This is a genomic window from Kluyvera sp. 1366, assembly GCF_054823405.1.
Genome location: NZ_JBTRDW010000002.1, coordinates 171,364 through 402,049, shown reverse-complemented (window position 1 = coordinate 402,049; position 230,686 = coordinate 171,364). Strand labels below are relative to the sequence as shown.

General features: G+C 54.5%; 207 protein-coding genes, 2 tRNA genes, 1 pseudogene and 1 other annotated feature (2 of these 211 running past the window's edge). Of the genes and pseudogenes, 104 read left to right on the top strand and 106 right to left on the bottom strand.

What is annotated here, in order from left to right; genetic code table 11:
• The 5 genes from yoaA to rnd form a co-directional block, all read left to right on the top strand.
• Positions 1–1,677 carry the 3' portion of a DNA repair helicase YoaA gene (yoaA, locus tag ACVLVH_RS05370; protein ID WP_176970030.1) on the top strand. Its footprint begins 234 nt before the window's first position, so the window shows 1,677 of its 1,911 coding nt (coding positions 235–1,911); its start codon lies beyond the left edge, outside the window; its stop codon occupies positions 1,675–1,677.
• 51 nt (positions 1,678–1,728) lie between these two features.
• Positions 1,729–2,427 carry a tRNA (adenosine(37)-N6)-threonylcarbamoyltransferase complex dimerization subunit type 1 TsaB gene (gene tsaB, locus ACVLVH_RS05365; protein WP_101764196.1) on the top strand — a complete coding sequence of 233 codons (699 nt, stop codon included), beginning with the start codon at positions 1,729–1,731 and terminating at the stop codon, positions 2,425–2,427.
• Positions 2,428–2,487: 60 nt separating this feature from the next.
• Positions 2,488–3,081, top strand: a complete 594-nt coding sequence (locus ACVLVH_RS05360) for a Slp family lipoprotein (protein ID WP_101764197.1) — start codon at positions 2,488–2,490, stop codon at positions 3,079–3,081.
• Positions 3,082–3,290: 209 nt separating this feature from the next.
• Entirely contained in the window at positions 3,291–4,967 is a 1,677-nt protein-coding gene (gene fadD / locus ACVLVH_RS05355) for a long-chain-fatty-acid--CoA ligase FadD (protein ID WP_146001316.1), read from the top strand.
• A 98-nt stretch (positions 4,968–5,065) separates the two neighbouring features.
• Complete coding sequence (gene rnd / locus ACVLVH_RS05350; RefSeq protein WP_192411700.1) at positions 5,066–6,187, top strand: ribonuclease D; 1,122 nt, start codon at positions 5,066–5,068, stop codon at positions 6,185–6,187.
• 55 nt (positions 6,188–6,242) lie between these two features.
• On the opposite strand, the gene minE is transcribed toward rnd, so the two are convergent.
• The 3 genes from minE to minC are packed head-to-tail and all read right to left on the bottom strand — an operon-like array spanning position 6,243 to position 8,072.
• Positions 6,243–6,512: a cell division topological specificity factor MinE gene (gene minE, locus ACVLVH_RS05345; RefSeq protein ID WP_007889661.1), complete on the bottom strand. Its 270-nt coding sequence runs from the start codon at positions 6,510–6,512 to the stop codon at positions 6,243–6,245.
• 3 nt (positions 6,513–6,515) lie between these two features.
• A complete protein-coding gene (gene minD / locus ACVLVH_RS05340) occupies positions 6,516–7,328 on the bottom strand; it encodes a septum site-determining protein MinD (RefSeq protein WP_007889662.1) in 813 nt (270 codons plus the stop codon).
• A 33-nt stretch (positions 7,329–7,361) separates the two neighbouring features.
• Positions 7,362–8,072: a septum site-determining protein MinC gene (gene minC / locus ACVLVH_RS05335; RefSeq protein WP_137385909.1), complete on the bottom strand. Its 711-nt coding sequence runs from the start codon at positions 8,070–8,072 to the stop codon at positions 7,362–7,364.
• A gap of 153 nt (positions 8,073–8,225) precedes the next feature.
• Between minC and ACVLVH_RS05330 the strand changes: the two genes are divergently transcribed.
• The 3 genes from ACVLVH_RS05330 (at position 8,226) to ycgN (ending at position 9,939) form a co-directional block, all read left to right on the top strand.
• Positions 8,226–8,501: a YcgL domain-containing protein gene (locus ACVLVH_RS05330; protein ID WP_110866280.1), complete on the top strand. Its 276-nt coding sequence runs from the start codon at positions 8,226–8,228 to the stop codon at positions 8,499–8,501.
• Between the two features lie 267 nt (positions 8,502–8,768).
• A complete protein-coding gene (locus ACVLVH_RS05325; RefSeq protein ID WP_101764202.1) occupies positions 8,769–9,428 on the top strand; it encodes a fumarylacetoacetate hydrolase family protein in 660 nt (219 codons plus the stop codon).
• Positions 9,429–9,492: 64 nt separating this feature from the next.
• Positions 9,493–9,939 (top strand): cysteine cluster protein YcgN, encoded by a 447-nt coding sequence (gene ycgN / locus ACVLVH_RS05320; RefSeq protein WP_008110381.1) that lies wholly within the window; start codon positions 9,493–9,495, stop codon positions 9,937–9,939.
• A gap of 39 nt (positions 9,940–9,978) precedes the next feature.
• Here the strand turns inward: ycgN and dsbB are convergent, their stop codons facing one another.
• A complete protein-coding gene (gene dsbB / locus ACVLVH_RS05315; RefSeq protein ID WP_101764203.1) occupies positions 9,979–10,509 on the bottom strand; it encodes a disulfide bond formation protein DsbB in 531 nt (176 codons plus the stop codon).
• 320 nt (positions 10,510–10,829) lie between these two features.
• Here dsbB and fadR point away from each other — a divergent pair, with 320 nt between their 5' ends.
• Positions 10,830–11,549, top strand: a complete 720-nt coding sequence (fadR, locus tag ACVLVH_RS05310; protein WP_101764204.1) for a fatty acid metabolism transcriptional regulator FadR — start codon at positions 10,830–10,832, stop codon at positions 11,547–11,549.
• 37 nt (positions 11,550–11,586) lie between these two features.
• On the opposite strand, the gene ACVLVH_RS05305 is transcribed toward fadR, so the two are convergent.
• A complete protein-coding gene (locus ACVLVH_RS05305) occupies positions 11,587–13,122 on the bottom strand; it encodes a SpoVR family protein (protein WP_101764205.1) in 1,536 nt (511 codons plus the stop codon).
• 493 nt (positions 13,123–13,615) lie between these two features.
• Between ACVLVH_RS05305 and ACVLVH_RS05300 the strand changes: the two genes are divergently transcribed.
• Both ACVLVH_RS05300 and dadX read left to right on the top strand, forming a co-directional pair.
• Positions 13,616–14,917, top strand: coding sequence for a D-amino acid dehydrogenase (locus tag ACVLVH_RS05300; RefSeq protein WP_101764206.1), 1,302 nt, complete (start codon positions 13,616–13,618; stop codon positions 14,915–14,917).
• Positions 14,918–14,938: 21 nt separating this feature from the next.
• Positions 14,939–16,009 (top strand): catabolic alanine racemase DadX, encoded by a 1,071-nt coding sequence (gene dadX / locus ACVLVH_RS05295; protein ID WP_192411701.1) that lies wholly within the window; start codon positions 14,939–14,941, stop codon positions 16,007–16,009.
• Here dadX and ACVLVH_RS05290 read toward each other — a convergent pair.
• The 6 genes from ACVLVH_RS05290 to yeaG form a co-directional block, all read right to left on the bottom strand.
• Entirely contained in the window at positions 16,002–17,195 is a 1,194-nt protein-coding gene (locus ACVLVH_RS05290) for a multidrug effflux MFS transporter (RefSeq protein WP_192411702.1), read from the bottom strand. The two genes, dadX and ACVLVH_RS05290, sit on opposite strands and share 8 nt — an antisense overlap.
• Before the next feature lie 113 nt (positions 17,196–17,308).
• Positions 17,309–18,775 carry an undecaprenyl-phosphate galactose phosphotransferase WbaP gene (gene wbaP, locus ACVLVH_RS05285; RefSeq protein WP_498948907.1) on the bottom strand — a complete coding sequence of 489 codons (1,467 nt, stop codon included), beginning with the start codon at positions 18,773–18,775 and terminating at the stop codon, positions 17,309–17,311.
• A 377-nt stretch (positions 18,776–19,152) separates the two neighbouring features.
• Positions 19,153–19,386, bottom strand: coding sequence for a DUF1480 family protein (locus ACVLVH_RS05280; protein ID WP_110866277.1), 234 nt, complete (start codon positions 19,384–19,386; stop codon positions 19,153–19,155).
• 77 nt (positions 19,387–19,463) lie between these two features.
• Positions 19,464–21,191 carry a potassium/proton antiporter gene (locus ACVLVH_RS05275; RefSeq protein ID WP_192411703.1) on the bottom strand — a complete coding sequence of 576 codons (1,728 nt, stop codon included), beginning with the start codon at positions 21,189–21,191 and terminating at the stop codon, positions 19,464–19,466.
• A gap of 230 nt (positions 21,192–21,421) precedes the next feature.
• Positions 21,422–22,699, bottom strand: coding sequence for a YeaH/YhbH family protein (locus ACVLVH_RS05270; protein WP_101764212.1), 1,278 nt, complete (start codon positions 22,697–22,699; stop codon positions 21,422–21,424).
• 91 nt (positions 22,700–22,790) lie between these two features.
• Positions 22,791–24,725, bottom strand: coding sequence for a protein kinase YeaG (gene yeaG / locus ACVLVH_RS05265; protein WP_008110364.1), 1,935 nt, complete (start codon positions 24,723–24,725; stop codon positions 22,791–22,793).
• Between the two features lie 408 nt (positions 24,726–25,133).
• Here yeaG and ACVLVH_RS05260 point away from each other — a divergent pair, with 408 nt between their 5' ends.
• A complete protein-coding gene (locus ACVLVH_RS05260) occupies positions 25,134–25,883 on the top strand; it encodes a MipA/OmpV family protein (RefSeq protein ID WP_110866275.1) in 750 nt (249 codons plus the stop codon).
• Positions 25,884–25,963: 80 nt separating this feature from the next.
• Complete coding sequence (locus ACVLVH_RS05255) at positions 25,964–26,815, top strand: aldo/keto reductase (protein WP_312463730.1); 852 nt, start codon at positions 25,964–25,966, stop codon at positions 26,813–26,815.
• Positions 26,816–26,838: 23 nt separating this feature from the next.
• Here the strand turns inward: ACVLVH_RS05255 and ACVLVH_RS05250 are convergent, their stop codons facing one another.
• A complete protein-coding gene (locus tag ACVLVH_RS05250; protein WP_192411705.1) occupies positions 26,839–27,711 on the bottom strand; it encodes a D-hexose-6-phosphate mutarotase in 873 nt (290 codons plus the stop codon).
• Between the two features lie 75 nt (positions 27,712–27,786).
• Positions 27,787–28,785, bottom strand: coding sequence for a glyceraldehyde-3-phosphate dehydrogenase (gapA, locus tag ACVLVH_RS05245; RefSeq protein ID WP_007889697.1), 999 nt, complete (start codon positions 28,783–28,785; stop codon positions 27,787–27,789).
• A gap of 338 nt (positions 28,786–29,123) precedes the next feature.
• On the opposite strand from gapA, the gene msrB reads away from it, so the two are divergent.
• Both msrB and ACVLVH_RS05235 read left to right on the top strand, forming a co-directional pair.
• Complete coding sequence (msrB, locus tag ACVLVH_RS05240) at positions 29,124–29,534, top strand: peptide-methionine (R)-S-oxide reductase MsrB (RefSeq protein WP_110866272.1); 411 nt, start codon at positions 29,124–29,126, stop codon at positions 29,532–29,534.
• Between the two features lie 2 nt (positions 29,535–29,536).
• Positions 29,537–29,818 (top strand): YeaC family protein, encoded by a 282-nt coding sequence (locus tag ACVLVH_RS05235; protein ID WP_101764217.1) that lies wholly within the window; start codon positions 29,537–29,539, stop codon positions 29,816–29,818.
• Positions 29,819–29,854: 36 nt separating this feature from the next.
• Here ACVLVH_RS05235 and pncA read toward each other — a convergent pair whose 3' ends face one another.
• The 3 genes from pncA to sppA form a co-directional block, all read right to left on the bottom strand.
• Entirely contained in the window at positions 29,855–30,463 is a 609-nt protein-coding gene (gene pncA / locus ACVLVH_RS05230) for a bifunctional nicotinamidase/pyrazinamidase (RefSeq protein ID WP_192411706.1), read from the bottom strand.
• Positions 30,464–30,478: 15 nt separating this feature from the next.
• Positions 30,479–31,492 carry an asparaginase gene (gene ansA / locus ACVLVH_RS05225; RefSeq protein WP_101764219.1) on the bottom strand — a complete coding sequence of 338 codons (1,014 nt, stop codon included), beginning with the start codon at positions 31,490–31,492 and terminating at the stop codon, positions 30,479–30,481.
• Positions 31,493–31,577: 85 nt separating this feature from the next.
• Entirely contained in the window at positions 31,578–33,437 is a 1,860-nt protein-coding gene (gene sppA / locus ACVLVH_RS05220) for a signal peptide peptidase SppA (RefSeq protein WP_192411707.1), read from the bottom strand.
• A 169-nt stretch (positions 33,438–33,606) separates the two neighbouring features.
• On the opposite strand from sppA, the gene ACVLVH_RS05215 reads away from it, so the two are divergent.
• The 4 genes from ACVLVH_RS05215 to ACVLVH_RS05200 all read left to right on the top strand — a co-directional run bounded on the left by ACVLVH_RS05215 (position 33,607) and on the right by ACVLVH_RS05200 (position 37,595).
• Positions 33,607–34,158 carry an NAD(P)H nitroreductase gene (locus tag ACVLVH_RS05215; protein ID WP_110866269.1) on the top strand — a complete coding sequence of 184 codons (552 nt, stop codon included), beginning with the start codon at positions 33,607–33,609 and terminating at the stop codon, positions 34,156–34,158.
• A gap of 153 nt (positions 34,159–34,311) precedes the next feature.
• The gene (gene selD / locus ACVLVH_RS05210; RefSeq protein ID WP_192411708.1) at positions 34,312–35,355 is read left to right on the top strand and encodes a selenide, water dikinase SelD; all 1,044 of its coding nucleotides are present in this window, start codon (positions 34,312–34,314) and stop codon (positions 35,353–35,355) included.
• Positions 35,356–35,376: 21 nt separating this feature from the next.
• Positions 35,377–37,299 (top strand): DNA topoisomerase III, encoded by a 1,923-nt coding sequence (locus ACVLVH_RS05205; RefSeq protein WP_137385899.1) that lies wholly within the window; start codon positions 35,377–35,379, stop codon positions 37,297–37,299.
• Positions 37,299–37,595: a YnjH family protein gene (locus tag ACVLVH_RS05200; protein WP_192234039.1), complete on the top strand. Its 297-nt coding sequence runs from the start codon at positions 37,299–37,301 to the stop codon at positions 37,593–37,595. The genes ACVLVH_RS05205 and ACVLVH_RS05200 overlap by 1 nt, the downstream gene beginning before the upstream one ends.
• A gap of 32 nt (positions 37,596–37,627) precedes the next feature.
• Here ACVLVH_RS05200 and xthA read toward each other — a convergent pair whose 3' ends face one another.
• The 5 genes from xthA to ACVLVH_RS05175 all read right to left on the bottom strand — a co-directional run bounded on the left by xthA (position 37,628) and on the right by ACVLVH_RS05175 (position 40,277).
• The gene (gene xthA / locus ACVLVH_RS05195) at positions 37,628–38,434 is read right to left on the bottom strand and encodes an exodeoxyribonuclease III (protein ID WP_192411710.1); all 807 of its coding nucleotides are present in this window, start codon (positions 38,432–38,434) and stop codon (positions 37,628–37,630) included.
• Positions 38,435–38,559: 125 nt separating this feature from the next.
• Positions 38,560–38,644, bottom strand: a tRNA-Tyr gene (locus tag ACVLVH_RS05190).
• Between the two features lie 42 nt (positions 38,645–38,686).
• Positions 38,687–38,771: transfer RNA gene (locus ACVLVH_RS05185), tRNA-Tyr, on the bottom strand.
• A 144-nt stretch (positions 38,772–38,915) separates the two neighbouring features.
• Positions 38,916–39,764 carry a formyltetrahydrofolate deformylase gene (gene purU, locus ACVLVH_RS05180; RefSeq protein WP_101764236.1) on the bottom strand — a complete coding sequence of 283 codons (849 nt, stop codon included), beginning with the start codon at positions 39,762–39,764 and terminating at the stop codon, positions 38,916–38,918.
• Between the two features lie 57 nt (positions 39,765–39,821).
• On the bottom strand, positions 39,822–40,277 hold the full coding sequence (locus ACVLVH_RS05175) for a YchJ family metal-binding protein (RefSeq protein WP_101764237.1): 456 nt from the start codon (positions 40,275–40,277) through the stop codon (positions 39,822–39,824).
• A 96-nt stretch (positions 40,278–40,373) separates the two neighbouring features.
• Here ACVLVH_RS05175 and rssA point away from each other — a divergent pair, with 96 nt between their 5' ends.
• From rssA to ACVLVH_RS05150, 5 genes are all read left to right on the top strand, one after another.
• Positions 40,374–41,279, top strand: a complete 906-nt coding sequence (gene rssA / locus ACVLVH_RS05170) for a patatin-like phospholipase RssA (RefSeq protein WP_101764238.1) — start codon at positions 40,374–40,376, stop codon at positions 41,277–41,279.
• A gap of 102 nt (positions 41,280–41,381) precedes the next feature.
• Positions 41,382–42,398 carry a two-component system response regulator RssB gene (rssB, locus tag ACVLVH_RS05165; protein ID WP_101764239.1) on the top strand — a complete coding sequence of 339 codons (1,017 nt, stop codon included), beginning with the start codon at positions 41,382–41,384 and terminating at the stop codon, positions 42,396–42,398.
• Between the two features lie 194 nt (positions 42,399–42,592).
• Positions 42,593–43,501, top strand: a complete 909-nt coding sequence (gene galU, locus ACVLVH_RS05160) for a UTP--glucose-1-phosphate uridylyltransferase GalU (RefSeq protein ID WP_101764240.1) — start codon at positions 42,593–42,595, stop codon at positions 43,499–43,501.
• Between the two features lie 23 nt (positions 43,502–43,524).
• Positions 43,525–44,868: a UDP-glucose dehydrogenase family protein gene (locus tag ACVLVH_RS05155; RefSeq protein WP_192234033.1), complete on the top strand. Its 1,344-nt coding sequence runs from the start codon at positions 43,525–43,527 to the stop codon at positions 44,866–44,868.
• A 10-nt stretch (positions 44,869–44,878) separates the two neighbouring features.
• Positions 44,879–45,886 (top strand): NAD-dependent epimerase, encoded by a 1,008-nt coding sequence (locus ACVLVH_RS05150; RefSeq protein WP_101764242.1) that lies wholly within the window; start codon positions 44,879–44,881, stop codon positions 45,884–45,886.
• A gap of 95 nt (positions 45,887–45,981) precedes the next feature.
• Here the strand turns inward: ACVLVH_RS05150 and hns are convergent, their stop codons facing one another.
• The gene (hns, locus tag ACVLVH_RS05145) at positions 45,982–46,389 is read right to left on the bottom strand and encodes a histone-like nucleoid-structuring protein H-NS (RefSeq protein WP_101764243.1); all 408 of its coding nucleotides are present in this window, start codon (positions 46,387–46,389) and stop codon (positions 45,982–45,984) included.
• Between the two features lie 402 nt (positions 46,390–46,791).
• Between hns and tdk the strand changes: the two genes are divergently transcribed.
• Positions 46,792–47,412 (top strand): thymidine kinase, encoded by a 621-nt coding sequence (gene tdk / locus ACVLVH_RS05140; RefSeq protein WP_192411711.1) that lies wholly within the window; start codon positions 46,792–46,794, stop codon positions 47,410–47,412.
• A gap of 55 nt (positions 47,413–47,467) precedes the next feature.
• Here the strand turns inward: tdk and adhE are convergent, their stop codons facing one another.
• Positions 47,468–50,143 carry a bifunctional acetaldehyde-CoA/alcohol dehydrogenase gene (adhE, locus tag ACVLVH_RS05135; RefSeq protein WP_101764245.1) on the bottom strand — a complete coding sequence of 892 codons (2,676 nt, stop codon included), beginning with the start codon at positions 50,141–50,143 and terminating at the stop codon, positions 47,468–47,470.
• A gap of 446 nt (positions 50,144–50,589) precedes the next feature.
• Between adhE and ACVLVH_RS05130 the strand changes: the two genes are divergently transcribed.
• The 7 genes from ACVLVH_RS05130 to oppF all read left to right on the top strand — a co-directional run bounded on the left by ACVLVH_RS05130 (position 50,590) and on the right by oppF (position 59,202).
• Positions 50,590–51,237: a YchE family NAAT transporter gene (locus tag ACVLVH_RS05130; protein ID WP_008106584.1), complete on the top strand. Its 648-nt coding sequence runs from the start codon at positions 50,590–50,592 to the stop codon at positions 51,235–51,237.
• 573 nt (positions 51,238–51,810) lie between these two features.
• On the top strand, positions 51,811–53,445 hold the full coding sequence (locus ACVLVH_RS05125; RefSeq protein WP_192411712.1) for an ABC transporter substrate-binding protein: 1,635 nt from the start codon (positions 51,811–51,813) through the stop codon (positions 53,443–53,445).
• 159 nt (positions 53,446–53,604) lie between these two features.
• Entirely contained in the window at positions 53,605–55,245 is a 1,641-nt protein-coding gene (oppA, locus tag ACVLVH_RS05120) for an oligopeptide ABC transporter substrate-binding protein OppA (protein WP_110866261.1), read from the top strand.
• A gap of 80 nt (positions 55,246–55,325) precedes the next feature.
• Positions 55,326–56,246 (top strand): oligopeptide ABC transporter permease OppB, encoded by a 921-nt coding sequence (oppB, locus tag ACVLVH_RS05115; RefSeq protein ID WP_007892378.1) that lies wholly within the window; start codon positions 55,326–55,328, stop codon positions 56,244–56,246.
• A 15-nt stretch (positions 56,247–56,261) separates the two neighbouring features.
• Positions 56,262–57,170 (top strand): oligopeptide ABC transporter permease OppC, encoded by a 909-nt coding sequence (gene oppC / locus ACVLVH_RS05110; RefSeq protein ID WP_101764248.1) that lies wholly within the window; start codon positions 56,262–56,264, stop codon positions 57,168–57,170.
• 11 nt (positions 57,171–57,181) lie between these two features.
• On the top strand, positions 57,182–58,201 hold the full coding sequence (locus tag ACVLVH_RS05105) for an ABC transporter ATP-binding protein (protein ID WP_101764249.1): 1,020 nt from the start codon (positions 57,182–57,184) through the stop codon (positions 58,199–58,201).
• Positions 58,198–59,202, top strand: a complete 1,005-nt coding sequence (oppF, locus tag ACVLVH_RS05100) for a murein tripeptide/oligopeptide ABC transporter ATP binding protein OppF (RefSeq protein WP_101764250.1) — start codon at positions 58,198–58,200, stop codon at positions 59,200–59,202. Before ACVLVH_RS05105 ends, oppF begins: the two co-directional genes overlap by 4 nt.
• A 42-nt stretch (positions 59,203–59,244) precedes the next feature.
• On the opposite strand, the gene ACVLVH_RS05095 is transcribed toward oppF, so the two are convergent.
• Positions 59,245–59,574, bottom strand: coding sequence for an HI1450 family dsDNA-mimic protein (locus ACVLVH_RS05095; RefSeq protein ID WP_206098230.1), 330 nt, complete (start codon positions 59,572–59,574; stop codon positions 59,245–59,247).
• A 37-nt stretch (positions 59,575–59,611) separates the two neighbouring features.
• Entirely contained in the window at positions 59,612–61,072 is a 1,461-nt protein-coding gene (cls, locus tag ACVLVH_RS05090; protein ID WP_101764252.1) for a cardiolipin synthase, read from the bottom strand.
• Positions 61,073–61,234: 162 nt separating this feature from the next.
• Between cls and ACVLVH_RS05085 the strand changes: the two genes are divergently transcribed.
• Positions 61,235–61,408, top strand: a complete 174-nt coding sequence (locus tag ACVLVH_RS05085; RefSeq protein ID WP_007892390.1) for a YciY family protein — start codon at positions 61,235–61,237, stop codon at positions 61,406–61,408.
• Between the two features lie 190 nt (positions 61,409–61,598).
• On the opposite strand, the gene ACVLVH_RS05080 is transcribed toward ACVLVH_RS05085, so the two are convergent.
• Complete coding sequence (locus ACVLVH_RS05080) at positions 61,599–61,895, bottom strand: YciI family protein (RefSeq protein WP_101764253.1); 297 nt, start codon at positions 61,893–61,895, stop codon at positions 61,599–61,601.
• 205 nt (positions 61,896–62,100) lie between these two features.
• Between ACVLVH_RS05080 and tonB the strand changes: the two genes are divergently transcribed.
• Positions 62,101–62,829: a TonB system transport protein TonB gene (tonB, locus tag ACVLVH_RS05075; protein WP_206098231.1), complete on the top strand. Its 729-nt coding sequence runs from the start codon at positions 62,101–62,103 to the stop codon at positions 62,827–62,829.
• 54 nt (positions 62,830–62,883) lie between these two features.
• On the opposite strand, the gene yciA is transcribed toward tonB, so the two are convergent.
• Genes yciA through ACVLVH_RS05055 form a run of 4 tightly spaced genes read right to left on the bottom strand, consistent with a single transcriptional unit; the run spans position 62,884 to position 65,134 of the window.
• Entirely contained in the window at positions 62,884–63,303 is a 420-nt protein-coding gene (yciA, locus tag ACVLVH_RS05070; protein WP_007892397.1) for an acyl-CoA thioester hydrolase YciA, read from the bottom strand.
• Positions 63,304–63,357: 54 nt separating this feature from the next.
• On the bottom strand, positions 63,358–63,897 hold the full coding sequence (locus ACVLVH_RS05065) for a septation protein A (RefSeq protein WP_008106564.1): 540 nt from the start codon (positions 63,895–63,897) through the stop codon (positions 63,358–63,360).
• 58 nt (positions 63,898–63,955) lie between these two features.
• Positions 63,956–64,690, bottom strand: coding sequence for a YciC family protein (locus ACVLVH_RS05060; protein ID WP_101764255.1), 735 nt, complete (start codon positions 64,688–64,690; stop codon positions 63,956–63,958).
• A 27-nt stretch (positions 64,691–64,717) separates the two neighbouring features.
• On the bottom strand, positions 64,718–65,134 hold the full coding sequence (locus tag ACVLVH_RS05055) for a YkgJ family cysteine cluster protein (protein ID WP_101764256.1): 417 nt from the start codon (positions 65,132–65,134) through the stop codon (positions 64,718–64,720).
• Between the two features lie 246 nt (positions 65,135–65,380).
• On the opposite strand from ACVLVH_RS05055, the gene ompW reads away from it, so the two are divergent.
• Entirely contained in the window at positions 65,381–66,013 is a 633-nt protein-coding gene (gene ompW / locus ACVLVH_RS05050) for an outer membrane protein OmpW (RefSeq protein ID WP_064738828.1), read from the top strand.
• Positions 66,014–66,059: 46 nt separating this feature from the next.
• Here the strand turns inward: ompW and ACVLVH_RS05045 are convergent, their stop codons facing one another.
• From ACVLVH_RS05045 to ACVLVH_RS05020, 6 genes and pseudogenes are all read right to left on the bottom strand, one after another.
• Entirely contained in the window at positions 66,060–66,374 is a 315-nt protein-coding gene (locus tag ACVLVH_RS05045; protein WP_192411715.1) for a BON domain-containing protein, read from the bottom strand.
• A 250-nt stretch (positions 66,375–66,624) separates the two neighbouring features.
• A complete protein-coding gene (gene trpA, locus ACVLVH_RS05040) occupies positions 66,625–67,428 on the bottom strand; it encodes a tryptophan synthase subunit alpha (RefSeq protein WP_192411716.1) in 804 nt (267 codons plus the stop codon).
• Complete coding sequence (trpB, locus tag ACVLVH_RS05035) at positions 67,428–68,621, bottom strand: tryptophan synthase subunit beta (protein ID WP_101764259.1); 1,194 nt, start codon at positions 68,619–68,621, stop codon at positions 67,428–67,430. The genes trpA and trpB overlap by 1 nt, the downstream gene beginning before the upstream one ends.
• Before the next feature lie 46 nt (positions 68,622–68,667).
• Positions 68,668–70,035 carry a bifunctional indole-3-glycerol-phosphate synthase TrpC/phosphoribosylanthranilate isomerase TrpF gene (gene trpCF, locus ACVLVH_RS05030; RefSeq protein ID WP_192411717.1) on the bottom strand — a complete coding sequence of 456 codons (1,368 nt, stop codon included), beginning with the start codon at positions 70,033–70,035 and terminating at the stop codon, positions 68,668–68,670.
• A gap of 1 nt (position 70,036) precedes the next feature.
• Positions 70,037–71,630 (bottom strand): annotated as a pseudogene (trpD, locus tag ACVLVH_RS05025) (bifunctional anthranilate synthase glutamate amidotransferase component TrpG/anthranilate phosphoribosyltransferase TrpD).
• Entirely contained in the window at positions 71,630–73,192 is a 1,563-nt protein-coding gene (locus ACVLVH_RS05020) for an anthranilate synthase component 1 (RefSeq protein ID WP_192411718.1), read from the bottom strand. Before ACVLVH_RS05020 ends, trpD begins: the two are co-directional and overlap by 1 nt.
• Positions 73,193–73,215: 23 nt before the next feature.
• Positions 73,216–73,324 (bottom strand) — a sequence feature (Trp leader region).
• 154 nt (positions 73,325–73,478) lie between these two features.
• Here ACVLVH_RS05020 and rnm point away from each other — a divergent pair.
• Together rnm and ACVLVH_RS05010 are read left to right on the top strand one after the other, a co-directional pair.
• Positions 73,479–74,363, top strand: a complete 885-nt coding sequence (rnm, locus tag ACVLVH_RS05015) for an RNase RNM (RefSeq protein WP_192411719.1) — start codon at positions 73,479–73,481, stop codon at positions 74,361–74,363.
• Between the two features lie 12 nt (positions 74,364–74,375).
• Positions 74,376–74,996, top strand: a complete 621-nt coding sequence (locus tag ACVLVH_RS05010) for an L-threonylcarbamoyladenylate synthase (protein WP_110866253.1) — start codon at positions 74,376–74,378, stop codon at positions 74,994–74,996.
• On the opposite strand, the gene ACVLVH_RS05005 is transcribed toward ACVLVH_RS05010, so the two are convergent.
• A complete protein-coding gene (locus ACVLVH_RS05005; RefSeq protein ID WP_137385887.1) occupies positions 74,997–75,653 on the bottom strand; it encodes a serine protease in 657 nt (218 codons plus the stop codon).
• Between the two features lie 818 nt (positions 75,654–76,471).
• Here ACVLVH_RS05005 and rluB point away from each other — a divergent pair.
• Complete coding sequence (rluB, locus tag ACVLVH_RS05000; RefSeq protein ID WP_217546487.1) at positions 76,472–77,347, top strand: 23S rRNA pseudouridine(2605) synthase RluB; 876 nt, start codon at positions 76,472–76,474, stop codon at positions 77,345–77,347.
• A gap of 37 nt (positions 77,348–77,384) precedes the next feature.
• On the opposite strand, the gene cobO is transcribed toward rluB, so the two are convergent.
• Entirely contained in the window at positions 77,385–77,972 is a 588-nt protein-coding gene (gene cobO, locus ACVLVH_RS04995) for a cob(I)yrinic acid a,c-diamide adenosyltransferase (RefSeq protein WP_498948885.1), read from the bottom strand.
• Positions 77,969–78,733, bottom strand: coding sequence for a YciK family oxidoreductase (locus tag ACVLVH_RS04990; protein ID WP_462061713.1), 765 nt, complete (start codon positions 78,731–78,733; stop codon positions 77,969–77,971). The genes cobO and ACVLVH_RS04990 overlap by 4 nt, the downstream gene beginning before the upstream one ends.
• 173 nt (positions 78,734–78,906) lie before the next feature.
• Here ACVLVH_RS04990 and sohB point away from each other — a divergent pair, with 173 nt between their 5' ends.
• Positions 78,907–79,953, top strand: a complete 1,047-nt coding sequence (gene sohB, locus ACVLVH_RS04985) for a protease SohB (protein ID WP_110866249.1) — start codon at positions 78,907–78,909, stop codon at positions 79,951–79,953.
• A 26-nt stretch (positions 79,954–79,979) separates the two neighbouring features.
• On the opposite strand, the gene ACVLVH_RS04980 is transcribed toward sohB, so the two are convergent.
• Positions 79,980–80,228: a DUF2498 family protein gene (locus ACVLVH_RS04980; protein ID WP_192411722.1), complete on the bottom strand. Its 249-nt coding sequence runs from the start codon at positions 80,226–80,228 to the stop codon at positions 79,980–79,982.
• A 370-nt stretch (positions 80,229–80,598) separates the two neighbouring features.
• Here ACVLVH_RS04980 and topA point away from each other — a divergent pair, with 370 nt between their 5' ends.
• The 5 genes from topA to acnA all read left to right on the top strand — a co-directional run bounded on the left by topA (position 80,599) and on the right by acnA (position 88,324).
• Positions 80,599–83,196, top strand: coding sequence for a type I DNA topoisomerase (gene topA, locus ACVLVH_RS04975; RefSeq protein WP_008106525.1), 2,598 nt, complete (start codon positions 80,599–80,601; stop codon positions 83,194–83,196).
• A gap of 193 nt (positions 83,197–83,389) precedes the next feature.
• Positions 83,390–84,364 carry an HTH-type transcriptional regulator CysB gene (gene cysB, locus ACVLVH_RS04970; RefSeq protein WP_064738814.1) on the top strand — a complete coding sequence of 325 codons (975 nt, stop codon included), beginning with the start codon at positions 83,390–83,392 and terminating at the stop codon, positions 84,362–84,364.
• Positions 84,365–84,857: 493 nt separating this feature from the next.
• The gene (locus ACVLVH_RS04965) at positions 84,858–85,016 is read left to right on the top strand and encodes a YmiA family putative membrane protein (RefSeq protein WP_071531660.1); all 159 of its coding nucleotides are present in this window, start codon (positions 84,858–84,860) and stop codon (positions 85,014–85,016) included.
• Between the two features lie 3 nt (positions 85,017–85,019).
• Positions 85,020–85,199, top strand: coding sequence for a YciX family protein (locus ACVLVH_RS04960; RefSeq protein WP_064738813.1), 180 nt, complete (start codon positions 85,020–85,022; stop codon positions 85,197–85,199).
• 443 nt (positions 85,200–85,642) lie between these two features.
• Entirely contained in the window at positions 85,643–88,324 is a 2,682-nt protein-coding gene (acnA, locus tag ACVLVH_RS04955) for an aconitate hydratase AcnA (RefSeq protein ID WP_101764271.1), read from the top strand.
• A 49-nt stretch (positions 88,325–88,373) separates the two neighbouring features.
• Here acnA and ribA read toward each other — a convergent pair whose 3' ends face one another.
• Entirely contained in the window at positions 88,374–88,967 is a 594-nt protein-coding gene (gene ribA, locus ACVLVH_RS04950; RefSeq protein WP_097097212.1) for a GTP cyclohydrolase II, read from the bottom strand.
• Positions 88,968–89,195: 228 nt separating this feature from the next.
• Here ribA and pgpB point away from each other — a divergent pair, with 228 nt between their 5' ends.
• From pgpB to yciH, 5 genes are all read left to right on the top strand, one after another.
• Entirely contained in the window at positions 89,196–89,960 is a 765-nt protein-coding gene (gene pgpB, locus ACVLVH_RS04945; protein WP_192411723.1) for a phosphatidylglycerophosphatase B, read from the top strand.
• Between the two features lie 128 nt (positions 89,961–90,088).
• Positions 90,089–90,394, top strand: coding sequence for a LapA family protein (locus ACVLVH_RS04940; protein WP_101764273.1), 306 nt, complete (start codon positions 90,089–90,091; stop codon positions 90,392–90,394).
• 6 nt (positions 90,395–90,400) lie between these two features.
• The gene (gene lapB / locus ACVLVH_RS04935; RefSeq protein ID WP_110866246.1) at positions 90,401–91,570 is read left to right on the top strand and encodes a lipopolysaccharide assembly protein LapB; all 1,170 of its coding nucleotides are present in this window, start codon (positions 90,401–90,403) and stop codon (positions 91,568–91,570) included.
• Between the two features lie 202 nt (positions 91,571–91,772).
• A complete protein-coding gene (gene pyrF / locus ACVLVH_RS04930) occupies positions 91,773–92,480 on the top strand; it encodes an orotidine-5'-phosphate decarboxylase (RefSeq protein ID WP_176969981.1) in 708 nt (235 codons plus the stop codon).
• A complete protein-coding gene (yciH, locus tag ACVLVH_RS04925; protein ID WP_110866244.1) occupies positions 92,480–92,803 on the top strand; it encodes a stress response translation initiation inhibitor YciH in 324 nt (107 codons plus the stop codon). Before pyrF ends, yciH begins: the two co-directional genes overlap by 1 nt.
• Positions 92,804–92,871: 68 nt before the next feature.
• Here the strand turns inward: yciH and osmB are convergent, their stop codons facing one another.
• Positions 92,872–93,090, bottom strand: coding sequence for an osmotically-inducible lipoprotein OsmB (gene osmB, locus ACVLVH_RS04920; protein WP_008106509.1), 219 nt, complete (start codon positions 93,088–93,090; stop codon positions 92,872–92,874).
• Between the two features lie 246 nt (positions 93,091–93,336).
• On the opposite strand from osmB, the gene araD reads away from it, so the two are divergent.
• The 3 genes from araD to ACVLVH_RS04905 all read left to right on the top strand — a co-directional run bounded on the left by araD (position 93,337) and on the right by ACVLVH_RS04905 (position 96,578).
• Positions 93,337–94,035: an L-ribulose-5-phosphate 4-epimerase gene (gene araD / locus ACVLVH_RS04915; RefSeq protein ID WP_192411724.1), complete on the top strand. Its 699-nt coding sequence runs from the start codon at positions 93,337–93,339 to the stop codon at positions 94,033–94,035.
• A gap of 547 nt (positions 94,036–94,582) precedes the next feature.
• Positions 94,583–95,566: a 2-keto-3-deoxygluconate transporter gene (gene kdgT, locus ACVLVH_RS04910; protein ID WP_007892437.1), complete on the top strand. Its 984-nt coding sequence runs from the start codon at positions 94,583–94,585 to the stop codon at positions 95,564–95,566.
• A 145-nt stretch (positions 95,567–95,711) separates the two neighbouring features.
• Positions 95,712–96,578 carry a crotonase/enoyl-CoA hydratase family protein gene (locus ACVLVH_RS04905; protein ID WP_007892438.1) on the top strand — a complete coding sequence of 289 codons (867 nt, stop codon included), beginning with the start codon at positions 95,712–95,714 and terminating at the stop codon, positions 96,576–96,578.
• Positions 96,579–96,593: 15 nt separating this feature from the next.
• On the opposite strand, the gene pdeR is transcribed toward ACVLVH_RS04905, so the two are convergent.
• The 5 genes from pdeR to ACVLVH_RS04880 form a co-directional block, all read right to left on the bottom strand.
• Entirely contained in the window at positions 96,594–98,579 is a 1,986-nt protein-coding gene (gene pdeR, locus ACVLVH_RS04900) for a cyclic di-GMP phosphodiesterase (RefSeq protein ID WP_101764279.1), read from the bottom strand.
• Between the two features lie 156 nt (positions 98,580–98,735).
• On the bottom strand, positions 98,736–99,032 hold the full coding sequence (locus ACVLVH_RS04895) for a YbdD/YjiX family protein (protein ID WP_192411725.1): 297 nt from the start codon (positions 99,030–99,032) through the stop codon (positions 98,736–98,738).
• Positions 99,025–101,091 carry a carbon starvation CstA family protein gene (locus ACVLVH_RS04890; RefSeq protein WP_110866240.1) on the bottom strand — a complete coding sequence of 689 codons (2,067 nt, stop codon included), beginning with the start codon at positions 101,089–101,091 and terminating at the stop codon, positions 99,025–99,027. The genes ACVLVH_RS04895 and ACVLVH_RS04890 overlap by 8 nt, the downstream gene beginning before the upstream one ends.
• Positions 101,092–101,275: 184 nt before the next feature.
• Positions 101,276–103,210: an exoribonuclease II gene (locus tag ACVLVH_RS04885; RefSeq protein ID WP_462061705.1), complete on the bottom strand. Its 1,935-nt coding sequence runs from the start codon at positions 103,208–103,210 to the stop codon at positions 101,276–101,278.
• Positions 103,211–103,334: 124 nt separating this feature from the next.
• On the bottom strand, positions 103,335–105,641 hold the full coding sequence (locus ACVLVH_RS04880; RefSeq protein WP_498948876.1) for an FdhF/YdeP family oxidoreductase: 2,307 nt from the start codon (positions 105,639–105,641) through the stop codon (positions 103,335–103,337).
• 244 nt (positions 105,642–105,885) lie between these two features.
• Here ACVLVH_RS04880 and ACVLVH_RS04875 point away from each other — a divergent pair, with 244 nt between their 5' ends.
• Both ACVLVH_RS04875 and ACVLVH_RS04870 read left to right on the top strand, forming a co-directional pair.
• The gene (locus ACVLVH_RS04875; RefSeq protein WP_498948874.1) at positions 105,886–107,475 is read left to right on the top strand and encodes a PTS transporter subunit EIIC; all 1,590 of its coding nucleotides are present in this window, start codon (positions 105,886–105,888) and stop codon (positions 107,473–107,475) included.
• Between the two features lie 80 nt (positions 107,476–107,555).
• Complete coding sequence (locus ACVLVH_RS04870; RefSeq protein WP_498948872.1) at positions 107,556–108,452, top strand: LysR family transcriptional regulator; 897 nt, start codon at positions 107,556–107,558, stop codon at positions 108,450–108,452.
• Here the strand turns inward: ACVLVH_RS04870 and ACVLVH_RS04865 are convergent.
• From ACVLVH_RS04865 to pspF, 8 genes are all read right to left on the bottom strand, one after another.
• The gene (locus ACVLVH_RS04865; protein WP_498948870.1) at positions 108,449–109,570 is read right to left on the bottom strand and encodes a CMD domain-containing protein; all 1,122 of its coding nucleotides are present in this window, start codon (positions 109,568–109,570) and stop codon (positions 108,449–108,451) included. The two genes, ACVLVH_RS04870 and ACVLVH_RS04865, sit on opposite strands and share 4 nt — an antisense overlap.
• Positions 109,571–109,768: 198 nt before the next feature.
• Positions 109,769–110,557 (bottom strand): enoyl-ACP reductase FabI, encoded by a 789-nt coding sequence (gene fabI / locus ACVLVH_RS04860; RefSeq protein ID WP_007892455.1) that lies wholly within the window; start codon positions 110,555–110,557, stop codon positions 109,769–109,771.
• Between the two features lie 128 nt (positions 110,558–110,685).
• Positions 110,686–111,489: a putrescine export ABC transporter ATP-binding protein SapF gene (gene sapF / locus ACVLVH_RS04855; RefSeq protein WP_110866235.1), complete on the bottom strand. Its 804-nt coding sequence runs from the start codon at positions 111,487–111,489 to the stop codon at positions 110,686–110,688.
• Between the two features lie 2 nt (positions 111,490–111,491).
• The gene (gene sapD / locus ACVLVH_RS04850; protein ID WP_101764288.1) at positions 111,492–112,487 is read right to left on the bottom strand and encodes a putrescine export ABC transporter ATP-binding protein SapD; all 996 of its coding nucleotides are present in this window, start codon (positions 112,485–112,487) and stop codon (positions 111,492–111,494) included.
• A complete protein-coding gene (gene sapC, locus ACVLVH_RS04845) occupies positions 112,487–113,377 on the bottom strand; it encodes a putrescine export ABC transporter permease SapC (protein WP_101764289.1) in 891 nt (296 codons plus the stop codon). Before sapC ends, sapD begins: the two co-directional genes overlap by 1 nt.
• Positions 113,364–114,329 carry a putrescine export ABC transporter permease SapB gene (gene sapB / locus ACVLVH_RS04840; protein ID WP_192411772.1) on the bottom strand — a complete coding sequence of 322 codons (966 nt, stop codon included), beginning with the start codon at positions 114,327–114,329 and terminating at the stop codon, positions 113,364–113,366. Before sapB ends, sapC begins: the two co-directional genes overlap by 14 nt.
• A gap of 2 nt (positions 114,330–114,331) precedes the next feature.
• Positions 114,332–115,954: an ABC transporter substrate-binding protein SapA gene (gene sapA, locus ACVLVH_RS04835; protein ID WP_110866234.1), complete on the bottom strand. Its 1,623-nt coding sequence runs from the start codon at positions 115,952–115,954 to the stop codon at positions 114,332–114,334.
• A 470-nt stretch (positions 115,955–116,424) separates the two neighbouring features.
• Positions 116,425–117,423, bottom strand: a complete 999-nt coding sequence (gene pspF, locus ACVLVH_RS04830) for a phage shock protein operon transcriptional activator (RefSeq protein ID WP_137385865.1) — start codon at positions 117,421–117,423, stop codon at positions 116,425–116,427.
• Positions 117,424–117,587: 164 nt separating this feature from the next.
• Here pspF and pspA point away from each other — a divergent pair, with 164 nt between their 5' ends.
• From pspA to tyrR, 7 genes are all read left to right on the top strand, one after another.
• Complete coding sequence (pspA, locus tag ACVLVH_RS04825; protein WP_192411773.1) at positions 117,588–118,253, top strand: phage shock protein PspA; 666 nt, start codon at positions 117,588–117,590, stop codon at positions 118,251–118,253.
• Between the two features lie 60 nt (positions 118,254–118,313).
• On the top strand, positions 118,314–118,541 hold the full coding sequence (gene pspB, locus ACVLVH_RS04820; RefSeq protein ID WP_007888081.1) for an envelope stress response membrane protein PspB: 228 nt from the start codon (positions 118,314–118,316) through the stop codon (positions 118,539–118,541).
• Positions 118,538–118,885, top strand: a complete 348-nt coding sequence (gene pspC / locus ACVLVH_RS04815; RefSeq protein WP_101764292.1) for an envelope stress response membrane protein PspC — start codon at positions 118,538–118,540, stop codon at positions 118,883–118,885. The genes pspB and pspC overlap by 4 nt, the downstream gene beginning before the upstream one ends.
• A gap of 47 nt (positions 118,886–118,932) precedes the next feature.
• On the top strand, positions 118,933–119,181 hold the full coding sequence (gene pspD / locus ACVLVH_RS04810) for a phage shock protein PspD (protein ID WP_007888070.1): 249 nt from the start codon (positions 118,933–118,935) through the stop codon (positions 119,179–119,181).
• Entirely contained in the window at positions 119,162–120,559 is a 1,398-nt protein-coding gene (locus tag ACVLVH_RS04805) for a YcjX family GTP-binding protein (RefSeq protein WP_192411774.1), read from the top strand. The genes pspD and ACVLVH_RS04805 overlap by 20 nt, the downstream gene beginning before the upstream one ends.
• Positions 120,556–121,629: a YcjF family protein gene (locus tag ACVLVH_RS04800; RefSeq protein WP_101764294.1), complete on the top strand. Its 1,074-nt coding sequence runs from the start codon at positions 120,556–120,558 to the stop codon at positions 121,627–121,629. Before ACVLVH_RS04805 ends, ACVLVH_RS04800 begins: the two co-directional genes overlap by 4 nt.
• Before the next feature lie 213 nt (positions 121,630–121,842).
• Complete coding sequence (tyrR, locus tag ACVLVH_RS04795; protein WP_101764295.1) at positions 121,843–123,408, top strand: transcriptional regulator TyrR; 1,566 nt, start codon at positions 121,843–121,845, stop codon at positions 123,406–123,408.
• A gap of 420 nt (positions 123,409–123,828) precedes the next feature.
• On the opposite strand, the gene ACVLVH_RS04790 is transcribed toward tyrR, so the two are convergent.
• From ACVLVH_RS04790 to tpx, 3 genes are all read right to left on the bottom strand, one after another.
• Positions 123,829–125,865: a glycoside hydrolase family 31 protein gene (locus tag ACVLVH_RS04790; RefSeq protein ID WP_498948866.1), complete on the bottom strand. Its 2,037-nt coding sequence runs from the start codon at positions 125,863–125,865 to the stop codon at positions 123,829–123,831.
• Positions 125,862–127,241 (bottom strand): glycoside-pentoside-hexuronide (GPH):cation symporter, encoded by a 1,380-nt coding sequence (locus ACVLVH_RS04785; protein ID WP_498948865.1) that lies wholly within the window; start codon positions 127,239–127,241, stop codon positions 125,862–125,864. Before ACVLVH_RS04785 ends, ACVLVH_RS04790 begins: the two co-directional genes overlap by 4 nt.
• 285 nt (positions 127,242–127,526) lie before the next feature.
• On the bottom strand, positions 127,527–128,030 hold the full coding sequence (tpx, locus tag ACVLVH_RS04780) for a thiol peroxidase (RefSeq protein WP_277973647.1): 504 nt from the start codon (positions 128,028–128,030) through the stop codon (positions 127,527–127,529).
• A 154-nt stretch (positions 128,031–128,184) separates the two neighbouring features.
• Here tpx and ycjG point away from each other — a divergent pair, with 154 nt between their 5' ends.
• Complete coding sequence (gene ycjG / locus ACVLVH_RS04775) at positions 128,185–129,171, top strand: L-Ala-D/L-Glu epimerase (protein ID WP_498948864.1); 987 nt, start codon at positions 128,185–128,187, stop codon at positions 129,169–129,171.
• On the opposite strand, the gene mpaA is transcribed toward ycjG, so the two are convergent.
• A complete protein-coding gene (gene mpaA / locus ACVLVH_RS04770; RefSeq protein WP_498948863.1) occupies positions 129,140–129,853 on the bottom strand; it encodes a murein tripeptide amidase MpaA in 714 nt (237 codons plus the stop codon). The genes ycjG and mpaA overlap by 32 nt on opposite strands.
• A 209-nt stretch (positions 129,854–130,062) precedes the next feature.
• On the opposite strand from mpaA, the gene ACVLVH_RS04765 reads away from it, so the two are divergent.
• The 3 genes from ACVLVH_RS04765 (at position 130,063) to ACVLVH_RS04755 (ending at position 133,189) form a co-directional block, all read left to right on the top strand.
• Positions 130,063–131,682 carry a peptide ABC transporter substrate-binding protein gene (locus tag ACVLVH_RS04765; protein ID WP_498948861.1) on the top strand — a complete coding sequence of 540 codons (1,620 nt, stop codon included), beginning with the start codon at positions 130,063–130,065 and terminating at the stop codon, positions 131,680–131,682.
• 121 nt (positions 131,683–131,803) lie between these two features.
• On the top strand, positions 131,804–132,787 hold the full coding sequence (gene zntB / locus ACVLVH_RS04760; RefSeq protein ID WP_137385861.1) for a zinc transporter ZntB: 984 nt from the start codon (positions 131,804–131,806) through the stop codon (positions 132,785–132,787).
• Between the two features lie 255 nt (positions 132,788–133,042).
• Positions 133,043–133,189, top strand: a complete 147-nt coding sequence (locus ACVLVH_RS04755) for a hypothetical protein (protein ID WP_167391210.1) — start codon at positions 133,043–133,045, stop codon at positions 133,187–133,189.
• A gap of 50 nt (positions 133,190–133,239) precedes the next feature.
• On the opposite strand, the gene ttcA is transcribed toward ACVLVH_RS04755, so the two are convergent.
• The gene (ttcA, locus tag ACVLVH_RS04750) at positions 133,240–134,175 is read right to left on the bottom strand and encodes a tRNA 2-thiocytidine(32) synthetase TtcA (RefSeq protein ID WP_101764303.1); all 936 of its coding nucleotides are present in this window, start codon (positions 134,173–134,175) and stop codon (positions 133,240–133,242) included.
• Positions 134,176–134,457: 282 nt separating this feature from the next.
• On the opposite strand from ttcA, the gene ACVLVH_RS04745 reads away from it, so the two are divergent.
• A complete protein-coding gene (locus ACVLVH_RS04745; protein WP_008106442.1) occupies positions 134,458–134,658 on the top strand; it encodes a DUF2767 family protein in 201 nt (66 codons plus the stop codon).
• Positions 134,659–134,714: 56 nt separating this feature from the next.
• Here ACVLVH_RS04745 and nifJ read toward each other — a convergent pair whose 3' ends face one another.
• Both nifJ and ACVLVH_RS04735 read right to left on the bottom strand, forming a co-directional pair.
• Complete coding sequence (gene nifJ, locus ACVLVH_RS04740; protein WP_498948860.1) at positions 134,715–138,242, bottom strand: pyruvate:ferredoxin (flavodoxin) oxidoreductase; 3,528 nt, start codon at positions 138,240–138,242, stop codon at positions 134,715–134,717.
• Between the two features lie 138 nt (positions 138,243–138,380).
• Positions 138,381–139,037, bottom strand: a complete 657-nt coding sequence (locus tag ACVLVH_RS04735) for an MgtC/SapB family protein (RefSeq protein WP_061718808.1) — start codon at positions 139,035–139,037, stop codon at positions 138,381–138,383.
• Positions 139,038–139,226: 189 nt separating this feature from the next.
• Here ACVLVH_RS04735 and ACVLVH_RS04730 point away from each other — a divergent pair, with 189 nt between their 5' ends.
• Positions 139,227–139,499, top strand: a complete 273-nt coding sequence (locus ACVLVH_RS04730; protein WP_061718809.1) for a putative hemolysin — start codon at positions 139,227–139,229, stop codon at positions 139,497–139,499.
• 16 nt (positions 139,500–139,515) lie between these two features.
• Here the strand turns inward: ACVLVH_RS04730 and ACVLVH_RS04725 are convergent, their stop codons facing one another.
• Positions 139,516–140,508, bottom strand: a complete 993-nt coding sequence (locus tag ACVLVH_RS04725; protein WP_192233964.1) for a 2-hydroxyacid dehydrogenase — start codon at positions 140,506–140,508, stop codon at positions 139,516–139,518.
• Between the two features lie 171 nt (positions 140,509–140,679).
• On the opposite strand from ACVLVH_RS04725, the gene ACVLVH_RS04720 reads away from it, so the two are divergent.
• Genes ACVLVH_RS04720 through ACVLVH_RS04705 form a run of 4 tightly spaced genes read left to right on the top strand, consistent with a single transcriptional unit; the run spans position 140,680 to position 145,164 of the window.
• Positions 140,680–143,298, top strand: coding sequence for a YdbH family protein (locus ACVLVH_RS04720; protein ID WP_498948858.1), 2,619 nt, complete (start codon positions 140,680–140,682; stop codon positions 143,296–143,298).
• Positions 143,295–143,483: a YnbE family lipoprotein gene (locus tag ACVLVH_RS04715; RefSeq protein ID WP_008106429.1), complete on the top strand. Its 189-nt coding sequence runs from the start codon at positions 143,295–143,297 to the stop codon at positions 143,481–143,483. Before ACVLVH_RS04720 ends, ACVLVH_RS04715 begins: the two co-directional genes overlap by 4 nt.
• Positions 143,484–143,494: 11 nt before the next feature.
• A complete protein-coding gene (locus ACVLVH_RS04710; RefSeq protein WP_101764307.1) occupies positions 143,495–143,815 on the top strand; it encodes a YdbL family probable chaperone protein in 321 nt (106 codons plus the stop codon).
• A gap of 35 nt (positions 143,816–143,850) precedes the next feature.
• Positions 143,851–145,164 carry an MFS transporter gene (locus ACVLVH_RS04705; protein WP_277973644.1) on the top strand — a complete coding sequence of 438 codons (1,314 nt, stop codon included), beginning with the start codon at positions 143,851–143,853 and terminating at the stop codon, positions 145,162–145,164.
• 5 nt (positions 145,165–145,169) lie between these two features.
• On the opposite strand, the gene ACVLVH_RS04700 is transcribed toward ACVLVH_RS04705, so the two are convergent.
• The 3 genes from ACVLVH_RS04700 to ACVLVH_RS04690 form a co-directional block, all read right to left on the bottom strand.
• The gene (locus tag ACVLVH_RS04700; protein ID WP_101764309.1) at positions 145,170–145,829 is read right to left on the bottom strand and encodes an NAD(P)H-binding protein; all 660 of its coding nucleotides are present in this window, start codon (positions 145,827–145,829) and stop codon (positions 145,170–145,172) included.
• A 48-nt stretch (positions 145,830–145,877) separates the two neighbouring features.
• Positions 145,878–146,582: a GNAT family N-acetyltransferase gene (locus ACVLVH_RS04695; RefSeq protein ID WP_277973643.1), complete on the bottom strand. Its 705-nt coding sequence runs from the start codon at positions 146,580–146,582 to the stop codon at positions 145,878–145,880.
• A gap of 89 nt (positions 146,583–146,671) precedes the next feature.
• A complete protein-coding gene (locus ACVLVH_RS04690) occupies positions 146,672–147,271 on the bottom strand; it encodes an FMN-dependent NADH-azoreductase (RefSeq protein WP_277973642.1) in 600 nt (199 codons plus the stop codon).
• Positions 147,272–147,501: 230 nt separating this feature from the next.
• Between ACVLVH_RS04690 and hrpA the strand changes: the two genes are divergently transcribed.
• Positions 147,502–151,398, top strand: a complete 3,897-nt coding sequence (gene hrpA, locus ACVLVH_RS04685) for an ATP-dependent RNA helicase HrpA (protein WP_498948855.1) — start codon at positions 147,502–147,504, stop codon at positions 151,396–151,398.
• Positions 151,399–151,552: 154 nt separating this feature from the next.
• On the opposite strand, the gene ACVLVH_RS04680 is transcribed toward hrpA, so the two are convergent.
• The 6 genes from ACVLVH_RS04680 to rstA all read right to left on the bottom strand — a co-directional run bounded on the left by ACVLVH_RS04680 (position 151,553) and on the right by rstA (position 156,810).
• A complete protein-coding gene (locus ACVLVH_RS04680) occupies positions 151,553–152,359 on the bottom strand; it encodes a trypsin-like serine peptidase (RefSeq protein WP_137385851.1) in 807 nt (268 codons plus the stop codon).
• Between the two features lie 116 nt (positions 152,360–152,475).
• Positions 152,476–152,556: a small membrane protein YdgU gene (ydgU, locus tag ACVLVH_RS04675; protein WP_455843913.1), complete on the bottom strand. Its 81-nt coding sequence runs from the start codon at positions 152,554–152,556 to the stop codon at positions 152,476–152,478.
• 80 nt (positions 152,557–152,636) lie between these two features.
• The gene (gene asr, locus ACVLVH_RS04670) at positions 152,637–153,107 is read right to left on the bottom strand and encodes an acid resistance repetitive basic protein Asr (protein ID WP_007888004.1); all 471 of its coding nucleotides are present in this window, start codon (positions 153,105–153,107) and stop codon (positions 152,637–152,639) included.
• A 170-nt stretch (positions 153,108–153,277) separates the two neighbouring features.
• A complete protein-coding gene (locus ACVLVH_RS04665; protein ID WP_498948853.1) occupies positions 153,278–154,765 on the bottom strand; it encodes a carboxypeptidase M32 in 1,488 nt (495 codons plus the stop codon).
• A 12-nt stretch (positions 154,766–154,777) separates the two neighbouring features.
• On the bottom strand, positions 154,778–156,088 hold the full coding sequence (gene rstB, locus ACVLVH_RS04660; RefSeq protein ID WP_137385849.1) for a two-component system sensor histidine kinase RstB: 1,311 nt from the start codon (positions 156,086–156,088) through the stop codon (positions 154,778–154,780).
• Entirely contained in the window at positions 156,085–156,810 is a 726-nt protein-coding gene (gene rstA, locus ACVLVH_RS04655; RefSeq protein WP_101764317.1) for a two-component system response regulator RstA, read from the bottom strand. The genes rstB and rstA overlap by 4 nt, the downstream gene beginning before the upstream one ends.
• 176 nt (positions 156,811–156,986) lie before the next feature.
• Between rstA and ACVLVH_RS04650 the strand changes: the two genes are divergently transcribed.
• On the top strand, positions 156,987–157,400 hold the full coding sequence (locus ACVLVH_RS04650) for a hypothetical protein (RefSeq protein ID WP_192411786.1): 414 nt from the start codon (positions 156,987–156,989) through the stop codon (positions 157,398–157,400).
• On the opposite strand, the gene ACVLVH_RS04645 is transcribed toward ACVLVH_RS04650, so the two are convergent.
• Together ACVLVH_RS04645 and ydgH are read right to left on the bottom strand one after the other, a co-directional pair.
• On the bottom strand, positions 157,397–158,788 hold the full coding sequence (locus tag ACVLVH_RS04645; RefSeq protein WP_192411787.1) for an amino acid permease: 1,392 nt from the start codon (positions 158,786–158,788) through the stop codon (positions 157,397–157,399). The two genes, ACVLVH_RS04650 and ACVLVH_RS04645, sit on opposite strands and share 4 nt — an antisense overlap.
• Before the next feature lie 224 nt (positions 158,789–159,012).
• The gene (gene ydgH / locus ACVLVH_RS04640) at positions 159,013–159,969 is read right to left on the bottom strand and encodes a DUF1471 family protein YdgH (protein ID WP_101764318.1); all 957 of its coding nucleotides are present in this window, start codon (positions 159,967–159,969) and stop codon (positions 159,013–159,015) included.
• Positions 159,970–160,508: 539 nt separating this feature from the next.
• Here ydgH and pntA point away from each other — a divergent pair.
• Both pntA and pntB read left to right on the top strand, forming a co-directional pair.
• Positions 160,509–162,038: a Re/Si-specific NAD(P)(+) transhydrogenase subunit alpha gene (gene pntA, locus ACVLVH_RS04635; RefSeq protein WP_498948849.1), complete on the top strand. Its 1,530-nt coding sequence runs from the start codon at positions 160,509–160,511 to the stop codon at positions 162,036–162,038.
• An 11-nt stretch (positions 162,039–162,049) separates the two neighbouring features.
• Positions 162,050–163,438, top strand: coding sequence for a Re/Si-specific NAD(P)(+) transhydrogenase subunit beta (gene pntB / locus ACVLVH_RS04630; protein ID WP_498948847.1), 1,389 nt, complete (start codon positions 162,050–162,052; stop codon positions 163,436–163,438).
• A gap of 78 nt (positions 163,439–163,516) precedes the next feature.
• On the opposite strand, the gene uspE is transcribed toward pntB, so the two are convergent.
• Together uspE and fnr are read right to left on the bottom strand one after the other, a co-directional pair.
• A complete protein-coding gene (uspE, locus tag ACVLVH_RS04625; RefSeq protein WP_101764321.1) occupies positions 163,517–164,473 on the bottom strand; it encodes a universal stress protein UspE in 957 nt (318 codons plus the stop codon).
• A gap of 118 nt (positions 164,474–164,591) precedes the next feature.
• Entirely contained in the window at positions 164,592–165,344 is a 753-nt protein-coding gene (gene fnr, locus ACVLVH_RS04620; protein WP_008106391.1) for a fumarate/nitrate reduction transcriptional regulator Fnr, read from the bottom strand.
• Positions 165,345–165,640: 296 nt separating this feature from the next.
• Between fnr and smrA the strand changes: the two genes are divergently transcribed.
• On the top strand, positions 165,641–166,207 hold the full coding sequence (gene smrA, locus ACVLVH_RS04615) for a DNA endonuclease SmrA (protein WP_192411789.1): 567 nt from the start codon (positions 165,641–165,643) through the stop codon (positions 166,205–166,207).
• Here smrA and ACVLVH_RS04610 read toward each other — a convergent pair.
• Entirely contained in the window at positions 166,204–167,124 is a 921-nt protein-coding gene (locus ACVLVH_RS04610; RefSeq protein ID WP_101764323.1) for a LysR substrate-binding domain-containing protein, read from the bottom strand. The two genes, smrA and ACVLVH_RS04610, sit on opposite strands and share 4 nt — an antisense overlap.
• 322 nt (positions 167,125–167,446) lie before the next feature.
• Here ACVLVH_RS04610 and ACVLVH_RS04605 point away from each other — a divergent pair, with 322 nt between their 5' ends.
• Both ACVLVH_RS04605 and hglS read left to right on the top strand, forming a co-directional pair.
• Entirely contained in the window at positions 167,447–168,781 is a 1,335-nt protein-coding gene (locus tag ACVLVH_RS04605; RefSeq protein WP_101764324.1) for an MFS transporter, read from the top strand.
• Between the two features lie 88 nt (positions 168,782–168,869).
• Complete coding sequence (hglS, locus tag ACVLVH_RS04600; protein WP_192411973.1) at positions 168,870–170,207, top strand: 2-oxoadipate dioxygenase/decarboxylase HglS; 1,338 nt, start codon at positions 168,870–168,872, stop codon at positions 170,205–170,207.
• Between the two features lie 54 nt (positions 170,208–170,261).
• Here the strand turns inward: hglS and ACVLVH_RS04595 are convergent, their stop codons facing one another.
• The gene (locus ACVLVH_RS04595) at positions 170,262–170,696 is read right to left on the bottom strand and encodes a DoxX family protein (RefSeq protein ID WP_110866212.1); all 435 of its coding nucleotides are present in this window, start codon (positions 170,694–170,696) and stop codon (positions 170,262–170,264) included.
• Positions 170,697–170,888: 192 nt separating this feature from the next.
• On the opposite strand from ACVLVH_RS04595, the gene ACVLVH_RS04590 reads away from it, so the two are divergent.
• Together ACVLVH_RS04590 and ACVLVH_RS04585 are read left to right on the top strand one after the other, a co-directional pair.
• The gene (locus tag ACVLVH_RS04590; protein ID WP_192411790.1) at positions 170,889–172,406 is read left to right on the top strand and encodes a carboxylesterase/lipase family protein; all 1,518 of its coding nucleotides are present in this window, start codon (positions 170,889–170,891) and stop codon (positions 172,404–172,406) included.
• Between the two features lie 213 nt (positions 172,407–172,619).
• Positions 172,620–174,287, top strand: coding sequence for a methyl-accepting chemotaxis protein (locus ACVLVH_RS04585; protein WP_192411791.1), 1,668 nt, complete (start codon positions 172,620–172,622; stop codon positions 174,285–174,287).
• Here the strand turns inward: ACVLVH_RS04585 and ACVLVH_RS04580 are convergent.
• Positions 174,284–175,126 (bottom strand): LysR substrate-binding domain-containing protein, encoded by an 843-nt coding sequence (locus ACVLVH_RS04580; protein ID WP_192233938.1) that lies wholly within the window; start codon positions 175,124–175,126, stop codon positions 174,284–174,286. The genes ACVLVH_RS04585 and ACVLVH_RS04580 overlap by 4 nt on opposite strands.
• Positions 175,127–175,252: 126 nt before the next feature.
• On the opposite strand from ACVLVH_RS04580, the gene ACVLVH_RS04575 reads away from it, so the two are divergent.
• Together ACVLVH_RS04575 and ACVLVH_RS04570 are read left to right on the top strand one after the other, a co-directional pair.
• Positions 175,253–176,419, top strand: coding sequence for a methionine aminotransferase (locus ACVLVH_RS04575; protein ID WP_192411792.1), 1,167 nt, complete (start codon positions 175,253–175,255; stop codon positions 176,417–176,419).
• 16 nt (positions 176,420–176,435) lie between these two features.
• A complete protein-coding gene (locus tag ACVLVH_RS04570) occupies positions 176,436–177,215 on the top strand; it encodes a transporter substrate-binding domain-containing protein (RefSeq protein ID WP_192411793.1) in 780 nt (259 codons plus the stop codon).
• A gap of 542 nt (positions 177,216–177,757) precedes the next feature.
• On the opposite strand, the gene pepT is transcribed toward ACVLVH_RS04570, so the two are convergent.
• Complete coding sequence (gene pepT, locus ACVLVH_RS04565; RefSeq protein WP_137385839.1) at positions 177,758–178,984, bottom strand: peptidase T; 1,227 nt, start codon at positions 178,982–178,984, stop codon at positions 177,758–177,760.
• A gap of 126 nt (positions 178,985–179,110) precedes the next feature.
• Here pepT and ACVLVH_RS04560 point away from each other — a divergent pair, with 126 nt between their 5' ends.
• Complete coding sequence (locus ACVLVH_RS04560; RefSeq protein ID WP_498949048.1) at positions 179,111–180,706, top strand: ABC transporter substrate-binding protein; 1,596 nt, start codon at positions 179,111–179,113, stop codon at positions 180,704–180,706.
• Position 180,707: 1 nt separating this feature from the next.
• Here ACVLVH_RS04560 and ACVLVH_RS04555 read toward each other — a convergent pair whose 3' ends face one another.
• Positions 180,708–181,634: a LysR family transcriptional regulator gene (locus tag ACVLVH_RS04555; protein ID WP_137385838.1), complete on the bottom strand. Its 927-nt coding sequence runs from the start codon at positions 181,632–181,634 to the stop codon at positions 180,708–180,710.
• Positions 181,635–181,782: 148 nt separating this feature from the next.
• On the opposite strand from ACVLVH_RS04555, the gene ACVLVH_RS04550 reads away from it, so the two are divergent.
• Both ACVLVH_RS04550 and ACVLVH_RS04545 read left to right on the top strand, forming a co-directional pair.
• Positions 181,783–183,204: a M20 family metallopeptidase gene (locus ACVLVH_RS04550; RefSeq protein WP_498948842.1), complete on the top strand. Its 1,422-nt coding sequence runs from the start codon at positions 181,783–181,785 to the stop codon at positions 183,202–183,204.
• On the top strand, positions 183,201–184,475 hold the full coding sequence (locus ACVLVH_RS04545) for an MFS transporter (RefSeq protein ID WP_498948841.1): 1,275 nt from the start codon (positions 183,201–183,203) through the stop codon (positions 184,473–184,475). Before ACVLVH_RS04550 ends, ACVLVH_RS04545 begins: the two co-directional genes overlap by 4 nt.
• 599 nt (positions 184,476–185,074) lie before the next feature.
• On the opposite strand, the gene aldA is transcribed toward ACVLVH_RS04545, so the two are convergent.
• The 3 genes from aldA to ACVLVH_RS04530 all read right to left on the bottom strand — a co-directional run bounded on the left by aldA (position 185,075) and on the right by ACVLVH_RS04530 (position 187,149).
• Positions 185,075–186,511, bottom strand: a complete 1,437-nt coding sequence (gene aldA / locus ACVLVH_RS04540; RefSeq protein WP_280171719.1) for an aldehyde dehydrogenase — start codon at positions 186,509–186,511, stop codon at positions 185,075–185,077.
• A 201-nt stretch (positions 186,512–186,712) separates the two neighbouring features.
• The gene (locus ACVLVH_RS04535) at positions 186,713–186,811 is read right to left on the bottom strand and encodes a YoaK family small membrane protein (RefSeq protein WP_008108862.1); all 99 of its coding nucleotides are present in this window, start codon (positions 186,809–186,811) and stop codon (positions 186,713–186,715) included.
• Between the two features lie 14 nt (positions 186,812–186,825).
• A complete protein-coding gene (locus ACVLVH_RS04530; RefSeq protein WP_101764337.1) occupies positions 186,826–187,149 on the bottom strand; it encodes a hypothetical protein in 324 nt (107 codons plus the stop codon).
• 366 nt (positions 187,150–187,515) lie between these two features.
• Here ACVLVH_RS04530 and rhaT point away from each other — a divergent pair, with 366 nt between their 5' ends.
• Positions 187,516–188,550: an L-rhamnose/proton symporter RhaT gene (rhaT, locus tag ACVLVH_RS04525; RefSeq protein WP_101764338.1), complete on the top strand. Its 1,035-nt coding sequence runs from the start codon at positions 187,516–187,518 to the stop codon at positions 188,548–188,550.
• A gap of 27 nt (positions 188,551–188,577) precedes the next feature.
• Here rhaT and rhaR read toward each other — a convergent pair whose 3' ends face one another.
• Positions 188,578–189,444, bottom strand: coding sequence for an HTH-type transcriptional activator RhaR (gene rhaR / locus ACVLVH_RS04520; protein ID WP_192411796.1), 867 nt, complete (start codon positions 189,442–189,444; stop codon positions 188,578–188,580).
• A 15-nt stretch (positions 189,445–189,459) separates the two neighbouring features.
• Positions 189,460–190,281, bottom strand: a complete 822-nt coding sequence (gene rhaS / locus ACVLVH_RS04515; protein ID WP_192411797.1) for an HTH-type transcriptional activator RhaS — start codon at positions 190,279–190,281, stop codon at positions 189,460–189,462.
• Between the two features lie 290 nt (positions 190,282–190,571).
• On the opposite strand from rhaS, the gene rhaB reads away from it, so the two are divergent.
• From rhaB to rhaM, 4 genes are read left to right on the top strand one after another with little or no spacing between them, the layout of a single operon-like run.
• Complete coding sequence (gene rhaB, locus ACVLVH_RS04510) at positions 190,572–192,044, top strand: rhamnulokinase (RefSeq protein WP_192411798.1); 1,473 nt, start codon at positions 190,572–190,574, stop codon at positions 192,042–192,044.
• Positions 192,037–193,293: an L-rhamnose isomerase gene (locus ACVLVH_RS04505; protein WP_217546568.1), complete on the top strand. Its 1,257-nt coding sequence runs from the start codon at positions 192,037–192,039 to the stop codon at positions 193,291–193,293. Before rhaB ends, ACVLVH_RS04505 begins: the two co-directional genes overlap by 8 nt.
• A gap of 10 nt (positions 193,294–193,303) precedes the next feature.
• The gene (rhaD, locus tag ACVLVH_RS04500) at positions 193,304–194,146 is read left to right on the top strand and encodes a rhamnulose-1-phosphate aldolase (protein WP_192411800.1); all 843 of its coding nucleotides are present in this window, start codon (positions 193,304–193,306) and stop codon (positions 194,144–194,146) included.
• Entirely contained in the window at positions 194,136–194,450 is a 315-nt protein-coding gene (rhaM, locus tag ACVLVH_RS04495; protein ID WP_192411801.1) for an L-rhamnose mutarotase, read from the top strand. The genes rhaD and rhaM overlap by 11 nt, the downstream gene beginning before the upstream one ends.
• 67 nt (positions 194,451–194,517) lie before the next feature.
• Here rhaM and ACVLVH_RS04490 read toward each other — a convergent pair whose 3' ends face one another.
• Entirely contained in the window at positions 194,518–195,171 is a 654-nt protein-coding gene (locus tag ACVLVH_RS04490) for a TetR/AcrR family transcriptional regulator (protein WP_192411802.1), read from the bottom strand.
• A gap of 295 nt (positions 195,172–195,466) precedes the next feature.
• Between ACVLVH_RS04490 and bhsA the strand changes: the two genes are divergently transcribed.
• Positions 195,467–195,724 (top strand): multiple stress resistance protein BhsA, encoded by a 258-nt coding sequence (gene bhsA / locus ACVLVH_RS04485; RefSeq protein ID WP_101764345.1) that lies wholly within the window; start codon positions 195,467–195,469, stop codon positions 195,722–195,724.
• Between the two features lie 82 nt (positions 195,725–195,806).
• Here bhsA and ACVLVH_RS04480 read toward each other — a convergent pair whose 3' ends face one another.
• The 3 genes from ACVLVH_RS04480 to ynfM form a co-directional block, all read right to left on the bottom strand.
• Positions 195,807–196,991, bottom strand: coding sequence for a sugar transporter (locus ACVLVH_RS04480; protein WP_101764346.1), 1,185 nt, complete (start codon positions 196,989–196,991; stop codon positions 195,807–195,809).
• A gap of 364 nt (positions 196,992–197,355) precedes the next feature.
• Entirely contained in the window at positions 197,356–197,613 is a 258-nt protein-coding gene (locus tag ACVLVH_RS04475) for a hypothetical protein (RefSeq protein WP_101764347.1), read from the bottom strand.
• A 168-nt stretch (positions 197,614–197,781) separates the two neighbouring features.
• Complete coding sequence (gene ynfM / locus ACVLVH_RS04470) at positions 197,782–199,038, bottom strand: multidrug efflux MFS transporter YnfM/SxtP(Kp) (protein ID WP_110866193.1); 1,257 nt, start codon at positions 199,036–199,038, stop codon at positions 197,782–197,784.
• Positions 199,039–199,132: 94 nt separating this feature from the next.
• Here ynfM and ACVLVH_RS04465 point away from each other — a divergent pair, with 94 nt between their 5' ends.
• The 4 genes from ACVLVH_RS04465 (at position 199,133) to ACVLVH_RS04450 (ending at position 203,740) form a co-directional block, all read left to right on the top strand.
• Positions 199,133–200,029 carry a LysR family transcriptional regulator gene (locus ACVLVH_RS04465; protein WP_192411803.1) on the top strand — a complete coding sequence of 299 codons (897 nt, stop codon included), beginning with the start codon at positions 199,133–199,135 and terminating at the stop codon, positions 200,027–200,029.
• A 134-nt stretch (positions 200,030–200,163) separates the two neighbouring features.
• The gene (gene mlc, locus ACVLVH_RS04460; RefSeq protein WP_192411804.1) at positions 200,164–201,381 is read left to right on the top strand and encodes a sugar metabolism global transcriptional regulator Mlc; all 1,218 of its coding nucleotides are present in this window, start codon (positions 200,164–200,166) and stop codon (positions 201,379–201,381) included.
• A 102-nt stretch (positions 201,382–201,483) separates the two neighbouring features.
• Positions 201,484–202,188, top strand: coding sequence for a dethiobiotin synthase (bioD, locus tag ACVLVH_RS04455; protein ID WP_192411805.1), 705 nt, complete (start codon positions 201,484–201,486; stop codon positions 202,186–202,188).
• Between the two features lie 178 nt (positions 202,189–202,366).
• Entirely contained in the window at positions 202,367–203,740 is a 1,374-nt protein-coding gene (locus ACVLVH_RS04450; protein WP_192411806.1) for a nucleobase:cation symporter-2 family protein, read from the top strand.
• A gap of 144 nt (positions 203,741–203,884) precedes the next feature.
• Here ACVLVH_RS04450 and osmV read toward each other — a convergent pair whose 3' ends face one another.
• The 4 genes from osmV to ACVLVH_RS04430 are packed head-to-tail and all read right to left on the bottom strand — an operon-like array spanning position 203,885 to position 207,337.
• Positions 203,885–205,021, bottom strand: a complete 1,137-nt coding sequence (osmV, locus tag ACVLVH_RS04445; RefSeq protein ID WP_101764353.1) for an osmoprotectant ABC transporter ATP-binding protein OsmV — start codon at positions 205,019–205,021, stop codon at positions 203,885–203,887.
• Entirely contained in the window at positions 205,021–205,668 is a 648-nt protein-coding gene (gene osmW, locus ACVLVH_RS04440) for an osmoprotectant ABC transporter permease OsmW (protein WP_064738719.1), read from the bottom strand. Before osmW ends, osmV begins: the two co-directional genes overlap by 1 nt.
• A gap of 9 nt (positions 205,669–205,677) precedes the next feature.
• Positions 205,678–206,604, bottom strand: a complete 927-nt coding sequence (locus ACVLVH_RS04435; protein ID WP_192411807.1) for a glycine betaine ABC transporter substrate-binding protein — start codon at positions 206,602–206,604, stop codon at positions 205,678–205,680.
• A 16-nt stretch (positions 206,605–206,620) separates the two neighbouring features.
• A complete protein-coding gene (locus ACVLVH_RS04430; RefSeq protein ID WP_101764354.1) occupies positions 206,621–207,337 on the bottom strand; it encodes an ABC transporter permease in 717 nt (238 codons plus the stop codon).
• Between the two features lie 384 nt (positions 207,338–207,721).
• Here ACVLVH_RS04430 and ACVLVH_RS04425 point away from each other — a divergent pair, with 384 nt between their 5' ends.
• Positions 207,722–209,182 (top strand): MDR family MFS transporter, encoded by a 1,461-nt coding sequence (locus ACVLVH_RS04425; RefSeq protein ID WP_312464103.1) that lies wholly within the window; start codon positions 207,722–207,724, stop codon positions 209,180–209,182.
• 31 nt (positions 209,183–209,213) lie between these two features.
• Here the strand turns inward: ACVLVH_RS04425 and ACVLVH_RS04420 are convergent, their stop codons facing one another.
• Both ACVLVH_RS04420 and ACVLVH_RS04415 read right to left on the bottom strand, forming a co-directional pair.
• Entirely contained in the window at positions 209,214–209,510 is a 297-nt protein-coding gene (locus ACVLVH_RS04420) for a DUF1161 domain-containing protein (RefSeq protein WP_110866185.1), read from the bottom strand.
• A 52-nt stretch (positions 209,511–209,562) separates the two neighbouring features.
• Positions 209,563–209,898: a DUF1283 family protein gene (locus ACVLVH_RS04415; RefSeq protein WP_101764357.1), complete on the bottom strand. Its 336-nt coding sequence runs from the start codon at positions 209,896–209,898 to the stop codon at positions 209,563–209,565.
• A gap of 130 nt (positions 209,899–210,028) precedes the next feature.
• Between ACVLVH_RS04415 and ACVLVH_RS04410 the strand changes: the two genes are divergently transcribed.
• On the top strand, positions 210,029–210,358 hold the full coding sequence (locus ACVLVH_RS04410) for a YnfA family protein (protein WP_192411809.1): 330 nt from the start codon (positions 210,029–210,031) through the stop codon (positions 210,356–210,358).
• Between the two features lie 127 nt (positions 210,359–210,485).
• Here the strand turns inward: ACVLVH_RS04410 and ydfG are convergent, their stop codons facing one another.
• The gene (ydfG, locus tag ACVLVH_RS04405) at positions 210,486–211,232 is read right to left on the bottom strand and encodes a bifunctional NADP-dependent 3-hydroxy acid dehydrogenase/3-hydroxypropionate dehydrogenase YdfG (protein WP_101764358.1); all 747 of its coding nucleotides are present in this window, start codon (positions 211,230–211,232) and stop codon (positions 210,486–210,488) included.
• Positions 211,233–211,616: 384 nt separating this feature from the next.
• Here ydfG and guaD point away from each other — a divergent pair, with 384 nt between their 5' ends.
• The 5 genes from guaD to dcp all read left to right on the top strand — a co-directional run bounded on the left by guaD (position 211,617) and on the right by dcp (position 219,630).
• Positions 211,617–212,945, top strand: a complete 1,329-nt coding sequence (gene guaD / locus ACVLVH_RS04400; RefSeq protein WP_192233899.1) for a guanine deaminase — start codon at positions 211,617–211,619, stop codon at positions 212,943–212,945.
• On the top strand, positions 212,942–214,384 hold the full coding sequence (xdhA, locus tag ACVLVH_RS04395) for a xanthine dehydrogenase small subunit (protein WP_192411810.1): 1,443 nt from the start codon (positions 212,942–212,944) through the stop codon (positions 214,382–214,384). Before guaD ends, xdhA begins: the two co-directional genes overlap by 4 nt.
• The gene (gene xdhB / locus ACVLVH_RS04390) at positions 214,374–216,740 is read left to right on the top strand and encodes a xanthine dehydrogenase molybdopterin binding subunit (protein WP_192411811.1); all 2,367 of its coding nucleotides are present in this window, start codon (positions 214,374–214,376) and stop codon (positions 216,738–216,740) included. Before xdhA ends, xdhB begins: the two co-directional genes overlap by 11 nt.
• Complete coding sequence (xdhC, locus tag ACVLVH_RS04385) at positions 216,727–217,509, top strand: xanthine dehydrogenase accessory protein XdhC (RefSeq protein WP_101764362.1); 783 nt, start codon at positions 216,727–216,729, stop codon at positions 217,507–217,509. The genes xdhB and xdhC overlap by 14 nt, the downstream gene beginning before the upstream one ends.
• 72 nt (positions 217,510–217,581) lie before the next feature.
• Positions 217,582–219,630, top strand: coding sequence for a peptidyl-dipeptidase Dcp (dcp, locus tag ACVLVH_RS04380; RefSeq protein WP_192411812.1), 2,049 nt, complete (start codon positions 217,582–217,584; stop codon positions 219,628–219,630).
• A gap of 24 nt (positions 219,631–219,654) precedes the next feature.
• Here the strand turns inward: dcp and hpxO are convergent, their stop codons facing one another.
• On the bottom strand, positions 219,655–220,812 hold the full coding sequence (hpxO, locus tag ACVLVH_RS04375) for an FAD-dependent urate hydroxylase HpxO (RefSeq protein ID WP_101764364.1): 1,158 nt from the start codon (positions 220,810–220,812) through the stop codon (positions 219,655–219,657).
• Positions 220,813–221,062: 250 nt separating this feature from the next.
• Here hpxO and ACVLVH_RS04370 point away from each other — a divergent pair, with 250 nt between their 5' ends.
• Together ACVLVH_RS04370 and ACVLVH_RS04365 are read left to right on the top strand one after the other, a co-directional pair.
• A complete protein-coding gene (locus tag ACVLVH_RS04370) occupies positions 221,063–221,302 on the top strand; it encodes a hypothetical protein (protein ID WP_101764365.1) in 240 nt (79 codons plus the stop codon).
• Positions 221,303–221,377: 75 nt separating this feature from the next.
• Entirely contained in the window at positions 221,378–222,640 is a 1,263-nt protein-coding gene (locus ACVLVH_RS04365; protein WP_192411813.1) for an acid phosphatase, read from the top strand.
• 40 nt (positions 222,641–222,680) lie between these two features.
• On the opposite strand, the gene ACVLVH_RS04360 is transcribed toward ACVLVH_RS04365, so the two are convergent.
• From ACVLVH_RS04360 to ACVLVH_RS04325, 8 genes are all read right to left on the bottom strand, one after another.
• A complete protein-coding gene (locus tag ACVLVH_RS04360) occupies positions 222,681–223,181 on the bottom strand; it encodes an RES family NAD+ phosphorylase (RefSeq protein ID WP_192411814.1) in 501 nt (166 codons plus the stop codon).
• The gene (locus ACVLVH_RS04355) at positions 223,181–223,663 is read right to left on the bottom strand and encodes an Xre family toxin-antitoxin system antitoxin (protein ID WP_154193487.1); all 483 of its coding nucleotides are present in this window, start codon (positions 223,661–223,663) and stop codon (positions 223,181–223,183) included. The genes ACVLVH_RS04360 and ACVLVH_RS04355 overlap by 1 nt, the downstream gene beginning before the upstream one ends.
• Before the next feature lie 117 nt (positions 223,664–223,780).
• Positions 223,781–225,265, bottom strand: coding sequence for an FGGY-family carbohydrate kinase (locus ACVLVH_RS04350; protein WP_498948834.1), 1,485 nt, complete (start codon positions 225,263–225,265; stop codon positions 223,781–223,783).
• A 60-nt stretch (positions 225,266–225,325) separates the two neighbouring features.
• Positions 225,326–226,165 (bottom strand): class I fructose-bisphosphate aldolase, encoded by an 840-nt coding sequence (locus ACVLVH_RS04345; RefSeq protein ID WP_192411816.1) that lies wholly within the window; start codon positions 226,163–226,165, stop codon positions 225,326–225,328.
• Positions 226,149–227,903, bottom strand: coding sequence for a glycerol-3-phosphate dehydrogenase/oxidase (locus ACVLVH_RS04340; protein WP_192411817.1), 1,755 nt, complete (start codon positions 227,901–227,903; stop codon positions 226,149–226,151). Before ACVLVH_RS04340 ends, ACVLVH_RS04345 begins: the two co-directional genes overlap by 17 nt.
• Positions 227,896–228,885 (bottom strand): sugar-binding transcriptional regulator, encoded by a 990-nt coding sequence (locus ACVLVH_RS04335; protein ID WP_101764372.1) that lies wholly within the window; start codon positions 228,883–228,885, stop codon positions 227,896–227,898. The genes ACVLVH_RS04340 and ACVLVH_RS04335 overlap by 8 nt, the downstream gene beginning before the upstream one ends.
• Before the next feature lie 13 nt (positions 228,886–228,898).
• On the bottom strand, positions 228,899–229,894 hold the full coding sequence (locus ACVLVH_RS04330) for an ABC transporter permease (protein ID WP_192411819.1): 996 nt from the start codon (positions 229,892–229,894) through the stop codon (positions 228,899–228,901).
• Positions 229,891–230,686 carry the 3' portion of a sugar ABC transporter ATP-binding protein gene (locus ACVLVH_RS04325; protein WP_192411820.1) on the bottom strand. The gene runs 713 nt beyond the window's last position, so only the last 796 of its 1,509 coding nucleotides appear in the window; the start codon falls outside the window, past its right edge — the gene reads right to left on this strand; it ends in the stop codon at positions 229,891–229,893. The genes ACVLVH_RS04330 and ACVLVH_RS04325 overlap by 4 nt, the downstream gene beginning before the upstream one ends.

Sequence of the window (230,686 nt, the reverse complement as noted above, 5' to 3'; positions counted from 1 at the left end):
CTCTATAATCGCGATCTGCCTACCATCGCGCGTGCCCTTAAGTTCAGCGGCAAAACTGCGCTGCTTAAAGGACGCTCCAACTATTTATGCCTCGAACGTCTTGAGCAGCAGAATCAAACCGGCGGCGATCTCAGCGTTCAGGCGCTGGGCGATTTGATCAGCGTGCGCGGCTGGTCGTCAGAAACCACCGATGGCGACGTCAGCAACTGCAACGGCGTGGCCGAAGACAGCCCGATCTGGCCGTTCGTCACCAGCACCAACGATAACTGCCTCGGCAGCGATTGCCCGCTGTATAAAGATTGCTTCGTGGTCAAAGCGCGCAAAAAAGCCATGGACGCCGATGTGGTGGTGGTGAACCATCATCTGTTTCTTGCCGATCTGGTGGTGAAAGAGGGCGGCTTTGGCGAACTGATCCCGGAGGCCGATGTGATGATCTTCGATGAAGCGCATCAGCTCCCCGATATCGCCAGCCAGTATTTCGGTCAGCAGCTGTCGAGCCGTCAACTGCAGGACCTCGCCAAAGACATCATCATCGCCTATCGCACCGAAGTGCGGGATGTGCAGCAGCTGCAGAAATCTGCCGATCGTCTGGCGCAGTGCGCGCAGGATTTTCGTTTGACGCTCGGCGAACCGGGTTTTCGCGGCAACCTGCGCGATCTGCTGAGCGATAACAACATCATGCGCATGTTTACCTTGCTGGATGATGCGCTCGAACTCTGTTACGACGTGATCAAACTGTCGCTGGGGCGCTCTGCGCTGCTGGACGCCGCCTTTGAGCGCGCGGCGTTGTATCGCACGCGCCTGAAACGGCTGCGCGCCATTGACGAGCCCGGCTTCAGCTATTGGTATGAGTGCAATAGCCGCCATTTCACGCTGGCGCTGACGCCGCTGTCGGTGGCGGAACGCTTCCGGGAAGTGATGGATAACCGCAAAGCTGCGTGGATTTTCACGTCAGCCACGCTGGCGGTGAATGAGCAGATGAGCCATTTCTCCAGCCGCCTCGGGGTGGATAACGCTACTACGATGATCCTCGACAGCCCGTTCGATTACACCCAGCAAGCGCTGCTGTGTGTGCCACGCAACATGCCGGAACCCAATCATCCCGGCGGCGCGCGCCAGCTGGCGCGCATGATGAAGCCGCTGATTGATGCCAACAAAGGCCGCTGCTTCTTCCTCTGCACCTCGCACAAGATGATGCGCGAGTTAGCCATTGAGTTTCGTGCTTCCATGACGTTGCCGGTATTGCTGCAAGGTGAAACCAGTAAAGGACAGCTGCTAAAGCAGTTCCTGGAAGCCGGTAACGCGCTGTTGGTCGCCACCAGCAGCTTCTGGGAAGGTGTCGATGTACGCGGCGATGCGCTGTCGCTGGTGATCATCGACAAGCTGCCATTTACCTCGCCGGAAGATCCGCTGCTCAAAGCCCGCATGGAAGATTGCCGCCTGCGCGGCGGCGATCCCTTCAATGATGTGCAACTGCCCGATGCGGTAATCACCCTGAAACAGGGCGTGGGGCGTTTGATTCGTGATACCGAAGATCGCGGGGTACTGGTGATTTGCGATCAGCGCCTGGTTTCTCGCCCCTACGGCGGCCTGTTCCTGAACAGTTTGCCACCCACGCCGCGCACCCGCGATATTGCGCGTGCCATCGAATTTGTCCGTCAGCCAGTGGATCACTAATTGTGCCAGGCTGTGATAAGATGCGCGCCATTTTGACTCTCTGAGGTTGTTATGTCCGCCCGAATTTTAGCCCTGGACACGGCGACAGAAGCCTGTTCTGCCGCGCTGCAAAATCTGCAGCAGATTGATGCCCGCTTTGAAATCGCCCCGCGCGATCACACCCAACGTATTCTGCCGCTGGTTCAGGAGCTGTTGCAGGCGCAGCAGCTGGAGCTGACCGCGCTTGACGTGCTGGCGTTTGGCCGTGGACCGGGCAGTTTTACCGGTGTGCGTATCGGCATTGGCATTGCTCAAGGGCTGGCGCTTGGCGCGAATCTGCCGATGATTGGCGTCTCCTCGTTAGCGACCATGGCGCAGGGCGCGTGGCGTTTGACCGGCGCGACGCGCGTGCTGGCCGCAATCGACGCGCGCATGGGCGAACTCTATTGGGCTGAATATCAGCGCGACGAAAACGGTGAATGGCAGGGCGCGGAAACCGAAGCGGTGATCAAACCCGACGTGGCGCAGCAACGTATTGCCGCATTAGGTGGCGAATGGACGGCTGTTGGCACCGGCTGGCAAGCCTATCCGCATCTGCTCACCTCGCCAGGCGCGCAGCTTATTGCCTCAGAGGTATTGTTACCGGCGGCGGAAGATATGCTGCCGCTGGCGCTCAGCGCCTGGCAGCGTGATGAAGCAGTTGCGGTGGAGAATGCCGAGCCGGTTTATCTGCGCAATGAAGTGGCATGGAAAAAGTTGCCGGGACGCTAGGCCGCGCGCAACTTATCTTCGCGTGCTCAGTCTAATCAGAGAAATAACAGGAGAAGTGCTATGCCAATAAGTCGTAAAGGGATGTCTGGCGCTCTGTTAGCCTGCGCAATGCTGCTCAGCGGCTGTGTTTCGGTGCCAGATTCAATTAAAGGAAGTTCTGAGCTTCCACAGCAAGATTTACTGCGCGTGATGAACGCGCCGCAACTGTTTGTCGGTCAGGAATCACGCTTCGGCGGGAAAGTGGTAAAGGTCACCAATCTCAACGGCTTAACGCGCGTGGAAATTGCGACCCAGCCGCTGGATGAGAGCGCGCGTCCGCGTTTAGGCGCAGCTTCGGTTGGCCGCATCTTTGCTGACATCCGCGGCTTTGTCGATCCGGTCGATTTGAATAACCAATACATCACGGTGCTGGGCAACATCAAAGGCACCGAGAAAGGCGATATTGGTAAGGCCAGCTACAACTTTGTGGTGATCGATGTGCGCGGCTATCAGCGCTGGCATCTGACGCAACAGGTGATGACGCCGCCGCAGCCGATTGATCCCTACATCTGGTATGGCCCAACGCGCCATCGTCCGGGATATTGGGGACCCAATCCGTATTGGGGTATGAACCTTGGCCAACCGGCGCAGGTACAAACTATCCTCACCGAATAAGCTATTAATGGTGTTATTTACGGCCCGGTCGCGGTGCGTGCGAACGGGCCTTTTTATTGGGCGCGCAACCGATGCGCGAAATTTAGTGATGCGCTTCGCAACCTGAAAATGCCGAAACAGGCAAACTGGTACAATCAGTTAAAATATTGTTAACAACATTGATTGTCGAGGCGGAGATGGCTACGCAACAGGATTATCGGGGTGATTCTTTGAATAAGGTTTGGCTCAAACGCTATCCGGCAGATGTCCCTGCGGAAATTAATGCGGATCGTTACGCTTCTCTGGTCGATCTTTTCGAGCACGCAACAGAGCAATACGCCGATCAGGTGGCTTTCATCAATATGGGCCAGCCGATGACCTATCGGCAGCTGGAAAAGCAAAGCCGCGCCTTTGCCGCCTGGCTGCAGCAAGGTTTAGGATTAAAGCAAGGCGATCGCGTGGCGCTAATGATGCCCAATCTGCTGCAATATCCCGTCGCGCTGTTTGGCGTACTGCGCGCTGGCATGGTGGTGGTCAACGTCAATCCGCTCTATACGCCGCGTGAACTCAAGCATCAGCTCGTTGATAGCGGCGCCAGCGCCATAGTGATCGTCTCGAACTTTGCCCACACGCTGGAAAAAGTGGTGGCCGAAACGCCGATCAAACATGTGATGTTAACGCGTATGGGCGATCAGCTGGCGCCGGTGAAAGCCACGCTGGTGAACTTCGTCGTTAAATACGTGAAAAAGCTGGTGCCAAAATACCATCTGCCGGGCGCGGTCCCGTTCCGCAGCGCCTTGTCGCAGGGCGAACAGATGACCTATCAACGCCCAACCGTGACCAATGACGATCTCGCTTTCCTGCAATATACCGGCGGTACCACCGGCGTGGCCAAAGGCGCGATGCTGACGCACCGCAATATGCAGGCCAATCTGGAACAGACTAAAGCTACTTACGGCAAGCTGCTGCGTCCGGGCAAAGAGCAAGTGGTGACCGCGCTGCCGCTCTATCACATCTTCGCGCTGACGGTGAACGGGCTGTTGTTCCTTGACCTTGGCGGCACCAACCTGCTGATCACTAATCCGCGCGATATTCCCGGCTTTGTTAAAGAGCTCAGCAAGTTCCCATTTACCGCCATTACTGGCGTGAACACCTTGTTCAATGCGCTGCTGAATGATGCCAATTTCAATAAGCTCGATTTCTCCACGCTGCGCCTGTCAGCCGGCGGCGGCATGGCGGTGCAAAAAGCGGTCGCCGAGCGTTGGGAAAAACTCACCGGACACTATCTGCTGGAAGGTTACGGTCTGACCGAGTGTTCGCCGCTGGTGTCAGTGAATCCGTATGACATTACCTGTCATACCGGCAGCATCGGTTTGCCGGTGCCGTCCACCGATGTGCGCATCGTCGATGATGAAGACAAGGATGTGGCGCCAGGTGAACCGGGCGAGTTGTGTATTCGCGGACCGCAGGTGATGACCGGCTACTGGCAGCGCGCCGACGCTACCGATGAAGTGCTGAAAAATGGCTGGCTGCATACCGGTGATATTGTTACCGTTGATAGCGAAGGCTTTATTCGCATCGTCGATCGTAAGAAAGACATGATTCTGGTGTCAGGCTTTAACGTGTATCCTAACGAGATCGAAGATGTGCTGATGCAGCATGAGAAAGTGCGTGAAGCCGCGGCGATTGGCGTTCCCAGCGATCTGTCGGGCGAAGCGGTAAAAGTGTGCATCGTGAAGAAAGATCCTTCACTGACGAAAGAAGAAGTGCTGGATCATTGCCGTCGCCAGCTCACCGGCTACAAAGTGCCGAAGATTATCGAGTTTCGTGACGAGTTGCCGAAGACCAACGTCGGCAAAATATTACGTCGCGAATTGCGTGATGAGGCGAAGCGAGAAGGGCAGTAACGCGCCATTCTCCTCAGGTTAACGCCGGCACAGTCCGGCGTTTTTATTGCTTTTAACATGGAGCGCTGCGCGTAGTTTGCCGCAGCGAGAAAGACAACGTGAATTACACCCTGATCGACCAAAATGACCAACTGGCCGCCGTGTGCGAGAAAGCACGCCAGCACGCCGCCGTGGCGCTGGATACTGAATTCGTGCGCACCCGCACCTACTATCCGCAGCTCGGCCTGATTCAGCTGTTTGATGGCGACCAGCTGATCCTGATCGATCCGCTTAATATCAGTGACTGGACGCCGTTTGTGGCGCTGTTGCAGGACAAGCAGGTCACCAAATTCCTGCACGCCGGTGGCGAAGATCTGGAAGTGTTCCTGCATCGCTTTAAATGCCTGCCCGATCCCATGATTGATACGCAAATTCTGGCGGCATTTACCGGCCAGGCGCTGTCGTGGGGCTTTGCCTCGATGGTGATGCATTTCAACCAAATCGAGCTGGATAAAAGCGAATCGCGTACCGATTGGCTGGCGCGTCCGTTGACCGAACGTCAATGTGAATATGCCGCTGCCGATGTCGCCTATCTGCTGCCGATTGCCCATCAGCTGGTGGCGCAAACTGAAGAAGCTGGCAACATGGCGGCGGCGCTAAGCGAATGCAATATGCTGTGCCAGCGCCGCCTGGATGTGCTGCAACCGGAAGAAGCCTGGCGCGACATCACCAATGCGTGGCAACTGCGTCCGCGTCAGCTTGCGGCGTTGCAACGTCTGGCCGCGTGGCGTTTAAACCTCGCGCGTCAGAAAGATATGGCGGTGAACTTCGTGGTGCGCGAAGAGAATCTGTGGAAAGTGGCGCGCTTTATGCCGGGCAGCCTTGGCGAGCTGGATCATTTAGGGCTGAACGGCCATGAAATCCGCTTCCACGGTAAAGCTATGGTGGCGCTGGTGGCTGAAGCGCAGGCGCAGGATGAAGCGACCTTGCCGCAGCCGCTGCCCAATCTGATCGACCACCCACACTACAAGCAGGCGTTTAAAGCCATTAAAGCGCTGGTGCAACAGGTGAGTGAAGAGAGTGGTTTCAGCCAGGAACTGCTGGCATCACGTCGGCAGATTAATCAGGTGCTGAGTGTGCATTGGGGATTGAAAAACGCGTCGCGCACACCTGAGTTACAGACAGGCTGGCGGGGCGACTTACTGAAAGCGGGTATCAGCGAGATTCTGCAGGCACTTTAATGCGAGCATTTTCCCCTGCGCAACACCGCAGGGGAAAATCAGGAAACCGCTTTAATCATTTAGGAACGTCTTCCGGCTCCGGCAGTGTCACGTTGAGCTCGAGGATCGAGATATCATCCCCTTTCTGATCCAGCTGAACGGTCACCATATCCGGGTCAATTTTTACGTATTTACAGATCACTTCCAAAATATCGCGCTTCAGCTGCGGCAGATAGTGGGGCTCACTGTCGCCCCTTCTGCGTTCGGCTACGATAATCTGCAGCCTTTCCTTGGCTATATTGGCTGTGTTCTTCTTACGGGATAAAAAGAAATCAAGTAATGCCATTGGTTATCCCCCGAACAGGCGTTTAAGGAAACCCTTCTTCTCTTCTTCGATAAAGCGGAAGGGGCGTTCTTCGCCAAGCAGGCGATCTACGGTATCAGCATAGGCTTTACCGGCGTCAGCGTTTGCGTCGAGGATCACCGGCTCACCCTGGTTAGAGGCGCGCAGGACAGATTGATCTTCCGGGATGACGCCAACCAGGGGAATGCGCAGAATTTCCAGCACATCTTCCATGCTCAGCATATCGCCACGGGTTACGCGGCCAGGATTATAACGGGTCAGCAGCAGATGCTCTTTCACCGGATCCTGGCTGTTCTCTGCACGACGGGATTTCGAAGAGATGATGCCGAGAATACGGTCGGAGTCACGTACTGAAGAGACTTCCGGGTTGGTGGTGATGATGGCTTCATCGGCGAAGTACAATGCCATCAGCGCGCCGGTTTCGATACCTGCTGGTGAGTCACAGACGATAAAGTCGAACTCCATCGCCGCCAGATCGTTCAGCACTTTTTCAACGCCTTCACGCGTCAGTGCATCTTTATCGCGCGTCTGTGAAGCTGGCAGAATGTAGAGTTGCTCTGTGCGCTTGTCGCGAATCAGCGCTTGATTCAGCGTTGCATCGCCCTGAATGACGTTTACAAAGTCATACACCACGCGGCGTTCACAGCCCATGATCAAATCCAGGTTACGCAGACCGATATCGAAATCGATGACGACGGTTTTTTTGCCTTTCTGCGCTAACCCGGTAGCGATGGCCGCGCTTGACGTGGTCTTGCCAACGCCCCCTTTACCCGATGTAACTACAATAATGCGTGCCATAAATGTTGATTTCCTTAACGAAAGAAAAGGGGCTTAATTAAGTGTCTGAATGGTAAGCGCGCCCTCTATCAGGCTGAGGCGCGCCGCTTTACCAAAGAATTCCGCCGGGATTTGATCGATCATCCAATATTCCCCGGCAATAGAGACCAACTCTGCGGCGAGGTTGGTGCAAAAAATCTGGCTGTCGCGTTGTCCGCCGACGCCGGCTAACGCGCGACCGCGCATCATGCCGTAAATATGGATGTTACCGTCGGCGACCAGTTCGGCACCGGCGCTGACGCTGCTGGTGACGATGAGATCGGCATTGCGCGCATAAATTTGCTGGCCCGAACGCACGGGCGTATTAATGATGCGGGTTTTACTGGCGGCATCCGCCACCACCGCCGCAACAACCGGTGCGGCTTCAGCGACCGGCGCCGCGGCTTGTTTGCGGCTCTCTTTACCTTCAGAAAGGACCGGCAAGCCCGCGCGGGCGATCATTTTTTTCAGGGCTTCATCTTTGCATCCGCTGACACCCACGATACGCAGACCGGTCGCCATCACCGCTTGTTGCATCTGTTTCCAGTTTATGTCGCCGGTTAACGCTGATACATTCAGCACCACCGGCGCATTCAGCAAAAAGGCCGGTGCCTGATCGATTTTGTCCTGTAGCGCCTGACGAATCACCTCGGGTTGCGAATGATGCAGATGAACGACTGACAGGGTAAAACTGCTTCCCTTGAATTCGATTGGCGTTTGCGACATCTGTGCTGACTCAGTCCTGTTTTACGACCCTTAAATGCTCGCCGATAAAATCGGCAATAACATCAAACGGTCAATATTCGAAGTTCTGCAAGCATGTTATAGTTACTGCTATATTCAGGCAAGTGACGCCATCGGTTAATTCGAGTAAAAAATATGTTTTGTGTGATCTACAGAAGCCCGCAACGTGAACAAACTTATCTGTATGTTGAAAAAAAAGACGATTTCTCACGGGTGCCGGAAGAACTGCTGCGTGGCTTCGGCAAACCCCAGCTGGCCATGGTGCTGTCACTGGATAAGCGTGACAAGCTGGCTAACGCGGATATCAATAAAGTTAAGCAAGGTTTAAGCGACCACGGCTTTTATTTGCAAATTCCACCGCCGGTTGAAAGTCTGCTCAACATTCATCTCGATCAGGGTAAAAAAGATTAATTCAGATTCCTCTGTAAATATATCCTGTAGAAATAATCAGTGCTATTTGCGTTAATTAATTGCCCGCTTTAACCCTTTATTGCGGGCAATTATCCCGGCGTTTAGCTGATTTTGTTGTATACGATTAATGACTTTTGACAATTTCCGCCACGCCTGCCGCCATAAACCCGCTAATATATTCCACCTCAGCGTGCCGCGTTCCGGCACTGAGCCAGATTTCATCGCCAGATGCACTGGCGGCAAACACAACCAAAGCAGGGGAATAGCATGTATCAGCATCGTAACTGGCAGGGCGCTCTGTTGGATTATCCGGTCAGCAAAGTGGTTTGCGTCGGCAGCAACTATGCAAAGCACATAAAGGAAATGGGAAGTGCCACGCCAACCGAACCGGTAGTGTTTATCAAACCGGAAACCGCGGTGTGCGATCTGCGCCAGCCGCTGTCAATCCCGGCAAATTTTGGTGAAGTGCATCATGAAGTGGAGCTGGCGGTGTTGATTGGCTCGACGCTGAAGCAGGCGAGCGAAGAGCATGTGGCGAAGGCGATTGCCGGTTATGGCGTCGCGCTGGATTTGACCTTACGTGACGTGCAGGCCGGGTTGAAGAAAGCGGGCCAACCGTGGGAAAAATCCAAAGGTTTCGATAACTCGTGTCCGCTGTCAGGTTTTATTCCGGTTGCCGAGTTCAGCGGCGATCCTCAGAACACCGAACTGAAGCTGATGGTTAACGGCGAAGTGCGTCAGCACGGGACGACCGCCGATATGATCCACAAAATTCTGCCGCTGATTGCCTATATGAGCCAGTATTTCACACTGCGCGCGGGCGATGTGGTGCTGACCGGTACGCCTGAAGGCGTTGGCCCGATGCGTTCTGGCGACAAGCTGGAAGTATCGCTGGCGGGTCACGGTATTTCGACGCGCGTTCTGTAAAACTTGCATCACCGCACCTGAACCTTTATAAGGTGCGGTCTCTTTGCTAACCCGGACCGCCATCATGACTGAACAACCTTTCTGGCAGACTAAACGCCTTGACCAAATGAACGACGCAGAGTGGGAATCCCTGTGCGACGGCTGCGGCCAATGTTGCTTGAATAAGTTGCAGGATGCGGATACCGACGAAATCTACTTCACCAACGTGGCCTGCAATCAGCTGAATATCAAAACCTGCCAATGCCGTAACTACGAGCATCGTTTTGAGTTAGAAGAGAATTGCATCAAGTTGACGCGTGAAAATCTCACCAGCTTTGAATGGCTGCCGCGTACCTGCGCCTATCGCGTGTTAGGGGAAGGCAAAACCTTGCCAGCCTGGCATCCGCTGATCGCCGGTTCTAAAAAGGCGATGCATGCGCAGCGCATTTCAGTGCGTTTTATTGCGGTGCGTGAGAGTGAAGTGCGGGATTGGGAAGAGCATATAATCGATCGACCGGATCGCAACGGTTAAACATAAAACAGGCAGCCAGGGCTGCCTGTTTTTTTGTGTTTAACGTCCGAACAGATCGCGGCGTTTCGGTTTGAACGGTTGTGCAATCAACACCAGCAGCGCCACCAGCAGATAAGCGCCGAATATCACGATCATCCACTGCGGCATGCTCCAGGTCAGGAAAGTCCAGCCGCGCTCGGCGCAGTCACCGCTGGCCACAAACACCGAAGGCAACCATTTATCCAGTGGCAACCAGGCTGGGAAACGTGCGGCAAAGTCGCAGGTGACAAACGGATTGGGATGCAGCTGAATCATGGTGTGATCGTAAGAGAGGCGAGTGCCTTCAATCGCGCTATAAATCCAGATGAGGATCGCCGCCCAGCGCAGCGGGGTTTTCGGTGCAATCGCACCCACGATGCCCGCGCCCATCACGCCAAACAGCGCGCAACGCTCATAAATACACATTACGCAGGGTTGCAGCCCCATGACGTGCTGAAAATACAACGCCGTCAATTCAAACGCTAGCGCCGTTAGGGCCAGCAGAAGCCAGGCACCGCGTCCACGCGAGCATTGATTCAAATATCGCAACATATTGCTTTTCCTGTAACCGTTATTGTTTCGCAGTGTAAACCAAAAGCGCAGCCGTGCCAGCCAGGTAAAGGGAAAAAATCATGTACAAAAATGACTTAAGTCGCGTTGAGGCCAAAAAAGATCCGGCCATGCGCTTCATCCGATAAGTGCAAGCCACGCACGCAGCGCAAACGTGTGCTTGCCAACGTTGTTTCATCTGAATTCACGGCTGAATTTTGCGACAGCGCGCGCTTTTAATCGGTTGGCAGGCTATTTCCGCTATAGCCGCTCTGGTATGATGAGTCGCATTACGATAAAGAAAGCAACGAGAAATAAATGCTATGGTGATTAAGGCGCAGAGCCCCGCGGGATTTGCGGAAGAGTATATCATTGAAAGTATCTGGAACAGTCGTTTTCCGCCGGGATCCATTCTACCTGCCGAACGTGAGCTTTCTGAACTGATTGGCGTGACCCGCACCACGTTGCGTGAAGTCTTGCAGCGTCTGGCGCGCGATGGCTGGTTGACCATTCAGCATGGTAAACCGACGCGCGTTAACGATTTTTGGGAAACCTCCGGTTTAAACATCCTCGAAACCCTGGCCCGACTCGATCACGATAGTGTCCCCCAGTTGATTGATAATCTGCTGTCGGTGCGGACTAACATCTCTTCGATTTTTATCAGCCGTGCGCTGCGTCATCATCCAGATAAAGCGCGCGAAGTGCTGGAAAATGCGCTGATCGAGGAAGACAAAGCCGAAGCCTATACTGAGCTGGATTATCGCGTGTTCCGCGGCCTGGCGTTTGCATCAGGTAACCCGATTTATGGTCTGATTTTGAATGGCCTGAAAGGGTTGTATACCCGCGTTGGTCGTCACTACTTCTCCAGTCTGGAAGCGCGTGAACTGGCGCGAAACTTCTATCGCCAGCTGGCTGACCTGTGCGTGGCTAATCCTTCGCAGGAGCAGATTGTCGATAGCGTGCGTGAATACGGACGCCGCAGCGGTGAGATTTGGCACAAGATGCAGAAAAGCATGCCGGACGATTTAGCCAGCAAGCGATAAAATAAAAACCGGACTTCGACAGTCCGGTTTTTTTGCCTTACAACGTTGGGCCGCGCGTGGGCGAACGATCCAGCAACTCGACGCTGCCGTCTTCATTCTGCTGCTCCAGAATCACATCAAAGCCCCACAAACGGTGCACATGCTTCAACACTTCTTTGCGGCTCTTATCGAGCGGCGCACGCTGTTGCGGCACATAACGCAGCGTCAGTGAGCGATCGCCACGCAAATCCACGTTATAGACCTGAATGTTAGGTTCCAGATTGCTCAGATTGTACTGCGCCGACAGCTGCTGACGAATGGCGCGGTAACCCGCTTCATCATGGATCGCTGCAATTTCGAGGAAATTGTTGCGGTCATCATCCATCACCGTAAACAAGCGGAAATCACGCATCACTTTTGGTGACAAGAATTGGCTGATAAAGCTTTCGTCCTTGAATTCACGCATGGCGAAATGCAGGGTTTTCAGCCAGTCGGAACCGGCAATGTCCGGGAACCAGTAGCGATCTTCTTCGGTCGGTGTCTGACAGATGCGTTTAATGTCCTGGAACATCGCGAAGCCCAGCGCATACGGGTTGATGCCGTTATACCACTGGCTGTTATACGGTGGCTGATACACCACGTTGGTGTGGCTGTGCAGGAACTCCATCATAAAGCGTTCCGACACTTTGCCTTCGTCATACAGATGATTAAGGATGGTGTAGTGCCAGAAAGTGGCCCAGCCTTCATTCATCACCTGCGTCTGTTTCTGCGGATAAAAATACTGGCTAACTTTGCGCACAATGCGCAGCACTTCACGTTGCCAGGATTCCAGCAGCGGCGCATTTTTTTCCATGAAATAGAGCAGGTTTTCCTGCGGTTCAGAAGGGTAGCGCGATGCCTCAACGTGCACCGACTCTTTCTCTTTACGCGGCAGGGTACGCCACAGCGTATTCACCTGACTCTGCAAATACTCTTCGCGGCTCTGCTGGCGCGCCTTCTCTTCCTGCAGCGAAATTTTCTGCGGACGCTTATAGCGATCCACACCGTAGTTCATCAACGCATGGCAGGAATCGAGCAGCCGCTCAACTTCCTCCACGCCATAGCGCTCTTCGCAGTCGGTAATGTAATTTCGCGCAAACAGCAGGTAATCCACAATCGAACTGGCATCGGTCCAGCTGCGGAACAGATAGTTATTTTTAAAGAAAGAGTTGTGACCGTAACAGGCGTGCGCCATTACCAGCGCCTGCATGGTCATGGTGTTCTCTTCCATCAAATAGGCGATACACGGATTGGAGTTGATGACGATCTCATACGCCAGGCCTTGCTGACCATGCTTGTAGCGCTGTTCCGTTTCGATGAATTTCTTGCCGAACGACCAGTGCGCATAGTTGATCGGCATACCCACGCTGGAGTAGGCATCCATCATCTGCTCGGAGGTGATCACTTCAATTTGGTGCGGATAGGTTTCCAGTCCGTAACTTTTGGCTACGCGGTCAATTTCCGCCAGATAATCATCCAGCAGTTCGAAGGTCCAGTCGGGACCATCACTGAGTCGTTTACTGTTGCGGGTTGGCTCGTCAAAGATTGTCGTCATAGCGCACCTCTGTTTTGCAAGCGGCAGGAGTTACCTGTCACGATCGTTTAAGGCCTCATCCTGAGTAAAGATGGCCCAAAAAACTGAGCGAACACTTCAATGATAGTCCACTGTCGCCTATCCGAAACTGAATCTCAATCGAATTCTTTTGGCAGAAAATCATTCAAAAAGCGTTAGTTAAGCTGATACTGATGACAAGTGTTGGTTAGTTTTCATTTTGCAGAATAATGCGCTGTTTATAAGTGGATTGTATGACTGCGGCGCTTTCTCCTGAAAAAAGTCAAAACCGCTCCCTTCCGCATAATAAATGGCTGATTAAGGGATTTAAGGCATAAAAAATCCTGATTTTGCCGCTGTTGCATGATTTCAGTGTGCAGTCAGGTAAAAAACATGTGAAATAAGTCGGTCGAATGTAAGATTTCAATAGCGGTCGGGTTATGCTGTGTTGGGCTGGGTTAATAGTTAATTATTCTTTTGCTGCGACGAGGGGCTTATGCGCGTAGTGATTCTTGGTAGTGGTGTCGTTGGGGTAGCGAGCGCATGGTATCTGGCGCAGGCCGGACATGAGGTCACGGTTATCGATCGTCAACCTGCCGCCGCGCTGGAGACCAGCGCCGGTAATGCGGGACAGATTTCACCGGGCTATGCTGCACCCTGGGCGGCGCCGGGCGTTCCGCTGAAAGCGGTCAAATGGATGTTCCAGCGTCACGCGCCGCTGGCGGTACGTCTCGATGGCAGCAAATTCCAGCTGGAATGGATGTGGAATATGCTGCGAAACTGCGACATGCAGCACTATCAAGAGAATAAAAGCCGCATGGTGCGCATCGCGGAGTACAGCCGCGACTGCCTGAAAACGCTGCGCGCCAGCACCGGCATTGCCTATGAAGGTCGGCAGGGTGGCACGCTGCAGCTATTCCGCACGCAGCAACAGTTCGAAAGTGCCAGCAAGGATATCGCCGTGCTGCGCGATGCGGGCGTGCCCTATGAGCTGCTGGAAGCGCATCAGCTCAAAAATGTCGAACCTGCGCTGGCGGCCACGGCGCATAAACTCACCGGCGGTTTGCGTCTCCCTAACGACGAAACCGGCGACTGCCAACTGTTCACCCAACGTCTGGCTGCGATGGCAGCGGCGGCGGGCGTAACCTTCCGCTACAACACCTCGGTTGATCAGTTGTTGCGTGAGGGCAATCGCATTTATGGCGTGAAGTGTGGCGATGAAGTGATCAAAGCCGATGCTTACGTGGTGGCTTTCGGTTCCTATTCAACCGCGCTGCTAAAAGACATTCTCGCCATCCCGGTTTACCCGTTGAAAGGCTATTCGCTGACGATTCCAATCAAGAATGCCGACGCCGCACCGGTTTCCACCATCCTCGATGAAACCTACAAAGTGGCGGTAACGCGCTTTGACGATCGCATTCGCGTGGGCGGCATGGCAGAAATTGTTGGTTTTAACACCAAACTGTTGCCGGCACGACGCGAAACGCTGGAGATGGTGGTCCGCGATCTTTATCCTGAAGGCGGTTTTGTCGAACAGGCCACGTTCTGGACCGGACTGCGTCCAATGACGCCAGACGGTACGCCGATTGTCGGGCGCACGCCGCTCTCCAATCTCTATCTCAATACCGGTCACGGTACGCTGGGATGGACGATGGCTTGTGGTTCCGGTCAGCTTCTGGCTGATTTAATTTCCGGTCAGAAACCGGCGATTGCCGCAGATGATTTGTCAGTGCTGCGCTACCTGCCAGGTTTTGAGCCACATTCTTCGCCACTGCGTAACGCCAGCGCGGCGCGCTGAGACCTCAGGGAGAGTAAAAGCATGTCACGTCCAACCGGTGCCACCATCAATCATCAGGCACTGCGTCATAATCTGGCCGTTGTTCGCCGGGCGGCCCCGCAATCACGCGTCTGGTCGGTGGTAAAAGCCAATGCGTATGGTCACGGTGTGGCTCGCGTGTGGCAAAGCCTGGCGGAAACCGATGGTTTCGCTCTGCTGAATATGGAAGAGGCGATCCTGCTGCGTGAGCAGGGCTGGAAAAAACCGATCCTGCTGCTGGAAGGTTTCTTTCATGCCGAGGATTTAGCGCTAATCGATCGTTACCGCCTCACCACCAGCGTGCACAGCAACTGGCAGATTCAGGCGCTGGCAAAAGCGCAGCTGTCGGCACCGGTCGATGTGTACCTCAAAATCAACAGCGGCATGAACCGGCTTGGTTTCCGTCCTGAGCAGGCTCATGCGGCGTGGCAAAAACTGCGCGCTCTGCCGAACGTCGGTGCAATGACGCTGATGGCGCACTTCGCTGATGCGGAGAATCCGCAAGGAGTTGTTGAGCCGATGAAGCGCGTCGAACTGGCGGCGGAAGGGCTCGATTGTCCGCGTTCCCTGTCTAACTCTGCGGCTACGCTGTGGCATCCAGAAACCCATTTTGACTGGGTGCGTCCGGGCATCATTCTCTATGGCGCGTCACCGAGCGGCGACTGGCAGGATATCGCCAGCACCGGATTGCAGCCGGTGATGACGCTCACCAGTGAAATCATTGGCGTGCAGCAGCTGAATGCCGGTGACGGCGTGGGTTACGGTTATCGCTATCACGCCAGCGGCGCCCAGCGTATCGGCATCGTCGCCTGTGGTTACGCCGATGGCTATCCACGTCATGCGCCCACCGGCACGCCAGTCAGCGTGGATGGCATACGCACGCAAACGCTGGGCGCCATCTCCATGGACATGATGATGATCGATTTAGAACCTTGCCCGCAGGCCGGCATCGGTTCAAAGGTGGAGCTGTGGGGCAATCAGGTGAAGATCGATGAGGTGGCAAAAGCCGCCGGAACGGTGGGCTACGAGCTGATGTGTGCGCTCGCGCCACGCGTTCCGGTTGAGGTTATTTAAGCGCGGTCACGCGACCGTGCATTTTCTTACTGCAGCGCCAGGCGGTCAGTGCCAGCGCTGCACCCAGCAGCATCATCAATGCCAGTGACGACTTCTCCGCAACGGGCAATGCCACGATTGCCATGCTGCCGCCCGCACCACACGCCATCTGAATAAATCCCTGCAGTGCTGAGGCCACGCCCGCTTGCTGCTGATACGGCTCCAGCGCGTAGCTGGTGGCGGGCCCGACCGTGAACGCCAGGCCGGCAACGGAAACCGCCACGGGAATCATGTACAGCGCCCAATGGTTTTGCCACGCCGCCGGTAACAGCGTGGTGCCCATCATCAACAGGATCGCGCCGATCAACATGGTGGCGAAACCCATCGCCAGGCAGAACGGGCGTCCTGCTTTGCGAATGGTTTTGTTCACGAACGCGCTAACCAGCATGATCCAAAACCCGTTGGCGCCAAAGGCGAAAGAGAATTGCAACGGCGTCAGGCCGCCTTCGGTCATCAGCACGTGTGGCGCCAGCGACACATAGGTCAGCACCATGCCCAGCGCGCCGGCATTGGCAAAGGCAAAGGCGAGAAAGCGCGGTTCACGGGCGATGGCAGCATACTGCGCCAGCGGTAAACCTTTAACGCGTAGGGTGTCCGCCGAGCGCGTTTCCGGCAGCCACAGCAGGACGATCAAGCCGATCACCACCGCATAGCCGCACAGGAACCAGAACGGCATCCGCCAGCCGTAGGCTTCGGCGAGGATCCCACCCAGCAGTGGCGCCAGCGCGGGAACGATATTCAGCGCACCATTGAGAAAGCCGTAAGCGCGTGCGGCATCCTCGCCACTGAGACGGTCACGCACGCCGCTGAAGGCCACCACCGCCGTGCAGCACACCGCGCAACCCTGAATGATGCGGGCGAGAAAGAACACCGGCCACAGCGTGCTCGTGGCGGCAATCGCGCTGCCAATGATATAAAGCGCAAGACCAATTAACGCGAGCGGCTTACGACCAAAATTATCCACCAGCGGACCGGTAATCAATTGGCCAATGCCCATCACCAATAAAAACAGAGGAATCGTGATTTGGATGAGGCTCACCGGGCTGTTAAGACCCTCGGCGATTTGCGGCAATGTCGGGAGGTAAAGATCAATGCCAAGCGGCGCCAGCAGCACCAGGCTAAGAAGTATTAAGGTGAATTTTTGCATTACGAACCGGACGACCTGTTAAACAATCCGGAAGGGTAATGACTCTTAGGGGAAAAAGAAAGGGATAATAAAAGCGATGCCTGCCGAAGTGCACAGACATCGCCTCGAGGGTATTAGTAAGCGCCGTCGCGACGAACCACTACGCCAGCGGTTTTGAACAGAATCGCAATGTCAGTCCATAACGCCCAGTTTTTCACGTACCAGGAATCGAAGTAGACGCGCGTATCGTAGTCAATGTCGTTACGTCCACTGACCTGCCACAAGCCGGTCATGCCCGGTTTCGCCATCAGGTAGTAATCCACATCACCGGCATAACGCTCCAGTTCTGCTTCAATCACCGGACGCGGACCGACCAGACTCATTTCGCCACGAATCACGTTCCACAGTTGTGGCAGCTCATCAAGGCTGGTTTTGCGCAGGAAGTTACCAATTTTGGTCACACGCGGATCGTTTTTCAGTTTGAAATCACGGTCCCATTCGGCACGCGCTTCCTCGCTGGTCGCCAGCAGGTTTTGCAGCACTTCCTGCGAGTTGGTCACCATTGAGCGGAACTTCAGGCACTTAAACTTCACGCCATCTTGCCCAACGCGTTCATGACCATAAATCGCATTGCCGCCGTCACGTTTCACCATCGCACACAGCAGACCAAATACCGGTCCGAGGAACAGCAGCAGCATGGATGCCACCACGATATCGAAGGTGCGTTTCAGGAAGCGCGATGAGCGTTTCGCCAGGTTGTTGCTGACGCGCAAAATCATCACTTCATGGCTGAAGATGAATGACATATCGGTGCCATACAGCGGCACGCCGCGCAGCGTTGGGATCACGGAGATTGAACGGCACTTCATTTTGGATAGGAACTTCAGCCATTTATCGCGCACCACTTGCTGCTCAAATTCGGTGGCGACGATAAATTGGGTGTTGTCACGGTCCATGGTTTGCCAGTTGATGTCTTTCCAGGTGATCACCGGAACGCCATTAACCTTCTCATGCTGTTGGTCATCATCCAGCGAGATAAACGCCTGCACGTTATAACCGAGGATCTCCTCGCTCTGCAGCGCCGCAAAAGCTTCCATGGCATTTTTACCGGAACCAATGATGATGGTTTCCTTCTGCCACTGACCTGCGCGGTTGATGGCGCGTTTTACCACGGCACGCATCAGCGGCAGCAGCAGCAGAGCGTAAGTCCAGCTAAATACCCAAACCATGCGCGAGAAGTCCCATTTTGAAAAGGCAATCAACGCCAGATCAAGCAGAGAGAAGACGAACAGGGTTTTAATCACTTCTTTCAGTTCAAACCAAAACGGCTTGCGATAAGTGTAGTGACGCATACGCACCCAGAACCAGGCGGTGCAAAGAATAGAAAGGCTAAATTGGGCAATAAACCGGTATTCAATCTGCTGGGGCGGAATAAAGGTATCCAGTTCGCCCCAAATACCTTGAACGGTGGCGGCAGATAAAAACAATGCCAGATTTAATGCAATTAAATCCGAGAAACTAAGTGCGACTTTTGCGATGAGGTTTTTGCGCAGTCCGCTCCACGAGCGGGTTGCATCATTCATTATCAAAGTACTTGCCATAAAACCTGCTCTCTTTTCTTAAGTAAAAGATGGCCTGACCAGAATCAAGTACGCGCTCAGGAGTGGTCCGCTGAAAAATGGAAAGAAGTATTCTTTCAGCGAGATATAAGTCAGTGCTGCCATAAGCGCTGCAAGGAAAGGACCGTTTGAGACGTGATGCACGTCACGAAAAGCTGCAGCAACGTTTAAGAGTATGCAGGAGTTATTTGACAGAGTTAATATGGAAATAGTCTGAAAAGGAAATAAATGACTAAAGAAATAATTGGCTATTTAATTGAAATGTATGGTTAAAAGTTAATTAATCGCGAATATTACGCTTCATTTTAAGACAGCTTTTCGGAATGACCGCCATTCACATCAATGGCGGCGCCAGCCAATCAGGCGGGTTTTTTTAATACCCACAGGTCCTGCTGCTTGTCATAGTGTCCGATTTGCAGATCGACAGCCTCTTCATCAATCCATGCCGGTACACTGGTATCCACATCCCAGCCGTCGAGTTGGTCACTCAGGCCGGGATTGGTATGGCAGGGAATACTGACAGTGTCGCCATTGTCACTATTGAACTCTGCATCAACGATTTCATATTGACCAATCTTCACCACGCGTCCCATTACATTCTCCCGTATTTGCTGGGTTGAATAGTGAGCATAGTCGTTCACACGCAGTTTACGAGCGATAAAGCCTCGGATTAATCCTTGTCTTCGCTGACGCGCACACCGACCTTCACAATCTGGTTATCTTCTTTCTCTGCCACCGTCCAGGTTAACTGCTTCCATTCCACCTGATCGCCAACCACTGGCGTGCTGCCGAGCAAACTCATTATCAGCTGTCCTAGCGACTGCTGATCGTTGGTCTGTTCATCTAACTCCAGGCCGTAAATTTGCGCCACGTCGCGCAGGCGCGCCTCGGCATCCAGAATAAAGTCGCCGAAGAAGCGTTGATCCAGCGATACCGGCGGCGATTGACTAAACATTTTGCCCAAGGCGGGGAGATCGCGCTCACGGCCAATCACACACAGCACATCGCCTTCTTTCAGGCGCGTATTGCCGTTGGGATGCATTAACGCGTTATCGCGGAACAGGGCGGCGATGCGGGTTTCGCGCGGCATCTGCAAATCACGCAGCGCTGCGCCGACGCACCATTTGTCGGCGCTTAGCTGGTAAATAAATTGTTCCCACGGATTCTCCGGATGGATATCCAGCCCAACCCGGCTAATCGGCGAGGCGGTTGGTGGCACCACCACTTTGGCGCGTTTGGCGGCATAGCCCAGCGAAGTGCCTTGCAGCATCAACGACACCAATACTACAAAGAAAGCGATGTTGAAGTAGAGCTTGGCGTTCTCCAGCCCGGCCATCATCGGAAATACGGCGAGGATGATTGGCACTGCGCCACGTAAGCCCACCCAACTGATGAATATACGTTCGCGTCCGGTGAAGCCTTTGAACGGTAACAGACCAACCAGAATCGACAGCGGGCGCGCCACCAGAATCAACCACAGCGACAGAATCATCGCCGGCACCGCGATGTGCCACAAATCGGACGGTGTCACCAGCAAGCCCAGCACAATGAACATGCCGATTTGGCTCAGCCATGCCATGCCGTCAAAGGTTTGCAAAATACCGTGGCGGTTGCGAATCGGGCTGTTGCCCAGCAGGAAGCCGCACAGATACACCGCCAGAATGCCGCTGCCTTCCATCACGGTGGTGAGCGCAAACACGATGATGCCGCCACTCACCGCCAGCAGCGGATATAAACCCTGCGCCAGATTGATACGGTTAATCAACTGCTGCAGCGCCCAGCCGCCGCCCAGGCCTAATACGATGCCAAGACCAAACTGCTGCACCAGATGCACCACAAACATCCAGCTCAGGCCGGACTGGCCTTGCTGAATCATGTCGATCAGCGTGATGGTGAGAAACACCGCCATCGGATCGTTGCTGCCGGATTCAATTTCCAGCGTAGAGCTGACACGTTCGTTGAGGCCTTTATCACCCAGCAGCGAAAATACGGCGGCGGCATCGGTAGAACCGATAATCGCGCCAATCAGAAAGCCCTGCATCAGATCGAGCTTAAACAGCCAGGCAGCGGCAACGCCGGTTAACCCTGCGGTGATCATCACGCCAACCGTCGCCAGCGATAATGCCGGGCCGAGCGCCACCTTTAGCGAAGACGCTTTGGTGCGCATCCCGCCATCAAGCAAGATGATGGCTAGAGCGAGGTTTGAGACCAGATAGGCGACGGGATAGTTATCAAACGCGATGCCACCGATACCATCAATCCCGGCCAACATGCCGAGAGCGAGGAAGATCACCAGAATCGGAATGCCAAGGCGTGAGGAAAAGGAACTGAGCAAAATACTTGCTGCTACCAGCACGGACCCAATAATGAACAAACTGTAAATCATGCTGGTATTCAACGGCGTTCTCCTGCGGCGGGGCAAAAAAGACAAACTGCGGGCGATTCACACAGACAAGGTGGAAAGATAATGCCTTATCAATAGCTTGTCAGCGCTTAATTGCACATTTTTTCATTCTGTGGGGCCGCATCCCATATACAGCTAAATTTGTATGAAAAAACAACAGGAAATGGCGCGAAGTGAGCGGGGCTGCTGCAAAGAAAAAGCCGGTCAGTGACCGGCTTATAAACTCAGGCTTCTGCAGCCTGTTTGTGGAAAAGTTCTCTAAATACCGGATAGATGTCTTCTGGCTCGCGAATATGTTGGATTGCGAAGTTATCAAACATTGCCTGCAGATGTTCATACTCGCGCCATAAGGTCTGGTGCGCGCGACGCGTGATCTCGATATAGCTGTAATAACGCACAACCGGCAGAATATGTTTGGCTAAGATCTCGTGGCAGAGTGGCGAATCATCGGCCCAGTTATCCCCATCCGACGCTTGCGCCGCATAGATGTTCCACTGTGACGGGTCATAACGCTCTTTAACCACCTCATCCATTAACTTCAGTGCACTGGAAACAATGGTGCCGCCCGTTTCCTGCGAGTAGAAGAACTCCTGTTCGTCGACCTCTTTCGCCTGAGTGTGATGCCGGATGTACACCACGTCGACGTTCTTGTAAGTACGGCTCAGGAACAGATACAGCAGAATGTAGAAACGCTTCGCCATATCTTTGGTAGCTTGATCCATCGAACCAGACACGTCCATCAGGCAGAACATCACGGCCTGGCTGGAAGGTTCTGGTCGCTTCTCGAAGTTTTTGTAGCGCAGGTCAAAGGTATCGATAAACGGCACGCGGTCGATGCGCGCGCGCAACTCAGCGATCTCTTTACGTAAACGCTCCTCTTCCAGTAACTGCGCCGGTTCGCTGGTTTCCACTTCGGCTAGCGTAGCTTCCAGTTCGTTTAACATGCGGCGTTTACCCGCCGTCATCGCCGTACGACGAGCCAGCGAGTTCTGCAGTGAGCGCACCACGCTGATATTAGCCGGCGTACCGTTTGAGGTGTAGCCCGCGCGATGGGTTTTGTACTCGTTTAACTGCCGATGCTGATTCTTGCGCAGGTTCGGCAACGCCAAATCTTCGAACAGAAGATCGAGATATTCATCTTTAGATATCTGGAAGCTGAATTCGTCCTGGCCTTCACCATCCTGACTGGCGTTGCCCTGGCCGCTACCGCCGCTGCCGCCGCCACCTTGCGGACGTTCAATGCGATCGTTTTGCACGAAATGGTCATTCCCAGGATGCACGCGATGACGGCTGCCGCCGCGGCCCTGATGGAAGCTCGGTTCATTAATATCGTCAATTGGAATCGAGACCGATTCGCCGCTCTCGACATCGGTCACCGAACGCTTGTTGATGGCCTCGGAGATCGATTGCTTGATTTGCGACTTATAACGGCGCAGAAAGCGCTGCCGATTGACGGCGCTTTTGTTCTTACCGTTGAGACGCCGATCGATAAAATAGGCCATAAAAATCCCCCAAACTGCATTGCAAGCTTAGGCCGGGAAAACCCGGCCTCCTGTTGCAGCACCGAAGCGCCGCGACGCTTACAGATAACGATTATGAAGATTTACGCACGCGCAGATACCATTCGCACAGCAGGCGTACTTGCTTGCGGGTATAGCCTTTTTCCATCATGCGATCGACAAAATCATCGTGTTTTTTCTGCTCGTCCGTTGAGGTTTTGGTATTGAACGAAATCACCGGCAGCAACTCTTCGGTGTTCGAGAACATTTTCTTCTCGATGACCGTGCGCAGTTTTTCGTAGCTGGTCCAGTTCGGATTGCGTCCGCTATTCTGCGCACGGGCACGCAGCACAAAGTTGACAATCTCGTTACGGAAATCTTTCGGGTTACTGATCCCGGCAGGTTTCTCGATCTTTTCCAGCTCGGCGTTCAGCGATTCGCGGTCAAACAGCTGTCCGGTGTCAGGATCGCGGTACTCTTGATCCTGAATCCAGAAATCAGCGTAGGTGACGTAGCGATCAAAGATGTTTTGACCGTATTCAGAGTAGGACTCCAGATACGCGGTCTGAATCTCTTTACCGATAAACTCGGCGTATTTCGGAATCAGGTAGCCTTTCAGGTGCTCCAGATACTTCTCGGCTTGATCCTGAGGGAACTGCTCGCGCTCAATTTGCTGCTCCAGCACGTAGAACAGATGCACCGGGTTGGCCGCCACTTCAGCATGGTCAAAGTTGAACACGCGCGACAGGATTTTAAACGCGAAGCGGGTTGAAAGACCGTTCATGCCCTCATCAACGCCCGCGTAATCGTGATACTCCTGCCAGGATTTGGCTTTTGGATCGGTATCTTTCAGGCTTTCGCCATCATAGACGCGCATTTTGGAGTAGATGCTGGAGTTTTCCGGCTCTTTCAAACGCGACAGAATCGAGAAGCGGGCCAGGGTTTCCAGCGTGCCCGGCGCGCATGGCGCCGTGGTCAACTCACTGTGATCCAACAGTTTGTTATAGATCTTAATCTCTTCGGAAACGCGTAGGCAATAAGGCACTTTGACGATGTAAACACGGTCGAGGAAGGCCTCATTGTTTTTGTTATTACGGAAGGTGACCCATTCTGATTCGTTAGAGTGCGCCAGAATGATGCCGTTGAACGGCAGGGCAGAGATCCCTTCGGTACCGTTGTAGTTACCTTCCTGCGTGGCGGTCAGCAGTGGATGTAGCACTTTGATCGGTGCTTTAAACATCTCAACGAATTCCATCACGCCCTGGTTCGCGCGGCAAAGGGCACCTGAATAGCCGTATGCGTCAGGATCGTTTTGCGCGTGATTTTCCAGTTTGCGGATATCCACTTTACCAACCAACGCAGAGATATCCTGGTTGTTCTCATCGCCCGGTTCTGTTTTGGCAATCGCTACCTGCTCCAGAATCGACGGCCACACTTTCACCACTTTGAAGCGGGTGATATCGCCGCCAAACTCATGCAGGCGTTTCGCCGCCCAGGGCGACATGATGGTGCCCAGATAACGCCGTGGCACGCCATACTCTTTTTCCAGAATATTGGCGTCTTCCTGCGGGTTAAACAGGCAGAGTGGATGATCGTTTACCGGGCTGCGCTCGCCGTCGGCGCTCAGCACATAGATCGGCACACGCTGCATCAGCGCTTTCAGGCGCTCGGCCAATGAGGATTTACCGCCACCCACCGGGCCCAGTAAGTAAAGGATCTGTTTCTTCTCTTCCAAACCCTGCGCGGCGTGTTTCAGGTAGGAGACGATTTGCTCAATCGCTTCCTCCATACCGTAAAACTCTTCGAAGGCCGGGTAGCGTCCCATGACACGGTTGGAAAAGATTCGGGAAAGGCGAGGCTCTTGCGCAGTGTCAACCATCACCGGCTCACCGATGGCCATTAATAGTCGCTCGGCAGCGTTGGCGTATGCACTGCGATCCTGTTTACAGATGGCGAGGAATTCCTGCAATGAGAACTCTTCGTCCTTGGCAGCTTCATAACGCTGACGATAGTGATCGAATATATTCATAGCGATGCCCGTCCTTTCGTTTTTAGCACAGGTAAAGGAGCGTAATAAAAGTTTGTAGCAGCTCCCGGAAGATATTCTTTATTGAGTACAGCAACCCTTATGCCAACCTGACGTTTTTTTATCGGGATACACAATTCTTATGGTTACTCTGCTCGTACAAAAAAGTCTCGTCTTACATTTAACTGTAGAAGGCATTCAGAAAACCTGCAGCCACTTTTCTCCTTATTCAGCGATATATCAATAACAAAGTCTCATAAGCACTGAGGCAATCAACCTAAGCCGTGAGAGCGATGAAGCCACTGAGAATATTTCGCTATGCTGGTTAGAGAGCATCATTAAACGTTAACCGATAGCAAAAATTTGGTTAGACTCTGCGTGTGATTGTTATATTAATGGACTGAATAAATTGTGAACCAATTCAAACTTAAAGCGCTTACTCTGGCTATTCCTTGTTATTTTGCGGCGTTCGGCACTCATGCAGAACCCTTATCTCTTGGCGCTTCGGTGATTTATGCGCAGTCACCTTATCGGGGCGGACAAGACCGCTATCTGCCGATTCCGGTGATTAATTATGAAGGTGAAAACTTCTGGTTCCGTAGCCTGCAAGGCGGCTATTACCTGTGGAAAGACCCGCAGAATCAGCTGTCGCTGACGGTGCTGGGATCGCCGCAGCAGTACGATCCGAAAGACAACGATTTGGGTGACATGAAAGCGCTGGATAAGCGCCGTATGACGCTGATGGCCGGCGCCAACTATCGCCACGTTGCCGATTGGGGTATCGTGCGCACCGCTCTGCTGGGTGATGTGCTCAATAACAGCAATGGTTTAATCTGGGATCTCACCTATCTATATCGCTTTGATTTCGGCGCATTCAGCCTGACGCCGGGCATTGGTGCAATGTGGAACAGCGCCAATCAGAACCGTTATTACTACGGTGTTTCATCCCATGAAAGTGCGCGAACCGGCATCGCTGAGTATCATCCAGACGACAGCTGGTCGCCGTATGTCGAGATGAATGCCAGCTACCAAATCAGCCAAAGCTGGAACGCCAGCTTGTCTGGTCGTTACACGCGCTTCGACAGCGAAATCAAAGACAGCCCGATGGTCGATAAGAGTGGCCAGTTCACACTCTGGACCGGCATCAGTTACAGCTTCTGACGATTAAATAAACGCCTCGTAATGAGGCGTTTTTCTTACATTGCACCAATTCAGAGCCCCATATCAGCACAACAGGAGGAGTGATGAAGACTATCCAATTTCACGGTGAATCAGCTTTACCCGCTATTGGCCAGGGAACCTGGTATATGGGTGAGAATGCAGCGCTGCGCAGCCAGGAAGTGGGCGCACTGCAGGCGGGTTTAGATCTTGGACTTAAGGTTATCGACACGGCGGAAATGTATGCGGAAGGCGCTGCCGAAGAGGTGGTCGGCGAAGCGTTACGCGGCCGTCGCGATCAAGCCTGGCTGGTATCGAAGGTGTATCCCTGGAATGCCGGTGAAGTCGATGCTATCGAGGCCTGCGAGCGCAGTCTGCGCCGTCTGCAAACCGATTACCTCGATCTCTACCTGCTGCACTGGCGTGGCAATGTGCCCTTAGAAGAAACCATTCGCGCGATGGAATCCTTGCAGCAGCAGGGCAAAATCCGCCATTGGGGCGTCTCGAACTTTGACCATGACGATATGCTGGAACTGTGGCAAGAGCCCGGCGGCAAATCCTGTTTAACCAATCAGGTGCTGTACCACTTAGCGTCACGCGGGATCGAGTACGATTTGTTGCCGCAGTGTCAGCAGCGCGAGATACCGATTATGGCCTATTGCCCGTTAGCGCAGGCTGGACGACTGCGACAGGCGCTGTTTGACGATGCGCATCTTCAACAGATTGCACAACAGAAGGGCATCAGCGTGGCGCAAGTGCTATTGGCTTGGGTGATCCGTCAGCAAGGTGTTTTGGCCATTCCTAAAGCCAGCAGCGTTTCACATGTGCAGCAAAACGCGGCCGCGCTAAGTATCAATCTGACTAATGAAGAGCTGAGCATCATTGATCGGGCGTTTCCTGCGCCTCAATCTAAAACTGCATTAGATGTGGTTTAGCGGCGCAACGGCGCCGCATTTTATTACTTATTAACGATACGCATCGTGGTGCCTAAACGCGCAGGGGATTCGCCCGCGCTTTTTAGCGGCTTACTAATGCGCGCCGTTTCCACGCACACCATGGTTTTATAGCCTTCATTTGGCATGTCCCCCATGCTGCATGATAACTCCGGACCTGGATTCCACGTGACAACGTCACTCTGATAGTGGTGATAGACTTCAATCTGGCGTTTGCCCGCTTTATCGTGAATCACGCTGCAGTCATCCGCTGCGGTGTGAATACGATCCACGCGGTTGGGATAGGTTTGCTTGCCGTCGGATGCGCCAATCGCATTATCGTTAACCTTATCAATAAAGCTGTTACCCAATCCGCTCACTTCGACCTGTGTGATATCCGCAATCTGGAAGTAGCTGTGCAGCGCTGCGGTGGCTTCATAGTCGCCGTAAGCTTCCAGCTCAATTTCACAATGCTCAGCAATCCGGAAGCGAGCGAGCAGGGTGAAATCGTGCGGCCAGAGCTTTTTGGTTTGTGCGTTGCTTTCCAGCGTAAAAGTCAGCATTACCGCATCTTCGTTTTCGTCATGGGCGGTCAGCGTCCACGGCATATTGCGTGCAAAACCGTGCGCCGGTTCACCTGCCGGACCAAACCACGGCCAGCAAATCGGCACGCCGCCGCGGATTGCTTTACCTGTGGTAAACGGGGTTTTTTCACTGAGCCAAATCACCGGTTTTTGGCCGCTAGGCTGCCACGAAAGCAGATGCGCACCTTGCAGGGCAATCGCCGCACGCACTTTAGGATGGCTGATTACCACAATCGGCAAATCATCCTGCTGGCGCTGTGACAGATAAGGGGTGATTTGATTCACTACCGGAAGGGTATAAAGCGTATCTTGCATGGTCAGACCTTCTCTTTTATCCAGTCGAAAAAAAGGGGCGACCGAAGTCACCCCTTGTCCGTTTAGCCGGTTAGCTTACTTAGAAGCAACCAGTGCAATCAGATCGAGAACTTTATGTGAGTAACCAGTTTCGTTATCGTACCAGGAAACCAGTTTCACGAAGTTGTCGTTCAGAGCGATACCTGCTTTAGCATCGAATACTGAAGTCAGGGTTTCGCCGTTGAAGTCGGTAGAAACCACGTCGTCTTCAATGTAGCCCAGAACGCCTTTCATTTTGCCTTCTGACTCAGCTTTGATCACTGCACAAATTTCTTTGTAGGTCGCTGGTTTTTCCAGGCGAACAGTCAGGTCAACAACAGACACGTTTGGAGTAGGAACGCGGAACGCCATACCGGTCAGTTTGCCGTTCAGCTCTGGCAGAACAACGCCAACTGCTTTAGCTGCACCGGTAGAAGATGGGATGATGTTCTGCGCTGCGCCACGGCCGCCGCGCCAGTCTTTGTGAGACGGGCCATCAACGGTTTTCTGCGTCGCGGTAGTTGCGTGAACGGTGGTCATCAGACCTTCAACGATTCCGAAGTTGTCGTTGATAACTTTAGCCAGTGGAGCCAGGCAGTTAGTGGTGCAAGACGCGTTAGAAACGATGTCCTGGCCAGCATATTTGTCAAAGTTAGCGCCACGTACGAACATCGGGGTGCTGTCTTTAGATGGACCAGTCAGAACCACTTTCTTCGCGCCAGCGGTGATGTGTTTACGTGCAGTTTCGTCGGTCAGGAAGATACCGGTCGCTTCAGCAACAACGTCAACACCCACTTCGTCCCACTTCAGATTAGCCGGGTCTTTCTCAGCGGTAACACGGATTTTCTTACCGTTAACAATCAGTGCACCGTCTTTCACTTCTACAGTGCCGTCAAAACGACCGTGAGTAGAGTCATACTTCAGCATGTATGCCATGTAATCGGCGTCGAGCAGATCGTTGATCGCGACGATTTCGATGTCAGAACGCTGCTGCGCAGCACGGAAAACGATGCGACCGATACGGCCAAAACCGTTAATACCTACTTTGATAGTCATATATTCCACCAGCTATTTGTTAGTGAATAAAAGGTTGGCTGTAAAATTACAAAAACCTTACCAGGCGTCAAGCGGAATCGTGTCAATTGTTGCGACAGGTCAATTCCAACACCAGGAATAATTCGTTGCGCAATCGCTTACGCAGCACCCTTATTGCGCGCCTATGTTACGCCGAATGCGGGCTGAAAAGGGATGACTTTTGCAAAGGGTGATCGCCATCACAAAATCGTGCTGTGGAACAGATGTCGGAGGCGTTAGCACGAAAAAAGACCCGATGGATGTTGTACGTTTGTTAGAATACTAGTCGATTTTTTCAGAATGACACTCCGGAACTCAAAATGGCTAAAGACACCGCACCCGACGCAAAAATTGCGCAGCTTTCCGAAATGCAGCGCTATGTCACTCAGCATCGTGGAACGGAGCCCCCTTTCTCGGGCGCCTTGCTGCACAACAAGCAGGAAGGGATTTACCACTGCTTAGTTTGTAATTCGCCGCTGTTTCTCTCCGAAACCAAATACGATTCAGGCTGTGGCTGGCCAAGTTTCTATCAGCCTTTCAGTGACGACGCTATCCGCTATCTGGAAGATGATTCACACGGCATGCACCGGGTTGAGATTCGCTGTGGCAACTGTGATGCGCATTTGGGACATGTGTTCCCGGATGGCCCACAGCCGAGCGGCGAGCGCTACTGCGTGAACTCCGCCTCGCTAAACTTCACTGATGAGCAGGGTAATCAGCAAGAGGGCTAAGCATGAAACAGGAACTGGAAGCGATGCTGGAGGCGATGACGCCGGAAGTGTACGAGCGGCTCTCCACGGCGGTTGAAATCGGCAAATGGCCAGATGGCGTCGCGCTGACGCCAGAGCAGAAAGAGAATTGTCTGCAGCTGGTGATGTTGTGGCAGGCTCGCCACAATGACGATCCGCAACATATGACCATCAGCAAAGGTGGGGATATGGTGATGAAATCGAAGAAACAGCTGAAAGAAGAGTTCGGCATTGAGCCCGACGTGACGCGCATCAACCTGCACTAAAAATCAAAAGGGCTGGTTCTCACCAGCCCCTTATTTTCAGATTAATACCGCACCTTGTGCTTCCATCTGAGCGAAAGCAATTTCACTGTCATCCGGATTCAGGTTCACACCGCGGCAGCCCTCTTTAACCACCTCCACGTTGTAACCTAACTCCAGCGCATCCAGCACGCTGTATTTGACGCAGTAATCGGTCGCAATACCCAACATCACTAAATTGCTAATGCCGCGCTCGCGCAGCCAGCTGTCGAGTTCTGTCTTGCGTCGATGGCCGTTATCAAAGAAGGCGCTGTAGCTATCCACCTCAACATCGCCCCCTTTATGGAATACGGCATCAATCAGAGAGCGATCGAGATCGGGATGAAAATCCGCCCCGACAGAATTCTCAATACCGTGATCGGGCCACCAGATCTGCGCTAAACCGTTTAATTCGCCGAGCGTGTAGACCGGCTCGCCGGAGATCGAGGCGAAGCTGCCGTGATTGGCTGGATGCCAGTCTTGCAATGCCACCACACATTCACCCCGATCGTGAAACTCACGCGCAAATCGATTGGCGACGGCAACCGTTTGGTCACCCTCACGCACCGCCATTGGGCCGCCGGGGCAAAAATCGTTCTGAATATCGATGATTATCAATGCCCGCTTCATTGGTTTCGCTCCGTATCAATCTTCGGTCAGTTCGCCGCGTAAATTCTGCTGCATTTTGGCACGAATTTCCGCGCTGGTAAGGTTCTGACTCAATAAAAAATGCAGTTTGGTTAATGTGGCCTCAACGGTGAGATCAAAACCGCTGATCACACCCGCATGCTCAAGCGCATTGCCGGTGGCATAGCCGCCCATATTCACTTTGCCGGACATACACTGCGTCAGATTCACCACCACAATGCCGCGATCGCTGGCCTGTTGCAGTTCCGAAAGAAACTCAGCATTTTGCGGCGCGTTGCCAACGCCGTAAGAGCGCAGGATCAAGGCTTTCACCGGTTGACGCAGGAAATTACCCACCACGTCGGCAGAGATACCCGGATAAATCGTTACCACGCCAATCGGCTGTGGTGTTATCGGATGCACAATCAGCTCGCCGTGACCTTGCGGTGCGGGCGGGGTGTTTAACCGGCGGATATGAATACCCGCTTCCAGCAAGGGCGCCAGGTTTGGCGATGCGAAGGCATTAAAGCCGTCAGCATGTGCCTTAGTGGTACGGTTGCCGCGAAATAGCGTGTTATTGAAAAACAGTGCAACTTCACTGATCGGATAATTGGCCGCCACATACAGCGAGTTCAGCAGGTTTTGCTGCCCATCAGAACGCAATTCTGCCAGGGGAATTTGCGAGCCGGTGACAATCACCGGCTTAGCGAGGTTCTCCAGCATAAAGGAGAGCGCCGAAGCGGTGAAGGCCATGGTGTCGGTACCATGCAAAATTACAAAGCCATCGTAACGATCGTAGTTTTGCTTAATATCGTTCGCAATCGATTGCCAATCCTGCGGCGTCATGTCCGAGGAGTCCATCAGCGGCTGATATTCATGGATGGTGAAATCCGGCATTTCAGGCCGATGGAATTCGGGCATGTTTGCCAGCTGCTGTTGCAGATGACCCGATACCGGAATGTAGCCCTGCGCAGAGCGCTGCATCCCGATGGTGCCGCCGGTGTAGGCTACGTAGATATTTTTCTTTTGCATGAAGGAACTCAGACTTGCCGTAAAACGCGCAGTATAAGGGGATTGCGAACGAAAAGCAGCCCGACCAGCGGCCGGGCTGTAAAGATTAGCGTACGTTGCCGCAGTTCAGGCAGAAAGCGTAGCGATTTTGCGGATCGTTGAGGTTATTCAGTAAGCCAGGTTGCTGTTTCATTGCGCTCATGACGTCCAGCATTGGCGCAGGCAGCCAGACTTTCAGCGCAGCCGGCAACACCGCCTGAACCGACGCGTTCATCTGATTCAGCAGCAGATCGATCATGCCCGGATCGTCCTGATACCAGCTCAACTCCGGCTTAGCGACTTTCGCCAGCTCAGCAGCTTTCGCCACGGCATCGTCAAAGTCTCCCAACGCATCGACCAAACCATTGGCTTTCGCATCGCTACCGGTCCAGACGTGACCCTGTGCAATCGCATTGATCTCCTCAGGCGTTTTGTGACGTGAGGTCGCCACCAGGCCCACGAAGTTACGATAGCCGTTCTCAATGGTCAGCTGCATCAACTGCTGCACTTCGGTTGGCAGCGCTTTGGTGGTAGCGACGTCCGCTAGCGGCGATGTGGCAACGCCGTCAGTATGCACACCCACCGAACTCAGGCTGTTTTCAACGGTGTTAATCACGCCAAAGATACCGATGGAACCGGTCAGCGTGCTGGGTGCCGCCACGATGTAATCGGCAGGCGTTGAAATCCAGTAACCGCCGGAAGCCGCCATGCCACCCATTGAGACCACCACCGGTTTACCCGCATCGTGGGCTGCCGCCAGCTCTTCACGAATCGCTTCCGATGCCGTGACGCTGCCGCCAGGGCTGTTGACACGCAACACAATGGCTTTGATTTTAGCATCCAGGCGCGCATCGCGGATTTGCGACGCCGTGGTATCACCGCCGACGTTTCCGGCACTCTCTTCACCGTCCATAATCGCACCGCTGGCGAGGATCACGGCGATATTGCCATCCTGGCTCTGCGGCGGCTGTTTAACGGTGTAATCGTAGATACTCACGCTACGGTAATCGTTATTCGCCTTATCCCAGCCGAAGGTTTTCACCAGTTCCTGATCGGCGGCTGCACGCGTATCCAGTACATCCACCAATTTATTATTCAGCGCATATTTTGCGGTATCACCGTGCACCGCTTGCAAGCCGCTAATGATGCCGGCTGCACCTGGGAACAGCTGTTCTGGTGTAATTTGACGATTGGCTGCCACAGTATTCAGGTAATTCTGCCACAGCTGGCCAATCCAGCGCCCATCAGCGTCGCGCGCTTCCGGTGACATATCGTCACGCAGGAACGGCTCAACCGCAGATTTATAAGTGCCTACACGGAATACATGCGAATTAACTTTCAGCTTTTCCAGCAAAGTCTTGTAGTACAGGCCGTTGGTGGCGAAACCGTGCAGATCGACCGTGCCCTGAGGTGAGAGATACACCTTGTTGGCGTAACTGGCGATGTAGTATTGCGCCTGGCTGTAACTGTCGCCGACTGCATAAATAGGTTTGCCGGCGTCACGGAATTCGCGCAGTGCTTTACCCACATATTGCAGCGAAGGTTGATCGCCACCGGCAAAGTCACGCAGCTCCAGCACGATGCCAGTGATGTTTTTATCGGTTTTTGCCTGGCGGATCGCATCGACGACATCGAACAGGGAATTCTCCTGCAGGCGATCGCTATTGGCGCCTAACAGTTGACGGCTGATACGACTTAGACGATTGCTGACGGAAGGTTTATCGACCAGCACTCCACTCAGATCGATTTTCAATGCGCCTTGCTGTACAGGCTCACTGTTGTTGGAACTGGAAACCTGCAGCCAAATCCCGACGCCCGCCAGGATCAAAACAATAAGAAATAAATTAAGAATAAATTCCCGAATAAAATTCAGTACCCGCCAGGTCCAGCGGAACAGACCGGAAATAATTCGCCACAAAGTGCGCATAAACTCTCCATATTCACGTAGCAGGGCAGCCAGCACGCGGTCTGCCCCGATGTCGGGTTCATCCTAAAGAGCGGCGTGCGAAAAGTCAGCAGGAAATCGCGCCAGACTGTTACAAAAGATCGTGCTGTGCCAGGATTAGCCCACGCGTTTTATTCACGGGAGAAGAATAATGGATGCATTGGATTTATTAGTTAATCGCCGCTCGGCGTCTCGTCTGGCAGAACCGGCGCCGGCAGGTGAAGCGTTGCAAAATATTCTGCACGCCGCGATGCGCGCCCCCGATCACGGTACGCTGCAGCCATGGCGTTTCATTATTGTCGAAAATGAGGGGCGCGAGCGCTTTGCTAACTTGCTGGAACAGGCCGCGCGTGACAGCAATCTTGAGCAGAAGGCGATTGACAAAGCAGCCTCCGCGCCTTATCGCGCGCCGATGATCATCACCGTGGTGGCGCATTGTGAAGAGAACGCCAAAGTGCCGCAGTGGGAGCAACTGGCGTCTGCCAGCTGTGCAGTGATGGCGATGCAGATGGCCGCCGTGGCGCAAGGTTTTAATGGCATCTGGCGCAGCGGTCCGTGGACCGATCATCCGTCCGTGCGCGAAGCCTTTGGCTGCCGCGAGCAAGATGCGATTGTCGGTTTCCTCTATCTCGGCACGCCGCAGTTGAAAGCCAACACCACCGTGGTTGCGCCGGACACCGCGCAGTTTGTCAGTTATTTCTGACAGACAATGCTGGACTTTTGCGGCAGGTTAGGCGCCGTTGCAAAGATTGCACAGAGCCTGTGCGAAAGATCGAGGTTAGGTCGTGCAACACTTACTCCCAACTAACAGCCAGGCTAACATAGCGCCTTCTGTTCATCGCATAAGGAAGTCGCCATGAGTGAACCTGTTCGTTTAACGCAATACAGCCACGGTGCGGGTTGTGGGTGCAAAATTTCGCCGCAGGTGTTGGAAACCATTCTGCGCAGTGAGCTCAGCCCGTTTCACGATCCGCAACTGCTGGTTGGCAATGAAACGCGTGATGATGCTGCAGTCTACGATCTCGGCAACGGTACTGCGGTAGTAAGCACCACCGATTTCTTTATGCCGATCGTCGACGATCCTTTTACCTTTGGTCGTATCGCCGCCACTAACGCCATCAGCGATATCTACGCCATGGGCGGGAAACCCATCATGGCGATCGCTATATTAGGCTGGCCGGTGAATGTACTGAGTCCGGAAGTGGCGCAGCAGGTGGTCGAGGGCGGGCGTGCCGCTTGTCAGGCGGCGGGAATCGCCCTGGCGGGCGGCCATTCGATTGATGCGCCAGAGCCGATTTTCGGCCTGGCCGTAACCGGTATCGTCGATGTGGCACGGGTGAAAAAGAACAGCGCGGCGCAGGCCGGTTGTCAGCTTTTCCTCACCAAACCATTAGGCATTGGCATTCTCACTACCGCGGAGAAAAAAGACCTGCTACGGCCTGAACACCAGTCGCTGGCCGCCGACGTAATGTGCCAGCTGAATAAAGCCGGAGCGGAGTTCGCCAAACTGGCGGGCATCAGCGCGATGACCGATGTCACCGGTTTTGGCTTGCTCGGCCATTTAAGTGAAATCTGCCAGGGTTCAGGATTGCGTGCCGAAGTGATTGCAGCGCAGGTACCGCGCCTGGCGGGCGTCGATGACTATATCGCTGCGGGAGCGGTGCCCGGTGGCACCAGCCGCAACTTCGCCAGCTATGGCGAGCAGGTTTCACCCTTAGATGATGCCACCCGCGCGTTGCTGTGCGATCCACAAACCTCCGGTGGTCTGCTGGTGGCGGTTCAACCCAGCGCCATTGAGGCATTCCAGCGCTGCGCCTCTGCAGCAGGCGTGCAAGCAACGTCGATTGGCGAACTGTTTGCCGCTAGAGCCGATCGTCCACTGATTACCGTAGTTACCTGACGTTAAGGAACGACGCCATCCATGCGTTTGTTTATTGCCGAAAAACCCAGCTTAGCGCGTGCGATTGCCGACGTGTTGCCAAAACCGCATCGACGCGGAGACGGCTATATTGCCTGCGGGAATGACCAGGTTGTGACCTGGTGTGTTGGGCACCTGCTGGAGCAGGCGCAGCCCGACAGTTATGACAGCCGCTATGCGCGCTGGAATCTGGCTGATTTACCGATTATTCCGGAAAAATGGCGCCTGCAGCCACGTCCATCCGTAGCGAAGCAGTTGAAAGTGATTGAAGGCCTGCTGCAACAAGCCAGCATGGTGGTGCATGCGGGTGACCCCGATCGTGAAGGTCAACTGCTGGTGGATGAAGTGCTGGATTACCTGCAGCTCGCACCAGAGAAACGTAAAGCGGTGCAGCGCTGCCTGATTAACGATCTTAATCCTTCGGCGGTTGAACGTGCGGTTGGGCGCCTGCGTGAGAATCGCGAATTCATTCCGCTGTGTGTGTCTGCGTTAGCGCGTGCGCGCGCCGACTGGCTGTACGGCATCAACATGACGCGCGCCTTTACCTTGCTGGGCCGTAACGCCGGTTACGACGGCGTGCTGTCGGTTGGCCGCGTGCAGACGCCGGTGCTGGGTTTAGTGGTGCGCCGCGATGAAGAGATCGAAAACTTTATCCCTAAGGACTATTTCGAAGTTAAAGCGCACATCGTCACGCCAAAAGACGAGCGTTTTGTCGCGACATGGGTGCCAAGCGATGCTTGCGAGCCGTGGCAGGATGAAGAGGGGCGTTTGCTGCATCGTCCGCTGGCGGATCACGTGCTTGAGCGCATTAATGGTAAGCCGGCGCTGGTCACCGGATATAACGACAAACGTGAATCCGATACCGCACCGCTACCATTTTCGCTTTCTGGCCTGCAGATCGAAGCCGGTAAGCGCTTTGGCCTCAGCGCGCAGAACGTACTGGATTGCTGTCAGCGGCTTTATGAAACCCATAAGCTGATCACCTACCCGCGTTCCGATAGCCGCTATCTGCCCGATGAGCACTTTGCCGGACGCCATGCGGTGCTGAACGCCATTCAGGCGCATCAGCCCAATCTGACACCGCCAGCGGATTTCAATCCCGATCAGAAGAACCGCTGCTGGGACGACAAAAAGGTCGATGCGCACCATGCCATCATTCCCACTGCGCGTGCCAGTAAGGTTAGTCTGACCGAAAATGAGGCCAATATTTACGGATTGATCGCCCGCCAGTATTTAATGCAGTTTTGCCCGGATGCGGTGTTCCGCAAATGCGTTATTGATCTTGATATCGGCGGCGGAAAATTTATCGCTAAAGCGCGTTTTCTGGCCGAAGCCGGCTGGCGTGCGCTGCTCGGCAGCAAAGAGCGTGACGAGGAGAACGATGGCACGCCGCTGCCGGTCGTCGCTAAAGGTGATGAGCTGCTGTGCGAGCGCGGCGAAGTGCTGGCGAAGCAGACGCAACCGCCGCGTCCGTTTACCGATGCGACGCTGTTGTCTGCGATGACCGGCATCGCCCGCTTTGTGCAGGATAAAGAATTAAAGAAAGTGCTGCGTGCAACCGATGGTTTAGGTACGGAAGCGACGCGTGCGGGCATTATCGAATTGCTGTTCCGCCGCACTTTCCTGGTGAAAAAAGGCCGCTATATTCATTCGACGGATGCGGGCAGGGCGTTGATCCATGCACTGCCAGAAATGGCCGCCCGGCCCGATATGACGGCGCAATGGGAATCGACGCTTACCCGGATTAGCGAGAAGTCTTGTCGCTATGATGAGTTTATGCAGCCGCTGGTCAGCACCTTGATTGGGCTGATTGGTGAAGCACGCCAGCGACCGTCGTTACAGGCCTTTCGCGGATTAACAGCGCCTGGGGCCAAAAAGAAAGCCAAACCGAAAACGGCTCGTCGCAAAACCAAGGAGACAGAGTGATGCGTTATGCAATGATGTTGCTGGGCGGATTGTTGTTATGCAGCACCTCGGCGCTGGCCAACCGCCAGCCGGAAAACAATCGTATGGGCAATACCGATGTGGTGGTGGATCTGCCGCCAGAAGTGTGGACACAAGGGCAAAACAATCGTCAGAGCAATTGCATGCAGTGCTGTACCTATGAGAACCGCAGTTATTCTGAAGGTGCGGTAGTCAAAGCGGAAGGCGTGTTATTGCAGTGCGGCAGGGATGAGAAGGTATTGGGAACCAATCCGCTTATCTGGAAGATCATCAAATAAAAGCGCGTGGCGCTAGACGCCACGCTGCTTCATCACAGCTTAAATGTCGACCAAACCGGGGCGTGATCCGACGGTTTCTCCATGCTGCGGATATCGTAATCGATGCCACTCTCAATACAGCGCGAGGCGAGCGGCTGGCTCGCCAGCAGCAGATCGATGCGCAGACCACGATTGTCGTCAAAGCCTTTCGAGCGGTAATCAAACCATGAGAAACGATCGTTGGTTCCCGGGAACTTATCGCGCCAGGTATCAACCAAACCCCACTTAAGCAAGCGATCCATCCACTCGCGCTCTTCAGGCAGGAACGAGCATTTTCCGGTACGCAGCCAGCGCTTACGATTATCTTCACCAATGCCGATGTCAAAATCGGTGCTGCTGATGTTCATGTCGCCCATGATCAATATCGGTTTATCCACGGCTAGCTGTTGCTCAAGATAGCTTTGCAGATCGCGATAAAACTTCTCTTTCGCCGGGAACTTGGTGGGATGGTCGCGGCTTTCACCCTGCGGAAAATAACCGTTGATCACCGTGATATCACCAATCGGACTCGGGATTTCCGCCATGATCAAACGACGCTGTGCATCTTCCTCATCGTCAGGGAAACCACGGTAGACGTTGACAGGCTCAGCTTTGGTCAGCAGCGCGACGCCGTAGTGACCTTTCTGCCCGTGATAAAACACGTGATAACCCAGTTTGCTGACGTCTTCGAGCGGGAACATATCGTCATGCACTTTGGTTTCCTGCAAGCCGATGACATCGGGTTGATGCTGTTCAACCAGCGCGGCTAATTGATGAGGACGCGCACGCAAGCCGTTGATGTTGAAAGAGACAAATTTCATTTCGCTGCCATTTTTATCCGCAAAAGTATGGCGCGATGGTAACGAGTTTTTGGGGAAAAGTCATGGTGTGAATCAGGAGGTTACAACGATTAAAACAAGTGGGAAAAACAGGAGAATGGTATTAATGGTGGTGGGAGAAGGATTCGAACCTTCGAAGTCTGTGACGGCAGATTTACAGTCTGCTCCCTTTGGCCGCTCGGGAATCCCACCGGGGATATGACATATTGTGGCTTCAGGCAGAGACGATTCAGATGGTGGTGGGAGAAGGATTCGAACCTTCGAAGTCTGTGACGGCAGATTTACAGTCTGCTCCCTTTGGCCGCTCGGGAATCCCACCACTGGCCTGAATCATTGCGTCTTAAAGCGGGGCGCATCATAACAAATGCGCTCAGTCTGTAAAGCGCCGTCACTGAAAATAAAAACTGTTTGCCCACTTTTTATGCGTGGCGCTGAAGAGTTGTGCAGTTCAGCGCCAAAGTGGTTAAAGAATGATCGTGCGGTTGCCGTAAACGAACACGCGCTGGCCTAACACTTTATACAGCGCGCGGCTCAACACATTCTTCTCAACGTCTCGTCCTGCACGCATCATCTCTTCTGCGGTGTAGCTATGATCGACGTTGATCACGTCCTGCATGATAATTGGACCTTCATCGAGGTTATCGTTCACGTAGTGCGCGGTGGCGCCGATGATTTTCACGCCACGCTCATAAGCCTGATGATACGGACGCGCGCCAATGAACGCCGGCAAGAATGAGTGGTGAATATTGATGATCTGGTTTGGATAACGTTGCACAAAGGCGGGCGTCAACACGCGCATATATTTTGCCAGCACCACATAATCAGGCTGATAACGGTCAATTTCATCCGCCATGCGGTTGTCGTGCTCTTCACGCGTGTGGCCTTCGTGGCTCACCATCACAAACGGAATATCGAAACGTTCAACCAGTGAGCGCAGCGTTTCGTGGTTACCGATGACTGCAGCAATCTCCATATCCAGACCGCCAAACGCGCTTTTCATTAGCAGATCGCCCAGGCAATGCGCCTCTTTGGTCACCAGAATCACGACACGGCGACGACCGGCACTTTGCAGTTCACGCACTGAACCGACGGGCAGCGCGCTATCGAGATCGGCCAGCAAGGTGTTGTCGTTGAAAATGCCTTCCAGCTCGGTGCGCATGAAAAAGCGTCCGGTGCGGTGATCGACAAACTCATTGTTCTGCACAATATTGAGTTCGTGCTTATAGCAAATGTTGGTGATCTTGGCGATCAAACCTTTCGCATCAGGGCAAATGGTTCGTAAAACTTTTCGTTGGATGGTTTGCGCTTGCATCTCGATCAGAGTCCTGTCAAAGCGATGAATGGTAAAGCCGTTGTGTATCTGTCCAGATTACCCACAACATTTTTTGTATTTTTTATCGGCGCCACAAGGACAGCGATCGTTACGTCCCAACTCAGGCGTTGTTCCGTCGACATAGTACCAGCGTTGATCCTCGCGAAGAAAGCGCGAACATTCATAGATGGCTGAAGTCCGGCCTTTTTCGAGGTAACGCGCAAAAAACGTCACGAAGGCTTCATTCTCATGGCTTCCATGATTACAACGAGTTACATTCAAGCCCAGCCATTCAGTACCGGCAAAACTTTCGGATAATAACGTCTCAAGGTCGGCCACGCGTTTACTGGAGTGCCAGGTTTTCGCCAACCACGCGGCATCTTTCACGACGTAGGCGGTGTAACGTGAGCGCATTAATTGTTCCGCGCTGGACGGGTTCGCTTGGCCATTCAGAAAGGGTTGGCAACATACGCTATACTCCTTTCCGCTGCAGCAAGGGCACTTTTCAGACACGTCATCTCCTGGAAGTGATTAAAGTAAATTTAAGCGTGCGCTATGGTAGCCGACTGTCAGGCGTGATGCTACGTACCATGCCAATCATGAGGTGAGATGAGAAAGGTCAGGATTGGGCTGGCACTGGGTTCAGGTGCTGCCAAAGGTTGGTCGCACATCGGCGTGATCAATGCGCTGGAACGCGCAGGGATTGAAATCGATGTGGTGGCTGGATGTTCTGTTGGCGCGTTGGTCGGTTCGGCTTACGTGAATGGACGGCTGGGCGTGATGGAGAAGTGGGTGAGTGCATTCCGTTATTGGGATGTCATTCGATTAATGGACCTGTCGTGGCAGCGCGGTGGTTTATTGCGCGGCGACCGGGTGTTTAGCCACATCCGCCAGCTGATTCCCAACGACCTCATCGATGAGTGCGATAAGCCATTTGGCGTCGTCGCGACCAATCTCAGTACCGGACGAGAAGTGTGGTTGACCGAAGGCGATTTGCATCAAGCTGTGCGTGCGTCCTGTAGTATGCCAGGCTTATTGCCACCCATTGCTTACAATGGATACTGGTTGGTGGATGGCGCGGTGGTGAATCCCGTGCCGATCTCATTAACCCGCGCATTGGGTGCTGACATCGTTATCGCCGTGGATTTACAGCATGACGCACATCTGATGCAACAGGATTTATTGTCAGTTACGCCGCAGAGCGGTGAAGAAGCGGCGGCAGTAGAAGCGCTGAGCTGGGGAAAGAAACTGCGTCAACGCCTGATTGGCCTGACGCATCGCCGTGCTAATCAAACGCCGGGTGCGATGGAGATTATGTCGACATCAATCCAGGTTCTGGAAAATCGCCTGAAACGTAACCGCATGGCGGGCGATCCGCCGGATGTGCTGATTCAGCCGTTTTGTCCACAAATTTCCACACTGGACTTCCATCGTGCAGAAGAAGCCATTGCGGCTGGCAAGGCCGCCGTTGAGAAAAAAATGGATGAACTATTACCGCTGGTCCGTGGCAGATAGTCAGGTTGTTCATTCACAGGTGTTGCGACTTCAGCCAATTCTGAAAGGCGCAACGGCATTTTATGAACCACTATTGAATTATCTGGTACGCAGGGGGAGAGAATGGAAAAACCGCTAATCGGCAAAAAGATACTCATTGTCGAAGATGAGGTCGTTTTCCGTTCATTGATAGACAATTTATTAACCAGCTTAGGTGCAACAACGCTTGAGGCAGGTGATGGTGTTGATGGCTTAACCTTGTTGTCGGCGCAGTCAGTGGATCTGGTTATTTGCGACCTTGAAATGCCGCGTATGGGCGGTATCCCGTTCGTTGAGCGTCTTCGCACGCGCGGCAACAATGTGCCCATTCTGATTATCTCCGCCACACAAAATATGGCGGACATCGCGCATGTGTTGCGTTTGGGCGTGCAGGACGTATTGCTAAAACCGCTCAAAAATATGGAACGTTTCCGTGAAGCGGTGTTTGAGTGTCTCTATCCATCAATGTTTACCTCCAAAGTCGAGGAGGATGAACAACTGTTTCAGGATTGGGATGCGCTGGTCAGCGATCCGCTGGCGGCATCTAAATTACTCAAACAGCTCCAGCCGCCGGTGCAGCAAACCATTGCCAATTGTCGTATCAATTACCGTCAGCTCACCATGGCGGAACAGCCGGGCTTAGTACTGGATATCGCGGCGCTATCAGATAACGATTTGGCATTCTATTGCCTTGATGTAACGCGCGCTGGCGATAATGGCGTGTTAGCCGCGCTGTTACTGCGCGCACTGTTTAATGGTTTGCTGCAGGAGCAGCTCTCCGGCCAGAAGCAGCGACTGCCTGAGTTGAATGGGCTGCTGCGTCAGGTCAACATGCTGTTAAGGCAGGCGAATCTAAGCGGGCAGTTCCCGTTGCTGGTGGGCTATTATCATCGCCAGTTAAAAAACCTGATCCTGGTTTCAGCAGGGCTTAACGCGACGTTGCATGTCAATACTCATCAAATCCAACTCAGTAATGGTGTGCCGCTTGGTACTATGGGCAGCACTCATCTTAATCAAATCAGCCAACGTGCCGACGCCTGGCAGTGTCATATTTGGGGCGCCGGAGGCAGGTTACGTTTGATGCTTTCAGCCGAAGAATAACCGGTTAGATTTAATTTTTCCGTGGGTTAAAGACAGGACCAGGAGCAAGCTTTACACTTGGGTAATAGTCCTAAATTCCGTGGATTAACTTCTTCCAGGATAATTCCACCTGATAGTAACTGATATACTCATTTCGTTTTTAAACCGACATATCAAGTATTAACTTGAACGGCCTATTAAGAGAGGTATTTTTGATGTCTGCCTATAAGACTAAAGTTAAAAAAGCGGTAATCCCAGTTGCAGGCCTCGGCACGCGTATGCTGCCTGCGACCAAAGCTATTCCAAAAGAGATGTTACCGTTGGTCGATAAGCCGTTGATCCAGTATGTCGTAAATGAGTGCATTGCAGCAGGCATTAACGAGATTGTGCTGGTTACGCACTCTTCTAAAAACGCCATCGAAAACCACTTTGATACCAGTTTTGAGCTGGAATCTATGCTGGAAAAACGTGTTAAGCGTCAGCTGCTGGACGAAATCCAGTCAATCTGCCCTCCACACGTCACCATCATGCAGGTTCGCCAGGGTATCGCGAAAGGTCTGGGCCACGCAGTAATGTGCGCACATCCGCTGATTGGTGATGAGCCATTCGCTGTAATCCTGCCAGACGTAATCATCGACGAATACGAATCTGATCCAACCAAAGACAACCTGGCAGAGATGCTGGCTCGTTACGAAGAGAGCGGCCGCAGCCAGATCATGGTCGAGCCGGTTGCTGATGTAACCGCTTACGGTGTAGTTGATTGCCAGGGTGCTGAACTCTCTGCAGGTCAGAGCGCGCCAATGGTTGGCGTGGTTGAGAAGCCTAAAGCTTCAGAAGCCCCATCAAACCTGGCCGTTGTGGGACGTTACGTGTTGTCTGCTGAAATCTGGCCGCTGCTGGCGAAAACGCCTCCAGGTGCAGGTGGCGAAGTTCAGCTGACTGACTCCATTGCGATGCTGATGGAAAAAGAGACCGTTGAAGCTTATCACCTGAACGGTGTCAGCCATGACTGCGGTAACAAACTGGGTTACATGCAAGCGTTTGTTGAGTACGGCGTTCGCCATCCAGTGCTGGGTAAAGATTTCACCCAGTGGCTTGAAGGCGCGGTAGGCAACAAAAAGTAACTCAATAAACACAGGATAATTCAATGAAAGTCACTGTATTTGGTATCGGCTATGTCGGTCTGGTTCAGGCTGCGGTGTTGGCCGAAGTCGGACATGACGTTCTCTGCATTGATGTCGACGAAAAGAAAGTCGAAAACTTAAAGAAAGGCAATATTCCGATCTTTGAACCAGGCCTGACGCCGCTTGTTATGTCTAATTACGAGTCGGGTCGCCTGAAGTTCAGTACGAATGCGGAAGAAGGCGTTAATCATGGCGTGATGCAGTTTATCGCCGTGGGTACGCCACCGGATGAAGACGGTTCTGCCGATCTGAAGTATGTGACTGCCGTTGCGCGCACGATTGCGCAGCACATGAACGATCACAAAGTTGTTATCGACAAATCTACTGTACCAGTGGGTACCGCAGATCGCGTGCGAGCGGTAATGACGGAAACCCTGCAAAAGCGTGATGCAAACATCGCCTTTGACGTGGTTTCAAACCCGGAATTCCTCAAAGAAGGTGCGGCAGTCAATGACTGCATGCGTCCTGAACGTATCGTTGTCGGTACCGATAATGATGAAGTGGTTGAGCTGTTACGCGAGCTGTACGAGCCGTTCAACCGTAATCATGATCGTATGATTTTGATGGATATCCGCAGTGCAGAGCTGACCAAATATGCGGCTAACTGCATGCTGGCAACCAAAATCAGCTTCATGAACGAGATCTCTAACCTGGCAGAACGTCTGGGAGCCGACGTCGAGAAAGTTCGCCAGGGTATTGGTTCAGATTCACGTATTGGTTATCACTTCATCTATCCAGGCTGCGGCTATGGCGGTTCTTGTTTCCCGAAAGACGTGCAGGCGCTGATTCGCACTGCTGAGTCAATTGGTTACACTCCGCGTCTACTGCAGGCGGTTGAAGACGTCAACGATTCACAGAAGAACAAGCTGCCAACCTTTATCAAACGCCATTTTGGCGACGATCTGCGCGGCAAAACCTTTGCTCTGTGGGGACTGGCGTTCAAACCGAACACTGACGATATGCGTGAAGCCTCCAGCCGCGTGCTGATGGAGACGCTGTGGGAAGCAGGGGCAACGGTTCAGGCGTTCGACCCAGAAGCGATGGACGAAGCGCAACGCATTTACGGCCATCGTAACGATCTGAAGTTGATGGGTACCAAGGAAGCAGCGCTGCAGGGTGCGGATGGCTTAGTGATCTGTACTGAGTGGCAAAACTTCCGTGCGCCAGACTTTGACGTCATCAAAAGTGCGTTAAAAGAACCCGTGATTTTTGATGGTCGTAACCTGTATGATCCTGAGCGTATCAGCAAGCGCGGTTTCACGTACTATGCAATCGGCCGCGGAGCGTCAATTAAAATCATAGAATAATGAGGGATGTATGAAGTTTCTGGTCACCGGCGCGGCAGGTTTTATTGGATTTCACGTCAGTCAGCGTTTGCTGGCCGCTGGTCACCAGGTTGTCGGTATCGATAACCTGAATGACTATTATGATGTCAGCCTTAAACAGGCTCGTTTAGACCAGAACACCCAACATCCTGATTTTATTTTCGTAAAAATGGACCTGGCGGATCGCCAGGCCATTTCCTCTTTATTCGCTGAGCATGCGTTTGAACGCGTTATTCATTTGGGCGCTCAAGCCGGCGTGCGTTATTCAATCGAAAATCCCCATGCTTATGCCGAAGCAAATCTAATCGGCCACCTCAATATTCTTGAAGGTTGCCGTCATCATAAAATCGGCCACCTTTTGTATGCCTCATCCAGTTCAGTTTATGGCCTGAATCGCAAAATGCCTTTTTCAACGGACGATTCCGTTGACCATCCGGTTTCACTTTATGCGGCCACAAAAAAAGCCAACGAATTGATGTCGCATACCTATTCACACCTTTATCAATTGCCCACTACGGGATTACGTTTCTTCACCGTGTATGGCCCATGGGGCCGTCCGGATATGGCATTGTTCAAATTTACACGCGCGATGTTAGCGGGTGAGCAAATTGACGTCTATAACAACGGACAAATGACGCGTGACTTTACGTATATCGATGATATTGCTGAAGCAATCGTGCGCTTGCAGGACGTGATTCCTCAACCGGATGAAAAGTGGACGGTGGAAGCAGGTTCTCCCGCCAGCAGCTCGGCTCCTTACCGCGTTTACAACATTGGTAATAGCCAGCCGACCAGCTTAATGACGTATATTGAGTCGCTGGAAAAAGCATTGGGCATTGAAGCGAAAAAAAATATGCTGCCCATGCAACCTGGCGACGTACTGGGCACCAGCGCTGACACGCAACCTTTGTACGACGCGATCAATTTCCGTCCTCAAACTAGCGTAGAGCAAGGTGTGCAGCATTTTGTTGATTGGTATCGCCGCTTCTATCAACAATAATTAAGCATGAAAAAAGGAAGCCATTGGCTTCCTTTTTCTTACCTGGTCAAAGTGAATTAGCGATGAACTAATTACAATGCTGAGCGCTGGAATGATTACAGTAGGAAATCGTCCAGTTGTTTACCTTGTTCTTCAATTGCTTTTTTAATCACAGCAGGAGTGCGGCCCTGGCCAGTCCAGGTACGGTTTTCACCGTTTTCATCAACGTAAGAATATTTAGCTGGACGCGCAGCGCGCTTAGCTTTGCCCGGAACTTTCGTTTCAGATAATGCCTGTAACAGATCATTTGGGTCAATACCATCGGCAATTAGCATCTCGCGGTATTGTTCGAGTTTGCGTGTGCGTTCTGCATTTTCCGCTTGTGCATGAGTATCATCTTCACGACGCTCATTGACCACAACTTCGAGTTTTTCTAGCATCTCTTCCAATGTTTCCAGAGAGCATTCCCGAGCTTGTGCGCGCAATGTACGGATATTATTAAGAATTTTAAGTGCTTCGCTCATTGTCCTAATCTCAAAATATAATAAATGGGAGTTGTTCTGCCGACTCATAATAATGGTGCAAAAAAATAACTGCAATAGCCAGATTTAAAAGCAAAACGTAAAAATAAAAAAGAAGGGCAGATTGATAACGCTCTTCAGAATATATTTACTTATTTGGTAATCTTTTCTAACTTGCTGACCAGACTGAACGCTGAACCTGACGCTTCGGCTTTAATTTAAATGAATAAAATATCGGCGTAATCGTTATTTTGTCAAAACGTGCTTTCTTTCTATAGTGACTGTGATATCCATCTTAATGGTGATGTTATTTTGAGCAGATGATGAAAATAATGCATCGCTACAGCTATACAGGTTTATGGTAAACTGCGCCGCAACAGATATAGGCTGCGATGAGATTTTCTAATGGCTCAACTTTATTTTTATTACTCTGCGATGAATGCGGGTAAATCAACGGCTTTGCTACAGTCTTCTTATAATTATCATGAACGTGGTATGCGATCGTTGGTTTATACCGCCGAGATCGACAACCGCTTTGGTGCAGGCAAAGTCAGTTCACGTATCGGGCTTTCGTCTCCTGCATTTTTATATAACGATGAGACAAAGCTCGATGAGGAAATAGCTGCAGAGCATGCGAAGCAACCCGTGCATTGCGTGTTGGTCGATGAAAGCCAGTTCCTTACGCGCGAACAGGTCAAAGCATTATCTGATGTTGTCGACAGTCTGGATATTCCGGTGCTTTGCTATGGCCTGCGCACAGATTTTCGTGGAGAGCTGTTTGTTGGCAGCCAATATTTACTGGCATGGGCGGATAAGCTGGTTGAGCTTAAAACCATCTGCCACTGTGGCAGAAAAGCCAGCATGGTGCTTCGTCTTGATGCTAAGGGTAAACCTTTCAGCGAAGGTGAGCAGGTGGTGATTGGTGGCAATGAGCGTTATATATCGGTCTGTCGTAAACACTATAAGCAGGCAATCGATGAGGGTTCACTTCAGGCGATATATGGCTCAAAATCGCCGCAGGTTTAACTCATCAGCAAGCCATAAAAAAACCCGCCGTAGCGGGTTTTTTGTTTAAAGCGGTTTAGGCTTTTTTCGTTTTCTTGTCAATTTTCACTTCGGCTTTAACTTCTTGAGCATTCTCACTCAATGACTCCGAGAATTCACGACCGTAGAAGGTATCCAGCATGATTTGTTTTAACTCAGCAATCAGCGGATAGCGTGGGTTCGCACCGGTACATTGGTCATCGAATGCATCCTCAGCCAGTTTGTCCACTTTCGCGAGGAAATCAGCTTCCTGCACGCCCGCTTCGCGGATTGAGGTTGGGATGCCCAACTGCGTTTTCATCTCTTCAAGCCAGGCGAGCAGTTTTTCAATTTTCTGCGCGGTGCGGTCGCCAGCGGCGGAGAGTCCCAGATGGTCAGCAATCTCAGCATAACGACGACGTGCTTGTGGGCGGTCGTACTGGCTGAAAGCCGTTTGCTTAGTCGGGTTGTCATTGGCGTTATAGCGAATGACGTTTGAAATCAGCAGGGCGTTTGCCAGACCGTGTGGAATGTGGAACTCCGAGCCCAGTTTATGCGCCATTGAGTGACACACACCCAGGAAGGCGTTTGCGAACGCAATCCCCGCGATAGTTGCCGCATTGTGAACGCGTTCACGTGCTACCGGATTTTTTGCGCCATCGCGATAACTGGCTGGCAGGTTCTCTTTCAGCAGTTTCAGTGCTTGCAAGGCCTGGCCATCAGAATACTCATTCGCTAATACGGAGACATAGGCTTCGAGTGAGTGCGTTACCGCATCGAGGCCACCGAAGGCGCAAAGTGAACGCGGCATATCCATCACCAGGTTGGCATCAACTATGGCCATATCTGGCGTCAGCGCATAATCCGCTAATGGATATTTCTGGCCGGTCGCATCGTCCGTTACCACGGCAAACGGCGTTACTTCAGAACCCGTACCGGAAGTGGTAGTGATGGCAACCATACGCGCTTTAACACCCATTTTCGGGAACTTATAGATGCGTTTACGGATGTCCATAAAGCGCAGTGCCAGCTCTTCGAAATGCGTCTCAGGATGTTCGTACATCACCCACATGATTTTTGCTGCATCCATCGGTGAACCACCACCGAGTGCGATAATTACATCAGGTTTAAAGCTGTTCATCTGCTCTGCACCTTTACGGACGATGCTCAGCGTTGGGTCAGCTTCTACTTCGAAGAAGACTTCGGTTTCAATACCGTGAGATTTCAGTACGCGAGTCACCTGATCGGCATAGCCATTATTGAACAGGAAGCGGTCGGTAACGATAAAGGCGCGTTTGGCACCATCAGTTGCCACTTCTTCCAGAGCAATCGGCAGTGAGCCGCGACGGAAGTAAATAGACTTCGGAAGTTTATGCCACAACATATTCTCAGCTCGCTTGGCCACGGTTTTCTTGTTGATGAGATGTTTTGGTCCTACGTTTTCAGAAATAGAGTTACCGCCCCACGAACCACAGCCCAACGTCAGTGATGGAGCCAACTTGAAGTTGTACAGGTCACCGATACCGCCTTGTGACGCCGGCGTGTTAATCAGAATACGCGCGGTCTTCATTTTGTCGCCGAAGTAGTGCACACGCTCAATCTGATTATCCTGATCGGTATACAGACATGAGGTGTGGCCGATACCGCCCATGGTTACCAGTTTTTCAGCTTTATCGACCGCGTCGTGGTAATCCTTCGCCCGGTACATCGCTAAGGTTGGAGAGAGTTTTTCATGCGCGAAAGGCTCTGATTCATCAACCAGTTTCACTTCACCAATCAGAATCTTGGTGGTTGCCGGCACGCTAATTCCCGCCAATTCGGCAATCTTAGTCGCCGGCTGGCCGACAATCGCCGCATTCAGCGCGCCATTCTTCAGAATGATATCCTGAATCGCTTTCAGCTCTTTACCTTGCAACAGATAGCCGCCGTGGCTGGCAAAACGCTCACGTACCGCGTCATAGGCCGAATCAACCACAATTACGGATTGCTCAGACGCACAAATCACACCGTTATCGAAGGTCTTCGACATCAGGATGGATGCGACAGCGCGTTTGATATCCGCTGTTTCATCAATTACGACTGGCGTGTTACCGGCACCAACACCAATTGCGGGCTTACCGGAACTGTAAGCGGCTTTGACCATGCCCGGACCGCCGGTTGCAAGGATCAGGTTGATATCAGGGTGATGCATTAACTGATTAGAAAGCTCGACAGATGGGGTGTCGATCCAGCCGATGATATCTTTTGGCGCACCCGCCGCAATCGCTGCCTGCAGCACAATGTCAGCGGCTTTGTTAGTAGCATCTTTCGCACGTGGATGCGGAGAGAAGATAATGCCGTTACGGGTTTTCAGGCTGATCAGTGCTTTGAAAATCGCCGTAGAAGTTGGGTTTGTGGTAGGAACGATGCCGCAGATCAGGCCAATCGGTTCAGCAATAGTAATCGTGCCGAAGGTGTCATCAGTGGCGAGAATACCGCAGGTTTTTTCATCTTTATAGGCGTTATAGATGTATTCAGAAGCAAAGTGGTTCTTGATGACTTTATCTTCAACAATACCCATACCTGATTCGGCAACGGCCAGCTTGGCCAGTGGAATGCGTGCGTCTGCAGCGGCGAGGGCGGCAGCGCGGAAGATTGCATCAACTTGTTCCTGACTAAAATTAGCGTACTCACGCTGTGCCTTTTTTACACGTTCAACCAGTGCATTAAGTTCGGCAACATTAGTAACGGCCATAGTGCTCTCCTGAAGGAAGTTAAACTCTTTTAGTAAACAAGCCTGAATCCAGAAGTATAGTCACGCTATGCTTATATATTGGGCAGGTTGGCGTCTGTTTTGCCGTTGCTTACTAAAAGGGTTTCCTGGTCAAGATACTTAAGCGTCAGGAAGTTGTTTCGACGGGGTAAGATTACCCCTGATGAGGTAGGTAAATTTTGATGCAGATCAATCCGGATCTAAGCTGACACCTTTCAGCACTAACTTTCGCAAGTAAAGTTAGCGCGATGTGCCATATATTCTGCACGCATCGGCTGCATCGCAATAACCAACGGTTAACAGCAGCTAAATAAACTGGCTCAAAGCCAGACGGATAGCATAAATTTCTGCCGCCACCTCTGGTTTTTCGCCCGGCTTATGCACTACATTAAGCGCGCTTTTCTACTCAGACTTTACCGGAGCCCACTTTGAATCCCGTGCTACTCGATCTTTCCGGCTACATTAAGTTTTTTGTCGGTTTGTTTGCCCTGGTAAATCCGGTAGGTATCATCCCGGTCTTTATCAGCATGACCAGCTATCAGGCGGTGGTTGAACGAAATAAAACCAATCTTACCGCCAACCTGGCTGTGGCCATCATCCTCTGGACGTCACTGTTTCTTGGCGATGGCATCCTGCATCTGTTTGGCATTTCGATAGATTCATTCCGTATTGCTGGCGGTATTCTGGTGGTCACTATCGCGATGTCGATGATCAGCGGAAAACTGGGTGAGGATAAGCAGAACAAGCAGGAGAAGTCAGAGAGCGCTATTCGCGAAAGCATTGGCGTGGTACCGCTAGCGTTACCGTTAATGGCTGGTCCCGGTGCAATTAGTTCAACCATTGTCTGGAGTACGCGTTATCACAGCTGGCAGAACTTAATTGGTTTTAGTATCGCGATTGCCATTTTCGCCTTTTGCTGTTGGCTGCTGTTCCGCGCAGCACCGTTGATGGTGCGGGTGCTTGGACAAACCGGGATTAACGTGATTACCCGTATTATGGGCTTGTTGTTAATGGCGTTGGGCATCGAGTTTATTGTTACAGGTATGAAATCTATTTTTCCTGGTTTGCTGAATTAAACGAAGTTATTTTTTTCTTTTAAGAGATTTCACGATCCAAAATGGTGCATATCTTCATTTTATTGCACCATTTTGGTTAATTTATTCATTAGCCTTAACTGCAAACGTCCAGCATCACTTTTACTACTATCCTCATCCCATCCGAGTAAAACCTCACACTAAACTGTGATAATCGTCACAGATAATTGTTCTGCACATATCTTTGAAATTAGCATTTGAGAAAAGTTGATAAGTTAATCGATGACTCTTTATGCGGATAATGGCTAATTTTATAGTCGAATTCGTAAAAATCATATTGAAAGAACAATAACGAGTAAATTACATGCAGTTATCCTAAAAATAACTTTAAAATCATTTGGTTAATCGATAATTCAATAAAAGAATTAACACTTTTCCTACTCACCCGAACGTGATAAAAGAGAATCTGCTAACATTTTTGCAGTTTAGCTTTGGCGTGCGGGCATCTGTTCTGATAATTTTCGGCACATCACAAATTTTTTATATGATAGTGACAAATGTGTACGCTTCTTGCTTACAGGCTATCAGGCTTATGATTAAGGTTGATATTTGTTGATGAAATGCATGGTAGCGAAAACGGCAGTACGTTCAGTGCTTGCCCTCTGCCTTACAGGCGCACTGGCAGCAAGCCAGGCAGCCCAAATTCCCGCGGGCACGCAATTATCTGAATTACAGCGTATCGTGATTAATAATGGCAGTGAGGTGGCAACGCTTGATCCGCAGAAAGCAGAAGGCGTGCCGGAATCCAATGTCATGCGTAATTTACTGGAAGGCCTGGTTGAAACCGATAATAACGGTCAACTCGTCCCCGGTGTCGCTAAGCAATGGCAAAGCGAAGAAGGGCGCATCTGGATTTTCACGCTGCGTGACGATGCGCGCTGGAGTAACGGCCAGGCTGTTACTGCTCAGGATTTCGTCTACAGCTGGCAGCGCCTGGCCGATCCTAAAACTGCTTCGCCTTACGCCAGCTACTTACAGGCTGCGCATGTGGCGAACGTTGACGCCATTCTGTCTGGCAAAGCCGCACCGTCTGAACTCGGCATTAAAGCCCTCGACGATCGTCATCTGCAAGTCACCCTTTCTGAACCCGTTCCCTACTTTGTTGCCATGCTGGCTCACAGCGCGATGAAACCGGTCTATCGTCCGGCGATAGAGCAGTGGGGCGAGCAGTGGACACAGCCGCAACACTATGTTGGCAATGGCGCTTTTACACTCGCGGAGTGGTTGGTAAATGAAAAAATCGTGGTGAAACGCAATCCACAGTATTGGGATAATACCCACACGGTGATAGAAGAGGGCGTATTTTTACCGCTCTCCTCAGAGAACAGCGATATCAACCGCTATCGCAGCGGTGGCACCGATATGACCAACAGCGTGGTGCCGCCGGAAATGTTCAAAAAGTTACAGCAGGATCTCGGCGATGAGGTCAAAATTAGCCCACTGCTGTGCACCTTCTATTACGAAATTAATAACAAAAAAGCGCCATTCGATGACGCGCGCGTACGCGCCGCGCTAAAGTTAACCCTCGATCGCGACATCATTGCGCAGAAGATCATGGGCCAGGGCCAGATTCCTGCCTACGGATTGACGCCGCCGTTTACCCACGGTATCACGCTTTCCCCACCGGCCTGGGCGCAACAAACGCAGTCCGAGCGTAATGCCAGCGCCAAACAGTTATTAGCCGATGCCGGCTTTAATCAGCAAAACCCGCTGCGTTTTACGCTGCTGTACAACACCTCCGAACAAAACAAGCGACAGGCGATTGCTGCGGCCTCGATGTGGCAAAAAAATTTGGGGGCGGTGGTGACATTGCAGAACCAGGAGTGGAAAACGCTGCTGGAGACGCGCCATCAGGCGCAGTATGACGTGGTGCGCGCCACATGGTGCGCGGATTACAATGAACCTTCTACCTTCCTGAATATGCTGTTGAGCGGTTCGTCCAATAACACCGCGTTTTACCACAGCCCGGCGTTTGACCAGTTGATGAAGCAAACATTAACCAGCGCAGACGAAGCAAAGCGCGCCTCGCTTTATCAGCAGGCGGAAGCGCAACTCGATAAAGACTCGCCAATCGTACCGGTCTATTACCGCGTTAGCGTGCGGTTGGTAAAACCCTGGGTGGGTGGTTTTACCGGCAAAGATCCGCAGGACATGCTGGCGTTGAAATACTATTACATAAAGAAACATTGAGTAATGGGCCGATCCGGCGCTACAGTCGGGCGGCACTTTACCGTGGTAAACCCTGAAGGGTGATTAGGGTCTTCGTTCAGACACGCAAAAATCACCTGGAAACGGGGTACGCCGGGCGTTAAATCGACCCGGTAAAGATAATAAAACTGGAGCGTAATAATGAACAACATCACAAAAAAAAGCCTGATTGCCGCAGGCGTATTAGCCGCAATCGGCGCGCTGGCAGGGAATGCCGCGCTGGCAGCAACAGTGCCAGCAGGCGTTGAATTGGCAGCAAAACAGGAACTGGTTCGCGGTAACGGCGATGAAGTACAGTCGCTGGATCCCCACAAGATTGAAGGTGTACCCGAAGACAACATCGCGCGTGACCTGTATGAAGGTTTAATCACCAGCGACAGTGATGGCAAACCGGTACCGGGCGTGGCGGAAAGCTGGGAAAACAAAGATTTCAAAGTCTGGACTTTCCACCTGCGCAAGAACGCTAAATGGTCCAACGGTGAGCCGGTCACCGCACAAGATTTCGTATATAGCTGGCAGCGCCTGGTCGATCCGAAAACCGCATCGCCTTACGCCAGCTATCCGCAATACGGCCACATCGTCAATGTTGACGACATCATCGCCGGTAAAAAGCCAACTTCCGAGCTGGGTGTAAAAGCCATCGACGATCACACACTGGAAGTGACCCTGAGCGAGCCCGTACCCTACTTCTATAAGCTGCTGATCAACTCCGTGATGTCTCCGGTGTATAAGCCGGCGATCGACAAATTTGGCGATCAGTGGACCCAGCCGCAAAACTGGGTCGGTAACGGCGCCTTTAAACTTGAATCGCACGTGATCAACGAACGCGTAACGCTGGTGCGTAACCCGCAGTATTGGGATAACGAGCACACCGTGCTGAACAAAGTCACCTTCCTGCCAATTAACTCCGAAGTCAGCGACGTTAACCGTTACTTCTCTGAGAACGGCAGCGATATCACTTACAACAACATGCCTATCGAGCTGTTCAAAAAACTGCAGCGGGACAACGGCAAAGAGTTGATGGTCAAGCCATACCTGTGCACCTATTACTACGAAATCAATAACCAGAAAGCGCCATTCACCGATCCACGCGTGCGTACCGCACTGAAACTCGGTCTGGATCGCGACATCATGGTGAACAAGGTTCTGGCACAAGGTCAGCAACCGGCTTACAGCTTCACCCCGCCAGCCACCGATGGCATGGAACTGCTGCCGCCGGATTGGTTCAAGTGGGATCAGAACAAGCGTAACGAAGAAGCGAAAAAACTGCTGGCTGAAGCGGGTTACACCGCGGATAAACCGCTGACCTTCAACCTGCTGTACAACACCTCCGATCTGCACAAAAAACTGGCGATCGCCGCCTCATCTATCTGGAAGAAAAACATCGGCGTCAACATCAAGCTGGAAAACCAGGAGTGGAAAACTTTCCTCGACACGCGTCATCAGGGCAACTTTGATGTTTCTCGTGCGGCATGGTGTGCGGATTACAACGAACCGACTTCATTCCTGAACATCATGCTGTCTGACAGCAGCAGTAACACCTCGCACTACAAAAGCGCTGACTTCGATAAAGTTATTCACGATGCGGTTAAAGCCACAGACGATAAAGCGCGCGTAGCGGATTATCAGAAAGCTGAGCAGATTCTGGATAAAGACAGCACCATTGTACCGGTTTACTACTACGTCAATGCGCGTTTGGTGAAACCTTACGTGGGCGGTTACACCGGCAACGATCCGCTGGATAAAACCGTCGATAAAAACCTGTATATCATTAAACATTAATAGCACTCAGGCTATCGACAGTGGCGGTGCTGCGGCACCGCCTTTTTACTTTGTGAAGCAACAGCCTGGTAGGTACGGCAATGTTAAAATTCATCCTGCGTCGGCTCCTTGAAGCCATCCCGACGCTGTTTATCCTCATCACCATCTCTTTCTTTATGATGCGACTGGCACCCGGCAGTCCATTTACCGGCGAACGTGTCCTCTCGCCGGAAGTGATGGCGAATATCGAAGCTAAGTACCATCTCAACGATCCAATTGGCAAACAGTACCTGAGCTACCTGGTGCAGTTGGCACATGGCGACTTTGGCCCTTCGTTTAAATACAAAGATTACTCGGTCAATTATCTGGTCGGCCACGCCTTCCCGGTGTCAGCCAAACTTGGTCTGGCTGCCTTCTTCCTCGCCGTGGTGCTGGGCGTAACGGCTGGCGTGATCGCCGCCCTGAAGCAAAACAGTTTGTGGGATTATGCCGTGATGGGGGTCGCGATGACCGGCGTGGTGATCCCCAGCTTTGTCGTGGCACCGTTACTGGTGCTGGTGTTTGCGATTACCTTACGCTGGCTACCAGGCGGCGGCTGGAACGGCGGCCAATGGAATTACATGTTGCTGCCGATGGTGGCGCTGTCACTGGCCTACATCGCCAGCATCGCGCGTATTACCCGTGGTTCGATGATTGAAGTGATGCATTCAAACTTCATCCGTACCGCGCGCGCTAAAGGACTGCCATTGCGTCGTATCGTGCTACGTCACGCGCTAAAGCCTGCCATGTTGCCGGTGCTTTCCTATATGGGACCGGCGTTTGTCGGCATCATCACCGGTTCCATGGTGATTGAATCCATCTATGGTTTGCCGGGCATTGGGCAGCTGTTCGTTAACGGGGCATTGAACCGTGACTACTCGCTGGTGATGAGTCTGACCATTCTGGTTGGCGTGCTGACCATTCTGTTTAACGCGATCGTTGATGTGCTGTACGCCGTGATCGATCCGAAAATCCGTTACTGATTGTGGAGCTCGCCCATGATGTTAAGTAAGAAAAACAGCGAAGCTCTGGATGCCTTCAGTGAAAAACTGGAAGTCGAAGGGCGCAGCCTCTGGCAGGACGCGCGTCGCCGCTTTATTCACAACCGCGCAGCCTTCATCAGCCTGCTGGTGCTGCTGGTGATCACTTTGTTCGTGGTGTTCGCCCCGATGTTGTCGCAGTTCAAATATGACGATACCGACTGGGCGATGATGTCTGCCGCGCCGGATACCGTCTCCGGCCACTGGTTTGGCACCGATTCATCGGGTCGCGATCTGCTGGTGCGCGTTGCGATTGGTGGCCGTATCTCGCTGATGGTGGGCATTGCCTCCGCGCTGATCGCGGTGCTGGTGGGCACGCTGTATGGCTCACTGGCGGGTTATCTGGGCGGTAAAACCGACTCGGTGATGATGCGTATTCTGGAGATCCTCAACTCCTTCCCGTTCATGTTCTTCGTTATCCTGCTGGTAACCTTCTTTGGTCGCAACATTCTGCTGATCTTTGTGGCGATCGGCATGGTGTCGTGGCTGGATATGGCGCGTATCGTACGTGGGCAGACGCTGGGCCTGAAGCGCAAAGAGTTCATCGAAGCGGCGCAGGTCGGCGGTGTGAGCACCTTCAAAATCGTGCTGCGTCACATTGTGCCAAACGTATTAGGCGTAGTAGTGGTGTATGCCTCGCTGCTGGTGCCGAGCATGATCCTGTTCGAATCTTTCCTCAGCTTCCTTGGCCTCGGCACTCAGGAACCGCTGAGCAGTTGGGGCGCATTGCTGAGCGATGGCGCCAACTCGATGGAAGTGTCGCCGTGGTTACTGATGTTCCCGGCAGGTTTCCTCGTGGTCACGCTGTTCTGTTTTAACTTTATCGGCGATGGCTTGCGTGATGCCCTCGACCCGAAAGATCGTTAAGGAGTTTCCCGATGACCATTCATGAATTTCAGCCAGCCCTGGCTGCACGTGCGGGAAACAATAACCTGCTGCTTGATGTAAAAGACCTGCGCGTCACCTTCAGCACCCACGATGGCGATGTCACCGCTGTGAACGACCTCAACTTTTCACTGCATGCGGGTGAAACGCTGGGCATTGTTGGCGAATCCGGCTCGGGGAAATCGCAAACCGCGTTTGCCTTGATGGGCCTGCTGGCAAAAAATGGGCGCATTGGCGGTTCAGCGAAATTTAACGGCGCAGAGATCCTCAATCTGCCGGAAAGCAAGCTCAACAAACTGCGCGCAGAGCAGATTGCGATGATCTTCCAGGATCCAATGACGTCGCTTAACCCTTACATGCGCGTCGGCGAGCAGTTGATGGAAGTGCTGAAGCTGCATAAAGGCATGAACAGCGCGCAGGCGTTCGAAGAATCGGTGCGCATGCTGGATGCGGTGAAAATGCCGGAAGCGCGTAAGCGTATGAAGATGTTTCCGCATGAGTTCTCGGGCGGTATGCGTCAGCGTGTGATGATTGCGATGGCGCTGCTGTGTCGGCCGAAGCTGCTGATTGCCGATGAGCCGACTACGGCGCTCGACGTGACCGTACAGGCGCAGATCATGACGCTGCTGAATGAGCTGAAGCGCGAATTCAATACCGCAATTGTGATGATTACCCACGATCTCGGCGTGGTAGCGGGTATCTGTGACAAAGTGCTGGTGATGTACGCCGGTCGTACCATGGAATATGGCCGTGCACGTGATGTGTTCTATCATCCTGCCCATCCATACTCGATTGGCTTGCTGAGTGCGGTGCCGCGTCTGGATGCTGAGGAGGGCGAGTCGCTGACCACCATTCCAGGCAACCCGCCAAACCTGCTGCGCCTGCCGCAAGGCTGTCCGTTCCAGCCTCGCTGCGCCTACGCCATGGACATTTGTGCCAAGGCACCGCCGCTGGAGCCTTTCGCTGAAGGTCGCTTACGTGCCTGCTTCAAGCCGGTGGAGGAGTTAGTATGAGCACCGTAGTCGAAGAGAAAAAAGTCCTGCTGGAGATCGCCGACCTTAAGGTGCACTTTGAGATTAAGGATGGCAAACAGTGGTTCTGGCAGCCACCGCATACCCTAAAAGCAGTCGACGGCGTCAGCCTGCGTTTGTACGAAGGTGAAACGTTGGGCGTAGTAGGCGAATCAGGCTGCGGTAAATCAACGCTGGCCCGCGCCATCATTGGCCTGGTAAAAGCCACAGAAGGGCGCGTTGCCTGGTTAGGACGCGATCTGCTCGGGCAAAGCCAGGAGCAATGGCGTCAGGCGCGCAGCGATATCCAGATGATTTTCCAGGATCCGCTGGCATCGCTCAATCCGCGTATGACCATTGGCGATATCATTGCGGAACCGCTGCGCACCTATTACCCGAAGATGCCGGGCCAGCAAGTGAAGGATAAGGTGAAAACCATGATGATGAAGGTTGGGTTGTTACCTAACCTCATCAACCGCTATCCGCACGAGTTCTCGGGCGGCCAGTGTCAGCGTATTGGCATCGCGCGGGCGCTGATTCTCGAGCCGAAGCTGATCATCTGCGATGAGCCGGTATCGGCGCTGGACGTGTCGATTCAGGCGCAGGTCGTTAACCTGTTGCAGCAATTGCAGCGAGAAATGGGGCTGTCACTGATCTTTATCGCGCACGATTTGGCGGTGGTAAAACACATCTCCGATCGCGTGCTGGTGATGTATCTCGGGCATGCGGTTGAGCTGGGTACTTACGATGCGGTGTATAACAATCCGCAGCATCCGTACACCCGCGCGCTGATGTCAGCGGTGCCGATTCCCGATCCGGACCTGGAGAAGAACAAGCAAATCCAGCTGCTGGAAGGAGAGCTGCCATCGCCGATCAATCCGCCATCGGGATGCGTGTTCCGCACCCGTTGCCCGATTGCCGGACCAGAGTGCGCGAAAACCCGGCCGCTGCTGGAAGGCAGCTTCCGTCATGCGGTCTCTTGTTTAAAAGTCGATCCGCTGTAAATGAAAACGCCGGGCGATTGCCCGGCGTTTTTTGTCTGTCGCTTACTCGCGCCACAGGATGTGGCAGAGTTTGTTATCTTTCTCGCGGCAAAGCAGGACGCGTGCGAACACATCAGTGATCGGCTCGCCGTCGGCTTCACCTAAGCCAATCACCACTTCTGCGAAGAAGTCTGGGTTGAGATCGAAATCAACATGTTCCTGCCAGTCTTCCGCAGGATCGAACAGTTCCGCGCCACCGCGCTCTTCAAACTGCAGATTGAACAGAATAATGTCAGCGGGATCGAGATTGTCGCCAGCCAGCTCAAGAAAAATATCGTAAGCCTGCTCCAGCGTTTCATCTTCAGTAAGGCGATTATTTAAATCCATGGTCATTCCTGCTTGCCCTGAGGCGGTAATATTTTCGCTCGTTTTACAGTAAAGGACTAAAGAAGTAAAACAGTCGTTCAACGATGCGTTGCCACCAGGCACGTTTAGCCCAGCGAGCACCATCCAGTAAGCGTGAGCGGGCGATGTAATCATCCTGCACGGTAGCGAGATCGCTGCCAAAGCCGTCATCATCAACCACCAAGGTGATCTCAAAGTTGAGCCACAGGCTGCGCATATCCAGATTAACCGTGCCGACCAAACTCAGCTGCCCGTCAACCAGCACACTTTTGGTATGCAACAGGCCATCTTCAAACTGGTAAATCTTCACGCCGGCTTCCAGCAGTTCGGTGAAGAAGGCACGACTCGCCCAGCCTACCAGCAGCGAATCATTATGGCGCGGCACAATGATGCTCACTTCCACACCGCGTAACGCTGCGGTACAGATGGCGTGCAGCAGGTCATCGCTCGGCACAAAGTAGGGCGTGGTCATAATCAGCTGCTGACGCGCGGAGTAGACCGCTGTGAGTAACGCCTGATGGATCATATCTTCCGGAAAGCCGGGACCAGAAGCGATTACCTGAATGGTATGTCCGCTCTCCTGTTCGAAGGGCATCACGTTGCCATCCGGCGCGGGCGGCAGAATGCGTTTGCCGGTTTCAATCTCCCAGTCGCAGGCATACACAATGCCCATGGTGGTTGCCACCGGGCCTTCCATGCGCGCCATCAGGTCAATCCATTGTCCCACGCCGGCTTCCTGCTTAAAGAAGCGTGGATCGACCAGGTTCATGCTGCCGGTATAAGCGATGTAGTTATCGATCAGCACCACTTTACGATGCTGTCGCAAGTCCATGCGGCGCAGAAACACGCGCAGTAAACTAACCTGCAACGCTTCAACCACGTCAATGCCGGCATTGCGCATCATGTTGACCCACGGACTGCGGAAGAAGGTGACGCTGCCCGCTGAATCCAGCATCAAACGGCAATGTACACCGCGACGCGATGCAGCCATCAGCGATTCCGCCACTTCATCGGCCAACCCGCCGGGATGCCAGATATAGAACACCATCTCGATATTATGCCGTGCCAGCTGGATATCACGGATCAGTGCGTGCATCACGTCATCGGAGTTGGTCAGCAACTGCAGCTGATTACCTTTCACGCCGGCGATGCCCTGACGATGGCGGCACAAATCAAACAGGGACCGCGCCACGTCGCTGTGTTCGGTGGCGAAGATATGCCGGCACTGTTTGAGATCGTTGAGCCATTTGGCGGTGGAGGGCCACATGGTGCGCGCGCGTTCGGCACGCCTTTTACCTAAATGCAGCTCACCAAAAGAGAGATAAGCGATTATACCCACCAGCGGTAGAATGTAGATGATCAGCAGCCAGGCCATTGCTGAGGTGACTGCGCGGCGTTTCATCAGAATACGTAGCGTGACACCCGCAATCAGCAGCCAGTAACCAAACAGCAGCAACCAACTGATTAGGGTATAAAATGTGGTCATTAAGTGGACGTCCTGTTCGCGCTTTATTGTGCAAAGTTTACGTGCTGATCACAGGGAGTGAAACCTTTAATCGTGAATGACGTTTCGATGAAGCTTTCGATTTGGCATTTCCTGGCAGATCTTTATAATGCCTGCCGAGTTTAGCCTGTCTGAGAGGATGTGATGAGACGCAGCAAAAATGAAGTGGCGCGCTGGAGAATGTTACGTCAGGTACACCGTCGTCGTTCTCGCTGGCTGGAAGGGCAGTCGCGTCGTTATAAGCGCATCCATACCATTCGTCATCAGGTGGCGCAGCAACATCGCCGCTCCATCCTGTTTATCTCGCAAATGGTCTGATGGGTTTACGCGGCCATCATGCGCCGCGTAGCACCCGAATGACATTGACCATTTCTACTGCCGCTGCCAGCACAATTAACATCACAATGTGCTGACGAGCGTTGCGCCAGCCTTGCTGACGCCATAGCCAAAGTGTTCTGCCGATGAGAGCGAATGCTATCACCAGCAGTAAAACTGACAACCACATAGATTAGAAAACGCGTTTGAACGGTTTGACCGCGACTTTCTCATACACGCCTGCGGCAATGTAGGGATCATCCTTGGCCCATGATTCCGCGACTTCCAGCGAAGAGAATTCGGCGATGATCACGGAACCGCTGAAACCGGCCGGGCCTGGATCGTTGCTGTCAACTGCTGGCAGCGGACCCGCAGCAATCAGTCGACCTTCATCTTGCAACAGCTTCAAACGAGCAAGATGCGCGGGACGTACCGAGTTGCGTTTTTCCAGTGAATCAGCGGTATCTTCCGCATAAATGACGTAAAGCACGATGGGATACTCCCGTTAGACTTGCCGAAATTGCGTGACACGTTAAGTGATCGTTAATCAGAGTGCAAACGAAAGATAAATACGCTGTCATTCAGCGCAATCAGGGTTAAAAAAGACCTTTCTGCGGGGCGCTTGCACATCGCTTATTGAAACTGATTGCTATTTGCATTTAAAATCTGCGCTTCACTCAATGAACATGAATGATATGACCACGTTGACTACGCCTTTACCTTCACGTACCCCCATTGCTGTAATTTTATCCGTGGTACTTCACGGTTCGTTGATCGCTGGCATTCTCTATGCATCTTTTCATCAGGTGATTGAAGTTCCAAAAGCGTCCCAGCCTATCAGCGTTTCGCTGGTGGCTCCGGAAGTGCAACCCGAACCTGCGCCTGCTCAGGTCACGCCGCCGCCACCTGAACCTGAGCCGGAGCCTGAAGTGGCGCCAGAGCCGCCGAAGGTTGAGCCGGTACCGATTCCTAAACCGGAACCTAAGCCGAAGCCAAAACCTAAACCGAAGCCAAAGGTTGAAAAGAAGGTTGAGCCGAAACCGCGTCAGCAAGTGAAGCCGCAGGAAAATCCGTTTAAGCAGGAAGCGCCAACCACGCAGACGCGTCCAACAACCGCGCCGAAAGCCAATCCGACCGCAACGCCGAGCATTTCAGATGGTCCGAAAGCGATGAGCGTCAGCAAGCCTGCCTATCCGGCACGTGCATTCGCGCTGCGTGTTGAGGGACGTGTGCGGGTGCAGTTTGACGTTGATAGCGACGGTCGTGTGGATAACGTCCAGATTTTGTCGGCAGAACCGCGCAACATGTTCGAGCGCGAAGTGAAGCAGGCGATGAAGAAGTGGCGTTATCAGCCAGGTCGTCCGGGCAAGAATCTCACCATGAACATCGTATTCCGCATCAATGGTGGCGCCAATATCGAATAAGCACTCGTGGCTGAGAGGCAATAAGAAAGCGGTCAGATGACCGCTTTTTTAATGTTACAGATCGCTTAAATTGCTTCTGCCGGGCGGCAACGGGCGAGATTGCCCGGTATTGTCGACGGCGACGTAAACAAACACCGCTTCGGTTGCGCAGTAGGTCTGTCCAATCGGTTCGGACGACACTTTCTTGATCCACACTTCGACGTTTATGGTCATGGAACTGTTGCCGGTGCGGATGCAGCGTGCGTAGCAGCTCACCACATCGCCAACCGCCACCGGTTTAAGGAACGTCATTCCGTCCACGCGCACGGTGACGACACGTCCTTCGGCAATCTCTTTCGCCTTAATTGCGCCGCCCATATCCATCTGCGACATCAACCAGCCACCAAAGATATCTCCGTTAGCATTGGTATCCGCTGGCATGGCCAGGGTACGCAACACCATCTCGCCTTGCGGCGACTTATGTTTTTCGTCCATTGCTCAGTTCTTCTGCAGGTGAAGAGAAGCCCGACGCTGTCGGGCGGAGTGGCATTATTTTTGTTCTTGTTGCGGCATCTGTCGCCAGATATACACGCCGCTTAACAGGGTAAAGAGTAGGGTCAGGCCGGTCAGACCGAACACCTTAAAGTTAACCCAAAATTCCTGCGATAACCAAAACGCAACATAAATATTCGCTAAGCCGCAGGCGAGAAAGAAGATTGCCCAGGCAATGTTGAGATTGCGCCACACGCCTGAAGGCAGTTGTAACTCTTTGCCCAGCATGGTTTGAATCAGCGGTTGCTTCATAAACCACTGGCTGTAGAGCAGCGCGACGGCAAACAGCGAATAGATCACCGTGACTTTCCATTTGATGAATTCATCGTTATGGAACACCAGCGTCAGCGTGCCGAATACCGCGACCAGCACAAAGGTAAAAATGGTCATTTTTTCCAGCTTGCGGTAGAGCACCCAACTGACGACCAGCGCCAGACCGGTGGCAACGATCAGTGCGCCGGAGGCGACAAAGATGTCGTACAGCTTGTAGAAGATGAAGAAAACCACCAGGGGAAGAAAATCGAGTAACTGCTTCATAGCGTTTCCAAATAGGCAGGAGCGTACAGTTATGGCGCCCGGGTGAGCGCCATAACGATTAACGTAACAGCATATACAGCCGGTACAGATAGATAATCAGCACTGCGGAGACCAGGTTACCCAGCGCGTTCAACACCACGGAGGCGATATTGGCGGGCAGCACGGTCAGCGATGAAAAGAAGAACATCAGCACAATTTTGGCCAGCAGCCACAGCACAATAGCTGGTGCGATAACCTTAATATTCTTCCAGGCGAGACGCATGCTGGCACGCATCGCGCCAATCACGCCGAGCTTCTCATTGGCGAGAATCACCGGTGCCAGTGAAAACAGGATCGCCAGAATCACGCCCGGTACCATCAGCACCATAAAGCCCAATTGAACCAGCAGGGTGATCAGGAAGGTCTGCAGCAGCAGCTTTGGCAGGATGGGCGCAGATGCGCCAATAGCGCGCAGCGCGCTGACGCGTTGTCCGCCCGATACCATTGGGATTAGAAGCAGCATGCCACCCAGCAGCAGCGTGTTGCCAATCAACGCAGCGAACGTGCCTGCAGCGGAAGCGCGCAGCAAAATACGCTGCTGATCCGGAGACATATTTTGTACCAGCTCAAACAGCGACGATGCGCTGTCATCGGACTGGCTCAACAACGAGAGCTGGTCTTCACCTGGCGTTAACGCGTGGCCGACGATCACAGTAATGAACGAGGTCAGCAGCGCCAGCAGTAAAATAGTAACCAGCTGATGGCGCAAAAAATTTCCTGTGTCACGGTATAACGAGCTTGCCGTGATAGACATGTAAACTCCTTGAAAGAACCGGATTAATTAACCCGGCGATTGTACATGTTCTACTGGCGTGCTGGCACCCGCATTGGGATAACTTTCTGTCATAACAGGTAAAGAAGGGTGAAAAAGCGCAGGAAGACCGTAGCGAGCACGGGCGCGATCGCAAGCTTCGTTCTGTTCACCGTTCTCGCCGGACATCGAAAACTCCCGACAGGGCGAAGGGCGCTGCTGATAAATACCGCAGGAGACGCAGCCGCCGACGTCGCCCTGCAGCGCAATACAGCGCGGCTGGCGTTGGTTGGTGCCGCGCATATTGCGCATAAATGGGGTTAACGGTTCTGTTAATTCAACGGGAACAGCACCGGCGCCATCATCGGCTTCGGCCCAGTAAAAAGAGACACGGAAGTGCGCGCAGCATGCGCCACAGGTCACGCAAGGATTTAGTGAATCGCTCATCTGATCGCCCGCCACCTTTAAGGTATCGAACCAAAATCACACAGGGGAAAGTTAAAATAGTCACGGCGAAAAATTTTCGCAAGCGGACTTTTATTACGCGCTGTAAAGCCAAAATTGATCTGAATCAATTCATTGTTTTTTAAGTGATTAATTTAGATTGATGCAGATGATCTTTTACCAAAAAAGGGGTAAATGTTGTGCCGCATTCAACATTGAGACCCATCTTTATTTGGCAAAGGAGTGATTATGAAACTGGCAAAATGCGCACTGCTGATGGCGCTGGCAATTCCGCAACTGGCTCTGGCTCATGAAGCCGGTGATTTCTTTATGCGTGCAGGTAGCGCCACCGTTCGTCCGACTGAAGGCTCTGACAATGTGCTGGGTATGGGCGGCTTTAACGTTAGCAACGATACGCAGCTGGGCTTGACCTTCACCTATATGGCAACGGATAACATCGGCGTTGAGCTGCTGGCTGCAACCCCGTTCCGTCATAAGGTTGGACTGGGCGCCACCGGTAATCTGGCCACCGTGCGTCAGCTGCCGCCGACCTTAATGGCGCAGTACTATTTCTTTGATAGCAAAAGTAAAGTCCGCCCGTACGTTGGCGTCGGTATCAACTACACCACCTTCTACGATGCCAAATTCAACCAAACGGGTGAGGATGCCGGATTAAGCGACCTGAGCGTGAAAGACTCGTGGGGCATGGCGGGCCAGGTCGGTCTGGATTATCAAATCAACCGCGACTGGATGCTGAATGCCTCGCTGTGGTACATGGATATTGATACCGAAGTGAAATTTAAAGCTGGCGGTGAGCAGCAAAACATCAACACGCGTATCGATCCGTGGGTGTTCTTCTTTGGTGCGGGATATCGATTCTAATCGGCAACCAGAAATGAAGCGGGCGACCAGAAGGTCGCCCGTTGTGTTATTTGATCTGCATATTGTTAACCACAGATTTCACGCCCGCCACGCTACGCGTTATGGCCACCGCGCGATTTGCCATCTGCGGTGAGCTGACAAAACCGCTCAGCTGAACTTTACCCTTGAAGGTTTCAACATTGATTTCGGTCGATTTCAGCGACTCGTCATTCAACAGCTGAGCCTTAACTTTGGTGGTTACCACGGTATCGTCGATGTAACCGCCAGTGCCTTCTTTGGTTGCTGTGGGTGCACACGCGCTAAGTGCCAGCGCCATTACCGCAGCCATCATAAATCCTGCAACGACTTTGAAAAATTTCATTGGTTATCTCCCTGTCTTAGATGATGTTTCGCCGCAATGGGGCGGCGCAATTAATTGTGGTCTGGAGATGCGAAATCAGCAAATCGGCGCGCGTGAAAAAGTCAGAAATAGGGCGTTTTTACCACTTATTGATCCAATCGCAGTTTTCGCTGGGCATGAAAATCTGAGAGTAGCCGGGAATTTGAGTTTGGGGATATTTTTGGCAATAAAAAGGCCTTATCCGCACCAGCGAATAAGGCCCTGAAGGATTTTAGCGGGTGGCTGCTTTCAGACTACTCACAAAGGCTTTCAGCTCGCTGAGCAGCGTGGCCGGATCGTTCTGGTTACGCTCAATGATTTTCACAATTGCCGACCCGGAAATGGCACCCGCCGCACCAGCGGCGATGGCTTCTTTCACTTGGCCGGGTTCAGAGATACCAAAGCCCTGCAGCGGCGGCGCAGCGTTAAACTCACGCAGCTTTTCGATCAGGTGATGCAGCGGCAGGCTGGCACGATTTTCCGAACCGGTGACGCCTGCGCGTGACAGCAAATAGGTATAACCGCGACCGTGCGCAGCGATCTCACGCAGCAGTTCATCGTCAGCATTTGGTGGACAGATAAAGATCGGCGCCACATTGTGGCGCAGCGCAGCCTGACGGAAAGGCGCAGACTCTTCCAGCGGCACATCCGCAACCAGCACGGAATCGACGCCCACCGCTTCACACTGTGCATAAAAGTTATCGATACCTTTGCTGAACACCAGATTGGCGTACATCAGCAAGCCAATCGGCAGCTCGGGATATTTCTGGCGCACGGTCGCCAGAATTTCAAAGCACTGCGCCACGGTGGTGCCGGAAGCAAAGGCACGCAGCGTCGCGCCCTGAATGGTTGGGCCGTCGGCCAGCGGATCCGAGAACGGAATACCGAGTTCTAACGCGTCCGCACCGCCTTCCACCAGGGTATCGATAATTTTCAGCGAAAGTTCAGGTGACGGATCGCCGAGGGTAACGAAGGGGACAAACGCGCCTTCTTGCTGCGCCGACAGACGTTGAAACAGATGATTGTAACGTTCCATCAGATCTCTCCCTTGGCTTTCAAAATATCGTGAACGGTGAAGATGTCTTTATCGCCGCGACCAGAAAGGTTAACCACCAGCAGCTGCTCTTTTTCCGGATTTTCGCGGATCATTTTCAGTGCATGTGCCAGCGCGTGTGAGGATTCGAGCGCAGGAATAATCCCTTCAGCACGGCACAGCTCTTTAAAGGCGCTGAGCGCTTCGTCATCGGTAATCGAAACATATTCCGCGCGGCCGATACTGTTCAGATGCGCATGCTGAGGACCCACTGACGGGAAGTCCAGACCTGCAGAGATTGAGTAGGATTCTTCAATCTGCCCCTCTTCGGTCTGCATCATCGGCGCTTTCATACCGAAATAGATCCCCACGCGACCGTGCTTGAGCGGCGCACCGTGTTCTCCGGTTTCGATACCGTGCCCCGCCGGCTCCACGCCGATCAGACCAACGCTTTCTTCTTCGATAAAATCAGCGAACATGCCGATAGCGTTCGAACCACCGCCCACGCAGGCTAACACCGCATCCGGCAGGCGACCTTCGCGCTCCAGAATCTGGGCTTTGGTCTCTTCACCAATCATGCGCTGGAATTCACGCACGATAGTCGGGAACGGGTGCGGGCCCGCGGCGGTGCCGAGCATGTAGTGCGCGGTTTCATAGCTGCCAGACCAGTCGCGCAGCGCCTCGTTACAGGCATCTTTCAGCGTGGCTGAGCCGCTATGCACCGGAATCACTTCCGCGCCCATCAGACGCATACGGAATACGTTTGGCGACTGACGCTCAACGTCCTTGGCGCCCATGTAGATGCGGCACTTCATACCCAGCAGGGCACAGGCTAACGCTGACGCGACACCGTGCTGACCGGCGCCGGTTTCCGCGATGATCTCGTTTTTGCCCATGCGCTTAGCCAACAGCGCCTGACCCAGCACCTGGTTGGTTTTATGCGCACCACCGTGCAGCAAATCTTCACGCTTTAGATAAAGGCGGGTTTTGCTGCCTTTAGTCAGGTTGCTGCACAGCGTTAAAGCCGTTGGGCGTCCAGCGTAGTTTTTCAGCAGGTCAGTAAACTCGGCCTGAAACTCGGGATCGCGCTGCGCTTCAACAAACGCATTTTCCAACTGGCGCAAGGCTGGCATCAGGATTTGTGGTACGTACTGGCCGCCAAACTCGCCAAAATAGGGATTCAATAACGTGGTCATTTTTTCATCTTCCTTATTCGGCCCGCGCCATGGCGGGCAAGCGAAATTAATAGGCGCGCAGCGTGCGGAATACCGCCGCGACTTTGCTGGCATCTTTAATGCCTGGCGCAGATTCTATGCCGGAGTTGAAATCGAGGCCGGCACAGCCCAGCTGCGCGGCCTCAACGCAGTTGTCAGCGCTTAGGCCACCGGCCAGCAGCACATTGCTGAGATCCTGGCCTTGCAGCAGTGACCAATCGAAACGCTGGCCGGTGCCGCCCTGGCCATTATCAAACACGTAACGATCGACGTGCGGCCAGTCGCGCGCAGGTAACTGCTCTTTAATGCTCAGCGCTTTCCAGATTTTGGTGTCTGCTGGCAGCGCCTGACGCAATTCTGCGACGAACGCCTGATCTTCATCGCCGTGCAACTGCACCGCATAAAGTTTTAAACTTTCCGCTAGCGTGACAATGTCACTTGCCGCATTGTTGCAGAACACGCCAACATACTTCAGCGGGGCAGCAGCCTGCACAACCTGCGCTTGGTCGCGGCTGATTTTACGCGGCGAGCCTTCAGCGAAGATCAAGCCACCATAGATTGCGCCAGCTTCCAGCGCTGCGCGTGCATCTTCGGCGCGGGTCAGGCCGCAGACTTTGTTATCACCGAGCAATACGCGACGCACGCCAGCGGTGAGATCGGCTTCTTCCATCAGCGCGGAGCCAATCAGGAAGCCGTTAGCGAAGTGGCTTAGCTCACGAACCTGGGCATAATTGTGAATGCCAGATTCGCTAATGACGGTGACGCCATGTCCGAGGCGCGGGGCTAACTGACGCGTGCGATTCAGGTCGATGGACAGGTCGCGCAGGTCGCGGTTATTAATGCCGACAACTTTGGCTTCCAGCGCAATCGCGCGTTCCATCTCTTCTTCATTACTGACTTCGGTCAGCACGCCCATTTTCAGGCTGTGCGCCACGGCGGCGAGCTGACGATATTGCTCATCATCCAGCACTGACAACATCAGCAGAATGGCGTCGGCCTGATAATGTCGTGCCAGATAGATCTGGTAGGGATCGATGATGAAGTCTTTGCACAACACCGGTTGCGTGATGGCGGCGCTAACAATCGGCAGGAACGCAAAATCGCCCTGGAAGTATTTCTCATCGGTTAACACCGACACCGCAGAAGCGTAATGACGATATACGCCAGCGATGGTGGCGGGATTGAAATCCTCGCGAATCAGCCCTTTGGAGGGCGAAGCTTTTTTGCATTCCAGGATGAATACCGTGCGCGATCCACGTAGTGCATCGTAAAAATGACGTTCCGCAGGCTGCAAATCGTTCTGGAAGGTGGCCAGCGGCTGCTGTGCTTTGCGCGCTTCAACCCAGACGGCTTTATCTTGTACGATTTTCTCTAAAACAGTGCCCTTAATACTCATCTCATCCTCTCGCTGCCAGAGCGACAACGCGCTCGTAGGCCTGTCCGCTGCGAATGGCAGCGATGGCGCGCTGTGCGTTGTCGCGCAAATCTTCATTTCCGAACACTTTCAGTAACATTGCGACGTTCACCGCCACCGCCTGCTCATGGGCGGGCTGGCCTTTACCCTGGAGTAAACGGGTCAGAATGTCACGGTTTTCTTCCGGCGTGCCGCCTGCCAACGCGTCTTTATCATGGAAGCCAAAACCGAAGTCTTCTGGTGTCAGCTGATAGCCAGTGATTTCGCCATCACGCAGCTCGGCGACCTGCGTTGGGCTGTGCAGCGCCACTTCATCCATGCCACCGCCGTGAACCACAGCCGCACGTTGATAGCCGAGCACTTTTAGCGTTTGGGCGATTGGCAGTACCAGCTCCGGGCTGTACACGCCAATCACCGCCAGCGGTGGACGCGCAGGGTTAATCAGCGGACCCAGCACGTTAAAGATGGTACGGGTTTTCAACTGCTGACGTACCGGCATCGCGTGACGAAAACCGCTGTGATACTGCGGAGCAAACAGGAAGCAGACGTTGAGATCGTCCAGCGCCTGGCGTGCTTGTTCCGCAGGCATATCCAGATTGATGCCAAATGCCGCCAGCAGATCGGAAGAACCCGACTTGCTGGAGACGCTGCGATTACCGTGCTTTGCCACTTTCAGGCCGCAGGTTGCCGCAACAAAGGCGCTGGCGGTCGAGATATTGATGCTGTTGCTGCCGTCACCACCGGTACCGACGATATCGGCAAAGGTGTAATCCGGGCGCGGGAACGGTTTTGCATCGGCCAGCAGCGCGGAAGCGGCACCGGCGATCTCTTCCGGACGCTCGCCACGGACTTTCATGGCGATCAGCGCGGCGGCTAACTGCGTCGGCTCCAGCTGACCGGTAATAATAGCGCTAAATAGCTGGTGGCTTTCGCCCTGGCTCAGCGTCTCAGACTGATAAAGTTTTTCCAGAATAGTTTGCATCATAATCTCCCTATTACTTCGCCAGCGCCCAGGCCAACGTTTGTTCTAATAAGCGCGCGCCCTGAGTGGTGAGAATGGATTCGGGGTGGAACTGGAAGCCACACACGCGGTCGGCATCGTGGCGCACAGCCATCACCATGCCGTTGTAGCTGGCGTTAACGGTCAATTCGGCTGGCGTATTGCTGCCGACCAGCGAGTGATAGCGCGCCACCGGCAGCGGATTGCTCAGGCCAGCGAACATGCCTTCGCCATCGTGGGTAATAGAAGAGGCTTTGCCGTGCAGGATCTCGCCGGCCTGGCCGACATGGCCGCCGTAAGCTTCAACAATCGCCTGATGACCGAGACAGATGCCGATAATTGGCAGACGACCGCGCAGCGCTTGCAGCAAATCTGGCATGCATCCGGCATCTTTCGGCGCGCCCGGACCCGGCGACAGCATCAGAATCGGATTTTCCATCTGCTGCAGGCGTTCAATCAGCACCTCAGCGGGCACGTTGTTGCGGTAAATCACCACGTTATGGCCAAAGGTACGCAGCTGATCAACGAGGTTGTAAGTAAAGGAGTCGATGTTATCGAGCAGCAGGATATCGGCCATCAGAAAATCTCCTTGCAGTGATGGGCTGTTGCGATGGCACGCAATACCGCGCGCGCTTTGTTGCGGCTCTCGTCCGCTTCTGCCTGTGGCTGGGAATCAAGAACCACACCGGCGCCAGCTTGTACGGTGGCAACGCCGTCTTCAACCCACGCGGAACGAATAACGATGCAGGTATCAAGGTCGCCGTTAGCGGTGAAATAGCCGACTGCGCCGCCGTAGCTGCCGCGACGTGTGCCTTCTTTCCCGGCAATCAGTTGCATCGCACGCACTTTCGGTGCGCCGCTCAGCGTGCCCATGTTCATGCAGGCGCGGTAGGCGTGCAGCACGTCGAGATCTTCGCGCAGCGTGCCGACCACGCGTGATACCAGATGCATCACGAACGAGTAGCGGTCAACTTTAGTCAGGTCTGCCACGTAACGGCTGCCCGGCACGCAGATACGCGCCAAATCGTTACGCGCTAAATCCACCAGCATCAGGTGCTCAGCCATCTCTTTATGGTCGGTGCGCATTTCCAGTTCGATGCGGCTGTCGAGATCGCGATCCAGTGAGCCATCGGCATGGCGGCCGCGTGGACGCGTACCCGCAATCGGGTAGATCTCAATCTGACGCGACGTCGCGTCATATTTCAGTGAGCTTTCTGGCGAGGCACCAAACAGCGCGAAATCCTGATCCTGCATAAAGAACATGTAAGGACTTGGATTGCTGTTTTTCAACGTGTCGTAAGCGGCCAGTGGAGAAGGGCACGGCAGCGAGAAGCGACGTGAAGGGACAACCTGGAAGATTTCGCCAATGCGAATCGCTTCCTGCATCTCACGCACCACGTTGCAGTACTCTTCATCGCTCTGACTGGTGCTCAGCGTCATGTGCTCGACGCGCTGTACCGGCAATGCGGGCGCTGCTTGCGTCATCTGGCCGCGCAGTTGTTCGATGCGGCCTTGCAGACGCTGGAACTCGCTGGTCGATGGGCTGAATAAGCTGGCCTGCAGGCGAGCAGTGCGCTGCTGATGGTCGATCACCAGTAAGGTTTCGGCCAGATAGAAGCAGTAATCCGGGCAACGCTGTTCGTTGCGCAGTTGCGGCAGATCTTCGAAACCGGCCACTAAGTCATAAGCGAACAAGCCGCCAAGTAGCATCGCTTCACGCTCCTCTTCCGGGCTGTTCACCAGCTGCGGGATCAGGCGCAGCGCATCAAATACGGAAAAGGCCTTCAGGCGGGAATCTTCGTCCTGCATGCCTTGCTGCTGGGTGAAATGCAGCTCGCGGCCATCAGGGCGCACCTCAATACGCACCTCAGAGGGCAGCGCCTCGTCCAGCAGCGGCAAGATGGCGCGACCATTTTCCGACAGCGCTTTGATGGTGACGATGTTACCCAGCGCACTGACGCGCAGCGCGCTATCCACGATTAACAGGCTTTTCAGGTTTTGTTTGCTGTCGATATCTGCGGATTCAAGCAGCAGAGTTGCTGGACGTGCGCCGCATAACTGATGAAACACTGCGGCCGGATCTTCGCGGTAGGGCGCGGTACCGGTTATCAACTTCAATGTAGGTTTCGCAATAGCCATAATGGATTCTCTGAATTTCGCTCAAAAAAAAGCCCGCTCGGTGGCGGGCTTAGGTATCAATCTGCACTGCGGTTACGCAAATTGTGCACGACGACGTCGCCCGATAAAGGGATCATCGTGCCACCAACCATTTAAATGCGTACCAAAAATAGTCATGATTAAATACCCGTTACGTGTGAACTTGTGTACTAGTTAACTGGTTCGGGCGAAAAATGTCAATACCCTTTTTCAGCCAGGGGCAAAATCGTTATCATGCCTGCCGGTTTATGTAGTTGCTGGAGTTATCTTGTCGGACATCGCTCGTTTTCCCCTTTACGATTTACACAGCCATACGCTGGCTTCTGACGGCTTATTGACGCCGACCGCGCTGGTGCAGCGCGCGGTTGAGATGAAAGTCGGTGTGCTGGCGATTACCGATCACGACACGGTGGCGGGCGTGCCAGAAGCGCAGGCGGCAGTGATGCAACAGGATCTACCGATCCGCGTGCTAGCCGGTTTAGAAGCATCAACCTTATGGGAAAATCACGAAATCCACATTGTGGGGCTGAATGTCGATTGCCAGCATCCCGCGCTGACTGAATTCCTTGCGCAGCAGTATCAGACACGCCTTGATCGTGCGCAGCAGATTGCCGAACGCCTCGAGCGCGCTCGCATTCCTGATGCGCTAGCCGGTGCGCAGCGACTGGCGCAAGGCGGCTTGATCACGCGTGGCCACTTTGCGCGTTATCTGGTGGAGATTGGCAAAGCCGACAATATGGCGCAGGTATTCAAGAATTATCTGGCGCGCGGGAAAACCGGCTACGTGCCGCCGCAATGGTGTACAATTAAACAAGCCATTGATGCTATTCATCATTCTGGCGGCTATGCCGTTTTGGCGCATCCCGGTCGTTATGGTTTGTCGGCTAAATGGTTAAAGCGGCTGATTGCGCATTTTGCCGACGTGGGTGGCGATGCCATGGAGGTCGCGCAGTGCCAGCAAGCGCCCAACGAGCGCACGCAGTTGGCAACCTATGCGCGTGACCATCAGTTAGCCGGGTCGCAGGGATCAGATTTCCACCAACCTTGTCCGTGGATAGAACTGGGACGCAAGTTATGGCTACCGGGTGGCGTGGAGCCGGTTTGGGAACGCTTCCCCGCATTGGCGCCCAGCATTGCTGTTGCAGACAGGTGATATGAGGTTTTTATGAGTCAATATTTTCACATTCATCCCGACAATCCGCAGCCGCGCCTGGTAAATCAGGCCGTTGATTATCTCAATAAAGGCAGCGTGATTGTTTATCCAACCGATTCCGGCTATGCGCTGGGGTGTCGTCTGGAAGAGAAAAATGCCATGGAGCGCATTTGTCGCATTCGCCAATTGGATGGCAATCACAACTTTACGCTGATGTGCCGCGATTTATCAGAGCTGTCGACTTACGCGCAGGTGGATAACTCCGCGTTTCGCCTCCTGAAAAACAACACGCCGGGCAATTACACCTTCATTTTGAAGGCGACGAAAGAAGTGCCGCGTCGTCTGATGAATGACAAACGTAAAACCATCGGGCTACGCGTGCCGTCCAATCCGGTGGCGCTGGCGCTGCTGGAGCGCCTCAACGAGCCGATGATGTCGACTTCGCTGATGCTGCCCGGCAATGATTTCACCGAGTCCGATCCGGAAGAGATTCAGTACAGCATTGGCAAGCTGGTGGATCTGATCATCGATGGCGGCACGCTAGGACAGCAGCCGACCACGGTGATCGATCTCACCAGCGATGCGCCGGTGGTGGTGCGCGAAGGTGTCGGTGACACGCGCCCGTTCCAGTAATCATGCATGGTCAGGCGTGGCTTTCTGCGTCTGACCAATATTGGATTCCAGCCAGGTTTTGAAATCCCCGTACGGAATATATAGCGAGACATCTTTTAAGATGACTTTCTTGCTGCGAACGTTAGATATTTCATGGCTGTAACCGACAATCACCCCGCCAATAGTTTGGTCCGCATTATATACCGCGCCGCCCGACATCCCTTGCACCACGCCAGCATTTGATGCCATTGCCATGCAGGGCTTTTTATTCCATTTATTGGTAATGGCGGTACGCGCTAAATTAACGCCGCTCGATTCCACCGGCATAGCGGAAATAAAGCTGTAACCGTACATTTTAATCGGTTCGCCAATAGCACCGTTGCGGAATTTCGCCAGCGTTTCTGGACTGTTTTTATGATAAATAATCGCGACGTCGCAATAAGGATGATAGGCCTTGACACGCTGCACGGCCGTTTTTGCCACGTGCGCCGCCGTCAGGCTGTATTCTGGCGTCAAAGGAATGGTTGTACCGAGAATGCCCAAACCCAGCACGGTCGGGATGCCTGTCACGCTCATATCAACGTGTTGCATCGCAGTACGACTGTACTCAGTGTGGCCCACGGAACAACCGCTCAGTGCCAGCGCAGCGAGCGCAGGCCAAAGCAGAGAGGTTTTCATGGCTGTGATCTTCTTTAAAGCATGTCCGTAAAATCCCTGGTGAAGACTTTCGACATGCAAATTAAATTCATTCCGTAGATGAATAAACGCGTCTAATCCCGCGCGCGCCGGTTTGTAATATCAGTGAAATTACACAGTGGTTCGTTAATGATTTGTAAGTTGAACGAATATAAATAGTAAATGAAAGCTATGTTATTATGACGACGCACTGGATTTCAGGCTTAAATTTTACACAGTTTTTTCTGCAGAACAATTCATCAAATTTAATATTAATCAAATAATACAAAAATACAGACTTAATCCAACCTGTAGTGCCAATAAACTATCAGTTTGCATTTATTACGGTAATGGGCCATATTTAATGCTGGTAAATAGTTTTTTATGCTGTTTTATTGTTTTTACTTAGATTTAAAGTTTGTGATTATCCTTTAGCGTGGCGAGCAATAGCGGTTAAGCAGTCTTGCAAAGCGCTAATGTATCAGTTGTCTTAAGTTGATAACAGGCTCAGGCGGGAAAGGTTAGGGGCAAGTGATAATAATTCAGTCACTTGGCGTGGTTGCTGCGGATGCAAATAAGATCGATCTATCAGCCAGCTGAATGTTTATCGTCATGGTCTTAATGGCTACGTTTTTACCAGACCCTCTGTTATCGGCAGCAAAGGAAAAGGTGTTAACAAAACTTGCGTTAGTGTAAAATCGCGGGCCGTCTGAGATTGCAGCAGCGATGCAGAGCGGTAACAGATTCTGATATGGGAATTGGTAATCCCTGTATCGCACCTCTTCTTACCACGACGCCTGGGAAGGCGACAACGAGGCTCCATGAGCGAAAAATTACAGAAAGTATTAGCGCGCGCCGGTCACGGTTCGCGTCGCGAAATCGAAACCATGATTTCAGCCGGACGCGTCAGCGTTGACGGCAAACTGGCGACGCTTGGCGATCGCATCGAAAGTGATAAATCCTTGAAAATTCGTATCGATGGCCATCTGGTTTCCATCGCTGAGTCGGCGACCGAAGTGTGTCGCGTATTGGCGTACTACAAACCAGAAGGTGAACTCTGCACGCGTAACGATCCGGAAGGGCGTCCAACCGTATTTGATCGTCTGCCGCGTCTGCGTGGTTCACGCTGGATTGCCGTCGGTCGTCTGGATGTGAATACCTGCGGTTTGATGCTGTTTACCACCGATGGTGAACTGGCTAACCGTTTGATGCACCCAAGCCGTGAAGTGGAGCGTGAATATGCGGTTCGCGTGTTTGGCGAAGTGGATGACGATAAAATCCGTCAGCTGAGCAAAGGCGTGCAGCTGGAAGATGGCCCGGCATCGTTCAAAACCATTAAGTTTGCCGGCGGCGAAGGCATTAACCAATGGTACAACGTGACGCTGACCGAAGGGCGTAACCGCGAAGTGCGCCGTCTGTGGGAAGCGGTTGGCGTGCAGGTTAGCCGACTGATGCGTGTGCGTTACGGTGATATCCAGTTGCCAAAAGGCTTGCCACGCGGCGGCTGGATCGAGATGGAATTACCGGCAGTCAACTATCTGCGTACGTTAGTTAGTATGCCGGAAGAGACGGTAACGAAAGTGGCCGTTGAAAAGGATCGTCGTCGCACCAAGGCTAACCAAATTCGTCGTGCGGTAAAACGTCACGGTGTGGTGAGCAACAATCCGCGTCGGAATAACACTAAACGCGGTGCCTGATCCTAAGCCTGACGCCGCGCTTTGCGGCGTCAGCGTGTTACCAATCTATTCCTTGCTGTGCCTGAATTCCCGCATCAAACGCATGTTTCACCGGACGCATTTCCGTTACGGTATCTGCCAAATCCAGTAACGTACGATGACAGCCGCGACCGGTAATGATTACGCTTTGCTGTGCAGGGCGCTGTTGCAACGCATCAACCAGCTCCGCTAAATCCAGATAATCCATACTCACCATGTACGTGATTTCATCAAGGATCACCAGATCGACGCGGCTGTCGGCCAACATACGACGCGCGTGCTGCCACACCAACTGACAGGCGGCAGTGTCGGTCTCGCGGTTCTGCGTATCCCAGGTAAAACCAGTGGACATCACCTGAAATTCGACGCCGTGCTGTTCCAGCAAGTTACGTTCACCGTTGGGCCATTCGCCTTTAATGAACTGTACCGCCGCCACTTTTTTACCGTGCCCGCAGGCGCGCAACGCGGTGCCAAAAGCCGCGGTGGTTTTCCCTTTGCCGTTACCGGTGAACACCATCAAAATGCCGCGCGTCTCGGTGGCGGCGGCGATTCGGGCATCAACCTGCTCTTTTAGTCGCTGCTGGCGTTGCTGATGGCGATCGTTCATGCGGTTGCCGGCCCCGCTTTGCGTCCCGGCTGCGCATCAAAGCTGGTACCGGTTTTACGTCGGCTGTCATCACCCATCAAATAGAGGTAGAGCGGCATCAAATCCGCGGGGGTTTTGAGTAAATTGGCATCCTCATCCGGGAAAGCGCTGGCGCGCATTTTGGTGCGCGTACCGCCAGGATTGATGCAGTTCACCCGCAAGTGACGGTTTTTATACTCGTCAGCCAGCACCTGCATCATACCTTCAGTGGCAAACTTCGAAACCGCATACGCGCCCCAGCCTGCACGGCCGGTGCGGCCCACGCTGGACGTGGTAAACACCAGCGATCCGGCATCTGATTTCAGCAGCAGCGGCAGTAATGCCTGGGTTAAATAGAAGGTGGCATCAAGGTTTATCTGCATCACGTCACGCCAGATCTGTGGATCGAGCTCCTCCAACGGTACGATTTCGCCCAGAATGCCAGCGTTGTGCAGCACGCCATCCAGACGCGGCACCAGCGCAGTAACCTGGTCAGCTAACTGCTGGCAGCTTTCTGGCGTGGCTTCAGCCAGATCCAGTAATAAAGAAGCGGCTGGCTGCTTATTTAACTGTTTGATGGCCTGCTCCGTTTTCTGCAGGGTGTCGGCGTTGCGGCCCAACAGGATGACGCGCGCGCCGTAGCGCGCATAGGTCAGCGCCGCTTCACGGCCAATGCCATCGGAAGCGCCGGTGACGAGGATGATGCGATTTTCCAGCAGATCGCTTTTCGGTTGATAATGCACAGCGATGTCCTTTGCTCGGGTCAGAAGGTTTTTGGCTTTATGCCTGAATTTGCCGCGCGGTGCAACGCTTGAGCCTCGCATTCTGTGCCGCCTGCGGGCATTTCAGGCGACGACAGCGCGTAAAGCGGGTAAACTTATAGCTGTTGTAATTTACTGTTTAATAAGGCGGCAGAATGGATTTTTTCTCCAGTTATGGATTATTTCTGGCTAAGGCCGTCACCGTGGTGGTGGCGATCGCAGCTATTGTTCTGATTGTGCTAAATGCCGCGCTGCGTAAACGTCACAGCAGCGGTCAGCTGCGTTTGACGCATCTTGATGATGATTATCGTGAGATGAAGGAAGATCTGCAGCTCGCCAAAATGAAGCCACAGGCGCAAAAAGTGTGGCTCAAGCAGCATAAGAAAGAAGAGAAGCAAAAGGCGAAAGCCGATAAACGCAATGCTAAAGCGGGCGTGAGCGAGACGCTGAAGCCCACGCTGTATGTGCTGGAGTTCAAAGGCAGCATGGACGCGAGTGAGGTCACCTCATTGCGTGAAGAGATCTCCGCGGTGCTGGCAGTTGCGGTGCCGGGCGATGAAGTGCTACTGCGCCTGGAAAGCCCCGGCGGCGTAGTACACGGCTACGGTTTGGCTGCTTCACAGCTGCAACGCCTGCGCGATGCCGGTCTGCAATTGACGGCGGTGGTGGATAAAGTCGCTGCCAGCGGTGGTTACATGATGGCATGCGTGGCGGATCGCATTGTGGCCGCACCGTTTTCTATTATTGGTTCAATTGGCGTGGTCGCGCAGATTCCCAACTTCAACCGCCTGTTAAAGCGTAACGATATTGACGTCGAGCTGCATACCGCCGGTCAGTACAAACGGACTTTGACGCTGTTTGGTGAAAACACCGAAGAAGGGCGCGAGAAATTCCAGGAAGATCTTAATGAAACGCATCAGCTGTTTAAAGATTTTGTACAGCAGATGCGTCCATCGCTTGATCTGAACAAAGTGGCGACCGGCGAGCATTGGTATGGCCGTCAGGCGCTGGATTTGGGTTTGATTGATGAAATCGGCACCAGCGATGCGTTGATTATTAAGCATATGGATCGCTTCACCGTGCTGGGCGTTCATTACGCACGTAAGCGTAAAATGATGGATCGCTTTACCAACAGCGCCAGTCTGGCGGCTGAACGGTTGATTCTGAAAATATGGCAGCGCGGCGAGAAGCCGCTGTTGTAACCGAGCCCGGCAATTGCCGGGCTTTTTTATGCCAGATGATATTGAGAGGAGAGTTCCACCGCGAGGTGTTTGAACACGTTAAATACCGTGGTGGTTTTGGCGGTGGGCAAGCCTTCATCATCGAGAAAATAGGGACCGCGAAACACCAAAACATCACCTTGCTGAATCACATCATTGGCTTCTAATCCGACAAAATAATTTTCGTGCTGCGTGATTATCTGATTGGCTATTTCCAGTAACGCGTGGCGTGAAATAGATTCCGTTGGCACTGACATTTTTCACCTCTTTTTTGACAGCCATTTTTCTCCTTCTATATTACTTGCGAGCTATCGCGTTCAGCAAATCAGCATGGCGTCGTAAAACTGGCGCAAAATTAGGCAGAATGCTAATTAAGTTGCGTAACGGATTTTATCAGGTAGAGTGTGGGCGATTCAGCTTTCAGGGAGATCACACCCGGATGTGTGGTTCTGTCAGATGGAAAACTCGCTCCTAATCATAAAGTTGCAGAAGTCGACGCAATCTGACCTGAGATTATCCCTGCTGCCTTGAAATGCGAAATGCCGGCAGCAATATTGAACCCATTGGGTTTTGGGACCTCCAATTCTCTCCCGTTTATCAGGACGTTTCATTTAGGTAAAGGTACATATGGGTAAATCACTCGTAATCGTTGAGTCCCCGGCAAAGGCCAAAACAATCAATAAATACCTCGGTAATGACTACGTGGTGAAATCCAGTGTCGGTCATATCCGTGATTTGCCGACCAGCGGTTCAACTGCCCGTAAAAGTGCCGACGGGGAAAAAGCGAAACCTGGAAAAAAGGTTAAAAAGGATGAGAAAGCCGCACTCGTAAACCGCATGGGTGTAGATCCCTGGCATGGTTGGGAAGCGGATTATCAAATTCTGCCGGGCAAAGAAAAAGTTGTCGCTGAGCTGAAAAACCTGGCTGCCGATGCAGACCACATCTATCTCGCAACCGACCTTGACCGCGAAGGGGAAGCCATTGCCTGGCACCTGCGGGAAGTGATCGGTGGGGACGATAAGCGCTTTAGCCGCGTAGTATTTAACGAAATTACCAAGAATGCGATTCGTCAGGCGTTTGACAAGCCTGGCGAGCTTAATATTGAACGTGTCAACGCACAGCAAGCGCGCCGCTTTATGGATCGCGTGGTGGGTTACATGGTGTCGCCACTGCTGTGGAAGAAAATTGCCCGCGGCCTGTCAGCCGGTCGCGTTCAGTCGGTTGCGGTGCGTCTGGTTGTTGAGCGCGAGCACGAAATCAAAGCCTTCGTGCCAGAAGAGTATTGGGAAATCGATGCTGATTTCGCCACGCCGAAAGGCGCCGATCTGGCCATGCAGGTGACGCATCAGAATGACAAAGCGTTCCGTCCGGTCAATCGTGAGCAAACTCACGCGGCGGTAGCGATTTTGCAGAAAGCGCGTTACGAAGTGCTGGATCGTGAAGACAAGCCGACCAGCAGCAAGCCTTCTGCACCTTTTATTACCTCAACGCTGCAACAGGCGGCGAGTACGCGTTTGGGCTTCGGCGTGAAGAAGACCATGATGATGGCGCAGCGTTTGTATGAAGCGGGCCACATCACCTATATGCGTACCGACTCCACCAACCTGAGCCAGGATGCCGTGGCGATGGCGCGCGGTTATGTTGAGAGCAGCTTTGGTAAAAAGTATCTGCCAGAAGCGCCGAATACCTATGCCAGCAAAGAGAACTCACAGGAAGCGCACGAAGCGATTCGTCCTTCTGACGTGAATATCGTGGCTGAGCAGCTGAAAGATATGGAAGCTGATGCGCAGAAACTCTATCAGCTGATTTGGCGCCAGTTTGTTGCCTGCCAGATGGTTCCGGCTCAGTACGACTCCACCACGCTGACCGTGGGCGCGGCTGAATTTAAATTGAAAGCCAAAGGCCGCACGCTGCGTTTCGATGGCTGGACGCGCGTGATGCCTGCGCTGCGTAAAAATGATGAAGATCTGACGCTGCCGCCGGTAGATGTTGGCGACATGCTGGATCTTAAAGAGCTGATGCCAAGCCAGCACTTCACCAAACCGCCGGCGCGCTTCAGTGAAGCATCGCTGGTGCGTGAGCTGGAAAAACGTGGCATTGGTCGTCCATCAACGTATGCCTCGATTATCTCCACCATTCAGGATCGTGGTTACGTGCGTGTTGAGAACCGCCGTTTCTACGCTGAAAAAATGGGTGAAATTGTTACCGACCGTCTGGAGTCTAATTTCCGCGAGCTAATGAACTATGACTTCACCGCGCGCATGGAAAATAGCCTCGATCAGGTGGCGAATAATGAAGCCGAATGGAAAGCGGTACTCGACTCCTTCTTCAGTGATTTCAGCCAACAGTTAGATGATGCTGAGAAAGATCCGGAAGAGGGCGGCATGCAGCCCAACCAGATGGTGTTGACGTCAATTGATTGTCCAACCTGTAGCCGCCCGATGGGGATTCGCACCGCCAGTACCGGCGTGTTCCTGGGTTGCTCGGGTTATGCTTTGCCGCCGAAAGAGCGCTGCAAGCAGACCATCAACTTGATCCCGGAAAATGAAGTGCTCAACGTGCTGGAAGGCGATGATGCTGAAACCAATGCGCTGCGCGCTCGTCGTCGTTGCCAGAAGTGTGGCACCGCGATGGACAGCTATCTGATCGATAACCAGCGCAAGTTACACGTCTGCGGTAATAACCCAGAGTGCGACGGCTACGAGATTGAGCAGGGCGAATTCCGCATCAAGGGCTACGACGGTCCGATTGTTGAGTGCGAGAAGTGTGGTTCTGAAATGCATCTGAAAATGGGTCGTTTCGGTAAGTACATGGCGTGTACCAACGACGAGTGCAAAAACACCCGTAAGATTCTGCGTAACGGTGATGTCGCGCCGCCAAAAGAAGATCCGGTGCCGCTGCCAGAATTGCAGTGTGAAAAGTCGGATGCTTACTTTGTGTTGCGTGATGGTGCAGCGGGCGTGTTCCTTGCTGCGAATACCTTCCCGAAATCACGTGAAACGCGCGCGCCGCTGGTGGAAGAGCTGCAACGCTTTGCCGACCGCCTGCCAGAAAAGCTGAAATATCTGTCAGAAGCGCCAGCCGCCGATCCAGAAGGGAATAAGACGATGGTGCGTTTCAGTCGTAAGACCAAACAGCAATACGTCTCTTCCGAAAAGGATGGCAAAGCCACCGGCTGGTCAATGTTCTATATTGATGGCAAATGGCAGGAAGCGAAAAAGTAATTCCCCGCAAGGCCAGCATTCGCTGGCCTTTCTCTTATCCTTATAGCTAATCGTTCTACATTCTTCCTTTAACTGATATAGTAGTTATAGAACTCTTTTCGTTTCGCTGATTCGCTTTCCCTCCCTCACCGCAATTAAAGCGGAAACACGCCTGCCGGGAATGCACCTCTGTCGCTACCAGGAAGATATAACTATGAAATTGCAGCAGTTGCGTTACATCGTCGAAGTGGTTAATCACAACCTTAATGTCTCATCGACCGCCGAAGGCTTATATACCTCGCAGCCGGGCATCAGTAAGCAAGTCCGTATGTTAGAAGATGAGCTGGGCGTGCAGATATTTGCACGCAGTGGTAAGCATCTGACGCAAGTAACGCCTGCAGGTGAAGAGATTATTCGGATTGCGCGCGAAGTGCTGTCCAAAGTTGACGCGATTAAATCTGTTGCTGGTGAACACACCTGGCCAGATAAAGGCTCGCTGTATGTAGCAACTACCCATACGCAGGCACGTTATGCGCTGCCAGGCGTGATTAAAGGCTTTATTGAGCGCTATCCTCGCGTTTCTTTGCACATGCATCAGGGATCGCCGACGCAAATAGCTGAGGCGGTTTCAAAGGGCAATGCAGACTTTGCCATTGCCACAGAAGCCCTGCATCTGTATGACGATTTGATTATGCTGCCGTGCTATCACTGGAACCGCGCCATTGTGGTAACGCCAGATCATCCGTTGGCGGGTAAATCAAATGTGACGATTGAAGAGCTGGCGGATTTCCCGTTAGTGACTTACACATTTGGCTTTACAGGCCGTTCAGAGTTGGACACCGCGTTTAATCGCGCCGGATTAACGCCACGCATCGTCTTCACTGCGACGGATGCTGACGTCATTAAGACGTACGTGCGTTTAGGCCTGGGCGTTGGCGTAATTGCCAGTATGGCGGTTGATCCGGTTGCAGACCCCGATTTGGTGCGTATTGAAGCTTCAGAAATCTTTACGAATAGTACGACCAAAATTGGCTTTAGACGTAGCACCTTCCTCCGCAGCTATATGTATGATTTTATTCAACGTTTCGCGCCACACCTGACGCGTGATGTGGTGGATGCGGCGGTCGCATTGCGCTCCAATGAAGACATCGAAGCTATGTTCCGCGACATCAAGTTACCCTTCAAGTAAATTCCTAACTCATTCTTTTGCCAAGGTGTCCAGTGGGCACCTTCGGAATCCCCTAGCGCTTAGCGCCACGAGTACTTCAAAAAAAATCATTATTTTTTTGTAAATGAAACATGGGTCACATGTTTTTTCATTGTTATCTATTAAATGCGAATCAGTACACAATTTTTACGATGCTGCTTTGCAGCTCGCCAGGAATATTCCCATACTCTAGTTAAGAGTTGATGAAGAAGGGCTTTTTAACTGGCATGGTAAATTAAACTCAAATTTAGATTGGATCTAATTTGCTGTTAACCCAAATTTACAATGTAACGATTTAATTAATAGTTGTGTTGGTAATTAAATTTATATCATCAATTTTTGGCGTTTTGATAAATAGCGTTAATCGTTGTGCTCAATAAAAATAACTGGATTTTCGGTCTTAACAAGTTTAGGATTCGTCCTAAATCTTAATCGTTGTCATCAATCGTTTTATTGAGAGTGATTATCAAAAACTATGAATACGAGAATAACTGTACAGCCGGGCTTCCGGACTAAAAGCACCAAAGTTGAGCGTACTGGTAATACCCGTCGCAAAGCTTGGATGACTGTCTTCGCTGCTTCAGCACTGTTCTGGGTAGTGGTGGCGTTAATGATTTGGCGTATGTGGGGTTAAGCCATGTGGGCAAATACACTCAGTCGTAAGCATCCGGTTTCTGCACGTCAGCCGCAAACGCCTGCGTGCAAAGTTAAAGACGTTGTATCCACTGAACCTCAGGTCACCATTCCGACTTCGTGGGAACTCAGCGAGAATCAGCGCAATTTTATTGAATCCTTCATGGATATGAAGTCGAAATAACGCAGCATGCGTTCCGTACTATATTTAGTCGTTTAGTCCCTCTTTTTGCCGGATTATCCGGTGGGCAAGTTAAAAGCCCGTCCTTTAACACTCAGCATTAAAAAAACGGTGTCATCAGTACAACGCTGAAGACGGTGGACTTTTTTTGCCCGTAATCCGGGAGGGAGTGAATTATGAGCATCAATACAACAACATTATCCTGGGTGAGCGTTTATACCTTTTCCCTGGCTTTTTGGGCCGCCGCCTTTTGGGCGATGATTTAAGCCCTAACTCAAATTACACTGAATTTTATAAATGCCCTGACAAACGTCGGGGCATTTTTCATTGTGTTTTAATGTGTCTATTCGTGTTGTTATCAAAACGTTAACGGCAATGTAGTCTATCTTTAAGTTAAACCTTGCAGTCACTGAGGTTTAAAAAAGATTCACTTACATGGAGGCGCTATGTCGTTAACGTTACGCGAGCAGAGTCAGGACACGCTGGATGTTCGGGCAAAAAAATATCATTACTACAGCTTGCCCAAAGCAGCTCAGCAACTGGGCAATATCGATCGCTTGCCCAAGTCGATGAAAGTCCTGCTGGAAAACCTTTTACGCTGGCAGGATGGTGATTCTGTCACGCTTGAAGATATTGAAGCGCTGGTCGCCTGGCAAAAAGATGCTCACGCCGATCGTGAGATTGCCTATCGTCCCGCGCGTGTATTAATGCAAGATTTTACCGGCGTACCGGCGGTGGTAGATTTGGCTGCCATGCGCGAAGCGGTGAAACGCCTTGGCGGCGACGTCGCCAAAGTCAATCCCTTATCCCCGGTAGATTTGGTTATCGACCACTCTGTCACCGTGGACCATTTCGGTGATGACAAAGCCTTTGATGAAAATGTGCACCTGGAAATGGAGCGCAACCACGAGCGCTACGTTTTCCTGCGTTGGGGGCAAAAAGCTTTCAATCGATTCCGCGTAGTTCCGCCAGGCACCGGGATTTGTCATCAGGTCAATCTGGAATACCTCGGTAAATCTGTCTGGCATGAGACGCTGAATGGGCAAGAGATCGCCTATCCCGATACGCTGGTGGGCACCGATTCGCACACCACCATGATCAATGCGCTCGGCGTATTGGGTTGGGGCGTTGGCGGGATTGAGGCTGAAGCGGCGATGCTTGGCCAGCCGGTCTCAATGCTGATTCCTGACGTAGTCGGTTTCAAACTCACTGGTAAATTGCGCCCGGGCATCACCGCAACGGATCTGGTGTTAACCGTTACGCAAATGCTGCGCAAACATGGTGTTGTGGGTAAATTCGTAGAATTTTACGGCGACGGCTTAGCCGATCTGCCGCTTGCCGATCGCGCCACCATCGCCAATATGGCGCCTGAGTATGGTGCGACCTGCGGCTTTTTCCCTGTCGATGATGTCACCCTGAGTTATATGACGCTCACTGGCCGCGATGCGGAGCAGGTTGAACTGGTTGAGGCTTATGCTAAGCAACAAGGTATGTGGCGTAACGCGGGTGATGAGCCGGTGTTCACCAGCTCTCTAGCGCTGGATATGGGCGACGTCGAGTCCAGCCTGGCCGGTCCAAAACGTCCGCAGGATCGTGTATCACTCGGTGATGTTCCTACTGCCTTTGATGCCAGCAACGAACTGGAAGTTAATCAGGCGCAAAAACCGCATAAAACCGTGAGCTACCGCGATAGCGAAACTGGAGAAAGCTATCAACTGGATGACGGTGCGGTCGTGATCTCGGCGATTACCTCTTGTACTAATACCTCAAACCCTAGCGTGCTGATGGCTGCCGGTTTACTGGCGAAGAAAGCCGTTGAACGTGGTCTGATGCGCAAGCCCTGGGTTAAGGCCTCACTGGCACCTGGCTCCAAAGTGGTTTCTGACTACCTTGCTGTGGCCCAGCTTACGCCATATCTGGACGAATTAGGATTCAATCTGGTCGGTTACGGTTGTACTACTTGTATCGGTAATTCCGGCCCGTTACCGGACGCGATAGAAAGCGCGATTAAAGAGGGTGATCTCACGGTTGCCGCGGTGCTTTCGGGTAACCGTAACTTCGAAGGCCGAATTCATCCGTTAATTAAAACCAACTGGCTGGCTTCGCCGCCGCTGGTGGTTGCTTATGCCTTAGCGGGTAATATGAAGCTCAATCTGCAATCCGATCCGCTCGGCCAGGATCGTCAGGGCAACGATGTTTTCCTCAAGGACATCTGGCCTTCGCCGGAAGAGATTGCGGAAGCGGTGCAGAAAGTCACCAGCGACATGTTCCACAAAGAGTATGCCGAGGTGTTTAACGGCACGCCAGAGTGGCAGCAGATCAAAGTCAGCGAAGCGGCAACTTACGATTGGGATGGTGATTCCACCTACATTCGTTTATCGCCATTCTTTGACGACATGGAGAAAACGCCGAAGCCGGTGCAGGATATCAAAGGCGCGCGCATTCTGGCGATGCTGGGTGACTCCGTCACCACCGACCACATTTCTCCAGCGGGGAGCATCAAAGCCGAAAGTCCAGCCGGACGCTATTTGCTGTCGCATGGCGTTGAGCGCACCGATTTCAACTCTTACGGTTCGCGTCGTGGTAACCACGAAGTGATGATGCGCGGCACCTTCGCCAATATCCGTATTCGTAACGAAATGGTGCCGGGAGTTGAGGGCGGTTATACCAAACACTTCCCAACTAACGAGCAGTTGGCGATTTACGATGCGGCGATGAAGTATCAGCAGGAAGGTGTGCCGTTAGCGGTGATTGCTGGTAAAGAGTACGGTTCCGGCTCAAGTCGGGACTGGGCAGCAAAAGGGCCGCGCTTACAGGGCGTGCGCGTGGTTATCTCCGAATCCTTCGAGCGTATTCACCGCTCTAACCTGATTGGTATGGGGATTCTGCCGCTCGAGTTTCCGGCTGGCGTGACGCGTAAAACGCTGCAGCTTACGGGTGAAGAGTTTATAGATGTGGCAAATCTGTCGCAGCTTAAGCCGGGTGGCACGGTAACCGTAATTCTGACGCGCGCGGATGGCAGCCAGGAGACGCTGGAAACGCGCTGCCGTATCGATACGGGTAACGAGCTAACCTATTACCAGAACGACGGCATTTTGCATTACGTGATCCGCAACATGCTGAACTAAAAGAAAAAGCCGGGATTTCCCGGCTTTTTTTATCTGCTTTAAAATCTGCTTAAGACTTCGGCAACAGATGACCCATTTTCTCGGCTTTCGTATCGAGATAATGTGCGTTTTTCGGGTTACGCCCGACAACCAACGGCACGCGTTCGACGATATTGATACCGGCTTCACTCAGGATCTCAACTTTGCGCGGATTGTTTGTCAGCAAGCGCACTTCATTGACGCCCAACAGTTTGAACATATCTGCACATAGCGTGAAGTCACGCTCATCAGCGGCGAAACCGAGCTGATGGTTGGCTTCGACCGTGTCGTAGCCTTTATCCTGCAATGCATAAGCACGAATTTTATTCAGCAAACCGATGTTACGACCTTCCTGACGGTGATACATCAGAATGCCACGACCTTCTTCCGCAATCGCCGTTAACGCCGCTTCCAGCTGGAAGCCGCAGTCACAGCGCAAGCTGAACAGGGCATCGCCGGTGAGACATTCGGAATGGACGCGCGCCAGCACCGGATTGTGATCGCTAATATCACCATAAACCAGCGCGACATGGTCGTGGCCGGTTGCCAGTTCTTCAAAACCAACCATCAGGAAATCTCCCCATGGCGTGGGCAGTTTGGCTTCTGCTACCCGTTTAAGCTGCATGTGACTCTCCAGAACCTTCAGAGGATGCGCTATCATCATGATAACGCACGGGCCATGTGGCCCGATGAAACTTACGCTATTGTGCCACAACCCGAACGGCTGCCGTTAATCGGTCAGAGTGATTGTAGTGATAAAGCACAATTATCCAAGCCGCAATAGGTATGTTATTCTTTTTTCAGCTAAAGTTATGCTTAACGCACCTGTTAATCCTGATCTAAAAGGAAGCGAATGTTAAAAATCATTCAGCGCACCACCTTAGGGGCGTTTTTATTGTTGTTGATGCCGTTGGGCGTGTGGATATCTAACTGGCAATGGCAACCCGGGGAAAGCGGCAATCTACTTCGCGCGCTGTTTTGGATGACGGAAACCGTTACCAGTCCTTGGGGCATCCTCACCAGTATCATCCTCAGCGCCTGGGTGTTGTGGTGTTTACGCTTTCGGCTTAAACCCGCGATTCTGCTCATTCTTATCATGAATGGTGCGATTCTTGCTGGTCAGTACACCAAATCCTCAATCAAAGAGCATGTGCAGGAACCGCGCCCCTACGTCATCTGGCTGGAAAAAAGTCATGGCATTAACGGTGATGAGTTTTATCAGCTTCATCGCCAGCAGCGTGGCGAAATGGTCTCAACTTTGCTGGCCAATGACACTCAGCTGCCGCAATGGCTGAAGAATCATTGGGCATTTGAAACCGGTTATGCGTTTCCTTCCGGGCATACCATGTTTGCCGCCAGCTGGGCGCTTTTAGCCATCGGCCTGTTATGGCCGCGCCGTCATTTTGCCACCGTTGCCGTATTATTCGTTTGGGCGACCGCGGTGATGGGCAGCCGTTTAGTGCTGGGTATGCACTGGCCGCGTGATTTAGTGATGGCAACGCTGATATCCTGGTTATTGGTGACCGTTGCTACGCTGCTGGCCCAGCGTTTCTGCGGCCCGCTCACCATCCCACCAGAGGAACATCGTGAGATCGCGCAACGTGATGATGGATTGTAATCAGCCTATTCATCCCCATATGATTGATTGTGCTTGCAGAAAAAAGCGCTAACTGATGTGGGGATAAGCAGCATCGACGGCGGTTTTTTGGCATACTTCTATTGGATAACCTCTCGACAGGACGCATTGTGAAATATTTGCTTATTTTTCTCGTGGTATTGGTCATTTTCATCATCTCCGTCACGCTCGGAGCGCATAACGACCAAATCATCACTTTTAACTATCTGCTAGCGCAGGGCGAATTCCGCATTTCAACACTGCTCGCCAGCTTGTTTGGCGCTGGATTCCTGCTGGGATGGGCGATTTGCGGTCTGTTCTGGTTACGCTTACGTGTTTCTCTGGCAAATGCACAGCGTAAGCTTAAACGTATGCAGGCACAGAATGAACAATCAACTGCAGTGATCCCATCACCAACTGCCAGTCGTCGGGATTAATTTTCGATGCTTGAATTGCTGTTTCTGCTTCTTCCTGTTGCTGCGGCGTATGGCTGGTATATGGGCCGCCGCAGTGCACATCAGGATAAGCAACAGGAAGCGAACCGCCTGTCGCGCGATTATGTGACCGGCGTAAACTTCCTGCTCTCCAATCAACAGGACAAAGCGGTTGATCTCTTTCTCGACATGTTGAAAGAGGACAGCGGCACGGTTGAGGCGCATCTGACGCTTGGCAATCTGTTCCGTTCGCGTGGTGAAGTTGATCGCGCCATTCGCATTCACCAATCCCTAATGGAAAGTGCGTCGCTCAGCTACGAGCAGCGCTTGCTGGCGATCCAGCAACTCGGCCGCGATTACATGGCAGCCGGATTGTACGATCGTGCCGAAGATATGTTTGGGCAACTGGTTGAAGAGACCGATTTCCGTATTGGCGCGTTGCAGCAGTTATTGTTGATTCATCAGGCAACCAGCGACTGGCAAAAAGCCATCGACGTGGCGGAAAAGCTGGTTAAGCTCGGCAAAGATAAGCAGAAAGGGGAAATTGCCCATTTTTACTGTGAGCTGGCGTTGCAGGCATTAAGCAGTGATGACCTTGATCGGGCGATGAGCTTGCTGAAGAAGGGCGAGTCAGCCGATCATCAAAGTGCGCGCGTCTCAATCATGATGGGCCGCATTTTGATGGAGCAGGGCGAGTACGCTAAAGCCGCCAGCCGACTGCAGCGCGTGCTGGAGCAGGACAAAGAGCTGGTGAGTGAAACGTTACCCATGCTGGAAACCTGCTACCAGCGCCTGAACCAACCCGAAAACTGGGCGCAATTTTTACAGCGTTGTGTCGACGAGAATACCGGCGCCGCAGCAGAGCTTTATCTCTCCGATATTCTTGAGCAACAGCAGGGACCGGAAGCGGCACAGCTGTATATCAATCGTCAGCTTCAGCGTCATCCGACGATGCGTGTGTTTCATCGTTTGATGGATTTCCACTTACACGAAGCGGAAGACGGACGTGCGAAAGAGAGCTTGATGGTGCTGCGCGATATGGTCGGCGAGCAGATCCGCACTAAGCCGCGATATCGCTGCCAGAAATGTGGCTTCACTGCCCATGCTCTGTATTGGCATTGCCCATCTTGTCGCGCCTGGTCTTCAGTTAAACCCATCCGTGGACTCGACGGCCAATAAATGGCCGCATAACTCTTCTGGTTACACCTTTTTAGTTACAACATACTTGTAAGTTTGATTAAGAAACTGCTTTGGCATCGTGCAGCTAGCAGTCAAACAGGCAAGTTCTGACGGCAGCGTGATTGTCGGCACCCGCCTGCGCAGGTAGAATGCTTGCCGTTTGTCCATCGCGCCTGCGGGTGCCAGTTACTGAGGAAACGTTATGCCTGTAACCACTTCACCTATTCTGGTGGCACTCGACTATCATGATCTCAACAGCGCGCTGCAGTTTGTAGATCGCATCGATCCAAGTCAGTGTCGCCTGAAAGTGGGCAAAGAGATGTTCACGCTGTTTGGTCCATCGCTGGTGAAAACGCTGCAGGAACGGGGTTTTGAAGTGTTCCTCGATCTCAAATTTCATGACATCCCAAACACCACCGCACATGCAGTCGCGGCAGCAGCCGATCTTGGCGTGTGGATGGTCAACGTGCACGCCAGCGGTGGCGCTCGCATGATGAACGCGGCTCGTGAAGCGCTGGTGCCATTCGGCAATGATGCGCCGCTGCTGATTGCCGTCACCGTGTTGACCAGCATGGATGAGGACGACCTTAAAGGTTTGGGCATTACCTTATCTCCAGCCGAGCAGGCTGAGCGGCTGGCGCGTTTGACCCGCGATTGCGGCCTGCACGGTGTGGTTTGTTCGGCGCAGGAAGCCGCGCACTTTAAGCAGGTGATTGGTCAGGATTTCGCGCTGGTTACGCCAGGCATTCGTCCGGCCGGCAGCGATGCGGGCGATCAGCGCCGTATCATGACGCCGCAGCAGGCAAAACTCGCGGGCGTGGATTATATGGTCATCGGGCGTCCGATCACCCAATCCGCCGATCCGGCCGCCACGCTGCAGCAAATCCTGCAAAGTTTACAGGAGGCTTAATGGCTCAGGACAATCGATTGGTGTATTCGACCGATAGTGGTCGTATCACCCATGAAGAAGAGAAAGCACCACGACCGAAAGGCGATGGCATCGTGCGTATTCAGCGCCAAACCAGCGGACGCAAAGGTAAGGGCGTGTGTCTGATTACCGGTGTCGATCTGGATGATAGCGCGCTCGAAAAACTGGCTGCTGAACTAAAGAAAAAGTGTGGTTGCGGTGGAGCAGTAAAAGAGGGCGTCATTGAGATTCAGGGCGATAAACGCGATTTGATAAAAACGCTGCTGGAAGCCAAAGGCATGAAAGTCAAACTGGCGGGCGGTTGAAGCAGTTCGGGCCACTTTTAGGTGGCCCGTTGTTAAGTAGATGCGCTGCGTAGCCTGATAATTATAATTTATTTGCTGATCTGGTGGCCGATGATGCCGCCGACAGCTGCGCCACCAACGGTACCAAGTCCGCTACCGTTGGTCAGCACTGAACCACCAATGGCACCCGCACCCGCACCGATTGCGGTATTACGGTCGCGTTTAGACCAATTCGAACAGCCGCTCAGCGCGACAACTAGTGTTGTTGCCAATACGGCAGCAGTAAGACGTTTCATTGTTGTAGTCATTAACTTCTCCTTGATTGTTAACACCGTGGTAACCATATAAGTATAGATGTTACACCGCACTCGGCAGGGTAAAACGGTCCTAAAATGCGAGTTTGCAAGCCACTTCTTGTTTAATCATCAAAACCAACCCGCGCCACACATTTAACGCCTTAGCCACTTTCCGCAGCTTTTACAGCCGTTCCATCCATAACGCTTTTTCTCCCTGCTCCGCACAATTCAGCTATCACAGTTCGCAGGAGAAAAAAGATGCTGGAAGCGTTAAAGCAGCAGGTGCTGGAAGCCAATCTCGATTTACCCCGTTACAACCTGGTCACCTTTACCTGGGGCAACGTCAGTGCGGTGGACCGCGATCGGGGTTTACTGGTGATCAAGCCGTCGGGCGTGAAGTACGAGCAGATGCAGCGCGACGATATGGTGGTCGTCGATCTCGCCAGCGGCGAGGTAATAGAAGGGAAAATGCGCCCATCCTCGGATACGGCCACCCACCGCGCGCTTTATCTCGCCTGGCCAGAGATCGGCGGCATCGTGCATACGCACTCTCGCCATGCCACCATTTGGGCTCAGGCTGGACGTGAAATCATCGCGTTAGGCACCACGCACGCCGATGATTTTTACGGCACCATTCCCTGCACGCGGCAGATGAAGCGCGAAGAGATTGAGCAGGAATACGAGTGGAATACCGGCCAGGTGATCACTGAAACTTTTGCACAGCGCGGAATTGAACCAACGGCAATCCCCGCCGTGCTGGTGAATTCCCACGGCCCGTTTGCCTGGGGTAAAGATGCGCATGCTGCGGTACACAGTGCGGTGGTATTAGAAGAGGTGGCCTATATGGCATTGCATACCGAGCAGCTGCGCACTGAGTTACCGCCGATTTCGCAAACTTTGCTTGATCTGCACTACCTGCGTAAGCACGGTAAAAATGCCTGGTATGGGCAGAATTAAAGTCAATTCTGAAACATATACACCTGCTGGCGTAATGCCAGTTAATTAAGCTAATGGTGAGCGCGCAGGCCGGTGACACTTTTGGTCCGGCGGTCCTCGCGCCGCTAGCGCGGTACCTTCACTTTGCTCGTCTGCCTGACGGACCGGCGGAGACGTCCTGTCACGGCTTCGCCTTTCGCCCGCGTCCTGCGGGCTCTCCTGGCCTCCTCGCTTCGTTCAGCGCTGCGGATTGCCGGCCCAAAAGTGTCACCGGCCTGCTCATCAGCTTCAATGCGTGTTGTTGACAAGGGCAGATGCGTCAAAGCCCGCACAGATAATCCATCCCTACAGAAAAAACGCCTCCGGGTGCCTCTCATTTAACTTCAAATCACCTGGTATGGCGATGCGTATCATAAATACAAAATGATCGATCAATAAAAATAAAACAGCGTTTCATAAATGCATTTGCGATCACTTTTTTCCTTTCTGCCAATCGTTATCTTGCTCGCCATGCCATCTGGCAATTCATAAAAACACCTCCCTCTGGCTCAGTTAAGGTGACACCTTTATGCATATCAAACGTGCAATCGATAAAATTCCTGGCGGCATGATGCTGATTCCGCTGTTTTTGGGCGCGCTGTGCCATACGTTCTCTCCGGGCGCAGGTAAATACTTTGGTTCGTTCACCAATGGGTTGATGACCGGCACCGTGCCGATTCTTGCGGTGTGGTTCTTCTGCATGGGCGCATCCATCAAACTCAGCGCCACCGGCACAGTACTGCGTAAATCGGGCACGCTCGTGCTCACCAAGATTGCGGTGGCGTGGGTGGTCGCGGCGATTGCTTCACGTGTGATGCCGGAAAATGGCGTGGAAGTGGGTATGTTTGCCGGTCTCTCGACGCTGGCGTTAGTGGCGGCGATGGATATGACCAATGGCGGTTTATACGCATCCATCATGCAGCAATACGGTTCGAAAGAAGAGGCCGGTGCGTTTGTCTTGATGTCGCTGGAGTCCGGGCCGCTGATGACGATGGTGATTCTCGGCACCGCAGGCATTGCGTCGTTTGAGCCACATGTCTTCGTTGGCGCGGTACTGCCGTTTATCGTCGGGTTCGCGTTGGGTAATCTCGATCCCGAACTGCGCGAGTTCTTTGGCAAAGCGGTTCACACACTGATTCCGTTCTTTGCTTTCGCGTTGGGTAATACCATTGATTTGACCGTCATCGCGCAAACTGGCCTGCTGGGCATTATGCTGGGTGTCGCAGTGATCATTGTCACCGGCATTCCGCTGATTATTGCCGATCGACTGATTGGCGGTGGCGATGGGACAGCGGGGATTGCGGCATCCAGCACCGCAGGCGCTGCCGTAGCCACGCCAGTGTTGATCGCCGAGATGCTGCCACAGTTTAAACCGGTCGCACCCGCCGCAACGGCATTAGTTGCTACTTCGGTCATTGTCACCTCCGTCATTGTCCCCATCATCACCGCGGTTTATTCACGACGCGTTAAGCGTTCTCATGTTGCTGTGGGGCAACGCGCTGCCATCAAGTAAGCCCGCTAATGCTTCCCCGGCCGCTGGTCGGGGATATCTCTGGATTTTGCTTTATAAATCAATCTCTCATTTGGTCTGGCCTCACTCTGGATTACGCTGATGTGGCGTTTAACGCACTACATAAACATAAACAGAGGATGAGACAATGACAGTAATTAACCAACCAACATGCAGACTGTTCACCGAAGTTGGACAAACCACACAGCTCGCGGCCTACTATGAAGAGGGTCGCCGCACCATGTGGATGATGCTGCGTGCGCAACCCCGTCCGAGTTTTAACCACGAATTAATTGAGGAGATCATGAACCTGAGCTATTCCGCTCAACGTTCCGGTCTGCCGATTGATTTCTGGGTGACGGGTTCGTTAGTGCCACAGATGTTTAACGCCGGAGGCGATTTGCGTTTCTTTGTGGAATGCATTCGCAACAACCGTCGTGAAGCACTGCGCGCTTATGCGCGTGCCTGTGTCGACTGCATCCACTCCGCAGCGCGGGGTTTCGATACCGGTGCGGTCACGCTGGCGATGATTGAGGGCAGTGCGCTCGGCGGCGGCTTTGAAGCGGCGCTGGCACATCACTTCATTCTGGCGCAGAACAGCGCGCGCATGGGTTTCCCGGAGATCGCATTCAACCTGTTCCCGGGTATGGGCGGCTACTCGTTAGTGGCGCGTCGGTCTGGCATGAAGCTGGCCGAAGAGCTGATTATGGAAGGTGAGTCACACAGCGCGGAATGGTATGAAACGCGTGGTCTGGTCGACAAGGTGTTCCAGCCGGGCGATGGTTATCGCACCACACGCACCTTCATCGATACGTTACGTCCAAAACTGAACGGCGTGCGGGCAATGCTGAAAGCACGTCAACGCGTATTGCAGTTATCACGCGCTGAGCTGATGGATATCACGGAGGACTGGGTCGATTATGCCTTCACACTGGAACCTAAAGACATTGCTTACATGGAACGACTGGTACAACTGCAGAACCGTCATAGCGCATCCTTGCGCAAAGCCGGCTAATCTCGCAGACCAGCGTTAAACGCGGGCAGGATGCTTAGCCAGCCAATGCCCGAGCTGTTCTGCGGGCATTGGTTTTGCATAATAATAACCTTGACGCCCATCGACACCGTTGGCCATAACAAACTTCTCTTCGGCTTTGGTTTCAATGCCCTCGGCGATCACCTGCAGCTTCAGGGCTTTGGCCACCGCGACAATCGCACGCACCAGCGACTGCGCCACGGGTTGTTTGTTGATATTACGTACAAAGCTCTGATCCAGCTTAATGGCATCAATCGGGACGCGCGCCAGTTGAGAAAGTGAGGAGTAACCGGTACCAAAGTCATCGAGATGCACTTGCGCACCCAGCTCCTGGAACTGTTTCATCAGCATCAGCGCACCGGCTTCATTCTCAATCAGACAGCTTTCCGTCAGTTCGATATCAATCGGACAATCGGTCAAACCGGCTTCATTCAATGCCTGTTTCAGATCGGTGTAAATGCTCTGGTCGATCAGCTGCTTAGCCGAGACGTTAACCGCGACGCGCAGAAAGATGCCTTCGCTGCGCCACTTAATGATCTGCTGCAGCACGTTGAGCATCACCCAGCGGCCCAGGGGCACAATCAAACCGGACTCTTCGGCGTAGGAGATAAAATCGCCCGGCGGCACCAGACCACGCTCTGGAGAATTCCAGCGCACCAGCGCTTCGGCGCTCAGCACTTCGCCTTCGGCATTGAGTTTTGGCTGGTAGTGCACCACCAGATGATCCAGCTCGAGCGCTTTGCGCAGGTTGGTATCGAGCCACAGATATTCAAACACGCGCTGATTCATCTCATTAGCGAACACGCAAAATTTGCCGCGGCCGTTTTCTTTGGCGTGATACATCGCGGTATCGGCGTTACGAATCAGGCTTTCACGATCTTCACCATGCAGCGGGGCGAGGGCGATACCCAGCGAGCAGCCGCTGTAAACCTCAATCAGGCCAATGCGGAATGGCTGGCGCAGCCGCTCAAGAATACGCGACGCCATCGCTTCCAGCGCTGCCTGGCTGGTGTGTTCCGCCAGCACCACGAACTCATCGCCGCCAAGGCGCGCCAGCGTCTGGTCTTTGCCAAGACAGCTGAGGATGGCCAGCGACACGGCTTGCAACAGCTGATCGCCAAACATATGGCCGTAAGCGTCATTTACCTTCTTAAAATTGTCTAAATCGAGGTACACCACACCGGTCTGACTGCCATTCGCCAGCTCCAGTGCCAGACTAATCTGCTGATGGATCGCGTTGCGATTGGGCAAGCCGGTGACGGTATCGGTATTGGCCAGCACGCGCAGACGTTCCTGAGCGCGGCGCTCTTCGGTTATGTCGGTTCCGGAACAGATGAGGAAAATTTCATTTTTCCCGCTGCCGCTGTGAACGAACTTATTACGAAACAGAAACAGTCGCTGACCTTTACGGGTTTTTATCCAGCGTTCAACTTCGTAAGAACTGCCTTCACGGAAGAAACCGGCGATATTACGGCGTGATGCCTGCGCTTCCTGCTTGGTCATAAACAGCTGGAATACGTTGCGGCCAATCACTTCCTGCTCTTTCAGCCCGGTGTACTCTTCACTCAAACGGTTGAAACGCTGGATATTGCCGCGTTGATCGAGGATCACGATGACGGAATTCGCCTCAGAAACCACTTGCTCGGCGAAGGATAAACCCAGCGTCAAATCGCGCGCGACAGACGACGTATCGCCCCAGGCTGACGAGGTGCCTGCCCAGGTAGATTGATTGACTTTACGGCCGACAAAATGCATCGGAACAGGTTCGCCATGCAGCGACAGCGTGAGGTTAATACTTGAGGTAATGACCGTCATCGCACGTAATAAACTGGCTTGTGCGGGAGTCAGCGGCACCGCCATATTGGTGTTTGCGTTCTCATCTTCGGCAAAATGCAGAGCATCACTATCTGAAGTTAAACGCCAATGAGGGCTGGTGGTGCCAAACAAGGTATATAGCAATGTTTGCCCTTGTTCATCGGTCATGGAAACTTCCTCCGGGGGAATGCTCAGCGGGCGGTATCTCATTATTTTAGCAACAGTATTCAACCTCCTGCGTCAGCACAAGATGCAATCCAAATATATTTTTGTTTTTATTAAAGAATGGCACGAAAAAGCCCCGACAAGCGGGGCTAATCTCTGTTAGCAAGGGCACTTACCGAGTTTTCCGGCCTGGCTGGGAAAGCGGGCATCGAGGCAGTGACGGTGAAAAGCGCGCTCATCCATGGGGGCGATCGTTGGATGATGTTCGCGCATATGCTTCAGATAAGTTTGATAGTCATGAACGCCGACCATTAAACGAAAACTTTGCTGCAATCCCTGCCAGATGCGCTGCCAGCGCGTAAGATTTTGCCCAGCCGTGGCGGCTGCGATTGGTAAGCACTGCTGAATGTGCCACGCCCCGATGGGTTTTCTCCAGTGATAAATGGACTCAGACATTTCGCACCTCTTTGCGCAGTGAGATCTCAGATTCATGGGTGGTTGGCACCGTGCTGTTGAGCGCCCGACGAATCACGAAGAAGGCCGCCACCAGCATGGTCACTGCCACCAGCATGAAGAAGGCGCACAGGGCCGCGTTAATTTGATTGCTGAAGACGATGGTTTGCATGTCAGCGACACTCTTCGCCGGGGCGATGACGATGCCGTCATCAATGCCTTTGCGGAACTTGTTGGCCTGCGCCAGGAAACCAATCGAAGGTTTTTCGTGGAAAATCTTCTGCCAGCCCGCGGTCATCGAGGTAATGAACAGCCAGGCGGTTGGAACAATCGTCACCCACGCATAACGCTGCTTCTTCATTTTGAACAGCACCACGGTGCCGAGAATCAGCGCCATTGACGCCAGCATCTGGTTGCCGATACCAAACAGCGGCCACAGCGTATTGATGCCGCCGAGCGGATCGACCACGCCCTGATACACGAAGAAACCCCAGCCCGCCACCGCGACGGTGGTTCCCGCCATGTTGCCCAACCATGAACGGTTATTCGCCATCGACGGTACCACGGTGCCCACCAGATCCTGCACCATAAAGCGACAGGCGCGGGTGCCGGCATCCACAGCGGTCAGGATAAACAGCGCTTCAAACAAGATGGCGAAGTGATACCAGAACGCCATCATGGCGCGGCTGTTAAACACTTCGGTGATGATATGCGCCATGCCGACCGCAAAGGTTGGTGCACCACCGGCACGCGAAAGAATGGTGCTTTCGCCGACGTCGCGCGCAATGCCGCTCAGCATCTCTGGCGTCACCACGAAGCCCCAGCCGTTAATCACCTGCGACGCATTTTCCACCGTGGTGCCAATCAGCGCGGCAGGGGAGTTCATGGCAAAGTAGACGCCCGGATCAAGCACCGAGGCACAAATCAGCGCCATGATCGCCACAAAGGACTCCATCAGCATCGCGCCGTAGCCGATGAAACGGATATGGCTTTCGCGCTCCACCAGTTTCGGCGTGGTACCGCTGGAAACCAGCGCATGGAAACCTGAAATGGCGCCACAGGCGATGGTGATAAACAGGAACGGGAACAGCGCACCGGAGAAGACCGGCCCGGTGCCATCAATAAATTTGGTCACCGCGGGCATCTTCATCTCGGGCATGGCAAACACGATGCCAATGGCCAAACCGATGATCACGCCAATTTTCAGGAAGGTGGAGAGATAATCGCGCGGTGCCAGCAGCAGCCACACCGGCAGCGAAGAGGCGACAAAACCGTAGATCACCAGCACCCACGTCAGCTCCGTGCCTTTCAGCGTAAACAGTGGGCCCCAATAGGGATCGGCCGCCACATTGCCGCCGTAAATAATCGCCGCCATCATCAGCACGAAGCCAATGATCGACACTTCCGCGATTTTTCCCGGACGCAGGAAGCGCATATACACGCCCATAAACAGCGCAATCGGAATGGTTGCGGCAATGGTGAACAAACCCCATGGACTGTTGGCCAGCGCCTTCACCACCACCAGCGCCAGCGCGGAGAGGATGATGATCATCACACCCAGCGCGCCGAGCATGGTGACCACGCCAGCGAATGAGCCGAGCTCCTGACGCGCCATCTCACCCAATGAGCGGCCATCACGACGCGTTGAGATAAACAGGATCAGGAAATCCTGCACCGCACCGGCAAACATTACGCCAACCAAAATCCAGATGGTGCCTGGCAGGAAGCCCATCTGCGCCGCGAGAATCGGGCCAACCAGCGGGCCCGCACCGGCAATCGCTGCAAAATGGTGGCCGAACAGCACCCATTTATTGGTCGGCACATAATCGAGGCCGTCACTTAAGCGCTCCGCCGGCGTGCGACGGCGATCGTCCAGTTCGAAAATACGCTTAGCGATAAACAGGCTGTAAAAGCGATAGGCAATGCTGTAGCAGGCGACGGAGGCAATCACCAGCCACACCGCGTTGACGTGTTCGCCACGGCTGAGGGCCAGCATGGCAAATGCGCCCGCGCCAATTAACGCCACCGCTAACCAGATGAGACTGGTTTTGACGTTGTTCATGAGTTAACTCCTTGTAGGGACCGGGAAAAGAGGCGATCGAATACAACAAGTTAAAAGTAATGTAATGAATTGTTAACGACAGACAAAGGCATTAGAAATGTGAAGCGGAATGCAAATTTAACATTTGCTAAAGCGGGCGGAGAGAAATGCGGGATAACGGCTGTTATCCCGCGAGTTTTCATGCTCAGGCGGCCGGACGCGCGACCACGCTGCGGGTTTCCATACGCACTTCGGCGATGGTCACGTCGATGATGTCAGTGACACGGTATGCGACTTCACCTTTTATCTGCACGGTGCCGCTTTCCTGCGAGCACACCAGCTCATCACGCACCGCGTGGATGAACGGCGCAGGAATGAAGGCTACCGCGCCATTCTCCAGCAGACGAACGCGCATGCCGCCGCGAGACACGTCGATGATCTCGGCGCTGAACTTGCGATCGGTAGCGGCAAACGGTGCAAGGAAGCGGGCATACAACCAGTCACCAACATCGCGCTCGGCCATGCGGTTCAGGCGACGACGTTCGCTCATGATGGTGGTCAGCTCATCCTGCGGACGGCCAGTGCTTTCACCGCGCACGATCGCCTTCAGCAAGCGATGGTTAATCATGTCGCCGAACTTACGAATCGGCGAAGTCCAGGTCGCGTAGGCTTCGAGGCCAAGACCAAAGTGCGGGCCCGGCTCGGTGCCGACTTCTGCAAATGACTGGAAGCGACGAATGCGGCTATCCAGATACTGGGTTGGCTGCGCATCGAGTTGACGACGCAGCTGGCGGAAGCCTTCCAGCGTGGTAATCGCCTGCGGATCCACGGTGATGCCATGCCCTGCCAGCACGCCAGCGGCCTGCTCAGCATTGGCCAGATCGAAACCGGTGTGCAGGTTATAGATACCGAAGCCCAGCTTCTCCTGCAGCACTTTCGCGGCACAGACGTTAGCCAGAATCATTGACTCTTCCACGATGCGATTGGCGATGCGACGTGGCTCGGAGATGATATCCAGTACTTCGCCTTTTTCGCCCAACACAAAGCGGTAGTCCGGACGATCTTTAAACACCAGCGCGTGGGTTTGACGCCATTCGCTGCGCGCCAGGCAAACCTGATGCAGCAGGCGAATCTGCTGAGCAATGGCGTCGTTTTCAGGCTGCCAGCTGCCGCTGTTTTCCAGCCAATCGGAAACTTCGTCATAAACCAGCTTGGCTTTCGACTCGATCCACGCAGCAAAGAAATGCACGTCATCAGCCAGGCTGCCATCTTTCAGCACGGTAACGCGGCATGCCAGCGCGGGACGACGCTCGTTCGGACGCAGGGAACAGACGTCGTCAGAGAGTTCGCGCGGCAGCATCGGTATGTTGAAGCCCGGCAGATAGTTGGTGAACGCGCGTTTCGACGCTAGCTTATCCAGCTCGCTGCCTTCTGCCACGTAAGCGGTTGGATCAGCGATAGCGATGGTCAGGATCCGATTGCCGTCGGCAGCCTCTTCCACGTACAGCGCATCATCCATATCCTGGGTGCTGGCGCTGTCGATGGTGACGAAGTTCAGTGCGGTCAAATCTTCACGCTGCAGATGTTCGTCGAGCATCTCACCAAAACCGACGTCCGGAGCCTGACGTTCGAGGTTATGGCGCGACAACGTTACCCACCACGGCGCGAGGTGATCGTCCGCAGTGACAATGAATTCGGTCAGTTCAGCATAGAAACCGCGATCGCCTTTCAGCGGGTGACGACGCATCTCTGCTACCGCCCAATCGCCGTTCTGGAAATCGTGGGTCACGCCACGTTCGGCGCGGCACTGAATCGCCTCTTTCAGCAGCGGATGATCCGGCACAATTGACAGGCGATCGTCTTTCTTCTGCACGCGGCCGACAAAGCGGGTCAGGAACGGCTCAACCAGGGTTTCCGGCTCGGCACTCTCGCGGTCTTTATCGGTGTGGATCACGGCCGAAATACGGTCGCCGTGCATCACTTTCTTCATCTGCGGTGGCGGAATGAAGTAGCTTTTCTGGGCATCAACTTCGAGGAAGCCAAAGCCTTTTTCCGTACCTTTAACAACACCTTCGACGCGCGGAGTCTGCGCGTGAAGCTTCTCTTTAAGCTGCGCGAGCAGCGGATTATCCTGGAACATAATTTATATAGTTTCGTGGCCTAAGAGCGGCTGACAGTTTTACGCGAATCGGGTCCGCGCGGCAAGGCCAAAACAGGCTAAAAAGCCGCTTTACGCGGCTTTTTACCTTCTGATAACGCTTTGGTCAGGCGATACGTTGTGACGGTGTGGCGGCGCTTAATGCCAGCTTCACCGGCACCGATTTTGAGGTCGGCGTACCGCTGCCGTCGCCAAAACTCGAGAGCGGCACCAGCGGGTTGGTTTCCGGATAATACGCCGCGAGGTTACCGCGCGGAATGTTATACGGCACCAGCTTGAAACCGCTGACGCGACGGGTTAAACCGTCATTCCACAGCGTCTCGATATCCACCAACTGGCCTTCAGTGAAGCCCAGCGACGTCATATCATCCGGATGGATAAACACCACTTCGCGCTGACCGTACACGCCACGATAACGGTCATCGAGGCCGTAAATCGTGGTGTTGTACTGATCGTGTGAACGCAGGGTTTGCAGCGTGAACGGCACCGCGACATCGCCCAACTGCGGGAACAGCGACGTTGGCAGGGCGGCGGCGCTGAACTCAGCACGTTTGCTTGGCGTATTGAAGCGCAGCTCGGCGGCAGCGCTACCCAGGTAGAAACCGCCCGGAATGTCGCACTTGTTATTGAAATCAGCAAAGCCGGGAATCGTGGCGGCGATGTGATCGCGAATCAGATCGTAATTGCCTGCCATCGCCAGCCAGTCGATTTTATCGCTGCCTAATGTCGCATGGGCGATGCCAGCCACAATCGCGGTTTCAGAACGCTGCGTCTCTGCCAGGGGAATGCCGACGCCTTCTGAGGCGTGCACCATGCTGAACGAGTCTTCCACGGTGATGTACTGATTACCGCTTGCCTGACGATCGCGTTCGGTACGGCCCAGCGTTGGCAGAATCAGCCCTTCGCGGCCTGGCACCAAATGGCTGCGATTGAGTTTGGTGCTGATGTGCACGGTCAAACCGCAATGCTGCAACGCTTCTTCGGTGACCGGTGAATCCGGTGCGGCCGCCGCAAGGTTGCCGCCCAGCGCAATCAGCACTTTCACTTCGTCACGCAGCATCGCGTTCAGCGCTTCAACGGTGTTGTGACCATGCTCGCGCGGGGGTTCGAAATCAAAGTGCGCGCCGAGCGCATCGAGGAACGGCTTGCCCGGTTTCTCATCGATGCCCATGGTGCGGTTGCCCTGCACATTACTGTGGCCGCGCACCGGACACAGGCCTGCGCCTTTCTTGCCCAACTGACCAAACAGCAGCTGCAGGTTGGTGATCTCGCGAACGGTATCCACCGAGTGTTTATGCTGAGTAATGCCCATCGCCCAGGTGACAATCACGCGTTCAGCACTTTGATAGATCGCCGCCGCTTCACGAATCTGCACTTCGCTGAGACCGGATTGGCGCACGATATCGTCCCAGCGGGTGTTATCAACGGCGGCAAGATACGCGTCAATGCCATGAGTGTTGGCATCGATAAACGCCTGATCGAAAATGCCTTCTTCACCGACAGCTAAACGTGCACGCTGTAGCTCAAGCAGGGCTTTCACCATGCCGCGCACCGCTGCCATATCGCCGCCCAGATTAGGTTGGTAATAGGCGGAACTGATGGTGCCCGCCATCGACGTGACAATCTCCAGCGGCTTTTGCGGGTCGGCAAAACGCTCGAGGCCGCGCTCGCGCAGCGTGTTAAAGGTGACAATTTTCGCGCCGTGATCGGCAGCGTGCCGCAGGCTGTGCAGCATGCGCGGATGGTTGGTGCCCGGATTCTGACCCAACACGAAAATCGCGTCGGCATGATCAAAATCATCCAGACGAATGGTGCCTTTACCCACGCCGATGCTGCGTTTCAGGCCGGTGCCGCTGGCTTCGTGGCACATGTTGGAGCAGTCGGGAAAGTTGTTGGTGCCCATCACACGGCCAAAAAGCTGATAGAGCCAGGATGCTTCATTGCTGGCGCGGCCGGAGGTGTAAAGCTCCATTTGATTTGGATGATCCATCGCCTTCAAATGGCGAGCAATCAAGGCTAACGCATCGTCCCAGCTGATCGGTTCGTAGTGGTCGGTCTCGCTGTTGTAGCGCATCGGATGGGTTAAGCGTCCCTGATACTCAAGGAAGTAATCGCTCTGTTGATAAAGAGTGCTGACGCTGTGCTGGGCAAAAAATTCCGGCGCAACCACACGACGCGTGGCTTCCCACGTCACCGCTTTTGCTCCGTTTTCACAGAAGCTGAAGGTACTTTTATTGTCATCGCCCCATGCGCAACCTGGGCAGTCGAAACCGCGCGCTTTGTTCATGCGCATCAGGTTTCGCATGTTCTTCAGGGCAGCTTTACTATCAAGGACGAAACGGGTGGTGGCTTCCAATGAACCCCAGCCGCCCGCAGCAGCGCGATAGGGTTGAATCTTACGTTTAAATTTCATAGTTGCAGGCTTATTTGTTTATGAGTTGTTATCAGAATATGTCTTCTGTTAGCGGGGAGTGTGCGACTCTCCTTAAAAGTTGTCTAATTGATTGGTTTAATGGTGCGATAGGCGGCGTTTATCGTGAAACGCACGTAAAGCGTGACATAAGTCAAACTTTCCCGGCTGTTAAGGGGCGGCAGTTACGTGCTGCTGAGATAACTGACTAATAATTGCTCTTTCCATTCTGAAAAGGGCACGCAGCATGAAGAATCTGGCAAGCCAAATTCACGCCTTCGGTAAAGCCTTAATGATGCCCATCTCGGTGATTGCTGCCGCAGGGATCTTTCTTGGCCTGGCCGCCGCAATGCAAAATCCGGCCATCACCGGCGATGCCTTCGCCAGTCTGCAGGTGCCACAGCTGATTATCGGGTTTATCCGCAAGGTGGCGGGCGCGCTGTTCGCCAATTTGCCGCTGTTCTTTGCGGTGGCCAGCGCCATCGGGCTGGCGAAAGCGGAGAAACCGACCGCCGCCTTTGCCGCCGTAATTGGCTATATTGCTATGAACGTCGGTATCAGCTCCACGCTGGCGTCGAAAGGTTTGACGGCCGCTACCACCACGCCAGAAGCGCTGCAGAAAGCGGGTATGGATCAAACTGCGGCGATGATGACGTCGGCCGAATACATCGACATGCTCGGCATCTTTACTTACAACATGAGCGTGCTGGGCGGCGTGATTGCTGGATTGATTACCGTGCTGCTGCATAACCGTTTTTACACTCAGCAACTGCCGACGGCGATCAGCTTCTTTGGTGGACGTCGCTTTGTGCCGATCGTGACCGTGGTGGTGCTGCCGCTGGTGGGCGTGCTGCTGGCGTTGATTTGGCCGACCATCGGTGAAGGCATCGCGTGGGTGGGTTTGATGATTGGTAAAAGCGGGCAATACGGTGCCTTCCTGCTTGGCACCAGCGAACGCTTACTGATTCCCACCGGTTTGCACCATATCCTCAACGAAACCGTGCGCTTCACACCGATTGGCGGCATGGCAACGGTTGATGGACAAAGCATCGTCGGCGCGCTGAACATCTTCAACACCTCGCTAACGCATCCCGGCGCCATCCCGGACGATACGGTGCGCGGCGCGACGCAGTTCCTCGCGCAGGGCAAAATTCCGGTAATGATGTTTGGCTTACCAGCCGCCGCGCTGGCGATCTACCACACTGCGCGCCCTGAGCATAAGCAGCGCGTTAAAGCGCTGGTGCTGGCCGGTGCACTGACTTCCTTTACCACCGGCATCACCGAGCCGCTGGAGTTCTGTTTCATCTTCGTGTCGCCGGTGCTGTATATCCTGCATGCGCTATTAACCGGCCTGTCATTTATGTTGATGTCGATGCTGCATTTGATGATTGGCAACGTGCAGGGCGGCGCCATCGATCTGGTGGTGTTCGGCATTCTCGGTGGCAGCAAAACGCATTGGTGGTGGACGATTGTGCTCGGCGTAATTTATGTGCCGATTTACTACTACGGCTTCCGTTTTGTCATCACGCGGATGCGGGTTGAAACGCCGGGACGGGAATCCGATGAGGAGCACAAACCCGAACAGGTGGCGGCGGATGAGCGCACCAAAGTGATCATCAGCGGGCTGGGCGGCGAAGGCAATATAGAGGACGTCGATTGCTGTTTCACCCGGCTGCGCGTGCGGGTCAAACAGATGAATGAGGTGGTCGATCAAACGTTACTGACCACCGGCGCGAATGGCATCAATCGCGTCAGCGAACACGATATTCAGGTGATTTACGGCCCGCAGGTCGAGAAGATCGCCAACGACGTAAAAAGTGCCTTGGGTGTGGCGTAACATAATGGCCGCTGCGCGTGGACGCAGCGCAGCGGCAACCGCCATGATACACTGCTGTTTTCCAGCCAATTCTGCTTTCCATGGACATCAAACAATTAATCTATCTGACAAATCTTGAACGCGAACGCCACTTTGGCCGCGCGGCAGAGGTTAGCTTTGTCAGCCAGCCGACGCTATCGATGCGCCTGAAAAACCTCGAACGCGAATTAGGGCTGTCGCTGATCAACCGCAGTAATAATTTCGATGGCTTTACGCCAGAAGGCGAGCGCGTACTGACCTGGGCGCGAGAAATTGTTTCGGTGTATCAGGGATTGAAGCTGGAAGTGGAGTCGCTCAAGCATGGCGTCAACGGCACCTTGCGGCTTGGCGTGATGCCGCAGTGCAGCGTGGCGCTGCCTGCGTTGTTGAAAGCGGTTGAAGCGCGTTATCCACAGCTGGATTATCGCGTGGCCGCGATGAGCGCCGATCAACTGCTGGAAGCGCTCAACAGCCACACCGTGGATGGCGGTATCGGCTTTTTTGAACTGACGTCACTGCGCGAGCTGCATTTTCAAACTGCGCTGTTGAAAGATCCGGGCGTCGAGGCGCTATTCAATCCGGCGCATTTTCCGGGGCTGCTCGAGCAAGAGAACATCTCGCTCGCCACGCTTGCCTGCCAGCCGCTGTGTCTGGCAGAGCCCACGCGCTATTTTCGACGCTATCTTGATGGGCAGCTGCGGGAAACCGGCTTGGTCCCACGCGTGATCGTTGAGAGCGCGTCGATTATGCAACTGCTGCAAAGCGCGCAGGTTGGTTTGGGCGTGATGGTGTCGCCATGCGGGCATCTGTTGCCGGAGCTGATGCAGAATCTGGCGCGGCGGCCGATTGAGATGGCGCCGATGGGACGGCAGGCGGCATTAGTGATTGCCGAGCCGGGCAGAGCATCGCCGCTGGCTCAGCATTTCTTTGATGAAGCGCGGCGGCATCTGCCCAATTAACGGGTTTCACCGAGCGCCATCAGCAGGCGATCCTGCCAGCTGGCGAAAGCCACCGCTTGCAACAGCGTGAAGATGCGTTCGCTGCCCCAGCCCGCGTTCAGCAGCGGCTGCAAATGCGCAGCGCTGAAGCGGTCGGGCAGGCGCGTGAGCTGGGCGCTGAGTGAAATCACCGGCGATGCTGCGCCAGCGCTTTCGACATCCTGCAGCAGTGCGTCACGCCATTCATCGGTAACAAAATCAAACTGACGTCGACAACCCAGCACGCGTGCGCTAACCGCCTGCGCCAGCGCTTCATCCCCGGCAAAATGTTCACTCAGCCGCTGTTTTAGCGTGGCGAAGCCATACAGCACTTGCGCATCGTGCACCAGCAGCCAAATGGCATCATCCAATCCCTCAATGCCCTGACAGAAGGTAACCGCCGCCAGTTGATCGGCGCTGGCATAGCGCAGTTCAACCGGTTTCAGCGCGTGCTGCCAGCCGTCGTTGCCGGTAAACAGCGCTGCGCTGGCGTCCGGCGGCGGTGTTACGCCCGGAATCCAGCGCACCGGCAAGCCCATCATCGCCTGCAGCGATGCCACCACGCGTGACTGATAGCTGACATATCCCACCAGTTGATTCAGCGTGACGATATCGGGCTCGGTTAAGCCCACCGCGTCCAGCGCGCTGATGCTGTTGGCGGTGATCAGTTCCGGCTGCATCGCCAGCTGACGCGCATATTGGGTGATTTGCGTCAGGCGATTATTACTTTCACGTGACGAGTCCGGACCCGGCAACGGATTGAGCCGGGCTGAGTAGTGATTGCACAGGCGCTGCACGCCGGCGACCTGCGCCACCGTTAGCGCGGTGCTGAGACGATCGTACAGCGTTAAGGTGTGGGTCAAACTGGTGGCAAGCGTATCGGGAAACAGAATCTGACTGAGATCGCGCGCGGCCAATAACGCAGGCTGAAAACGCGACAGCAGCGGCTTTAACGCGGTCGCTTCCTGTTGCAAACCGAGTAAGAAACGATCGTCGATATAGGCGGCTTCGGGCACCAGCGGCGCAGTGGCGGTGCTATTCGGGCGAGTCTGGCTTTCATAAAACCAGTGGTCATGGCCGGGAGAACGGCGTTGTTCCATGGTCATTCCTTGCGCTAAAAACGGACTTGCTGCACAGCGTGCGAATCTGAAAAGCAGGCATGCAACAAAGGGCTAGCTTATCGTCGCTGAACGGCTGTCCACGGCAAAAGAATGTTGGGGAATAATTAATAGCTTACGAGTATAAGGAGGGCGTTATTTGAAGAGGAGGTCGCCATGAAAGGCGACCTTAGGTAAATCTTATTTCAGTTCCAGCTCGTTCATTGCGGCAATGCTGAAGCCGCCATCAACGTGTACCACTTCACCGGTGATACCACCCGCCAGATCAGAGCACAGGAATGCAGCTGAGTTACCCACGTCTTCGATGGTAACGGTACGACGAATCGGGGTAACCGCTTCGCAGTGCGCCAGCATTTTACGGAAATCTTTGATGCCTGATGCAGCCAGCGTACGGATTGGACCGGCAGAAACGGCGTTAACACGCGTGCCTTCTGGACCCATCGCGTTCGCCATGTAGCGCACGTTAGCTTCCAGTGACGCTTTCGCCAGACCCATCACGTTGTAGTTCGGGATAGCGCGCTCTGCACCCAGGTAAGACAGGGTCAGCAGGGCAGAATTCGGGTTCAGCATTGCACGGCACTCTTTCGCCATCGCCACAAAGCTGTACGCGCTGATGTCGTGAGCGATTTTGAAGCCTTCACGGGTCACGGCATTCACGTAGTCGCCATCCAGCTGATCGCCAGGTGCGAAACCGATGGAGTGAACGAAACCGTCAAATTTCGGCCAGGTTTTTGCCAGTTCGGTGAACAGCGCAGTGATGCTCTCGTCTTCAGCCACATCGCATGGCAGAACAATGTCTGAACCCAGATCTTTAGCAAACTCTTCCACACGACTTTTCAGTTTGTCGTTCTGGTAGGTGAAAGCCAGTTCTGCGCCCTGTTTGTGCATCGCCTGCGCAATACCGTAGGCGATTGAGAGTTTACTGGCAACGCCAGTAATCAGAATGCGCTTACCGGAAAGAAAACCCATAGCTGTAATCCTTTTGGTCATTGTTGTTGGCGGTCGCGATGGTTGAAAAACAGGCGACCGACGTTAATCTCGTGCGAAGTCTAGCACGTCTCTATAAATGCGGTAAATCGCACTGCGTTTTCGGCGCCTTAACGCTCGCGGCGCCAGGCTTCGGCGGTTAAGGCTTCACCAAAGTGGCTGGTGATCAGGCGTTTGGTGAGATCGTGCAGCGGCGAGGCCAATACATCGGCGGTGCCGCCGCGCTCGACCACTTCGCCCTGATGCATCACCAGCACCTGATCGCTGATGTGCTTCATCATGCCGAGATGCTGCGTGACATAAATATAGGCAATGCCGTGCTTCTCCTGCAGTTCCAGCATCAGGTTTACCAGCTGTGAACGCATGGTCATATCCAGCGAGGCGAGGGCTTCATCGGCGACGATCACTTTTGGCTGCAGAATCAGCGCTCGCGCCAGCGCCAGGCGCTGCTTCTGGCCCGGCGCCAGCATGTGCGGATAGTATCCGGCGTGGTCGCGCAGCAAACCGACCTGACGCAGCGTGGCGATAATGCGTTTTTCACGCGCGTCATCATCCAGCTCGGTATTCAGGCGCAGCGGGAAATCGAGTATCTGGCTGATGCGCTGGCGCGGATTCAGCGAGGTTGAGGGATCCTGAAAAATCATGCGAATGCGCTGGCTGCGATAACCATAATCACCGTATTCCAGCGGATGATCGTCAATCAGCATCTCGCCCTCGCTTGGCTCGACCATGCCGCTGAGCATTTTTGCCAGCGTCGATTTTCCCGAACCGTTTTCACCAATCACCGCCAGCGTCTGTTTTTCACGCAGGGTAAAACTGACGCCTTTCACCGCCTCAACGTGCTGACGACGGAACAAACCGGTGCGATAGCGGTAGGTTTTACTCAGGTTGCGCACTTCCAGCAGCGTTTCCATGTTTACTGGCTCTCCATATTCAGCGGGAAGTGACAAGCAAACAGATGCGCTTTATTGCCGGTCAGGCGCGGTGTTTCGATGCACTTTCGCTGCGCATACGGGCAGCGCGGCCCCAGACGACAGCCAATCGGCAGATGTTCCAGTGAAGGAATCGCGCCAGAAAGCGTGTTGAGGCGGCTTTTGTGCGGCAGCGCGCTACCGAAATCGGGCATCGCCCGGATCAGCGCCTGCGTGTAAGGATGATGCGGTGACTCCATTAACTCTTCGCTTTGCGCGATCTCCACCGTCTGGCCGCAATACATCACATTAATGCGGTCGGCCCAATGGCTCATGGTGCGCAGATCGTGGCTGATCAGCAAAATGGTGGTGTTGTTATTCTGATTGAGGCGGCTTAGCAGGCGGAAAATTTGCGCCTGCGTGGTCGGCTCCATCGCATTGGTTGGTTCATCGGCGATCAGCAAACGCGGCTGATTGGCCAGCGCGATGGCGATCATCACCTTTTGGCATTCGCCGTCGGTGAGTTCATAAGGGAAACTGCGCATGATGTCTTTATGATCTTTGATGCCGACGCGATGCAGCAGCTCAATGGCGCGCACTTTGCGCCAGAACCACAGCCGCTTATACCAGCGGCCTTTGTGCGTCCAACGCGGAATCGCCTGCATCAGCTGGCGACCAATACTTTCTGACGGATCAAGACAGGATTGCGGCTCCTGAAAAATCATCGACACATTATGGCCGACGATCCGACGGCGTTCGCGCGGTGACAGGCGCAGCAGATCAATATCATCAAACACCATGCGATCGGCGGTGACGCGCCAGTTATCTTTGGTGACGCCGCAAATGGCTTTGGCGATCAGACTTTTGCCTGAACCCGATTCACCCACTAAACCGCGGATTTCGCCTTCGCTTAGCGTCAGGTTGATGCGATCAACCGCTTTGACCGGACCGTCAGCGGTCATAAATTCGATGGTCAGGTTACGGATATCCAGTAGCGGCATTATTCAACTCCCGCTTCTACAGCGCGACGAATGCCATCGCCCAGCAGGTTAACGATCAACACGCTGACCATCAACGCCACGCCCGGCAGCATGACCGTCCACGGCGCAACGTAGATCAGCTCCAGCGCGTCACCCAGCATCGCACCCCATTCGGGCGAGGGCAGCTGCGCGCCAAGATCGAGGAAACCGAGTGCGGCGATGTCCAGAATCGCCATCGACAGCGAGCGGGTAAATTCGCTCACCAGCAGCGGCAGCACGTTAGGCAGCACCGCATTCCACAAGATATTCAGGTTGCGCGCGCCATCGAGACGCAGCGCCACCACATACTCTTTTTCCATCTCATCATGCACAGCAGTATAGATCTCGCGCACCAGACGTGGGATCAGCGCGAGAAACACCGCCAGCATCGCGTGTTCCAGGCGCGGGCCGAGAAATGCCACCACGATAATCGCCAGCAGCAGCGAGGGAATCGACAGTAAGGTATCCAGCACGTGATTCATCACCGCCGAGCGCATGCCGTGCGTGATACCGGCAAACACGCCAAGCACCAGCGCACAAATTGCCGCCAGCACCGTCACCAGAATCGCCGAGCCGACGGTCGGCGCTACGCCGCTCAGCAGGCGGCTCAGCACATCACGGCCTAAATCGTCGGTACCGAGGAAGAAGGAGACATCGCCGTAGCGCGACCACGATGGCGGCAGCAACTGATAACCCAGGAATTGCTGATCGATGCCATACGGCGCCAGCAGGCCGCCAAACAGGCACAGGAACAGCAGCAGGCCAAAGCCGTACAAGCCGACCATACCGCTGGTATCGCGATACAAGCGCTGCCAGCTGCGACGCAGCGTGCTGGGCAGCCGCTTCTCATCGTAGACATTATCTAAGGGCATACCATTCCTTATGTTTCAGCGGGTTAAGCGCCGCACCCAGAATATCGGATAACACGCTGACCAGAATCACCAGACCGCCCACCACCATCACGCCAGCGGAAATCGCCGCGTAATCCTGCTGGCGAATGGCGTTAATCAGCCAGCGGCCGAGGCCCGGCCAGTTGAACACCACCTCGGTGATCATCGCCAGCGTCAGCATGGTGGAAAATTGCAGCCCAAGGCGCGGAATCACCGGCGGCAGCGCATTGTGCAGCACGTGGCGGCGGATCACCGTGAAGCGCGACAGGCCGCGCGTTGCGGCGGCTTTGACGTAGTTTTTGTCCATCACATCGCTGGTGCTGCTGCGCAGTAAGCGGATCATCTCGGTAGCAGGCGCAACGGCGAGCACGACCACCGGCAGAATCATGTGCGTTAAGGCGCTGACCAGCATTTCATGACGCCACGGCGACGGGCTCAGCCAGGCATCAATCAGCGCGAAGCCGGTAACGTTTTGCACCGGATAGAGCAGGTCGAAACGTCCGGACACCGGCAACCAGCCGAGCGTTAACGAGAAGAACAGCGTAAACAGCAGCGCCAGCCAGAATACCGGCATCGAGAAGCCAAGCAGCGCCAGCGCGCTAATGGCTTTATCCTGCCATTTTTTACGCATCACGCCGGCGCAAATTCCCAGCGGAATCCCCACCATTAGCGCCAGAATAAATGCCATTACGCATAGCTCGAGCGTGGCGGGAAATACTTCGCGCAGCTGAAGATCAATCGGCTGGCCGTTGGTGCTGGAGACGCCAAAATCGAACTGCAGCAAGCCCTTGAACCAGAACCACCACGCATCAAACAGCGATGCGCCTTCGAGCGGGGCGTTTGGTGTGAAGTAGCTCAGACTGAAGCTCACCAGCGACAGCAAAAACAGGGTGATGAGCAGCAGCACCACGCGACGCAGAATATAGATAATCATGCTTACTCCTCGCTGCTCTCATCGCGGTAAACGCCGGCGAACGAAGCGTTACCAAACGGGCTCAGCACCAGGCCTTTAATATCATGCCGATAGGCTTGCAAACGCAGCGATGACGCCAGCGGCAGCACCGGCAACTCCTGCGCCAAAATCTGCTGAGCCTTGTCATAGCTGTCAATGCGCGCCGATAGCTGCTGGGACAACAGTGCATGCTGCAAAGCCTCATCAAAGGCGGGCGAGCACCAGTGTGCGTAGTTGGTTTGCGAACGGATCGCCGCGCAGCTTAACAGCGGACGGAAGAAACTGTCGGGATCGTTACTGTCGGTTGCCCAGCCGGTGAGCGTGAGGTCATGGTTCATCTCCATCAACTGCGCTTCCTGGAAGCGGCCTTCCACCGGCGCGATAGTGACGCGCACGCCAACCTGAGCCAAATCCGCTTGCAACAATTCAGCGGTTTTTAGCGGGCTGGGATTCCACGACTGCGAGGAAGAGGGCACCACTAAACGTAAATGTAAATCTTCCAGCCCCAGCGCTTTCAACTCTTCACGCGCTTTAGCCGGATTGTATTCGGTGACGCGCGCATCGTTGTCATACGCCCAGGACGCACGCGGCAAAATGGAGGCGGCAGTTTCGGCGGTGCCGTAATAGATCGACTCCATCAGGCGTTCGTTATTGATCGCCAGCGCCAGCGCGTGACGCACTTCCGGGCGATCCAGTGGCGGTTTGCGCGTGTTGAACGCCAGATAGGCGATGTTCATGCCAGGACGCAGCGTCATGCGCAGGCGCGGATCGTCACGCAAAATGCTCAGCTGGCTGGCGGCGGGATAGGCCAGCACATCGCATTCGCCGGTCAGCAGTTTGGATAACCTTCCGGTGCCGCCGACGCCCAAATCGATCACCACCTGCTGCAGACGCGGCACGCCTTTCCAGTACTGCGGATTACGCGCCAGGCGGAGATATTGCCCGGTACGGTATTCGCTCAACTGGAACGGGCCGGTGCCGACCGGTTCGCGGTCCAGCTGTTCCTGCTGGCCTTTAGCGCTGAGTTTGTTGGCGTACTCCTGCGACAAAATCGGCGCGTAATGCGTCGCGATATGCCACAAGAAAGAGGCGTCCGGGCTGTTCAGGCGGATTTCAACCGTATCGCTATCGAGCTTTTTCACGCTCTGCACCGAATCGGCAAACTGCAGGCTATCAAAATAGGGATAGCTGCCGCCGTTGACGTTGTGCCACGGATGCTTGCGATCAAACATGCGTGCAAAACTGAACACCACATCATCGGCGTTCATTTTCCGCGTCGGTTTAAACCAGTTGGTGTGCTGGAAGGCGACATCTTTACGCAGGTGAAAACGGTAGGTTGCGCCGTTATCACGCACTTCCCAGCTCTGGGCGAGGTCGGGAATCAGCCGATAAGTATAAGGATCCACGTCCAGCAGCCGGTCATACAGCTGCGCCGCCAGCGTATCAACGACTAAGCCGCTGCTAACCATTTGTGGATTGAAGGTATTAACCGTGCCGTTAACGCAATAGACAAAACCGCTGTTGCGGATGTTGTCCGTTGGCGCGGCCCACGCTGACGCGCTCATCATGCTGAGACCCAGCAGCAGAGAGGGGAATAATTTTGGCATAGAACTCAACGATTCTGAGGCAATAGCGTGAGTGTATCTTAAACGCCACGTACTCCCCAAATTCGCGACGCTTCTGCTGTGTTTTTCGCCAAACTGGCGATGGGGTAATCACAATCTCTGTGTGGAGATGAGAAAAATTCTCAATTAGGGCTTTACAGATGATAATAAGAATGATTATTATTCTTCTGCGCTTCGACGGTGGCTCTACCGAAGAAGAGCACGACATTGCTCACATTGCTTCCAGTATTAGTTGCCCGCGTTAACCCGCGGGCCTTTTTTCGTCCTGTTTCGAGCGGCTGCCGCGTTGGCTGCGCTCGTCCACCCTGGTCACATACTTATGTATGCTCCCAGGGATGTCCTCGCTTGCCGCCTTGCATCCACTCGAAACAGTTAGAAAAAAACACCGTGCGATTTGCTTTAAAAAAGAAAAATCAAATGAATACGTATAGGCGACGTTTATGGCGATTTGGCTAATCCTCGTCGCGGGCCTGAATCCCGTGCTTCTTCATCATGGCGCGTAATTGGTGATACGTCACACGCAATAACTCGGCGGCGCGGCGCTGGTTGTATTTGGCTTGCTGTAAACTCGCTTCAACCAGCTCGCGTTCCTGTTGATTTTGCCACTGACGCAAATCCAGCGGCAGGGAAGGCAAGGCAGATACGTCCGCTTGGGCAATGACGTCGGCGGGCGGCGTGCGGGGGGCGAACGGGTTAATGATAATGTTATCCAGCTCATCGTCGGCGCTGTGATGGCGATAAACCGAACGCTCGACCACGTTCTTCAGTTCACGCACGTTGCCGGGCCAGCTGTGATTGAGCAACGTCAGCTGGGCGCGATCGCTGAAGCCAGGGAACAGCGGCAAGCCCAGTTCGCGGCACATCTGAATGGCGAAATGGTTGGCCATCACCAGTATGTCGCTGCGGCGTTCACGCAGCGGCGGCAGCTGCACCACATCAAAGGCGAGGCGATCGAGCAGGTCGGCGCGGAATTTACCGGCGGCGGCAAGCGCCGGCAGATCTTCATTGGTGGCGCACACCAAACGCACATTCACCTGCAAAGATTGATTACCGCCAACGCGTTCCAGCTGTCCGTATTCAATCACGCGCAGCAATTTCTCCTGCACCAGCATCGGCGCGGTGGCGAGTTCATCAAGAAACAGCGTGCCGCCATCGGCGCGTTCGAAGCGTCCCAGATGGCGTTTTTGCGCCCCGGTAAACGCGCCGGCTTCATGACCGAAGAGTTCGGAATCGAGCAGGTTTTCATTTAGCGCGGCGCAGTTCAGCGAAACAAACGGACCTTCCCAGCGGTTTGACAGATAATGCAGGCGGCTGGCAATCAGCTCTTTACCGGTGCCGCGCTCGCCAATCACCAGCACCGGTTTTTCCAGCGGCGCTAAGCGCGAAACCTGTTCCAGTACCTCCAGAAAGTTATTCGATTCGCCTAACAGGTTGTCTGAACTGTTCGCCATGATGAAATTCGCTACTGATTAATCAATTTCACTACCTTAAGCGATGTTCTGGCGGATGTAAAATAAACAAATTGCTTAAAATCAATAAATTAAAAGTTGGCACGCGAATTGTATTAGTGAAGAGCGCCTCGCGCACCTACATACAAAATTTGAGGAACATCATTATGGGTATTTTTTCTCGTTTCGCCGACATCGTGAACGCTAACATCAACTCTCTGCTGGAGCGCGCCGAAGATCCGCAGAAACTGGTACGCCTGATGATTCAGGAAATGGAAGACACGCTGGTTGAAGTCCGTTCAACCTCAGCCCGCGCGCTGGCCGAAAAGAAACAGCTGCTGCGCCGTAGCGAGCAGGCTGAAATTCAGCAGGCCGAATGGCAGGAAAAAGCGGAGCTGGCAATCAACAAAGGTAAAGAAGATCTGGCGCGTGCTGCTTTAATTGAGAAGCAGAAGCTGACCGATTTGATTGCTGCGCTGCAGCAGGAATCGACCCAGGTTGAAGAGACGCTGGACCGCATGAAAGGCGAGATCGGTGAGCTGGAGAAAAAACTCACTGAAACCCGTGCGCGTCAGCAGGCGTTAACGCTGCGCCATCAGGCAGCATCGTCATCACGTGATGTGCGTCGTCAGCTCGACAGCGGCAAGATTGATGATGCGATGGCACGTTTCGAATCCTTTGAACGTCGCATCGATAACATGGAAGCAGAAGCTGAAAGCCAGCGTTTTGGTAAACCAAAAGGTCTGGATCAGGAGTTCGCCGAGCTGAAAGCCGATGATGAAATCAGCCAGCAGCTGGCCGCGCTGAAAGCCAAAATGAACCGCCCTGAGTGATCGCCACGGGCCTGATTGCGGGCCCGAGTTAAAAATGGTGTTAGTGATTAAGGAGAGTCAATGAGCGCACTTTTTTTAGCCATACCTTTAACGATTTTCGTGCTGTTTGTCGCACCAATTTGGTTATGGCTGCATTACAGCAACAAACGCAACGGCGGCGCCGATCTATCGTCGAGTGACCTGCAGCGTTTGCAACAAATTACCCAGGATGCGCGCCGCATGCGTGAGCGTGTTGAAGCACTGGAAGCCATTTTGGATGCCGAACATCCAAACTGGAGGCAACCATGATGAATGGCCGTAAACTGTGGCGCATTCCGCAGCAGGGCAAAGTACGCGGCGTCTGCGCGGGTATCGCCGAGTACCTCGACATTCCGGTGCGCTTGCTGCGTGTGATTGTGGTGTTGTCGCTGTTCCTTGGGCTGTTTATGTTCACCATCGTCGCCTATTTTATTTTGGGCTTTGTGCTGGACGAGAAACCCGTTGATGCGACATCTGAACGGGCACCCAGCGCACGTGAACTGCTCGACGAGCTGGAAACAACGCTGCAAAGCGATGAGCGAAAAGTGCGTGAAGTAGAACGCTACGTCACTTCAGAGACGTTTAGCGTGCGCAGCCGCTTCCGCCAGATCTAAATTCCCGGGCTTTCGGGCCCACTTCTTCTATTGTGATAAGAGGCTCTATGCAAACTCAACGTTTTACTGCTCTGCGCCGTCGCGCGACACCTGCGTTGATGTCGGCGGGGAAATTTATCATCATTAGTGCAGTAACTTACGGGCCCGGCGGTATCGCTGGCTGGGCGGTGAAATCGGTGGCGCGCCGTCCGCTGCGCCTGTTGCTGGCGGCCGCCCTGGAACCGTTGCTGAGCAAAGCGTTTAAACGCTTATCGGCACGATTCATCAGGGAGAACGATGAAAAGACTGCAAAATGAATTTGTGGCGTTGATGAACCGCGGTGTTGACCGCCATCTGCGCCTGGCTGTAACCGGTTTAAGCCGTAGCGGCAAAACCGCGTTTATCACTTCGCTGGTTAACCAGCTTCTCAATGTCCACAGCGGCGCACGTTTGCCGCTGCTTTCCGTGGTGCGCGAAGATCGCCTGCTGGGCGTCAAGCGCGTGCCGCAGCGTGAACTCGGCACGCCGCGTTTCACCTACGACGAAGGTCTGGCGCAACTGTACGGCACGCCGCCGATGTGGCCGACGCCGACGCGTGGTGTGAGCGAAATGCGTCTGGCGCTGCGCTATCGTCCGGATGAATCGCTGCTGCGCCATTTCAAAGATACCGCCACGCTCTACCTTGAAATTGTCGATTACCCCGGCGAATGGCTGCTGGATCTGCCGATGCTGGCGCAGGATTATCTCAGCTGGTCACGTCAGATGGTGGGCTTGCTGCAGGGCGATCGCGCAGGCTGGTCAGCACAATGGCGCAGCTTGTGCGCCGATCTCGATCCTTTTGCGCCCGCCGATGAAAATCGTCTGGCAGCGATTGCCGCTGCCTGGACCGACTATCTGCACCAATGCAAAAGCGAAGGCTTGCACTTTATCCAGCCGGGCCGCTTTGTATTGCCGGGCGATATGGCCGGCGCGCCCGCGCTGCAGTTCTTCCCGTGGCCGCAGGTCGACGAGATGCAGGTTAGCAAGCTGGCTCAAGCGCCAGCAGGCAGCAACTTCGCCATGCTGCAGCAGCGTTTCAACTATTACTGCCAGCACGTGGTGAAAGGATTCTATAAAAATCATTTCCTGCGTTTCGATCGCCAAATCGTGCTGGTAGATTGTCTGCAACCGCTTAACAGCGGGCCGCAAGCGTTCAACGATATGCGTCTTGCCTTGACGCAACTGATGCAGAGTTTCCACTACGGTCAGCGCACGCTGTTCCGCCGTCTGTTCTCTCCGGTGATCGATAAGCTGCTGTTTGCTGCCACCAAAGCCGATCATGTGACTTCGGATCAGCACGCCAATATGGTGTCCCTTTTGCAGCAGCTGGTGCAGGACGCGTGGCAAAACGCGGCGTTCGAAGGCATCAATATGGATTGCCTCGGTTTAGCCTCGGTGCAGGCCACAGAAAGTGGGCTGGTTGATCATCGTGGCGAGAAATTACCGGCGTTGCGCGGTCATCGTCTTGCCGATAATGAAGCGCTGACGTTCTATCCTGGCGAAGTGCCGCCGCGCTTGCCTGGCCACAATTTCTGGCAGCAGCAGGGATTTCAGTTTGAACAGTTCCGGCCGCAGCAGCTGGATGTTGATCGCCCGCTGCCGCATATTCGCATGGATGCCGCGCTGGAATTTTTACTGGGAGATAAATTGCGATGAGCGACGAAACACCTTTGAAAGGACGCATTGATTTTGCCCGTCCGCTGACGGTGGAAGCGGAAAAACCGCTGCGCGCCGCACAAACCTTTAGCGCGGACAGCGAGAAAGCCTTTCTCGCCACGGCGGAAGCCGAGCCGTTGGAAGAGGGCGAAGGCGAAAAAGTGGTGGAAGCCGCGCTGCGGCCGAAGCGCAGCCTGTGGCGCAAAATGGTGGGCGTTGGCCTGGCTATTTTCGGCGTCAGCGTGGTGGCGCAGGGCGCGCAAACGCTGCACGATGCGTGGCTGCTGCGCGACTGGTTTACCCTCGGCACCGGCGTGGCAGGCACATTGATAGTTGCCGCGGGTGCGGGCGCGCTGATTGGCGAATGGCGGCGTTTATATCGTCTGCGTCAGCGGGCCGAAGAGCGCGATATTGGCCGCGAATTGCTGCACAGTCACGGCGTCGGCAAAGGTCGTGCGTTCTGTGAAAAGCTGGCGCAACAGGCGCAGCTTGATCAGGCGCATCCTGCACTGCAGCGCTGGCATGCGGCGCTGCATGAAACCCACAACGATCGTGAAATCGTCACCTTATATGCCCAACTGGTGCAGCCGGTGCTGGATCGTCAGGCGCGCCGGGAAATAAGCCGTCACGCCGCCGAATCGACGTTAATGATCGCCGTTAGCCCGCTGGCTTTGGTAGACATGGCGTTTATCGCCTGGCGCAATCTGCGGCTGGTCAATCGCATCGCGGCGATCTATGGCATTGAGCTGGGTTACTTTAGCCGCATCCGCCTGTTCCGCTTAGTGCTGCTCAATATGGCGTTTGCCGGGGCTTCCGAACTGGTGCGCGAAGTCGGGATGGATTGGATGTCACAGGATCTTGCCGCACGCCTGTCAACCCGCGCTGCGCAAGGGATTGGTGCCGGTTTGCTCACCGCACGTCTCGGCATTAAAGCCATGGAGCTGTGTCGCCCGTTACCGTGGCTGGAAGATGATAAGCCGCGTCTGGGCGATTTCCGTCGCGAGTTAATCGGTCAGCTGAAAGAATCCCTGGTAAAAAGTGGGGATAAAGCAGGGCAGGCTGCTAAATAATCAGCACTTGCGTACCTTTCACGCTGCAACTGGCGTGAAAGGTAAAATTATCTGTGTTACCACGCATATTCGGCGGGATTTTTGTTGGTCGCTCCGTTACACTTCCCTTTATCACCTGCCTCTGGCTGTCAACTTTTCCTGACAGGCCTCTTCTGAGGCGCTGCAAGTTAGCGTATTATCACTAAAATCAAAACCTGACTAAGGCTCATCGCAATGCGTTTGGAAGTTTTCTGCCAGGACCGAATCGGTCTGGCGCGCGAGTTGCTCGACCTGCTGGTTGCCCGCAATATCGACCTGCGCGGCATCGAAATTGCGCCACTCGGTCGCATTTATCTCAATTTTACCGCACTGGAGTTTGAACCCTTCAGTAATCTGATGGCGGAAATCCGCCGTACACCTGGCGTGACAGATGTACGTACCGTTTCGTTTATGCCCTCTGAACGCGAGCATCGCGCATTGAGCGCGCTGCTGGTGGCGATGCCAGAACCGGTGTTATCCATCGATCTGAAATGCAAAGTCGAGCTGGCCAATCCGGCAGCACAGAATCTGTTCACCCTTGATGAGCAGAAGCTGCGCAATCAAAACGTTGGCACCCTCATCACCGGCTTCAATTTCCAGCGCTGGCTGGAGAATGATCGCGTTGACGCACAGGCGCAGCATGTGGTGATTCAGGGGCGCGATTTCCTGATGGAAGCGCGACCGATTTATCTGGCAGAAGAAGAGGGCCAGAGCGACCTGCCGGTCGGCGCGATGATCACCCTGAAATCGACGGCGCGTATGGGCCGACAGTTGCAGAATCTTACCGTTACCGATGAATCGGAGTTCGATCATATCGTGGCGGTTACGCCAAAAATGCGTCAGGTGATCGATCAGGCGCGCAAGCTGGCGATGCACGATGCGCCGCTGTTAATCGTGGGCGATACCGGCACCGGCAAAGATATGCTGGCGCGCGCCTGTCATTTGCGTAGCGCGCGCGGCAAAAAACCGTTCCTGGCGCTGAACTGCGCCTCATTGCCGGATGATGTGGCGGAGAGTGAGCTATTTGGTCACGCTGCCGGTGCTTATCCCAATGCGCTGGAAGGCAAGAAAGGCTTCTTCGAGCAGGCTAACGGCGGTTCGGTATTGCTGGATGAGATTGGCGAAATGTCGCCACGCATGCAGACCAAACTGCTGCGTTTCCTCAACGACGGCACGTTCCGCCGCGTGGGCGAAGAGCATGAAGTGCACGTTGATGTGCGCGTGATTTGCGCCACGCAGAAGAATTTGATTGAGCTGGTGCAGCGTGGTGAGTTCCGCGAAGATCTGTTTTATCGCCTGAATGTGCTGACGCTCAATCTGCCGCCGCTGCGCGAACGTCCGCTGGATATTCTGCCGCTCACCGAAATGTTTGTCGCGCGTTTCGCCGATGAACAAGGCTTGCCGCGTCCGCGTCTCTCATCGCAGCTGACGCCATTCCTGACGCGCTATAACTGGCCCGGTAACGTACGCCAGTTGAAGAATGCGCTGTACCGTGCGCTGACGCAGCTGGAAGGTTACGAGCTGGGGCCACAAGATATTGTGTTGCCAGAGCAGGCGCTCGATGTGTCATTGGGCGAAGAGGCGATGGAAGGTTCGCTGGACGATATCACCAGCCGTTTCGAACGTTCGGTGCTGACGCGTCTCTATCTCTCTTATCCCAGCACGCGCAAACTGGCGAAACGCCTCGGCGTGTCGCATACCGCAATTGCCAATAAGCTGCGTGAATATGGGTTAGGGCAGAAGCGCAACGAGAGCGAGTAATAGAGCGCATGCATTTCGCAACGCCGTTCTGTCTGCGGTCGCCATTTATGGCGTAATCCTTGTCGGTTAAGCCAACGACGAGTGCGCTGGCCGGAGCTTCCGTGCGTGTTGTTGAAAAGGGCACATTTGCCAGAGGCGCTGGCGCATCTGCTGCGGCAAAAGGGCCATTCGCAGCGCTGAGGCTTTTACGTTGGGCCAGGAGCCTCACGCATGGATGCGTGAGGCAGTTCGGGGCCGGCCAGGACGGCCGATCCCCGAATGGTCCGTTGGCACAATGTGAAAGCCGAAGGTACCGCGCTAGCGGCGCGAGGACGGCCCGTGACGCAGCAGATGTGTCAGTGCCCGCACCAGATTTAAAGCAACATGCTCTCTAACTGACAAGCATTACGCCATTCATGGCGACCTTTCGTAAATCTGCATCTACTCTGGCACGCGGATGTCTACCTGACTTCCTGCTCTCGTAAACACCGGAATTTCACTCAGTGGTGCGGCGACGCTGATGCGTTGGCCGCCTTGATAGCATTCACCATTGCGGGTAATCCATTGTTCACCAGCAGGTAACCACACTTCACGTTCACGCTGCCCGGCGTTTAGCACCGGCGCCACCAGAAGGTCGCGGCCCAGCAGATACTGATCTTCCACTTGCCAGCTCTCTAGCTGCTGCGGGTAGTGATAGAACAGCGGGCGCATCACCGGATCACCGAGCTCATGGGCTTCGCGCATCAGGCCATCAATATAGGGGCGAATCTGCTCACGTTGCAGCAGGCAACTTTTCATCAGCGCGTAATTCTCCTCACCGTAACTCCATACCTCATTGGGTGAGCCGCTGTTGCACTGCGCAATGCCGTCGCGCCAGGCTTCTTCAGGTGCAATTTGTGGCTCGCGGTAACCATGCAAACGCATCACCGGACAGAATACCGCCCATTGGAACCAACGGATCAACAGTTCATGAAACGCCGGATCATGAATATTCCCGCCCTGAAAACCGCCGATGTCGGTGGTCCACCATGGAATACCTGCCATCGCCATATTCAGCCCGGCAGTGAACTGATTACGTAAGGCATGGAACGAGGAGTGAACGTCGCCCGACCAGGCAAGCACGCCGTAACGCTGGCTGCCCGCCCAAGCGCAGCGCACCAGATTGACGATCTCGCTCTCGCCCTGTTGTTGCAGACCTTCATAAAATCCGCGGGCAAACAGCTGCGGATAGATATTGCCCACTTCCTGTACCGGACCGAGATGATAGCGGTAATTATCAAAATCGTAGGCGCGGTATTCTGGCTCCGCTTCGTCGAGCCAAAAAGTGCGGATGCCGTGGTCATAATAATTGCGCTTAACTTCCTGCCAGACGAACTCGCGTGCGGCGGGATGCGTGGCGTCAAAAAAGGTGGTGTTGCCCATAAAATCAAGGTTCACCGATACGCCGCGCTCGCTGTTAACCAGCAAGCCTTTGGATTTCATCAGACGATAGTTATCACTGCGGCTATCCACTGTGGGCCACACCGACACCATGGTTTCGATGCCCATCTCTTTCAGCTCCTGCACCATGGCACGCGGATCCGGCCAGTCGCGCGCATCGAAACACCAGGTTCCCTGATTTGGCCAGTGGAAAAAGTCGATGACGATCACCGAGAGCGGTAGCTGCAGGCGGCGATATTCGCGCGCGACCTCCAGCACTTCCTGCTGAGTGCGATAGCGCAGTTTGCATTGCCAGAAACCGGTCGCGAAGCTGGGCATCATCGGTGCTGTGCCAGTGGCGCGGCCATACTGACGCACGATCTCAGCGGGTGTGTCGCCTGCGGTGATCCAGTAATCCATCTGATCGGTTACTTCGGCTTGCCAGCGCGTGCCGTTTTTACCAAAGGTCACCTCGCCGATGGCCGGGTTATGCCACAGCAAGCCGTAGCCCAGATTGGATACCATAAACGGCACGCTGGCCTGCGAATTGCGCTGTGCCAGCTCAAGCGTGCAGCCTTTCAGATCGAGACAATCCTGCTGATACTGGCCCATGCCATAGATTTTCTCTTCGGCACGCGCTTCAAAGCGCACGCTCAGCTGATATTTCCCTCCCGGAATCGGTCGAAAGGCGCGCGCATCCAGCTTCAGGGCGCTGATGTATTTGTCCTGGCTCTTTTCGCTGGCACCGATGCCCACGGTGCTGCGCTGACGCCAGAACTCCTCGAGCAGCAATTCGCCGTGCTGATTATAGAAAGCCAGCTGGCCGCGAATATTCAGCGTGGCGGTGATATTGCCGTTACGCAGGCTGAGAGATTCATGCTCGCGCTGGATCTCCACCTCGCAAGCCGCAGGCGATAACAACGCCCAGTCATGGTCGATCAGTTCGGGCTGACAGGTGGCTCGTACTCGCAGGCTATGCGCGCCCCAGGGTTCGATAACCAGCGTCTGACGGTCAAATGTCCAGATAATACGCTGGGATTCGGCGCGTAATTCACTCATGACAACTCCTGTGGTTGTAAAAGGGGGGAAGCAGTGGCAGCCGGTTGGGCTGACACTTTGTGCTGATTGATGGTGCGCATGGTGGCATCGTTAAGTTTGTAGCCGCGCATCGCCAGCGCGCTTAACAGCGACAGCAGGCCGGGAACCACCGAAAACAGCGCCACGATGGCCATCATGGCGGCGGGTTGCTGATGCGGTGCCTGAGCGACGTAACCGCTCAGGCCAAGCGTCCAGCCTACAATCGCGCCGCTAATGGCCATGCCCATTTTCAGTACGGCGAGCAGAGTCGAGAAGACGGTGCCATCGAGGCGTTTTCCCTGACGATATTCACCGTAATCCACCACATCGGCCATCATCACCCACATCAATGTGGTGGTGACCTGATAGAAGCTGGAGACGATGAATGTCATGCCAACCAACAGCGCCAGCGAGCCGGGCAGGAACACGATGCTGATGCTTAGCACGCCAGCAGTAATGGCGCTGAGCGTAAAGGCGGTGATTTTGTTCAGGTGGCGCGTCAGCAGTTTCGCCAGCACGCTACCGACGCTTTTGCCGACAATATGCGCGGCCAGCAGCCACATGAAGAGGTTGGCATCACCCAGAAAATAGGTGACGTAGTACATCATCGCGCCGAGCCGCACCACGCCGAATGAGATATTGCAGAACACCAGCAACGCGACCACGCGCCACTGATCGTTACGCAGCAAATCGCGCAGATCGGCAAGAAAGTTGCCGTGGTTAGCGGGAGCATTGATGCGTTCGCGTGTATTGAGAAAACAGATAAAAAACAGCAGGGTTGCCAGCGTCGCCATTATCGACATTGCTGCGAAATAACCGTCCAGTTTGTTACCGCCGCCCAGCCAGGTGGCGAGCGGGATCATCAGGAAAGTGGACATCGCGCCGCCCAGCGTGGCGAGGAAGAAACGCCATGATTGCAGGGAGATGCGCTGATTATCATCGGCGGTGATAATCGCCCCCATCGAGCAGTAAGGAATATTGATGGCGGTGTACATCAGCATCATCAGGCTGTAGGTCACGGCGGCGTAAATCATCTTGCCAGTCAGCGACAGGCTTTCCGGCACCGCATAAATCAACATACAGCTGACGCCGAACGGTACCGCGAGCATCAATAGCCAGGGACGGAATTTGCCCCAGCGTGAACGGGTTCGGTCAGCCACCATCCCCATCGCCGGGTCGATCACCGCATCGGCGACGCGCGCCATTAAAAACAGCGTGCCAACAAAGATTGCGGGCAAACCCACCACATCGGTGTAGTAAAAGGTGAGAAAAATAATGACGTTATCGATGGCGATATGGCTGGCCATATCACCGAGGCCATAACTGAACTTTTCTTTAATGGATAAGCTTGCTTGCATAAAGATTCCCGCCTGTCTTTGAATCGCTTAAGTGCAATTGACGGTTAGTTATAGGTAGCGATGCTGATGGGAACAATTGCGGGATTTGTTACGGGTTTTATGTTTTTTAATTAATGTGATACGGGTAACAAGAATCACAGTAAAAATGCAACATGGCGGGAAGAAGTGCTACGTATCGCGATAAATCAACAGGTTGAAAATTGAGCCATCCTGAAGGTGAGCATAAAAAAAGCACCGAAGCGTTAATCATTCGGTGCTTTCTGTTTTGCCTGGCAGGCGAGAGATTTACTTCAGCGCAGCCAGCGCGGCATCGTAGTTTGGCTCTTCGGTGATTTCATTCACCAGCTCGCTGTAAATCACTTTATCGTTTTCATCCAGCACCACCACCGCACGCGCGGTCAGGCCTTTCAGCGGGCCATCAGCAATCGCCACGCCATAGTTTTCTTTAAACTCAGCGCCACGCAGGGAAGAGAGCGTGATCACGTTGCTGACGTTCTCTGCGCCACAGAAGCGTGACTGAGCGAAAGGCAGGTCGGAAGAGATGCACAGCACAATCGTGTTGTTCGCTTCACCTGAACGCTCGTTAAACTTACGCACCGATGCCGCACACACGCCAGTATCAATGCTTGGGAAAATGTTCAGAACTTTGCGTTTGCCTGCATAATTAGCCAGGGATACGTCAGTAAGATCTTTTGCGACCAGGTTGAAAGGTTTAGCTTGCTCGCCAACTTGTGGGAACTGGCCTGCAACCGGCACCGGATTGCCCTGAAAGTGAACAGTCTGAGACATGCGATTTCCTTTTTTAACGATGAAATATCTGACTTTTGGAACGCCAGAACAGGTATAGCGCTTGTTTATGACATAATTTTTAAGGGTTTACGAGCGCATTTCCTGGCGATAATCGAGCCGGCTCGCATTAAAGCGCCGGATTTAAGGAGAAATAATGAGAACAGTGAAGAGTTATCCGGAAGCCTGGCCGTTACATTCGCCGTTTGTTATTTCGCGCGGCAGCCGCACCGAGGCGCATGTTGTGGTAGTGGAAATCGAGCAAGATGGCGTTAAAGGTGTTGGCGAAGCGACGCCTTACGCGCGCTACGGTGAAAGTGAGGAGTCGGTGCTCAAGCAGATCGCCTCGCAGCTGAGCGCGTTGCAAAGCGGCATGACGCGAGAAGCGCTGCAACAGGCGTTACCGGCGGGCGCGGCACGCAACGCGATTGACTGCGCACTGTGGGATCTGGCACGACAGCAGCAAGGCGAAAGTCTGGTGCAATTGTGCGCGGTGCCACTGGCTGAAGAGATTGTCACCGCACATACCATCAGCATCGATACGCCAGATGCGATGGCCAGCAGCGCGCAGGCGCTGTGGCAACATGGCGCGCGTTTATTGAAGATTAAAATGGACGATCACCTGATCAGCGAACGATTGGTGGCGATACGCAGCGCGGTACCGGACGCGACTTTGATTGTCGATGCCAACGAATCCTGGCATGCCGAAGGCCTGGCGGCACGCTGTCAGCTGCTGGCCGACCTAAATGTCGCGATGCTGGAACAGCCGCTGCCGGCCGCAGAAGACAGCGCGCTGGGCAACTTTATCCATCCGCTGCCAATCTGCGCCGATGAAAGCTGCCATACGCGTGAAAGCCTGCCGCAGCTGAAAGGGCGCTATGAGATGGTGAATATCAAGCTGGATAAAACCGGCGGATTAACGGAAGCGCTGGCGCTGGCAGAGGCGGCGCAGCAGCAGGGATTCGCGATTATGCTCGGCTGCATGCTCTGCACGTCGCGGGCGATTCGTGCGGCATTACCGCTGACGGCGCGCGCGACCTTCGCGGATCTCGACGGTCCAACCTGGCTTGCGGCCGATGTTGAACCGTCGCTGCATTTCTCTCACGGCGTAATCAAGCCGCTGGCTGCCAGCGCAGCAGATTGATCATCGCTTCCAGATAGACTTCGGTGGCTTCGTCCACCGAAATCGGCGGCATCTCGGCGGTAATGCATAACAGGCCGAGATCGTCGCACCAGCTGCCAAACGAACCCGGCGTAGCATAACCCACGCTGCTCACCACCGGCAGCGCGGTCTGCTGCGCCAGCCACTGCGCTAAATCGCTGTGGTGCGGATCATCAATACAGGCCAGCGGTTCATGCCACGAAACCACCCAACGCGGTTTGATCTGATGAATCAGCTGGCACAGCGCGCGGGTTTCTGGTTCGGAAGAGGGCGCTGATCCGGTTGAGAGCACCACATCACGCTCATCCGCTTCGCTGTTCCAGCGATACACCGTGTCGCCATGCTGCCAGTTAGCGGCGGGGAAATTACGGTTAAGATCGACGCCGTTGGCGTTGGCGCGCAGCCCCAACTGACAACCATCGGGATTGACCGCCAGAACAACGTGATGACGCCGCAGCGCGTCCGGCAAGGTGCGCATCGCGCCCGATAAGGTGGCAATCGCGGCATTCTCGTCGCCGTGCGTGCCTGCAATAATCAGCCCGCTTTCGGCATCGGCGGCGGGTGCCGGAAACCACAGCAGCGGTGCACCCAGCACCGATTGCCCGTATTGTTGCCAGACAGCGTCCAGCTTGCCGCGCAGCGGACGTGGATGGTATGACGACATGACGTTCCTCTATGAAATGCTTCCAACACCGCCAAAAGCCTTCTGGCGCTCAAGGTAAAAATGTGACCGGGAATCCAGCCTCAACATAACGGTAAATAGCCTGCGGGGAAATAGCTATATATCAATCAGCAATTTGCGATAAAGTGCCAAAAGTTGCTGGCGACACAATCTCTTCGCGGTCGCCATTTTTTTCGCGTAAAGGAGTGGTGATGAAACTAACGTTCCGCAAAACGCTGACTGCCTTAATTGTAGCCAGTGCTGTCTCACCCGCATTCGCCGCCAACGTGCCGTCGGGCGCACAGCTGGCCAGCACCCAGGAAATTGTTCGCCATATTAAAGATGAACCCGCTTCACTCGATCCGATGAAGGCGGTTGGCTTGCCAGAAATTCAGGTGATGCGCGATCTGTTTGAAGGGCTGACCAATCAGGACGCCCACGGAAAAATCGTGCCGGGCGTGGCGCTAAGCTGGAGCAGCAACGACAACAAAACCTGGATGTTTACCCTGCGCAAAGATGCGCGTTGGTCAAATGGTGAGCCGGTTACCGCGCAGGATTTTGTCTACAGCTGGCAACGTTTAGTTGAGCCGAAGAACAGTTCGCCGTTTGCCTGGTTCGCCGCCTTGAGCGGCATTGAAAACGCCGAAGCAATCACCAAAGGACAGATGAGCGCCGATAAGCTGGGCGTGACGGCAACCGATGCGACTCACCTTAAGGTGACATTGTCACGTCCTGTGCCGTGGTTCCCGAGCATGGTCGCCAACGCCGCGATGTATCCGGTATCGAAGCAAGTAATTGAAAAAGAGGGCGATAGCTGGACGTCACCGGGCAAGCTGGTGGGCAATGGCGCTTATAAGCTGCAGGATCGCGTGGTGAACGAAAAAATTGTATTGGTGCGCAACGCTAACTATTGGGATGACAAAAAATCGGTGCTGACGAAAGTCACGTTTATTCCGATTAATGAAGAGTCCAGTGCTACCAAACGCTATCGTGCCAACGATATCGATATCACCGAATCCTTCCCAAAAAACATGTACGCGCTGCTGAAAAAAGAGTTGCCTGGTCAGGTGTATACGCCGGATCAGCTTGGCACCTATTACTACGCGTTCAATACCGAGAAAGGGCCAACCGCTGATGTACGCGTGCGCAAGGCGCTGTCGTGGAGTATCGATCGTCGCATCATTGCGGAGAAAGTATTGGGCACCGGCGAGAAACCGGCCTGGCACTTCACGCCGGACGTTACCGCCGGTTTCACCCCGATGAAGAGCTATCTGCAGCAACATAGCCAGCAGGAGCTGAACGCGCAGGCCAAAGCATTGCTGACAGCGGCAGGTTATGGACCGGGCAAACCGCTGCATTTGACGCTGCTCTACAACACCTCGGAAAGCCATCAGAAAATTGCTATCGCGGTGGCTTCAATGTGGAAGAAGAATCTTGGCGTGGATGTCACCTTGCAAAATCAGGAGTGGAAAACCTATATTGACAGCCGTAATAGCGGCAGTTTCGATGTGATCCGCGCGTCATGGATCGGCGATTATAATGAGCCTTCAACCTTCCTCAGTCTGCTGACCTCGACCCACACCGGCAATATCGCGCGCTTCCGCAGTGCCGATTACGATGCGGTGATCACCAAAGCCAGCACTGAAACCAGCGTGGCGGCGCGTAACACCGATTACAACAAAGCCGAGCAGATCATCGCCGATCAGGCACCGATCGCGCCGATCTACCAATACACCAACGGCCGCTTAATCAAGCCGTGGGTGAAAGGTTATCCGATCACCAATCCTGAAGACGTGGCGTACAGCCGCGAGCTGTGGATTGAGAAGCATTAATCCCGCACATCCGCAGGCGGTGATTGTCACCGCCTGTCATCTTTGCTCACAGCCTTATGATTGCAACTGGTCTGCGCCACGCTAGACTGTATCGTATTGATTTTGATAGTGAGGCGAGTTCGTGAACGTCATTGAAGGAAAAGCGTTACAAGTATCCGATGCCATTGTGTCCTGTCAGCTGGATGGCGCAGGCGGCATGATCCCCATCGAAGATAAAGACGTCATCAACTGCGAACGTCCCTGCTGGTTGCACCTCAATTACACCCAACGACAAAGTGCGGAATGGCTGCAAAACACGCCGCTGATACCCGATTCGGTGCGTGATGCGCTGGCGGGCGACAGCATGCGGCCGCGCGTGACAAGGCTCGGCGACGGCTTCATGATTGTATTGCGCAGCGTTAACCATAACGCCGATTCACGTCCCGATCAGCTGGTGGCGATGCGCGTATTTATCAACGATAAGCTGATTGTCTCGACGCGCCGGCGCAAAGTGTACGCCATTGATGCCGTGCTGACCGATCTACAACAAGGTAACGGTCCGGTTGATGGCGGCAGCTGGCTGGTGGATGTGTGCGATGCGTTAACCGATCACGCCAGCGAATTTATCGAAGAGATGCACGATAAAATTATCGAGCTGGAAGATGCGCTGATGAATCAGGAAGTACCAGCGCGCGGCGATTTGGCGCTGCTGCGTAAGCAATTGATTGTGATGCGTCGTTATATGGCACCGCAGCGCGATGTCTATGCGCGGCTGGCTATCGAGAAGATGGCGTGGATGAACGACGACGATCGTCGCCGTATGCAAGAAGTTGCCGATCGCTTAGGTCGCGGATTGGACGATCTTAATGCGGGCGTGGCGCGTACTTCGATTCTGGCGGATGAAGTGGCGTCAATCCTTGCGGAATCGATGAACCGCCGCACTTATACCATGTCGTTGATGGCGATGATTTTTTTACCGGCCACGTTCCTTACCGGCTTATTCGGCGTCAACCTCGGCGGCATTCCGGGCGGCAATTGGGCGCTGGGCTTTACCGCTTTCTGCGTGCTGCTATTGGTGATGGTTGGCGGCGTGGCGATATGGCTGAAACGGCGGAAATGGTTGTAAGGCATAAAAGCGGATTAAACCTGATCGATATCAATATCCCGCCAGCGCAATCGGGGCAAACTCTTTCCCGCAGGTGAATGCAACGTCAAGCGATGGGCGTTGCGCTCCATATTGTCTTACTTCCTTTTTTGAATTACTGCATAGCACATTTGATTCGTACGACGCCGGCTTATCCGCCGGCTTTTTTTTGCCCGCCTGGCTTGCTCGGCCAACCTTTCCTATGCTTAAAGGACATTCAGCGACAAGGAGAAGGGCATGCAAGAGATCATTGCCAGCGAACCGATTCCTACCGATCCACCACCGATTCCCGAACCGATTCCACAACCGCAGCCGATACCACCCGCACAGCCACCGCACGATCCCGAATTCCCACCGATCCAGGATCCACCGCCGCACCGTTAATAAAAAAGGCGCGTAGCCGAAGCGACGCGCCTTTTTCACAGCAAAACCGATTACTTAATTTCCAGCACATCAAGACGTACGCTGAGATTCGGCGCATCATCCTCTTCTGGCTGCCAGCCCGCGGGCTGCACCGGCAAGCTTTCGCGATCAAACGCCAAATCACCGCCATCCACCACGGCATCACCGTGTTTGATGCCTTTAAAATCGAACAGATTAATGTCGGCCATGTGTGATGGCACCACATTCTGCATCGCGGTAAACATGGTTTCGATACGGCCCGGATAACGTTTATCCCAGTCACGCAGCATGTCGGCAACCACCTGACGTTGCAGATTCGGTTGCGAACCGCACAGATTGCACGGAATGATCGGGAACTGGCGCGCTTCCGCAAAACGAATGATGTCTTTCTCGCGGCAGTATGCCAGTGGACGAATCACAATATGTTTACCGTCATCGCTCATCAGTTTTGGTGGCATGCCTTTCATCTTGCCGCCGTAGAACATGTTGAGGAACATAGTCTGCAGAATATCGTCGCGATGATGACCTAAGGCGATTTTGCTACAACCCAACTCGGTGGCGGTGCGATACAGAATCCCGCGGCGCAGACGCGAACAGAGCGAGCAGGTAGTTTTGCCTTCAGGAATCTTATCTTTAACGATGGAATAAGTGTCTTCGTTAACGATGTGATACTCAACGCCCTGTTGTTCCAGATAGGCTGGCAGAATATGCTCCGGGAAACCGGGCTGTTTCTGGTCGAGATTCACTGCTACCAGCGAGAAATTCACCGGCGCGCTCTGCTGCAAATTACGCAGGATCTCCAGCATGGTGTAGCTGTCTTTACCACCAGACAGACAAACCATGATGCGATCGCCTTCTTCAATCATGTTGAAGTCAGCAATGGCTTCGCCAACGTTGCGACGCAAACGCTTCTGCAGTTTGTTGAGGTTGTACTGCTCTTTTTTTGTTACTTCTTGATTTTCTGACATTATTTTCACGCTTAAGAGTGAAGGCGAGGGCCGTTAGCGGCTGAAGCAATCTTCAACGGCAATAAACCCTGTAAACATGACTGCGTATGGTACGGATTGCGGGCGCGAATGCTAGCCTGAAGTGATCTCTTTTCTGATGATAACTCATTGCGCTTGAGACAAAGGCGCACACTTTGTCAGAACAATCTGGCTATTTATTGATCTGGGCAAATATTTACCTCATCTGGGCCTGACAGGATGGCCGAAGTGCTTTTTTTACTTTCTTTAGGTGAGGAGCGGCAAATGCAAACGTACGATATGGTTTTTGAAGAGGCGTGTCGGCTGGTGGGGCAATGTTATCTGGAGCTGGCACAGCGAGGCGCAGCAACCGAAAAAGAGGTGTTAGCCAGCGAGTTGCGCAATCTACAGTTGCGCTATCGTGAACTCACCGGCTCACCGAATCGGGCGGTAGAGATGGCCATCGTTCAGCTCAAGCCTTGTTAATCCATCAACATTAACCCAGCAAAGAAACGCCCGGCCATCGCGCCGGGCTTTTTCATCTACTCGCTTTTCTCGGTTTTCCCGGCTAACTCGGCCAGCCGCTGATAACGCTGACTGGCGGCTTCCGTTGCATCACGCCACAGCTGCGACGCTTCTTCTGGCCGCTGAGTTTGCAATTGGCGGAAACGCTGCTCGTTCATTAATGCCTGTTCGAGTTCCGAGGTCGGCGGACGCGAATCCAGCGCCAGCGCGGCTTTACCTTGCTCGGCGCGTCGAGGATCAAAACGATAAAGCGGCCAGAAACCGCTGGTGGTCAGCAGGCGCATCTGTTCGTGGCTATAAGCCAGATCGTAGCCATGCTCTTCACACGGGCTGTAAGCGATGATCAGCGAGGGTCCCGGCCAGGCTTCCGCTTCCTGAATCGCTTTCACGGTTTGATTGAGCTGGGCGCCCAGCGAAATCTGCGCCACATACACATGCCCATACAGCAGCGTCGACATGCCGAGATCCTTACGCGCCTTGCGTTTCCCCTGTTCGCCAAACTTGGTCACCGCGCCGAGCGGCGTCGCTTTTGATGCCTGGCCACCGGTATTGGAGTAACACTGCGTATCCAGCACCAGCACGTTGACGTTTTCGCTCAGGCTAATCAAGTGATCGAGGCCGCCGTAGCCAATGTCGTACGCCCAACCATCGCCACCAATCAGCCAGACCGATTTCGCCACCAGCGCATCCGCTGTGTCGTTTAGGGCTTTGGCTTCAGGCTGCGATGACGCAGCGAGAAGGGCGCGCAGCTGTGTAATCTGCTCGCGTCGTTGCGAGACGGTGACGTTGTCACCTTTTAATGCGTCAACCAATGCCGCCGGTAGCTGCGCAGCGCATTGATCAAGTAGTCTGAGCGCGCGCTGTTTCTGCTGGTCGACGCTCAAGCGGAAGCCCAGACCAAATTCGGCATTATCTTCAAATAGCGAATTCGCCCACGCCGGACCGCGACCTTCAGCATTGGTGGTGTAAGGCGTGGAAGGCAGATTACCGCCATAAATGGAGGAGCAGCCGGTGGCATTGGCAATCAGCAGGCGATCGCCATACAGCTGCGTCAGTAGTTTGATATAGGGCGTTTCCCCGCAGCCCGAGCAGGCACCGGAATATTCAAACAGCGGCGTGATCAGCTGCGAGGTGCGGATATCAATACGTTCCAGCTGCTCGGCGGTGATCTCCGGCAGCGCGAGGAAGGCATCATAATTGACCTTTTCCGTCTCAACATGCTCCAGGCGTGATTTCATGTTGATGGCTTTGATTTCTGGATGCTGGCGGTCGCTGGCCGGGCACACTTCCACACACAGATTGCAGCCGGTGCAATCTTCCGGCGCCACCTGCAGCACGTATTTCTGTCCGCGCATATCGCGCGATTTAACATCCAGTGAAGCGAGCGAAGCTGGCGCATCTTCCAGTGCTGCAGGATCAACCACTTTGGCGCGAATCGCCGAGTGCGGGCAGGCGGCGACGCAATGGTTGCACTGCGTACAGAGATCGGGCTGCCAGATCGGCACGGCTTCGGCGATATTGCGCTTTTCCCATTGCGTGGTGCCAACTGGCCAGGTTCCATCAGGCGGCAGCGCCGAAACCGGCAGTTTATCGCCAAGGCCGGCCAGCATCGCTGCGGTGACGGTTTTGACGAAATCGGGTGCGCTATCGGCTACCACCGGCGGGCGATGCGGACTGCGATCGTCTACCGGTTGCAGCGGCACCGTCTGTAGCGCTTGTTGTGCCATCGCTAGCGCTTGCCAGTTGCGCTGCACCAGCTCTTCGCCTTTACTGCTGTAACTGCGCGCAATGGCGTTTTGCAGTTCGGTTAACGCGCTATCGCCCGGCAAAATCTGGGTCAGCTGGAAAAAGGCCATCTGCATCACGGTGTTGATACGCGCGCCCAGCTGGCATTCGCGCGCGATACGGGCAGCGTTGATCACATAGAAGCGCGCCTGTTTGTCGTTGAGCTGGCTCTGCACTTCCTGCGGCAGGCGCGGCCACACCTCCTCAGCGCTGTAGGGCGTATTGAGTAGAAAAATCCCGCCCGGTTTAAGCTGATCGAGCATCGAATACTTATCGATAAACTGCAGCTGATGGCAGCCAATGAAATCGGCTTGCTGAATCAAATAGGCGGATTGAATCGGATATTCACTGACGCGCAGATGGGAAACCGTCAGGCCGCCGGCTTTCTTCGAGTCGTAGACGAAATAGCCCTGCACCTGCCACGGCGTAGCGTTACCGATTATCTTCAGGTTGTTTTTACTGGCGCTGACGCTGCCGTCGCTGCCCAAACCATAAAACAGCGCTTCAAGCCGTGCGCGATTCGGCACGATGTTGGCTTCCAGCGGCAGCGAAAGATGGGTGACGTCGTCGTAAATGCCGACGGTAAAACGCGCTGGCGGTGTTTCGCGCAGCAAGGCACGAAACACTGCCAGCACCGCATCGGGTGCGAACTCTTTCGACGACAAACCATAGCGACCGCCGATTACCTTCGGCAGCGACGCACTCTCGCCACGGCTGTAAGCTTCAGCCAGCGCGGTCATCACATCCAGGAATAGCGGTTCGCCGAGCGCGCCGGGCTCTTTGGTGCGATCGAGCACCGCAATCCGCTGGGCGGAAGCGGGGATCTTTTGCAGCAAATGCGCCGCCGAAAACGGGCGATAGAGGCGCACTTTCAACAGCCCGACTTTCTCGCCACGCTGCAGCATTTCATCAATCGCCTCTTCAGCCGTGCCGCAGCCGGAGCCCATCATCACCATTACGCGCCCGGCCTGCGGATGGCCGTAAAACTCAAACGGCTGATAATGGCGGCCGGTATTTTCGCCAAACGCGGTCATTGCAGCCTCAACGTGCTGGGTGCAATCGTCATACCAGCGGTTGGTGGCTTCGCGTGACTGGAAATAGGTATCAGGATTGGCGGATGTGCCGCGAATCGTTGGACGATCCGGCGTCAATGCACGGGCGCGATGGGCGTTGATTGCCTCGGCGGGCATCAGCGCCTGCAAGGTTTCATCGCTGATCGGCACGATCTTGTTGATCTCGTGCGAGGTGCGGAAGCCATCGAAGAAGTGGATAAATGGGATGCGGCTATTCAGTGAGGCGATTTGTGCAATCAGGGCAAAATCCTGCGCTTCCTGCACGCTGGAGGCGCAGAGCTGCGCGCAGCCGGTTTGTCGTACTGCCATGACATCGGAGTGATCGCCAAATATCGACAGCGCGTGCGTCGCCACGGTCCGCGCCGCGACGTGCAGCACAAACGGCGTCAGCTGGCCCGCCAGTTTGTAGAGCGTCGGGATCATCAACAGCAATCCCTGCGAAGAGGTGAAGGTGGTTGAGAGTGCGCCGGTTTGCAGCGCGCCGTGCACCGTGGCAATCGCGCCGCCTTCAGATTGCATCTCGACCACGCGCGGCACATCGCCCCAGATATTACGGCGGCCTTCGCCGGACCAGCTATCCGCCAGCTCGGCCATGGTTGAGCTGGGCGTGATGGGATAAATGGCAATCACTTCGCTGGTGCGGAAGGCGACTGAAGCCACTGCACCGTTACCGTCGACGGTAATCATAAATCGTCCTTTGCTACGCGGAGAAACCCGCAAACTTTACGGGGGTTATCAGTTCAGTTTAGCAAAGGGCTATGACGCGACTTTTTCATCTGTGTGCTGGCGAGGTGGCAGCGCACCACAATCTAACATTGATGATTTTTACATCATCTCCAGCGATTGAACGCCTTTGATTTCCATCACCTTGTCATAGATGTTATGCATTGGTGTGCGTCGTGACAATGTCACCTCAACGCTCAGTTCGCACAGACCAACCTCTTCATCACGGTTAACTACGGCGATGTGACCGTAACGCACATTTTCGCGTTGCAGCACCAGTAGCACCAGCGGCACGCTTTTGGGTTTGAGGTGCACCAGCAGCGTATGGTGACGGCCAATCAACCAGTGACTGATGCGACGGAACGTCTCCAGCACTACCAGCGCCAGCACGGTGCCGTAGATACCGATTTCATACATGCCGCTACCGATCACCAGACCAATCGCCGCAGTGACCCATAAACCGGCGGCGGTAGTAAGACCTTTCACCACTTGCTTCTGAATAATGATGGTACCGGCGCCGAGGAAGCCCATGCCGCTCACCACCTGCGCCGCAATACGGCTGGGATCGAGCGCTACATGGTCGCTGACTAACATATCGGCAAAGCCATATTTCGATACCAGCATAAACATCGCGCTGCCGATACCGACCAGGATATGGGTGCGCAAACCGGCCTCTTTGGCGCGCAGCTGCCGCTCTAGCCCAATCAGTCCGCCGAGGATTCCAGCCAGCGCGATGCGGATAAGCATATCCGTCAACATCGTTCTCTCCTTAGTTATTGATAAACAAATCATCCGCCGGGTGAAAAGGGCGGAAACATCTCAAACAGGATAATTCTGCTTGCAAACATTGAAATTAAATTTTGTAAAAAGCTGTGTCGCCTATCGATCCCTCAGCGCACCTGACATATGCTGGTGCGACTTTTTCGCTCAATCCCCGGAGCCCCATCGATGAAAGCCGCTCTCTTCCTGCTGGCTGGCGCTACCTTGTTACTTTCTGCCTGCAGCAGCAACAGTGACAACGAACCGCCGCAACAAGCTACTGCCGCCCACGTACAACCGCGCGTTGTGATGTCATCAATGGCTGAAGTGAATTGCAGTAATGCCGGGGGATCGCTGGCGTTTTCGCGTCAGTTAGACGGTTCACGCATCGGTATGTGCCAGTTGGCGAATGGTCGTCGCTGTGACGAACAGGCGCTAATGGGTGGAAGCTGCGCCCGCTAAGGCAGGCGCAGAAGGGTTAAGCGGTGACCTGATTCGGGCTGATTTCGCCGCGTTCCAGCTGTTGCAAGTTGCTGAGCGTGGTTTCTGAAATTGCCGTCAAGGCTTCGGCGGTCAGGAAAGCCTGATGGCCGGTGAACAGCACGTTGTGACAGGCCGACAGACGACGGAACACATCATCCTGAATCACGTCATTCGATTTGTCTTCAAAGAACAGATCGCGCTCGTTTTCATACACATCCATTCCCAGCGAACCAATCTTCTGCTGCTTAAGCGCATCAATTGCCGCTTGTGAATCAATCAAACCGCCACGGCTGGTGTTGATGATCATCACGCCATCTTTCATTTGGCTGAACGCCTGCGCGTTGAGCAGATGGTGGTTTTCCGGCGTAAGCGGACAGTGCAGCGTAATCACATCGGCTTCAGCGAACAGCGTTTTGAGATCGACATATTCCGCGCCCAGCTCCAGCGCCGCCTGGCTTGGATAGGGATCGAACGCTAACAGGCGCATGCCAAATCCCTTGAGAATACGCATCGCCGCGATACCAATCTTGCCGGTTCCGACCACGCCCGCGGTTTTGTTATGCATGTTGAAGCCGGTTAAGCCATCCAGCGAGAAGTTAGCGTCGCGCGTGCGTTGATAGGCGCGGTGAATGCGACGATTCAGCGTCATCATCAGGCCAACCGCATGTTCCGCCACCGCTTCTGGCGAATACGCCGGGACGCGCACCACGTTTAAGCCGAGCGCTTTCGCCGCCGCCAGATCGACGTTATTGAAACCGGCACAGCGCAGCGCAACGTGCTTCACGCCCAGCGCCGCCAACTCTTCCAGCACCGCTTTGCTGGCATCATCGTTGACGAAAATACACACCGCATCACAGCCCGCGGCGTTCTTTGCCGTCGCCGGTGTCAGCAGAAAGTCAAAAAACTGCAGCTCAAATCCGTAGCTGTCGTTGACGTGTTCAAGGTATTTTTGGTCGTAATGCTTGGTGCTGTAAACCGCAACTTTCATTGTTTCGCTCCTGAAAAATGCAACGTCGGTATCACAACAGGATAACGTTTTCCGCGTCATTTTGCTGTGCTTCAGCCAGACTATGTCGCTAACACCTTCATTTGCCGGACGTAACATGCCATCATTTGGCTCCTCGTCAGGATTGTGTAAAGAACAGGAACGTTAACTGCCATGACGCGTGGCCTTCGCCGAACACTTGCTGCGCTGCTGGCGCTAATATTGCTGCTATTGGGATTGCTGCTGACGCTCACGCAATGGTTGCCGCGTCTGGCCGGTATCTGGCTGCCCGAAAATACTCGCGTGGAACTCAACGGCACACCGCGCTGGCAGCAAGGCGCGCTGCATTTCCCGGCGGTGCGCTATCTGGCGGGCGATTGTGTACTGGCAAACGTCAGCGATGCGGCGCTCGGCTGGCAGCAAAAGCGCTGGCAACTTAGCGCGGGAGAAGTCCAACTCAACAGCGACTGCCTGCAATCGCTGCCGCACAGCGAAGCGAGCGGTGCGCCGCGCAGCCTGGCTGACTGGCAGAAGATGTTGCCTGGCGCCGATGTCCACCTGCAAAAAATCACCATTCTGCCGTGGCAACAATATGCCGGACGTTTCGATCTCACCTTAAATAACGATGTGCAGCGGCTGCATTATCAGGGCGACAACCTGAGTGTGGATGCGCGGTTGCAAGGCCAACTGCTGCAGATTGCCCAGCTGCAGCTCAGTCATCCTTTACTGCCCAAACCGCTCAACCTGCATGGCGATGTCACCTTGCCAACCTTTGCCGATGGCTTGCCGGTAGCGGGCGAACTCAGCGCTGACCTCAATATTGTGCAGTGGCCGCAGCCGCTGGCGCTGGCGCTCAACTGGCAGCAACAGCAAGGCACCTTGACGGTGAAGCAGCAGGATGACGATCAGCCGCTGCTGCAGATGCCGTGGCAGGTCGATGAGCGGCAGATTCGTATTACGCAAGGTCAATGGCGCTGGCCGCAGGCCGATCAGCCGCTATCGGGTGGCGTGGCAGTAACGCTGGAAAACTGGCAGCAAGGACTGGAAAACACGCTGGTCAGCGGGCGATTTAATTTGCTGACGCAAGGGCGCGGCGGTAAAGGCAATCTGGTATTAAGCGTTGGCCCGGGCAAACTGAGCATGGTCGATAGCGCCTTGCCGTTCCAGTTGACCGGCGAGAGCAAATTCGCCGATCTGCAGCTGTTTGGCAGCATGCCGGGCTTACTGCACGGCGTGCTGACCGATCCGCAATTGACCCTGAAACAAGGCGCGCTGCTGCGTTTGCGCGGTCGCTTGCTCTCAACGCTGGAAGTGGATGAAGCGCGCTGGCCGCTGGCGGGCGTGACGGTGGCGTCGAGCGGAATTAATGGTCGCCTGCAGGCAATACTTAAGGCACACGATCCCAGCTTTGGTCGTTTCAGATTGCATCTCGATGGCCGCGCCAGCGATTTCTGGCCCGACAGCGGCGTGTGGAACTGGCGTTATTGGGGGGACGGCCTGATCGAGCCGCTCACCGCCAAATGGGACGTGAAGGGCACCGGCAGCTGGCAGGACACTTTGATCAGCCTCGACACGCTGAATACCGGTTTCGATCAGCTGGCGTACGGCATGGTGCAAGTGGCTAAACCGCGCCTGACGCTCAATGCGCCGGTGCGCTGGCAGCGCGATCCCTCGCATCCGGCGTTTAACGGTGGCTTCACGCTCAAATCCGGTCAAACCCAGTTCAGCTACGGCGGCTGGCTGCCGCCATCAGAACTTAATTTTGAAGCCAAAGGCAGCGATCCCAGCCAGTTTATCTGGCGCGGTCAGCTGACGGCGGAGGATATTGGCCCGGTACGCGTGCATGGCCGCTGGGACGGCGAACGTCTGCGCGGCGAAGCCTGGTGGCCGGCGCAATCTTTGACGGTGTTCCAGCCGCTGCTCAGCAGCGATTTAAAAATGCGTATCCAATCGGGTGAACTGCGCGCGCAGGTGGCATTCTCGGCGGCCAGCGAGCAGGGCTTTGAAGCGGGCGGTCACTGGACGGTGAAAAACGGCAGCCTGTGGATGCCGGACAGTGAAATCAACGGTATCGATTTCTCGCTGCCGTTCCGGCTGAAGGATCATCAATGGCAGCTTGGACGGCGCGGCCCGGTTTCACTGCGTATCGCCGAAGTAAAAAATCAGTTCTCACTGCAAAACATCACCGCTGATTTGCAAGGTCACTATCCATGGCAGGAGCGCCAGCCGCTAACGCTCAGCAACGTCAATCTCGATCTGTTAGGCGGACACGTCAGCATGCCCGAACTGCGCATGCCACAGCATCAAGCGGCGCGCGTCTCGCTGAAGGAGATCAATCTCAGCAAGCTGGTCAGCGCGATCAAACCCAAGCAGTTTGCCATGTCTGGCAAGGTCAATGGCGAATTGCCGCTGTGGGTGAATAATCCGCAATGGCTGGTTGAAAAGGGCTGGATCGCCAACAGCGGTCCGCTCACCTTCCGGCTGGATAAAGATATGGCGGACGCGATTGTCAGCAATAACTTTGCGGCCGGAGCGGCGCTGGATTGGCTGCGCTACATGGAAATCTCGCGTTCATGGGCCACTATCGATCTGGATAACTTCGGCAATCTAATCATGCAATCGGAAGTGAAAGGCGTTAGCCAGTTCAGTAACCGCCGACAGACCGTTAATCTGAACTACCGGCATCAGGAAAATTTGTTCCAGCTGTGGCGCAGCCTGCGCTTTGGCGATAATTTGCAATCCTGGGTGGAGCAAAATGCCACCTTACCCTCGAAGAAGGATCCCCAACCATGAGCCTCAGGGCATTACTGGTGCTGGCAGCCTGGCTGCCGCTGATTGGCTGCGTGCCGCGCATTGAAGTTGCGGCGCCGAAAGAGCCCATCACCATCAATATGAACGTCAAAATTGAGCATGAGATTCACATCAAGGTGGATAAAGATGTGGAAGCGCTGCTGAAGAATCAGAGCGGACTGTTTTGAGGAGAAGCATGATGAAACGCAAGGGGATCGCGCTGCTTGCGGCGCTGCTGCTGATGCCGTCTGCCTGGGCGCTCACGCTGGATGAGGCGCGTCAACAGGGGCGCGTGGGCGAAACGCTCAGCGGCTATGTGGCGGCGCGTCAGCAGGACGAAGAAACGCTGGCGCTGGTCAAGCGCATTAACGATGGCCGCCTGCAGCAATATCAGCGCGTGGCGCAGCAAAATAACCTGACTGCCAGCGAAGTGGCGCGCATCGCCGGCGAAAAGCTGGTGAACCGCGCAGGGAGCGGCGAGTATGTGCGCGGCATCAATGGGCAGTGGCTGCGTAAGTAAGGTTTATCCGCAGATAATCTTTTTGGGAGCTTAAAATGCCAATGCCGCAAACGACAACGGATGCACAGAAGCGCGCCTTAATCGCCGGTTCAGTGGGCAATTTCATTGAATGGTACGAGTTTGCGGTTTATGGCTTTCTCGCGACGGTGATCGCGCAGAACTTCTTTCGCCTGCAAGGCGAAGCCGAGCTGACCGGCATTATTTTGACCTACGCTTCCTTCGCCATCGCCTTTTTCTTCCGTCCGCTGGGCGCAATATTTTTTGGCCGCATGGGCGATCGTATTGGGCGCAAGCCGACGCTGATTTTTGTCTTGATCATGATGACGCTGGTGACGACCGCGATCGGCATTATTCCCACCTATGCCAGCATTGGTGTGGCGGCGCCGCTGATCATTACCGGTCTGCGTATTCTGCAGGGCTTGTTTGCTGGGGGGGAATACGGCGGTGCGGTGTCACTGATGACAGAGTTTGCCCCCAAAGGGCAGCGAGGACGTTACGGTGCCTGGCAATCATTCACCGTGGCGTTGGGCCTGCTGGCGGGCGCTGGCATTGTCGCGTTGCTGTCGGCGGTGTTGAGTGTGGATCAGATGCACAGTTGGGGCTGGCGCATTCCCTTCTTCCTCGCCTTGCCGATGGGGATGGTGGCGCTGTGGCTGCGCTATAGCATGGAAGAAACGCCCAGCTTCGTGCGTCAGCAGCAAACGCAAAAAGCGCATCAGCCAATGGCGGTCAGCGCCAGTTTTGGCGCGACGCTCAGGATTATCTTGCTGGCAATCAGCCGCGTGATGGTGTGGTCAGCGGCGGGCTATACCTATCTGGTGATCATGCCAACCTATCTGCAATCTTCGCTGCACACCGGCTTTAACCAGGCGCTATCGATTGCGGTGATCTCCAATCTTGGCTTTGCCGCCACCATCATTCCAGCAGGCATGCTTAGCGATAAAATCGGACGCCGCAGCGTGATGGTTATCGCGGCATGTTTGTTGCTGGTGCTGGCATTGCCGTTATTGAAAGTGTTGCAGGCCGAGTCCTCAACGCTGTTGATCAAGGCGCTGGTGGTGTTTGTGGCGGGTGGAATTGTGGGATTGCTGGCAGGACCGGGCCCGGCAATGTTAGCTGAAATGTTCCCCACGCGCGTCCGCTATACCGGGCTGGGACTGGCCTATTCACTCTCTAACGCAGTTTTCTCGGGGTGTGCCGGACTGATTATCACCTCCCTGATTAAGCAAACGGGGAATCTGGATATCCCCGCCTGGTACATCATGGTCACGGCTGCAATCAGTATTCCGGCGCTGATGACGCTAAACAAAAAAGACCATCTGCGTTCGCTGGATGAAGCAGATGGTTGAAGACGCTAGCGTGTTGCCAGTTGCTTAACTGCTTCATGCACCGGCACTTCACCGCCGGTTAACTCAATGATCACCCGGCTGACCGCCGGTTGATCGATGATTTCAGCCAGCGTCGCCGCCACGTCATCGCGAGGAATATCGCCATACGGGATGGCCAAACCAGCACGCACCCGGCCTTGGCCTTGCTCATCCGTTAGCGTGCCGGGGCGTAAAATCACCCAATCCAGATCGCTTTGCGCCAGCTCGACATCTGCTGCTTTCTTCACGCGCATGTAGTTTTCGAAGCTGGCGGAGAGGTTTTTGTTTCTGCCGGCTTCAGGGAAAGCCGAAACCAGCAGAAAGCGTGAGATGCCGGCCTGCTGCGCGGCAGCAACTGCGGTAGTTAATCCTTTGCCATCAATGGCGTTCGTCATCTCTTCACCGCCTTTGCCACCGGCACCGGCGGTGAAGACCACCACATCGCTGCCCTTCATCAGCGCGGCCAGCGATGTTGCGTCCAGCGCGGTTAAATCGCCGTTAACCGGCTCCGCACCCCGTTCACGCAAAGGCTGCTCCTGTTCCGCTTTGCGAAACAGCGGGCGCGCAACGTGCCCGTTTGCGGCCAGCAGTGATGCCAGACGACGGCCAATGTTGCCTGCGCCGCCAATGATAAATACCTTGGACATGAGTACCTCTTAAATTGCGTGGATAACAGCGAGTCAGTATAGCCAACGTCAATCTGCGGAGAAAAAGCAGCGCAGCTTTTGCCTTTCGCGTCCGTGCTGATCCATATTCTCCACCGCCAGCCATTGGCTTAAAGCCTGCTGAATCGGCGGCCATTCACCATCAATGATCGATAACCAATCGGTATCGCGATTGCGCTGTTTGCGCGTCATGGCCTGACGAAAACGACCTTCAAAGGTAAAGCCGATACGTTCAGCGGCGCGTCGGGAAGCCAGATTTAGGGAATCACAACGCCAAGCCACGCGGCGATAACCGAGCGCGAAGGCCTGCTGCAACAGCAGATATAACGCTTCAGAGCCCAATACGTTGCGCTGCATCAGCGGCGACCAGGTCACATGGCCAATCTCAATCGCGCCGTTCTGCACGTCGATATTGGCGAAACAGACCGCGCCAACCGCTTGCTGATTAGCCTGATCGATCACCGCATAACTGACCAATCCACGGTCACCTATTTTGTTAGCAATCCAATCGTTCATCTCGGCTAACGATTGCGGCTGCGATGCGCCAAGCCAGGTCCAGTCGCGATCGTCGGGTGCCAGCAAAAAGGCGGCAAACAGGGCGGGCGCGTGATTGAGTTGAAGCGGTGTGAGATGGCAAAAGCGGCCAGTGAGAATAGCAGCGGGCGGGAAGATTGCGGGTTGCCAGTCGTGTAGCGCAAAACCGATAGGCTGACCATATTGATTGTGTTGTGTCACTTCATCTCCTTTCGCTGTGCTGAAAAATAACAGCAAAAAAAATGCCCGCCAGTTAAGCCTGGCGGGCATTGATCATGCGAAAAAAATGATTACGCAGCAACAATTTGTTTGATGGCGTCTTTTGCATCGTTAGCCGCTTTGGTCGCCACTTCTGGACCATAAGCGATGCCTTCCGCGAACACGAAGTCCACGTTAGTGATACCGATGAAGCCGAGGAACAGCTTCACGTATGGGGTCAGCAGATCGCTGGCCGTATCTTTATGGATGCCGCCACGGCTGGAGAGGATCACCGCACGTTTGACGGTTACCAGACCTTCCGGACCTGCTTCGGTGTAACGGAAGGTCACGCCAGCGCGGGCAATCAGATCGAAGTAATTTTTCAACTGAGTTGGAATGTTGAAGTTATACATTGGTGCGGCAATAACCACGGTGTCATGGGCTTGCAGTTCAGCAATCAGCTCATCGGAGAGAGACAGCGCTTCCTGCTGACGTGGTGACAGTGGGGCATCGGATGGGCGCAGCGCGCCAACCAGCTCACCATCCAGCACCGGAATCGGCTGCGCGGCTAAATCACGTACGGTAACCGAGTCACCTTTAGCGCGTGCTTCGTCAGCGTAGAAGTCAGCCAGTTGATTTGACTGAGAGTAACCAGCGAGGATGCTTGATTTCAGAACTAAAACTTTGCTCATGGTATTTTCCTGTGCGTTACGCGGTTGGCTTACCGCTCAATGCTTTACACTGTACGGAGTTAGCCCGCGAGGTAAAAGCGCAATATTTCGAGATCAATGTTCGAAATAATTGAATAACCTCGCACGTCCCGTTCAGGCAGGTGTTCCAAATTGTGCTATGATGCCGACCATTAATTGCTTGAATCCGCCGGGAAATCATCTGCCCGCTGCAACAACAGGTACGCATCGCTATGTCATCATCCGACTCTTCACCTTTAGCCTCCCTCTGGCCGCGGCTCGATAATCTGACGCTGCGCGACAGTCAACGTCTGCGACGTCGACTGCTGGGCGCTGCAAAGGTGAAAAATCCTGCGGCGCAGCAGGGCATTGTGGCTGAACTGGAGCCGGAATTTGTCGCGGCGGAGCAGCGCCTGGCGCAGCGCACGGCGGCGACACCGCGCATCACTTTCCCTGACAACCTGCCGGTAAGTCAGAAGCAGCAGGATATTGCTGATGCGATCGGTCAGCATCAGGTGGTGATCGTCGCGGGTGAAACCGGATCGGGTAAAACCACGCAGCTGCCGAAAATCTGCCTGGCGCTGGGGCGCGGAGTTAAAGGGCTGATTGGTCATACTCAGCCGCGTCGTCTGGCGGCGCGCACCGTGGCCAACCGCATTGCCGATGAGCTGGAAACCTCGCTCGGCGGCACCATCGGTTACAAGGTGCGCTTTAACGATCAGGTGAGCGAAACCAACCAGGTTAAGCTGATGACCGACGGTATCCTGCTGGCGGAAATCCAGCAGGATCGCCTGTTGCTGCAGTACGACACCATCATTATCGATGAAGCGCACGAACGCAGTCTCAACATCGATTTCCTGCTCGGCTATCTGCGCGAACTGTTGCCGCGTCGTCCCGACTTAAAAGTCATTATCACGTCAGCGACCATCGATCCGCAGCGTTTCTCACGCCATTTCCACAATGCGCCGGTGATTGAAGTGTCCGGCCGGACGTATCCGGTCGAAGTGCGTTATCGCCCAATGGTGGAAGAGGCTGACGACACCGATCGCGATCAGCTGCAGGCGATTTTCGATGCGGTCGATGAGCTGGGACAAGAGAGCCGCGGCGATATCCTGATCTTTATGAGCGGCGAGCGCGAAATCCGCGATACTGCCGATGCGCTGATGAAGCGCGATATTGCGCACACCGAGATTCTGCCGCTGTATGCGCGCCTGTCGAACGCCGAGCAAAACCGTGTGTTCCAGTCGCACAGTGGACGCCGCATCGTGCTGGCGACCAACGTGGCGGAAACCTCGCTGACCGTGCCCGGCATCAAATACGTTATCGATCCCGGCACCGCGCGTATCAGCCGCTACAGTTTCCGCACTAAAGTGCAGCGCTTGCCGATTGAGCCGATTTCGCAGGCTTCCGCTAATCAGCGAAAAGGGCGCTGCGGCCGCGTTTCGGAAGGTATCTGTATTCGCCTCTATTCCGAGGATGATTTCCTCAGCCGTCCGGAATTTACCGATCCTGAAATTCTGCGTACTAACCTCGCCTCGGTGATTCTGCAGATGACCGCGCTGGGACTGGGCGATATTGCTGCCTTCCCATTTGTCGAAGCGCCGGACAAGCGCAATATTCAGGATGGCGTGCGCCTGCTGGAAGAGCTGGGTGCCATCACGCTGAGTGAAGACGAAACCTACAAGCTGACGCCTTCGGGCCGCCAGCTCGCGCAGTTGCCAGTCGATCCGCGTATGGCGCGCATGGTGCTGGAAGCGCAAAAATTTGGCTGCGTACGCGAAGCGATGATCATCACCGCGGCGCTATCGATTCAGGACCCGCGCGAGCGTCCTTCGGATAAAAAGCAGGCATCTGACGAAAAACATCGTCGTTTTGAGGATAAAGAGTCTGATTTCCTCGCCTTCGTCAATCTGTGGAATTACCTGCAGGAGCAGCAAAAAGCGCTCTCCAGCAATCACTTCCGTCGCTTGTGTAAAACCGAGTTCCTTAACTATCTGCGCGTGCGTGAATGGCAGGATATCTACACGCAACTGCGTCAGGTGGTGCGGGAACAGGGGATGCCGGTCAACAGCGAACCTGCGCCGTATCGTGAAGTGCACTGCGCTTTGCTCACCGGCTTGCTGTCGCATATTGGTCAGAAAGATAACGACAAGCAGGAGTTTACCGGCGCTCGCAACGCGCGCTTCGCCATCTTCCCCGGTTCCGGGCTGTTTAAGAAGCCGCCGAAGTGGACCATGGTGGCAGAACTGGTGGAAACCAGCCGTTTATGGGGCCGCGTTGCCGCCCGTATCGATCCGGAATGGATCGAACCGCTGGCGCAGCATCTAATTAAACGCAGTTACAGCGAACCGCACTGGGAAAAAGCACAGGGCGCGGTGATGGCGACGGAAAAAGTGACGCTTTACGGCCTGGCAATTGTGCAGGCGCGTAAGGTTAATTACAGCCGCATCGATCCGCAACTGAGCCGCGAGCTGTTTATACGTCATGCGCTGGTGGATGGCGATTGGCAGACGCGTCACGCGTTCTTCCGCAATAACCTCAAACTGCGCAACGAAATTGAAGATCTGGAGCACAAATCGCGTCGTCGCGACATTCTGGTCGATGATGAAACGCTGTTTGCTTTCTACGATCGCCGCATCGGCAGCGACGTGGTGTCTGCACGCCATTTCGATAGCTGGTGGAAGCAGGCCAGCAAAGAGAATCCGGATCTGCTGAGCTTTGATAAGCAAATGCTGATCAATGACGGCGCGGACAAAGTCAGCCAGCTCGATTACCCCAATTTCTGGCATCAAGGCAACCTGAAACTCAAACTGAGCTATCAGTTTGAACCGGGCGCGGATGCCGATGGCGTGACGGTGCACATTCCGCTGCCGCTGCTGAACCAAATCGAAGAGACCGGTTTTGAGTGGCAAATTCCGGGTGTGCGCCGCGAATTGGTTATCGCGCTGATCAAATCGCTGCCCAAGCCGGTGCGCCGCAATCTGGTACCCGCGCCCAACTACGCCGAAGCGTTTCTCGGTCGCGTTACGGCGATGGAACTGCCGTTGCTGGATGCGCTGGAACGCGAATTCCGCCGCATGACCGGCGTCACCATTGACCGGGAAGCCTGGCAGTGGGATCAGGTGCCCGATCACCTGAAAATGACTTTCCGTGTAGTTGACGAACACAACCGTAAGCTGCAGGAAGGCAAGAATCTGCATCAGCTGCGGCTGCTGCTGAAAGGCAAAGTGCAGGAAACGCTGTCGAAAGTGGCGGATGATGGCCTGGAACAGAGCGGTTTGCACATCTGGAGCTTTGGCGATTTGCCGCAAAGCTACGAGCAGAAGCGCGGTAGCTATCAGGTCAAAGCCTGGCCGGCGCTGGTGGATGAAAAGGACAGCGTGGCGATTCGCCTGTTCGATAGCGAAGTGGAACAGCAGAAAATGATGTGGCGCGGTCAACGTCGCCTACTGCTGCTCAACATTCCGTCGCCAACCAAGTATCTGCACGAGAAGCTACCGAACAAAGCCAAACTCGGTTTGTACTTCAATCCCTACGGCAAAGTGCTGGAACTGATTGATGACTGTATCGCCTGCGGCGTGGATAAGCTGATGGCGGAGGCGGGCGGCCCGGCGTGGCAACAGGAAAACTTCGAACAACTGCGCGACAAAGTGCGTGCTGATTTGAACGAAACCGTGGTCACCATCGCCAAACAGGTCGAACAGATCCTGACCTGCGTGTTCAATATCAACAAGTTCCTTAAAGGACGCGTGGATATGTCGCTGGCGCTGGCGTTAGGCGATATCAAAGCGCAAATGAATGGCCTGGTGTATCGCGGTTTCGTCACCGGCAATGGCTGGTCGCGTCTCGGTGATACGCTGCGCTATCTGCAAGGTATTGAGCGTCGTCTCGAGAAGCTGCCGGTCGATCCTCACAGCGATCGTGCGCGTATGCTGAAAGTGCAGGCGGTGGAGCAAGCATGGCAGACGTGGCGGAATAAATTGCCGCCCCAGCGTCAGGATGATGCCGACGTGCAGGCGATTCGCTGGATGCTGGAAGAGCTGCGAATTAGCTATTTCGCCCAGCAGCTGGGCACGCCTTATCCAATTTCGGATAAGCGTATTCTGCAGGCGATGGAGCAGTTGAGTTAATTGTTAGATGGCGCGATAAATCGCGCCGCTACGAAACAGCGCGTTTTTAACATCGCACAATTCTCGAAGAAAACGGCAAGGCGGGGCAGCGGCCCCAGGGATGGGCCACGACGACGTTACGTAGCGGCCCCGCCTTTTGCCTGAGAGCGCCGAATTACTGGGCTAACTCTTCCAGCTTATCTTTAAAGGACGGCACCGCAATCGCGCGGTTATCGGCACGGTAACGATCGGCCGGCGCGGGTGCTGAACTCTGTACCGCAATCAACTGCCACTCATCACCGTTCTTCAACAGCAGCGGCGAACCGCTGTCGCCCGGCAAGGTATCGCACTGATGCGACAACACTGCACGCTGCGCCCAACCGGTCACTAAACAATCGCTGTGCGAATAGAGCGTATCCAGATGATCGGCCGGATATCCGGCTTGCGTCACTTTACGTTGCGTGGTTTTCAACGCGGCGGTTAAATCGCCACGCGAACCCTCAAACAATGGAATCGGCACAATACCGGAGGGAGGGTTATGCAAAATAACCAGTCCGTAATCGTAGGGTGCGGCTCCCGGCGGCACGATCCAGCCTTCGCCGTCTGCCTGCAACCGGCGCGCTAAAGAGGGTTCAACGCGCGCATCAATATCATGAATCTCGTAGCGCCAACCTTTCGCGCTGGCCATAAAACGCAGCGCCACCGGCTTATCAAACTTGCCGGGCGGAGCCAATAAACAGTGTCCGGCGGTCAACGCCAGATGGGCAGAAATCAAGGTGGCAGTGCAGAGGTTACCGCTTTCGGTCTCTAACTGACCGATGGCATCCCAGGGCGCGGCGCTCACGTCGCTGATCGCCTGGCGATGATCTTTGCCAAAAAACAACGTTTTGATGTCTTCCGGGCTTGGCCCATCTTCATCATCGGCATGTGCTGTGTGGGTAAAACTGAAAAGACCAACGAGTAACAGGATAGCCAGGCGCATAGTTCTCTCAATGGCGAGAATAAGTAGAAGTTGTTGTCATCACGCTTGAGCGATAACTATAGTCGGTGAGCGGTGAAAAAGGGAGAAATATTGGAGTAATCAGCACGCTACAACGACTAGATAAAAAAGCTGGCTGCAACTATGCCACAGAGGATCATCACAATCAGAATAATTTCGAAGCGATAGCGACGCACCATTTTTCGCTACTCCAGTAAATAAACACCCGGCATAACCGGGTGTTTTCAATCATCAATACGGTGTTGGCGCTAAAGCGATCTTATTTAGCTGCTTTTTTCACTTTGTGGTGCTTTTTAGCAGCCTGAGCTTTCTGCGCAGCTGGCTTGGTTACTTTGTGGTGCTTTTTAGCAGCCTGAGCTTTCTGTGCAGCTGGTTTGGTTGCTTTGTGGTGCTTTTTAGCTGCCTGGGCTTTCTGTGCAGCTGGCTTGGTTGCTTTTTTGTGGTGCTTTTTAGCAGCCTGGGCTTTCTGTGCAGCTGGCTTGGTTGCTTTTTTATGATGCTTTTTAGCGGCCTGAGCTTTCTGTGCAGCTGGCGCTTTCTTCTCTACTTTTTTGTGCTTCTTAGCAGCCTGCGCTTTCTGAGCAGCAGGTTTCTTATGATGTACTGCTTTGTGTTTCGCTGGCGCTGCAGTGGTTGCTGGCGTTGCTGGAGCAGCTGTGGTCTCAGCAGCGAAAGCAACAGAAGACATACCCATAGCAGCGGCGATCACCAGTGCAAATAATTTTTTCATTGCAAAATCCTCGAACTATTTTTTCATGTGTAGCCCACTGCGGGGCCGGTGAAAACACTATATGAAAAACAATTCAGGCTTTCCGTGAGGCATTGGTATCGGCGTGTAACGGATTGTACAAAGCGGCGTAAAGGAAGAGAAAAGGGCGGCCGCATCGGCCGCCGCGCAGTTTACTCAGAGAGATAACGTTGTTCAAGGTGCTGACGGAAATAGTGCGGATTCAGCGCTTCGCCGGTGGCATTGATCAGCAGCTGCTGCGTTGGGAAACGGCTGCCGTGCTGCCAGATGTTCTGCTGTAACCAGTCAAACACTGGCTGCAACTCACCTTGCTGGATCAGCGTCTCAACCTGCGGAATGGCACGCTTCACCGCCTGGAACAGCTGGGCTGCATACATCGCACCCAAGGTGTAGGTGGGGAAATAGCCAAACGCACCGTCGGTCCAGTGAATATCCTGCATGCAGCCATCGCGATAATTACCGCGCGTATCAATGCCCAACGATTGCTGCATCTTCTCGTCCCACAGCGCCGGGATATCTTCAACTTCAATCTCGCCTTCAATCAGCGCGCGCTCGATCTCGTAACGTAAAATCACGTGCGCCGGATAACTCAGTTCGTCAGCGTCGACACGAATAAAGCCCGGCTTCACGCGCTGCGCCTGACGGATAAAGTTGTTTAGCGCCAGCGCAGGCTGATCGCCCATCAGCGCCACCACCTGCGGATGGATATGTTGCAGGAAGGCTTCACTGCGCCCCAGTTGCATCTCCATAAACAGGCTTTGCGACTCATGAATCGCGGTAGAACGCGCCTGCGCCACCGGCTGACCGCGCCACTGTTTTGGCAAATTCTGCTCGTAGCGCGCATGGCCGGTTTCATGGATCACGCCCATCATGGCGCTAAGGAAGTCGTTCTCGTTGTAACGCGTGGTAATGCGCACATCTTCCGGCACGCCGCCGCAGAACGGATGCGCACTCACATCTAAACGGCCGTGATTGAAATCGAAGCCCAGCGTTTTCATCACGCTCAGGCCGAGCTGTTTCTGCGATTCGATAGCGAACGGACCCACCGGCTGCGCGATCGGGGTTTGCTGCTGCTTCGCCACTGCTCTTTGTAGCAGGTCGGGCAACCAGCTTTTCAGATCGCCAAAGGTTTGATCCAGCTGCGCGCTGGTCATGCCAGGCTCAAACACATCCAGCAGCGCGTCGTAGCGCGATACGCCGAGTGCATCGGCACGCAGCTGCGCCTCTTGACGACTCAGCTTGACCACTTCTTCCAGATTGGCGGAGAAACCTTGCCAGTCGTTCGCCGGACGCTGCTGACGCCAGGCGTGTTCACAGCGCGAACCGGCCAGCGACTTGGCTTCCACCAGTGAGGCGGGCAGCAGCGTCGCTTGCTGCCAGGCGCGCTGCATCTCGCTCAGGTTAACCTGCTCGACATCATTCAATGATTCCTGCTGCGCGGCATCAAACAGCCCGCCGAGGCGTTTATCGGTCAGCACTTCGTGCATGAACACGCTCAGTTCGGCCATCGCTTCACCGCGCGCCTGGCTGCCGCCCGGCGGCATGGTGGTTTGCATATCGACACCGGCAATGGCGCCTAAATGGCCAAAGCGGGAGAGACGCTGAAAAGTGCGGCTAAGTTCTTGATAAGCTGAAGTCACGTAAAAAGCTCCTTATGACGGTAAGCGTGGCGCAATGTCCCGCAAGGGTAGATCAACCGGCCAGCAAAAGCGAACGCTGGCGCCGCCAAGCGGGCTGCTCTCAATCGAGACATTTCCCTGCATGGCCAGCGCAATGGAGTGCACGATCGCCAGACCCAAACCACAACCGCCGGTGGCGCGATCGCGGCTCGGATCGAGGCGTACAAAAGGTTCGAACACGCGGGCGCGCTCTTCCTGTGGAATGCCCGGACCGTCGTCTTCCACCTGCAAACAGCCCAGCGCGCCATCAAACCATAAGCTGACGCGCAGGCGCTGTTGCGCATAGCGCAGGGCGTTATTCACCAGATTATCCAGCACACGCTCCATAAGGCGCGTATCAGCGCTGCCGACGTTCTCCAGCTGCGGGATATCCAGCGCAATCTGCGTCTGCGGATTCATGGTTTGCACGTCTTCAATATGTACACGCAGCCATTGCGCAAGATCGAAGGATTGCAGATGAAGATCAACGCGCGGACGATCGAGGCGCGCATACGTCAGCAACTCCTCAATCAAACTCTCCAGCTGGCCCACATCGCGGTTCAGCGCGGCGGATTCCGTGGCGGTGAGGTTATCGCTCATCTCCAGCCGGTAGCGCAGTCGTACCAGCGGCGTACGCAACTCGTGTGCGATGCCGTCAATCAGCTGTTTCTTACTGGCAACCAGCGTGTTGATGTTCTCCGCCATCTGATTAAACGCCACGCCAAGACTATGCAGGCTGGAGGTGCTTTCAAAATGGGTGCGCACGTCGAGTTCGCCACGGCCAAAACGCTGCGCGGCTTTCTCTAGCCGCTGCATCTCTTGCCAGTGCGGACGCAGCCAGATAAACACCGGCAGCGCCAGCGACATCCCGATAAATGCCAGCAGCGCGATATCCAGAATGCGCATCTGATGCAGATAGAAAAGATACGGAATCGGGCCAACGGAAAGCACATAGTGGCTGCGCGGAATATGCTGTAAGAAGGTGTACTGATCGTCAATCGCCACGATTTCCCCGGCGCGCAGGCGCTTCATGTCTGCATCACCCAGCTGATATTTGCTCATCGGCTCAATATTCAGATCAAACGACAGGTCGAGATCGAGGCTGCGAATGGTTTTGCTCCAGTCGCGCGGTGGGATCTCGCGCAGTTCGCTGCGCATCAAAAAAAGCGAGCTGGCCATCAAGTCGTTCATCGACTGGCGTCCGGCGCGTTCGGCGGTGAATTTGTACACCAGCCCAACCAGCAGCGTCATCACCAGAAAACAGACGAACAGCAGCAAATAGAACTGAATAAAGAGCTTTCTCATGCGGAACGGGTATCCCAGGCCTGCGGCGCGAACAGATAGCCTTTGTTACGGATGGTTTTAATGCGGAATGGCTCGGTGGCGCTGTCGTAGAGTTTTTTGCGTAAGCGAGAAATCGCCACGTCGATGCTGCGATCCATGCCATCGTAGGTCACGCCGCGCAGGGTTTTCAGCAGCGCATCGCGATTGAGGATCTGTCCGGCGTGATTCGCCAGTTCCCACAGCAGATCGAAATCGGCGGTGGATAGCACAATATTCTCCTCAAACAGCGTCACCTGGCGATTGAGCGAGTCGATGGTCAGGGAACCAAAACGCAGCACGCGTTGTGAGCTTTGTAGGGCGGGCGTCACTTCCGGCTGACCGGCATGCGCCTGACGCAGATGCAAACGCAGGCGCGCCAGCAACACAGCCGGCGGCGTGGTTTTGAGGATGTAATCGTTAGCGCCCATCTCCAGCGACAGAATGTGGTTCATGTCGCTATCGAGCGAGGTGAGCAGCACAATCGGACCTTGCCAGCTGGCACGTAGATCGCGGCACAGTGTCATGCCATCTTTGCCGGGTAACATGATATCCAGCATCACTAAATCGGGATCGTGCAGGGCGATGGTGGCTTCGGCGCGGTCACCGCGCGTTTCAACAATAACTTCAATATCGTGGCGGCCAAGATAAGCGGCGATCAGTTCGCCTACTTCTGGCTCATCTTCCACATAGACGATTTTGTTCATAATTCACTGTGACGGATGAGAATCTCAGCAGCATAGCTTTTCCTGGTCCTGAGCTCTACGCTATCGCACGAAATATCCCTGCGTGACTGGTATGTATACCGTGAAATGTGCCATCATTAGCGGCGCGTTGTCGCGCAAGGTTCGGAACCGCAACGAAAAACAGGAGGAGTGCGAGAGTGTCTGATAAAGAGCTGGCTTCAGCCGGATACAGTGATCGCATCTGCTTCAATTACAGTGATTATCTCTCCGCTTCCTGCAAAAAACGCTGGAGTTTTGTTGATGCCATTTATGGCGTGATGCCTATTTTTGGCATGGTGACGCGTAAATCGGCGCACAATCTTCAGGCCAGCGACGATCATCTGAAAGAATTAGCATTACAAATCATTTCAACGCAGGTGAGCGACGAGATTAATATCGCGCGTTTGATCACCCTGGCCGAACAACAACATATCAGCCGCTTTGATATTCAGCTGCCGTATCCGCTGTCAACCGAGCAGCTTGACGCTATTCATCAGGAATACCGTAAGCCGCTCAATCTGTCACAGCAGGATGACCTGCTGTGCGTTTCCATTCCGGTTCAGCCGCACTAATTCGTTAGCTGCCACAACGCGGGCAGTGACGCCGCAATCAACAACACAATCGCGATGCGCTCCAGCTGTGACAACATTTTGTCGCCACGGCCGCCGCGTCGTGCGTACAGAAACAGCAGCAATCCGGGCGCATAGAGCACGACTGAAAGCAGCAAATGCAAAGGACCCGATGCATACAGCAGCCAAATGCCATACGCGCTGGCACCGACGCCGGTAAACATCGCCCAGGGTTTGTTCTGCCCGCGTACTACCTTAATCAGATACAGACCCACCAGCAGATAGGGCACCAAAATCATTTCTGAAGCGATGGTCAGCAGCGTGTTGTAATCCGCGCCGGTTAGGGCGATCAAAATCAGGCAAACCTGTACGCTGCCGTTGGTCAGCCATAACGACGCCGAAGGGGAGTTGTGGCGGTTCTGACGCGCGATGCTGCGCGGGAAGGCACCTTGTTGTGCGGCGAGGAACGGCACTTCAGCGGCCATAATCGTCCAGCTCAGATAAGCGCCGCACACCGAAATAATCAATCCGACCGCAATCACCGCATCGCCCCAATGACCGAGCAAATGCTTCATCAAACCCGCCATAGAAGGGTTGCGCATCTGCGCCAGCTCGGCACGCGGAATCACGCCTAACGACAGCAGCGTAACCAGCAAGTAGACCAGCAGCGCGGCCAGCACCGCCATCAGCGTGGCGCGTCCGACATCCTGTTTATTACGCGCACGCGCAGAAACCACCACCGCGCCTTCCACACCAATAAATACCCACAAGGTGATCAGCATGGTTTGCTTCACCTGCTGCCACAGCGGCTGACCGAGTTCCACGCCGCTGAAATCAAAGCGGAAGCGATCGTAGTTGAATGCCAGCAGCGCCAGCACCACAAACAGCAACAGCGGCACCAGTTTTCCCAGGGTCGCCAGCACATTAATGCTGGCCGCAGTTTGCACGCCGCGCAGCACCAGACAATGCACCAGCCACAGCAGCACTGACGCGCCGAGCATCGCCTGCCACGTATTGCCATCACCAAACACCACGCGATCCGGCGTGTCGGTAAAGAAACTCAGCGCCGAGAAGACAATCACCAGATAAGAGACGTTGGCAATGACCGCACACAGCCAATATCCCCACGCCGAGCAGAAGCCCATCAGCTCGCCAAATCCGGCGCGCGCATAGGTAAAGATGCCGCCATCCAACTCCGGTTTTAGCCGCGTCAGTAACAGCATGGCGAGCGACAGGAAGATAATGCCAACGCCGGTGATGAGCCAGCCGATCAGCAGCGCCGCCGGGCCGGCAACCGCTGCCATATTTTGCGGCAGGCTGAACACGCCAGCGCCCAGCATAGAGCTGAGTACCAACGCGGTGAGCGCACTAAGACCTAATTTTTTATCCAAAACGCCCATCCTAAACAGCAGAGTATGCTGGGTGGTGACGATTCCGCTGGAGTGTCGCGTGGCAATGAGCCAACTTTGAAACGGAATCCCCTAAAAACAGGCGGCAGATTTTACGGAGTGCAAACGGGGAAGGCAATGCAAGACTATGCAAATCTGCGCACAGATTATGCAGTTAGTATGAAGGAGATTTTGAAAAGGGCGACGGACGCCGCCCTTAATCGCTATTACTTGAACAGATCGGCGGTGACGGTCAGGTTACCGCCGCTCTGGTTCTGCCATTGACGCGTGATGTGGTAGTACTTAGCGCCTTTTTCCACTGCGCGTTTGCCAACCGCTTCCGAGATTTCGGTTGGGGTACCGAAGTGATCGGAGAAGGTGATGGTGTCAAACGGCTGCATCTGCGCAGCAGTAATCGCATTCACTTCCTGCACGCTACGGCCATCGGCAGTTTTCACCGTGTAACGTTGGCCGGTTGAGCTTTGCGTTTCGAAGAAACGACCAACGTTGCGGCTTGGGGTATCCGAAGAGGCCACGCCAGGAATGGCCACTTTAGTGGCGGCGGTGCCACCAGCGGCCAGTGCTGCTTTACCGGCTTCAGAATCTGCTGGGATTGAATCAGAGGTGTTCTGTACTTTACGTTCTGGCGCATCAGCCTTGTAAACATACGCGGTCACGTACTGGTTGCCGCCGTTGTTCGCATCAACCTGACGCACGATAAAGAACGATGCCGCACCTTTATTTTTGGCTGCCTTGGCAATCGCTTCATTAACATCTGGCTGGCTGGAGAAGAAGCCATTTACCGATACGGTGTCATACGGCTCAAGGCGATAGGCTTCTGCTTTCGGCAGCTCTTTCACGCCTGAGAAGGTGCGATATTTAGTGGAGTCATCCGCTTTCGGTGCGTTGGCTTTATACAAATCAGCCGTTACGCGCCAGTTACCGCCGTTGCCGTTGCTATCATTAATACCCTGAACATAGAAAGAGTCAGCGCCTTTGGCATCGGCTTGTTTGGAGATGGCATCAGTTGCATCGCCAATCGCATTGAAACGGCCGCTGATATTAATACGTTCGAATGGTTTCAACGCGGCCGCTTGCTCTGGCGTTAACTCTTTAGCAGCAAACGCATTCGCTGCCAGCAGTGATAACAAGGTTGACGCCAGAATGGTGTTCTTCAGCTTCATAAAAATGATCCTTCGCCTTACGCAAAATGAGTACGAAAACGTGCTGGACTCTTGATGTATAACAGATTAGCCGCTGATTATTGCATGTAATAATCGGCCTGTCTCAGCCAATTTAAGCGCATAACATTGACAATCTCTGCCGTTTATTCATCGACCTGTCATTGACTTCTGTTACGGCTCTTTTTTGCACAGATAACCACTTATTCTGGTAACACTTAGTGCCATAATAGTTAACGCATTGTTAATTAAAGGTTTTTAAAAACACTTAATTCGACATGACACGATTTTGCGCAGCACAATATTTTTTAATAAACACCAAATGCAGTGGCAAAACATGGCATTCAATCTTTGTGTCTGAATATTTGTGTGAATGTCATAAGTGGGCGTTATCGCTGTGGATCACTCTTCATATTTTCAGTAGGTTATAAAGACTTTGTTACATTGTGCATTTTGCTCATAAAAAGCTGAAACACTGTTTCGGCTTTTGAGCTTTTTGCCACTTACAGAACCTCATCCTTTAATTGTTGAAAGGAAACAGTATGTTAATTGGGATACCCAAAGAACGGTTAGCCAACGAGTCGCGCGTGGCCGCCACGCCAAAGACCGTTGAGCAACTGATCAAGCTGGGATTTAGCGTCACCGTTGAACAGAGCGCAGGACTTCGCGCCAGCTTTGATGATGAAAGCTTTATCGCCGTCGGCGCCACTATTACTCACACTCACGATGTGTGGCAATCGGACATCGTTTTGAAAGTGAATGCGCCGGACGATCAGGAGATTGAACTGACGCGCGCCGGTAGCACGCTGGTGAGCTTTATCTGGCCTGCGCAGAATCCCGCGCTGTTAGAAAAGCTGGCAGCACGCAACGTCACCGTGATGGCGATGGATTCGGTGCCGCGTATTTCTCGTGCGCAGGCGCTGGATGCGTTGAGCTCAATGGCGAACATCGCGGGTTATCGCGCCATCGTTGAAGCCGCTCATGAATTCGGCCGCTTCTTCACCGGTCAAATCACCGCTGCCGGTAAAGTGCCGCCAGCCAAAGTGATGGTGATCGGTGCGGGCGTCGCGGGATTAGCGGCCATCGGTGCGGCAGGCAGTTTAGGCGCCATCGTGCGTGCTTTCGATACGCGTCCGGAAGTGAAAGAGCAGGTACAGAGTATGGGCGCCGAGTTCCTTGAGCTGGACTTTGAAGAGGAAGCGGGCAGCGGCGATGGTTATGCCAAAGTGATGTCTGAAGCCTTTATTAAGGCGGAGATGGAGCTGTTTGCCGCGCAGGCGAAAGAAGTGGACATTATCGTCACCACCGCGTTGATTCCTGGCCGTCCGGCCCCGAAGCTGATTACTGCCGAGATGGTTGCCAGCATGAAACCAGGCAGCGTAATCGTCGATCTGGCTGCGCAAACCGGCGGTAACTGCGAATTGACGGTGGCCGATCAGGTGACCTTAACCCCTAACGGCGTGAAGATTATCGGTTACACCGATTTGCCAAGTCGCCTGCCAACCCAATCCTCACAGCTGTACGGTACCAACCTTGTTAACCTGCTGAAACTGCTGTGCAAAGAGAAAAACGGCGCAATTACCGTGGATTTCGACGACGTGGTGGTGCGCGGGGTGACGGTGATTCGTGATGGCGAAGTGACATGGCCAGCGCCGCCGATTCAGGTTTCCGCTGCGCCAAAAGCGCAACCTGCCGCACAGCCGCTGCCGAAGGCAGAAGCCAAACCGGTTTCACCATGGCGCAAGTATCTGCTGCTGGCGCTGGCGGTGATGCTGTTTGCCTGCCTGGCCAACGTCGCGCCGCCGGACTTCCTGTCACACTTTACCGTGTTCGCGCTCTCTTGCGTGGTCGGCTATTACGTGGTGTGGAACGTGAGTCACGCATTGCACACGCCGTTGATGGCCGTCACCAACGCCATTTCCGGCATTATTGTGGTGGGTGCGGTGCTGCAGATGGGCCACGGCGGTTGGGTCACGATTCTGTCGTTTATCGCCGTACTGATCGCCAGCATCAATATCTTCGGTGGTTTCACCGTCACCCAGCGCATGCTGAAAATGTTTCGTAAGAATTAAGGGGTAGCAACATGTCTGGCGGATTAGTTACTGCAGCATATATTGTTGCCGCGATTCTGTTTATTTGCAGCCTTGCCGGTCTCTCGAAACACGAGACCTCAAAGCAGGGTAATATTTTTGGTATGAGCGGCATGGCGATTGCGCTGCTCGCCACCATTTTTGGCCCGAACACCGGGAACATTGCCTGGATTCTGCTGGCGATGGTGATCGGCGGTGCGATTGGTTTGCGTCTGGCGAAAAAAGTCGAAATGACCGAAATGCCGGAACTGGTTGCCATTCTGCACAGCTTCGTGGGTTTGGCGGCGGTGTTGGTGGGCTTCAACAGCTATATCGATCATGCGCCAGGCCTCGCGCCGGTGATGGAAAATATCCATCTGACAGAAGTGTTCCTCGGCATATTCATCGGTGCGGTGACCTTTACTGGTTCACTGGTGGCGTTTGGCAAACTGCGCGGCAAGATCTCCTCATCAGCGCTGATGCTGCCACATCGTCATAAAATGAACCTCGCGGCGCTGGTGATTTCCTTCCTGCTGATGCTGTGGTTCGTACAAACTGATAGCACCGGTGCGCAGGTGTTTGCGCTGCTGCTGATGACCGTCATTGCGCTGGTGTTTGGCTGGCATCTGGTGGCGTCAATTGGCGGCGCGGATATGCCGGTTGTGGTCTCGATGCTGAACTCTTACTCCGGTTGGGCGGCGGCGGCGGCAGGCTTCATGCTGAGCAATGATTTGCTGATCGTTACCGGTGCGCTGGTCGGTTCCTCGGGTGCCATCCTCTCTTACATCATGTGTAAAGCGATGAACCGCTCCTTTATTAGCGTGATCGCCGGTGGTTTTGGTACCGATGTAAGCGTGGGCGGCGAAAGCGATGAAGTGGGCGAGCACCGTGAAATTACGGCGGAAGAGACGGCAGAAATGCTGAAAGCCTCTTCTTCTGTAGTGATCACGCCGGGTTATGGCATGGCGGTGGCGCAGGCGCAGTATCCGGTAGCGGAGATTACCGAAAAGCTGCGCGCGCGCGGTATCAAAGTTCGCTTTGGTATTCACCCGGTTGCCGGTCGTTTGCCGGGTCACATGAACGTACTGCTGGCGGAAGCGAAAGTGCCTTACGATGTGGTGCTGGAAATGGACGAGATTAACGATGACTTCAGCGATACCGATACCGTTTTGGTGATTGGCGCGAATGACACCGTTAACCCAGCCGCACTGGAAGATCCGCGCAGTCCAATCGCTGGCATGCCGGTGCTGGAAGTGTGGAAAGCGCAGAACGTGATTGTATTTAAACGCTCGATGAGCACCGGATATGCGGGTGTCCAGAATCCGCTGTTCTTTAAAGACAATACGCAGATGCTGTTTGGCGATGCAAAAGCGAGCGTGGAAGGCATTCTGCGCGCGCTGTAAAAAAGCAGGGCGGTGATGTGATTTACCGCCCTGAGTAGAAATAAGTAGGGCGGCCATGGCGAGCCGCCCTTTTTTTAATCAATCGTCTTCATCTTCTTCGTCATCGTGATCAATCGGCGATTTGAAATCGTCTGGCTTGATCGCCAGCAAATCACAACGCAGATGATCAATCACCTGTTCCGCGGTGTTACCCAGGAACGCGGCTGACAAACCGGTACGGCCGATGGTGCCGAGCACCACAATGCCGGCGTCCAGATGCGAGGCAATATCCGGAATCACTTCCTCGGGCAAACCTTTCGCCACGTGGGTGAACTCTTCACTGATGGAGAATTTTTGACGCAGCGCTTTCATCGCCACTAAATGCTGGCCGCGAATCGCGTCGTTGTAAACGCTGGGATCAAAGTCGGGCAGTTCGATAGCAATATTGATCGGGGTGATGGGGTAAGCGCCGACCAAATGCACTTCGGTGTGATTCACCATCTCGGCAAGCAGCGTGGTTTCACGAATCAGCTTCTGATTTAGCTCATCATGATGCGGCTCTTCGCTGGCTAAGTTGACCGCTACCACCGCTTTGCCGCCTTCGGGCCACGCCTGATCTTTCACCATCCATACCGGACATGGACATTTACGCAGCAGATGCCAATCCGTCGGGGTGAAGATGACCGCTTCGAGGCGATCGTGCTGGTGCGCCATTTTCAGCACTAAATCATGCTGATGTGCCAGAATTTCCTGGATGATGGCTTCATACGGACGGTTATGCCAAACCACTTTGATTTCAATTTCAACGCCAGCCTCAATATATGCCTGGGCCTGTTGGCGGATCCATTCGGTACGTTGGCTGATTACCCCTTTGCGCATATTGGAGCGCTCGTCGGGCGACAGCAGCGTGGTCATTTCATATGAGAAGTCGTAAATAGGCAGGAAAGCTTTGATTTTTCCGCCAATACGTTGATTGAGATAAACCGCACGACGCAGCGCGGGCTGATCGTCCTGCTGGGCATCAATAGCCACCAGAATATTTTGGTACCGGGACATAAGCCGATCTCCTAAAACCAAAGCAAGTTGGGTTAAAGATAGCCTAAGTTTGGACAGGGCAGAAGCGGAAAAGTTGTTGCCGGATCAATAAAATAACTTTTATTAACCCGGCACAGAATCACGCGGCTTGTTCGGTCTGGCCAGCTAATTCTGCCAGCAGAGCGTGGTTCTCAATGGTGATATATTTGCCTTTTACGGCCAGCATGCCACTTTTCTGGAAGCGACCCAGCAGACGGCTGATGGTTTCTACGGTTAGTCCCAGATAGTTACCAATGTCGCCACGCGTCATGGTCAAACGGAATTCACGCTGTGAGAAGCCGCGCTGACCGAAACGACGCGACAAATTCCAGACAAACGCCGCCAGACGCTCTTCGGCATTTTTCTTCGACAGCAGCAGAATCATATCCTGATCGCCTTTGATTTCACCGCTCATCAAACGCATCATCTGCTGACGCAGCGCTGGCATTTTACCGGAGAGGTCGTCAAGCGTTTCAAACGGGATTTCGCACACCATCGCCGTTTCCAGCGCTTGCGCAAAGCTTGGATGTTTGGCACCAACAATGGCGTCAAAACCCACCAAATCGCCTGCCAAATGGAAGCCAGTAATTTGCTCGTCGCCTTGTTCAGTGATGGTGTAGCTTTTGATGGTGCCGGAGCGGATTGCGTAGAGAGATTTCAGTTCATCACCGGCTTTGAACAGCGTCTGGCCTTTTTGAATCGGCTTTTTGCGCTCAATGATGTTATCCAGCTGATCCAGTTCGTGCTCGTTCAGCGTGAAGGGAATACACAATTGGCTGATACTGCAATCCTGACAATGGATGGCACAACCGCCAGACTGAATACGTCGAATGCTGCGTTTTTCCTGGATCATATAGTTACGCTCGATGATTATTGACTGCGGTCAATTTTAACATTTTTCTTAGCGAAGGGAACTCATCCGAGCAGTAAATGTCCTTAAAACCCCACAAATGTCAGGTATTACGCGGTTTGCGCTGGTCTGACTGAAGCGCATTTATTGATCTGGAACGTTTTGTTGCCAGGTTTACAGCTATAGCGCGCTTAATACAGCGCAAAAAGTGACAGATGTTTTGCCCATAATCCTTTGCTACTCTTTTGCTTTAGCGTCGAATTGGACGCGCAGGCAAACACCAGGCGAGAGGAAACACCATGAACCTTGATGATGAAGACCTTTTCCGTGATGCCATGGGTGATGTGACACCATTAAAAAATTGCGCTAATACCCAATGGCTACGCGCACCTTCGCCTAAAGCGCCGCGTGCGCCGCAGGAAAGTGACGAGCAGGAAAATTTCCTCACGCGTGGCTATCTCGACATCGTTCCGCTGACCACACCGCTGGAATTTAAAGTTGATGGCGTACAGCAAGGCGTGCTGGATAAGCTGCGACTGGGCAAATATCCGCCTGAAGCCAGCCTTAATCTGTTGCGTCAGCCAGTAGAAACCTGTCGTCAGGCGCTGTTCAGCTTTATGCAGCAGGCCAATAAACATGGGTTGCGCAATCTATTGATTATTCATGGCAAAGGGCGTGACGATGAGTCGCACGCCAATATCGTGCGCAGCTATGTGGCGCGATGGTTGCCGGAGTTTGCAGAAGTGCAGACCTTTTGTACGGCGCAGCCGAAAGATGGTGGGGCGGGCGCGCTCTATGTCGGTTTACGAAAAACCGAACAGGCGCGCCTGGAGAACCGTGAGCGTCATGCAAAACACAGTCGCTAGCTGTGGAATTTGCGGATGGTCGCCATCAACACTTCGGCGCTCAGGCTTAACGGACTGCCGCTGCGCGTAATAATGCCCACCGGTTCGCCTGGCCCCGGCGAGGCGATCGGTAGCGCACACAACGCATCGTGATTCAAATCTTCTTTGATGGCGCCAGAAGGCACAAACCACACATAGTCGTAACGCAGTGCCAGCTGTCGCGCCAGCGATGTCGATGAGGTTTCGACGCAGTTTGCTGGCAAGGTACAACCTTGCTCATTCAGCATATGCTGCGCGATACGGCGCGGTGCGGTGCCTTCCGGCGAAATCACTACTGGCCACTGCATCGCGCGCGACAGCATAACGTTCTCGCTTAATAGCGGATGATCGGGGCGCACCACCAGTTTGAGTGATTCCAGAAACAGCAATTCATAAGTGAGTCCGGCCATCATATCGCTGTCCGCCATACGACCTATCCCGACATCAAACTCACCCGCACGTAAACCGGCCAACAACACGTTGTTATGCAATGTCGCAACCTGCACCGTGGTGTTAGGTTGCTGTTCATGGAAGCGATCGAGAATTTGCGGCAGCATGCCCATCGCCGCAGTCGTCAGCGCGCCGAGCCGAATCACCACCGGTCGGCCCGGCTGCGGCGCGTTGAAGCTCTGACCAGCATGATTAAGCGCATCCAGCACTTTCACCGCATGAACCAGAAACTGTTCGCCCAGCGTAGTGAGCTGCGCGCCGAGTCGTCCGCGCTCAAACAGTCGCGCGCCCGCCAACTCTTCCAGCTCATTCAGTGTTTTCGATAAAGCGGGCTGGCTCAGATTGAGCGTTTCAGCGGCACGACCGAGCGTGCCTTGCTGCGCCACCGCCACAAAGGTATGTAAATGACGCAAGCGAATGCGCTGATTGAAAAGGATATTTTTGTCCATACGCCCAACATAATGAGTTATGCCGAGGAGCAGCAATGAGGAAACGTTAATTATGTTAACTTGCCTGCAAATTTATATTAACAAAAACACCGCTATGCAAGCTTCGCCGCTAACCTGATGTATTTATGAGTAAAGCTGAAAAAGACACTTTTTGCAGCATATTCGCGCGCTCTAAAATCAATAACATACAGCATAAAAAGTTGAATAATTCTCAATTACATCCAAAAAGAGTGCCTGTTATTGTTAACGATGAGCTATGATAAGCGCCGTTTTTTTTACTAAAACTGATGCCCTAAACGGTTAAAAGTGCAGGAGTCGTTACGTGACCAGCGTTGAAGCAGTAGACGTTCGCCAGCTTATCAATAAGAGTGCGCTTAGCAGCTGGCAGAAGCGCTTAATCGCGCTGTGCTTCGTGGTAGTGGCGCTGGACGGCATGGACATTGCGCTGATGGGCTTTATTGCGCCCACGCTGAAAGCCAGTTGGGGCGTCACGAATCATCAACTCGGCATGGTGATCAGCGCGGCGCTGATTGGTCTGGCATTGGGGGCGATGGTCGCTGGACCGCTGGCCGATCGCTATGGTCGCCGCGTGATGATCCTCATCAGCGTGCTGTTTTTCGGTCTGTGGACGCTGGCCACGGCGATGGCGCAGAACATCGAACAGATGATGCTGTTCCGCTTTCTCACCGGCTTAGGGCTTGGGGCCGCGATGCCCAACGTGGGCACGCTGGTGGCCGAATACGCGCCCGAACGTCGCCGCTCATTTATTATTACCGTGGTGTTCTGTGGCTTTACCTTTGGTGCCGCGACGGGAGGCTTTGCCGCTTCGTGGCTGCTGCCGCGCTATGACTGGCACTCCGTTATGCTGATGGGCGGCGTGCTGCCGCTGCTGGTGCTGCCTTTTTTAGTGCGCGGCTTACCGGAATCGGTACGTTTTCTGATTAGCCGTCGCGCGCCTGCCGCACGTATTCACGCCATCCTCGAACGTATGCTGCCCGGCAGCGTGCAGCCGGATAGCCATTATCAAAGCACTGAGCTGCCCACCGCGCGTAAAGGCTCGGTGGCGACCGTGGTGTCGCGCCGCTATCTGTTCGGCAGTTTGATGTTGTGGGGCGGCTACTTTATGGGGCTGTTCCTCGTTTACCTGATTGGCAGCTGGATGCCTTCATTGATCAGCACGCTCGGCATGTCGGTGACGGAAGCTGCGATTGTCACGGCGATGTATCAGGCCGGCGGAACCCTTGGCTCGCTGTTTGCGGGTTGGTTGATGGACCGCATCAACGCCAATCTGGCGCTGGCGGTGATCTATTTCTGCGGTGGCATTGCCATTGTGGCGCTGGGTTTTTCACCCGCGCAGGTCGGCTTAATGAGCGCCATCGCTTTCTGCAGCGGCTTCTGTTTTAACGGCGCCAATACCGGCATGAATGCGCTCTCCGCCAGTTATTACCCAACTCATGCGCGTGCCACCGGCTCCAGCTGGATGCACGGCATAGGGCGCATCGGCGCCATCATTAGCGCCTTTGTCGGTGCCGAGTTGTTAACGCTTGGCTGGACGTTCAGTCAGATCTTCCTGCTGCTGGCGATTCCCGCCGTGTTAACCACCATCATGCTGGTGCTGAAATGTCGCTTTGGTGACCAGTCAAACCTCACCGAGTGACAAGGCGATCACAGTTCCACGAAATTGTTACCCGCCGCTAAAGGGTTGATCTACAGTAGCAACAACCCGTTAGCCCAAGGTGATGATGATGCCAAACTTTCTCAGCAGCGATGCCATCCGCACGCTGTTCTCGCAGGCAATGTCGACCCTGTATCAGCAGGAAGTGCCGCAATACGGCACGCTGACGCAGTTGGTCACCGCTGTTAATGAACGTACGCTGGAAGCCAATCCCGAGTTAAAAAACCGCTTGTCGGCCGCCGATGAACTGAGTCGCCTGAGCGTCGAGCGTCACGGTGCGATTCGCGTCGGCAAGGCTGATGAACTCAGCACGTTGCGCCGGATGTTCGCCGTGATGGGCATGGAAGCGGTGGGGTATTACGACCTGTCGCAAGCCGGTGTGCCGGTGCACTCCACGGCGTTTCGTCCGGTCAGCGATCGCGCGTTGCGCCATAATCCATTCCGCGTTTTCACTTCGTTGCTGCGTCTGGAACTGATTGATGATGCGGCGCTGCGCGAGAAGGCCGCTGCAATTCTCGCCGCGCGCGATATCTTTACGCCAGGTTGCCGCGCGTTGATCGCTAAGCATCAGCAGCAGGGCGGTTTGAACGCCGCGGATGCCGCCACTTTCGTGCAGGAAGCGCTGGAAACCTTCCGCTGGCATGCGCATACCACCGTAGACAGCGCCACTTATCGCGCACTGAGCCAGCAGCATCGTCTGATTGCCGATGTGGTGTGTTTCCGTGGTTGCCACATCAACCATTTGACGCCGCGCACGCTGGATATTGATCGGGTGCAAGCGCTGATGCCTTCGCGCGGCATCGATCCAAAAACCCTGATTGAAGGCCCGCCGCAGCGTAAAGTACCGATTCTGCTGCGCCAGACCAGCTTCAAAGCGCTGGAAGAAGCGGTGCACTTTAACGATGGCACGCCGGGCACGCATACCGCGCGCTTTGGTGAGATCGAACAGCGCGGCGCGGCGCTCACCCCGAAAGGACGCGAACTTTACGATCGTCTGCTGGCTGAAGCCGGTACCGGCAGCGATAACCAGCATCACCAGCAACATCTTAGCGCGGTGTTTAGTGATTTCCCCGATGACGAAGAGTCTTTGCGCGAGCAGCAGCTGGCGTGGTTCCGCTATCGCCTGACCGAAAAAGGCGAGCATCTGCCGCCACGCGCGGGCGAAAGCGTGACGCAGTTGCTGGCAGAAGAGCGTTTGAGTGCCGAACCGATCGTTTACGAGGATTTCCTGCCGGTCAGTGCCGCGGGGATTTTCCAGTCGAATCTGGGGGACGTGGCGCAAACACGCAGCGCGGGGAATGCCAGCCGAGCGGATTTTGAAAGCGCGTTAGGTTGCGCGGTGCAGGATGAAATGGCGTTGTACCAGCAGATGCAGCAGCGCAGTCTGGAACGGTGTGGTGTAGCCTGAGGAGAAATGTTACAGCCGGTCTGAAATTAAGCAGACCGGCTGCTTTTCTTGTGGTTATTGCAAGCGCGCGTCACGCACCAGCGTGTACTTCCCGGCACCCAAAAACATAATGGCGAGCGCACCCAGCAGGTAAAGCGCTTCTGTCTCCAGCGCCCACGCACCGACGTCGGTGCGATGCCAGACAGCGCCCATTTTTACCAGCAGTGTCGCAACAATCATGTTCACCGCAATAATGAACGCCGCAGGGCGCGTCAAAAATCCGATGATCACCATTACAGGTGCCGCTATTTCCCCGATGTAAGCACCGTAAGCGATGAAACCTGGCATTCCTTTGACGGCGAGCATGTGCGCAATCCAACCCACGCCATGCACCACTTTGAACGCCCCATGAAACAGCAGCAATCCGCCCAACGTCAGGCGCAAAAGCAGTTTGCCAAGGTCCGGGTGATCGCACATCCGGTTGAACATTTGATTAATGCCACCAAACATGGTGTTTCTCCGTCGCGCCAGGTTAACTTGCAACCTTAAAACAAATGGCCTCAATGGGGTTAGCCAAAATATTTGATGGAGTTGTTCAAATAATCGCGCCGCGTTTCGGCTTAATCTGCAAATGCTTTCAGAACATGGACATTCGTCTAAGGCCTGCAAATAATGGAACGATGCATTATTAGGGAAGCCGAGATGAAAAATGAACGACGTCTGAGGATCATGACCGCAGAAGGGGAACTCAGAGGCCTGATGGACGAAGATCTTTTTGTCTTCAAAGGAATACCGTACGCAGCTGCACCTACTGGCGCTTTACGCTGGCGACCGCCGCAGCCGGTCCAGCCGTGGCAAGAGGTGCGTGATGCGACCGAATGGGGCGCAGCAAGTTGGCAAAATCGTGACTATTGCGTGGCCGCCGGCGGTGGCGATCCCGGTCGCTTTAGTGAGGATTGTCTCTACCTGAATATCTGGACGCCGGATGTTGAGCCTTCGCGGCCGTTGCCGGTAATGGTCTGGTTGCATGGCGGGGGATTTTCCATCGGCGCCGGTAATCTTGATCCTTATCGCGGTAAAGCGCTGGCGGCGCAAGGTGTGGTGGTGGTAACGCTTAACTACCGACTCGGTCACTTCGGTTTTTTCTCTCATCCGGCGCTGGATGCGCAATACCCCGACGGGCGCGTAATCAACAACTTTGCCTTACTCGATCAAATTGCCGCTTTGCAATGGATTCAGCGCAACATTCCTGCCTTTGGCGGCGATCGCCATAACGTGACGCTGTTTGGTGAATCCTCCGGTGCGCGTAGTGTGTTATCGCTGTGCTGCTCGCCGCTCTCCGAGGCGCTGTTTCACAAGGGCATCGTACAAAGCGCCTACAGCTTGCCCGACATCCCGCAAAAGCAGGCACAACAGATCGGTTTACAGGTCGCGGCGCATTTTGCGTTACCCGAAGATGCCAGCGCCGAGCAGCTGCGTGAGCTACCGGCCGAACAATTCTGGCCGTTAGAACGCCCGCTGGCGCTCGGCCCGGTGCCCATCAGCGGCGATGCGGTACTGCCGAAACCGATGTTAACCACGTTTATCTCCGGCAAGCAGCATCGCATTCCGTTAATGATCGGCAGCAACAGCGATGAAGCCAGCGTACTGGACTATTTTGGCGTGGATGCCACGGCAGTATTGCGACAGATGCGCAGCAAAAACCGCATCAGTTATCGCCTGATGAAGTGGCTGTACGACATTCATGATGATGCGCTGCTGGGACGTGCGGTGGCGCGCGATATGGCGTTCACGGTGTTACCGTTAATCATCGCTCAGGCGCAGCACAATATCGGCCTGCCCGCATGGCGTTACTGGTTCGATTACGTCTCCGAAAACGCGCGCGATCTCTACCCGCACGGCACCTGGCACGGCAACGAAATTCCCTATGTCTTTAACACGCTGGATACGCTAGCGCCGCCAGCGGAACGCAGCTACAGCGAGCAGGATAAAGCGTTCGCCTCCACAGTCAGCGCTTATTGGGTCACCTTCGCGCGTGAAGCCAGCGAGTTTAGCTCGCACTTAGCGGGTGAAGTAGATTGGCCAGCCTGGCGACCGGGCGACGATCTGACGCTGGCGCTGGGCGAACAGGGCAAAGCCCAGGCGGTGGTGAAGGCGCGCTTTATGCGTGGACGGCTGCGTTTGTTCCGTTTGATGATGCGCAGCCACGTTAAGCTTTAATGAGCGTGCTAATGGTGTAATCTGGCAAATCAATTTATAAGGCAAATTTTCGCCTATCTTGCTGATAAATCTTAAAAGCGCATATTTCTCACCCGCGTCAGTAAGCAATTAATTAGCTTACAAAACCGTTACATTTTCCCGATCCGATGCCGATAAACGCAATATGCCCGATTTTATCGGGCCTCCTTCGCGTTTCACACCAAGGGATTATGTATGGGTATCTTAAAAAATTTCACCATCCGCGCCGTATTGCTCACCATTCTTGGGCTGTTTTGCCTGCTGTGGTGTGCCGTTGGGCTGTTTAGCGTCCACTCACTGAACGCCCTCGGCGAGGGCAACGAGATTGACCGCCAGCTGGTCAATCAAATGACGATTTTAAGCAAAGGAAATGATCAATATTTTCGTGTCGTTACGCGTCTGTCTCGCGTGATGGAAGGCCGCGCCTCAGGCAGCGCAGTCGGTGCTGATGCTTTTACCCCGGTGCAACAAGCGCTCGACAATATGAAAACGCTGCTGGCGCAGTTTAAAACCATGGCGCCAGGTCCGATGGATGCGGAGACCGCCAATAGCGTCATCGCCAACTGGCAAAAACTGCTCGATGAAGGCATCGCACCGCAGGTATCGCTGGCGCAGCAGGGCACGCTTGAAGCCTATCGTGCGCAAGCCAATAACGTCACGCCGCCACTTAGTCGTGCGTTTGGTGCCAGCGCGGAAGCCTTCAATAAAGCCGCAGGCAGCAAACTGGATGAGACGCGCGTCACCGTCGATAAGCTCACCAGCATCACTAAAGTCATTATTCTGGTGGCGGTGGTGATTGGCTTGTTTATCTTGCTGTTTACCGATCGCTATCTGGTGGCGATGCTGGTGAAACCACTGGAGCGTATCCGTAACCATTTCACGATTATTGCGCAGGGCGACCTCAGCCAGCCGGTGGAAGATTTTGGCCGTAACTGCGTCGGCAAGCTGGTGCCGCTGCTGCGTGCCATGCAGGACAGCCTGCGCGAAGCGGTAAGCGCGATTCGCAGCGGCACTGAAAACATTTATCGCGGCGCAGCGGAGATCTCCTCCGGCAACAACGATCTCTCATCGCGTACCGAAGAGCAGGCGGCCGCGCTGGAGCAAACGGCGGCCAGCATGGAGCAGTTAACTGCCACCGTGAAGTTCAACGCCGACAACGCGCGTCAGGCCAGTTCGCTGGCTGAAACCGCTACCGGCACCGCACAGCAGGGCGGACGGTTGGTGGGCGAAGTGGTTACCACCATGCAAGGCATCTCAGGCAGCTCGAAGAAGATCGCTGAGATCACGAGCGTGATTAACAGTATCGCTTTCCAGACCAACATCCTGGCGCTGAACGCCGCGGTAGAAGCCGCACGCGCCGGTGAACAGGGCCGCGGTTTTGCCGTGGTGGCCAGTGAAGTGCGCAATCTGGCGCAGCGCAGCGCCGGTGCGGCGAAAGAGATCGCCACACTGATCGAAGATTCCGTGCAGCGCGTGGAAAAAGGGTCGGCGCTGGTGAGCAGCGCGGGTAGCACCATGCACGACATTCTTAAGTCGGTGCAGGATGTGAATGAAATCATGAAGCACATCGCTGCTGCGTCAGAAGAGCAGAGCAAAGGGATTTCGCAGGTCGGTACCGCCGTCACCGAGATGGACAGCGTCACCCAGCAGAACGCCTCGCTGGTTGAGGAAGTTTCTGCCGCTGCCAGCGCGCTGGAGCGCCAGACGCAAGAGCTGCAGGCCTCGGTGGCGAAATTCCGTCTATCGGACAGCGCGCCTGTGAATAAGGTCGTGGTATCGCCAACCGCGCTGCGTCGGCCGGTGTTGACCGGCGCAGGCCTCGCACAGCCGAAATCAGCCTCTGACGAATGGGTCTCGTTCTAAACCTCAGATAACCACGCCACCAGTTCCGGCAGGAACGGTGGCGCATCTTTTTCCGCCCGCTGTAACAGGCTGTAGCTTGCGCCGGTCGCCACACTGGTGGCAAACGGCGCAATCAGTCGCCCATTCACCACATCGTTCTGCACCAAGGTGACATCCGCCACCGTGACGCCAAAACCCTGAATCGCAGCGCTGATCGCGAGATCCATGGTGGCGAAATGCTGATTGCGCGCCATTGGCAACGCGGCATCCAGCCCGGCCAGCCAAAGCTGCCAGTCGCGTGAATCCGGCGTGGGATGCAGAAAAGTAAACTTCGCCAGTTCGCCAATCTGCGTGGGCGGCGTGACGCTGCTGGCCATCACCGGCGTTAAACGCTCCTCAAACAGGCAAATCGAACCGGCTGGCGACGGGCCAAACACAATCGCCGCGTCAAAGTTATCGAGCTGCGAGCCATGATCGAGTGTGGTGGTCAACGCTACGTGAATATCTGGCCGCTGCTGTTCTAGCGCTACCAGACGCGGCACCAGCCAGCGCATGGCGCAGGTAGGCGCTTTCAGGCGAATCGAGGCGTTGCTGCGGCTGGCTTTTTCTGTGGCATTCACCAGCATGGCGAAACCTTGCTGCAATTCCGGCAGCAGCGCGGCACCTTGTTCGGTGAGATGTAGACCACGTGCGTGGCGGGTAAACAGCGCGAAGCCCAGCCAACTCTCCAGCGTGGCGATTTTACGGCTCACCGCGCCTTGGGTGATGCACAGCTCGCTGGCGGCACGCGTCAAATTGAGATGGCGCGCGGTGACCAGAAACGCGTGGATGGCATTGAGCGGCAGAGCAGAGCGGGACATAACAACCTCAAGCTATGATTTTTAATCATGGCTATTATGACAACAATTCGCTTGTCGACTCAAGCCGCACACCGTTGAATAGAAATCTACTTTCGATACGTGGTTATGCAACCTTACGAGGCACCGATGACCTTGAACAGCAGTGTTAACATCTCTTCCAAACAGCCCGATGTCGGCACGACGATTTTTAGCGTCATTGGCCAGCTGTCGGCGCAGCATAAAGCCATTAACCTGTCGCAAGGCGCACCCAACTTCCCGTGTGATCCCCAGCTGGTTGAGCTGGTCAGCCAGGCGATGCGTGACGGTCATAACCAATACGCTTCAATGACCGGCCTGCCGTCGCTGCGTGAAGCGCTGGCGGAGAAAGTTCACACGCTGTATGGCCAGCACTATGATGCCGGCAGCGAAGTGCTGATCACCGGCAGCGCCAGCCAGGGCATTTACATGGCGATTTCCGCGCTGGTCCACGCAGGCGATGAAGTGATCTTCTTCGAGCCGGCGTTTGACAGCTACGCGCCGGTGGTCCGTCTGCAGGGCGCTACGCCAATTGGCCTGAAGTTGCAGGTGCCGGATTTCGCCATCAATTGGGACGAACTGCGCGCCACCATTACGCCGCGCACGCGCATGATCATTATCAATACGCCGCACAATCCCAGCGCGCAGGTGCTGTCAGCTGCGGATCTGGATCAGTTAGCCGCGTTGACGCGCAACACCGATATTGTGGTGCTGTCTGACGAAGTCTACGAACACATCCTGTTTGATGGCCGTAAGCACTGCGGCATGGCAACGCATCCGGAACTGGCGCAGCGCAGCGTGGTGGTTTCCTCCTTCGGTAAAACCTTCCATGTCACCGGCTGGCGCGTGGGTTATGCGCTGGCACCGGCAGCGCTGATGGAAGAGATCGTCAAAGTCCATCAGTTCATGATGTACGCCGCCGATACGCCGATGCAGGTCGGTTTTGCTCACTATCTGCAAAATCCGCAGAACTATCTGCAGCTGTCGCCGTTCTATCAGGAGAAGCGCGATCGCCTGCTGACCTTGATGGAGGATTCGCCGTTTAAACTGCTGCCGAGCGCCGGTTCGTTCTTTATGTTAGCCAGCTACGGACATTTCAGTGACGAAAGTGATAGCGAAATGGTAAAACGTCTCATCGTCGATCACGGTGTGGCCACCATTCCGCTGTCGGCGTTTTATATGGACGGCACTGACAATAAATTAATTCGCCTGTCATTCGCAAAAGACGACGCAACACTTCAGGCCGGTGCAGAAGCGCTCTGCCAGGTCAAAGGGTAACTTAGGGGTAAATATAATGAAAAAATTGAACGCACTGTTTGTCGCTTTGGGCATGCTGACTTCGGCGCACGCGCTGGCGCAGGAAACCTTACGCTATGGTCTTGAATCACAGTATCCGCCCTTTGAGAGCCGCAACGCGCAGGGTGAACTGGAAGGTTTCGACATCGAACTGGGTAAAGCGATTTGTCAGGTAGGCAACTTCGACTGTAAGTGGGTGGAAAGCAGCTTTGATGCGTTGATTCCGGCGCTGCAGGCGAAAAAATTTGATGCCATTAACTCCGCAATGAACATCACCGAAGCGCGGGCGAAAAGCATCGACTTCACTAAGCCGATCTACCGCATTCCGACCATGTTAATCGTGAAAGAGGGCGAGAAGCTGCTGCCAACCGCCGAATCACTGAAAGGCAAAAACATCGGTGTGCTGCAGGGTTCGATTCAGGAAACCTATGCCAAGAAGCACTGGGAAGCGCAGGGCGTTACGGTGACCTCTTATCAGGATCAGAACCAGGTTTATAACGACATGATTGCCGGTCGTCTTGACGGCACGCTGGTGATGTCAGCTGCCGGTCAATCGGGCTTCCTCGAAAAGCCGCAGGGTAAAGGTTTCGCCTTTGCCGGCAAGCCGGTAGAAGATGACACCATTCTCGGCACCGGTATCGGTTTTGGCCTGCGTAAAGGCGATGACAAACTGAAACAAGAGCTGGATGCGGCAATCACCAAGGTGCAAGCCGATGGCACCGTCACTAAGCTGGCGGCGAAATTCTTCCCTGGGATTGATGTTTCAGCGAGCAAATAACCTAAAACAGGTCGCGTAATGCTTGCCGGTTTAACCAACGGTGTTTGCGCAGGCCGGGGCCACTTTTGGTCCGGCGGTCCTCTCGCCGCTTACGCGGTTCCTTCACTTCGTTCGTCTGCCTGACGGACCGGCGGAGACGGGACTTCCATGTCCCGGCTCCGCCTTTCGCCCGCGTCCTGCGGGCTCTCCTGGCTTCCTCGCTTCGTTCAGCGCTGCGGATTGCCTGCCCAAAAGTGGCCCCGGCCTGCTTCTTAGCTTCCGTACATGTTGTTGAAAACGGCTCAATTTTGAGAGGCGCTGGCACGTCTGCTGCGGCAAAAGGGCTATTCGCAGCGCTGAGGCTTTTACGTTGGGCCAGGAGCCTCACGCATGGATGCGTGAGGCAGTTCGGGGTCGGCCAGGACGGCCGATCCGCGAACGGTCCGTTGGCACGACGTGGAAGCCGAAGGCACCGCGCTAGCGGCGCGAGGACGGCCCGTGACGCAGCAGATGTGTCAGCGCCCGCAGGAGTTCGTGTCGTCATTTATGACGACCTTCTTCTTTTATTTCGCGGCTAAATAACACAACGCTTCTGCCACCTGATACGACTTCACAAACGAGGGAACCGGCAAAAACTCAAAACGCGAATGGAAGTTGTGCGCGCCGGTGAAGAAGTTCGGCGTCAGCAGCCCTTTCGCTGACAGCGCTGCACCGTCGGTGCCGCCGCGCATCGGGATCACCTTGGGTTCCACGCCCACTTGCTCTAACGCGGCAAAAATCAGGTCAATCGCACGACGATCTTCACCAATTGCATTACTGATATTGCTGTAAGTATCGTTAATCGTCAGCGCTACATGGCCGGTGGGATAACGCGCGGCGATTTCATCGGCCACTTCCACCAGTTGCTGTTTCTTCGCATCAAAACCCTGCAAATCGAAATCACGAATCGAGGCTTTCAACACCGCGCGGCTGGCGTTGGCATTCATATCGTTGAACCAGATATAACCTTCGCGGCCTTCGGTATGTTCGGGGGTTTTTAAGCGATCGAAGCGGGAGATGAAGTCATGCGCCATCAGTAGCGGATTGACCAATACGCCTTTGCCCGACATCGGATGCGCCGGCACGCCGGTAAACACCAGCTCAGCGGCGGCGGCATTGAAGTTTTCATACACCACTTCACCCAGCTCGCAGCAGTCGATAGTCCAGGCGAAATCGACGTTAAAGCGCTGCTCCAGATCCAGTGCTTTTGCGCCACGCAGGCCAATCTCTTCATCGGGCACAAACGCCACCACGATATCACCGTGATCGCCGCGCAGGTTCTCCAGCAACGTCATCACCACCGTCACCGCTGCTTTGTTATCGGCGCCCAGCACGCTGGTGCCGTCGCTAAAGATAATCTCCTGCCCGAGATAAGGTTTGATCTCCGGATGTTCCGCCACGCGCAGCCAGATGTCCTGCGTGCTGTTAAGGCACAGATCTTCCCCGGTGAACCTGAGGGTTTGCGGGTGGATATCCGGCGACAGGCCAACATCCACGGTATCAATATGGGTGATAAAACCGATACGCGGCGCATCAGGGCGATTACCGGGTTTCACCGCAGTGACCGTGGCGTGCTGGTCAATCACGATATCCTGCAAACCCAATTCGCCCAGCTCCTTGGCCAGTAACTCCGCCATCGCATGTTGGGACGGCGTACTCGGCAGCGTGGTTGATTTGGCATCGCTCTGGCTGGAAACCGCCAGATAACGGTAGAAACGCTGGGTCAATTGGCTGGCAAGTTGGTCTGTCATCACAATTCCTTATTAGCATTGCGGCGTCTGTAGTACGCGTGCTGGTTAAATCATGTTATTTATTAATCAGATGAACATTACATAACGAAGCAGACTCATGGAAGTCAATAAAAAGCGAGGATCATGATGAAAAAAATGATGGCAAATCTCACTCTCACTGCAATCAGCTTGGCGGTCGCGGGCGGGGTTTCGGCAAAAACGCTGGTGTACTGTTCAGAAGGATCGCCAGAGAACTTTAACCCACAGTTGTACACGTCGGGAACCAGCGTCGATGCCAGCGCGGTACCGATTTTCAACCGCCTGGTGGACTTCACGCCCGGCACCACCGAACTGGTGCCGAGCCTCGCCGAGAGCTGGGATATCAGCCCGGATGGTAAGGTCTACACCTTTCATCTGCGCAAAGGGGTTAAATTCCAGAGCAACAAGCTGTTTAAGCCGTCGCGCGATTTTAACGCCGACGACGTAATCTTCTCGTTTATGCGCCAGATGGATGCCAAAAACCCCTACCACAATGTCTCCGGCGGTAACTATGCCAACTTCGAAAGCCTCGAGCTGGCGAAGCTGATCACCAGCATTGAGAAGGTCGATGACAATACCGTGCGCATCACCTTAGCTCACGCTGAAGCGCCATTCCTCGCCGACTTAGCCTGGTATTTTGCCTCGATCCATTCGGCAGAATACGCCGACCAGATGTTGAAAGCCGGCACGCCGGAGAAGGTCGATATGGAGCCGATTGGCACCGGGCCGTTTGAGCTGGTGCAGTATCAAAAAGATTCGCGCATTCTCTATAAAGCCTTCCCGGAATACTGGCAGGGCAAGGCGAAACTTGATCGTATTGTCTTCTCGATCACGCCGGACGCCTCGGTGCGTTATGCCAAGCTGGAGAAAAACGAATGCCAGATTATGCCGTTCCCCAATCCGGCCGATCTGGAGAAGATGCGCACCAATCCCGATTTAACGCTGGAACAGAAATCAGGCCTGAATACCGGTTTCCTGTCGTTCAACACCACCAAAGCACCGCTGGATAACGTCAAGGTGCGTCAGGCGCTGGCGATGGCGATCAATAAGCAGGCGATCATTGATGCCATCTTCAAAGGTACTGGCACGGTAGCGAAAAACATCCTGCCGCCGGACGTGTGGAGTGCGGATAAAGATCTGAAGGATTACGACTACGATCCGCAGAAAGCCAAAGCGCTGCTGCAGGAGGCGGGGATTAAGCCAGGCACCGAAATCGCCCTGTGGGCGATGCCGGTACAGCGACCGTATAATCCAAACGCGCGACGAATGGCGGAGATGATTCAGGCGGACTGGGCCAACGTGGGTATCAAAGCCAATATCGTCAGTTATGAGTGGGGCGAATACCTCAAGCGCGTGAAAGGCGGTGAGCATCAGGCGGCGCTGATGGGCTGGACCACGGCGACCGGCGATCCGGATAACTTCTTCGGCCCGCTCTACAGCTGCACCTCGGCGAATGGCGGCTCCAACTCGTCAAAATGGTGTTATCAGCCGTTTGAGAAGATCATTACCGAAGCGCGCGCCGAGCAAAATCACGACAAACGCGTGGCGCTGTATCAGCAAGCGCAGCAGATTATGCATGATCAAATGCCAGCGGTGATGATTGCTCACTCAACCATCTTCGAGCCGGTGCGCAAATCGGTGAGTGGTTATCAGGTCGATCCGTTCGGTAAACACATCTTCTACCCGGTGGATATCAAGAACTGAGTCACGGCTTCCAGCGCTGGCGCAGCGGTTCCTCTAACGCATCCAGCTGTTGCAGCATAAAGGTGAGAAACACATTCAGGGCGGCACTGCGAGGTCGCCCTGATTGCGTCTGCAGCTGCAAGGTGCGCTGGCTCAGCTGATCGATGCCTACCGAGCGCAAAATCAAACCGTGCGTTTCCGCTTCCTGCAGCACGGTAAAGGCGCTGCAAATTGTCACCGCCTGCGGCGTACGCAGCAGGAATTGAAACAACATCGAAAAGGTATCGCAGGTCATCACCGGCTCAACCAGGCTGCCGTTCATATGGCTGGCGAGCTCAAACAGTTGCCGCACGGTGGTGTTTTGCTGCGGCAAGGCCAGCGGATAGTGACTGAGATCGGCGAGCGTGACCTGCGGCGCGTTGGCCAGCGGATGCGTTTGGTGCATCACGATTAATACCGGTGCCGGCCATGAACCCATCACTTCCACACCGCGCTCAGCGTGAAGACTAAATTGCAGCGCCACGTCACACTCGCCGTTGCGCAGCGCTTCCGCCACGCCTTGCGTGCTGGCGACTTTCACATCAAACAGCACGCCCGGATTGTCATTGCGAAAATCTGCGATCAAACGCGGTAGCAGCGTAAACGCCAGCCCATCGGTGCAGGCCACGCGAATCAACGTGCGGCGCACCGCTTTCAGTCCCTTAATTTCCGCCAGCGCATACTCCATATCCAGCAGGTTCTTACGTACGTGATGTGCAAAGATTTCGCCCGCTTCGTTCAACACCATGCCGCGCGCGTGACGCGCAAACAGCGGCACGCCAACCTGATTTTCCAGCCGCTGAATTTGCCTGCTGATCGCCGACACCGCCACAAACAGCTGTTCGCTGGCGGCGCTGAGCGAGCCAGTATTAGCGACGGCGAGAAAATAACGGATTTCACTGCTTAACATGCGGATGCCTCATGGTGGTGCATGCCTCGAAATCGGGCAGGCTAGCTTTGCTATAAAAGCAAATCTTACTCGATAAATTGATAATTGTGGCAAAGCAGTGTTTCCGCAAAGATGCCTTAACGACAAAACAATAAAAGACAGGGCAAACATGACAGCACTACAGGCGGTTCAACAAGCCACCGCTTATTTTGACAGCGGGGAGTTTCAACGAATTTTGGCGCGTCGCGTGGCGCAACGTACCGAAAGCCAGCGCGACGATCGTGACAGCGAATTACAGCGCTATTTGCAGGATGAGATCGGCCCGCAGCTGATCGCTCTGGGCTTCACGTTGCATTTCATCGACAACGCGGAAGCCGCTAATCGACCGTTCCTCGTGGCGGTACGCATTGAAGATCCCATGCTGCCAACCTTGCTCAGCTATGGTCACGGCGATGTGGTGTTTGGTGATGATGAAAACTGGCGCGACGGCTTATCGCCATGGCAGATGGTTGAAGAGGGCGATCGCTGGTATGCGCGTGGCAGCGCAGATAATAAGGGCCAGCACTGCGTCAATCTGGCGGCGCTGGAGCAGGTGTTTGCGTTGCGCGGTGGCAGCCTGGGCTTTAACTGCAAAATACTGTTCGAGATGGGTGAAGAGATCAGCTCGCCGGGGCTGGCGCATTTGTGCCAGCAGCATGGCGAGCTGCTACAAGCCGATCTGTTTATTGCTTCAGACGGTCCGCGTCTCAATGCGGTTCGTCCGACGCTGTTCCTGGGCTCACGCGGCGCGGTTAATTTCCGTTTGACCGTTAACGCGCGTGACAACGCCTATCACTCCGGCAACTGGGGCGGATTGTTGAGCAATCCGGGTACGCAGTTGGCCAACGCCATCGCCTCGCTGGTCAACGCGCAGGGCGTGTTGCAGGTCGAGGCGCTGAAACCCAACTCTTTGACGCCGCAGGTGCGCGATATTCTGGGCGATATCGAGGTGGGCGGCATGCCGGGCGATCCCGATATCGACGTGAACTGGGGCGAGCCGGGACTGACGCCAACTGAACGCCTGTATGGCTGGAACACGCTGGAAGTGTTGTCGTTTCTCACCGGCAATCCGGCGCGTCCGATGAATGCTATTCCGGGCAGCGCCACCGCCGTTTGTCAGCTGCGTTTTGTGGTGGGTACCGACTGGGAAAATCTCGCCCAGCATGTGCGCGCACATCTGCATCAGCACGGTTTTGACTATGTGGACGTGGAGTTTATGCGCGGATCGCCCGCGACACGCCTTGATCCCACCGATCCGCTGGTCAACTGGGTGCTGACCAGCATGGCGGAAATCAGCGGCAAGAAACCGGCGCTGCTGCCTAACCTCGGCGGCTCGCTGCCCAATGACGTGTTCTCCGACATTCTCGGTTTGCCAACCTTGTGGGTGCCGCACTCGTATCCAGCTTGCGGCCAGCATGGCGTCAACGAGCATATGTTGAAATCGATTGCCCGCGAAGGTTTGCAGATTATGACGCGTCTGCTGTGGGATCTCGGCGAGCAGGGAACGGAACTGGTGGCGCAGCATCGTGCGCACGTTGGAGGTGGCCAATGAGTACATTAAATACCACGATGCCGTTGAACGCAGCGAAGCCCAATCTGCACAAAACGCTGTTCGCGACCTGCATCGGTAACGCACTGGAGTGGTTTGATATCGCCGTGTACGGCTTTTTTGCCAGCTACATTGCGCATGCCTTCTTTCCTACCAGCGATTCGTCGGTTTCAATGTTGCTGACCTTTGGCAGTTTTGGTGTGTCATTCCTGATTCGTCCGCTGGGCGCGATTGTGCTGGGCAACTATGCCGATCGTCACGGTCGAAAAAAAGCGCTGCTTTTATCGATCAACCTGATGATGCTCGGCGGCGCGGTCATCACCTTTATGCCGAGCTACAGCAGCATTGGCCTGATGGCACCGCTGCTGATTTTGCTGGCGCGTCTGGTGCAGGGGTTCTCTGCCGGGGGCGAATTTGGCAGCTCGACGGCGTTCCTGGTTGAACACTTCCCGGAGCGCAAAGCCTTTATCGCCAGCTGGCAGTTCGCCACGCAGGGCGCCAGTACGTTGATGGCGTCGGCATTTGGACTCGGACTGACGCAGATTCTCAGCGAAAGCCAGATTCAGGATTGGGGATGGCGTATTCCCTTCGCCTTCGGCCTGCTGATTGGCCCGCTGGGGATCTATATCCGACGTCACGTACATGAACCGGCGAGCTTTGCTGAGCACAAACCGGAAGCCGCGCCGCTGAAAAGTCTGTTTGGTCGCCAGAAGGAGTTGATGCTGTTGGCGATCGGCCTGATGGTGATTTCGACTGCGGTGAACTACATGCTGAACTATGTGCCGACTTACGCCACCAAAAATTTGCACCTGTCGGGCAGCGTGGCGTTTACTGCTACCTTGTTGGCGGGCGTGATTCTGACGGTGGTCACGCCCATTATGGGGTTATGGGCCGAGCGGGTGGGGCGCGTGCCGCTGATGTGGGGATCGTTGGTTTTGCTGATCGTCACCATCTATCCGGCGTTTAAGCTGGTGGTTGATCACACCACGCCGACTACGTTGATTTTGCTGGTGTGCTGGATGGCGCTGCTGAAGTCGATCTACTTCTCAACGGTGCCGTCGGTGATGGCGGATCTGTTCCCGATGGGTACGCGCGCCAGCGGCATGGCGATCAGCTATAACGTGGCGGTTACGGTGTTTGGTGGCTTTGCCCCGCTGATTTGTACACTGTTGATTAGCGTGACCGGCACCAGTCTGGCGCCCGGTTATTATCTGATGGCGATGTCGGTGTTAAGCGGCCTGGCGCTGCTGCGCAGCCAGAAGCGGGTTTTATAAAGGTTTCAGGGTTACAGGTCGCCACTTATGGCGTAATGCTTGTCAGCTAAGGCAACGGCGAGTGTGCTGGCCGGGGCCACTTTTGGGCCGGCGGTCCTCGCGCCGCTAGCGCGGTACCTTCACTTCACTCGTCTGCCTGACGGACCGGCGGAGACGGGACGTCCTTGTCCCGGCTCCGCCTTTCGCCCGCGTCCTGCGGGCTCTCCTGGCTTCCTCGCTTCGTTCAGCGCTGCGGATTGCCGGCCCAAAAGCGGCCCCGGCCTGCTCATCAACTTCAGTGCGTATTATTGAAAAGGGCTCATTTGCCAGAGGCGCTGGCGCGTCTGCTGCGGCAAAAGGGCTATTCGCAGCGCTGAGGCTTTTACGTTGGGCCAGGAGCCTCACGCAGGGATGCGTGAGGCAGTTCGGGGCCGGCCATGGATGGCCGATCCGCGAACGGTCCGTTGGCACAACGTGGAAGCCGAAGGTACCGCGTTAGCGGCGCGAGGACGGCCCGTGACGCAGCAGATGTGTCAGTGCCCGCACGAATAGCAATCCTGAAGAAAAATGCTTTCTTACTAACAAGCATTTCGCTGTTCATGGCTTCTGGAGATCACTATCTACGAGAACTGCAAATACGCCACGTGCGTCTGCAAGAACTCTTCCAAACCGTGACGGCCATCAGCGCCGCCAATGCCCGATTTACGCCAGCCCGCATGGAAGCCTTGCATCGCTTCGAAGTTCTCGCGGTTGATATAGGTTTCACCAAACTTTAACTTACGCAGGGCAACCATCGCGGAGTTGAGGTTCTGAGTGTAAATCGATGAGGTCAGACCATATTCACAGTCATTCGCCAGCGCTATGGCTTCATCAAGGGTTTTAAAGGTCATTACTGGCAGCACCGGACCAAAAATCTCCTGCTGCATGATCTCCATATCCTGACGCACGCCCGTGATAATGGTTGGCTCAAAATAGAAGCCTTTGCTGCCTGCACGCTTCCCGCCCAGCACTACTTTGCCGCCATCCGCGACCGCGTTCGCCACTTTCTGCTCAACGCGTTCCAGCGCGGCCGCAGTAATTAGCGGGCCCATATCGATATCGTTTTGCTCGGCCGGATTACCCAATTTCACCTGCTGCATGGCGGCAGTCAGCGCACTGATAAAGCGATCGTAGATGCCTTCCTGCACGTAAACGCGCTCAGCACAGTTACACACCTGTCCGGTGTTGATCACGCGAGAGCTAACAATCGCTTTAACCGCCAGATCGAGATCGGCATCATCCATGACGATGGCCGGCGCTTTTCCGCCCAGCTCCAGTGATACTTTGGTGACATTTTTCGCTGCAGCTTCCATGGTGGCGATACCGGCGTTGACGCTGCCGGTCAGACTGACCAGGCCGACTTTCGGGTTGCCTGCCAGCTCCTGACCAATCTCCGGCCCATAGCCGTAAACAAAGTTGATCACGCCTTTTGGCAGACCAATTTCATGGATGATGTGCGCAAAAATCGCCGCATTGTTAGGCGTCAGCTCACTTGGCTTGATAACAATGGTATTGCCGGTTACCAGCGCGGGCGCGGCTTTACGTGCAATCAGGAAGAAGGGGAAGTTCCACGGCAGAATGCCGGTGGTGACGCCAATCGCTTTCCTGAACACAAAGATGTTTTCGTTGGGACGATCGCTATTAACGATCTCGCCATCATAACGGCGTGCCCATTCGGCCATGTACTCAAGATAATCAGCTGTAAACAGTACTTCAGTTTGCGCCAGACCCTGGGTTTTTCCGCCTTCGGCGACGATAGTGGCGGTCAGTTCTGGTTCACGCTGACGAATAGCAGCGGCAATTTTGCGCAGCCAGTTGCCGCGTTCAACGGCGGGGAGCGCTTCCCAATCCGGCTGCGCCACTTCAGCAGCGTCGATGGCCTGCGCGGCGTCGTGTTTACTGCCTTCCGGCACGCGCGAAAGTAATGCCTCAGTTGCTGGGTTAATCACTTCTATCCACTTATCGTTCTGATCGGCAACAAACGCGCCATTAATATAATGTTGATGGTGTGTTGTCATGTGCAGGTTCTCCGCGATCGGTTTCGTTAAAGATTTGTGAATTGCAGAGTGAAACAGATCAGGGTGTAGCACCTTTTTGCTATTGCCAATGCGACTTGAGGGATGGCAAAGAAGGGAAGAACAGCACGACAGACGCAGCATTCCTGGCGAAATGCCGCGCTTTCAGCGGCTTAGTAGTGATTTAAGGTATGTTAAAAAATGTCAGGAACCCGGCATCGCCGCGCCGCTGGCAATAAACCACGCCAAAAAACTGACGCCAGCAATGATGATGGCAATAGGGAAAAGCAGTCCGATTTTCATAGTCATCCCGAGAGTTAAGCGATCTGCACGATCGCGCGATGGGTTTTCATCATACTGAACAGCTGGAATTGCGTGGCGTCGTCGACCTGACGCAGATGCTCACCTTTCTGATAATGAATCGCATGAACGTGACCCAGCTGTCGCCACACCACAATCACCGAAGCCAGCAGGGCGCAATTCTCTTCGCTCTGCACGCAATCCAGCGTGGCGTAATGTGCTTCATCTAATCCATTAATAAAGACGTTAAGCGCCTGCGCGGGCACGATGGCGCGAATGTCATCCAGCATCACGCGGCTCACCGATTGTGACAGCAAAAGCCGCAATCTTTTGGTATTCATCTCAATCCTTCGTCCTGATGATTTTCCCAACGTTATACGGATTAAACGCCTACGGGGAAAGTCTGGTACGTGGCTTTGTGTGACTGCCATGTTAACGGTTGCAATGGCAGTGGATCAAAAACTGTGCTGATCGACACAGCATAATAGAAAAATATGCTGAATAATAAGCCACTTATAAAAATCACCCCGTGACCTGCCTGCAAATGCGATTTTGTGATCCTTATGTTGACGACCCACCGAATTTTGCCAGCAACCTCCGCTTTCCGGCAGCCATCCAAAGGCTGACGAAAAGCTGCCCACCGTAGACTGCCGGTAATCGGGAAACCGCCGGTTTCCTGTTGGCCTCAACCTTACGAAGGAATAACAATGAACAGTGCCATCATTGCAGGTATTTTCTGGCATCTGGTGGGTGCCGCCAGTGCCGCCTGTTTTTATGCTCCATTTAAGCAGGTGAAAAAGTGGTCCTGGGAAACGATGTGGTCGGTAGGCGGCGTCATGTCGTGGCTGATTCTTCCCTGGGCAGTCAGTGCGGTATTACTGCCGAACTTCTGGGCGTATTACGGCAGCTTTAGTTTCTCTCAACTGATGCCGGTATTTCTGTTTGGTGCCATGTGGGGCATCGGTAACATCAACTATGGTTTGACCATGCGCTACCTCGGGATGTCGATGGGCATTGGTATTGCCATCGGTATCACGTTAGTGGTGGGAACCTTGATGACGCCGCTGCTGCAGGGCCGATTTGTCGAGCTATTCAGCTCACCAGGCGGACGTATGACGCTGCTCGGCGTGTTAGTTGCGCTGATCGGCGTAGGGATTGTATCGCGTGCCGGTCTGTTAAAAGAGCGGGCGCTGGGCATCAATGCCGAAGAGTTCAACCTGAAAAAAGGGCTGATTTTGGCCGTAATGTGCGGCATCTTTTCGGCCGGCATGTCGTTTGCGATGGATGCCGCTAAGCCGATGCATGAAGCCGCAGCCAATCTGGGCATCAATCCACTCTATGTCGCGTTGCCAAGCTATGTGGTGATCATGGGCGGTGGTGCGTTAATCAATCTGGCTTACTGCTTCATCCGTCTGGCGGTAAAAACCGATATTTCAGTACGCCGTGATTTCTCCGTCGCTAAACCAATGCTGCTGGCCAATATCGCGTTTGCTGTGCTGGGCGGCACCATGTGGTATCTGCAGTTCTTCTTCTACGCCTGGGGACACGCCAAAATTCCGGCACAGTATGACTTCATCAGCTGGATGCTGCATATGAGCCTCTACGTGCTGTGCGGTGGATTGGTTGGTCTGGTACTAAAAGAGTGGAAATCGGCGGGGCAACGTCCGGTTCGCGTTCTGTCACTGGGTTGTGTGGTGATTATCATTGCTGCCAACATTGTTGGATTAGGCATGGCAGCCTGATGTAAAGCCTGACGCCGCTACTGCGCGTCAGGCTTTCACTTTCTCAGCTGAGAGTTCGCGATGCGGCAGGAAACGCTGCCGCCACGCGCTCGGCGTTAAACCAGTTTCTCGCGTAAACACCACTGAAAAGTAGTTACTGTCATCGAAGCCGCAACGCGCGGCCACTTCACTGATTAAGCAATCCTGCGTCCGCAGCAGATACTTCGCCTGACACAGCTGTAGCTGCCGCAGATAGTGTCCCACGGTCATACCGGTTTGCTGGCGAAAAAGCTGCTTCAACGCACGCTCGCTTAACTGATTCTGCTGGCAGAACACCGCCAAATCGAATGGACGGCTGATGGCACCTTGCAGCGCCGACATCAGCAGATCCAATTGTTCACCCTCAGGTAATGCCCAGGGTCGATCGGCAGCATAGCCGTGACGGCGTAAAATCAGCGCGAGTTGCAAAAACAGCGCTTCAGAGAGTTGAATTGATAGCGAATCACTTTTGCGGCTTTCGCGCTCCAACTGGCTAATCACGCCGCGCGCTAACGCCATCCCGCGCGTGGTTAAACGCCAGCAGCCTGGCGAATCCTCTTCTTGCGGCGGCAGCAACTGGTTCCAGTCAAGGCCAAGGCGAAAGCGATCGCGGCAGTAAAGAATGTTATCCAGCGCCAGATCGTTGACGCTGTCATAACTGTGGCAGTCGTTATCGTGAATGTAAAAAACGTCGCCGCAGGTTATCAACCATGGACGATCGTTCAACACATGCAGGCCGTTACCGCGCCAGACGATAACGATTTCACTGAATTCATGACGGTGCGGAGGGAAGGAGGGCTGCGGCATGCGCTCGGCCACCGCAATCGGCAGATTGGTGGCCGGAAAATAGTCTTCGCGCGTTAAGATCAGCGACATGAGGAAACGCTCCAGTTATAGCATCTGCTGGCGCTCCGCTCTGGGCGCACAGCCAAATTCCCGCCGGAACAGCGTGGAGAAGTGGTTGCTGTCACCAAATCCACACTGGTAGGCGATGTCTGTTATGCGCATATCGCTATGACGCAGTAAATGCCGCGCCTGTAACAGGCGAAGCCGATTAAGGTAACGCTGCGGTGTATTACCGGTTTGCTGCTTCATCTGGCGGTGCAGAGTGCGCAGCGACAATGAAAAACGATCGGCTAATGCATCCCACACAATCTCTTCACTGTAGTGCTCATTGAGCCAGTCGAGCAACCGATGTAAGCGTGCTTCCTGATCCTGTGATTGATCGTTGTGAGCCGCTTCGCGCAACAACACCAGCAGTTGCAGAAAAAGTTGCTCCTGATGTGCGTGACGTTCCAGCGACCACACATCTTGCTGCTTCATCTGCGTAACGATTTGCAGCGCCTGCGCCATCACCTTGTGATTGATGCGCCAGTGCGACGCGTAGTGATCCTCTTCTTCGCGCGGCAGGAGCGCCTGCAAACCCGAGAGAAAACGGAATGACGCCGGACTGCGATACAACACGTTGGTCAGACACAAATTTTCCGTTTGCTCATAAAGATGACGATCGTGATCGCGCACAAAGCACACGCATCCTGCGGATAAAGCTTGTGGCTGACCGTTAAACACATGAATGCCAGAACCGTGTTCCACCAACACAATTTCATGGAAATCATGATGGTGCTCCGGAAATGCCTGCTGCGGCACGCGCGGCTCGATGGCGATGGCGTAATTCCCTTCAGGGAAGAAATCTGCGCTATGTAGAACGGTCATGATTCGCCTCTTAATTAACTCAACCGTTGCCGAGTCTACGCAGGCGCCCCGCACCTTACCTTGAATTTTCATCTTAGTGACGCAGGAAAATGGCTAATTTTTCAAGATCTCACCGGCGATTGACAGAAATGCGGCAAGGCTCACATCTCGCCACTTGTGTGGTTCTGTGAGCTTTCTCACGAACTTCTTTGTCAGCCTGCCAGTGACTATTACGCACTGGCAGTAAGGGGAAGGTGGCAAAAAGCGGAGATTTCTAATCTGTAGGCATCTCATTACAGGAAGAACACGCCATGAGTATGCGTAACATTGTTGCCATTGATTTAGGCGCATCCAGCGGGCGCGTGATGCTCGCACAATGGAGTTCAGCGAATCAGCAGATCAGCCTGCGCGAAGTGCGTCGCTTCACCAATCAGCGTGTGCGCCGTGCAGATTATGATTGTTGGGATTTGGATCGACTGGAGCAGGAGATTCGTTTAGGGCTGGCCCAGCTTGATGATGACGGCATTGTGCCGGACAGCATTGGCATAGATACCTGGGGCGTCGATTTGGTGCTGCTGGATGCCAACGGTGAACGCGTCGGCGAGGCGGTAAGTTATCGCGATAAGCGCACAGAAGGGCACATGGCTCAGGCCATTAACGATCTCGGCAAAGGTGCAATCTATCAGCGCACAGGCATTCAATTCTTACCGTTCAACACCCTTTATCAACTGCACGCACTGCATCAGCAGCAACCAGATTGGCAGGAAAAAGTGCAGTATGCGCTGATGATTCCTGACTATCTGCACTATCGCCTTACCGGCCAGATGAACTGGGAATACACCAACGCCACCACCACACAACTGCTCAATATTCACAGCGGCGAATGGGACAGCGATTTGCTTGCGTGGGCTGGCGTGCCGGCTAAGTGGTTCGGCAAACCCACATCGCCAGGTAACACTGTCGGTAACTGGACCAGCGCCAGCGGCAACCACGTTCCGGTGATCGCGGTTGCGACTCACGATACGGCGAGCGCGGTTTTGGCCACCCCGTTAATGCAGGATGATGCCGCTTATCTCAGCTCGGGAACCTGGTCACTGATGGGGATTGAGAGCTTGCAGCCTTGTGTCAGCACGGCGGCGCTCAATGCCAACGTAACCAATGAAGGTGGAGCAGAAGGCTACCGCGTTCTGAAAAACATTATGGGTTTGTGGCTGCTGCAACGTGTCTGCACTGAGCTGCAAATTACCGATCTCTGTTCGCTGATCAAAGAAGCCGCAAAAGAGCCCGCCTGTCGTACGCTGGTTAACCCCAATCACAGCCGTTTTATCAATCCAGACAGCATGGTTCAGGAGATTCAAAACGCCTGCGCCGAACAGAACATGCCCGTACCGCAGACGCCGGCTGCGCTGGCTCGCACCATCTTCGACAGTCTGGCCTTACTCTATCGCCAGGTTATTGGCGAACTCGGCACACTGCGCGCGGCACCGCTGCGTCAACTGCATGTGGTGGGCGGCGGCAGTCAGAACCCGCTGTTAAATCAATTGTGTGCCGATGCCTGTCAGCTGCCGGTATTGGCGGGGCCGATTGAAGCCTCGACGCTCGGCAACGTCGGCTGCCAGCTCATTGCTTTGGGCGAACTGCGTGACGTCAGCGATTTACGCCGCTGCATTAGCCAAAACTTCCCGTTAGAAAAATTTGAACCGTTGAACAACAGCGCCTTCGCTGCCCATCAGGCACGCTTTGCCGCGCTCAGCCAACCTGCTAAGGAACTTGCATATGACTAAGCTGATTGAACAGGCCTTCGAACTGGCCAAACAACGTTACGCCGCCATCGGTGTGGATGTGGAACAGGTAATGGCGCAGCTGGATGGCATTCCGGTCTCGATGCACTGCTGGCAAGGTGATGACGTGCGCGGCTTCGAAAATCCGAACGGTGAACTGACCGGCGGTATTCAGGCTACCGGCAACTATCCGGGACGCGCCCGTAATGCTGATGAGCTGCGCTCTGATGTTGAAAAAGCGATGTCACTCATTCCGGGTGCTAAACGCCTCAACCTGCATGCGATTTATCTGGAGAGCGATAAGCCGGTCGACCGTGATGCGATTGAACCGAAACACTTCAGCAACTGGGTGGAATGGGCCAAAACGCACAAGCTGGGCCTCGATTTTAATCCAAGCTGTTTCTCCCATCCGCTGAGCGCCGATGGCTTTACCTTGTCACACGCCGACAAAGGGATTCGTCAGTTCTGGATCGATCACTGCAAGGCCAGCCGTCGTATCTCTGCACACTTTGGTGAGCAACTGGGTACCGCATCCGTTATGAATATCTGGGTGCCGGACGGAATGAAAGATCTCACCGTCGATCGTTTAGGACCGCGTCAACGCCTGGCGAGTGCGCTTGATGAAGTGATCAGTGAAAAACTCAATCCTGCGCACCACATTGATGCGGTAGAGAGCAAACTGTTTGGCATCGGCGCAGAGAGCTACACCGTGGGTTCCAATGAATTCTGCCTGGGTTATGCCAGCAGCCGCCAGACCGCGCTGACTCTGGACGCCGGCCACTTCCATCCAACCGAAGTGATTTCCGACAAAATTTCCACGGCCATGCTCTATGTGCCGCGCCTGCTGCTGCACGTAAGCCGTCCGGTGCGCTGGGACAGCGATCACGTGGTGATTCTCGACGATGAAACCCAGGCCATCGCTACCGAGATCGCGCGCCACAAATTGTTCGACAAGGTGCACATCGGTCTCGACTTCTTCGATGCGTCGATCAACCGCATCGCGGCGTGGGTAATTGGGACACGCAATGCCAAAAAAGCGCTGCTGCGTGCTCTGCTGGAACCTACCGACCAGTTACGCAAGCTGGAGAACGAAGGGGATTACACCGGCCGCCTGGCGATGCTGGAAGAACAAAAATCGTTGCCGTGGCAAGCGGTGTGGGAAGCCTGGTGTCTGCGCCACGATGTCCCTGCTGATGCCAGCTGGCTGAGCGAAGTCCGTCATTATGAACAACAAACACTGCGTCAACGTTAAGGTACACACCATGCAAAATATCCTCTCTTCCGCTTTTGTTCAGGGAATGGTTAAAGCGACCAGCGACATGTGGTTGAAAGGCTGGGATGAGCGTAATGGCGGCAACGTCAGCTTACGTTTACTGCCGGAAGAAGTTAAAGATTTCGCCGGTGATTTCTATGCCGAGCCGCGCTGTATTGAGCTGACCAAACCTGCTCCAGCGCTGGCCAATGATTGGTTCCTGGTCACCGGGTCGGGGAAGTTTTTCCGTAACGTTCAGCTCGACCCGGCCGACTGTCTGGCGCTGCTGCAGGTGGATGACAAAGGCTTGTCATACAAAATCCATTGGGGTTTGAGTAACGGTGGCCTGCCAACATCAGAGTTGGCAGCTCACTTCCAGTCGCACAGCGTGCGCAAGCAGGTCTCAAACGACATTGATCGCGTCATCATGCATTGCCACGCCACCAACTTTATGGCGCTGAGCTATGTGGTCGATCTGGATTCCGCACGATTCACACGCCTGTTGTGGGAAGGCAGCACCGAATGTCTGGTGGTGTTCCCGGATGGCGTAGGTATTCTGCCGTGGATGGTGCCCGGCACCGATGGAATTGGTCAGGCAACGGCAGACGCAATGGCAAATCACAGCATTGTGATGTGGCCGTTCCATGGCATCTTTGGCGCGGGTCCAAACCTCGACGAGACTTTCGGCCTGATCGATACGGCGGAGAAATCCTCCGAAGTGGTGGTAAAAGCGCTGTCAATGGGCGGCATTCGTCAAAGCATCACCACTGAGCAGCTGATCGCGCTGGGTGAACGCTTCAACGTTAAGCCGTGGCAAGCCGCGCTGCAGGCGGAGCGCAGCGATGTTGCGTAAAGCCTTTGTGATGCAGGTGCATGCACACTGCCACGATGAGTATCTGCGCCGTCATACGCCAATTTGGCCGGAGCTGGCTGAGACGCTAAAAGCGCATGGCGCGCACAATTACGCTATCTGGCTGGATGCTGAACGCAATCTGCTGTTTGCCAGCGTGGAAATTGAGTCTGAAGTGCGCTGGGAAGCAGTGGCAAAAACGGAAGTGTGTCAGCGCTGGTGGGCATCGATGAAGGATTTAATGCCATCGAATCCGGATAATAGTCCGGTGAGTGCAGCGTTGAAACCGATGTTTTTCCTGCCTTAACGCTCGCTCACCTCAGTATTTGTACGGAGGCAATAATTTTAGGCCGACACGGAAGTCGGCCTGAATTTTATTTGGTGCTCAATTCACAATATCCCGCCAGAGCGGGCCAGATTGCCATCTGCGTATCCACGATCTGGTCAAGGTCCTCACGATTAGCGCCTTCACGCGCACGCACCGACATTCCCTGCAGTAAACACGCCAGGTAGCGGGCTAACCTTGCACTATTGGCACATTGCGGTAACTCGCCGCGCTGCTGCCGGGTATCAAGAAATGCTTTTAACGCTGATTCCTGCGCGTGATGCTGTTGAGCCAGCATTTGCGCCACTTCTTCTGAGCCGGAAGAGAGCGCGCTCGAGGTACAAATGAAGAAACAACCAGCAGGCTTATCACATGCGGTGAAGCATGCGGCGGTTGCGCGAAAATAGGCTTCAATGGCCGTTTTCACGTCTAAAGCATCATCATTTAGCACGGCGTTGCGTTGTGCGCTGAACGTTTCAATGTATCGCTGCATCGCCGCACGGAATAACCCTTCTTTATTTTCAAACTCAGCATAAAGGGTTGGGGCCTTAGCGCCGGTAGCGTTAACCAAATCGGACAGCGAAGTGCCTTCATAGCCATGCGCCCAGAACAACATCAATGCCTTATCCAGGGCATCGTTGCGATCAAACACTTTCGGACGGCCGCGCGTTTTCCTGTTCACCACATCGATAACTTCTGTCATTGGGCACCTCAAAGCGTAGAAACGCCCCATTAAATTACCGATCATTAAATAAATATGCAAGCGCAGCCCGGAATGAGTCTATTCGTCTTTGCCCGTTTGTGCTTTTTGCTTGCGAAAGCACCCAAATGGATAAGTCAAAAAGGGCTGGGAAGCCCATAATCACGCCACTTCCGATTAAAATAATGACCGTTAATAAAATGATTGACGCGCGGACCCATTCGGCAGTAGCATTTAATTAACGGTTGTTAACTTAATCGCGACCGACCCCAATTCATCTGTTTAAGAGAGCAAAATTATGAAAAGCATCAAACTGACTTTGGCCGCTGTAGCATTGTCTTCAATCGCGTTTGGTAGCATGGCTGCAGACTTAGTAAACGAAGCGCCGCTGAATCAACAACAAATTGGTGTGGTTAGCGCATCAGGTAGCACTAACCTGACATCGCTGGAGAATCAGCTAGCGGAAAAGGCCAGTGCTGCCGGAGCAAAGTCATTCCGCATCACTTCGACCTCTGGCAACAACAAGCTAAATGGCACAGCAGTAATTTATAACTAAGAGAATTGAGCGGAGGGCAATTTAGCATTCCGCAGGAAGTGAATAAAAGGCTTCAGAAGATAACCTTCTGAAGCCTTTTTTCTTATCCGTTAGAACGCAGCTGTGGATAGCGGCGGAAGATAGCGATACACCAGAACAGTGCGGCAAGGCCAATAATGCCGCCGACGTTACCGACATCCGACATTTGCATATGCAAACTGACCTGATTACCCAGTAGCGCACCCGCGCCGATACCGATGTTGTAGATACCCGAGAACAGCGACATCGCGACGTCGGTGGCATCCGGTGCCAGCGCCAAAACGCGCACCTGCATCGCCAGACCAATCATCATCATTGCCATGCCCCAAACGATGCACAGCACGGTGATTGCAGCGGGACGTACAGCAGCAAACACCAGCAAGCCCATGCTTAGCGTGATCATCGCAATCGCGGCGATCAGCATCGCAGAAGGGAATCTATTGCCCAGCGTACTAAACAGCACGCTGCCGAGAATGCCCGCTGATCCAAACAGCAGTAACAGCAGCGTGGTAAAATTATCATCGGCATTAGCCACCACCTGCATAAACGGTTCGATGTAGCTGTAAGCGGTGTAATGCGCCGTCACCACCACGGTAACCAGAACGTACATTGCCACCAGCGCCGGACGGCGGAATAGCATCGGAACGCTGCTCAGTGAACCCGTGTGCTCGCTCGGCAGACGCGGCAGTATGCGCATCAGCAAAATCAGCAACACCAAAGCAGACAAGCCGATCATGCCGAAAGTAGTGCGCCAGCCAAGATATTGACCGACGATACGCCCAATCGGCACGCCCAGCACCATCGCCAGCGCGGTACCGGTTGCCAGCATACTCAACGCCTGAGTTTTCTTACCTGCAGGCGCCACGCGAATGGCCAGCGAAGCGGTGATTGACCAGAACACGGCGTGCGCTAAGGCAATACCGATGCGCGAGATAACCAGTGAGGTGAAATCCCATGCCAAAGATGACAGCACATGGCTGGCAACAAACACGATGAACAACACGGCCAATAGCAGGCGGCGCTCAATATTGCGCGTTAACAACATCAGCGGCAGAGACAATAGCGCGACAACCCACGCGTAGATAGTCAGCATAATGCCAACATCGGCAGTCTTCATGTCATAGCTGGCGGCGATATCCGACAGCAGACCGACAGGCACGAATTCTGTGGTGTTAAAGACAAAAGCAGCAATAGCCAGCAGTACAACGCGTAGCCAGGCCGTTTTACGTGAAACAGTAGTAGATTGCATGGAGTTCAAATCAGTCAGACGGCAAATGAGAGGGCAAAAAGCACCCCAGAAAGTGACCGGAGTCACAAATTGCCGCTATTGTGGAGCATTAATGAGCGGAGGGAAACCGTTTGTCGGGCTTTTATTACTGAATATTTTTTATCAAGAGTGGCGTAATTAATAGCCTTACGTTTTTACGCTTTCTGTCATCAATACGAGCGCGAACTAGATCAAAAACGGGGAGATAGAGGCGACTGGACCTGACGCCACTTTGAGCGCCTTAAGGTCCAGTTATTATTACACTTAAATTTATAGTTATTATGAAACGCCGCAGTGCTGCTTAACAAAAGAGTTAAGTCTGCTGACCACTCTCACATCATGATTATCAGAGTCGCACCATGTGTTTTAGTGCCACACTATTTTGAGTCGTCATGTTTTTTTTTAACCCCACCGGACAGCAGTGCTCGCAGCCCAGCGCGCTGGCATAAAATTTACGCGCTTGCTGAATGGCGGCATTTGGCGTGTAGAAAGTCCCAAGGAAACGGCGTGCCTCATCGGCGGGTAGGTACGGGCATCCCGTTGCGTGTACTACATGGTTGTCGTTATAGCCGGCATGCTTATCGACGTAATAATAGAGTCCCATCTATCGTCCTCATTGCTGTGAAATAATAAAAGTCTAACTATTGTTGGAATGGAATGAATTATAGCGACGAATGGCCGTTTTGTTTTATCTGGGACTGTGAGATCACCGGATGGCGTGGACTTGATGAGAGAACGGGGCGCATTAGCCCCGTTTAACAGATGAAAGGTATTACAGTTTCCGGCACTGCAATCGCCAGCCGACCAGCAAAGCCATTAATAATAGCAAGCTAATGAATGCCGTAACGCCCATCCAGCCATAGCTGTGCCAGAACACGCCGCCCAATGTACCCGCCACGCTGGATCCAACGTAATAGCTAAACAGATAGAGTGACGATGCCTGGCCTTTAGCCCGACGCGCACGCGGGCCAATCCAGCCGCTGGCAACGGAGTGCGCCGCAAAGAATCCGGCGGTGAACAACATCATGCCGGGTAAAATCAGCCATAGTGAGTTAAACGCCGTCAGCAGCAATCCCGTCAGCATAATCGCAGTTGCGCCAATCATCACCGGACCGCGTCCAAAGCGGCTGGTCATCGCGCCGGCTTTCGGTGAACTCCAGGAGCCGGTCAGATAGACCACCGACAGCAATCCCACCACCGCCTGGCTCAGCGACCAGGGCGCACTCAGCAAGCGATAGCCGATGTAGTTGAACAGCGTGACGAACGCGCCCATCAGCAGGAAGCCCTCAGCGAACAGCAGCGGTAATCCTTTGTCGCGCCAGTGCAAACGGAAGTTGATCAGCAAACTACGCGGACGCAGCGAAGCTGGACGGAAATGACGCGACGCAGGCAGAATTTTCCAAAACATCAGCGCGCCCGCCAACGCGAAACAGCCAATCACGCCCACCGCAACGCGCCACGAGAAGAAATCGGTCAATACGCCCGTCAACAGGCGTCCGCTCATGCCGCCAATCGAGTTACCGCTGATGTACAGCCCCATGGAAAAGGCGATAACGCGTGGATGAATCTCTTCACTCAGATAAGTCATGCCAACCGCTGCAACCCCGCTCAGCGATAAGCCAATCAGCGCGCGCATCAGCAAAATCCCCTGCCAGCTGCTCATTGTGGCGGAAATCAAGGTACAGATAGCCGCGAGCAACAGCGCGGTAACCATTACCGATTTACGCCCAATCGCATCTGACAGCGGCCCGGTAAACAGCAGGCCCAACGCCATTAAGCCGGTCGATAGCGAGAGAGAAATACTGCTTTGCGCCGGAGAAACACCAAACTGTTGCGATAACACCGGCAGAATGGGCTGCACGCAATACAGCAGGGCAAATGTAGCAAGACCAGCGGAGAACAGCGCCAGCGTCACGCGCATAAACTGCGGCGATCCGCGTTCAATCCATTCTGAAGGGGTTGCAGCTGGAGCAGGCTTTACGGACAACTCGTCTTCATCGAGTATCACCGCCTGAGAAGAGCGACTCACGGAACATCCTCGTTTGAACAATCATGGCGTTACTGTAGGAAAGGGCGAATAGGTTGTACAATATATTAATAATCTCAAATGAGACTTTTAAAGTATGAATGTTGAGTTGCGTCATTTACGCTATTTCGTTGCCGTCGCGGAGGAACTGCATTTTGGCCGCGCCGCGCAGCGCCTGAATATTTCGCAACCGCCGCTGAGTCAGCAGATTCAGCAACTGGAGCAGGAAATTGGCGCGCAGCTGTTTACCCGCACCAATCGCAGCGTACAGATCACGCCCGCCGGCGCGTTGTTTTTGCAGGATGCGCGTGCCATTTTGTTACATGTCGAGCAGGCCGCCCGCCGCGCCGCACGCGTGCATAGCGGGCAGGAGGGCGAGTTGCGCATAGGCTTTACCTCCTCAGCGCCGTTTACCGGTCTGGTTTCTGACGCGCTGTACCAATTCCGCCAGCGTTGGCCAGAAGTACACATTCAGATGCAGGAGAACAACACGCGGCAGCAGCTTGCGCCACTTCATGATGCTCGACTCGATCTTGGTGTGATGCGCAATACGCCGCTGCCCAGCGATCTGCAGCATCGCGTGTTACTGCGTGAGCCGCTATGCGCGGTAGTGCATTGGGCGCATCCGCTGGCCGATGCAGAGTCGATTTCCATTCAGGCATTAGCCAACGAGCCGTTCGTATTTTTCGATCCGCAAGGCGGCACTGCGTTGTACGGTGAAATCCTGGCGCTGCTGCATCGCTATCAAATCAAACCTTTTATTACGCAGGAGGTGGGCGAGGCGATGACCATCCTTGGTCTGGTGGCGACCGGACTCGGCGTGTCGATTCTGCCGGCGTCATTCAGCCGTGCACGTCTGGCCGATGTGGTGTGGATCCCGTTGCAGGAGAGCGACGCGATTTCTGAAGTTTGGCTGGTCTGGTCAGCGACGCGAGAACCAACGGCGCAAATGAGCAATATGATGTCGCTGATGCTGCAAAATGCAGAGAATTGACTCCGCAGTTGAATGAGGGCCCAAACTTTATGTGCGATAAATCACATTTCTAATCAAATATTTGACGCTGCAGGGCAATCTGCATCACCATAGCTGCTGTTTATTTAGAAGCGCGAAAATAATGGGAGCAGGGCGTGAATCTGTACAGTCAACCTGGTCATATTGATCAGATAAAACAGACCAACGCTGGTGTGGTTTACCGACTGATTGACCTTTACGGCCCGATTTCGCGTATTGAGCTTTCTAAACGTGCCCAGTTAGCCCCCGCCAGCATTACCAAAATCGTGCGTGAAATGCTCGATGCCCATCTGGTTCAGGAAACTGAATTTCAGGAGCCAGGCAGTCGCGGTCGTCCCGCGATTGGTTTGATCCTCGATACGCTCGCCTGGCACTATCTCGCCGTTCGCATTCAGCCCGGATTTATTACGCTGACGCTGCGCGATCTCAGCAGCCGCGCGCTGCAGGAAGATCGCCTGCCGCTGCACGCCAGCGCCGACAAACCACTGCTGCAAACCTTGCACGAGACAGTGAATGACTTCTTTATTCGCCACCAAAGCAAGCTGGAGCGTTTGACCGCCATCGCCATTACCTTGCCAGGATTGATCAACGCCGCTTCTGGCGTGGTCCATCGTATGCCGGGTTATGACGTGCAGGATATGCCGCTGGGAGAAACGCTGGCGCAGCGCACCGGTCTGCCGGTGTTCGTGCAGCATGATATTTCCGCCTGGACGTTAGCCGAAGCGCTGTTTGGCGCATCCAGTGGCGCGCAACATGTGATTCAGATTGTGATTGATGAAACCGTCGGCGCGGGCGTGATCAGCGGCGGACAACTGCTGCACAAAAATGGTCGTACGCTGGTGGAAATTGGTCATACGCAAATCGATCCTTACGGCCAGCAGTGTTATTGCGGCAATAATGGCTGTCTGGAAACCGTCGCCAGCATCGGAAGCCTGCTTAATCTCACCGCCCAGCGTTTGCCGTCGCAGCCGGACAGTGTATTGCATCAGACGCCGTTGACGATTGAGAGCTTATGCGCAGCCGCGCAGCAGGGCGATCGCCTGGCGCGTGATGTGATTGCGGGCGTCGGACATCATATTGGCCGCATGCTGGCGATGATGGTAAACATCTTTAATCCTCAACAAATCCTTATCGGTTCGCCGCTGAATCAGGCCGCCGATGTGCTGTTCCCTGCGGTGAGCAGTACCATTCGACAACAAGCCTTGCCCGCATACAGCAGTAAAATCCAGCTCACACCAACGTCTTTCAGCGATCCCGGCACCTTTGGCGGCGCCGCACTGATAAAAGACGCGCTCTATAGCGGCCATTTATTGGTAAAACTGTTGCAGGGATAATTACAGCTCACCTTAAGTTTGTCCTAACGCAATCTGCCCGCGAAAACATTTCCTTAAACTGCCTCCTTCGCACGTTACACATCGCTTTAATGAAGGAGGAGAATGGTGAAAACGCTTTTTGTCACCGGTACCGACACCGCGGTGGGTAAAACCGTGGTATCACGCGCATTATTGCAGTGCTTTGCCAAGACGAATCTGTGCGCCGCAGGCTTCAAACCTGTCGCCAAAAGCGCGCAACTCACATCTGAAGGCTTACGTAATAAAGATGCCCTGTTATTACAGCAGGCTTCAGGTCTCGCTCTCGATTATTCCGCCGTCAATCCTATCGCCTTACAAGAGGATGAAATCAGCACCAGCGCGTCGCAGCGTATAGATTATCCGTTGCTCAGCCGCAGTCTAAACGATTTGCAGCAGCGCGCCGCGCGCGTGGTGGTAGAAGGCACCGGCGGCTGGCGCAGTTTAATGAACGACTTACAGCCTTTGTCCCACTGGGTGCGGCAGGAACATTTACCCGTTGTGTTGGTAGTCGGCATTAAAGAAGGTTGCATCAGCCACGCTTTACTGACCGCCGAGGCGATTGCGCAGGATGGATTGCGACTCGTGGGTTGGGTAGCCAACCGTATTAATCCCGGTCTGGCGCATTACGCTGAAATTATTGATGTTTTGAGCAACAAGTTAGGTGCACCTTTATTAGGCGAGTTGCCTTATCTGCCGCGCGCAGAACAACGGGAACTGAGTGGTTATCTGGATATTTCACTGCTCGATGACAATATTACGCACGACAACAGTGCAAAGCCTGCGGCCTGATGAAACAAAAAGCCGCAAATGATCAATGGCTGAATCTAAGATTTCAGATTCAGCCCTCCTCTTTACTGAATTAATTGCCATAATATTCAATATCTTACTTGCAAATTTTAATAAACCCCTTGTTCTGGCGTGATTCATGCATCAGCAGCTCTGATGAATATCTTGCCGGAGCACCTGTATGTCGCAATCAGATGAGAAAGGTTTGTTGTATGGGCTGAATGACCGCATCGGTCCATTGCCTGCATTTTGTGCCGCACTACAACATGTGCTGGCCAGCGTAGTGGGTATCATTACGCCGCCGCTGATTATTGGTTCCGTGTTGGGATTACAGGCATGGAACCCTTATCTGATCAGCATGTCGCTGCTCGTTTCCGGTCTCGGTACTTTCCTGCAGGCGCGCCGCTTTATGGGCATTGGCGCAGGCATGATCTGCCTGCAGGGCACCAGCTTTGCCTTTCTCGGTGTGATTCTGTCGGGCGGATTGATGGTCAAAGCGCGCGGCGGATCGCCAGAAGAGATCATGGCGATGATCTTTGGCTGCAACTTAGTAGCGGCGATGATTCCGATGTTGATCAGCCGCTGCATCGCGCCATTACGCAAAGTGTTGACGCCGGTGGTTACCGGCACCGTTATTACCTTAATTGGTATCAGCCTGATCAAAGTCAGCATCACCGATTGGGCTGGCGGCCATAACGCCAGCGATTTTGGCGCGCCCGGCAATCTGGCGCTCGGTGCCTTGACGCTGCTGGTGATTATCGTACTTAACCGTTCGCAAAATCGCTGGACGCGGCTGGTTGCGGTGGTGGCCGGCATTGCTGCGGGCTGTATCGCCGCAGCGTTAACCGGCCATCTCACCCTTAAGCCAATGGATGATACGCCGTGGCTGGTAATGCCGGCGCTGTTCCGTTTTGGTTTTGCCTTCGACTGGACCATCTTCATTCCCATCGCGCTGGTATCGGTGATAGCCGTGATTGAAGCGGTGGGCGACCTCACGGCGAACTGCATGTTGTCGCAGCAGCCGATTGAAGGCGAAGCGTTTGAGCGCCGCATGCAGGGCGGTATTTTCGCCGATGGCATCAGCTGCTTGCTTGCCGCCCTGTTCTCTGCCTTTCCCAACACCACTTTTGCGCAAAATAATGGCGTCATCCAAATGACCGGCGTTGCCAGCCGTTATGTTGGCATGGTGATCGGCGTAATGCTGGTGCTGCTCGGTATGTTCCCGGCGATTGGCTATATGCTGCAGCAGATTCCACCGCCGGTGCTGGGCGGCGCGACCATTGTGATGTTTGGTAGCGTGGTGGCGGCCGGCATCCGCGTGATGACGCAAACGCCGCTTGGCCGCCGCGAGATGCTGATTGTTGCCGTGTCGTTTGGTATCGGTTTGGGTGTCGAAGCGGTGCCTGAGGTGCTGAAACAGTTCCCGACGCTGATTAGCAACCTGTTTGGTCACGCAGTGACTACCGGCGGGATGCTGGCGATTATTTTGAATGTCGTGCTGCCTTCAGAGCGCAGCGAAGCAGTGGCGGCAAAAACGGCTGAGGAGTCGCGTTAACAAAGCGCACGGAGTCAAATAGCCGAGGGGCATATGGCAGAGGAGTAAAGCATCCCGCGCCAGGGAAGGCGCGGGCTGAGCCTCAGGGATGATTTATGGCGACTTTACGATCTGCCATATGCCCCTCGGCGACTGCTTAGGGTTTTACGGATTCAACCGACGGCGCGTACGTCCAGAACTGAGATAATCGGCAATGTAATCCTGCGATATCTCGCCGCTATAACGACCTTCCTCATCGACGATCGGCATCCACACCGTGTTGTGCTCATACAGCTTCGACAGCACCACGCGCAGGTTTTCTTCCGCTTTGCCCGTCACTTTAAAGGTATGCAGCATCTCTTCGCAGCGGCCAGTGGCGCCGCGCGCTTCACGACGCTTCACAAATCCCAGCGGCTTGCCATCTTCATCAACCACCGTCACCGAACGCATATCGTTATCGTCCATGGTGGCGAAGGCCTCCTGCAGTGGCGTATTACGCTGCACGGTGATGGTGGGCTGCTGATCGGTGACATCGCCGGCCTGCACCAGCAACAAACGTTTCAGCGTACGGTCCTGACCGACAAAGGAGCCAACAAAGTCGTTCGCCGGTTTGGCTAACAGCTCATCCGGGCTGGCGCACTGCACAATTTTCCCCTGACCAAACACCGCAATGCGGTCGCCGAGTTTCAGCGCTTCATCAATATCATGGCTAACCAGCATCACGGTCTTCTTTAACTGGCGCTGCATCTCAAGGAATTCGTTCTGAATCACTTCACGGTTGATTGGGTCGACCGCGCCGAAAGGTTCATCCATCAGCAATACCGGTGGATCCGCAGCCAGCGCGCGAATCACGCCAATACGCTGCTGCTGACCGCCGGACATTTCGCGCGGATAGCGATGCAGGAACTTGGTCGGATCGAGCGCCACCATGCTCATCAATTCCGTGGCGCGTTCGCGGCAGCGCTTCTTATCCCAACCCAACATGCGCGGCACCACGGTAATGTTCTCCTCGATGGTCATATTCGGGAACAGACCAATCTGCTGGATGACATAGCCAATATTGCGGCGCAGGGTGACGGTATCTTGTCCGCTGGTGTCTTCACCGTTGATCAAAATCCTGCCGCTTGAGGAGGGAATCAAACGGTTAATCATCTTCAGGGTGGTGGTTTTGCCACAACCCGATGGGCCGAGCAGCACGCACATTTCCCCGGCAGGCACTTCAAGGCTGACGTTATCCACGGCATTAAGTGATGTGCCGTTCTTTTGCGTAAAGGTTTTCGTCAGGTTTTCCAGTTTTATCATTATCGAATCCCCTTAGGAGTCAGCGCCGACTGCAAACGGTGCAGCAGCCAATCAAGCACAATCGCGAGCAAACAAATCATTAAGGCACCGGCAATCAACATGCGCACATCGCTGCCGCTGATCCCGTCGAGCAGTTGCAGGCCCAAACCGCCCGCACCAATTACGGCGGCAATCGCCATCACGCCAACATTCATCACCACCGCTGTACGAATACCGCCAAAAATCACCGGTAGCGCCATCGGAATTTCTACCCAGCGCAGACGCTGCCAGAAGGTCATGCCAATCCCGCGACCGGCTTCACGCAGTCCGGGAGACAAATTCTCCAGCGCGGTGTGGGTGTTACGCACAATCGGCAGCAGCGAGTAAAGGAACACGGCGGTAATAGCGGGAAGGGCGCCAATGCCCTGACCGATCATAGAAAACAATGGAATCATCAAACCAAACAACGCGATGGTGGGAATGGTTAACACAATGGTGGCGATGCCGAGCACGGGCGTGGCCAGCCACTTAAAGCGCACAATCAAAATGCCCAGCGGTACGCCAACGATAATGGCGAAACCGACCGCAACCAGCACCAGCCACGTGTGTTGCCAGGTGAGCGTCATCAAGGTGTGCCAGTTATTCATGATGTAATGCAAGGTATCCACAGCGCCTCCTTACAGCATGTTCTTGGATTGAAGGAAATCACGCGCCACCTGTTGCGGCGACTGATGATCAATATCTACACGCTTATTCATCTCGGTGATCGCTTCGTCATTAATTAACGCGGAGAGCTGATTAAGCGCCGTATCCAAACCCGGATGGCTCTCCAGTACATCCTGACGCACCACAGGCGTGACGTTGTAACTTGGGAAGAAGTGCTTATCATCTTCTAACACTTTGAGTTCGAACCCTTTCACGCGGCCATCGGTGGTGTAGATCAAACCGGCATCAACAAAGCCATCGCGAATCGCGTTGTAAACCAAGCCGGGATCCATCTGGCGAATCTGCGGACGATCGAGCGGCATGTTGTAGGCTTTCTGCAGTGGCTTAAGACCATCGGAGCGGCCCGAGAATTCCAGATCCAAACCCAGTTTCCAGTTATGATCCGGATCGTTCTTGCGTACCTCTTCCAGCTTCGCCACCAGTTGCGACATGGTGTTGATGCCTTCTTTCTCCGCGCGATCGCGTTGCATGGCAAACGCATAGGTATTGTTCATCGGTGCAGGATTAAGCCAGACCAGACCCAATTTCGCATCCAGCTGTTTCACCGTTTTATACGCGTTTTCCGTCGACATTGGCTTATTGATGTGGTTAAAGATGATTAGCGAAGTACCGGTGTATTCCCATGTCATATCAATCTGTTTATTAATCATCGCGTTACGACCAATAGTGGTGGCGATATTGGTCTTGGGGATCACCTGAAAACCTTTCTTCTGCAGCCAAATCACCGTCATCGCGGAGAGGATGTGCTGCTCCGTAAAGCTCTTAGTTGCCATGGTAATCGGTGTTGCAGCCGCAGCGCTTTGGCTGATTGCCAGCGTCGCGGTGAGTGCCAGCGCAGTACGTCTAACCCAGCGCGCCAGCTTATTGGCAGTGGCCATCACAAAACTCCTTGTGTTAAGCCGCAGAGTGCGGGCTGAGATAACGTCCCAATGCTGCGAGCAGCATGTCGAGCACCAGCGCAACCAGCGCGGTGGCCACAGCGCCGAGGATCAGCGTAGGGAAGTCGTTGAGGTAGATGCCGGGGAAAATCAGCTCACCAAAACTGCTGGCACCGATCAGGAACGCCAATGGCGCGGTACCGACGTTAATCGCCGTGGCGATGCGCACGCCTGCCAGAATCACCGGCAGCGCATTAGGGATTTCCACCTGACGCAAACGCTGAAACTTGGTCATACCTATACCGTTGGCGGCTTCGATTAGCGACGGCGGTACCGCGCTTAAACCGGCAAAAGTATTACGCACAATCGGCAGCAGCGAGGCGAGGAACAGGGCAATCAGCGCGGGACGATCGCCGATACCGACAATCACCATCGCGAGCGCCAATACCGCCAGCGGAGGCAGCGTGTTACCCACGTTGAAGATTTGCATCACGTACTCTGCCCAGCGACGAGCAAATGGACGGCTAAGCAGGATGCCGCTGGGAATGCCCACCAGTAACGCAAAGAACATTGACCAAAACACTAAAAACAGATGCTGCTGCCCGAGATAAACCAAATCTTCCCGCCGGTCGCGCAGCGTATTCAGCCCCAGCCCCCAAACCAGCAGGGCAATCACCGCAACAATCGCGAGCAGAGCCAGCCCAGCGCGGCGGGCGAGCGATGCATTTTGCATAGCCAGTGTCTCCCTGATTCAAGAAATCGTTCGATAGGTAATGTCATTCCCAGGATGACGGCGCAGTGTTAAAACGCACACATACGAAAATCCTTCACCCCGTTAAATTGCAGTTAAAATGACTGTTATCAGATGCTTTTTCAGTGAATATCTGGAAAGCACCGCTTAGACCTATAGCAATGCTTGTCGATAAGCGCTAGTTTTTGCGGCAAAATCAGACAGATAGAAATAATAAAAAACGCCATCTAACCCGCGTGGAATAAGGCATCATCCGACAATAAAAAATTTTCATCGAAATAAGTGACGTCGTAACAGATGGGGCGCACGCAGAGGAAACTGGTCTGGTGAATTTTCAGCTAGCCTTGTTAGAAATTAAGGAGACGTATGACTGAAACTGCAGAATTGAACACGGAACATCGCCACTGGATTCTTATCGGCTGCATGCTCGCTATGTTTATGGCGGCGATTGAAGTCACCATCGTGGCCACCGCCATGCCAACCATTATTGCCGATCTTGGCGGCTTTTCGCAGTTTGGCTGGGTATTTTCCATCTATCTACTGACGCAAGCCGTCAGCGTGCCGCTTTATGGCCGACTGGCAGATATGTGGGGCCGCAAACGGCTGTTGTTTATCGGTGTTTCGCTCTTTTTACTGGGATCGATTCTGTGCGGATTTGCCCACAGCATGGCGTGGCTGATCCTGTTTCGCGCTTTTCAGGGGTTAGGTGCTGGGGCAATTATGCCGCTAACGTCCACCATTGTGGCGGACGTCTATTCGCCGCGCGAACGCGCCAACGTCCAGGGCTGGCTCTCCAGCGTCTGGGGCGTGGCGGCAATCATTGGTCCGCTGAGCGGCGCGTGGCTGGTGCAGCACTTTAGCTGGTCGGTGATTTTCTGGGTCAACGTGCCGATTGGCGCCATCGCCATGCTGCTGCTGGCGCGTTTTCTTCCATCGCGCGAACAAAACCAGGCCACCACGCTCAATCTCACCGGCAGCTGCTGGCTGATGATCTGCGTAACGGCGTTGCTGGTCGCGCTGCTGCAGGCAGAAGTGCTCGGTTTCTGGCTGGTGCCGTTCCTGCTGTTGGCGGTCATTGCTGCCTGGCGTTTAAAACAGCATGAACAGCGTGCTGATGCGCCGCTGTTCCCGCTGGAAATCTGGCGCAGCCGGCTCATCGTTGCAGGCAACATCGGCAACCTGATCATCGGTGCCAGTATGATGGGCATCAGCGCCTTTCTACCAACCTGGATTCAGGGCATCACCGGCGGCACGCCGCTGCAGGCCGGCAGCGCACTGGCGATGATGTCGATTGGCTGGCCGCTGGCCAGTACATTGAGCGGTAGGTTGATGCTTATCACCTCCTATCGCTTCACCGCGCAGTTGGGCGCGCTGCTGCTGATTGCGGGCAGCGCGTTGCTGCTGCTACTGCACAGCGACAGCTCAATCGTGCAGGCCGGATTCACCGCCTTTGTGATTGGCACCGGCATGGGCATGACCAGCACCACGTTTCTGGTATCGGTACAGAACCATGCGCATTACGATATTCGCGGCATTTGCACCGCCTCAATCATGTTCAGCCGCATGATCGGGTCGGCGATTGGTACCGCGTTATTGGGCGCGGTGCTGAACCTCAATTTGTCGCTGCGTCTGCCGCAGGCCGACGATCCGATGCAGAAAATCATGTCGCCTGAAAGCCGTCAGGCGCTGTCGGAGGCGACATTGCATGACTGGACCGGACAAATCGCCAGTTCTTTACATTGGGTGTTTGTAGTGTCGTTGCTGATTGCGCTGCTAACGTTGTGGGTGGCGTGGATAATGCCGCGGCAAAGGCCGGAAGTGGAGTAAAAGCAGGGCGGCCAGAGAGCCGCCCGAAAGTTTACTGCGCTGGCGTGTCCTGAGAGCTGCCCGCGCTGTCTGGCACAGTGCTGTCACCATCACGGCCATTTTTCTTGTAGACGATTTTCTGTGTGTCGTTCTCACAATGACCCACAACCTGGCCGCCGACCTGATCGGCTTGATCATTGGCCACGATATCCAGCGTGAAATCCGATTCGGCGACGCCGTTGTTAATGATTTTTTTGCTGATGTCCGCTTTGACGCTTTCACAAGAAGCTTGCGCCAATACCGGCAGCGACAACATCGCCATCAGCAGAACTGCATTACGTTTTTTCATCATTCACTCCTTTGGTCAGAAATCCTGTCAAAACTATAGCAGTGATAAACGATTAAGGTGCAATTGGACGTCCGGTGCGGCGGTCGAGGCAGCGCAGCGTATTCGGTTCCCAATAGGCGTTAACGTTGTAGCTCTTTTCGCAGGAGTCGCGGGTATCAAAGGCTTTGTCCGCTTTATCGAACTCTTTCTCAACGCGCGTATTGACCTTATTACGCAGGTTTTTGGTATCGTTCCACTGCTCTTTGCTCTGGCGCGCGGCTTCATTACTGGAGGCGCTGCTGCCATCTTCAATAATCAGGCGATCGGTTTTGGCCGCAGCGATGGGCGCAGCCATTAACAGGCTCGACGTCACCACGGTAGCCAGCAGGGCGGAAAACAGTTTTTTCATCGTCATTTCCTTCAGTTAACACCAGCACAGCCGGGATCGCGGCTGTAACAACCATGGGCGCTAGTATATCATCGCTGCTTCTTTGCTCACCAGCGGTGAGCGCTTTGTTTAGCTTAGCGAGAGATTTTCTATGCTGGTTAAAACCGCCTTGCTGTTTTTTATCACTGCGATAGCGGAAATTGTTGGCTGTTTCCTGCCGTGGCTGTGGTTGAAGAAAGGCATGACGGCGTGGCTGCTGGTGCCGGCCGCGGCAAGTCTTACGCTGTTTGTCTGGTTGTTAACGTTGCATCCCGCCGCGAGCGGGCGCGTTTATGCGGCCTATGGCGGCGTATACGTGCTGACGGCGCTAATCTGGCTGCGCGTGGTGGATGGCGTAAAACTGAGTACGTGGGATTGGGTCGGTGCGCTGGTCGCCTTGAGCGGCATGTTGATTATCGTGACCGGTTGGGGCCGCGCGTAATCATCGGCCACACCGGCGTGCGATATCAGGGGGAAACATCCCGATGAGGTCGTCGCGGCGAAAGCCGCCGGAGCGCCTCACAGGATGGTCGCCCCGGATATTTCGATCAAACAGCGTGTAACCGCGATTAACCTTTATGCACCTTCAGTCCCGCGGTGGTTTGCGTCACCGGCATAATCTCCAGCGTATTGATGTTGACGTGCTTCGGCAGCGTCGTCACCCAATACACCGCTTCGGTGACATCTTCCGCCGTCAGCGCGGTGGTGCCTTCATAAACCTGGCCCGCTTTATCGTCATCGCCCTTGAAGCGCACGTTTGAGAACTCGGTGCCGCCCACCAAACCTGGCTCGATATCGGTCACGCGCAGCGCGGTGCCGTGCAGGTCGGTACGCAGATTCAGGCTGAACTGGCGCACGAACGCTTTGGTCGCGCCATACACGTTGCCACCCAAGTAAGGCCAGCTGCCGGCAATCGAACCGATATTCACGATATGACCAACATTGCGCTCAACCATTGCCGGCAGCACCGCACGCGTCATGTACACCAAACCTTTATTGTTGGTGTCGATCATATTTTCCCAGTCTTCGATATTGGCTTTGTGCGCCGGTTCCACACCTAACGCCAGGCCAGCATTATTAACCAGCACATCAATATTGCGCCATTCAGCGGGCAGGGAGGCGATCGCTTCATCGATGGCGGCACGATTACGCACGTCCAGCTGAACGGTGTACAGATTGTCGCCCAGCTCATCTTTCAGCTCTTTTAAACGCTCAGCGCGACGTCCGCTGGCGATCACTTTGTGACCTGTAGCAATGAAGCGGCGGGTGATACTTTGACCAAAACCAGCAGTTGCGCCAGTAACAAAAATAATCATCTTACTGTTCCTTATACGATTTCAGGTTATCAGCCACACCTTAGCATTAACCTCGAACCCATGCTCATGAAAACCCAAAGCAGCGTGTTGCAGGATTTTTCCTGCACATTACGAGTGCAATGGCGCACCACAAAGACGCATCCCAACAGGCGATAATCACGCCATACGCAGTAAAACTCGCCGCAATGTTAAATAGCAACCGTTTGCGATAGCAGGCAACCGGTTGCGCATACGTTTGCTCGTCAAGCTTGACACAAAAACGCATCAAAACAACCTATTATATTGAAAGTAAACAATATTTTTTGTTCTTTGCATTGGCATGCGCTTTGCAAACTATCTTTAAGGCAATCACCTGCACTCATAAAAAAGCACCAAGGAACCATTATGCCTTACGCACCCGAAACGCTGCTGCGCGCCAGCTTCTTTGATTTCACCGCACTGGCCGCGCAGCCAGACGACATCGCTGCCAATGCGCGCTATCTCGAAGATGGCTTATTAACGCTGCGTGACGGCAAAGTGGTCAGCCTTGAAAGCTGGCAAATCGCGGAAGGGCGCGTTGATCCCACGCGCGTCACCGATCTGCGTGGCAAACTGATCGTGCCCGGCTTTATCGATACCCATATTCATTATCCGCAAACCGAGATGATCGGCGCCTTTGGCGAACAGCTGCTGGAGTGGCTCAACCAATATACCTTCCCGGTGGAGAGCCAATATCACTGTCCCGATCACGCGGCAAAAATGTCGGCGTTCTTCCTGCACCAGCTGCTGTCGAACGGCACCACCACCGCGCTGGTGTTCGGCACCGTGCATAAGCAGTCGGTCGACTCGCTGTTCAGCGCCGCGCAGCAGCTGGATATGCGGCTGATCGCTGGCAAAGTGATGATGGATCGCAACGCGCCTGAATACCTGACCGAAACGCCGGAAGAGAGTTATCAGCATACGCGTGAACTGATTGAGCGCTGGCATCAGCGCGGTCGCCTGAGCTATGCGCTCACCCCGCGCTTTGCACCGACCTCGTCGCCGGAATTGCTGGATAAAGTGCGTCAGCTGCGCGAGGAGTTTCCTGATGTCTGGATGCACACGCACCTAAGTGAAAATCCGCAGGAGATCGCCTGGGTAAAAGCGCTATTCCCGGAGCGCGCAGGCTATCTTGATGTTTATCATCATCACCAACTTACCGGCAAACGCAGCGTGTTCGCGCACTGCCTGCATCTGGAAGATCAAGAGTGGCAATGCCTGCATGACACCGATTCATCAATTGCCTTCTGCCCGACCTCAAACCTGTTCCTCGGCAGCGGATTATTCAATATCAAACGCTGCTGGCAGCAGGGCGTGCGCATGGGCATTGGCACCGACGTTGGCGCAGGCACCACTTTTAATCTGCTGCAAACGCTGGGCGAAGCCTACAAAGTTGGCCAGCTACAGCAGTACAAACTCAGCGCCTGCGAAGCGTTCTATCACGCCACTTTAGGCGGCGCGCACGCGCTCGATCTGGACGACGTTATCGGCAACTTTAATCCCGGCAAAGAGGCCGATTTCGTGGTGCTTGATGCGGCGGTGTCGCCGCTGCAGAAGCTGCGCAATGCCAATAGCAAAGATATCTGGGAGCGGCTGTTTGTAATGATGACGCTTGGCGACGACCGCAACATCGCGCAAACCTGGGTGAGCGGCAAACCGGTTTGGCAGCGCGAAAGTGAGGAGCAAATCGCATGATCCAGTTCTTACTCAACGATCGTTTAATCACCGAATGCGAGCTTGATCCCAATCTCACCGTGCTTAACTACCTGCGCGGCCAGCAGCAGCGTCGCGGTACCAAAGAGGGCTGCGCGTCTGGCGATTGCGGTGCCTGCACCGTCACGCTCGGTAAAGTCGTCGATGGGCAGATGCAGTATCAGGCGGTGAACAGCTGTTTGACGCTGGTCAGCAGCCTGCAAGGCAAGCAATTGATTACCGTGGAAGATCTCAAGCAGGGCCGCGAACTGCACAGCGTGCAGCAAGCGATGGTGGATTGCCACGGCTCGCAATGCGGCTACTGCACGCCGGGTTTCGTGATGTCGCTGTTTACTCTGCAGAAAAACAGCGCTGGCTGGGATCGTCATCAGGCAGAACAGGCGCTGGCGGGTAATTTATGTCGTTGCACCGGCTATCGTCCGATCATGGATGCGGCGCAGCAGGCGTGTGAACAACCTGATGCAGATGCCTTCAGCGCCAATGCACCCGCGCTAGTACAGCGTTTACAGGCGCTCAGCAACAATGAAGTACAGATCATCGAAGCTGCGGGCAGCCGCTGCTATCTGCCGAAAACAGTAGCGCAACTCGCCGAGCTCTATCAGCAATATCCTGAAGCCCGTCTGGTGGCTGGCGGTACCGATCTGACACTGCAAATCACTCAGCAATATCAGCGCTTGCCGCTGCTGATCGCGCTGGAGCAGATTGATGAGTTGAAGGTCTGCCACGAAGATGAAACGCATCTTTATCTCGGTGCTGCCGCCTCATTGCAGCATTGCTATCAGTTTTTAGCGCAGCACATTCCGGCGTTTAGCAGCATGTTGGAGCGTTTTGCCTCATTGCAAATTCGTAATCAGGGCACGCTCGGCGGCAACATTAGTAACGCATCGCCGATTGGTGATTGCGCGCCGATGCTGCTGGCTTTAAATGCGCATCTGGTTTTGCAGCAGGGTGAAAAGAGGCGAGAAGTCCCGCTCGATCAATTCTTTACCGCCTATCGCCAAACGGTCTTGCTGCCGGGTGAATTCATTCGCAGCATCACCATCGCTAAAGTGACGGTGTCACCCAACTTTGCGGCGTGGAAAGTGGCTAAACGGCTGGATGATGATATTTCCGCAGTTTTCGCCGCTATCAATCTGCACATCGCGGAAGGGGTAATTGTGGAAGCGCGGCTCGCCTTTGGTGGTATGGCCGCCACGCCGAAACGCGCGCTGGCGGCTGAAGCACAACTGCTGGGCCAGCCGCTGCATCTCAGCGCCATCGAAAAAGCCTGCGCCGCGCTAAGTGTGGATTTCCAGCCACTAAGCGACTTCCGCGCCAGCGCCGATTATCGCCTGCAGGTGGCGCGCAATCTGTTGCGCCGCTACTACGCACAAGCGTCTGGCGAGCTGACCATTACTGAGGTATCGCGCTATGTCTCATAACCGTCCGGAACTGAACGAAACGCTGCTGAAAGCCCAGTTTGCCACCGACATGCAAACGGGCGTCGGGCGCAGCAATAAACATGAAAGTGCCGACAAGCATGTCTCCGGTGAAGCGCTGTATATCGACGACAAGCCGGATCTGCCGGGATTGCTGCATCTCTGTCCGCGTCTGAGCGAGCATGCGCATGCGCGCATCACCAAACTGGATGTGCAGCCATGTTACGCGGTGCCGGGCGTAGTCAGCGTGCTGACGTGGCGCGATGTGCCGGGCCTCAACGATGTCGGTCCGCTCGAACCGGGCGATCCGCTGCTGGCGCAGGACACAATCGAATATTTCGGTCAAATCGTCATTGCCGTCGCCGCTGATTCACCGGAAGCGGCGCGTGCCGGCGCCGCAGCGGCGATTGTTGAGTACGAAGCGCTACCGGCCGTCCTCGACGTGCGTGAAGCGCTGGAACAGCGTTTCTTTGTACAGCAGCCGCACATTCACCAACGCGGTGATGCTGACGCTGCGCTGGCGCGGGCGTCACGCCGTATTCAGGGCGAATTTCACATCGGCGGTCAGGAACATTTCTATCTGGAAACCCAGACGGCGCTGGTGATCCCCGGCGAAGATGACAGCTTGCAGGTGTTCTCCTCGACGCAAAATCCCACCGAAGTGCAGAAGCTGGTGGCGGAAGTGATGGGCATCACCATGAACAAAGTCACCATTGATATACGGCGCATGGGCGGTGGCTTTGGCGGCAAAGAGACGCAGGCGGCAGGCGTGGCGTGTTTGTGTGCCATCGCCGCGCGTCAGCTGCGTAAACCGGTAAAAATGCGTCTGGCGCGCCGCGACGATATGAAGATCACCGGCAAACGCCATCCGTTTTTTGTCCGCTACGATGTCGGCGTCGATGACAATGGTCGCTTCTGCGGCGTGAAGATCGATCTGGCCGGCAACTGCGGTTATTCACTCGATCTCAGCGGATCGATTGTCGATCGCGCGATGTTCCACGCCGATAACGCGTATTACCTCGGCGATGCACTGATTACCGGCTATCGCTGCCGCACACATACCGCCTCGAACACCGCGTACCGTGGCTTCGGCGGGCCGCAAGGCATGGTGGCGATTGAGCAGATCATGGATCACGTTGCGCGCGAAGTAGGAGTAGATCCGCTAGAACTGCGCAAACGTAACTATTACGGCAAAACCGATCGCAACATCACCCATTACCACCAGCAGGTGGAAGACAATCTGCTGGATGAGATGACGGAGCAATTAGAAACCAGCAGCGAATACGCCGCGCGGCGTCGTGACATCAGCGCATTTAACGCCAGCAACCGTTTTATGAAACGCGGACTGGCGCTGACGCCGGTGAAATTCGGCATCTCATTTACCTCCAGCTTCCTCAATCAGGCCGGCGCGCTGATTTTGATTTACACCGATGGCACGGTGCAGCTCAATCACGGCGGCACCGAAATGGGCCAGGGCTTAAACACCAAAGTGGCGCAGATTGTGGCGGAAGTGCTGCAGATTGATATCAGCCAGATTCAGGTGACCGCCACCGATACCGGTAAAGTGCCCAACACCTCGCCAACCGCAGCGTCCAGCGGGGCCGATCTCAACGGCAAAGCGGCGCAAAATGCCGCACAAATCCTGCGCGATCGCCTAACCGAGATGCTGTGTCAGCAACATCAATGCGCGGCAGACGCGGTGCATTTCAGCAACGGTATCGTGCGCGTCGGCGAGAAGCACTTCACCTTCGCCCAGGTTGCACAGCAAGCGTGGCTTAATCAGGTGCCGCTTTCTGCCACCGGTTTCTACAAAGTGCCGGGCATCCATTACGATCGCGCCGCCGGACGCGGCAAACCGTTCTATTACTTCTCCTACGGCGCGGCCTGCTGCGAAGTGCTGGTGGATACGCTGACCGGCGAATACCGCTTGCTGCGCGCCGACATTTTGCATGATGTGGGCGCGTCGCTGAATCCGGCCATTGATATCGGCCAGGTTGAGGGCGGTTTTGTGCAGGGCATGGGCTGGCTCACCTGCGAAGAACTGGTGTGGAACGACAAGGGCAAATTGCTCACCGATGGCCCGGCCAGCTACAAAATCCCGGCGATCAGTGATGTGCCCAGTGATTTGCGCGTCACGCTGGTTGAGAACCGCAAAAACCCGCAGGACACGGTGTTCCACTCCAAAGCCGTCGGCGAACCGCCGTTCATGTTGGGCATCGCCGTGTGGTGCGCATTGCAGGATGCGGTTGCCAGCGTTGATAACTATCGTCGCCATCCGCAGCTGGACGCACCCGCCACGCCGGAGCGAGTATTCTGGGGGATTCAGCGCTTATCAGGAGCGGACCATGATTTATCATGACTGGATCAGCGTGTTGCACAGCCTGCGGGAAAAACGCGAAAGCTGCGTACTGATTACCGTGCTCAGCGAGCGGGGCTCTGTGCCGCGCGATCGCGGTAGCAAAATGGTGGTCAGCGCCACTGACACTTTTCTCACCATTGGCGGCGGCCATCTCGAATATCAATGCATTGCTCAGGCGCGAGAGATGCTGCAGCAGCGCTGCACTCAACCGCGCAGTGAAGAGTTTGCGCTGGCTGCACGTCTCGGCCAATGCTGCGGTGGTCACGCCACTTTGCTGTTTGAACCGCTGATGCAGCAGCAGCCGGAAATCCAGGTGTACGGTGCAGGTCACGTTGGCCAGGCGCTGGTAAATCTGCTTGCCACTTTGCCGTGCCGCATCACGTGGATTGACAGCCGCGCCGCGCAGTTTCGCGCCGTGCCGCCCGGCGTGACGGTGCGTCAGGTTGAGGATCCGATTGACTGCGTGCAGGAAGCCGCGCCCGACAGCTATTTTGTGGTGATGACGCACGATCATCCACTCGATCTGGCGCTCAGCGAAGCGATCTTGCGCCGCGGTGATTTTCGCTATGCCGGTGTGATTGGTTCTGCCACTAAAGCGCAGCGCTTTCGCTATCGCTTAGAGGGCAAAGGCATTGCGGCAGATTCCCTCGCACGTTTGCGCTGCCCGATTGGTTTGGCGGATGTGAAGGGCAAGTTACCGGCGGAAATTGCCGTCGCGGTGGCGGGAGAAATCATCAGCGTTTATCAGCAGCAGGCGATAAGTTGTTGAGTGACGAGGAAACTGCCAGGATAGAACCATCCCGCCGCCACCGTGCGGCGTTGCTGATTATCAGGAGCGATAATGAATTCACGAGCTAATCCGTTTTTCACCGCCAGCACCTTGCCGTATCAAACCCCGCCATTTGACCAGATTCAGGAAGAGGATTTTCTGCCGGCGCTGGAGGCGGGGATTGAAGAGAAACGGCGCGAAGTGGCGGCGATCGCCAGCAATCCTGACGCGCCAACCTTCGCCAACACCTTTGAGGCGCTGGAGCGTAGCGGCCAGTTGCTGAAGCGCGTGAATCTGGTGTTTGGTGCCATGACTTCCGCCAACACCAGCGATCGCCTGCAGGAAATCGATGAACTGATTACCCCGCAACTCACCGCGCTCAATGATGAAATCTACCTGAACAGCCAGCTGTTTGCTCGCCTCGATACCGTTTACCAGCATCGCGGTTCGCAGTGCCCGGATGCCGAAGCGATGCGGCTGGCGGAAGTCACCTGGCAGCATTTTCGGCTGGCCGGTGCCAGCCTGAGCGACGCGGATAAAACCCAGCTGCGCGCCTGCAATCAGGAGCTGGCGAGCCTCAGCACCCGCTTCGGTAATAAGTTGCTGGCGGCCACCAAAGCCGGTGCTTATGTGGTGAGCAATGTTGCGGCGCTGGCCGGATTAAGCGAGGAAGAGTTGGCGCATGCCAAAGCGGCGGCCGAAGCACGTGGCTTGCACGGCGAATGGCTGATTGCTCTGCAAAACACCACGCAACAACCGGCGCTGCAGGCGCTGGAAGTGCGCGCCACGCGTGAAGCGCTGTTCCAGCAGGCGCTAACACGCAGCGAGCAGGGCGATGATAACGACACGCGCGACATCGTGTTACGCATGGCGCAACTGCGCGCGCAGCAGGCGAGTTTGCTCGGTTTCAAAACCTATGCCGAATGGAGCATGCAGGATCAGATGGCGAAAACGCCGGAGGCGGCTTTTGCCTTTATGCGCAATATTGTCCCTGCCGCGCGGGCCCGCGCGGAACGCGAAGCCGCCGACATTCAGCAGGCCATTGAAGCCGCGCATCACCGTTTTCCGCTGCGCGCCTGGGACTGGAGTTTTTATGCCGAGCAGGTGCGTAAAGCCCAATACGCGCTGGATGAGAGCCAAATCCGCCCGTACTTTGAGCTGAATAACGTGCTGGAAAAAGGTGTATTCTGGTCGGCCAGCCAGCTGTTTGGCATTCGCTTTAGCCAGCGCCACGATCTGCCGGTTTATCATCCGGACGTTAACGTCTACGAGATTTTCGATGCCGACGACACGCCGCTGGCGCTGTTCTACACCGATTTCTTTAAGCGTGATAACAAAAGCGGCGGCGCGTGGATGAGTAATTTCGTCGACCAAACCACGCTGCTCGGCACCAAACCGGTGATCTACAACGTGTGCAATTACACCAAGCCGCAGGCAGGCCAGCCGGCGCTGCTGAGCTGGGATGAAGTGATCACGCTGTTCCACGAGTTTGGTCATGCGCTGCACGGTTTGTTCGCCACGCAACGCTATCCGAGCTTGTCGGGTACCGCCACGCCGCGCGACTTTGTCGAGTTCCCGTCGCAGATTAATGAGCATTGGGCCAGCAACGAAGCGGTGTTTGCCAACTATGCGCGCCATTACAAAACCGGAGAGGCGATGCCGGCTGAGCTGCGTGACAAGATGGTGCGCGCCGCGAAGTTCAACAAAGGTTACGACATGACCGAACTGCTGGCCGCCGCGCTGCTGGATCTGCAGTGGCATTCACTGACCACGCACGACAATCCGCAGGACGTCAGCCACTTCGAGCTGCAGGCGCTGGCCGCCGAAAACATTGCGCTGCCGACGGTTCCGCCCCGTTATCGCTCCAGCTATTTCCGCCATATCTGGGGCGGCGGCTATGCAGCCGGTTATTACGCCTATATCTGGACGCAGATGCTCGCCGATGATGGCTATCAAGCCTTTGTCGAACGTGGTGGATTAACACGTGAAAACGGTCAGCAGTTCCGCGAACATATTCTGTCACGCGGTAACAGCACCGATTTGCAGCATCTGTGGCTGGCGTGGCGCGGCAAAGAGCCGGAGATCGGCCCTATGCTGAAAAATCGTGGATTAGAGTCGTAGAACCGCCATTGATGGCGACCTGGTTCAACCCAGCGGACCGCCTTCAATGGTATCGCACATGCCGGCCAGCACGCGCTCGCCGGTTTCGTTTTTCAAATCTGCATACCACGCCGCCGTCACTTCCGCGTCTTTAGCGTGCGTCACATCGCAGCGCTTACGGGCTTTCAACACCAAATCTTTGGTGCGCTCAACGCGTCGGGCTTCATAGCGCAACAACGCATCCTCAATCCCTAAAGAGTGTGACGCCAGCGTCTGCGCCAGCACCACCGCATCTTCCATCGCCGCACAACCGCCTTGCCCGATATCCGGCGTGGTGCTGTGTGCGGCATCGCCCAGCAACGCCACGCGACCTTTAACAAAACGGCTAAACGGTTCGATGTCGTGGATTTCCACACGGTTGGTGGTTTCCGGATTGAGGCGTTCAATCAGACGCTGCACCGGTTCGGCCCAGCCGCTGAAGTAGCCTTTGAGATCATTTTTCAACGTTGCGCGATCTTCCGGCAAGCCTTTTGGCAGCGGAACATCAAAGAAGAAATAGAAGCGGTTATCGCTGACCGGCATCAGCGACACGCGTTTGCCTTCACCGACAAAAGTGGTCCATTGATCGGCGGGCGCAATCGCTTCATCAATCGTCACCAGGCCGTTCCAGTTGACGTAACCGGCGTAACGACGTTCCACGCTTTCACCCAGCACATAGTGGCGGATCACCGAGTGCGTACCATCGGCGGCAATCAGAAAATCACCTTCGGCCTGGCTACCGTCATCAAACCATGCGGTGACGCCATGCTCGGTTTGCTCAACCTGCGTGACGCGTTTACCAAAGCTAATGCGCGAACGTCCGTAGGTATCGATCAGCATCGCCTGTAACTCCGCGCGCGCCACCGGATAGGGATATTCCCCCACCTGCTGCACCAGCGGTTTCATGCTGAAGCGGGTGAGCGTGCTGCCGCTGTGCGCATCGTTGTAGGCCATAAACGCCATGTTGCCGCCCAGTGCGCGCAGCGGCTCTTTCATGCCCAACGCGTTGAGACATTTCACGCCGTTAGGCCAGATAGAGATCGCCGCACCCACCGGCTTCATCTCTTTCACTGCTTCAAATACGGCGGTGTCAAAACCCGCTTTCTCCAGCGCAATCGCAGCACTCATACCGCCAATGCCCGCGCCAATCACAATCGCTTTCATATCCGTCTCCTTTGCTATGCATTAAAGACTGCAACTTTTGTACCAGGTTGGAAGATTGGCCGAATGGAGGCTAACTCATTGATTTAAAATCAACGAAGCAGCATCTGATCTTGCCGCTCTGCACTACAGTGGCGCACGCCCATGCACTGCAGCAGAGCAACTTCTGTGTAAGAGTGAATCGATTGTTTCAGCATGGTAATTGGCTCCGCAGCAGCCATACTCATTACACCCGTTCTGCGAGGACTCAATCATGAAATGGATAATGGCTTTTACCTTGTTGTTCAGCGCCAGCGTGCTGGCACAACCGCAATGGCAGCCGGAGCGAAAAGCACCGGTGGTGCAGCTGACGCCGATTGCCGCGAAGTGCGATGTTTCAGCCTGTCAGCAAAACTGCTATGTGCAGCAATCACAGTGTAAAAATGACAATAACGGCGGCTGCGGCTCGCTGGCACAAATTTGCGTACAAAACTGTGCCAGTCAGTGTCGTTAAATGAAATAAATCTGTCATAACCGAGTGCTAGCGTGTTTCCCCGGCAAGGTAATATTTTGATAACAGGGGAAAATAATGAAAACCCGCTTCACACTGATTGCATCGGTTATTCTGCTGGCACAGCAGGCACATGCGGTTTCACTGCCCGATGCGGCCGCGCTGGCAGGCTTAACCTCCACCGGTTCCACCTCCGCTTATAGCGATCTCGAACAGCAATCGCTGCAGGCTGAACGTCAGGCGCTGCAAGGTGACAGCAGCACGTTGACGCGCGAGCAACTGGAAAAAGTCAAACAGACCGCGAAACAAGCTGATACGCAGTGGCTGAAAAACAGCGGCTACGATTTCAAAATGAAAGAGAACCAGCAGGCCGGAATTGCTCTGCTTTCGGGCTTTAGCACGTTGCCCGCCAGCGTACTTGATGCCAGCCAGGCCACCGTCACCCACATCAACCTGAACGCCACGCAAAATGTGCGTCATCAGGCCCTGGCCGATGCAGAAGCCATCAGCTATCTCTATTTCCTCTCTGATGCGCTTGGTCCGCGCCTTGGCAAAGCCTTCCTCGCCGCTTACGACAAAGGTGAGATCGGCAAAGCCGCCGCGCTGATCAAAGCAAGTGAAGTCAGCGCCAGCGCGGCGAAAAAGCACTTTAACTATCCGCGACCGTTCCTGCGCGCGGGCAACAGCATTCATCTGGTGCCGGACGATGTGGTGGTCAAAGACAACGTGCGTTACACCGCCGACGGCGGCTCTTTCCCGAGCGGCCATACCAACACCGGTTATACCGATGCCTTGTTGTTAGCCGAAATGGTGCCGGAACGTTTTGAAGCATTGGTGACGCGCGGCGCACGCTACGGTTATTCGCGTTTAGTGTTGGGCGTGCATTACCCGCTGGATGTGATGGGTTCGCGCATGGTAGCGCAGCGCAACGTGGCGAATTATCTCAATGATGCGCGCTATCAGGCACTGTTTAGCGAAGCGCGCGATCAGCTGCGTGCTGCGCTGGAAAAAGAGTGCGGCACGTCGCTGGCAGAGTGTGCGCGCAGCAATGGCAAGGACGATCCGTATCGCTCACCGGCGATGAAGCAGTTCTATCGTTTCACCATGAGTTATAACCTGCCAAAAGCCAATGTGCAGAACGCGCCTGTTAAAGTCCCGCAGGGCGCGGAGATCCTGCTGAAAACCGCGTTGCCGCAGCTGTCTGATGCGCAGATTCGTAGCCTGATGGTGAAAAGCGCGCTGCCAAACGGTTATCCGCTGTCTGGCAACAGTGCGGATCAGTCATTCTGGCAACGTGTCGATTTAACGGCGGCTTTTGCTTTAGCGAAACCGGCGCGTTGATGGGTCTCTCGCCATGAATGGCTATCCTGCGTAAGCCTTTTCATCCTTTAATCCGACGATCAAGCGCGAAGGGCGATGACGTGGCTTGTGCAAATAGGGCTGAGGCGGCGGGATGGTCGGGATTGAGAATGGCGTTGTCTTCGCCGGTCAAAATGCTGGGTACCGTTAACAGCAAAGGAAAGCCGCCTTGCACATCGAGGAACGCAGCGCCAATCGCCTGTGTCTCTTCCTGCTGCTGATACTTTTGCCAATCGTCGGGCAGTTTATTGCTGTCCAGCGCCATGATTTCGCTCTCAGGGATCGGCAGAGTAAAAATCACAAAGCGGCTCTTCTCCAGCATCGCTTTACCGGCATGCACCACCAGTTCCAGCGTGGCGAGCGCCTTTGAACTGCTGAGATACACCGTCTTAATACCGGGCGGATTCCAGCGTCCGCCCCATTTTTCAGCGCCAGCGCCGCTAAATGCCTCGCTGGCGTACTCTTCTTTCACGAGTCGATAAAACAGCCGATAGGGAGCATCCGGTTCCTTCCGTTGCGTCATTACACAATTACTCCGTGTTCCAGGCGACCAATCAGCGTTAACACCGCATCACAACCCGCAGGCGTGCTCAGCATCTCCATCGGCAATGCATCATCCAGTGCCAACGCAGGTTGATACATCCAGTGCATGGCAGCGTCAACGTCACCGGCAAATAATTGCAATACGGCATCCAGAATTTCGAACACCTGATACACGCGCGCACCTTGCTCCACCGAAAGTTGCGATCCGGCTTTCTCGCGGCGGCGATAGGTATTGCGATCGATAGAGACCATCTGGGCCACATCCAGCGGCGTTGCTTTCAGCACCGTGGCCGCGCGTTCAACGATGCCGACATCCAGACCTTCGGTGATCAACTGGTGCGCTTTCAGCGGATTACGCGGTAAGCCCATTTGATCCATAAACGATTGCTGAGCGTGCTGGATCAGCGTGGGATCGAAGACGCGTGCGGCATTGCCGTGATTGAATGGGGATGCAGTTGTCATAACAACCTCCTGAACAATGTTCATTTGAACATTTTGATAGCTCAAGTGTACATCACTGCGCAGGGGTTGTCATTTTTTATACGACCTTAAAACTAATGCATTGTTAATAAACAATAATCAACTGGCTTCCTGCCACATCTCGCGCATCGCCAGCTCCAGCTTTTTAAACACCCGATAACGTACGTCGTGAAACGCAACGCGATCCGCTCGCGGCAACAATTCGCCGGGATTGATCTGCACCGCCTGCTGCGCGGCCTCGGCAAGATTGCGCCACGCGCCGACGCCCACACCGGCACACAAGGCGGCGCCCAGCGCGCCGGTCTCTTTGCACTCCGCCACGCGAATCGGTATGCCTAACACGTCAGCAAACATCTGCGGCCAGATGCAACTGCGCGCCGCGCCGCCCGACAAAATGGCCTGCGTAAAAGGGATGCCTGCCGCACGCAAGCGATCAATATGCGCCCGATGGGCAAAGGTCACACCTTCGAACAGCGCAAACAGCATATCGGCGCGCGTATGCCAGCCGCCTAAGCCATAAAACCCGGCCTTGGCCGGTTCCGATTTGCGTCCGGAATAGAGATAAGGATGATAGAGCGGTAGCTGGGCATTGGGTTGCACGTGCGCCACGCTATCGCTGCTGCGCGCCGCGCCCTGACCGCCGCGACCATCGTCGAATTCGCGCAGGAACCAGTCGAGATTCGCCGCCGAGGTGGCGCTGGCCTCAATCGCCATATAACGGTCGAACTCTATAATGGAGTTCATAAATACCGGGCGCAGATAGTCGGGTTTATCCACCACCACCTGATTGATGCTCCACGTACCGGCGACAATCGAGGCTTGACCGGTGTTCACCACGCCTGAACCCACGGCGCTGGCCACCACATCAAATATGCCCGCCACCACCGGAATGCCCGCCGGTAATCCGGTGAGTTGGGATGCACGTTCTGTGACATGGCCAACCACCTCGCAGGATTCACGCAGTTCGGGCAGCAGGGCGAGCGCCTCTTCGATGTCGTACAGCGCCATCAATTCACGGCTGTAGCCGCGCGCACGATAATCAATTAAGCCGGCGCCGGCGGCATCTGAAAAATCAGCGCTAATCGCACCGCTGAGAAAATGGGCGATAACGTCTTTCGCGCAGAGTAAATGGCCGATTTGCGCCCAGCGCTCGGGTTGATGTTGCTTAATCCAGCTGATTAATACCGGCGTTGCCGCAGGCCAGGGTTTTTGCAGCGAAATCTGGTAGATGCGCTTATCCGCGCCGCTCATTTCCAGCGCGTGCACCTTGTCACAAGCTCGATGATCGATAGATTGAATACCAAACAGTGGCTGCTGATGCTTATCCAGCGCGAACAAACCGTTGCCGTGGCCGGCCGCGCCAACCGCAATTACATCGCTGGCGGGCGTCTCCGCCTGCCCCAGACAACGGCTCACCGCATCGCTGACGCCATGCCAGATATCCGCCACCGGCCGTTCGGCGTAGCCTTCCTGCGGACGATGGGTTTCTCCCGCGCACTCGGCCACCGACAATACGCGACCGCTGAGATCAAACAGCACCGCTTTGATCATGGTGTTTCCGGCATCAATACCGACTATCTTCATATCCGACTCCGTGCAACTGGCGAAGACGGCGCACCGCTTAAGCGCCGGTGCAGGTAAGGCTTAACCCTGCTGATAGATTTCCAGGGCGTCCGCGCCGCTGGCGCCCTGATGAATAATCGCCATCAGCGCTTTCACCACGCGTGACGGATTATCGTGTTGATAAACATTGCGGCCATACACCATCCCGCTGGCACCTTGCGCCATCAGCGCGGCACTTTTGGTCAGTACGCCAGCCAGTTCACCTTTGCCGCCGCCGCGCACCAGCGTGGGACAGCGTGCCGCTTCCACCACGCGATGAAAATCTTCCACGTTCTCAGTGGGATCGGCTTTGATGATATCGGCACCTAACTCACGCGCCAGCCGCACCAGCGGCACAATTTTCTCGACATCGCCGAGTGAGCCGTAAGCCGCGCCTTGTCCAGCGGGGGCCATCACCAGCGGCTCAATCATCAGCGGCATGGCGTAGCGATCGCAAGCCTGGCGCAAGCGGCCAATATTTTCGACGCACATGCGGAAAATGCCCGGTTCATCCGGGATCAGATAGAGATTCACTACCACTGCGGCGGCGTCCATCTGCAACGCGGCAAGAATCGGTTCATCCGGATTGTGCAGCACCGCCCACATTTCCCGGTGACGCGCCGCGTTGTAGGCATTGCCCACATCGGTGCGCATCACCAGCGCCGGTTTGCGTCCCGCCACACGCTGCAGCAGATCGGCCTGACCATAGTTGACCTGAATCGCATCCGGCTGCGCGGCGATCAGGTTATCCATCACGCCCTCAATATTCTCCAGTCCGATGAGAAAATCAGGCTCGTTGGCGATACCGTGATCAATGGCGACATCCAGACATTTACCGTGCTGAAACAGACGCTGCATGCGCACTTTATTGGTTACTAACATGTCGTGTTTCCTCCTGAAAAACCGTGGGGTAAAGGCCGGTAAGCCCGTGCAACCGTGCCAAATTGGCGCAGCCGCGCTGCAGCTGCTGCGTGCGTTCGCTATCACTCCAGCCGAGCGTCGCGGCCATGATCTGCGCGATCTCCTGCACCAGCGGCGCGCTAAGTTCACCGCAAATCGCCAGCGAGGTGCGGCGCACCAGCAAATCCTCCAGCTGACAAACCTGCTCGTGCTCAATCAGATACCGCAATTCGACATCGCTGTAGGCGGCGTGATGCTGCAACATTTGCTCGCCGTGCTGCTGGATCAGCGCCAGCAGCGGCAGGGCGCGGCTGCCGTAACGTTTGGCGAGTTGCATTACGCGCGGTAGCGGCACGCCATAACGCTGCGCCAGTTGCGCCAGCCACGCGGTTTGTCCTGAAGGTTTGGGGAAATCACGTCCGCCGCCAATCGGCACATCACCGCTGGAGACCTGCCGTTTTTCGCCGAGCAGCCGCAGCACGCGATCTGCCGCCTCTTCACCAAACTGGCGGAAAGTGGTCCATTTGCCGCCGACTAAACAGAGCGTGCTCCAGGCGCGATTGGCGTCAGCTGGCAACACCACTAACGAGTGATTGCGCGAGATTTGGCCGTTGAGTTTAGCCTCGCTGGCGGGCAGCGGACGTACGCCGCAGAAGGTGTAAACGATGGCGGAATCCGCCACCTCGATATGCGGGAAGACGAAGCGCAGTGACTCCAGGATATAACTCTTTTCCTCCTCTTCGCACACCACTGCATCGGGATCGTCCACGCGGATATCGGTGGAACCCACCAGCACCTTGCCAAACCACGGAAACATGATGCAGACGCGGCCTTCCTGGTTTTCGAAATAGACCATTTCGCCGTCCAGCATCTGCAGCAATTCAGGATGATCGAGGATCAGATGCGAACCTTTGGTGCCGCCAATCAGCTTTGGCAGATCGCGGTTGGAGGTGATGCGTTGGTTAAGCTGGTCGATCCATGCGCCACCGGCATTCACCAGCACATGCGGTTGCAGGCTAAATCGCTCACCGCTCAACGCATCCTGCAAAATAACCGTTTCGCCCTCGGCGCTGACCAGCTGCAGATAATTGAGCGCCAGCGCCTCTGGACAGGCTTTTTCGGCATCATCAATCAGCTCAAATCCCAGCCGCTCGGGCGCGCTGATCCAGGCATCGTAATAGCTGGCGCTGTATTTCACCCAGGGCGCGAATCCTGGCCAGCGGTCACGCGTGGCGGCTTCATTGCGCACCTGATGCTTCGGCATCGATCCATATTGGCGGGTGTAAATGTCATACAGGCTAAGCCCGGTTTTGATCAGCAACGCCCCGCGCCGCGTCGGTTTATCGCTCAGGCGTAGAAAACGGCGGGTAGCATTCACTAAGCCGCCAGCGAGATTATCGATCGGCACCGTGGTGCGTAGGGGGAAAACATAGTGCGACGCATTTTTCAGCAGGCGATCGCGCTCGGTGACCGACTCTTTGACCAGCGTGAATTCACCGGTTTCCAGATACCGCAAACCGCCATGAATCATGCGCGACAGCGCACCGCTGGCGGCCTGACACCAGTCGCCTTTTTCCACCAGAATCGCCGGAATGCCCTGTAACGCCAGCTCACGAAACGTACTGATACCGTTGATGCCGCCGCCGACAATCAACACCGGTGTCGATGAACGCAGGCGCAGGGCGCTCAGACGTTGTTCGCGGGTTTTAATGTTATCCATGAGATGCTCCTCGGCTCAGGGCCAATTCCAGTACGCCTGCCGCAGTCGATTCATCAGTGACCATGCCTTTCAGCCACTGACCGTGCAGCACGCAGTCAATCGGGTCCACTTTGTCACGACCAGCCACCACCGCCATTGAGAAGGGAATGCGTTGCAGTTCAGGCAACGTCAGGCCAACCAAACGCCGGTTGGCATCGAACGGAGCCGGTTGGCCGTTAGCATCCAGCAGCCAGGCTAACAGTTCACTGCGCGCACCGCTGGTTTCAATGCTGGAGGAAGCATGGCGCGCCGAGAGGTTAAGATCGTAGTAGCTGGAGTTGTCGCTATGAATTGATCCTAAACCCACTACCGCTAACGTGGCGTTACGCGCTTTATCCAGCACCTGGTCGACGGCGCTAATGCCCATCAGCATGTCGCGTTCATCGGCAGAATCAGTAAAAAGCGGGGCGTGAATCTGCCATGCGTGTCCGCCAAGACGCGCCGCCATTTCCGAGGCCACATGATTGACGTCGGTGTAATGTTTGCCTTGCACGCAGCCCAGCGCGGGTACCACTTGAACATCGTATTTACGTGAGGGTTGTAATGCTTCAACCAGCGCACTTACACCTTTGCCACCAGTAATAGCAATGACATCGCCATCCTTTAAGCGTGATAACAAATATTCTGCCGCCGCTGCGCCGACCATTTGCAGACTATGATCCTCACTGCGTGCAACGTTCGGCGCCACCACCACCTGTTGCAACTGACCGAGGGCAGCCAGATCGCTCTCCAGTTGATGTGCTGAAAGCCAAGGGGATTTGATGGTGATTTCCACCATGCCGCTCTCCTTGCCCTGACGTATCAGACGATTAACACTGGCAACCGATAAGCCGGTTTCAACCGCAATCTCCGACTGTTTCTTGCCATCGAGGTAATACATCACCAGAACTTGGTAAATCTGACGCGCGCTATGAAACGCAGGGTGCTCATTAGCGAATTCCATGGGCGATAATTCCTTATGCAGCACGGTATTTATTCAGTAAGTGATCGATTGAGACGGCGGCCAGTAAAATCAAACCTTTAATCAACTCCTGCCAGTAAACGGAGACGTTGATTAATATTAGCGAGCTGGTGACGATCGACAGCAATGCAACACCAAGCACCGCGCCAAGAATTGAGCCAGTGCCACCTTTCAGACTCGCGCCGCCAATGACCGCCGCTGCAATGACATTCAGTTCCATACCGACACCAAAGGTTGGCGTTGCAGAGCCAAGACGTGCCATATAAATAATGCCGGCGAGTCCTGCCAGCGTAGAGGTCAGTACTGTGACCCACAATTTGATGCGATTAATGTTGATGCCGGAATAGGCGGCGGCACGTTCATTACTGCCGGTGTAGAACACTTTGCGAAATAACGTGGCTTTACGCAGCAAGAAGTCGAACAGTGCGACCAGCACGAAGAACAGCAGGATAACGAACGGAACGCCCCACAGAGCGCCCTGGCCGATAAATTTGAAACTCACGGGCAGGGTAAATAATGATAGCGGCGTTCCCTGAGTGACGATCATACACAGGCCGCGCACGATAACCATCGCCGCCAGCGAAGCGATAAAGTGACTGAGGCCGATTTTTGTTACCGTCAGCCCCATTAAAAAGCCAGTCAGCGCCGCCGCCGCAATGCCGCCTACGCCAGCCAGCCAGGGATCCACGCCGCTAAGAAATAGCTGCCCAGCGACCACCATTGAAAGACAAACCACTGCGCCAACCGAAAGGTCGATACCGCCAACTATTAGCAGAATAGTCATGCCAATCACCACAATGCCTTCAATTGAAAACGACAGTAGCATCGCCTTCATGTTGGCCCAGGTGAGAAAGTAGGGGGAAGTGAAACTCATCACCATGAAGATCAGTGCAATGATCGCAATCAGTCCCACTTCGCGCTGTTTGTGAATGCCGCCAAAAAGAGACCAACGCGATTTTTGCAGTGTAGGCAAGGTGGTATTCATTGTCATACAGCCTCCGCTTCTGGAATGATGCCAGCCGCTAGCCGCATCAGGTTCTCTTCATTCATTGCCTCACCGGTCACTTCTCCGCTCATGCGCCCTTCATGAATCACGATGATGCGATCACACAGGCCAATGAGTTCCGGTAACTCTGATGAAATCACGATTAAACCCACACCGCTGGCCGCCAGTTTGGCGAGGATACTGTAGATCTCAGCCTTGGCGCTGACATCCACGCCACGTGTTGGTTCGTCAAGAAATACAATTTCAGGCTGTACCGATAATACGCGTGCTAGCGCGACTTTCTGCTGATTCCCACCTGATAGCGACGACACCGGATCGCTTAATTTGGCAAGCTTGAGTTTCACTTGCTTTGCCAGCGCCTCTGCCTGCTGACGCTCAAGCTGCGGACTGATCAACAAACGATGATGACTGACTGCGTTGACATCCAGAGCCGAAATGTTCCATTCGATCGGCATCGTTAAAAAAAGTCCGGCATCTTTGCGATCCTCCGACAAATAGACCATGCGCAGCGCAATACTCGCGGCGTAATCCCTCAATGTCACAGCTTTGCTCTTGATACGGATTGCGCCACGTTTGATGGGCAGTAAACCGCAGATACCCTGCGCAATTTCGCTGCGTCCTGCCCCCATCAAACCGCCAATGCCAAGGATTTCGCCGGGACGCAAATCAAAATTGATATCGTGGAAGTGTTTGCCATCGCCAAGCTCACGCACTTCAAGCAATGGTGAAGCGGCGCTAACTGGGCGTTTATCAGGATAGAGTTGCGACAGTTCGCGT

Bases quoted from the DNA above. Each gene is read 5' to 3' on its own strand.
- hrpA (WP_498948855.1), top strand. From the start codon at position 147,502: ATGTCATCATCCGACTCTTCACCTTTAGCCTCCCTCTGGCCGCGGCTC.
- pspD (WP_007888070.1), top strand. From the start codon at position 118,933: ATGCAAACTCAACGTTTTACTGCTCTGCGCCGTCGCGCGACACCTGCG.
- rssA (WP_101764238.1), top strand. From the start codon at position 40,374: ATGAGAAAGGTCAGGATTGGGCTGGCACTGGGTTCAGGTGCTGCCAAA.
- ACVLVH_RS04330 (WP_192411819.1), bottom strand. From the start codon at position 229,894: ATGACAATGAATACCACCTTGCCTACACTGCAAAAATCGCGTTGGTCT.
- rhaB (WP_192411798.1), top strand. From the start codon at position 190,572: ATGAGTATGCGTAACATTGTTGCCATTGATTTAGGCGCATCCAGCGGG.
- tyrR (WP_101764295.1), top strand. From the start codon at position 121,843: ATGCGTTTGGAAGTTTTCTGCCAGGACCGAATCGGTCTGGCGCGCGAG.
- ACVLVH_RS04875 (WP_498948874.1), top strand. From the start codon at position 105,886: ATGAAGAATCTGGCAAGCCAAATTCACGCCTTCGGTAAAGCCTTAATG.
- ACVLVH_RS04885 (WP_462061705.1), bottom strand. From the start codon at position 103,210: ATGTTCCAGGATAATCCGCTGCTCGCGCAGCTTAAAGAGAAGCTTCAC.
- cobO (WP_498948885.1), bottom strand. From the start codon at position 77,972: ATGAACGATCGCCATCAGCAACGCCAGCAGCGACTAAAAGAGCAGGTT.
- rstB (WP_137385849.1), bottom strand. From the start codon at position 156,088: ATGAGAAAGCTCTTTATTCAGTTCTATTTGCTGCTGTTCGTCTGTTTT.
- ydfG (WP_101764358.1), bottom strand. From the start codon at position 211,232: ATGATTATTTTTGTTACTGGCGCAACTGCTGGTTTTGGTCAAAGTATC.
- hpxO (WP_101764364.1), bottom strand. From the start codon at position 220,812: ATGAAAGCGATTGTGATTGGCGCGGGCATTGGCGGTATGAGTGCTGCG.
- rluB (WP_217546487.1), top strand. From the start codon at position 76,472: ATGAGCGAAAAATTACAGAAAGTATTAGCGCGCGCCGGTCACGGTTCG.
- ACVLVH_RS05235 (WP_101764217.1), top strand. From the start codon at position 29,537: ATGAAACAGGAACTGGAAGCGATGCTGGAGGCGATGACGCCGGAAGTG.
- ACVLVH_RS04705 (WP_277973644.1), top strand. From the start codon at position 143,851: ATGCCAATGCCGCAAACGACAACGGATGCACAGAAGCGCGCCTTAATC.
- ACVLVH_RS04805 (WP_192411774.1), top strand. From the start codon at position 119,162: ATGAAAAGACTGCAAAATGAATTTGTGGCGTTGATGAACCGCGGTGTT.
- ACVLVH_RS04350 (WP_498948834.1), bottom strand. From the start codon at position 225,265: ATGAAGATAGTCGGTATTGATGCCGGAAACACCATGATCAAAGCGGTG.
- pdeR (WP_101764279.1), bottom strand. From the start codon at position 98,579: ATGACCGATGAACAAGGGCAAACATTGCTATATACCTTGTTTGGCACC.
- ACVLVH_RS04890 (WP_110866240.1), bottom strand. From the start codon at position 101,091: ATGAACAACGTCAAAACCAGTCTCATCTGGTTAGCGGTGGCGTTAATT.
- ACVLVH_RS05325 (WP_101764202.1), top strand. From the start codon at position 8,769: ATGTATCAGCATCGTAACTGGCAGGGCGCTCTGTTGGATTATCCGGTC.
- ACVLVH_RS04880 (WP_498948876.1), bottom strand. From the start codon at position 105,641: ATGAAATTTAAACGTAAGATTCAACCCTATCGCGCTGCTGCGGGCGGC.
- ACVLVH_RS04865 (WP_498948870.1), bottom strand. From the start codon at position 109,570: ATGGAACAACGCCGTTCTCCCGGCCATGACCACTGGTTTTATGAAAGC.
- trpA (WP_192411716.1), bottom strand. From the start codon at position 67,428: ATGGAACGTTACAATCATCTGTTTCAACGTCTGTCGGCGCAGCAAGAA.
- oppF (WP_101764250.1), top strand. From the start codon at position 58,198: ATGAGCACCGTAGTCGAAGAGAAAAAAGTCCTGCTGGAGATCGCCGAC.
- sapA (WP_110866234.1), bottom strand. From the start codon at position 115,954: ATGCCAAAATTATTCCCCTCTCTGCTGCTGGGTCTCAGCATGATGAGC.
- ACVLVH_RS04790 (WP_498948866.1), bottom strand. From the start codon at position 125,865: ATGAGTGAATTACGCGCCGAATCCCAGCGTATTATCTGGACATTTGAC.
- aldA (WP_280171719.1), bottom strand. From the start codon at position 186,511: ATGACAACACACCATCAACATTATATTAATGGCGCGTTTGTTGCCGAT.
- cls (WP_101764252.1), bottom strand. From the start codon at position 61,072: ATGACCACATTTTATACCCTAATCAGTTGGTTGCTGCTGTTTGGTTAC.
- ACVLVH_RS04595 (WP_110866212.1), bottom strand. From the start codon at position 170,696: ATGTTTGGTGGCATTAATCAAATGTTCAACCGGATGTGCGATCACCCG.
- smrA (WP_192411789.1), top strand. From the start codon at position 165,641: ATGAACCTTGATGATGAAGACCTTTTCCGTGATGCCATGGGTGATGTG.
- sapF (WP_110866235.1), bottom strand. From the start codon at position 111,489: ATGGAAACGCTGCTGGAAGTGCGCAACCTGAGTAAAACCTACCGCTAT.
- xdhB (WP_192411811.1), top strand. From the start codon at position 214,374: ATGTCTCATAACCGTCCGGAACTGAACGAAACGCTGCTGAAAGCCCAG.
- pntB (WP_498948847.1), top strand. From the start codon at position 162,050: ATGTCTGGCGGATTAGTTACTGCAGCATATATTGTTGCCGCGATTCTG.
- rssB (WP_101764239.1), top strand. From the start codon at position 41,382: ATGGAAAAACCGCTAATCGGCAAAAAGATACTCATTGTCGAAGATGAG.
- ACVLVH_RS04465 (WP_192411803.1), top strand. From the start codon at position 199,133: ATGAATGTTGAGTTGCGTCATTTACGCTATTTCGTTGCCGTCGCGGAG.
- ACVLVH_RS04800 (WP_101764294.1), top strand. From the start codon at position 120,556: ATGAGCGACGAAACACCTTTGAAAGGACGCATTGATTTTGCCCGTCCG.
- ACVLVH_RS05085 (WP_007892390.1), top strand. From the start codon at position 61,235: ATGAGACGCAGCAAAAATGAAGTGGCGCGCTGGAGAATGTTACGTCAG.
- sapD (WP_101764288.1), bottom strand. From the start codon at position 112,487: ATGCCGCTACTGGATATCCGTAACCTGACCATCGAATTTATGACCGCT.
- pyrF (WP_176969981.1), top strand. From the start codon at position 91,773: ATGCCTGTAACCACTTCACCTATTCTGGTGGCACTCGACTATCATGAT.
- bhsA (WP_101764345.1), top strand. From the start codon at position 195,467: ATGAAAAGCATCAAACTGACTTTGGCCGCTGTAGCATTGTCTTCAATC.
- tdk (WP_192411711.1), top strand. From the start codon at position 46,792: ATGGCTCAACTTTATTTTTATTACTCTGCGATGAATGCGGGTAAATCA.
- ACVLVH_RS04360 (WP_192411814.1), bottom strand. From the start codon at position 223,181: ATGACGCAACGGAAGGAACCGGATGCTCCCTATCGGCTGTTTTATCGA.
- ACVLVH_RS04585 (WP_192411791.1), top strand. From the start codon at position 172,620: ATGGGTATCTTAAAAAATTTCACCATCCGCGCCGTATTGCTCACCATT.
- guaD (WP_192233899.1), top strand. From the start codon at position 211,617: ATGCCTTACGCACCCGAAACGCTGCTGCGCGCCAGCTTCTTTGATTTC.
- ACVLVH_RS04690 (WP_277973642.1), bottom strand. From the start codon at position 147,271: ATGAGCAAAGTTTTAGTTCTGAAATCAAGCATCCTCGCTGGTTACTCT.
- ACVLVH_RS04715 (WP_008106429.1), top strand. From the start codon at position 143,295: ATGAGCCTCAGGGCATTACTGGTGCTGGCAGCCTGGCTGCCGCTGATT.
- pspF (WP_137385865.1), bottom strand. From the start codon at position 117,423: ATGGCGAACAGTTCAGACAACCTGTTAGGCGAATCGAATAACTTTCTG.
- ACVLVH_RS04370 (WP_101764365.1), top strand. From the start codon at position 221,063: ATGAAATGGATAATGGCTTTTACCTTGTTGTTCAGCGCCAGCGTGCTG.
- ACVLVH_RS05305 (WP_101764205.1), bottom strand. From the start codon at position 13,122: ATGACGACAATCTTTGACGAGCCAACCCGCAACAGTAAACGACTCAGT.
- ACVLVH_RS04345 (WP_192411816.1), bottom strand. From the start codon at position 226,165: ATGTTAGTAACCAATAAAGTGCGCATGCAGCGTCTGTTTCAGCACGGT.
- tpx (WP_277973647.1), bottom strand. From the start codon at position 128,030: ATGTCTCAGACTGTTCACTTTCAGGGCAATCCGGTGCCGGTTGCAGGC.
- ACVLVH_RS04365 (WP_192411813.1), top strand. From the start codon at position 221,378: ATGAAAACCCGCTTCACACTGATTGCATCGGTTATTCTGCTGGCACAG.
- pntA (WP_498948849.1), top strand. From the start codon at position 160,509: ATGTTAATTGGGATACCCAAAGAACGGTTAGCCAACGAGTCGCGCGTG.
- fabI (WP_007892455.1), bottom strand. From the start codon at position 110,557: ATGGGTTTTCTTTCCGGTAAGCGCATTCTGATTACTGGCGTTGCCAGT.
- hglS (WP_192411973.1), top strand. From the start codon at position 168,870: ATGCCAAACTTTCTCAGCAGCGATGCCATCCGCACGCTGTTCTCGCAG.
- trpCF (WP_192411717.1), bottom strand. From the start codon at position 70,035: ATGAGTATTAAGGGCACTGTTTTAGAGAAAATCGTACAAGATAAAGCC.
- ACVLVH_RS05270 (WP_101764212.1), bottom strand. From the start codon at position 22,699: ATGGCCTATTTTATCGATCGGCGTCTCAACGGTAAGAACAAAAGCGCC.
- ACVLVH_RS04550 (WP_498948842.1), top strand. From the start codon at position 181,783: ATGACAGCACTACAGGCGGTTCAACAAGCCACCGCTTATTTTGACAGC.
- mpaA (WP_498948863.1), bottom strand. From the start codon at position 129,853: ATGTCGTCATACCATCCACGTCCGCTGCGCGGCAAGCTGGACGCTGTC.
- ACVLVH_RS04560 (WP_498949048.1), top strand. From the start codon at position 179,111: ATGAAAAAAATGATGGCAAATCTCACTCTCACTGCAATCAGCTTGGCG.
- ACVLVH_RS05005 (WP_137385887.1), bottom strand. From the start codon at position 75,653: ATGAAAACCTCTCTGCTTTGGCCTGCGCTCGCTGCGCTGGCACTGAGC.
- pspA (WP_192411773.1), top strand. From the start codon at position 117,588: ATGGGTATTTTTTCTCGTTTCGCCGACATCGTGAACGCTAACATCAAC.
- ribA (WP_097097212.1), bottom strand. From the start codon at position 88,967: ATGCAGCTTAAACGGGTAGCAGAAGCCAAACTGCCCACGCCATGGGGA.
- ydgU (WP_455843913.1), bottom strand. From the start codon at position 152,556: ATGGTGCGTCGCTATCGCTTCGAAATTATTCTGATTGTGATGATCCTC.
- sapC (WP_101764289.1), bottom strand. From the start codon at position 113,377: ATGCCCTTAGATAATGTCTACGATGAGAAGCGGCTGCCCAGCACGCTG.
- ACVLVH_RS04435 (WP_192411807.1), bottom strand. From the start codon at position 206,604: ATGGCCACTGCCAATAAGCTGGCGCGCTGGGTTAGACGTACTGCGCTG.
- minC (WP_137385909.1), bottom strand. From the start codon at position 8,072: ATGTCGCAAACGCCAATCGAATTCAAGGGAAGCAGTTTTACCCTGTCA.
- ACVLVH_RS04755 (WP_167391210.1), top strand. From the start codon at position 133,043: ATGCAAGAGATCATTGCCAGCGAACCGATTCCTACCGATCCACCACCG.
- ACVLVH_RS04545 (WP_498948841.1), top strand. From the start codon at position 183,201: ATGAGTACATTAAATACCACGATGCCGTTGAACGCAGCGAAGCCCAAT.
- ACVLVH_RS04710 (WP_101764307.1), top strand. From the start codon at position 143,495: ATGAAACGCAAGGGGATCGCGCTGCTTGCGGCGCTGCTGCTGATGCCG.
- gapA (WP_007889697.1), bottom strand. From the start codon at position 28,785: ATGACTATCAAAGTAGGTATTAACGGTTTTGGCCGTATCGGTCGCATC.
- ACVLVH_RS04700 (WP_101764309.1), bottom strand. From the start codon at position 145,829: ATGTCCAAGGTATTTATCATTGGCGGCGCAGGCAACATTGGCCGTCGT.
- ACVLVH_RS05150 (WP_101764242.1), top strand. From the start codon at position 44,879: ATGAAGTTTCTGGTCACCGGCGCGGCAGGTTTTATTGGATTTCACGTC.
- selD (WP_192411708.1), top strand. From the start codon at position 34,312: ATGAGTGAACCTGTTCGTTTAACGCAATACAGCCACGGTGCGGGTTGT.
- xdhA (WP_192411810.1), top strand. From the start codon at position 212,942: ATGATCCAGTTCTTACTCAACGATCGTTTAATCACCGAATGCGAGCTT.
- adhE (WP_101764245.1), bottom strand. From the start codon at position 50,143: ATGGCCGTTACTAATGTTGCCGAACTTAATGCACTGGTTGAACGTGTA.
- ACVLVH_RS05280 (WP_110866277.1), bottom strand. From the start codon at position 19,386: ATGGGACGCGTGGTGAAGATTGGTCAATATGAAATCGTTGATGCAGAG.
- ACVLVH_RS04870 (WP_498948872.1), top strand. From the start codon at position 107,556: ATGGACATCAAACAATTAATCTATCTGACAAATCTTGAACGCGAACGC.
- ACVLVH_RS05010 (WP_110866253.1), top strand. From the start codon at position 74,376: ATGAGTCAATATTTTCACATTCATCCCGACAATCCGCAGCCGCGCCTG.
- ACVLVH_RS04895 (WP_192411725.1), bottom strand. From the start codon at position 99,032: ATGTCTGAGTCCATTTATCACTGGAGAAAACCCATCGGGGCGTGGCAC.
- wbaP (WP_498948907.1), bottom strand. From the start codon at position 18,775: ATGGCAAGTACTTTGATAATGAATGATGCAACCCGCTCGTGGAGCGGA.
- purU (WP_101764236.1), bottom strand. From the start codon at position 39,764: ATGCAAGCGCAAACCATCCAACGAAAAGTTTTACGAACCATTTGCCCT.
- pepT (WP_137385839.1), bottom strand. From the start codon at position 178,984: ATGACAGACCAACTTGCCAGCCAATTGACCCAGCGTTTCTACCGTTAT.
- ydgH (WP_101764318.1), bottom strand. From the start codon at position 159,969: ATGAAGCTGAAGAACACCATTCTGGCGTCAACCTTGTTATCACTGCTG.
- minD (WP_007889662.1), bottom strand. From the start codon at position 7,328: ATGGCACGCATTATTGTAGTTACATCGGGTAAAGGGGGCGTTGGCAAG.
- ACVLVH_RS04480 (WP_101764346.1), bottom strand. From the start codon at position 196,991: ATGCAATCTACTACTGTTTCACGTAAAACGGCCTGGCTACGCGTTGTA.
- ACVLVH_RS05155 (WP_192234033.1), top strand. From the start codon at position 43,525: ATGAAAGTCACTGTATTTGGTATCGGCTATGTCGGTCTGGTTCAGGCT.
- ACVLVH_RS04415 (WP_101764357.1), bottom strand. From the start codon at position 209,898: ATGAAAAAACTGTTTTCCGCCCTGCTGGCTACCGTGGTGACGTCGAGC.
- dcp (WP_192411812.1), top strand. From the start codon at position 217,582: ATGAATTCACGAGCTAATCCGTTTTTCACCGCCAGCACCTTGCCGTAT.
- nifJ (WP_498948860.1), bottom strand. From the start codon at position 138,242: ATGATTACCGTCGACGGTAACGGTGCAGTGGCTTCAGTCGCCTTCCGC.
- ompW (WP_064738828.1), top strand. From the start codon at position 65,381: ATGAAACTGGCAAAATGCGCACTGCTGATGGCGCTGGCAATTCCGCAA.
- osmV (WP_101764353.1), bottom strand. From the start codon at position 205,021: ATGATAAAACTGGAAAACCTGACGAAAACCTTTACGCAAAAGAACGGC.
- ACVLVH_RS04570 (WP_192411793.1), top strand. From the start codon at position 176,436: ATGAAAAAATTGAACGCACTGTTTGTCGCTTTGGGCATGCTGACTTCG.
- yeaG (WP_008110364.1), bottom strand. From the start codon at position 24,725: ATGAATATATTCGATCACTATCGTCAGCGTTATGAAGCTGCCAAGGAC.
- ACVLVH_RS05125 (WP_192411712.1), top strand. From the start codon at position 51,811: ATGAAATGCATGGTAGCGAAAACGGCAGTACGTTCAGTGCTTGCCCTC.
- ansA (WP_101764219.1), bottom strand. From the start codon at position 31,492: ATGCAAAAGAAAAATATCTACGTAGCCTACACCGGCGGCACCATCGGG.
- ACVLVH_RS04490 (WP_192411802.1), bottom strand. From the start codon at position 195,171: ATGACAGAAGTTATCGATGTGGTGAACAGGAAAACGCGCGGCCGTCCG.
- ACVLVH_RS04340 (WP_192411817.1), bottom strand. From the start codon at position 227,903: ATGGATAACATTAAAACCCGCGAACAACGTCTGAGCGCCCTGCGCCTG.
- rhaT (WP_101764338.1), top strand. From the start codon at position 187,516: ATGAACAGTGCCATCATTGCAGGTATTTTCTGGCATCTGGTGGGTGCC.
- ACVLVH_RS04785 (WP_498948865.1), bottom strand. From the start codon at position 127,241: ATGCAAGCAAGCTTATCCATTAAAGAAAAGTTCAGTTATGGCCTCGGT.
- ACVLVH_RS04965 (WP_071531660.1), top strand. From the start codon at position 84,858: ATGAATACGAGAATAACTGTACAGCCGGGCTTCCGGACTAAAAGCACC.
- ACVLVH_RS05095 (WP_206098230.1), bottom strand. From the start codon at position 59,574: ATGACCATGGATTTAAATAATCGCCTTACTGAAGATGAAACGCTGGAG.
- ACVLVH_RS04745 (WP_008106442.1), top strand. From the start codon at position 134,458: ATGCAAACGTACGATATGGTTTTTGAAGAGGCGTGTCGGCTGGTGGGG.
- rhaM (WP_192411801.1), top strand. From the start codon at position 194,136: ATGTTGCGTAAAGCCTTTGTGATGCAGGTGCATGCACACTGCCACGAT.
- ACVLVH_RS05215 (WP_110866269.1), top strand. From the start codon at position 33,607: ATGGATGCATTGGATTTATTAGTTAATCGCCGCTCGGCGTCTCGTCTG.
- xthA (WP_192411710.1), bottom strand. From the start codon at position 38,434: ATGAAATTTGTCTCTTTCAACATCAACGGCTTGCGTGCGCGTCCTCAT.
- ACVLVH_RS04355 (WP_154193487.1), bottom strand. From the start codon at position 223,663: ATGACAACTGCATCCCCATTCAATCACGGCAATGCCGCACGCGTCTTC.
- ACVLVH_RS05330 (WP_110866280.1), top strand. From the start codon at position 8,226: ATGTTTTGTGTGATCTACAGAAGCCCGCAACGTGAACAAACTTATCTG.
- oppA (WP_110866261.1), top strand. From the start codon at position 53,605: ATGAACAACATCACAAAAAAAAGCCTGATTGCCGCAGGCGTATTAGCC.
- oppB (WP_007892378.1), top strand. From the start codon at position 55,326: ATGTTAAAATTCATCCTGCGTCGGCTCCTTGAAGCCATCCCGACGCTG.
- ACVLVH_RS05250 (WP_192411705.1), bottom strand. From the start codon at position 27,711: ATGCAAGATACGCTTTATACCCTTCCGGTAGTGAATCAAATCACCCCT.
- ACVLVH_RS04505 (WP_217546568.1), top strand. From the start codon at position 192,037: ATGACTAAGCTGATTGAACAGGCCTTCGAACTGGCCAAACAACGTTAC.
- ACVLVH_RS05065 (WP_008106564.1), bottom strand. From the start codon at position 63,897: ATGAAGCAGTTACTCGATTTTCTTCCCCTGGTGGTTTTCTTCATCTTC.
- msrB (WP_110866272.1), top strand. From the start codon at position 29,124: ATGGCTAAAGACACCGCACCCGACGCAAAAATTGCGCAGCTTTCCGAA.
- ycjG (WP_498948864.1), top strand. From the start codon at position 128,185: ATGAGAACAGTGAAGAGTTATCCGGAAGCCTGGCCGTTACATTCGCCG.
- ACVLVH_RS04410 (WP_192411809.1), top strand. From the start codon at position 210,029: ATGCTGGTTAAAACCGCCTTGCTGTTTTTTATCACTGCGATAGCGGAA.
- ACVLVH_RS04530 (WP_101764337.1), bottom strand. From the start codon at position 187,149: ATGAATACCAAAAGATTGCGGCTTTTGCTGTCACAATCGGTGAGCCGC.
- sohB (WP_110866249.1), top strand. From the start codon at position 78,907: ATGGATTTTTTCTCCAGTTATGGATTATTTCTGGCTAAGGCCGTCACC.
- ACVLVH_RS04610 (WP_101764323.1), bottom strand. From the start codon at position 167,124: ATGGACAAAAATATCCTTTTCAATCAGCGCATTCGCTTGCGTCATTTA.
- ttcA (WP_101764303.1), bottom strand. From the start codon at position 134,175: ATGTCAGAAAATCAAGAAGTAACAAAAAAAGAGCAGTACAACCTCAAC.
- ACVLVH_RS05200 (WP_192234039.1), top strand. From the start codon at position 37,299: ATGCGTTATGCAATGATGTTGCTGGGCGGATTGTTGTTATGCAGCACC.
- rstA (WP_101764317.1), bottom strand. From the start codon at position 156,810: ATGAACAAAATCGTCTATGTGGAAGATGAGCCAGAAGTAGGCGAACTG.
- tsaB (WP_101764196.1), top strand. From the start codon at position 1,729: ATGTCCGCCCGAATTTTAGCCCTGGACACGGCGACAGAAGCCTGTTCT.
- ACVLVH_RS04580 (WP_192233938.1), bottom strand. From the start codon at position 175,126: ATGTCCCGCTCTGCTCTGCCGCTCAATGCCATCCACGCGTTTCTGGTC.
- hns (WP_101764243.1), bottom strand. From the start codon at position 46,389: ATGAGCGAAGCACTTAAAATTCTTAATAATATCCGTACATTGCGCGCA.
- fnr (WP_008106391.1), bottom strand. From the start codon at position 165,344: ATGATCCAGGAAAAACGCAGCATTCGACGTATTCAGTCTGGCGGTTGT.
- tonB (WP_206098231.1), top strand. From the start codon at position 62,101: ATGACCACGTTGACTACGCCTTTACCTTCACGTACCCCCATTGCTGTA.
- bioD (WP_192411805.1), top strand. From the start codon at position 201,484: ATGGTGAAAACGCTTTTTGTCACCGGTACCGACACCGCGGTGGGTAAA.
- minE (WP_007889661.1), bottom strand. From the start codon at position 6,512: ATGGCATTACTTGATTTCTTTTTATCCCGTAAGAAGAACACAGCCAAT.
- ACVLVH_RS05300 (WP_101764206.1), top strand. From the start codon at position 13,616: ATGCGCGTAGTGATTCTTGGTAGTGGTGTCGTTGGGGTAGCGAGCGCA.
- sppA (WP_192411707.1), bottom strand. From the start codon at position 33,437: ATGCGCACTTTGTGGCGAATTATTTCCGGTCTGTTCCGCTGGACCTGG.
- oppC (WP_101764248.1), top strand. From the start codon at position 56,262: ATGATGTTAAGTAAGAAAAACAGCGAAGCTCTGGATGCCTTCAGTGAA.
- ACVLVH_RS04555 (WP_137385838.1), bottom strand. From the start codon at position 181,634: ATGTTAAGCAGTGAAATCCGTTATTTTCTCGCCGTCGCTAATACTGGC.
- ACVLVH_RS05205 (WP_137385899.1), top strand. From the start codon at position 35,377: ATGCGTTTGTTTATTGCCGAAAAACCCAGCTTAGCGCGTGCGATTGCC.
- ACVLVH_RS05020 (WP_192411718.1), bottom strand. From the start codon at position 73,192: ATGGCTATTGCGAAACCTACATTGAAGTTGATAACCGGTACCGCGCCC.
- ACVLVH_RS04905 (WP_007892438.1), top strand. From the start codon at position 95,712: ATGACAGTAATTAACCAACCAACATGCAGACTGTTCACCGAAGTTGGA.
- ACVLVH_RS04535 (WP_008108862.1), bottom strand. From the start codon at position 186,811: ATGAAAATCGGACTGCTTTTCCCTATTGCCATCATCATTGCTGGCGTC.
- osmB (WP_008106509.1), bottom strand. From the start codon at position 93,090: ATGACTACAACAATGAAACGTCTTACTGCTGCCGTATTGGCAACAACA.
- ACVLVH_RS04725 (WP_192233964.1), bottom strand. From the start codon at position 140,508: ATGAAAGTTGCGGTTTACAGCACCAAGCATTACGACCAAAAATACCTT.
- ACVLVH_RS04980 (WP_192411722.1), bottom strand. From the start codon at position 80,228: ATGTCAGTGCCAACGGAATCTATTTCACGCCACGCGTTACTGGAAATA.
- dadX (WP_192411701.1), top strand. From the start codon at position 14,939: ATGTCACGTCCAACCGGTGCCACCATCAATCATCAGGCACTGCGTCAT.
- ACVLVH_RS04575 (WP_192411792.1), top strand. From the start codon at position 175,253: ATGACCTTGAACAGCAGTGTTAACATCTCTTCCAAACAGCCCGATGTC.
- pgpB (WP_192411723.1), top strand. From the start codon at position 89,196: ATGTTAAAAATCATTCAGCGCACCACCTTAGGGGCGTTTTTATTGTTG.
- ACVLVH_RS05105 (WP_101764249.1), top strand. From the start codon at position 57,182: ATGACCATTCATGAATTTCAGCCAGCCCTGGCTGCACGTGCGGGAAAC.
- ACVLVH_RS04425 (WP_312464103.1), top strand. From the start codon at position 207,722: ATGACTGAAACTGCAGAATTGAACACGGAACATCGCCACTGGATTCTT.
- ACVLVH_RS04960 (WP_064738813.1), top strand. From the start codon at position 85,020: ATGTGGGCAAATACACTCAGTCGTAAGCATCCGGTTTCTGCACGTCAG.
- ACVLVH_RS04430 (WP_101764354.1), bottom strand. From the start codon at position 207,337: ATGCAAAATGCATCGCTCGCCCGCCGCGCTGGGCTGGCTCTGCTCGCG.
- uspE (WP_101764321.1), bottom strand. From the start codon at position 164,473: ATGTCCCGGTACCAAAATATTCTGGTGGCTATTGATGCCCAGCAGGAC.
- ACVLVH_RS04420 (WP_110866185.1), bottom strand. From the start codon at position 209,510: ATGAAAAAACGTAATGCAGTTCTGCTGATGGCGATGTTGTCGCTGCCG.
- ACVLVH_RS05060 (WP_101764255.1), bottom strand. From the start codon at position 64,690: ATGTCTATCACGGCAAGCTCGTTATACCGTGACACAGGAAATTTTTTG.
- ACVLVH_RS04765 (WP_498948861.1), top strand. From the start codon at position 130,063: ATGAAACTAACGTTCCGCAAAACGCTGACTGCCTTAATTGTAGCCAGT.
- ACVLVH_RS04475 (WP_101764347.1), bottom strand. From the start codon at position 197,613: ATGGGACTCTATTATTACGTCGATAAGCATGCCGGCTATAACGACAAC.
- xdhC (WP_101764362.1), top strand. From the start codon at position 216,727: ATGATTTATCATGACTGGATCAGCGTGTTGCACAGCCTGCGGGAAAAA.
- yciH (WP_110866244.1), top strand. From the start codon at position 92,480: ATGGCTCAGGACAATCGATTGGTGTATTCGACCGATAGTGGTCGTATC.
- pspB (WP_007888081.1), top strand. From the start codon at position 118,314: ATGAGCGCACTTTTTTTAGCCATACCTTTAACGATTTTCGTGCTGTTT.
- ACVLVH_RS04730 (WP_061718809.1), top strand. From the start codon at position 139,227: ATGAAAGCCGCTCTCTTCCTGCTGGCTGGCGCTACCTTGTTACTTTCT.
- ACVLVH_RS05360 (WP_101764197.1), top strand. From the start codon at position 2,488: ATGCCAATAAGTCGTAAAGGGATGTCTGGCGCTCTGTTAGCCTGCGCA.
- araD (WP_192411724.1), top strand. From the start codon at position 93,337: ATGCTGGAAGCGTTAAAGCAGCAGGTGCTGGAAGCCAATCTCGATTTA.
- ACVLVH_RS04735 (WP_061718808.1), bottom strand. From the start codon at position 139,037: ATGTTGACGGATATGCTTATCCGCATCGCGCTGGCTGGAATCCTCGGC.
- pspC (WP_101764292.1), top strand. From the start codon at position 118,538: ATGATGAATGGCCGTAAACTGTGGCGCATTCCGCAGCAGGGCAAAGTA.
- rhaR (WP_192411796.1), bottom strand. From the start codon at position 189,444: ATGTCGCTGATCTTAACGCGCGAAGACTATTTTCCGGCCACCAATCTG.
- rhaS (WP_192411797.1), bottom strand. From the start codon at position 190,281: ATGACCGTTCTACATAGCGCAGATTTCTTCCCTGAAGGGAATTACGCC.
- ACVLVH_RS04450 (WP_192411806.1), top strand. From the start codon at position 202,367: ATGTCGCAATCAGATGAGAAAGGTTTGTTGTATGGGCTGAATGACCGC.
- dsbB (WP_101764203.1), bottom strand. From the start codon at position 10,509: ATGTTGCGATATTTGAATCAATGCTCGCGTGGACGCGGTGCCTGGCTT.
- ACVLVH_RS04720 (WP_498948858.1), top strand. From the start codon at position 140,680: ATGACGCGTGGCCTTCGCCGAACACTTGCTGCGCTGCTGGCGCTAATA.
- ACVLVH_RS05290 (WP_192411702.1), bottom strand. From the start codon at position 17,195: ATGCAAAAATTCACCTTAATACTTCTTAGCCTGGTGCTGCTGGCGCCG.
- kdgT (WP_007892437.1), top strand. From the start codon at position 94,583: ATGCATATCAAACGTGCAATCGATAAAATTCCTGGCGGCATGATGCTG.
- ACVLVH_RS05055 (WP_101764256.1), bottom strand. From the start codon at position 65,134: ATGAGCGATTCACTAAATCCTTGCGTGACCTGTGGCGCATGCTGCGCG.
- yciA (WP_007892397.1), bottom strand. From the start codon at position 63,303: ATGGACGAAAAACATAAGTCGCCGCAAGGCGAGATGGTGTTGCGTACC.
- fadR (WP_101764204.1), top strand. From the start codon at position 10,830: ATGGTGATTAAGGCGCAGAGCCCCGCGGGATTTGCGGAAGAGTATATC.
- lapB (WP_110866246.1), top strand. From the start codon at position 90,401: ATGCTTGAATTGCTGTTTCTGCTTCTTCCTGTTGCTGCGGCGTATGGC.
- ACVLVH_RS04680 (WP_137385851.1), bottom strand. From the start codon at position 152,359: ATGCGCCTGGCTATCCTGTTACTCGTTGGTCTTTTCAGTTTTACCCAC.
- asr (WP_007888004.1), bottom strand. From the start codon at position 153,107: ATGAAAAAATTATTTGCACTGGTGATCGCCGCTGCTATGGGTATGTCT.
- topA (WP_008106525.1), top strand. From the start codon at position 80,599: ATGGGTAAATCACTCGTAATCGTTGAGTCCCCGGCAAAGGCCAAAACA.
- ycgN (WP_008110381.1), top strand. From the start codon at position 9,493: ATGACTGAACAACCTTTCTGGCAGACTAAACGCCTTGACCAAATGAAC.
- ACVLVH_RS04335 (WP_101764372.1), bottom strand. From the start codon at position 228,885: ATGGAATTCGCTAATGAGCACCCTGCGTTTCATAGCGCGCGTCAGATT.
- ACVLVH_RS05045 (WP_192411715.1), bottom strand. From the start codon at position 66,374: ATGAAATTTTTCAAAGTCGTTGCAGGATTTATGATGGCTGCGGTAATG.
- sapB (WP_192411772.1), bottom strand. From the start codon at position 114,329: ATGATTATCTATATTCTGCGTCGCGTGGTGCTGCTGCTCATCACCCTG.
- rhaD (WP_192411800.1), top strand. From the start codon at position 193,304: ATGCAAAATATCCTCTCTTCCGCTTTTGTTCAGGGAATGGTTAAAGCG.
- ACVLVH_RS04590 (WP_192411790.1), top strand. From the start codon at position 170,889: ATGAAAAATGAACGACGTCTGAGGATCATGACCGCAGAAGGGGAACTC.
- pncA (WP_192411706.1), bottom strand. From the start codon at position 30,463: ATGAAGCGGGCATTGATAATCATCGATATTCAGAACGATTTTTGCCCC.
- cysB (WP_064738814.1), top strand. From the start codon at position 83,390: ATGAAATTGCAGCAGTTGCGTTACATCGTCGAAGTGGTTAATCACAAC.
- trpB (WP_101764259.1), bottom strand. From the start codon at position 68,621: ATGACCACGTTATTGAATCCCTATTTTGGCGAGTTTGGCGGCCAGTAC.
- galU (WP_101764240.1), top strand. From the start codon at position 42,593: ATGTCTGCCTATAAGACTAAAGTTAAAAAAGCGGTAATCCCAGTTGCA.
- acnA (WP_101764271.1), top strand. From the start codon at position 85,643: ATGTCGTTAACGTTACGCGAGCAGAGTCAGGACACGCTGGATGTTCGG.